General features: G+C 41.6%; 187 protein-coding genes, 8 tRNA genes and 1 riboswitch (1 of these 196 cut by a window edge). Of the genes, 101 read left to right on the top strand and 94 right to left on the bottom strand.

Annotated elements, in window-relative coordinates; translation table 11 throughout:
• The 9 genes from HNW13_RS06435 to HNW13_RS06395 all read left to right on the top strand — a co-directional run.
• On the top strand, positions 1-387 hold the 3' portion of the coding sequence (locus tag HNW13_RS06435; protein WP_101087100.1) for a HyaD/HybD family hydrogenase maturation endopeptidase. 168 nt of this gene lie to the left of the window's left edge; the window shows 387 of its 555 coding nt (coding positions 169-555); its start codon lies beyond the left edge, outside the window; its stop codon occupies positions 385-387.
• Positions 374-2,413: a NiFe hydrogenase gene (locus HNW13_RS06430; protein ID WP_192114987.1), complete on the top strand. Its 2,040-nt coding sequence runs from the start codon at positions 374-376 to the stop codon at positions 2,411-2,413. Before HNW13_RS06435 ends, HNW13_RS06430 begins: the two co-directional genes overlap by 14 nt.
• A 55-nt stretch (positions 2,414-2,468) precedes the next feature.
• Positions 2,469-4,880 (top strand): carbamoyltransferase HypF, encoded by a 2,412-nt coding sequence (gene hypF / locus HNW13_RS06425; protein WP_192114988.1) that lies wholly within the window; start codon positions 2,469-2,471, stop codon positions 4,878-4,880.
• 274 nt (positions 4,881-5,154) lie between these two features.
• Positions 5,155-5,874: a hydrogenase nickel incorporation protein HypB gene (gene hypB / locus HNW13_RS06420; protein ID WP_192114989.1), complete on the top strand. Its 720-nt coding sequence runs from the start codon at positions 5,155-5,157 to the stop codon at positions 5,872-5,874.
• A gap of 2 nt (positions 5,875-5,876) precedes the next feature.
• The gene (hypC, locus tag HNW13_RS06415; protein WP_011637566.1) at positions 5,877-6,119 is read left to right on the top strand and encodes a HypC/HybG/HupF family hydrogenase formation chaperone; all 243 of its coding nucleotides are present in this window, start codon (positions 5,877-5,879) and stop codon (positions 6,117-6,119) included.
• Positions 6,116-7,243: a hydrogenase formation protein HypD gene (gene hypD / locus HNW13_RS06410; RefSeq protein ID WP_101087097.1), complete on the top strand. Its 1,128-nt coding sequence runs from the start codon at positions 6,116-6,118 to the stop codon at positions 7,241-7,243. The genes hypC and hypD overlap by 4 nt, the downstream gene beginning before the upstream one ends.
• Complete coding sequence (hypE, locus tag HNW13_RS06405; protein ID WP_192114990.1) at positions 7,233-8,240, top strand: hydrogenase expression/formation protein HypE; 1,008 nt, start codon at positions 7,233-7,235, stop codon at positions 8,238-8,240. The genes hypD and hypE overlap by 11 nt, the downstream gene beginning before the upstream one ends.
• Positions 8,240-8,584: a hydrogenase maturation nickel metallochaperone HypA gene (gene hypA / locus HNW13_RS06400; protein ID WP_192114991.1), complete on the top strand. Its 345-nt coding sequence runs from the start codon at positions 8,240-8,242 to the stop codon at positions 8,582-8,584. Before hypE ends, hypA begins: the two co-directional genes overlap by 1 nt.
• 79 nt (positions 8,585-8,663) lie before the next feature.
• Complete coding sequence (locus tag HNW13_RS06395) at positions 8,664-8,828, top strand: hypothetical protein (RefSeq protein ID WP_192114992.1); 165 nt, start codon at positions 8,664-8,666, stop codon at positions 8,826-8,828.
• 211 nt (positions 8,829-9,039) lie between these two features.
• Here the strand turns inward: HNW13_RS06395 and HNW13_RS06390 are convergent, their stop codons facing one another.
• Positions 9,040-10,797 carry an acyl-CoA dehydrogenase C-terminal domain-containing protein gene (locus HNW13_RS06390; protein WP_192114993.1) on the bottom strand — a complete coding sequence of 586 codons (1,758 nt, stop codon included), beginning with the start codon at positions 10,795-10,797 and terminating at the stop codon, positions 9,040-9,042.
• A 371-nt stretch (positions 10,798-11,168) separates the two neighbouring features.
• Between HNW13_RS06390 and HNW13_RS06385 the strand changes: the two genes are divergently transcribed.
• Positions 11,169-12,104 carry a hypothetical protein gene (locus HNW13_RS06385; RefSeq protein ID WP_192114994.1) on the top strand — a complete coding sequence of 312 codons (936 nt, stop codon included), beginning with the start codon at positions 11,169-11,171 and terminating at the stop codon, positions 12,102-12,104.
• Between the two features lie 93 nt (positions 12,105-12,197).
• Here HNW13_RS06385 and HNW13_RS06380 read toward each other — a convergent pair whose 3' ends face one another.
• The 9 genes from HNW13_RS06380 to aroA all read right to left on the bottom strand — a co-directional run bounded on the left by HNW13_RS06380 (position 12,198) and on the right by aroA (position 20,359).
• Positions 12,198-12,749, bottom strand: a complete 552-nt coding sequence (locus HNW13_RS06380; RefSeq protein ID WP_101087092.1) for a DUF2058 domain-containing protein — start codon at positions 12,747-12,749, stop codon at positions 12,198-12,200.
• 27 nt (positions 12,750-12,776) lie between these two features.
• Complete coding sequence (locus HNW13_RS06375) at positions 12,777-13,604, bottom strand: SDR family oxidoreductase (protein ID WP_192114995.1); 828 nt, start codon at positions 13,602-13,604, stop codon at positions 12,777-12,779.
• Positions 13,605-13,713: 109 nt separating this feature from the next.
• Positions 13,714-14,412, bottom strand: a complete 699-nt coding sequence (gene pyrF / locus HNW13_RS06370) for an orotidine-5'-phosphate decarboxylase (protein WP_192114996.1) — start codon at positions 14,410-14,412, stop codon at positions 13,714-13,716.
• A gap of 68 nt (positions 14,413-14,480) precedes the next feature.
• Positions 14,481-15,641, bottom strand: a complete 1,161-nt coding sequence (lapB, locus tag HNW13_RS06365; protein ID WP_101087089.1) for a lipopolysaccharide assembly protein LapB — start codon at positions 15,639-15,641, stop codon at positions 14,481-14,483.
• Position 15,642: 1 nt separating this feature from the next.
• The gene (locus HNW13_RS06360; RefSeq protein ID WP_162023219.1) at positions 15,643-15,939 is read right to left on the bottom strand and encodes a lipopolysaccharide assembly protein LapA domain-containing protein; all 297 of its coding nucleotides are present in this window, start codon (positions 15,937-15,939) and stop codon (positions 15,643-15,645) included.
• A 122-nt stretch (positions 15,940-16,061) separates the two neighbouring features.
• Positions 16,062-16,349 (bottom strand): integration host factor subunit beta, encoded by a 288-nt coding sequence (gene ihfB / locus HNW13_RS06355; RefSeq protein ID WP_011637578.1) that lies wholly within the window; start codon positions 16,347-16,349, stop codon positions 16,062-16,064.
• A 77-nt stretch (positions 16,350-16,426) separates the two neighbouring features.
• Positions 16,427-18,094, bottom strand: a complete 1,668-nt coding sequence (gene rpsA, locus HNW13_RS06350; RefSeq protein ID WP_059743635.1) for a 30S ribosomal protein S1 — start codon at positions 18,092-18,094, stop codon at positions 16,427-16,429.
• A gap of 114 nt (positions 18,095-18,208) precedes the next feature.
• Complete coding sequence (cmk, locus tag HNW13_RS06345; protein ID WP_101087087.1) at positions 18,209-18,898, bottom strand: (d)CMP kinase; 690 nt, start codon at positions 18,896-18,898, stop codon at positions 18,209-18,211.
• Positions 18,899-19,078: 180 nt separating this feature from the next.
• Positions 19,079-20,359: a 3-phosphoshikimate 1-carboxyvinyltransferase gene (aroA, locus tag HNW13_RS06340; RefSeq protein ID WP_101087086.1), complete on the bottom strand. Its 1,281-nt coding sequence runs from the start codon at positions 20,357-20,359 to the stop codon at positions 19,079-19,081.
• 375 nt (positions 20,360-20,734) lie between these two features.
• Between aroA and HNW13_RS06335 the strand changes: the two genes are divergently transcribed.
• The 4 genes from HNW13_RS06335 to HNW13_RS06320 all read left to right on the top strand — a co-directional run bounded on the left by HNW13_RS06335 (position 20,735) and on the right by HNW13_RS06320 (position 26,051).
• Complete coding sequence (locus HNW13_RS06335) at positions 20,735-21,484, top strand: IS5 family transposase (protein ID WP_124011573.1); 750 nt, start codon at positions 20,735-20,737, stop codon at positions 21,482-21,484.
• Between the two features lie 218 nt (positions 21,485-21,702).
• The gene (locus HNW13_RS06330; protein ID WP_101087085.1) at positions 21,703-22,893 is read left to right on the top strand and encodes an amino acid aminotransferase; all 1,191 of its coding nucleotides are present in this window, start codon (positions 21,703-21,705) and stop codon (positions 22,891-22,893) included.
• Positions 22,894-23,396: 503 nt separating this feature from the next.
• Positions 23,397-24,758, top strand: coding sequence for an aromatic amino acid transport family protein (locus HNW13_RS06325; RefSeq protein WP_182743504.1), 1,362 nt, complete (start codon positions 23,397-23,399; stop codon positions 24,756-24,758).
• A 213-nt stretch (positions 24,759-24,971) separates the two neighbouring features.
• The gene (locus tag HNW13_RS06320) at positions 24,972-26,051 is read left to right on the top strand and encodes a methyltransferase (protein WP_162023221.1); all 1,080 of its coding nucleotides are present in this window, start codon (positions 24,972-24,974) and stop codon (positions 26,049-26,051) included.
• 160 nt (positions 26,052-26,211) lie between these two features.
• Here HNW13_RS06320 and serC read toward each other — a convergent pair whose 3' ends face one another.
• Together serC and gyrA are read right to left on the bottom strand one after the other, a co-directional pair.
• On the bottom strand, positions 26,212-27,303 hold the full coding sequence (serC, locus tag HNW13_RS06315; RefSeq protein ID WP_162023222.1) for a 3-phosphoserine/phosphohydroxythreonine transaminase: 1,092 nt from the start codon (positions 27,301-27,303) through the stop codon (positions 26,212-26,214).
• Positions 27,304-27,480: 177 nt separating this feature from the next.
• A complete protein-coding gene (gene gyrA / locus HNW13_RS06310) occupies positions 27,481-30,210 on the bottom strand; it encodes a DNA gyrase subunit A (RefSeq protein WP_192114997.1) in 2,730 nt (909 codons plus the stop codon).
• A gap of 387 nt (positions 30,211-30,597) precedes the next feature.
• Here gyrA and ubiG point away from each other — a divergent pair, with 387 nt between their 5' ends.
• From ubiG to yfaE, 5 genes are all read left to right on the top strand, one after another.
• Positions 30,598-31,320 (top strand): bifunctional 2-polyprenyl-6-hydroxyphenol methylase/3-demethylubiquinol 3-O-methyltransferase UbiG, encoded by a 723-nt coding sequence (gene ubiG / locus HNW13_RS06305; RefSeq protein ID WP_101087080.1) that lies wholly within the window; start codon positions 30,598-30,600, stop codon positions 31,318-31,320.
• A 123-nt stretch (positions 31,321-31,443) separates the two neighbouring features.
• Positions 31,444-32,106: an HAD-IA family hydrolase gene (locus tag HNW13_RS06300; protein ID WP_192114998.1), complete on the top strand. Its 663-nt coding sequence runs from the start codon at positions 31,444-31,446 to the stop codon at positions 32,104-32,106.
• Between the two features lie 548 nt (positions 32,107-32,654).
• Positions 32,655-34,943, top strand: a complete 2,289-nt coding sequence (gene nrdA, locus HNW13_RS06295; RefSeq protein WP_101087078.1) for a class 1a ribonucleoside-diphosphate reductase subunit alpha — start codon at positions 32,655-32,657, stop codon at positions 34,941-34,943.
• Between the two features lie 72 nt (positions 34,944-35,015).
• The gene (gene nrdB, locus HNW13_RS06290; protein WP_101087077.1) at positions 35,016-36,146 is read left to right on the top strand and encodes a class Ia ribonucleoside-diphosphate reductase subunit beta; all 1,131 of its coding nucleotides are present in this window, start codon (positions 35,016-35,018) and stop codon (positions 36,144-36,146) included.
• Positions 36,136-36,534: a class I ribonucleotide reductase maintenance protein YfaE gene (yfaE, locus tag HNW13_RS06285; RefSeq protein ID WP_101087076.1), complete on the top strand. Its 399-nt coding sequence runs from the start codon at positions 36,136-36,138 to the stop codon at positions 36,532-36,534. The genes nrdB and yfaE overlap by 11 nt, the downstream gene beginning before the upstream one ends.
• Before the next feature lie 23 nt (positions 36,535-36,557).
• On the opposite strand, the gene HNW13_RS06280 is transcribed toward yfaE, so the two are convergent.
• The 3 genes from HNW13_RS06280 to HNW13_RS06270 all read right to left on the bottom strand — a co-directional run bounded on the left by HNW13_RS06280 (position 36,558) and on the right by HNW13_RS06270 (position 39,286).
• Positions 36,558-36,854, bottom strand: coding sequence for a 2OG-Fe(II) oxygenase (locus HNW13_RS06280; RefSeq protein WP_192114999.1), 297 nt, complete (start codon positions 36,852-36,854; stop codon positions 36,558-36,560).
• Positions 36,855-37,308: 454 nt separating this feature from the next.
• Positions 37,309-38,124, bottom strand: a complete 816-nt coding sequence (locus HNW13_RS06275) for a hypothetical protein (protein ID WP_243756176.1) — start codon at positions 38,122-38,124, stop codon at positions 37,309-37,311.
• A gap of 13 nt (positions 38,125-38,137) precedes the next feature.
• Entirely contained in the window at positions 38,138-39,286 is a 1,149-nt protein-coding gene (locus tag HNW13_RS06270; RefSeq protein WP_192115000.1) for a BamA/TamA family outer membrane protein, read from the bottom strand.
• Between the two features lie 585 nt (positions 39,287-39,871).
• Between HNW13_RS06270 and HNW13_RS06265 the strand changes: the two genes are divergently transcribed.
• Positions 39,872-40,735 (top strand): PA4780 family RIO1-like protein kinase, encoded by an 864-nt coding sequence (locus HNW13_RS06265; RefSeq protein ID WP_101087073.1) that lies wholly within the window; start codon positions 39,872-39,874, stop codon positions 40,733-40,735.
• A 466-nt stretch (positions 40,736-41,201) separates the two neighbouring features.
• Positions 41,202-41,528 carry an EF-hand domain-containing protein gene (locus HNW13_RS06260; RefSeq protein ID WP_101087072.1) on the top strand — a complete coding sequence of 109 codons (327 nt, stop codon included), beginning with the start codon at positions 41,202-41,204 and terminating at the stop codon, positions 41,526-41,528.
• Positions 41,529-41,716: 188 nt separating this feature from the next.
• Here the strand turns inward: HNW13_RS06260 and HNW13_RS06255 are convergent, their stop codons facing one another.
• On the bottom strand, positions 41,717-42,010 hold the full coding sequence (locus HNW13_RS06255; protein WP_101087071.1) for a hypothetical protein: 294 nt from the start codon (positions 42,008-42,010) through the stop codon (positions 41,717-41,719).
• 288 nt (positions 42,011-42,298) lie between these two features.
• On the opposite strand from HNW13_RS06255, the gene HNW13_RS06250 reads away from it, so the two are divergent.
• Both HNW13_RS06250 and yghU read left to right on the top strand, forming a co-directional pair.
• Positions 42,299-42,973 carry a haloacid dehalogenase type II gene (locus HNW13_RS06250; protein WP_243756175.1) on the top strand — a complete coding sequence of 225 codons (675 nt, stop codon included), beginning with the start codon at positions 42,299-42,301 and terminating at the stop codon, positions 42,971-42,973.
• 152 nt (positions 42,974-43,125) lie between these two features.
• Complete coding sequence (yghU, locus tag HNW13_RS06245) at positions 43,126-43,995, top strand: glutathione-dependent disulfide-bond oxidoreductase (protein ID WP_101087069.1); 870 nt, start codon at positions 43,126-43,128, stop codon at positions 43,993-43,995.
• A 154-nt stretch (positions 43,996-44,149) separates the two neighbouring features.
• On the opposite strand, the gene HNW13_RS06240 is transcribed toward yghU, so the two are convergent.
• Positions 44,150-46,165 carry an NADPH-dependent 2,4-dienoyl-CoA reductase gene (locus tag HNW13_RS06240; protein WP_101087068.1) on the bottom strand — a complete coding sequence of 672 codons (2,016 nt, stop codon included), beginning with the start codon at positions 46,163-46,165 and terminating at the stop codon, positions 44,150-44,152.
• 163 nt (positions 46,166-46,328) lie between these two features.
• Between HNW13_RS06240 and sppA the strand changes: the two genes are divergently transcribed.
• Positions 46,329-48,173, top strand: a complete 1,845-nt coding sequence (gene sppA, locus HNW13_RS06235; RefSeq protein WP_101087067.1) for a signal peptide peptidase SppA — start codon at positions 46,329-46,331, stop codon at positions 48,171-48,173.
• Between the two features lie 131 nt (positions 48,174-48,304).
• Positions 48,305-49,318 carry an asparaginase gene (gene ansA, locus HNW13_RS06230; RefSeq protein ID WP_101087066.1) on the top strand — a complete coding sequence of 338 codons (1,014 nt, stop codon included), beginning with the start codon at positions 48,305-48,307 and terminating at the stop codon, positions 49,316-49,318.
• A 136-nt stretch (positions 49,319-49,454) separates the two neighbouring features.
• On the opposite strand, the gene HNW13_RS06225 is transcribed toward ansA, so the two are convergent.
• The 5 genes from HNW13_RS06225 to HNW13_RS06205 form a co-directional block, all read right to left on the bottom strand.
• Positions 49,455-49,736 (bottom strand): DUF1315 family protein, encoded by a 282-nt coding sequence (locus HNW13_RS06225; RefSeq protein ID WP_101087065.1) that lies wholly within the window; start codon positions 49,734-49,736, stop codon positions 49,455-49,457.
• Positions 49,733-50,050: a zinc ribbon domain-containing protein gene (locus tag HNW13_RS06220; protein ID WP_101087064.1), complete on the bottom strand. Its 318-nt coding sequence runs from the start codon at positions 50,048-50,050 to the stop codon at positions 49,733-49,735. Before HNW13_RS06220 ends, HNW13_RS06225 begins: the two co-directional genes overlap by 4 nt.
• Before the next feature lie 56 nt (positions 50,051-50,106).
• Positions 50,107-51,231 carry a carboxypeptidase family protein gene (locus tag HNW13_RS06215; protein WP_162023231.1) on the bottom strand — a complete coding sequence of 375 codons (1,125 nt, stop codon included), beginning with the start codon at positions 51,229-51,231 and terminating at the stop codon, positions 50,107-50,109.
• 106 nt (positions 51,232-51,337) lie between these two features.
• A complete protein-coding gene (locus HNW13_RS06210; protein ID WP_162023232.1) occupies positions 51,338-52,000 on the bottom strand; it encodes a response regulator transcription factor in 663 nt (220 codons plus the stop codon).
• Between the two features lie 157 nt (positions 52,001-52,157).
• Positions 52,158-53,948 (bottom strand): DUF885 domain-containing protein, encoded by a 1,791-nt coding sequence (locus HNW13_RS06205; RefSeq protein ID WP_192115001.1) that lies wholly within the window; start codon positions 53,946-53,948, stop codon positions 52,158-52,160.
• A 351-nt stretch (positions 53,949-54,299) separates the two neighbouring features.
• Between HNW13_RS06205 and yegS the strand changes: the two genes are divergently transcribed.
• The gene (yegS, locus tag HNW13_RS06200; protein WP_192115002.1) at positions 54,300-55,229 is read left to right on the top strand and encodes a lipid kinase YegS; all 930 of its coding nucleotides are present in this window, start codon (positions 54,300-54,302) and stop codon (positions 55,227-55,229) included.
• Positions 55,230-55,282: 53 nt separating this feature from the next.
• Here the strand turns inward: yegS and HNW13_RS06195 are convergent, their stop codons facing one another.
• From HNW13_RS06195 to HNW13_RS06175, 5 genes are all read right to left on the bottom strand, one after another.
• A complete protein-coding gene (locus HNW13_RS06195; protein ID WP_192115003.1) occupies positions 55,283-56,602 on the bottom strand; it encodes a DEAD/DEAH box helicase in 1,320 nt (439 codons plus the stop codon).
• A 183-nt stretch (positions 56,603-56,785) separates the two neighbouring features.
• Positions 56,786-56,875: transfer RNA gene (locus HNW13_RS06190), tRNA-Ser, on the bottom strand.
• A gap of 230 nt (positions 56,876-57,105) precedes the next feature.
• Positions 57,106-57,738: a YchE family NAAT transporter gene (locus HNW13_RS06185; RefSeq protein WP_101087058.1), complete on the bottom strand. Its 633-nt coding sequence runs from the start codon at positions 57,736-57,738 to the stop codon at positions 57,106-57,108.
• 851 nt (positions 57,739-58,589) lie between these two features.
• Complete coding sequence (locus HNW13_RS06180; protein WP_162023236.1) at positions 58,590-60,641, bottom strand: S9 family peptidase; 2,052 nt, start codon at positions 60,639-60,641, stop codon at positions 58,590-58,592.
• Positions 60,642-60,847: 206 nt separating this feature from the next.
• Positions 60,848-62,425: a fumarate hydratase gene (locus HNW13_RS06175; protein ID WP_101087056.1), complete on the bottom strand. Its 1,578-nt coding sequence runs from the start codon at positions 62,423-62,425 to the stop codon at positions 60,848-60,850.
• Between the two features lie 138 nt (positions 62,426-62,563).
• Between HNW13_RS06175 and pabB the strand changes: the two genes are divergently transcribed.
• The 4 genes from pabB (at position 62,564) to HNW13_RS06155 (ending at position 69,894) form a co-directional block, all read left to right on the top strand.
• Positions 62,564-64,009, top strand: a complete 1,446-nt coding sequence (gene pabB / locus HNW13_RS06170; RefSeq protein ID WP_192115004.1) for an aminodeoxychorismate synthase component I — start codon at positions 62,564-62,566, stop codon at positions 64,007-64,009.
• Positions 64,010-64,479: 470 nt separating this feature from the next.
• Positions 64,480-65,154: a glutathione binding-like protein gene (locus HNW13_RS06165; protein ID WP_192115005.1), complete on the top strand. Its 675-nt coding sequence runs from the start codon at positions 64,480-64,482 to the stop codon at positions 65,152-65,154.
• A 357-nt stretch (positions 65,155-65,511) separates the two neighbouring features.
• Positions 65,512-67,233 carry a phospho-sugar mutase gene (locus HNW13_RS06160; protein ID WP_192115006.1) on the top strand — a complete coding sequence of 574 codons (1,722 nt, stop codon included), beginning with the start codon at positions 65,512-65,514 and terminating at the stop codon, positions 67,231-67,233.
• Between the two features lie 267 nt (positions 67,234-67,500).
• A complete protein-coding gene (locus HNW13_RS06155) occupies positions 67,501-69,894 on the top strand; it encodes a TonB-dependent receptor (protein ID WP_192115007.1) in 2,394 nt (797 codons plus the stop codon).
• A 193-nt stretch (positions 69,895-70,087) separates the two neighbouring features.
• Here HNW13_RS06155 and HNW13_RS06150 read toward each other — a convergent pair whose 3' ends face one another.
• The 6 genes from HNW13_RS06150 to malQ form a co-directional block, all read right to left on the bottom strand.
• Complete coding sequence (locus HNW13_RS06150) at positions 70,088-71,815, bottom strand: glycogen/starch synthase (RefSeq protein ID WP_192115008.1); 1,728 nt, start codon at positions 71,813-71,815, stop codon at positions 70,088-70,090.
• A gap of 9 nt (positions 71,816-71,824) precedes the next feature.
• Positions 71,825-73,087 (bottom strand): glucose-1-phosphate adenylyltransferase, encoded by a 1,263-nt coding sequence (gene glgC / locus HNW13_RS06145; RefSeq protein WP_101087050.1) that lies wholly within the window; start codon positions 73,085-73,087, stop codon positions 71,825-71,827.
• Between the two features lie 99 nt (positions 73,088-73,186).
• The gene (locus tag HNW13_RS06140; RefSeq protein WP_192115009.1) at positions 73,187-75,745 is read right to left on the bottom strand and encodes a glycogen/starch/alpha-glucan phosphorylase; all 2,559 of its coding nucleotides are present in this window, start codon (positions 75,743-75,745) and stop codon (positions 73,187-73,189) included.
• Positions 75,745-77,844, bottom strand: coding sequence for a glycogen debranching protein GlgX (glgX, locus tag HNW13_RS06135; RefSeq protein ID WP_243756174.1), 2,100 nt, complete (start codon positions 77,842-77,844; stop codon positions 75,745-75,747). Before glgX ends, HNW13_RS06140 begins: the two co-directional genes overlap by 1 nt.
• Positions 77,845-77,903: 59 nt before the next feature.
• Positions 77,904-80,141 (bottom strand): 1,4-alpha-glucan branching protein GlgB, encoded by a 2,238-nt coding sequence (gene glgB, locus HNW13_RS06130; protein WP_192115011.1) that lies wholly within the window; start codon positions 80,139-80,141, stop codon positions 77,904-77,906.
• Between the two features lie 37 nt (positions 80,142-80,178).
• Positions 80,179-82,401 carry a 4-alpha-glucanotransferase gene (malQ, locus tag HNW13_RS06125; RefSeq protein WP_192115012.1) on the bottom strand — a complete coding sequence of 741 codons (2,223 nt, stop codon included), beginning with the start codon at positions 82,399-82,401 and terminating at the stop codon, positions 80,179-80,181.
• A 540-nt stretch (positions 82,402-82,941) separates the two neighbouring features.
• Between malQ and HNW13_RS06120 the strand changes: the two genes are divergently transcribed.
• Positions 82,942-83,517: a CoA pyrophosphatase gene (locus HNW13_RS06120; RefSeq protein WP_192115013.1), complete on the top strand. Its 576-nt coding sequence runs from the start codon at positions 82,942-82,944 to the stop codon at positions 83,515-83,517.
• Positions 83,518-83,598: 81 nt separating this feature from the next.
• Here the strand turns inward: HNW13_RS06120 and HNW13_RS06115 are convergent, their stop codons facing one another.
• Positions 83,599-83,934: a hypothetical protein gene (locus tag HNW13_RS06115; protein WP_011637624.1), complete on the bottom strand. Its 336-nt coding sequence runs from the start codon at positions 83,932-83,934 to the stop codon at positions 83,599-83,601.
• A 181-nt stretch (positions 83,935-84,115) separates the two neighbouring features.
• Between HNW13_RS06115 and asnS the strand changes: the two genes are divergently transcribed.
• Both asnS and HNW13_RS06105 read left to right on the top strand, forming a co-directional pair.
• On the top strand, positions 84,116-85,516 hold the full coding sequence (gene asnS / locus HNW13_RS06110) for an asparagine--tRNA ligase (protein WP_101087044.1): 1,401 nt from the start codon (positions 84,116-84,118) through the stop codon (positions 85,514-85,516).
• 241 nt (positions 85,517-85,757) lie between these two features.
• A complete protein-coding gene (locus tag HNW13_RS06105) occupies positions 85,758-87,374 on the top strand; it encodes a methyl-accepting chemotaxis protein (RefSeq protein WP_192115014.1) in 1,617 nt (538 codons plus the stop codon).
• 103 nt (positions 87,375-87,477) lie between these two features.
• On the opposite strand, the gene uvrB is transcribed toward HNW13_RS06105, so the two are convergent.
• On the bottom strand, positions 87,478-89,499 hold the full coding sequence (gene uvrB, locus HNW13_RS06100; RefSeq protein ID WP_192115015.1) for an excinuclease ABC subunit UvrB: 2,022 nt from the start codon (positions 89,497-89,499) through the stop codon (positions 87,478-87,480).
• Between the two features lie 1,597 nt (positions 89,500-91,096).
• On the opposite strand from uvrB, the gene HNW13_RS06095 reads away from it, so the two are divergent.
• The 20 genes from HNW13_RS06095 (at position 91,097) to gloA (ending at position 108,595) form a co-directional block, all read left to right on the top strand.
• Positions 91,097-91,172 (top strand) — tRNA-Asn (locus HNW13_RS06095).
• Between the two features lie 33 nt (positions 91,173-91,205).
• Positions 91,206-91,281, top strand: a tRNA-Asn gene (locus HNW13_RS06090).
• Between the two features lie 23 nt (positions 91,282-91,304).
• A tRNA-Asn gene (locus tag HNW13_RS06085) sits at positions 91,305-91,380 on the top strand.
• A gap of 29 nt (positions 91,381-91,409) precedes the next feature.
• Positions 91,410-91,485: transfer RNA gene (locus tag HNW13_RS06080), tRNA-Asn, on the top strand.
• A 32-nt stretch (positions 91,486-91,517) separates the two neighbouring features.
• Positions 91,518-91,593, top strand: a tRNA-Asn gene (locus HNW13_RS06075).
• A gap of 378 nt (positions 91,594-91,971) precedes the next feature.
• Positions 91,972-93,870 carry a GGDEF domain-containing protein gene (locus HNW13_RS06070; protein WP_101087039.1) on the top strand — a complete coding sequence of 633 codons (1,899 nt, stop codon included), beginning with the start codon at positions 91,972-91,974 and terminating at the stop codon, positions 93,868-93,870.
• A 139-nt stretch (positions 93,871-94,009) separates the two neighbouring features.
• Positions 94,010-94,588 carry an electron transport complex subunit RsxA gene (gene rsxA, locus HNW13_RS06065; RefSeq protein WP_101087227.1) on the top strand — a complete coding sequence of 193 codons (579 nt, stop codon included), beginning with the start codon at positions 94,010-94,012 and terminating at the stop codon, positions 94,586-94,588.
• Positions 94,588-95,169: an electron transport complex subunit RsxB gene (rsxB, locus tag HNW13_RS06060; RefSeq protein WP_192115016.1), complete on the top strand. Its 582-nt coding sequence runs from the start codon at positions 94,588-94,590 to the stop codon at positions 95,167-95,169. Before rsxA ends, rsxB begins: the two co-directional genes overlap by 1 nt.
• On the top strand, positions 95,163-97,679 hold the full coding sequence (gene rsxC / locus HNW13_RS06055) for an electron transport complex subunit RsxC (protein ID WP_192115017.1): 2,517 nt from the start codon (positions 95,163-95,165) through the stop codon (positions 97,677-97,679). The genes rsxB and rsxC overlap by 7 nt, the downstream gene beginning before the upstream one ends.
• Before the next feature lie 2 nt (positions 97,680-97,681).
• Positions 97,682-98,734 (top strand): electron transport complex subunit RsxD, encoded by a 1,053-nt coding sequence (gene rsxD, locus HNW13_RS06050; RefSeq protein WP_162023254.1) that lies wholly within the window; start codon positions 97,682-97,684, stop codon positions 98,732-98,734.
• Between the two features lie 2 nt (positions 98,735-98,736).
• Complete coding sequence (rsxG, locus tag HNW13_RS06045) at positions 98,737-99,384, top strand: electron transport complex subunit RsxG (RefSeq protein ID WP_243756173.1); 648 nt, start codon at positions 98,737-98,739, stop codon at positions 99,382-99,384.
• On the top strand, positions 99,377-100,072 hold the full coding sequence (locus HNW13_RS06040) for an electron transport complex subunit E (RefSeq protein WP_101087034.1): 696 nt from the start codon (positions 99,377-99,379) through the stop codon (positions 100,070-100,072). The genes rsxG and HNW13_RS06040 overlap by 8 nt, the downstream gene beginning before the upstream one ends.
• A gap of 59 nt (positions 100,073-100,131) precedes the next feature.
• The gene (gene nth, locus HNW13_RS06035; protein WP_101087033.1) at positions 100,132-100,764 is read left to right on the top strand and encodes an endonuclease III; all 633 of its coding nucleotides are present in this window, start codon (positions 100,132-100,134) and stop codon (positions 100,762-100,764) included.
• 100 nt (positions 100,765-100,864) lie between these two features.
• Entirely contained in the window at positions 100,865-101,173 is a 309-nt protein-coding gene (locus HNW13_RS06030; protein WP_208062801.1) for a hypothetical protein, read from the top strand.
• A 527-nt stretch (positions 101,174-101,700) separates the two neighbouring features.
• Complete coding sequence (locus tag HNW13_RS06025; protein ID WP_192115018.1) at positions 101,701-102,651, top strand: mechanosensitive ion channel family protein; 951 nt, start codon at positions 101,701-101,703, stop codon at positions 102,649-102,651.
• Between the two features lie 951 nt (positions 102,652-103,602).
• Positions 103,603-104,979, top strand: a complete 1,377-nt coding sequence (locus HNW13_RS06020) for an NAD-dependent succinate-semialdehyde dehydrogenase (RefSeq protein ID WP_192115019.1) — start codon at positions 103,603-103,605, stop codon at positions 104,977-104,979.
• A 54-nt stretch (positions 104,980-105,033) separates the two neighbouring features.
• Complete coding sequence (locus HNW13_RS06015) at positions 105,034-105,636, top strand: SDR family oxidoreductase (protein WP_208062799.1); 603 nt, start codon at positions 105,034-105,036, stop codon at positions 105,634-105,636.
• Positions 105,637-105,716: 80 nt separating this feature from the next.
• Positions 105,717-106,454: an SDR family oxidoreductase gene (locus HNW13_RS06010; RefSeq protein ID WP_101087030.1), complete on the top strand. Its 738-nt coding sequence runs from the start codon at positions 105,717-105,719 to the stop codon at positions 106,452-106,454.
• Between the two features lie 369 nt (positions 106,455-106,823).
• Complete coding sequence (locus HNW13_RS06005; protein WP_192115020.1) at positions 106,824-107,600, top strand: hypothetical protein; 777 nt, start codon at positions 106,824-106,826, stop codon at positions 107,598-107,600.
• Positions 107,601-108,184: 584 nt separating this feature from the next.
• The gene (gene gloA / locus HNW13_RS06000) at positions 108,185-108,595 is read left to right on the top strand and encodes a lactoylglutathione lyase (protein WP_059743767.1); all 411 of its coding nucleotides are present in this window, start codon (positions 108,185-108,187) and stop codon (positions 108,593-108,595) included.
• A 180-nt stretch (positions 108,596-108,775) separates the two neighbouring features.
• Here gloA and ruvB read toward each other — a convergent pair whose 3' ends face one another.
• The 6 genes from ruvB to HNW13_RS05970 form a co-directional block, all read right to left on the bottom strand.
• Complete coding sequence (ruvB, locus tag HNW13_RS05995; protein WP_101087028.1) at positions 108,776-109,786, bottom strand: Holliday junction branch migration DNA helicase RuvB; 1,011 nt, start codon at positions 109,784-109,786, stop codon at positions 108,776-108,778.
• 30 nt (positions 109,787-109,816) lie between these two features.
• Complete coding sequence (gene ruvA, locus HNW13_RS05990) at positions 109,817-110,434, bottom strand: Holliday junction branch migration protein RuvA (RefSeq protein ID WP_101087027.1); 618 nt, start codon at positions 110,432-110,434, stop codon at positions 109,817-109,819.
• The gene (gene ruvC, locus HNW13_RS05985; protein ID WP_101087026.1) at positions 110,431-110,952 is read right to left on the bottom strand and encodes a crossover junction endodeoxyribonuclease RuvC; all 522 of its coding nucleotides are present in this window, start codon (positions 110,950-110,952) and stop codon (positions 110,431-110,433) included. The genes ruvA and ruvC overlap by 4 nt, the downstream gene beginning before the upstream one ends.
• A gap of 7 nt (positions 110,953-110,959) precedes the next feature.
• The gene (locus tag HNW13_RS05980) at positions 110,960-111,712 is read right to left on the bottom strand and encodes a YebC/PmpR family DNA-binding transcriptional regulator (RefSeq protein WP_101087025.1); all 753 of its coding nucleotides are present in this window, start codon (positions 111,710-111,712) and stop codon (positions 110,960-110,962) included.
• A gap of 123 nt (positions 111,713-111,835) precedes the next feature.
• Positions 111,836-113,611, bottom strand: coding sequence for an aspartate--tRNA ligase (gene aspS, locus HNW13_RS05975; protein WP_101087024.1), 1,776 nt, complete (start codon positions 113,609-113,611; stop codon positions 111,836-111,838).
• 172 nt (positions 113,612-113,783) lie between these two features.
• Positions 113,784-116,609 carry a transporter substrate-binding domain-containing protein gene (locus HNW13_RS05970; protein ID WP_101087023.1) on the bottom strand — a complete coding sequence of 942 codons (2,826 nt, stop codon included), beginning with the start codon at positions 116,607-116,609 and terminating at the stop codon, positions 113,784-113,786.
• Positions 116,610-117,004: 395 nt separating this feature from the next.
• Here HNW13_RS05970 and cmoA point away from each other — a divergent pair, with 395 nt between their 5' ends.
• From cmoA to HNW13_RS05930, 8 genes are all read left to right on the top strand, one after another.
• The gene (gene cmoA / locus HNW13_RS05965; protein WP_101087022.1) at positions 117,005-117,736 is read left to right on the top strand and encodes a carboxy-S-adenosyl-L-methionine synthase CmoA; all 732 of its coding nucleotides are present in this window, start codon (positions 117,005-117,007) and stop codon (positions 117,734-117,736) included.
• Positions 117,733-118,725 (top strand): tRNA 5-methoxyuridine(34)/uridine 5-oxyacetic acid(34) synthase CmoB, encoded by a 993-nt coding sequence (gene cmoB, locus HNW13_RS05960; RefSeq protein WP_192115021.1) that lies wholly within the window; start codon positions 117,733-117,735, stop codon positions 118,723-118,725. Before cmoA ends, cmoB begins: the two co-directional genes overlap by 4 nt.
• A 25-nt stretch (positions 118,726-118,750) precedes the next feature.
• Positions 118,751-119,521 carry an ATP-dependent zinc protease gene (locus tag HNW13_RS05955; RefSeq protein ID WP_101087020.1) on the top strand — a complete coding sequence of 257 codons (771 nt, stop codon included), beginning with the start codon at positions 118,751-118,753 and terminating at the stop codon, positions 119,519-119,521.
• Between the two features lie 8 nt (positions 119,522-119,529).
• A complete protein-coding gene (locus HNW13_RS05950; protein WP_101087019.1) occupies positions 119,530-121,038 on the top strand; it encodes an inactive transglutaminase family protein in 1,509 nt (502 codons plus the stop codon).
• The gene (locus tag HNW13_RS05945; RefSeq protein ID WP_101087018.1) at positions 121,038-121,994 is read left to right on the top strand and encodes an alpha-L-glutamate ligase-like protein; all 957 of its coding nucleotides are present in this window, start codon (positions 121,038-121,040) and stop codon (positions 121,992-121,994) included. The genes HNW13_RS05950 and HNW13_RS05945 overlap by 1 nt, the downstream gene beginning before the upstream one ends.
• The gene (locus HNW13_RS05940) at positions 121,957-123,759 is read left to right on the top strand and encodes a hypothetical protein (protein ID WP_192115022.1); all 1,803 of its coding nucleotides are present in this window, start codon (positions 121,957-121,959) and stop codon (positions 123,757-123,759) included. The genes HNW13_RS05945 and HNW13_RS05940 overlap by 38 nt, the downstream gene beginning before the upstream one ends.
• Positions 123,737-124,867, top strand: coding sequence for a DUF3541 domain-containing protein (locus HNW13_RS05935; protein WP_101087016.1), 1,131 nt, complete (start codon positions 123,737-123,739; stop codon positions 124,865-124,867). The genes HNW13_RS05940 and HNW13_RS05935 overlap by 23 nt, the downstream gene beginning before the upstream one ends.
• Before the next feature lie 107 nt (positions 124,868-124,974).
• Positions 124,975-125,874 (top strand): LysR family transcriptional regulator, encoded by a 900-nt coding sequence (locus HNW13_RS05930; RefSeq protein ID WP_182743757.1) that lies wholly within the window; start codon positions 124,975-124,977, stop codon positions 125,872-125,874.
• 357 nt (positions 125,875-126,231) lie between these two features.
• Here HNW13_RS05930 and HNW13_RS05925 read toward each other — a convergent pair whose 3' ends face one another.
• From HNW13_RS05925 to thiC, 8 genes are all read right to left on the bottom strand, one after another.
• Positions 126,232-127,563, bottom strand: coding sequence for a putative metalloprotease CJM1_0395 family protein (locus HNW13_RS05925; RefSeq protein ID WP_192115023.1), 1,332 nt, complete (start codon positions 127,561-127,563; stop codon positions 126,232-126,234).
• 2 nt (positions 127,564-127,565) lie between these two features.
• Entirely contained in the window at positions 127,566-127,853 is a 288-nt protein-coding gene (locus tag HNW13_RS05920) for a chemotaxis protein (RefSeq protein WP_182743759.1), read from the bottom strand.
• A gap of 75 nt (positions 127,854-127,928) precedes the next feature.
• The gene (gene thiH / locus HNW13_RS05915) at positions 127,929-129,044 is read right to left on the bottom strand and encodes a 2-iminoacetate synthase ThiH (protein WP_192115024.1); all 1,116 of its coding nucleotides are present in this window, start codon (positions 129,042-129,044) and stop codon (positions 127,929-127,931) included.
• A gap of 1 nt (position 129,045) precedes the next feature.
• Positions 129,046-129,855, bottom strand: a complete 810-nt coding sequence (locus HNW13_RS05910; RefSeq protein ID WP_192115170.1) for a thiazole synthase — start codon at positions 129,853-129,855, stop codon at positions 129,046-129,048.
• A gap of 2 nt (positions 129,856-129,857) precedes the next feature.
• Complete coding sequence (gene thiS / locus HNW13_RS05905) at positions 129,858-130,085, bottom strand: sulfur carrier protein ThiS (RefSeq protein ID WP_192115025.1); 228 nt, start codon at positions 130,083-130,085, stop codon at positions 129,858-129,860.
• Positions 130,072-130,884: a HesA/MoeB/ThiF family protein gene (locus tag HNW13_RS05900; RefSeq protein ID WP_192115026.1), complete on the bottom strand. Its 813-nt coding sequence runs from the start codon at positions 130,882-130,884 to the stop codon at positions 130,072-130,074. The genes thiS and HNW13_RS05900 overlap by 14 nt, the downstream gene beginning before the upstream one ends.
• A complete protein-coding gene (locus HNW13_RS05895) occupies positions 130,881-132,560 on the bottom strand; it encodes a bifunctional hydroxymethylpyrimidine kinase/phosphomethylpyrimidine kinase (RefSeq protein ID WP_192115027.1) in 1,680 nt (559 codons plus the stop codon). Before HNW13_RS05895 ends, HNW13_RS05900 begins: the two co-directional genes overlap by 4 nt.
• Positions 132,561-132,565: 5 nt before the next feature.
• On the bottom strand, positions 132,566-134,566 hold the full coding sequence (thiC, locus tag HNW13_RS05890; protein WP_192115028.1) for a phosphomethylpyrimidine synthase ThiC: 2,001 nt from the start codon (positions 134,564-134,566) through the stop codon (positions 132,566-132,568).
• 207 nt (positions 134,567-134,773) lie between these two features.
• Positions 134,774-134,873: riboswitch (TPP riboswitch) on the bottom strand.
• A gap of 259 nt (positions 134,874-135,132) precedes the next feature.
• Here thiC and HNW13_RS05885 point away from each other — a divergent pair.
• Positions 135,133-137,280: a TonB-dependent receptor gene (locus tag HNW13_RS05885; RefSeq protein ID WP_192115029.1), complete on the top strand. Its 2,148-nt coding sequence runs from the start codon at positions 135,133-135,135 to the stop codon at positions 137,278-137,280.
• A gap of 947 nt (positions 137,281-138,227) precedes the next feature.
• On the opposite strand, the gene HNW13_RS05880 is transcribed toward HNW13_RS05885, so the two are convergent.
• The 4 genes from HNW13_RS05880 to dnaQ form a co-directional block, all read right to left on the bottom strand.
• Positions 138,228-138,304: transfer RNA gene (locus HNW13_RS05880), tRNA-Asp, on the bottom strand.
• An 80-nt stretch (positions 138,305-138,384) separates the two neighbouring features.
• Positions 138,385-138,461, bottom strand: a tRNA-Asp gene (locus HNW13_RS05875).
• 127 nt (positions 138,462-138,588) lie between these two features.
• Positions 138,589-139,926: a TIGR03503 family protein gene (locus HNW13_RS05870; RefSeq protein ID WP_192115030.1), complete on the bottom strand. Its 1,338-nt coding sequence runs from the start codon at positions 139,924-139,926 to the stop codon at positions 138,589-138,591.
• 10 nt (positions 139,927-139,936) lie between these two features.
• On the bottom strand, positions 139,937-140,665 hold the full coding sequence (gene dnaQ, locus HNW13_RS05865) for a DNA polymerase III subunit epsilon (RefSeq protein WP_101087004.1): 729 nt from the start codon (positions 140,663-140,665) through the stop codon (positions 139,937-139,939).
• Between the two features lie 77 nt (positions 140,666-140,742).
• On the opposite strand from dnaQ, the gene rnhA reads away from it, so the two are divergent.
• Positions 140,743-141,216 (top strand): ribonuclease HI, encoded by a 474-nt coding sequence (rnhA, locus tag HNW13_RS05860; RefSeq protein ID WP_101087003.1) that lies wholly within the window; start codon positions 140,743-140,745, stop codon positions 141,214-141,216.
• Positions 141,217-141,428: 212 nt separating this feature from the next.
• Here rnhA and HNW13_RS05855 read toward each other — a convergent pair whose 3' ends face one another.
• Positions 141,429-142,208: a methyltransferase domain-containing protein gene (locus HNW13_RS05855; RefSeq protein WP_162023269.1), complete on the bottom strand. Its 780-nt coding sequence runs from the start codon at positions 142,206-142,208 to the stop codon at positions 141,429-141,431.
• A gap of 176 nt (positions 142,209-142,384) precedes the next feature.
• Between HNW13_RS05855 and gloB the strand changes: the two genes are divergently transcribed.
• Positions 142,385-143,164 carry a hydroxyacylglutathione hydrolase gene (gloB, locus tag HNW13_RS05850; RefSeq protein WP_192115031.1) on the top strand — a complete coding sequence of 260 codons (780 nt, stop codon included), beginning with the start codon at positions 142,385-142,387 and terminating at the stop codon, positions 143,162-143,164.
• A 150-nt stretch (positions 143,165-143,314) separates the two neighbouring features.
• Positions 143,315-144,868 carry a LysM peptidoglycan-binding domain-containing protein gene (locus HNW13_RS05845; RefSeq protein ID WP_192115032.1) on the top strand — a complete coding sequence of 518 codons (1,554 nt, stop codon included), beginning with the start codon at positions 143,315-143,317 and terminating at the stop codon, positions 144,866-144,868.
• Between the two features lie 515 nt (positions 144,869-145,383).
• On the opposite strand, the gene HNW13_RS05840 is transcribed toward HNW13_RS05845, so the two are convergent.
• Positions 145,384-147,204, bottom strand: a complete 1,821-nt coding sequence (locus HNW13_RS05840) for an AsmA family protein (RefSeq protein ID WP_192115033.1) — start codon at positions 147,202-147,204, stop codon at positions 145,384-145,386.
• Between the two features lie 25 nt (positions 147,205-147,229).
• Positions 147,230-147,724: a putative 4-hydroxy-4-methyl-2-oxoglutarate aldolase gene (locus tag HNW13_RS05835; protein ID WP_101086998.1), complete on the bottom strand. Its 495-nt coding sequence runs from the start codon at positions 147,722-147,724 to the stop codon at positions 147,230-147,232.
• 193 nt (positions 147,725-147,917) lie between these two features.
• On the opposite strand from HNW13_RS05835, the gene HNW13_RS05830 reads away from it, so the two are divergent.
• Positions 147,918-148,232: a hypothetical protein gene (locus HNW13_RS05830; RefSeq protein ID WP_101086997.1), complete on the top strand. Its 315-nt coding sequence runs from the start codon at positions 147,918-147,920 to the stop codon at positions 148,230-148,232.
• Positions 148,233-148,531: 299 nt separating this feature from the next.
• Here HNW13_RS05830 and HNW13_RS05825 read toward each other — a convergent pair whose 3' ends face one another.
• Positions 148,532-150,181, bottom strand: a complete 1,650-nt coding sequence (locus tag HNW13_RS05825; protein ID WP_192115034.1) for a methyl-accepting chemotaxis protein — start codon at positions 150,179-150,181, stop codon at positions 148,532-148,534.
• Between the two features lie 309 nt (positions 150,182-150,490).
• Positions 150,491-151,417, bottom strand: coding sequence for a LysR family transcriptional regulator (locus tag HNW13_RS05820; RefSeq protein ID WP_174839640.1), 927 nt, complete (start codon positions 151,415-151,417; stop codon positions 150,491-150,493).
• A gap of 173 nt (positions 151,418-151,590) precedes the next feature.
• On the opposite strand from HNW13_RS05820, the gene HNW13_RS05815 reads away from it, so the two are divergent.
• The 5 genes from HNW13_RS05815 (at position 151,591) to HNW13_RS05795 (ending at position 156,285) form a co-directional block, all read left to right on the top strand.
• Complete coding sequence (locus tag HNW13_RS05815) at positions 151,591-152,811, top strand: acyl-CoA dehydrogenase family protein (protein WP_192115035.1); 1,221 nt, start codon at positions 151,591-151,593, stop codon at positions 152,809-152,811.
• A gap of 11 nt (positions 152,812-152,822) precedes the next feature.
• Positions 152,823-153,656 (top strand): SDR family oxidoreductase, encoded by an 834-nt coding sequence (locus HNW13_RS05810; RefSeq protein ID WP_192115036.1) that lies wholly within the window; start codon positions 152,823-152,825, stop codon positions 153,654-153,656.
• Positions 153,656-154,723, top strand: coding sequence for a phosphotransferase family protein (locus HNW13_RS05805; RefSeq protein ID WP_192115037.1), 1,068 nt, complete (start codon positions 153,656-153,658; stop codon positions 154,721-154,723). The genes HNW13_RS05810 and HNW13_RS05805 overlap by 1 nt, the downstream gene beginning before the upstream one ends.
• 2 nt (positions 154,724-154,725) lie before the next feature.
• Positions 154,726-155,451 carry a histidine phosphatase family protein gene (locus HNW13_RS05800; RefSeq protein ID WP_192115038.1) on the top strand — a complete coding sequence of 242 codons (726 nt, stop codon included), beginning with the start codon at positions 154,726-154,728 and terminating at the stop codon, positions 155,449-155,451.
• 84 nt (positions 155,452-155,535) lie between these two features.
• On the top strand, positions 155,536-156,285 hold the full coding sequence (locus HNW13_RS05795; RefSeq protein WP_192115039.1) for an SDR family oxidoreductase: 750 nt from the start codon (positions 155,536-155,538) through the stop codon (positions 156,283-156,285).
• Positions 156,286-156,373: 88 nt separating this feature from the next.
• Here HNW13_RS05795 and HNW13_RS05790 read toward each other — a convergent pair whose 3' ends face one another.
• The 13 genes from HNW13_RS05790 to HNW13_RS05730 form a co-directional block, all read right to left on the bottom strand.
• Entirely contained in the window at positions 156,374-156,907 is a 534-nt protein-coding gene (locus HNW13_RS05790) for a cell division protein ZapC (protein WP_192115040.1), read from the bottom strand.
• Positions 156,908-157,075: 168 nt separating this feature from the next.
• Positions 157,076-158,095: a quinone-dependent dihydroorotate dehydrogenase gene (pyrD, locus tag HNW13_RS05785; protein ID WP_101086989.1), complete on the bottom strand. Its 1,020-nt coding sequence runs from the start codon at positions 158,093-158,095 to the stop codon at positions 157,076-157,078.
• Positions 158,096-158,156: 61 nt separating this feature from the next.
• Complete coding sequence (locus HNW13_RS05780; protein WP_192115041.1) at positions 158,157-163,004, bottom strand: NAD-glutamate dehydrogenase; 4,848 nt, start codon at positions 163,002-163,004, stop codon at positions 158,157-158,159.
• A gap of 328 nt (positions 163,005-163,332) precedes the next feature.
• Positions 163,333-165,639: an MMPL family transporter gene (locus HNW13_RS05775; RefSeq protein WP_192115042.1), complete on the bottom strand. Its 2,307-nt coding sequence runs from the start codon at positions 165,637-165,639 to the stop codon at positions 163,333-163,335.
• 49 nt (positions 165,640-165,688) lie between these two features.
• Positions 165,689-166,699: a YCF48-related protein gene (locus HNW13_RS05770; protein WP_192115043.1), complete on the bottom strand. Its 1,011-nt coding sequence runs from the start codon at positions 166,697-166,699 to the stop codon at positions 165,689-165,691.
• Between the two features lie 58 nt (positions 166,700-166,757).
• A complete protein-coding gene (locus HNW13_RS05765; RefSeq protein WP_101086985.1) occupies positions 166,758-168,122 on the bottom strand; it encodes a DUF1329 domain-containing protein in 1,365 nt (454 codons plus the stop codon).
• A 13-nt stretch (positions 168,123-168,135) separates the two neighbouring features.
• The gene (locus HNW13_RS05760; protein ID WP_162023283.1) at positions 168,136-170,184 is read right to left on the bottom strand and encodes a DUF1302 domain-containing protein; all 2,049 of its coding nucleotides are present in this window, start codon (positions 170,182-170,184) and stop codon (positions 168,136-168,138) included.
• Positions 170,185-170,499: 315 nt separating this feature from the next.
• Positions 170,500-170,715 carry a DUF2835 domain-containing protein gene (locus HNW13_RS05755; RefSeq protein ID WP_162023284.1) on the bottom strand — a complete coding sequence of 72 codons (216 nt, stop codon included), beginning with the start codon at positions 170,713-170,715 and terminating at the stop codon, positions 170,500-170,502.
• Between the two features lie 90 nt (positions 170,716-170,805).
• Positions 170,806-173,367 carry an aminopeptidase N gene (gene pepN, locus HNW13_RS05750; RefSeq protein WP_192115044.1) on the bottom strand — a complete coding sequence of 854 codons (2,562 nt, stop codon included), beginning with the start codon at positions 173,365-173,367 and terminating at the stop codon, positions 170,806-170,808.
• Between the two features lie 132 nt (positions 173,368-173,499).
• Positions 173,500-175,551, bottom strand: a complete 2,052-nt coding sequence (gene prc, locus HNW13_RS05745) for a carboxy terminal-processing peptidase (protein WP_162023286.1) — start codon at positions 175,549-175,551, stop codon at positions 173,500-173,502.
• Positions 175,552-175,572: 21 nt separating this feature from the next.
• On the bottom strand, positions 175,573-176,184 hold the full coding sequence (gene proQ / locus HNW13_RS05740; RefSeq protein ID WP_011637685.1) for an RNA chaperone ProQ: 612 nt from the start codon (positions 176,182-176,184) through the stop codon (positions 175,573-175,575).
• 277 nt (positions 176,185-176,461) lie between these two features.
• Complete coding sequence (locus HNW13_RS05735; protein WP_101086980.1) at positions 176,462-176,920, bottom strand: GAF domain-containing protein; 459 nt, start codon at positions 176,918-176,920, stop codon at positions 176,462-176,464.
• A gap of 49 nt (positions 176,921-176,969) precedes the next feature.
• Positions 176,970-177,263: a YebG family protein gene (locus HNW13_RS05730; RefSeq protein ID WP_101086979.1), complete on the bottom strand. Its 294-nt coding sequence runs from the start codon at positions 177,261-177,263 to the stop codon at positions 176,970-176,972.
• Between the two features lie 213 nt (positions 177,264-177,476).
• On the opposite strand from HNW13_RS05730, the gene HNW13_RS05725 reads away from it, so the two are divergent.
• The 3 genes from HNW13_RS05725 to HNW13_RS05715 all read left to right on the top strand — a co-directional run bounded on the left by HNW13_RS05725 (position 177,477) and on the right by HNW13_RS05715 (position 181,441).
• Positions 177,477-178,103: a paraquat-inducible protein A gene (locus HNW13_RS05725; RefSeq protein ID WP_011637688.1), complete on the top strand. Its 627-nt coding sequence runs from the start codon at positions 177,477-177,479 to the stop codon at positions 178,101-178,103.
• Positions 178,104-178,212: 109 nt separating this feature from the next.
• Positions 178,213-178,809, top strand: a complete 597-nt coding sequence (locus HNW13_RS05720) for a paraquat-inducible protein A (protein ID WP_101087225.1) — start codon at positions 178,213-178,215, stop codon at positions 178,807-178,809.
• Positions 178,796-181,441, top strand: coding sequence for an MlaD family protein (locus HNW13_RS05715; protein ID WP_192115045.1), 2,646 nt, complete (start codon positions 178,796-178,798; stop codon positions 181,439-181,441). The genes HNW13_RS05720 and HNW13_RS05715 overlap by 14 nt, the downstream gene beginning before the upstream one ends.
• A gap of 90 nt (positions 181,442-181,531) precedes the next feature.
• Here HNW13_RS05715 and HNW13_RS05710 read toward each other — a convergent pair whose 3' ends face one another.
• Positions 181,532-182,758 (bottom strand): spore maturation protein, encoded by a 1,227-nt coding sequence (locus HNW13_RS05710; protein WP_162023288.1) that lies wholly within the window; start codon positions 182,756-182,758, stop codon positions 181,532-181,534.
• Between the two features lie 124 nt (positions 182,759-182,882).
• On the opposite strand from HNW13_RS05710, the gene rsmF reads away from it, so the two are divergent.
• Positions 182,883-184,337 (top strand): 16S rRNA (cytosine(1407)-C(5))-methyltransferase RsmF, encoded by a 1,455-nt coding sequence (gene rsmF / locus HNW13_RS05705; protein WP_192115046.1) that lies wholly within the window; start codon positions 182,883-182,885, stop codon positions 184,335-184,337.
• Between the two features lie 482 nt (positions 184,338-184,819).
• Here rsmF and HNW13_RS05700 read toward each other — a convergent pair whose 3' ends face one another.
• From HNW13_RS05700 to apbC, 9 genes are read right to left on the bottom strand one after another with little or no spacing between them, the layout of a single operon-like run.
• On the bottom strand, positions 184,820-185,608 hold the full coding sequence (locus tag HNW13_RS05700) for a YchF/TatD family DNA exonuclease (protein ID WP_192115047.1): 789 nt from the start codon (positions 185,606-185,608) through the stop codon (positions 184,820-184,822).
• A gap of 55 nt (positions 185,609-185,663) precedes the next feature.
• On the bottom strand, positions 185,664-185,990 hold the full coding sequence (locus tag HNW13_RS05695) for a PilZ domain-containing protein (protein ID WP_182743898.1): 327 nt from the start codon (positions 185,988-185,990) through the stop codon (positions 185,664-185,666).
• Positions 185,991-186,041: 51 nt separating this feature from the next.
• On the bottom strand, positions 186,042-187,025 hold the full coding sequence (gene holB / locus HNW13_RS05690; protein WP_192115048.1) for a DNA polymerase III subunit delta': 984 nt from the start codon (positions 187,023-187,025) through the stop codon (positions 186,042-186,044).
• Between the two features lie 28 nt (positions 187,026-187,053).
• A complete protein-coding gene (gene tmk / locus HNW13_RS05685) occupies positions 187,054-187,701 on the bottom strand; it encodes a dTMP kinase (RefSeq protein WP_192115049.1) in 648 nt (215 codons plus the stop codon).
• Positions 187,698-188,711: an endolytic transglycosylase MltG gene (gene mltG, locus HNW13_RS05680; RefSeq protein ID WP_011637697.1), complete on the bottom strand. Its 1,014-nt coding sequence runs from the start codon at positions 188,709-188,711 to the stop codon at positions 187,698-187,700. Before mltG ends, tmk begins: the two co-directional genes overlap by 4 nt.
• Complete coding sequence (gene pabC, locus HNW13_RS05675) at positions 188,708-189,541, bottom strand: aminodeoxychorismate lyase (RefSeq protein WP_192115050.1); 834 nt, start codon at positions 189,539-189,541, stop codon at positions 188,708-188,710. The genes mltG and pabC overlap by 4 nt, the downstream gene beginning before the upstream one ends.
• The gene (gene dcd / locus HNW13_RS05670; RefSeq protein WP_101086970.1) at positions 189,541-190,125 is read right to left on the bottom strand and encodes a dCTP deaminase; all 585 of its coding nucleotides are present in this window, start codon (positions 190,123-190,125) and stop codon (positions 189,541-189,543) included. Before dcd ends, pabC begins: the two co-directional genes overlap by 1 nt.
• A 23-nt stretch (positions 190,126-190,148) precedes the next feature.
• Positions 190,149-190,787, bottom strand: coding sequence for a uridine kinase (gene udk / locus HNW13_RS05665; RefSeq protein ID WP_101086969.1), 639 nt, complete (start codon positions 190,785-190,787; stop codon positions 190,149-190,151).
• A gap of 9 nt (positions 190,788-190,796) precedes the next feature.
• Positions 190,797-191,912, bottom strand: coding sequence for an iron-sulfur cluster carrier protein ApbC (gene apbC, locus HNW13_RS05660; RefSeq protein ID WP_101086968.1), 1,116 nt, complete (start codon positions 191,910-191,912; stop codon positions 190,797-190,799).
• Between the two features lie 156 nt (positions 191,913-192,068).
• On the opposite strand from apbC, the gene metG reads away from it, so the two are divergent.
• Positions 192,069-194,120, top strand: coding sequence for a methionine--tRNA ligase (metG, locus tag HNW13_RS05655; RefSeq protein WP_101086967.1), 2,052 nt, complete (start codon positions 192,069-192,071; stop codon positions 194,118-194,120).
• Between the two features lie 135 nt (positions 194,121-194,255).
• On the opposite strand, the gene HNW13_RS05650 is transcribed toward metG, so the two are convergent.
• On the bottom strand, positions 194,256-196,181 hold the full coding sequence (locus HNW13_RS05650) for a monovalent cation:proton antiporter-2 (CPA2) family protein (protein WP_162023294.1): 1,926 nt from the start codon (positions 196,179-196,181) through the stop codon (positions 194,256-194,258).
• A 101-nt stretch (positions 196,182-196,282) separates the two neighbouring features.
• Positions 196,283-197,035, bottom strand: a complete 753-nt coding sequence (locus HNW13_RS05645) for a Nif3-like dinuclear metal center hexameric protein (protein ID WP_347813079.1) — start codon at positions 197,033-197,035, stop codon at positions 196,283-196,285.
• A gap of 253 nt (positions 197,036-197,288) precedes the next feature.
• On the opposite strand from HNW13_RS05645, the gene HNW13_RS05640 reads away from it, so the two are divergent.
• Together HNW13_RS05640 and HNW13_RS05635 are read left to right on the top strand one after the other, a co-directional pair.
• Positions 197,289-198,038, top strand: a complete 750-nt coding sequence (locus HNW13_RS05640; RefSeq protein WP_124011573.1) for an IS5 family transposase — start codon at positions 197,289-197,291, stop codon at positions 198,036-198,038.
• Between the two features lie 275 nt (positions 198,039-198,313).
• Positions 198,314-198,676 (top strand): hypothetical protein, encoded by a 363-nt coding sequence (locus HNW13_RS05635; RefSeq protein WP_192115052.1) that lies wholly within the window; start codon positions 198,314-198,316, stop codon positions 198,674-198,676.
• 174 nt (positions 198,677-198,850) lie between these two features.
• Here the strand turns inward: HNW13_RS05635 and HNW13_RS05630 are convergent, their stop codons facing one another.
• Complete coding sequence (locus HNW13_RS05630; RefSeq protein ID WP_101086963.1) at positions 198,851-199,345, bottom strand: glycine zipper 2TM domain-containing protein; 495 nt, start codon at positions 199,343-199,345, stop codon at positions 198,851-198,853.
• Positions 199,346-199,391: 46 nt separating this feature from the next.
• Here HNW13_RS05630 and aat point away from each other — a divergent pair, with 46 nt between their 5' ends.
• The 3 genes from aat to infA all read left to right on the top strand — a co-directional run bounded on the left by aat (position 199,392) and on the right by infA (position 201,106).
• Positions 199,392-200,099, top strand: a complete 708-nt coding sequence (gene aat / locus HNW13_RS05625) for a leucyl/phenylalanyl-tRNA--protein transferase (RefSeq protein WP_101086962.1) — start codon at positions 199,392-199,394, stop codon at positions 200,097-200,099.
• Positions 200,089-200,808, top strand: coding sequence for an arginyltransferase (locus HNW13_RS05620; protein WP_162023297.1), 720 nt, complete (start codon positions 200,089-200,091; stop codon positions 200,806-200,808). The genes aat and HNW13_RS05620 overlap by 11 nt, the downstream gene beginning before the upstream one ends.
• Before the next feature lie 79 nt (positions 200,809-200,887).
• Entirely contained in the window at positions 200,888-201,106 is a 219-nt protein-coding gene (gene infA, locus HNW13_RS05615; RefSeq protein WP_011496276.1) for a translation initiation factor IF-1, read from the top strand.
• A 398-nt stretch (positions 201,107-201,504) separates the two neighbouring features.
• Here infA and clpA read toward each other — a convergent pair whose 3' ends face one another.
• Positions 201,505-203,763 carry an ATP-dependent Clp protease ATP-binding subunit ClpA gene (gene clpA / locus HNW13_RS05610; RefSeq protein ID WP_101086960.1) on the bottom strand — a complete coding sequence of 753 codons (2,259 nt, stop codon included), beginning with the start codon at positions 203,761-203,763 and terminating at the stop codon, positions 201,505-201,507.
• Between the two features lie 42 nt (positions 203,764-203,805).
• Positions 203,806-204,114: an ATP-dependent Clp protease adapter ClpS gene (gene clpS, locus HNW13_RS05605; RefSeq protein WP_101086959.1), complete on the bottom strand. Its 309-nt coding sequence runs from the start codon at positions 204,112-204,114 to the stop codon at positions 203,806-203,808.
• 196 nt (positions 204,115-204,310) lie between these two features.
• Between clpS and cspD the strand changes: the two genes are divergently transcribed.
• Positions 204,311-204,517, top strand: coding sequence for a cold shock domain-containing protein CspD (cspD, locus tag HNW13_RS05600; RefSeq protein ID WP_011637711.1), 207 nt, complete (start codon positions 204,311-204,313; stop codon positions 204,515-204,517).
• A 155-nt stretch (positions 204,518-204,672) separates the two neighbouring features.
• On the opposite strand, the gene HNW13_RS05595 is transcribed toward cspD, so the two are convergent.
• Positions 204,673-206,898 carry an NADP-dependent isocitrate dehydrogenase gene (locus HNW13_RS05595; protein ID WP_192115053.1) on the bottom strand — a complete coding sequence of 742 codons (2,226 nt, stop codon included), beginning with the start codon at positions 206,896-206,898 and terminating at the stop codon, positions 204,673-204,675.
• Positions 206,899-207,278: 380 nt separating this feature from the next.
• Here HNW13_RS05595 and HNW13_RS05590 point away from each other — a divergent pair, with 380 nt between their 5' ends.
• The 6 genes from HNW13_RS05590 (at position 207,279) to HNW13_RS05565 (ending at position 213,139) form a co-directional block, all read left to right on the top strand.
• On the top strand, positions 207,279-207,974 hold the full coding sequence (locus tag HNW13_RS05590; RefSeq protein ID WP_101086957.1) for a pseudouridine synthase: 696 nt from the start codon (positions 207,279-207,281) through the stop codon (positions 207,972-207,974).
• 32 nt (positions 207,975-208,006) lie between these two features.
• Positions 208,007-208,480, top strand: a complete 474-nt coding sequence (locus tag HNW13_RS05585) for an NUDIX hydrolase (RefSeq protein ID WP_192115054.1) — start codon at positions 208,007-208,009, stop codon at positions 208,478-208,480.
• A gap of 258 nt (positions 208,481-208,738) precedes the next feature.
• Positions 208,739-209,857, top strand: a complete 1,119-nt coding sequence (gene mnmA / locus HNW13_RS05580; RefSeq protein WP_192115055.1) for a tRNA 2-thiouridine(34) synthase MnmA — start codon at positions 208,739-208,741, stop codon at positions 209,855-209,857.
• 3 nt (positions 209,858-209,860) lie between these two features.
• Positions 209,861-210,493: a high frequency lysogenization protein HflD gene (hflD, locus tag HNW13_RS05575; protein WP_281047853.1), complete on the top strand. Its 633-nt coding sequence runs from the start codon at positions 209,861-209,863 to the stop codon at positions 210,491-210,493.
• Positions 210,494-210,532: 39 nt separating this feature from the next.
• Positions 210,533-211,903, top strand: coding sequence for an adenylosuccinate lyase (gene purB / locus HNW13_RS05570; RefSeq protein WP_059743882.1), 1,371 nt, complete (start codon positions 210,533-210,535; stop codon positions 211,901-211,903).
• A 93-nt stretch (positions 211,904-211,996) separates the two neighbouring features.
• The gene (locus HNW13_RS05565; protein WP_192115172.1) at positions 211,997-213,139 is read left to right on the top strand and encodes a cupin domain-containing protein; all 1,143 of its coding nucleotides are present in this window, start codon (positions 211,997-211,999) and stop codon (positions 213,137-213,139) included.
• 143 nt (positions 213,140-213,282) lie between these two features.
• Here the strand turns inward: HNW13_RS05565 and HNW13_RS05560 are convergent, their stop codons facing one another.
• Positions 213,283-213,723, bottom strand: a complete 441-nt coding sequence (locus HNW13_RS05560; protein WP_101086952.1) for a DUF4826 family protein — start codon at positions 213,721-213,723, stop codon at positions 213,283-213,285.
• A gap of 284 nt (positions 213,724-214,007) precedes the next feature.
• Between HNW13_RS05560 and HNW13_RS05555 the strand changes: the two genes are divergently transcribed.
• The 5 genes from HNW13_RS05555 to HNW13_RS05535 all read left to right on the top strand — a co-directional run bounded on the left by HNW13_RS05555 (position 214,008) and on the right by HNW13_RS05535 (position 219,219).
• A complete protein-coding gene (locus HNW13_RS05555; protein ID WP_101086951.1) occupies positions 214,008-215,039 on the top strand; it encodes a Glu/Leu/Phe/Val dehydrogenase dimerization domain-containing protein in 1,032 nt (343 codons plus the stop codon).
• A 260-nt stretch (positions 215,040-215,299) separates the two neighbouring features.
• On the top strand, positions 215,300-216,202 hold the full coding sequence (locus HNW13_RS05550; RefSeq protein ID WP_192115056.1) for a UDP-2,3-diacylglucosamine diphosphatase: 903 nt from the start codon (positions 215,300-215,302) through the stop codon (positions 216,200-216,202).
• A 13-nt stretch (positions 216,203-216,215) separates the two neighbouring features.
• The gene (locus HNW13_RS05545) at positions 216,216-217,955 is read left to right on the top strand and encodes a lysophospholipid acyltransferase family protein (RefSeq protein ID WP_182743907.1); all 1,740 of its coding nucleotides are present in this window, start codon (positions 216,216-216,218) and stop codon (positions 217,953-217,955) included.
• 106 nt (positions 217,956-218,061) lie between these two features.
• The gene (locus tag HNW13_RS05540; RefSeq protein WP_101086948.1) at positions 218,062-218,520 is read left to right on the top strand and encodes a CBS domain-containing protein; all 459 of its coding nucleotides are present in this window, start codon (positions 218,062-218,064) and stop codon (positions 218,518-218,520) included.
• 354 nt (positions 218,521-218,874) lie between these two features.
• Entirely contained in the window at positions 218,875-219,219 is a 345-nt protein-coding gene (locus HNW13_RS05535; protein WP_101086947.1) for a hypothetical protein, read from the top strand.
• Between the two features lie 47 nt (positions 219,220-219,266).
• On the opposite strand, the gene HNW13_RS05530 is transcribed toward HNW13_RS05535, so the two are convergent.
• Positions 219,267-220,217 (bottom strand): energy transducer TonB, encoded by a 951-nt coding sequence (locus tag HNW13_RS05530; protein WP_243756172.1) that lies wholly within the window; start codon positions 220,215-220,217, stop codon positions 219,267-219,269.
• A 43-nt stretch (positions 220,218-220,260) separates the two neighbouring features.
• Here HNW13_RS05530 and HNW13_RS05525 point away from each other — a divergent pair, with 43 nt between their 5' ends.
• Positions 220,261-221,292 carry an IS630 family transposase gene (locus HNW13_RS05525; protein WP_124013279.1) on the top strand — a complete coding sequence of 344 codons (1,032 nt, stop codon included), beginning with the start codon at positions 220,261-220,263 and terminating at the stop codon, positions 221,290-221,292.
• Here HNW13_RS05525 and HNW13_RS05520 read toward each other — a convergent pair.
• Positions 221,255-221,476 (bottom strand): hypothetical protein, encoded by a 222-nt coding sequence (locus tag HNW13_RS05520; RefSeq protein ID WP_192115057.1) that lies wholly within the window; start codon positions 221,474-221,476, stop codon positions 221,255-221,257. The genes HNW13_RS05525 and HNW13_RS05520 overlap by 38 nt on opposite strands.
• A gap of 225 nt (positions 221,477-221,701) precedes the next feature.
• Between HNW13_RS05520 and HNW13_RS05515 the strand changes: the two genes are divergently transcribed.
• The 4 genes from HNW13_RS05515 to HNW13_RS05500 are packed head-to-tail and all read left to right on the top strand — an operon-like array spanning position 221,702 to position 223,989.
• The gene (locus HNW13_RS05515) at positions 221,702-222,439 is read left to right on the top strand and encodes a DUF1538 domain-containing protein (protein WP_192115058.1); all 738 of its coding nucleotides are present in this window, start codon (positions 221,702-221,704) and stop codon (positions 222,437-222,439) included.
• A 24-nt stretch (positions 222,440-222,463) separates the two neighbouring features.
• Positions 222,464-223,237 (top strand): DUF1538 domain-containing protein, encoded by a 774-nt coding sequence (locus HNW13_RS05510; protein ID WP_101086944.1) that lies wholly within the window; start codon positions 222,464-222,466, stop codon positions 223,235-223,237.
• 3 nt (positions 223,238-223,240) lie between these two features.
• On the top strand, positions 223,241-223,591 hold the full coding sequence (locus tag HNW13_RS05505; RefSeq protein WP_011637728.1) for a P-II family nitrogen regulator: 351 nt from the start codon (positions 223,241-223,243) through the stop codon (positions 223,589-223,591).
• Positions 223,588-223,989 carry a CBS domain-containing protein gene (locus tag HNW13_RS05500; protein WP_101086943.1) on the top strand — a complete coding sequence of 134 codons (402 nt, stop codon included), beginning with the start codon at positions 223,588-223,590 and terminating at the stop codon, positions 223,987-223,989. The genes HNW13_RS05505 and HNW13_RS05500 overlap by 4 nt, the downstream gene beginning before the upstream one ends.
• Before the next feature lie 76 nt (positions 223,990-224,065).
• Here the strand turns inward: HNW13_RS05500 and HNW13_RS05495 are convergent, their stop codons facing one another.
• Positions 224,066-225,787, bottom strand: a complete 1,722-nt coding sequence (locus HNW13_RS05495; protein WP_192115059.1) for a diguanylate cyclase — start codon at positions 225,785-225,787, stop codon at positions 224,066-224,068.
• A gap of 166 nt (positions 225,788-225,953) precedes the next feature.
• Positions 225,954-226,823 (bottom strand): LysR family transcriptional regulator, encoded by an 870-nt coding sequence (locus HNW13_RS05490; RefSeq protein ID WP_101086941.1) that lies wholly within the window; start codon positions 226,821-226,823, stop codon positions 225,954-225,956.
• A gap of 129 nt (positions 226,824-226,952) precedes the next feature.
• Between HNW13_RS05490 and HNW13_RS05485 the strand changes: the two genes are divergently transcribed.
• Positions 226,953-227,267 (top strand): antibiotic biosynthesis monooxygenase, encoded by a 315-nt coding sequence (locus HNW13_RS05485; RefSeq protein WP_243756171.1) that lies wholly within the window; start codon positions 226,953-226,955, stop codon positions 227,265-227,267.
• 3 nt (positions 227,268-227,270) lie between these two features.
• Positions 227,271-228,293, top strand: coding sequence for a Gfo/Idh/MocA family oxidoreductase (locus tag HNW13_RS05480; RefSeq protein ID WP_194956088.1), 1,023 nt, complete (start codon positions 227,271-227,273; stop codon positions 228,291-228,293).
• Here the strand turns inward: HNW13_RS05480 and HNW13_RS05475 are convergent.
• Positions 228,255-228,659 (bottom strand): NUDIX domain-containing protein, encoded by a 405-nt coding sequence (locus tag HNW13_RS05475; protein WP_162023303.1) that lies wholly within the window; start codon positions 228,657-228,659, stop codon positions 228,255-228,257. The two genes, HNW13_RS05480 and HNW13_RS05475, sit on opposite strands and share 39 nt — an antisense overlap.
• A gap of 174 nt (positions 228,660-228,833) precedes the next feature.
• The gene (locus HNW13_RS05470; RefSeq protein WP_124011573.1) at positions 228,834-229,583 is read right to left on the bottom strand and encodes an IS5 family transposase; all 750 of its coding nucleotides are present in this window, start codon (positions 229,581-229,583) and stop codon (positions 228,834-228,836) included.
• 342 nt (positions 229,584-229,925) lie between these two features.
• Here HNW13_RS05470 and HNW13_RS05465 point away from each other — a divergent pair, with 342 nt between their 5' ends.
• Positions 229,926-230,363, top strand: a complete 438-nt coding sequence (locus HNW13_RS05465) for a SirB2 family protein (protein WP_243756170.1) — start codon at positions 229,926-229,928, stop codon at positions 230,361-230,363.
• Positions 230,364-230,686 lie beyond the last annotated feature (323 nt).

Raw genomic sequence — 230,686 nt, 5'->3', positions numbered from 1 at the left:
AGCCAGTACGACCATTTGATTGTGGTCGATACGGTTAATAGTGTTGGTGTGGAGCCCGGTGAAGTGTACTTTTTTGATTTTGATCACGCCCCTGCTGAAATTGATTGGCAAGGCAGTGCTCATGAAGTGGAAATGCTGCAAACACTCAACATGATGGACATTGTGGGTGATAGACCTCACACGTTTGTATTAGGCGTTACCCCGACCGTGATTGAGCCAATGACTTTGGGGCTTACACCACATTTACATGCCGCCATTCCGCTAATGGAACATGCTCTGTTAACCCATTTGACCGACTTAGGGTTTAGCCAGCAGATTGTGGCTGATATTACTATTGATGAGGTGATTCCTGACGCCTATAAGCGAGGTTGCTATGTCGATGCATAACATTCGATTTGATTTTGTATGCCAACGCCATGTGCCCTTATATGAGCACTTGTGTAATCAATACCTGGAGCGCAACGAATTTAATATCAGTATTGGTGCTGAATCCGAGCCTCAAACCAGTAAAATACGTTACTTTATTGAGGCCTTTGCTACGCAAGCGCAACTTGAAGCGTTAGCCGATGAGATTGCCAGTGATTTTTTGTTATCCGTTTGGTTACTTGACACTCACATTCAGCGGATTGAGCAACACAGCGGACAGCGAAAACCATTTAAGATTAAACCGCTTTATTCTGGTTTACCGCTGTATTTTTGTCAGCATTGCCAACCACAATTTGGCGATAATCAACATCCCTCTTTTGGTGATATTAATCTGCAATGTCATCATTGTATGGGACATGAAAAACTCAGTCGCGATGAAAAATCGTTAACTCAGGCCGACATCGCCGCGATGGCAAACCGCCTACTAAGCCATAAGGCTCTACCCTTACCTATTCTTGGGATCACGTTATGGTTGACCCCACCCGCGGCCATATTCTCCTCAACCATACAACCCTCAACCATACTCCCCTCAACAATATCGCAAAATGCAGATGATCAACGCATAAACTCATCACAGACCAATGCGCCTATAACCGCAATAACCACAACAATAAAATATCAACGGCCGCGAATATTAGTCTGTAATCCCAATTCTTTAAATAGCCATTTTATTGTTAATGACAGCCAAGTGTTGGCATTATCTAGCATCGAAAAACCGTTACTAAGAGTACGACCAAGTAGCGATCACCCCAGTTTATTAGCGCCACTGTATGAAATTCAATTTGCTGAAAATCGTTTGTTAGTGATACTCACGGAAGTGTTACGCCAAAAAGGCATTAATTGGTTGCATGTCACTCATGATATTGACCTGCATACTAGCCAAGAAGCCTTGCTCAATAAGCCGCTGCGTTTGGCCAGTGTTAATCAACAATGGTTACCCATTACCACCCTAGGTAATGGCACCATACCGTTACCCACTAACGTAACCTGTTTGCATGATGAGCATCATTACCAAGATGATCTGCATACGTTTACGGTTCAAAGTTCTACAACTGACATTAATTGGCGAGTGAGTGACAACGATGCTAAACCTTCTAATTCACGGTCAGCTTTACCGTTAGCTGTGCCAGCTGTTTTAGCGAGCTCTTGCGCAGATGATTCGAGCACGATCACTAACGATATTACTACCAGCTTATGTGCGTTAAATGCCGCGGTACTGCGCTGTGACCCCAATAAAAATCATCATAAAGCACAATTTGTTAAGCATGCTGCGGTATTGTATTTCAGCCAACATAATACTTGCCAAATTGTCACCCTCGACAGCCAAAGTAAGCCTGAGTTATTTTTCCAATTACCGACGTTGCCGACAACAGGTTATGAGATTTGTCATAGTTTGTCTGAGTCTCCTCAAAAAAGCCTGTTAGATAAGTTTAAACAATTATTTCCTGCCGAATATAATCAATTATTGGACCTGCACATTCAAGCCAACGATGGTGCATTGTCTCAGCTAATGGCTGTTGCTACCCTGATTATTGGTGCCTATCCAGTAGAAACCGCTCAACGTGTGACGGTAACCGAACTTGCCGATAAATTTATTGCTTTAGCGATGGCGCATCATGGCAACAATGCACCACGCATTGACTTTCCACTCACCAAAGGTGCCGCACATCGTAGCCTTAATTGGTGTAAAACATTCGGCTCGTTAATGAGTTTCAAGTTGGCAGGCGAGACTAACTTAGCAAAACTTGCGTTTGCATTTCATGACTCGTTTGCCGACTACTTAAGCCATTGGGTTGAACATTTAGATCAAAATATTGGCGTAAAACAATTAGTGATTGCAGGAAGCGAATTTGCTAATCCGGTGTTAACTGATCGGGTGCAATTACGCATTGGTAAAAACTTTCCGCTGCTGGTTAATCCATTACTGGATTTAGATGGCGTTAATATCGCAATTGGAGGGCTATATCTCAAACAACGACGTGGATAAAAGGTATCTTAAGGTATATCAGTTATTGCTTATCCTTGTATGAGATTGAGTCCTTATGAAACCATTACAGCAAGTTACCATTATTGTTAAAGGTATTGTACAAGGGGTTGGTTTTCGCCCCTTTGTGTTTCGTTTGGCACATCAGTTAACTTTACTCGGTAGTGTGCTGAATAATCACCTTGGGGTGACGATTGTTTTACAGGGTAATAGCGAACAGATTGAACAGTTTATCGATACATTAGCTAAATCCCCGCCGCCATTAGCGCGAATTGATGCTATTGAGGTTACTCATCAAACTCAATTAAGTTTGTTTGACAAATTTAGTATTATTGAAAGCCATGCCTCTACTGACGAACATGCAAATGTGGCTATTTCGGCCGACATGAGTATTTGCCGAGATTGTCTTAACGACATTAATGATCCTCAAAACCGTCACTATCAATATCCGTTTACTAATTGCACCAATTGCGGTCCGCGCTATACCATTATCAACGCCCTGCCTTATGACCGATGCAACACCGCCATGGCTGATTTTGAGATGTGCGAAGATTGCCACGCCGCTTATACCAACCCAATGAATCGACGCTACCATGCCCAACCTGTCAGTTGCCCACATTGTGGCCCACAGTTAACCTTTAGCGTCATCAATGCTCGTGCTGAATGTCTTTATGATTCATCGATGTTAATAGCATTAGAGCAAGCCGTTGAAATGATAAACCGTGGTGGCATCATCGCCATTAAAGGTTTAGGCGGTTTTCATTTGGTGTGTGATGCCACCAATAACGATGCGGTTGCAGCCCTGCGCGAACGTAAACAACGCCTCGCTAAGCCATTAGCGATAATGGTGACCAACTTAGCCCAAGCAAAATTATGTGTCAGCGGTACTGAAACGGAATGGCAAGTGTTAACCAGCCCTGAGAAGCCGATTACTTTGATGACCAAACGTGTTGTTAGTAATGATAACAGTGGTAATGGTAAAGATGATGGATCAAATAATGGGCCGATCAGACTGAGTCCATTGCTAGCGCCGGGTATTGATCGCCTTGGAGTATTTTTACCCTACACACCATTACATCATTTATTGATGCAGCGATTACAGAAACCCATTGTAGCGACTAGCGCCAATCGCAGCGGTGAACCCATTATTGGTAATCAGGCTGACATTGAACAGTATTTAAGCCATGTAGTTGATGGGATACTCGACCATAATCGGCCGATTATTAATGCTTGTGATGACAGTGTGGTACAAGTGATTGACGAGCAACTGCAAGTGATTCGATTGGCTCGCGGTTATGCGCCGCTAACCATTAATTTGCATACACCAATGCTATCAAACAGCCAAAACAGCGTGTTGGCTGTTGGCGCACAACAGAAAAATACGGTCGCATTCGGTTTTGCCGATAATTTGATTGTATCACCGCACATTGGTGATTTATTCAGCCTTGAAGCAGAGCAATATTTTAGCCGAAGCTTAGCGACGTTTAAGCGTTTGTATGACTTCAGCCCGAGTCATATTGTGCATGATAATCACCCGCAATATGCGCCGACACAATGGGCGGAAAATTACCAATCGGAACATCACCTTTTGCCATCTCATTGTATTGGCATACAACACCATTTCGCCCATGTGTTATCGGTTATGGCGATGCACCAACGCACTGAGAAAGTATTAGGATTCAGTTTTGATGGCACAGGCTTAGGTGATGACGCTACATTATGGGGCAGCGAAGTGATGCTTGCTGATGTTGACGGTTTTACCACTGTGGCCCACTTTAGTTGCTTTAAGCTCATTGGCGGTGAACAAGCCATTAAACACCCGGTTAGAATTCTGCTGGCATTATTGTTTGAACGGATGTCGCTTGAACAAGTGCTTATACTCCCGATTGCCGCTATAGCCGATTTGGGCAGCAAAACTGTCACTAATTTGTATCAATTATGGCGTAACAATAGCCATTGTATTGAATGTCGATCTGTTGGACGTTTATTTGATGCTCTTGCGGTGGCGTTAGGCTTTATTGGTAGCTCGCAATACGAAGGCCAAGCGGGAATGATGATTGAAGCGGCAGCCAATGCCTATAATTTCAAGTCAAATATTGAACCTTTATCTGTAACACTCAACACCATAAGCGACACTGACTCACAACCAATTCAATGGCACAGTAGCGACTTTATCACTCAATTAGTTAACTGTGCTGTGGAAAGCTCACATAACCCTTTAATTAACCAACAAATATGTTGGCATTTTATCAATGTTATTAGCCAGCAATTGGATAGCATTGGGCAGCAATATCCCCAGTTACCGCAGGTATTTTGTGGTGGTGTATTTCAAAACAAAACCTTACTAAGCCAGTGCATTTATGATTGTAAACGTGGCCAACGGCAAGTTTTGCCCAGTGGCCATATTCCCATTAATGACGGTGGTATTGCATTAGGTCAATTGTGGTATGCCATACATCACATGGCGTAGGCTTAGGTGTATCAAATACTAATGACAATTTAACCACTGTAAGTAACTTGAATAGATTAATTTTTATCATAATCCGGCTGGCAGCCGGTATCGATAACGCTGCAATGCTACATCAATGTTGACCTTCAGATAATTGTGGCTTTGGTCACATAATTAACGTAATAACACTGTTGTTCACAGTGTTTATTGCAAAAACTGATGTGTATCAAAGAATCCTTAATCCACTTAACCGACACTAGTTAATAAGAATAACAACAAGGTTAAGGAACATAACATGTGTAAAGATTGCGGCTGTTCAATTACCCATGATCATGACCATACTCTTCATAGTAATCCTCAGCTTAACGATAAAAAGACCTTAGCGGTTATCCATAAAATATTGGATAAAAATGATGTCGAAGCACAACATAATCGTGATCATTTTGCGGCTCATCAGGTCAGCGCCTTTAATCTAATGAGTAGTCCTGGCAGCGGTAAAACCAGTCTTTTAGAATGTTTACATGAATACCTTGATGCTCGCTATGCCGTGATCGAAGGCGACCTTGAAACCTCACGCGATGCCGACCGTTTAATTGCCAAGGGTATCAACGCCTATCAAATTCAAACTGGCTCTGCCTGTCACCTCGATGCATTTATGGTTCACGGTGCACTGCATCACATTAATTTAGATGATATTGATATTTGCTTCGTTGAGAACGTCGGTAATCTTGTGTGTCCTGCCAGTTATGATGTTGGCACCCATAAAAATATTGTGTTGTTATCAGTGCCTGAAGGTGACGATAAAATTGAGAAGTATCCGGTGATGTTCCGCCGAGCAGATTTAGTGGTTATCACCAAATCTGACCTACTTCCTTACTTTGACTTTAGTATTGACGAAGCCAAAGCACAGTTAAGTAAATTAAATCCAGATGTGGAATTACTCGTTGTATCAGTGAAAAACCCTGATTCGATGAAAGTATTAGCAACGTGGTTTGATGAACATAAGGAATATTAGCTATGTGCTTATCAGTACCGTCAAAAGTAGTTGAAATTCATGACGATGCAACAGTCACTGTTGATACGCTTGGTGTTAAACGTCGTGTGAGTTGTCATTTGATATGCGATCCGTTGGCGTTAGGCGACTTCGTATTGATTCACATCGGTTTTGTGATGAATAAAATTGACCACAATGATGCACAAGAAAGCCTCGATTTATATCAACAAATTGTCGCTGAGATGGAATTGGAGTCTGAGCAATGATTAGCCTAAATGACTTTTATCAAGGGTTTCGAGATCCTCAGACTATTCGTCATTTAGCGCAATTGATAGCTCAACAAGCGGCTAAAACGACTGAGCAAATAAACATTATGGAAGTGTGTGGTGGCCACACCCATACCATTATGAAGTACGGTTTATTACAGCTTTTACCCGACAATATTCACTTTATTCACGGTCCGGGTTGCCCAGTGTGCGTTATGCCTAAAGAGCGAATTGACCATGCCGCTACCCTTGCCTCTCAAGCCGATACCATTTTAGTCACCTTGGGCGACATGATCAGAGTGCCGGGTTCAATGGGCAGCTTGGCGCAGTTTCGCGCTAAAGGCTGCGATATTAGACCTATATACGATCCATTGGATACCTTAAAAATTGCCCAAGATAATCCTGACAAAACCGTGATTTTTTTCGCTATTGGTTTTGAAACCTCAACGCCAATGACGGCCGCCTTACTGGCACAGGCTGAAGCACTGAAAATAGACAATATCTTGTTTCATATAAACCATGTGCTGGTTCCACCCGCCATTGATGCTGTGATGTCTGATAGTCGCAGTAAAGTAAACGCTTTTATCGGTCCTGCTCACGTCAGCGTGATTAGTGGGGCTCAAATCTACCAATCAACTGTCGACCAATACAAAACCCCTGTTGTGGTGTCTGGGTTTGAACCGGTAGATGTGATGGAATCCATTTTACGTATTGTGCGCCAAAAAGTGGCTGGCAAAGCGGAGCTTGATAACCAATACAGCCGCTCAGTGAGTTACGAGGGCAATATTGCTGCACAACAACTTGTCGACAAATATTTTATGGTCCGTGACAGCTTTCGCTGGCGTGGATTAGGGCCTATTGCCAATTCGGCACTGACACTGCGTCCTGAATATCATCATCGCGATGCCGAACGCATTTATGCAAAAGTATTGCCGACAACCGAAATTGATGACCATAAAGCCTGTATGTGTGGCGATATTTTGCGAGGCTTAGCCAACCCTAAAGACTGCAAAGTGTTTGGCCGAGGCTGCTCACCACAAACACCGCTGGGCAGCTGCATGGTTAGCTCAGAGGGCGCGTGTAATGCTTATTACCGCTATGGAGAAGTTAATCATGCCATCTAAAAAGACGATTCAACTTAGCCACGGTGGTGGCGGTAAAGAAATGGATCAATTGATCCACGATTTGTTTTTTAAAGCCTTTGATAATCCGATTTTAACTTCGCAAGAAGACGCGGCCAAACTGAATATGTGTGGTCATATTGCTTTTACCACTGACTCTTTTACCGTTTCACCGTTGTTTTTTGCTGGTGGCGATATCGGTAAACTCGCGATTGCCGGCACGGTAAACGATTTAGCCATGATGGCTGCACAACCCGAATATTTAAGCTGTAGTTTTATTATTGAAGAAGGTTTTCCACTGGATGACTTAACCACTATTGTGAATAGCATGGCTGCTGAATTACACAAATCAGGCGCGCGGATAGTTTGCGGCGACACTAAAGTGGTGCCTAAAGGCTGTGCTGACGGGCTATTTATTAATACCTCTGGTGTAGGGCGTATTTTACATCCGAATATTTCAGTGCGTAATTTACAAGTGGGCGACGCCATTATTGTCTCTCGTGACATTGGTTGTCATGGTGCGGCAATTTTAATGGCCCGTGATGGCTTAACACTTGAATCTGATTTGTGCAGTGACTGCGATACGCTATGGCCGATTGTTGAACAACTGCTGGTGGCAAATATCGATATTCATGCCATGCGAGATGCGACTCGCGGTGGTTTATCTGCGGTGCTAAATGAGTGGGCCAAAGCCTCGAACATTGGCATTGATGTTGAAGAAGCCAGCATTCCTATTTGTGATGAAGTAAAAGGCTTATGTGAGTTATTTGGCTTTGAACCTTTCGATTTAGCCAATGAGGGCACCTTTATTATGGCATTGCCAATGGATGTCGCCGAAGGGGCTATTGAGGTGATGCAGCGCTATGGACATTGTGAACACGCAGCAATTATTGGCCATGTTACTGAACGCCATCCTGGCAAAGTGGTGCTACAAACACCTTGGGGCAGCAGTCGCTATTTAGATTTACCACAAGGTGAATTACTGCCAAGGATTTGTTAATGCATGAATACTCGATTGTGATGTCATTAATGGAACAATGCGAAGCGCTTGCACAGCTGCATAAAGCCACACGAATTGAGCAAGTTGAACTGAAAATTGGGGTGTTAAGTGGCGTTGAGCCAACCTTACTATCGACAGCTTTTGAAACGTTTAAATTAGGCAGTGTTTGTCATGAGGCAAGATTAATTATTAATGTTCAGCCATTAGTGTTGCAGTGCAATCAATGCGAACAACAATCGCAAGTAGATGAACGAACCATTGTTTGCCCCATTTGCCAGTCAAATAAAACCACCGTGATTGACGGTGAAGACATGATGTTAATGCAGCTTGTCATGGACACATAACACGATTTTTATCAAAGCGTTATATTGAAATACCCTAACCTAATAACCAGAGTAACCTTACAAATACAAGGACAACACCATGAAATATTTATCAATTGCCTTTATCCTTGCCACTATTCCATCTATTGCTATGGCGCATGAGGGACATGGTGGTGTTGGACTGTTTCACCATTTAATTCAATTAACACCCGCCATTGCTCTTGTGGCCATTGTGGCGTTTATCTATTGGAAGCGCACTAAGTAATTGCCTAACCTGTAGTCAACACGTTATGCGATGCTAAAGCTAAAATAGTTTGCTAGATCAACGCGATTAAACGTTGGTTATTTACCTTGGTTAGCACAACGCTTGAAACGCTGCTTGAAACGCTGCTTAAAACCTTGATGATATAAAGACTGCCAAACAAATAAGCCTTCCATCGGAAGGCTTATTATCTTGTTGCATTGCAAATGTAGACTTAGAACATTTCTGCAGGCATTGCCATTATCGATTTATCACCCTGATTAACTTGTGATAAATGATACTGAGATTTTGATAATAGCTTATCCATATAGAAGTCAGCCACAAACTGCTTTTGGGCAGCAAAGCTAGCATCTTCATGACTTGACGCTTTGTCGGCCATCAATAGCCAGAAGTAACCGTATAAGGCATAACCAAAGGCATCTAAGAAGTCGACAGCACAAGCGTTAACTAATGCTGGTTGAGTTTTCTTGTTGTCATTGACGTAGTTAGCTGTTGTGAGTAACTCCGCAAACACTTGGCTTACCATCGCTTTATGCTCAGTATTAGCCTGAGTTAATTGCGCAATACTTGCATTCACTTCAGCAACAAATTCAGTCAAAGTGGCGACATTATCGTAAGTAATTTTACGACCTAAAAAGTCGATAGCTTGAATACCGTTAGTGCCTTCGTATATTTGTGCAATACGGGTATCACGAACAAATTGCTCGATACCGGTTTCACGAATATAACCATGACCACCAAACACTTGCTGACCCATAACCGTGGCATCTAAACCGCGGTCGGTTAAAAATGCTTTTGAAACAGGTGTAAGCAAACCAACGTACCTAGCCGCTTTAGCTTGCACATCGCCACTGGCATACTTTGCTAAATCCAACTGCTTACCGGTATAAACCGATAATGCTCGGCCCGCTTCCGTCATCGCACGGATAGTGAGTAACATGCGGCGTAAATCGCCATGCACAATAATAGGATCGGACGTTGCGCCAGTCGCTGAACCTGCAGCAGCAACACCCTGTAGGCGATCTTTAGCATAGTCTGTGGCCATTTGATAAGCCGCTTGTGCGTTACCTAGACCTTGTAAACCAATGGCTAAACGCTCGTAGTTCATCATAGTGAACATACACACTAAACCGCGGTCGGGCTCGCCAACTAAGAAGCCTTTGGCGTTATCATAGTTCATCACACAGGTAGCTGACGCTTTAAGACCCATTTTGTGTTCAATAGAACCCACCGTAACACCATTGGCTTCGCCTAAGCTACCATCGGCATTAACGCTGATTTTAGGCACGACAAACAATGATATGCCATTCGAGCCTGAAAGTTTTGCGAGTACTAAATGAATGACGTTTTCAGTTAAGTCATGATCGCCGCCGGTAATAAAAATCTTGTTACCGGTAATAGAATAACTGCCATCATCAAGCGGTTCTGCTTTGGTACGAATACCTTTTAAATCAGAACCAGCATGTGGCTCAGTCATGTCCATTGCACCAGCCCATTGGCCAGAATATAAATTAGGTAAATAAGTTTGTTTTAATTCTTCATTGGCATGTGCGTTAATACATAACGCCGCACCAGCGGTCAGTGAGTTATATAACGTAAACGAATTACACGAGCTGTAATTCATTTCATCCACTAACACGCCAAGCATTTTTGGCATGCCCATGCCACCAAAATCTGACTCACCACAAAGCCCTACCCAGCCGCCTTCTGAAAACTGCTGATACACTTCTTTAAAGCCATCAGGAGTAATAATGTCATTACCTTTATGAACCACACCTTGCTCATCACCACTGCGATTTAAAGGGTGAAGCAGATCACGGCTGATCTTATTCGCTTCATCTAGAATGGCTAATGCAGTATCCATGTCGACAACATCTGCCATAGCTGGAAGTTGTTCCCATGTAGCTTGGGCATCAAATACCTGTTCCAACAAGAATTGCATGTCCTTTAACGGGGCTTGGTATGGGTTCATAAGAGTCTCTTAAACAAATAATTAAAACAGTTGTTTTAATTTATACTAAAGCGCTACAAAAAGAAAAGCTTTTTAGCAATTATCTAACCATAATTTGACGAATGTCTGCTAGAGCGAGCCTTTATCTCGATAGTTTACGTTTCTCAGCCCAATAGGGTTCCAATGAGTTACAATTACCCGTACGATCCTTGAGTTAGCAGCTTATTTGATTGAGATCTAAGGCCATTTTGAACTTTATTTGATGACTCAATAGGTCCAAACCCAAGTATTAAGCCCGAGTATTAAACCCGAGTATTAAACCCGAGTATTAAGCCACAGAATTAAACACGAATATTAAACTCTAGTAATAAACCATAGCGAACAGCACTTTTATGCATACACGTACTGACGAGATCCCCCCATCATCTTCCCAATCTGAGCACTATCAACAGATCACCGTCATTGGTAATGCACATGGCGATTGGCAACCAGCCGACATTGGACATACTTTTATTTTCAATGGGACTGAACATGATGCCGATAACGTTATTAACATTTGTAATGGTCCTTATGCTGGTTCGCATCAGGCCTTCGTTGTCAGTAATAGTTTAGATGACAATCAGTTAGTTTCATTGCTAACCGAAGTGGGTGAAAAACTCGAAGGACAACTTAACTGCTGGCCATCTTCGGGATTGGTGACCATTTTATTGATGTCGTTGATGGCAAAACAGGTCAATGTACAACGTATGTCTTTATTACCGTCTTTAGCGAGACCCAATGATATGCCTGCTTCAGAGCATTTGCCTTGCATGGTGCATAATTGGTTAGGTGAGCGTCGTATTGCATTAGGTTTGCAACTCACCAGTAATAATATTCAGTGGCCCGAATTGTTTGTAGATGATGCCTCTATCCTATTGCTTCACGAAGCTGAACCCGTTGATATTAATCCGTTTGAGGTTCTATTGAGTGATGCGGTTCGTCGACGCCAAAATGAAGTGTTGACCCCAGATAACGCTGACCCGAAATTTAAAATAGCCCAGCGCTTAGCCTTGCAAGTGACGACTGAACAACCTGACAATCTTGATGTGCAATATGCGTTGTTAGCCGCCTTGAGTAACTTACCGAGCGTGCAATGGTTAACCTATGCTAACCAAAGCGATCTCATCATGGCAGAGTCTTTGTTTTATAATCAGTATCCACAAACAGCCAGTTATTGGTACCTTATCGATAATCAAGCATCACAATACTTAGATACTATCCGCCATCACCTTGCTTATTGTCAGCAAGTTATCGCGTTAACGGCAAAACAGGCTAATGCAGACTCGTAAAGTATTGGTTAACACCAAACAAAAACGCCTCTATTTAGAGGCGTTTTGTTGTTAATGATTAATGATTAATGGTTAATGGCTAATGGTAACCACTTACCACATTAAATCATCTGGAATTGCATAATCTGCATATGGGTCATCGGCTCCACTCACCTGCTCAACAGAGTCTTTAGCGGCTTTATCCCATAAGTAACCACACCATTGTGGAACAAGTAACTTCACTCGTTCTGCGAGCTTATGCGGCACGATGTAGGTTTTATCTTCATAACGGACTATGCCTAAACTGCCATTGAGTAAATCAGCTTGGATTTTATCGGTAATATAAACCGAATAAATTTTGTTTTCTAAGGTGAAGTTAAACTTAAGCTCAGCATCACGGGCTACGGTAATAGCAAACTTAGAAAACTCGCTGATTAAACCACGTACTTGACCTTTTTCAGATGCTTCAGCAAAGCGCTTTTCATTCAATGCTTTATCTTTTTTAGCTTGTTGCAACTTTTGCTCAGCAATTTGTTGCTTGAGCTCTGAACTGCCGTCATCAACTTTGGCTTTTTTGTCACGACGTTTTTGTGTTTTTGCATCGCGTACTTTTTGTTTACTGGCAAGACCTGCTTTAAGCAGTTGATCTTGTAATGCATTTGCCATGGTATTTACCTTTAAATTTATCGATTTTTATAAACCGTGCTTGGCGGCTATGTCGCCTAATTCTGTCATTGCAATACTGGCTCCACCCAATGACCAACCACCATCAACAGGCAAAACAACACCGGTAATGTATGACGCCATGTCAGATGCAAGGAACAAAGCTGCATTAGCAATATCTTGACCTTTACCATTGCGTTTTAGCGGCACACTATTGGCCACTCGTTGTTGCAGTTCCTCACTGGGGGCTAAGCGATTAAAGCCTTCGGTATCTTCTATTGGACCAGGTACGATAGAGTTAATTCGTATCCCTTCAACACCCCACTCTAACGCTAATGTACGAGTCAACATATCGACTCCGGCTTTAGCGGCGCAAACATGCACTTGTAACGGCATCGCGATATACGCTTGTGGTGCGGAAATTTGAATAATGTTGCCATTCGGGCGTGATAACAATGGATAAGCTTGTTTCAATACTTGAAAACTGCCAATTAAATCAATATCGATAACCGATTTAAAGCCATTGTTCGACAGCTTTGCCGCACTGGCCGGAAAGTTACCCGCTGCGCCACTCACTAACACATCAATATGACCGTAAAGGTCAGCAATTTTTGCAAAACCAACCGTTAATGCATCGTTGTCACGTACATCGAAACTGACACCTAAATGTTTGGCGTTCGGGTTAGCTTGGCTCAGTAATTCTACCGCAGCATTAACCTTATCAATACTGCGACTTGCGACCGCAACATTGGCGCCAGCAGTAGCAAATTGAATCGCAACTTGAAGGTTAATGCCAGATGTACCGCCAACCACAACAACATTTTTGCCTGTGTAATCAAACCCTTTGTCATCAAACATAGTCATCCCTTATTTCTGTGTGATTTGGTTAATGTAGATAAGTTTCCTTTACCCACTAGATTGACCAAGTCCATGACTCAGTCAATTTAGCCGTTAGCGCGATAACAAATCAAACATGCAGTGATTGATAAATAGCTTTAAGTGCTGCTAATGGATCGGCTGCTTGAGTGATAGGTCGACCAATCACCAAATAATCTGACCCTGCCGCAATGGCCTGGGGTGGTGTCATGACGCGATGTTGATCACCAGCATCACTGCCTGCGGGTCTAATCCCCGGCGTGACTAAGGTAAAATCTTGTCCAAATGATGATTTAAGCAATTTAGCTTCTTGAGCGGAACACACAACCCCGTCTAACTCTGCTTGATGAGTCAATTTGGCTAAACGTAGTACATGTTCAAATGCAGGGACATTAATACCAAGTAATACTAAATCTTCATCTGACATCGATGTTAATACGGTAACGGCTATCAATATTGGTGCATCTTCGCCAAATGGTACCAATGCTTTTTTGGCTGCCTGCATCATGGCTAAGCCGCCACTTGCATGCACATTGGTCATCCACACGCCTAAATCAGCGGCGGCGGCAACGGCTTTTGCAACCGTATTGGGAATATCATGAAATTTTAAATCAAGAAATAAATCAAAATTACGACTGTGGATGTCTTTAACCAGATCGGGTCCGAATAACGTAAACATCTCTTTGCCGATTTTTAAACGACACATATCTGGGTCAAGTTTATCAATAAAGGTTAATGCGTCATTTTTATTGTCATAGTCGAGGGCGACTACAATGGATTTATCAGTCATTAGGACTCCAGCGGCAATAGCTTGTGTTAATGCATTTATTATAGGGATTCTATCTTGTGATGGCGACGTTATTCGCCATCGAGGCCTTTTATTCGCTTGATACTGCCCCACTGTTTACACGATGGACAATGCCAATACAAACCGTGAGAGGGGAAACCACAGGCAGTACAGCGATAACTAGGGCGGAATTTAATTTGTTGTTCAACAAGTTGTTCAAGCATGGACAGACTTTGTTTGGCTTGACCATCTTCAGCTTGTTTAATGTGTAATTTCATTAAATGCTGAAAGCCTTTCATGGTCGGATGACGATATAAATTATCGAGCATCATGGTTTCAGCACTTTGATGCTGGCCGAGGCTAATTTTATGTTCGGCGAGTGCAACTACCACACTGGCTCCCGCGCCATCGGCAATCGCTTTGGCGAGCAGCTCATGAAAACCATTTGGATCTTGGGTATCTCGATACACTTGCTTTGCAATTGAAACACCATCGGCAAATAAATTAATATCTGCCACTTTTAACTCTTGTAGCGCCTGCTTACATAGCTCAAATTGGCCAGCATCAAGATACATTTTAGCTAAGGTTAACCAAGCACGGCCGCATTGGGCGTCTTGTTTAATGGCTTGTTGTAGTTTTTTGATTTTATCAGCATCATTATTGGCTTCATCAGCTAACTGACAATAAAAATGGGCCGTGGTGCATTTAAGCACTTGCTGACGTTTACGAGGTAGGCGTTTAGTGATATTGATGGCGTCTTGCCACTCTTTAGTCACTTGGTAGATTAACAGCAGTTGTGTTTCAGCTTCTTCACTGTGGTCATCTTGGCTGACTAAGTTAATAAAGATTTCTTCAGCACGGTCATAAAAACCTGCAGCCATATAATCTTTACCTAACTCCATCATCGCAATGTCACGCTGCTCATTGGTTAAGCTGGGCCTAGCAATCAAATTTTGATGGATGCGAATGGAACGATCCACTTCACCACGTTTACGAAATAACGAACCTAACGATAAATGGGTGTCGATAGTTTCATCGTCAACATCGAGCATGCTGATGAATAAATCAACCGCTTTGTCAGACTCGTTCGACAATAAAAAGTTAAGCCCAGTAAAATAATCTCGGCTTAATTTTTTAGTCTGCTGGCTATCGCTATGACGAATACTGCGTCGTCCCATGTACCATCCATAACCGGCAGCGATAGGCAATAACAAGAACAAGATTTCTAGCATACTAGGCGGCTTGATCCTTAGGCGTTACAACTACACTGGTTGCATCCGCAGCGGTGAGCTTTTTAAGCGCTTTGTTACTTTTACGCAATGCGAGTTTTAACTTTACGATGTGATAACTTGCAAATATCCAGCTGATAATAAACCCGCTGAAAAATACCACAGCAAGCACCATAGGCAATCGATACTGCCCTTCAGCAATAAAGTAACTTAAGGTTACGACTTGTTCATTTTTAGCGCCAAATAATAATGCTAGAACAAACATCAATCCAACCAGTACAACGACAATAAATGATCTCACGCTATTCTCCATGAAGGTGCATCAATATAATGATTATCCAAGAAATTTACTGGGCTGACCAGCATTGACTGCCATTAGATACAAAAAAGCCTCCAATAGGAGGCTTTTTATTCAAGCGTTAATCAAGGATTAACAGCATCGACACGTTCGCGCAGCTCTTTTCCCGGCTTAAAGTGCGGTACATACTTGCCTTCCAAGTCAACAGAGGTTCCTGTTTTTGGATTACGACCCGTACGAGGCGCACGATAGTGAAGTGAAAAACTACCAAATCCACGGATTTCTATACGATCACCGGTTTCTAATGTTGTCGCCATTTGCTCCAACATTTCTTTGATTGCACTTTCCACTTCTTTCGCCGACAGTTGCGACTGCCTAGTGGCGAGTTTTTCGATAAGTTCAGATTTTGTCATCTTAGCTATCCCATATTATCAAGCCAAACACAGTCGCCTAATGGGGACAAAGTCCCCATACAACAGACGATTTTCGATTACTTACGAGCTGCTTTAAAGGCTTCAGCCATTGCGCTGCTCATTACAACATCGTCTTGCTTGTTCAAAGTAGCAATCGCTTCTTTCTGTTCAGCTTCATCTTTCGCTTTGATAGATAAGCTGATAGAACGGTTCTTACGATCTACACCCATGAACTTAGCTTCGATTGCATCACCAACTGAGTATACAGTAGATGCGTCTTCGATGCGGTCTGCAGAGATGTCAGCTACACGAATGTAACCTTCAACTGTTTCTGCTAATTCAACTGTAACACCTTTTGCGTCAACAGCAGAAACAGTACCGTGAACTACGGTGCCTTTCTTCTTGTCAGCTAGGTATGCGTTGAATGGATCATCTTCAGTTTGCTTAACACCTAGGCTGATGCGCTCACGCTCTGGGTCTACTGAAAGAACTACAGCATGGATCTCATCGCCTTTCTTGTATTCAGAAACTGCGTCTTCGCCAGTACCGTTCCAAGAAATGTCAGATAAGTGAACAAGACCATCGATTCCACCGTCAAGACCGATAAAGATACCGAAGTCAGTGATTGACTTGATCTTACCAGATACTTTGTCGCCTTTGTTGTAACGAGTTGCGAAGTCATCCCATGGGTTAACTTTACACTGTTTAAGGCCTAGAGAAATACGACGACGCTCTTCATCGATGTCTAGTACTAACACTTCAACTTCATCACCTAAGTTAACAACTTTAGATGGGTGAATGTTCTTGTTAGTCCAATCCATTTCAGAAACGTGTACTAAACCTTCAACACCTTCTTCGATTTCAACGAAACAACCGTAGTCAGTTAGGTTAGTTACGCGACCAGTAAGACGTGTGCTTTCTGGGTAGCGCTTGCTGATTTCTAACCATGGATCTTCGCCAAGTTGCTTAAGACCTAGTGATACGCGAGTACGTTCACGGTCATACTTAAGAACTTTAACGTTGATTTCGTCACCAACATTAACGATTTCAGATGGGTGCTTAACACGTTTCCAAGCCATATCAGTGATATGTAAAAGACCGTCAACACCACCTAAGTCTACGAATGCACCGTAGTCAGTAAGGTTTTTAACGATACCTTTAACAGCTTGACCTTCTTGTAGATTCTCAAGAAGAGTATCACGTTCAGCACTGCTTTCAGATTCGATAACTGCACGACGAGAAACAACAACGTTGTTGCGCTTCTGGTCAAGCTTGATAACTTTGAATTCTAATTCTTTGTACTCTAAGTGAGCGGTGTCGCGAACTGGGCGCACGTCAACTAGAGAACCTGGTAAGAAGGCACGGATACCGTTTAATTCAACAGTGAAACCACCTTTAACTTTACCATTGATGATACCGATTACAGTTTCAGCATCTTCGTACGCTTTTTCTAGAACGATCCAAGCTTCATGACGCTTAGCTTTTTCGCGAGACAATTGAGTCTCACCGAAACCATCTTCAACAGAGTCAAGGGCTACGTCAACTTCATCACCTACTTGGATTTCTAAAACGCCTTGTGCGTTTTTGAATTCGTCAGCATTGATTGGGCTTTCAGACTTAAGACCAGCGTCAACAAGTACCATACCGTTTTCGATGGCAACAACTGTACCACGGACGATAGAACCTGGACGGAACTCTAGGGTTTGAAGGGATTGTTCAAATAGATCAGCAAAAGATTCAGTCATGTTTTAGGTTACTTTCATTAAATAAACCACCATCCATCCTAGATGTGGAGTCTAGTAATATTATTCGTGTCATCCTTAACACGAATACCTACTGCACAATAATCGACCATTCGATTACGCAACAGTAATTTTTTGTCCAACGTATTCAAGTACTTGCTTCAATACATCTTCAATACCTATGCCGCTTGTATCAATAACAAGTGCATCATCAGCTGGGACTAGAGGCGAAGCGGCGCGATTGATATCACGGTCGTCTCGTTCAATAATTTCAGCTAAAAGGCGGTCGATTTTAACATCGAAGCCCTTGTCCTGCAACTGATTATAGCGTCTTTGCGCACGTTCTTCAGCAGACGCAGTTAAAAATATTTTTACTGGTGCTTTAGAAAAAACCACTGTGCCCATGTCGCGTCCGTCGGCAACAAGTCCTGGAGCGGCACAAAATGCACGTTGACGGCGTAATAATGCCTCACGTACGCGTGGTAATGCAGCCACTTTTGAGGCAGCATTTGAGCATTCTTGTGTTCGAATGGTGGTGGTAACATCTTCACCTTCGAGAATCACTTTAATGGCATCTGCCTCGGTGCCCGTTAAAAATTGAACATCAAGGTGTGCAGCCAATAAGGTCAGTGCTTCTTCGTTTTCTAGCTCAACATCATGATGAATAGCGGCTAAGGCTAAAACACGATAAATCGCACCACTGTCTAACAAATGCCACCCTAAATGTTGTGCCAACAATTGGCATATCGTCCCTTTCCCTGCACCGCTTGGGCCATCGACTGTGATCACTGGAGATCGTTCAGACATAATTTCCTCCGAAAATAATCTATCTTCCTTGAAAAGATAAAGGGTTCATCAAAATAAGCGCGCGCATTGTATAACAAAAAAATCTTAATTACTGATGAATTTTCGGTTATTAAAACCAAGATCGCCCTTTAGCACATACCTGATGCGCTAAAGGGTCCGTTTTAATTCCGCGCTGTAATATTATTTTGCTAGCTGTACAAATTGAGCAAAGTAATCTGGAAATGTCTTAGATGTGCAGTCTGGATCGTTAATGGTGATACCACAATCAGCAAAAGCCATCATTGAAAAACACATTGCCATACGATGATCATTATAGGTATCAATTGCTGCAGTATTTAATTCTGCAGGTGGTGTAATGGTAATATAGTCATGGCCTTCTTCAACTGTCGCGCCAACCTTACGTAATTCAGTGGCCATGGCCGCTAAGCGATCAGTTTCTTTAATACGCCAGTTATATATATTGGTCAGTTTTGTGGTGCCCTTGGCAAATAAAGCCGCTGTTGCAATGGTCATTGCAGCATCAGGGATATGATTCATGTCCATTTCTATCGCGCGAAGGCTCGATTTTCTGGCAATAATGAAATCATCGCCCCACTCGATATCTGCTCCCATTTGGGCTAACGCATCGGCAAACTTAACATCGCCTTGGATACTTAAGCGTCCAACACCAGTGACTTTAACTTCACCGCCTTGGATAGCGCCTGCAGCGAGGAAGTAAGATGCCGATGAAGCGTCGCCTTCTACCAGTACTTTACCGGGTGAGACATATTGTTGACCGGCCTTAATTTCGAAACGTTGATATTGATGATTGATCACTTCAACACCAAACTGCTTCATTAGCGCAATGGTGATATCAATATAAGGCTTAGAGACAAGCTCGCCTTTAATATTAATGTTGACGCTGTCTTTGGTCAGTGGCGCGACCATGAGTAATGCGGTTAAAAACTGGCTTGATAAATCACCGGCAATGTCAACATTGCCGCCATTTAAGCCGGTTGCCTTAATGGTTAATGGTGGAAAACCGTCATTTTTAAGATACGTGACATCGGCACCTAATTGACGCAGCGCATCGACCAAATCACCAATTGGGCGCTCCTCCATGCGAGGCTCACCGGTTAAGGTAAATTCGCCATGGCCTAATGTGAGTGCGGCGCATAATGGTCGCATTGCAGTGCCTGCATTGCCAAGAAATAAACTCTGTGCGTCCACAGATGAAACAGCGCCACCTAAACCGGTTAATTCACAAACAGTATTATTGTCAGACAGCTGGTAATGCACACCTAACTGCTTTAATGATGCCAACATATAGCGAATGTCATCAGAGTCGAGCAAGTTAGTCAGAGTGGTTTTACCCTGCGCTAAAGTGGCTAGTAACAGTGCACGGTTTGAAATGCTCTTAGAGCCTGGAATGTTAATTTCGCCATTCATGCGAGTAATTTGGTCTAGACGCAGTTGTTTCATTAATACTCTTCTTTAGTGTTGCACTCATTAAACGTCTATCGACCGAGATATGAGTAAAAGGCTTCGCTGGAGAAATAAGTGTGACATTGTTAACGTGATGCGGATCGGTGCACATCTTAAAATACATGTCACTGGCAATTTTTCGGTACAGTTTGCTAATAATTTACTAAATAATTCTTCGTAACCCTACGTTACTGATTGTCAGCAAGGATTCAACCGTTATTTTGTGTTTTAGGTGACTTTTATACTCAAGTTGAATTTATTTTATCTTTATCGCTTTTTTTATTAGGGGCTGTTGATCTTTGTTTGAATTTTGTGCGAAGAAGGTAATCTCGTATAATTCACTTCGCCAAAAACAAATACAACGAGATTACCATGCCCCGATTAATGCTCACTGATGAGATGTGGTCGAAGCTAAAAGCTATTCTGCTTGATGATAGAGTTTATAACAAGCAAGAGCATCGATTTACGATGGAAGGTATCCTTTACCGATTGCGTGTTGGCTGCCCTTGGCGAGATTTACCTGAATATTTTGGCTTATGGAATACCATTTACCGTCGATTTTTACTGTGGTCAAGAAAAGGTATTTTACTTAGGCTGTTCAAAACATTATCGACTAATAGTGATACTGAATGGGAATTTATTGATGGAAGTTATGTAAAAGCCCATCAACACAGTTCAGGTGCATCATCTGATGAAAATCAAGCAATTGGGTTAAGTCGTGGTGGTAATACAAGCAAAATCCATCTCGCGGTAGATAGCTATGGTTTACCGATAGAATTCATTGTTACAGGTGGAGAAGTTCATGATAGCAAAGCAGCTAATGCCCTTATTGAATTATTGCCACAAAGTCATTTTATTATTGCAGACAAAGGCTACGACAGTGAAGCGATTAGAGATAAAGTGCGTGAATGTGGTTCAAAGCCAGTGATCCCTAGAAGACAAAATTCGAAGCAAGGAAATGGCGATATCGATTGGTGTTTATACAAATATCGGCATTTAGTTGAAAATGCTTTTGCTCGGCTCAAGCATTTTAGAGCGATAGCTACCCGCTATGATAAATTGAAAATTAATTTTGAAAGCCTGCTGGCTCTAGCTTGCTCTATAATTTGGCTGCCAATGTGAAAGATCAACAGCCCCTAGCAAATCGGACCACAACATTGGCTATTTCACCTGTCAGGCTTAGTTGCCAGAAATCGTAACAACCCTCTTGCTAATATCCCATCACAGCTGATTTAGCAGTTCTTTATTGATGTAAATCACGTTATGCTTAAGACCATAATGCATATATTGTTAGCTTATTTCGCCCTCATGCCTGTAATTTTAAATAAGAAGGTCAATTCATGTTCAATTCATTAACCGCGATGCCTGCCGATCCGATTTTAGGCCTATTGACTCAATACCGCGAAGACAGCCACCCAAATAAAGTCGATTTAGGTGTGGGCGTATATAAAGATCCTGTTGGTCATACACCTATTTTAGATTGTGTAAAAGCCGCCGAAAAAATTCGTTTAGATACCGAAACAACCAAAGTGTACATCGGCCCGACTGGCTCTGCGTCATTTAACCAACTTATGGGTGAATTAGCTTTTGGTGCTAGCCACAGTGCATTACTGGCTAACCGAGTGCGAACAGTGTCAACCCCTGGCGGAACCGGTGCTCTGCGCGTTGCTGCTGACTTTATTAAGCGTTGTAATCCTAATGCAGTGTTATGGGTTAGCGACCCAACGTGGGCAAACCACACGGGTTTATTTGAAGCAGCTGGTGTTACGGTGAAAACCTATCCGTATTATGACTACGACAGCAAAACCCTTAAATTTGATCAAATGCTGGCAACCTTAAATACCATTGGTAAAGATGACGTAGTGCTTTTACATGCTTGTTGCCATAATCCAAGTGGCATGGATTTAACGACTGAGCAATGGGATGAAGTGGTTAAGGTTACGGTTAAGCAAGGCTTTACGCCATTAATTGATATGGCTTATCAAGGTTTTGGTGACGGCGTAGATGAAGATGCTTATGGCGTACGTCAAATGGCTGCAGCAGTTGAAAGCATGATTTTATGCAGCTCTTGCTCGAAAAACTTCGGTTTATACCGCGAACGTATTGGCGCTTGCTCAATTGTGGCGAAAGATAGTGCAACTGTAGATGTTGCCCAATCGGTATTGTTATACGTAGTGCGCTGTATTTATTCTATGCCGCCAGCACATGGTGCTGCGATTGTTGAAACCATTTTAGGCACCCCAGCCCTCAAGCAACAATGGTTAGACGAGCTAAAAGTCATGCGCGACCGTATTAACGGTAACCGGGCAATGTTGGTCAATCAATTAACGGCCAATGGTGTTGACCGTGACTTTAGTTTTATCGCCCGCCAAAAAGGGATGTTCTCATTTTTAGGTGTTAAGCCAGAACAAGTGGCAACCCTTAAACAGCAATACAGTGTGTACATGGTCGGCTCAAGCCGCATCAGTATTGCTGGTATTAGTGAAACTAATGTTGATTATTTAGCGAAATCAATCGCGGCAGTGCTATAACCGATACTATTTAGATAATGGTTAGCAAGTAACATTACTGTATAAACAAGGTCGCTAAATGCGGCCTTGTTTATGCTCAGTCTAAAAAGTTGTCTGCTTACCCCCTCAAAATGACATAAAAATCAGTTATCAAAAATAGCCATTTTGTTATTCCATCATAATTCCCCAAGACCGCAATCCGAGTTAGGTTAACTTACCTGCCCTTGTAAATAGCAGGCTCAAGTGATGCCAAATATCAGCAATGCAATTTATCGAATTGAGTCAATATGCCTAATACATAATACCGTTAATTCTTGGGTCTCGATTTAAGTAATCGCACTGTTAAATCTATAGGTGATGGTTGTATATAAATTGAAGCTGCTTGTAGTTTTTAATTTACGCTCATCGGGATACAGCTCCCATTGCATGAACATTATTAACATAATGACTCTGTAACTGTTTAATTTTTCTTAAAAAGAGATAGCCTGACGCTGAATTTAATATATCAACAAAGCGAGTCAGCCATGCAAAATGAAACCATAAGTGTACAAGAGATCCCCGTATCCTCCGTTGTCTCAGCCACTGGCTGGTCACGCCAGGATACCACTTGGATGTTGAGCTTGTTTGGCACCGCGGTTGGCGCCGGAATTTTATTTTTACCGATCAATGCGGGAATGGGAGGGTTTTGGCCATTAGTGTTAATGGCACTCATGATAGGCCCAATGACCTATCTCGCTCACCGTGGATTATCTCGTTTCCTATGTTCATCAGCGATTCCTGGCAGTGACATCACTCAGGTCGTTGAAGAACATTTTGGTACTGGAGCAGGTAAAGCGATTACTTGGCTGTATTTTCTCGCCATATATCCTATTGTATTAATCTATGGCGTTGGGATAACTAATACCGTCGACAGTTTCATTATTAATCAATTAGGCATGTTTACCGACGTCCCAAGAATGTTACTCGACGGTACGCCTGCACTGACGGAAGCTGGCGGGCAAATAATCGATAAAGTCAGTGGTATTCCACGTTGGCTGCTTTCGGGAATGCTCATCTTAGGCATGATGTCGGTGATGGTTGCTGGTGAAAAATTTATGCTCTCCGTGACGCGATTATTAGTCTATCCGTTAGTCGCAATCCTTGCTTTTATGTCCTTGTACCTCATACCAGACTGGAAGTTTGATGCATTAATGGTTGTGCCTTCGACAACTAATTTTCTTGGGACTGTCTGGTTAACCATTCCAGTGTTGGTATTTGCCTTTAACCATTCACCCGCTATCTCACAATTCTCGGTTTCACTCAAAAAAGAACACGGCGCGAATGCCTCCCATAAAGCCGATGTCATCCTCCGCAATACAGCCATTATGTTAGTCGGATTTGTGATGTTGTTTGTGTTCTCTTGTGTACTGTCGTTAACACCGGCGCAGTTATTAGAAGCTAAAGCCGATAACTTGCCGATATTGTCTTATCTTGCCAACGTGCATGAAAGTGGCTTTATCAGTTATTTTGCCCCTGTCATTGCTTTCATCGCCATTATTTCATCTTTCTTCGGTCACTATATGGGTGCCACAGAAGGGTTAAAAGGCATTATTGTTAAGCAATTACCGGATAGCAGCAAGCCAGAAAACAGCACAAAAGTGGATAAATTTATTTTAGGGTTTATGTTTATCACCACCTGGGGCGTGGCGATTATGAATCCAAGTATTCTGGGTATGATTGAAGCGCTTGGTGGCCCGGTGATTGCGGCTATTTTGTATCTCATGCCAATGTATGCGATATACAAAGTCCCGGCACTGAAAGCCTACCGCGGTCGAGTAAGCAACATATTCGTCGTCATTACCGGTTTATTATCTATGACTGCCATTCTATTCGGCTTGCTGAGTTAAATAAGATAATTTGGGCGGGCTCACACCCGCTCGAATTATTGATTGAGGCAGAGTTTTGTATAAAAAACTCAGTCAAAATGTCATGTTATGCTTCAACTTCTATTGTTATACATTTATCAAAAAACAAAAACTAGAAGTAGCTCAAAACCTTACTAGCATTATCTTGCTACTATAAAACCCATATCACCTCCTTCCTTTGAGTTAATACGGTTAATGTCTTTTTACCAATCTCCCAAAAAAATGTCTGCATTTGATGCTAAGTTTGAAGCACAAAAAATAGCCTTCGCACCCGTAAGCTTTCAAGTCGCCCGTTGCTTAAGTCAATTTGGCTTACTGGCAAAAGTTGATGACGCCGGAGACGAAGGTATTAGCTTAATTCAACTGATTCAACATTTTGAACTGTCTGAGTATGCCATTCATGTATTGCTCGATATGGGATTAAGCATGGGCATTTTTTGGTGTAAGGATGATCATTATCGACTCGATAAAACGGGTTATTTCTTACTCCATGATGATATGGCCGCCAAGAACCTAAACTTCGTCCATGATGTTTGCTATCAAGGCTTGTTTGATCTTGATGATTCACTTAAGCAAGGCAAAGCAATAGGACTTAAACACTTTGGCGATTGGGATACTATTTACCCAGGGTTAAGCCAGCTACCTGAACAAACTAAAAAAAGCTGGTTTGAATTTGATCATTACTATTCAGATCATGCCTTTGACAGCTTATTACCTTTGATTTTCAAGTCAGATCCAGCTCATATTATTGATGTAGGCGGTAATACCGGTAAATGGGCATTTGCCTGCACCCGCTATAATAAAAACGTCAACGTCACCATAATGGATTTACCCGGTCAACTTGCTGTGGCAATGAAAAATGCCCAAGCATGTTTGGTTGCCGACCGCGTTCATCCATTTGAAACCGATTTGCTTGATAGCAACAAACCGTTTTACCAAGGAGGTGATTTGTATTGGATGAGTCAATTTTTAGATTGTTTTTCTAAACAACAAATCATCACTATTCTTCGGCGCACAGTGGCTGCGATGAAACCTGGCAGTGAACTGTGTATTTTAGAGACCTATTGGGACAGACAGCCACACGAAGCGGGCGCCTATTGCGTTAACGCAACCTCGTTGTATTTTACCGCGATAGCCAATGGAAATAGCCGGATGTATCACAGTAAAGACATGCTTAAAATGATCAATGAGGCTGGGCTGTATGTTGATGAAGATATCGACAACATTGGCCTAGGTCATACTTTACTGCGCTGTAAATTAAAGCCGATGAATTAACAGAACTCACAGGCCAGAAAGACCAGTGGCAAGAAGTTAGAACAGTAATATAGCGATAACATACACATTTATTGATGGCATAAAAAAAGCGAATGCTGTTAGGCATTCGCTTTTTGTCTTTACTAAGCCGATCTTACGGTAAATAAATAAGCGGTTCGAATTAACTGTGCTTTACGGCGAAGTTATTCATAAAGTCCACTAAGGCTTGCACACCCGCTAGCGGCATGGCGTTATAAATACTTGCACGCATACCACCGACAATACGATGACCTTTTAACGCCACTAACCCAGCCTGCTCCGCTTGGGCTAAAAACTCACTGTCTAAGGCATCATTCACTAGTTGAAAGGTGACGTTCATGCGTGAGCGGTTTTGTGGTGCTACACCGTTTTTATAAAACGGGTTGCTATCGATACAAGCATACAGTAACGCAGCTTTTTGTTGGTTCACTTCAGCCATCGCACTTATGCCGCCATTTGCGGCTAACCACGCAAACACTTCCGAGGCTAAATACCAAGCAAACGTTGGCGGCGTATTAAACATAGAACCATACTCAACGGCAACGCGATAATCCATTACTGATGATTGCGGCAGACTAGGCAGTTTAAGCATATCGTCACGCACAATGACAATCGACAAGCCTGATGGACCAATGTTCTTTTGCGCGCCGGCATAAATAAGACCGTACTTGCTGACATCAATTTCATGCGACATGATGGTCGATGATAAATCAGCAACAATTGGCCATGGACTGTCTAACTCTTCAAAAATCTCGATACCATCTACGGTTTCATTTGAGCAATAGTGCACATAACGATAATCTTTATCGATTGCCGTTAAGTGCGGCAGTTTAACCTGATGAAGCCCATTGATTTGCTCAACAATATTGATACTGTCAATATTGTGCTCGCTTACCAATTTCTTCGCTTCAGTGACCGCTGCCGATGACCACTGACCACTGACCAAATACAGTGCCTGACCATTATCGCCAAGAAAGTTATTCACTACGTTAGAAAATTGAGCCCGGCCACCACCGTGCATAAATAACACGTGGTAATTTGCAGGAATGTTCATCAACTTGCGTAATGTCACCTCTGCTTGATCGGTCAGCGCAATAAACTCTTTACTGCGATGACTGATTTCCATCACGGAGACGCCTAGGCCATTCCAATCAATTAATTCCTGTTGTGCTTTTTGCATTACAGCTTGAGGTAACATGGCAGGTCCAGCACAGAAATTATAAATCGCGCTCACAGACAACTCCTTTGACAAATAATCAATATAGACAATAACAATTTAACCGTAATAGTAAGTATTTTACGGGTTGATGAATAGGCCTTTATTTACCTATTTTGATGAAATTTATTCCGTAAAATAAAACGAGCGCCATAAGGGCGCCCGTTCGAGGATATCTACAACAAAAGTAATCTATTACTCTTGTTCGTCATCTCCGGTTTTGGCTTCGTCTGCATCTGTTGATTCAACATCGTCAGTTGACTCAGCATCTGTCGCTTCAGCATCGATAACATCGCTTACTGGAATAACATTGCCTTCTTCGTCTAACAACTCTTCAGTTTGAATTTCTTCAATACGCTGCAAACCAACGACTTTCTCGTCTTCTGCGGTACGGATGATAGTCACACCTTGAGTGTTACGACCAATAATGGATACGCCTTCAGCAGGAGTACGCACTAAGGTGCCTTTATTACTGATCAACATGATTTCGTCAAATGTGCCTACTTGAACAGCACCAACAACTTCACCATTACGTTCACTGACTTTAATTGATACCACGCCTTTAGTACCGCGGCTCTTCGCTGGGTATTCACTCAGCTCAGTACGCTTACCGTAACCATTTTCAGTTACGGTTAAAATAGCACCGTCACCTTTAGGTACAATTAACGACACCACTTTTTGGCCAGCATCAAGTTTAATACCGCGAACACCGGTAGCAGTACGACCCATAGGGCGCAGTGCAATAATTTCTTCGCCAGTTTCAGCATCAATCTTCACTTCACCGGTTTCAGAATCACGCGCTTTTTCATTAAAGCGAACCACTTTACCTTCATTAGAGAACAACATAATGTCGTCACTACCTTCAGTAATATCAACGCCAATTAATTGGTCGCCGTCTTTTAGGTTCACCGCAATAATGCCGTTTGCACGAGGGTTACTGTAAGCTGTTAATGCTGTTTTCTTAACGGTTCCGTGCGCGGTAGCCATGATGATAAATTTATCATCTGCGTATTCACGTACTGGTAGGATTGCAGTAATGTGCTCACCGTCAGACAGTGGTAATAAGTTAACAATTGGACGACCACGGGCTGTACGACTTGCCAATGGTAATTGATACACTTTTAGCCAGTACATCTTACCAAAGTCAGAGAAACACAAGATGGTGTCATGGGTGTTTGCCACCAATAACTTTTCAACAAAGTCTTCATCTTTTACTTTAGTTGCCGCTTTGCCTTTACCACCACGACGCTGCGCTTGGTAATCTGACAACACTTGGTATTTCGCATAACCTAAGTGAGACAATGTCACTACAACGTCTTCTTCATTGATTAAGTCTTCAAGACTCATATCAATTTCGTTAGCGTTGATAATCGTGCGACGCTCATCACCGTATTGCTCAAGTATTTCTTCAAGTTCTTCTTTAATCACTTCCATCAAACGAGATGGAGTACGAAGAATGAATAACAAACCTGCAATCAGAACTAAAAGCTCTTCATATTCAGCTAAAATCTTGTCATGTTCTAGACCGGTTAAACGGTGCAGACGTAATTCCAAAATTGCTTGTGCTTGTTGCTCAGTTAAATAGTACTGACCGTCACGGATACCGAACTCAGGCTCTAACCATTCAGGGCGTGCAGCGTCATCACCAGCTTTTTCAAGCATGCCTTGTACATGACCTAATTCCCAACCTTGTGCAACCAATTTTGCTTTGGCTTCAGCAGGTGTAGGTGAGGCTTTAATAAGCGCAATAATAGGGTCGATGTTAGCCAATGCAATGGCTAGTGCTTCAAGAACATGAGCACGTTCACGGGCTTTACGCAGTTCAAATACAGTACGGCGCGTGACCACTTCACGACGGTGAAGAATAAAACACTCAAGCATTTCTTTAAGGTTAAACAATTTAGGCTGACCGTTAGTCAATGCCACCATGTTGATACCAAAAGAACACTGCATTTGTGTTTGAGAATATAAGTTGTTTAGTACAACCTCACCCACTTCACCACGTTTGATTTCAATAACAATACGCATACCGTCTTTATCAGACTCATCGCGTAGGCCACTGATACCCTCTAATTTTTTATCTTTAACAAGCTCGGCAATTTTTTCAATCAAACGGGCTTTGTTAACTTGATATGGAATTTCATGAACAATAATACGTTCACGACCATTATCTTCAGTTTCAATTTCCGCTTTCGAGCGCATGATAGCGCGACCACGGCCAGTGTGATAAGCATCGATAATGCCTTTGCGACCGTTTATTGAAGCTGCCGTTGGAAAATCTGGACCTGGAATGTATTCCATTAACTGTTCAATCGATAAACTTGGATCTTCGATTAACGCCAAACAGCCTTTCACTACTTCTGTTAAGTTGTGAGGTGGAATGTTAGTGGCCATACCGACCGCAATACCTGATGAACCATTGATTAATAAGTTCGGTACGCGTGTTGGTAACACCGCAGGGATCATCTCTGTGCCATCGTAGTTAGGCACAAAATCCACAGTTTCTTTTTCAAGGTCGGCTAATAATGAATGCGCCAACTTTTGCATGCGGATTTCGGTATAACGCATCGCCGCTGCAGAGTCACCGTCGACCGAACCAAAGTTTCCTTGTCCGTCAATCAATGTATAGCGTAGCGAGAACGGTTGCGCCATACGTACAATTGTATCGTATACAGCAGTATCACCGTGTGGGTGATATTTACCAATTACGTCACCAACGACACGAGCGGATTTTTTATATGGTTTGTTCCAATCGTTTTTTAATTCGCTCATTGCGAACAATACTCGACGGTGAACTGGTTTTAAACCGTCACGGACGTCAGGTAATGCACGACCTACAATTACGCTCATGGCGTAATCAAGGTAAGAATTTTTAAGTTCGTCTTCGATGTTAATTGGCGAAATAGATGATGCCAGATCAGTCATAAACTGCGCGTTCCCCTAAAGTGAGCTGACAATAAAACTTCCATATTATTATCTAGCTTAAAAACGTGATTTGGCATTCTAACACAGATATTTAATGTCGCCAGAGCAAAGACCAGCCAAATGCTCTATCACTCTTAAAAATTACAAAAAAGCTAATATTTTCAGCTAATTTAGTTTATTCATTGGCTAATATACGACTAAATTTGAGCAACAATTATCGTTAACTTGTTGATGATTTAAGCAGTTGATAGCATAAAACATCCATTTACCTCGCTTAAATGGATGTTTTATGAGCAAGCGTAAACGGCAAAAGCCATTGTTGACTACTATTCGCAAAGGTTATCGCTATAATAGCGACCATACTTTATTACACACTTAGGTTACGTTATGTCACACGCTGAACAATCGACACCCAATGTTGATCCACTCGAGATCGCAAAATTTGAAGCCATGGCGCAAACGTGGTGGGATCTCAATGGCGAGTTCAAGCCATTACATTTACTTAATCCACTGCGTTTAAACTACATTGACCAAACCGCTGAAGGTATTTTTGACAAAAAAGTACTTGATGTTGGCTGTGGTGGCGGTATTTTGTCAGAAAGTATGGCGCGCCTAGGTGCTAACGTTGACGGTATTGATATGGGCAACGCACCACTTGAAGTGGCAAAACTACATGCCTTAGAGTCTGGTGTTACGGTTAATTACCTCAAAACAACAGCCGAAGCACATCGCGATAACCACCGCGAATATTATGATGTGGTCACTTGCATGGAAATGCTCGAACATGTACCCGATCCCCAATCGGTTATTCAAGCCTGTTGTGACATGGTTAAACCTAATGGTTTTGTGTTTTTCTCAACCATAAACCGTAATATGATGTCGTATTTAAAGACGATTATCGGCGCAGAGTATTTATTAAAAATGCTGCCAGTTGGTACTCACGATCACAGCAAGTTTATTCGCCCATCGGAACTGATGGCATTAGTCGATAACACCGACTTATTGTGTAAAGATGCGCTGGGAATTACCTACAATCCATTGTCGGGTGTGTTTAAGTACACTAAAAGTGTCGATGTAAATTATATGATAGCCACTCAAAAAATTGATTAATCATCCAGGTGATTCTTTTCAACATTTCAATGTGAATGCACCACAATAGCGTTATGTTGTGCCAATAACGCTATAAAGGGCTTGCACTGTCTATTGTTATTTTCTCTCGTTAGGAGCTAGCCCTTGCATAAACAAGATATAAAAGGAGTGCTGTTCGATTTAGACGGTACCTTAGCCGATACCGCACCAGATTTAGTACAGGCATTGAATCTCAGCTTGGATGAAGCCGGTTTTAACGTCCAACCGCTTGACTTGATGCGCCATGCGGCATCACATGGAAGCTTATATTTAGTTAAAACGGCCATTCCAGATGCCGATGAACAAGTACAAATTACCATCCAGCAAGCACTACTTCAGCATTATGCCCGTATCAATGGTGACAACAGCCGTTTATTCGCTGACTTACCCGAACTATTATCCTTATTTGATGCCCAATCGATTCCTTATGGCGTAGTGACCAATAAGCCGGCTCGATTTGCCAGGCCATTAGTGGAAAAGCTTGGTTTAACTCATAAATTGAAAACCATGATCAGTGGTGATAGCACTCGTCACTCTAAACCTCATACAGCACCAATGCTGTTAGCAGCACAACAAATTGCCATTGCTCCTCAAAGTATCTTATATCTAGGTGACGCTGAACGTGACTTAGTCGCCGCCCACAATGCCAGTATGTTAGGCGGCGTTGCGTTATGGGGTTATTTATCTGCGACAGATAAACCTGACACATGGCCAGCAAGCAAACAATTTCAACACGGAGCCTCACTTAAACAGTTTTTCACTGATTAATGACAGTGTTCGACATCGGTTTAGCGGGTCTTATTAAGCTTAAATGTACAGTTAACAGTCATCAATTTCTACCCGATCAAAACCAACAAAAGATCAATCAATAAACGGTCCATTTTTTTTGATCGCTGTTTATTTTAGCGATCAAATTTTTATCATTTGATGGATTAAAAAATATCATTTATCAAAAACTCTTTATGAATTTGGGCTCTAGGGTTAGTTGTCACTAACCCTGCCGTTTATCCTCAAGTTATCCACAAGAAGTTAATGAAATTGTGGCTTGCAATAAACCTCAAACCTCACTATCTTGTATCTTAGATTTTAAATAACACCATATCTTGTGTGTGGCTGACAATCAAAACACTACTCCACGACGTTCCAAAGGATGTAGTGGCTAACTGAACGTACTGGTGTTTAACTACCACGTTGTGAGTACATCAGGTTGATTGTTTTAACATGGAATTGTTTTGTAACTGGTTCGGATCGAATCAAGCAGCACTGCATCCAACAACAGATCACATGATTAGATATAGAACCAAGGCCTCTCTTCAATGAATAGCAATATGACAGTCACTAAACGCAGTGGCGAACGTGAATCTATCGATTTAGATAAAATTCATCGCGTGATCACTTGGGCAGCCAAGGGATTAAAAAACGTCTCAGTATCTGAAGTAGAACTTCGATCTCATCTGCAGTTTTTTGATGGCATTCCAACAGAAGCCATTCATGAAACGATCATTAAAGCTGCGGCTGACTTGATCTCTCCAGAGTCACCCGACTACCAATTTGTGGCTGCCCGCTTAGCGGTGTTCCACTTACGTAAAAAAGCGTTTGGTCAATTTGAACCACCAACGTTATATGACCATGTCACCAAATTAGTTGAACTGGGTAAATATGACATGCATATCATGGCTGACTACAGCCGTGAAGAATTAGACACACTCGACACCTATATCGATCATTGGCGCGATTTGAACTTCTCTTATGCCGCGGTAAAGCAACTTGAAGGTAAATACCTGGTTCAAAACCGTGTCACCCATGAAGTGTACGAAAGCGCCCAGTTTTTATACATCTTAGTCGCAGCATGTTTGTTTGCCCGTTACCCAAAAGAAATTCGTTTGAAGTACATTAAAGACTTCTATGACGCGACGTCTCTGTTTAAGATTTCTTTACCAACACCAATCATGGCCGGTGTGCGTACCCCTACACGTCAGTTCAGCTCATGTGTATTGATTGAGTGTGATGACAGCTTAGATTCAATCAATGCGACTGCATCGTCTATCGTTAAATACGTTAGCCAACGTGCTGGTATTGGTATTAATGCGGGTCGTATTCGTGCCCTTGGTAGCCCTATTCGTGGCGGCGAAGCATTCCACACCGGTTGTTTACCATTTTATAAGTATTTCCAAACTGCAGTGAAGTCGTGTTCTCAAGGCGGCGTACGTGGCGGTGCAGCAACGCTGTTCTATCCTTTATGGCATCTAGAAGTTGAATCGCTATTAGTACTAAAAAACAACCGTGGTGTTGACGACAACCGTGTACGTCATCTTGACTACGGTGTGCAGTTAAACAAATTAATGTACCAACGTTTGATTAAAGGCGAATATATCAGTCTATTCAGCCCATCAGACGTGCCTGGTCTTTACGATGCATTCTTTGAAGACCAAGTTGAGTTTGAACGTTTATACCTTCAGTATGAACAAGACAGCAATGTCCGCAAAAAACAAATTAAAGCGGTTGAACTGTTTTCATTGATGATGCAAGAACGTGCTTCTACTGGCCGTATCTACATTCAAAACGTCGATCACTGTAATACTCACAGCCCGTTTGACTCTAAAGTTGCGCCAATTAAGCAATCTAACTTATGTTTAGAAATTGCTTTACCGACTAAGCCACTTAAAAACATCGATGATCCAGACGGTGAAATCGCGTTGTGTACCTTGTCAGCACTTAACTTAGGCGCAATTAAAGATTTATCAGAGCTTGAACCATTAGCTGATTTAGCTGTTCGTGCGCTAGATAACTTACTTGATTACCAAGATTACCCAATTAAAGCCGCGCAAACGAGTTCAATGAACCGTCGTACCTTAGGTATTGGGGTGATTAACTTTGCTAACTATTTAGCTAAAAACGGTAAAAAGTATTCAGACGGTTCAGCTAATAACTTAACTCACAAAACCTTTGAAGCGATTCAGTTTTATTTACTGAAAGCGTCGATGAACTTAGCAAAAGAGCAAGGTGCATGTCCGTTATTCCACGAGACAACTTATTCGAAAGGTATTTTACCTATCGACACCTACAAGCGTGATTTAGACAAGATTTGTGACGAGCCATTGCACATGGACTGGGAAAGCTTACGTAGCGACATTAAGCAGTACGGTTTACGTAACTCAACCTTGTCTGCGCTAATGCCGTCTGAAACCTCATCGCAAATTTCAAATGCGACTAATGGTATCGAGCCTCCACGCGGTTTAATTAGCGTTAAAGCCAGTAAAGATGGTCAGTTAAAGCAAGTCGTTCCTGATTTTGAATTACTGAAAGATAAGTATGAACTGCTGTGGAATATGCCAAACAACGATGGTTACATCCAACTTGTTGGTTTAATGCAGAAGTTTATCGACCAAGCTATTTCGGCTAACACCAATTATGACCCAAGCCGTTTTGAAGGCGGTCGTGTACCGATGCAAACATTGTTAAAAGACTTGTTAAGCGTCTACAAACTGGGCATTAAAACATTGTATTATCATAATACTCGTGACGGTGCTTCTGATCAGTTTGACGACATTATTGCTGTCGAAGAAGAAGACGATGGTTGTGGTGGCGGTGCGTGTAAGATCTAATCATCACTTTATGTATATTTAGCGGGGGCCTTCCCCGCTTTTTGAAAAATGCGTTTTCAGGACACCTAAATAATGGCTTACTCAACATTTTGTCAAACACCTAACGATTCTACCAAAGAACCTATGTTTTTCGGTCAATCGGTTAATGTGGCACGCTACGATCAACAGAAATATGAAGTCTTTGAAAAGCTAATTGAAAAGCAATTATCGTTTTTCTGGCGTCCAGAAGAAGTTGATGTCAGCCGTGACAAAATTGATTTCGGTAATTTACCTGAACATGAACAGCATATTTTCCTATCAAATCTAAAATACCAAACATTACTCGACTCAATTCAAGGCCGTTCACCGAATGTGGCATTTTTGCCTTTGGTATCGCTACCAGAATTAGAAACGTGGATTGAAACATGGTCGTTTTCTGAAACCATTCACTCGCGTTCGTACACCCACATTATTCGTAATATTGTTAATAACCCATCTGTGGTATTTGACGATATTGTACAAAATGACGAAATCTTAAAGCGTGCCGGTGATATTGCCGCTTATTACGATGACTTAATTAACCTCACCCAGATTAATAACTTGTTAGGTGAAGGAACGCACATTATTAACGGTAAAGAAATCACCGTTAATTCACGTATTCTTAAAAAGTCATTATATTTGTGCATGATGTCAGTTAATGCCTTAGAAGCGATTCGCTTCTATGTCAGTTTTGCCTGTTCGTTTGCCTTTGCAGAGCGCCGTGTAATGGAAGGTAATGCTAAAATTATTCGCTTAATTGCCCGTGATGAAGCATTACACCTCAATAGCACACAACACATTTTAGCCCTGATGCAGGGTGGTAAAGACGACCCAGAAATGGGAGAAATTGCTGCTGAGTGTAAGCAAGAAGCGTATGACTTATTTGTTAAAGCGGCGGAACAAGAAAAAGAATGGGCCAAGTACTTATTCAAAGACGGTTCGATGATTGGCTTAAATGAACAGATTTTATGCCAGTACGTTGAGTTTATTACTAACCAACGGATGAAGTCAGTTCACTTACCTCAACCTTATGATGAACAGTCAAACCCACTACCGTGGATGAAAAACTGGTTAGAAAGTGATGCAGTACAGGTTGCCCCACAAGAAGTAGAAGTGTCATCTTATCTTGTTGGTCAAATTGATTCTTCTGTTGATGGCGATGAGTTTTTAGATTTTGACCTATAAAAATTTTTTCAAAAAAGCCCCTATCGTGAGCTTGAAAGGACAGCCGGTTATTTTATTTGACGGCCAACATTCAAGCTTATTAGAAGCGCTTGAGTCGAAAAAAGTAAAAGTGTTTTCAGAGTGTCGTAATGGATTTTGCGGCGCGTGTAAAACCACAGTGATATCAGGAGAAGTCAAATACTTCTCCGAGCCACTAGCAGAACTGAAATCAGATGAATGTCTGCCCTGTTGTTGTGTACCTGAGGGTGATTTAAACCTCAAACTATCAACTGAAGGTGTACAAGTGGTGGCTAAACGTCAATATGTTTCAACCAATGACACTCATAAGCCAACAACTGCGTTAACCCAACAATTACAGGCTAACCCTAAACTTGTCCACGAACGTTAACTTATCGTCCCGTTAACACCCTTCTAGATGTTCAAAGCAACACTTAGCAACACACGTTTACCAGTCTCAATATTAGTCACGCTGTGTTCATATTTATCTGGACGAAATAAATATACTCGTCCCCATAAGTTCATGATGCATTTGGCACAACGAAACACCCCGCCCACTTTAGGTTGTACAAGAACAAAGTTGAGTTTGTAATAGCGGCCTTGTTGTACCGGATCGATATGTGTCATCACACGATGATGAGTATGGTAGGTCACCAGATTTATCGATAATATTCGACTGCTAAAAATGGCTTTATTGATCACCTTGGCCATGGTATCTCCAATGGGAACATCAGCAGTAGATTATACCTATTCGATAAAAATTTTGGGTCATATTCACCAGCCAAAATCATATAACATAGACGACACGATTTCATCATGTTAGTCAGCAACTAACGCCATCGAGCTTATCGCAGGGATATTGTTACTTGATAGCTTGTACGAAAAAGTCTATTGATGATCTTGCGGGGCTAATATTAAGGTATCGAGATTAATCCTTTAATCATTATTGACTCGTGCTAATAATGACTAATGCTAGTGTAGATAATGGCTAATGCTAAAATAACTAGCATAAATAGTGATGAGTCAGCCACCGCCCATAACGAGTAAATCAATTCTCTATAGTGTCCATTTATGGCAATAATACCGTAAAAATTAGGCTCATTGACGCGTCAATAAGCCTAATGAAGTAAACGGTACTGAACTTGCTGCTTATCACGAGGTAAGGTTAGCTCTCCGTTATGGTATCGCAAGATGAAACATAATGTTCTAGCTCAATAACACCTTGCAAAATCATCCCATGATAATGGGCTTTCACCAGTTGATAATTCATACTTGGTGCAAAGTAGTACGTCACCTCTTCGGCCCCGGTTTGCTCCACCGGAATAAGTTGTATCTCCCCCAAAGACGCGATGGTAGCGGTTAATTCGTCCTTTACATAAAATTGATAAGGTTCAATTGCATCTGAAGCTTGCCTAATTAACGCAAATTGACGTCGGCCACCGAGCAAGTTTTCGCGTATTTGAATGGCTAAGGTGTCTACATCCCTTAATGGTATTTGGCTTGAGGTATAATTCTCAATATCGCCATCAACATCCACTCGTGACTCAAGGCCATTATTGTAAAAAGTGGCTTGCATGTCTCGTGAGCGAAAACCGGTTACCTGCTGATGAAAACTATCGGTTAGCCATTCATTGCGGTTATTTGACCACGATAACTCAGTACGTTGTTGATATTGAGTGCCAATTCCTAAAATACTGGCTTCACTCTTTGAGGTTATAACAGCAGATTTACCCTGCCAGTTCTCAGTACGGTTCATCTTACCAGTGTGTAGACCACTGAGATAAATAGCGTAATTAAAGCTTCGCTGGCAACTGTGTGGAATGTCACTGGCCAAGGCACTATTACTCTGCAATAAGCCACTAACCAAACACACAATGATCATCATTCTCGAGTCGACAGCATAAGCTGTCGCAGATATCCGGATGTTACGACACCCGGTCATCATAAGCATAAGCTTCACTCGCGACATTACTGTCATCATCAATAGTATCGCCTTAAAAGACTTCATTCACATTTAGGTAGAAGTTAGTTTCATTTTCACCGACCCCTACATCAAATCGTAAATTAATATTGTCTTTAATTTTGAATCGAAATCCTGTGCCATAGGCCGTTAATAGCGTATCGGTTAGCTCACTCACTTTAGGTGCCACACTACCAACAGCGCCCCAAAATACCATGCCATATCGTTGGAACACTGGTAAGCGATATTCAACTTGCCCCATCATCATTTGCTCGTCACGATATCGGCCTCTAATGTAACCTCGCATCGCGTCGGAGCCACCAAGATCAGGTAATAGATTCCAAGGTACATCGCCACTGGTTAGGTGACCTTGCACTTGCCATGCGATTAACCCCGGTGTCGAGCCTAAATCAATATAGTTCGCTAATTCAATATTATAAGTAGAAAACGAATCGAACTGGTCATTTTGGTATAATCCAGCATCAACCTGAAATAACCAGCCTTTTGTTGCGTTTAAACGGTAATCTCTTGAATCATAAATACTGGTTACTACAACACCTGAGCTAAAGTTGTCTGGCAGAAGCGTACTTGAATCCACAGGAGCTTCTGTTGCGACTAATTCTAAGCTGTCGGCCGTGGTATAAATAAAGTCAGCACCCACACCAATAAAATAGTTACTGGCGACTTCGGTCATCCAACGCGGCTTAAAACTATACAGTTGTTCTTTGAACTCATGATGATTAAGGTCTTGGTCGCCTTGTTCAATCCCTATTCCATAATAAACAGCAGCTTCATTATGCAGTTCTAAGTCAAGCAACAAACGTTGTTTACCTTGATTTAAAAACGTCATATTTTCTACCGTGACGCCATAAGAATTGTTCACAGAAGCAAATGAATTCAACACCAATGATGAAGGCTGTTGCTCACTTGATGCGTTATCGGTTTTGTATAACCCCACCATAAGTAAACCCACACCAAACTTTTTCTCTGGGGTGTAATAAGCCGTAGGTAAATAACTCATATCAATAGCTTTAGTGTCATCGAATTCACCATCCGCGCCAAAAACCGACAAAATGTCATCAATCCATGTTGGTTGCATATCTTTGGGGGTTTCAAATAAAGGTTCAACTGCGGTTGCGGCGTGAGAAAAAACAAATAGTGTTAAAAGTAAGGTCCGTTTCATAAAAACTCTATTAAAATGTTAAAAAAAATAGGCGTGCATGATGACTTCCATGCCAAATTTTGGAATCACTATTCAATGAGTTATCGACAATAATCGCTTCAAATAATAGCCGATTCAGATAAGAATCAAATAATAACTAAATCAAAAAAGATTATCCTACTCATCACTCAATACTGACTGAAGAAGAACTTAAGTCTTGCTGAAGTTCTCCATCATTAAATACAAGATATTATACTGCGTTAAATGATGGCCTTTATACCTAACGTTAGTTTAGGCGTACCATCAGCAATATTTTAATCTATAGGCGCAACTGATATCATTACGCTAAATGACGGCCGCTAATATAACACGTTTGGCAGCTCTTTTTAGTGATAACTCAACATTCACCCCATCGATATCTTTCGGTAAAAGGATCAGAATCGACTATATTTAGCTGAATGGCTACAGCATTTTCATCTAATAAACAAGAGTCTACAAAGCACAAATTCAGTACTATTGAGCCTCATTTAATCAGTAGCCCATCAGCAAGTAAAAATTATTTCCTTAGATATATCATCCAGCGCGCAAGTAAGGTATAACGACGCTATGAAAACGCCTATACGATTACAACCACTGGTTGACGATGGTCTCGTCGATGAAGTGATAAGCCAACTCATGAGTGGCAAAGAAGCTACGGTCTATATGATCAGATGTGGCGATGCGATTCGCTGCGCCAAAGTGTATAAGGAAGCCACTAAGCGCAGTTTTAAAAAAGCAGCACAATATCAAGAAGGTCGAAAAACCAAAAACAGTCGTCGTGGTAGAGCCATGGAAAAAGGTTCTAAATACGGTCGTGAAGAACAAGAAAAAGCTTGGCAGAATGCCGAGGTCGACGCGTTATATAAATGCGCCGCCGCTAAAATTAGAGTACCAGTGCCTTATGGCTGCTTTGATGGAGTGCTATTGATGGAGTTGATCACCAATATTCATGGTGATGTTGCACCTCGATTAAATGATGTTACTCAGATGAGTGCTGAACAAGCGCAAACGCAGCATTACGTTATGATGGGTTATGTCGTACGAATGTTATGTGCAGGTATTGTTCATGGCGATTTATCAGAGTTTAACGTGCTCGTAGATCAGAATGGGCCGGTTATCATTGACCTGCCCCAAGCTGTTGATGCATCAGCAAACAATAATGCCAAAGCGATGTTATTTCGTGATGTGAATAATATGACAGACTATTATTCTCAATTTGCCCCAGAATTAGCCGCAACAAAATATGCTAAAGAAATGTGGGCCTTGTATGAACAAGGTGAATTAACGCCGGAAACACAATTGACCGGTTTATTTGAAGAAGACACAACAGCGGCTGACGTCGATTCTGTATTAGAAGAAATTAACGCTGCATTTGAAGAAGCCCAAGAAAGACGCGAGCGCATGAGTGATGCAAACAGCGACGAGTATTAAATCGATCGTTTATTCACTCATGTGAACACCTAGGGAGACATTCCGACAAATTATCGAATAAGTGATCGAATACGCTATCGAATAAATTGTCAGGTTAATGTCTCCCTATTTAATTAGCCCTTCTCCTTTAATTAACGCCAAGCTAACTCAAGTTGACAGCGAATTCCCCCCGAGTTAATACCGAATTAAACCGCTTTTTTTAATTAAGCAGCAAGTGGGTTAACCATAACCGCTGGTTGCCTAAACGCTGCACATTTCTGAGGCGATAGTTAACCCTCTTGTCAGCAAACACAATGGTCTCATTACTGGCTAAACCTCAATCAATTGCTTTTTCCCACATAGTCATGAGTGAATCGTTATGTTTGCTAAAAAGTAATATGATCAATTTGCACACTTTATATAACCTTGTTTTTTACATGGGTAAATAGGCGTATAATAATATTGGAAAGTTAACAAGGAGAATATTATGAGTAGCTATGTTCTATCAGTATTACTCGTTTGTCTGACTATTTTTATGTCAGCTAATGTTATTGGAAATGAAAATGGAATGATGAGAATGTCTCAGATGCCTGCATTTTCCGATTTTGATACTAATCAAGACAAATTGATATCTGAAGAGGAATTTGAACGCTTTCAAAAAGCCAGGCAAGCATTGCATCAATCTGAAGGGCGACTATTAAAAAACGCATCGGATTGTGATGAAATGTTTGAGCGTATCGATTTGGACCACAATAAGTTTATTGATACTGAAGAGTTTCAATCTCATCACGAAATGATGAGAAATTCTAAATAATCACAGTTTGGGATATCTACATAATCTCAGCTCGGGATAATAATCAACATCGCTTTAGAGAGGTAATCAGCATCACCTCTCTTTTAAATACGCTATAGCATAGCAAACGACTTAGTTGTATCTACACCTGCAAGATATAGCGCTATTTTTCCACACCATCGCTAAAATTACTCATTACTCATTACCCATTACTCCTGCGCTGCAATAAGCTTACTTTTAAATACGCCATAAAAAGCAATACAAGCACCAGCAAAACCTAAAAACGAGCATATTAAGCGATAATCAGTGTTGTCGATGAAGAAGTTAGCCACACTGAATACCAACAAAATGAATAAGCCAATATTTTTGGTCATCATCATTTTAGGCTCGAACATCAACCATTGATCACATTTAGGGCACTGTGTTTCAACCCCATGTTTACCTTTACGGACTTGTTTAAGCGCTTTACGGGCAAAGATACCCTTACAACGAGGACACTCCATTTAACATTACCTTCAATAAATTTTATCAATATAATACAATGAATTAACTCTACATCAAAGTTTTCCTTGAGAGCCAATATTGCAGAGCAAGCTAATATCATTTAATAACTCACACCATTTGGAACGTTCGTTCAAAATAGTAATTGAACGAATGATATAGTTAGTTTATAGTAACTCATGGCTCACATTATGAGCACGCTAACTCGCTACAAATAGAACTTATTGGCAAGTATATCAAATGATAAAGAGCTTAAGCACTTGGCTCATAACCCAAATGGAACAATGAACATGCATAAAATGATTGGATTTGATGTTTACGGCACATTAGTGGATCCAGTGGATATGGGCCAGCATCTGCAGCAATTGATTGGCGACAAGGCACAAGCATTTGGTCAATTATGGCACGATAAAAAAGTCGAATATGCGTTTCGTCGTGGCTTAATGCAGCAATATGAAGATTTTGGTGTGTGTACCCAGCAAGCTTTACAATATTGTTTGTCTGTTTTCAACGTCACACTGTCAAACAGCGAACAACAAGATTTACTGGCGAAATTTAGTCAACTCACGGCTTTTGATGATGTCATTCCTGGGCTAGCGTTACTGCGCAATCAAGGTCATACCCTCGCCGCTTTTTCAAATGGACCTGAAGTTGCGGTTCGTACGCTTATGCAAAATTCAGGCGTTTTACCGCAGCTCCATGACGTTATCAGTGTTGATGACCTAAAGACGTTTAAACCTAACCCCGCCGTTTTCCATTATTTAATGACTCGCACCCAATCTGACCTCAATCATTGTTGGATGGTGTCGAGTAATCCATGGGATGTTATTGGTGCAAAAGCCGCCGGACTGAATACGGCTTGGATCAAAAGAGACAGTAAAAAAATATTTGACCCGTGGGGCATTGAACCAGACATAACCGCCAGTAGTTTAATCGAATTAAGTGAACAACTGGATGCCCTGTAATAAATAACTCACATGCTGTATTTAAACAATATAAGCATAACTCATACGCGTTGATGCTAATACATTAAAGCTTTACACGCTACACTAACAACATTGTGCTAAGCGCATTATCAATTTACTTAACCTGCTAACAGGTTGTACAAGGATATTTTATGACTAACCAATATACCCCGCCTAAAGTGTGGCAAAATAATAACAATGGCGCTAATAAGTGGGCGAACATTAATAGCCCTGAGTCAGGTGCAAGATTTGATAAAGTGCTGCCTGTCGGAGAGCATGCTTTGCAACTCTACTCTCTTGGCACACCAAACGGGCAAAAAGTAACTATCATGTTAGAAGAGCTACTGGCCTTAGGCATTAAAGAAGCTGAATATGATGCTTATCTGATTAACATCGGGGAAAAGGATCAATTCTCGTCAGGGTTCGTTGCCGTTAATCCAAACTCAAAAATTCCTGCTTTATTGGATAAATCAGCTAATGAAGACGAAAACGTGTTTGAATCTGCTTCAATTTTGGTTCATCTAGCAGAGAAGTTTAACCAATTCCTCCCTAAAGATGGCAAAGCCAGAACGCAAACATTTAACTGGTTGTTCTGGGCCCAAGGTTCAGCGCCATTCCTTGGTGGCGGCTTCGGTCACTTCTATGCTTATGCCGATGAAAAGCAGGAATATCCAATTAATCGCTTTGCTATGGAAGTTAAACGCCAGTTAGATGTGCTAGATAAACAACTGGCAAAAAACACCTTTATTGCTGGTGAAGAATATAGCATTGCAGATATTGCTATTTGGCCTTGGTATGGCAACTTAGTATTAGGCAATTTATATGAGGCTGCCGAATTCCTAGAAGTAGAGACTTATACCAATGTTGTTCGTTGGGCTAAATTGCTTGAAACTCGTGAAGGGGTCCAACGTGGTCGTATCATCAATCGCTCTTGGGGCGAAGAATGGGAACAAGTTCCTGAGCGTCATTGCGCTGAAGATATTGATAAGGTTCTAAAACTGCGTCCTAGCACAGTAAAATAAGTCAGCCGCTAAAGTTTGGCGCGATTGTATCCTGACTTATTTTATTGGGATACTAAAAAGCCTTCTGCATTACAGAAGGCTTTTTATATTGACGCATCAGAGGCCGAAACAACGCAAATTGTGAACGTTATTTCAAGCCAGACGTCTGTGACAATTAAATACTCATCGCAAGTTCTGCACCTTGGCGAATAGCGCGTTTGGCATCTAATTCAGCCGCCACATCGACTCCACCAATTAAATGTACAGGTAATCCAGTGGCTTTCATTTCATCAACCAAACTGCGATTCGACATTTGTCCGGCACACAACACCACATTATCTACAGCAAGAATTTCAGATTGTTCACCTATTTTAATGTGAAGGCCTTGTTCATCAAACTTTTCGTAGATTACGCCGGTTTTCATATGCACTTGATGTTGCTTCAACACGCTGCGATGGATCCAGCCAGTAGTTTTACCTAAACCTTTGCCCATTTTGGTAGTTTTACGTTGCAATAAATACACTTCACGACCAGGAATATGTTCGGCTTCTTCAGTTAACCCGCCAGCATTCTGATAGGTTTTATCAATGCCCCACTGTTTTAACCATTTATCCGGTTGCAAAGTGCTCGATTCTAATTCGCATAAGAAATGCGCCATATCAAAACCAATACCGCCAGCACCAATTAATGCTACCGTTTTACCCATTTCAACTTGGCCCGTTAATACTTGTTGGTAATCGACCACTTTAGGATTATCAAAACCCGGTAAATCCAACGCTCGTGGTACCACACCAGCGGCGATGACCACTTCATCAAATTTCTCATTGGCCAGCACTGCCGCATCCAATTTAGTGTTTAGACGCAGTTCAACGTTATGCAGTTTAATTTGGTTAATGAAATATCGAATAGTTTCACTAAACTCTTCTTTACCCGGGATTTTACGCGCTAAATTAAACTGACCACCGACTTCAGACTTGGCTTCAAACAATACCACTTCATGTCCACGCGACGCTGCGTATACCGAGAACGCCATTCCCGCAGGACCGGCGCCCATAACAGCGATACGTTTTTTACTGGTTGTTGGGGTAAAATTAATTTCGGTTTCATAACAAGCACGGGGATTAACCAAACAGGTTGCCCGCTTCATCGCAAAAGTATGGTCCAAACAAGCTTGGTTACAACCAATGCAGGTATTAATCAACTCTGGGGTATTAGCTGCCGCTTTATTCACAAACTCTGCATCTGCTAAAAATGGCCGGGCCATCGATACCATATCAGCTTGACCTGATGCAATAATCGCCTCGCCAATTTCTGGGGTATTAATTCGGTTGGTGGCAATTAACGGAATCTTGACTTCTTTTTTGAGCTTTTCTGTTACCCAAGAAAAAGCACCACGCGGTACACTGGTCGAAATCGTCGGTACACGTGCTTCATGCCAACCAATACCGGTATTAATAATACTCACACCGGCTTGTTCAAGCGATTTTGCCAGCTGAACCACTTCATCCCACGTTGAGCCATTGTCGACTAAGTCGAGCATCGACAAACGGAACACAATAATAAAGTCACTGCCTACTTTCTGACGAATAGCGTTAACGATTTCAATCGGAAACTTAACCCGATTGTCATAACTGCCGCCCCATTCATCGGTACGTTTATTGGTGCGCGAACTGATAAATTGATTGATCAAATAGCCTTCAGAGCCCATGACTTCAACGCCATCATAACCAGCTCTTTTCGCCAATGCCGCGCTGGTAGCGTAGTCTTTAATCGTCGAGCGTACTTGACGAGCAGACATCGCAGAGGGAGTGAACGGGGTAATGGGCGATTTTACTTTGCTCGGCGCTAAGCTAAAAGGATGATAGCTATAACGACCCGCATGCAAGATTTGCATACAGATTTTACCGCCCGCTTCATGCACAGCATCGGTAACTATTTTATGTTTACCCACTTGCCAAGAAAAGCTTAATTGGCAGGCATGTGGCGCTAAACGGCCACGTAAATTAGGTGCGATACCGCCAGTAACGATTAACCCGACGCCACCTTGAGCACGCTCTTTATAAAAAGCTGCCAGTTTCTCAAATCCGCCTTTTTCTTCTTCTAACCCCGTGTGCATTGAGCCCATCAACACGCGGTTTTTCAGCTGTGTAAAGCCGAGATCTAAAGGTTCTAATAAGTGTGGAAACGACATTCAAACATCCTTTTTAAACAAGTGATTTAAACCAGCATACCCCGACAGTAAAGTTTGCTCAATCATTTAAACGCTCGTTTGTTAAAAACCTTTACAATTGAATTTCACATTTTTATTGATTTTCAGTTAGGATGACTACATTAGACTGATAAAGGAGTGGCAAATGTCCGCTAAACCCTCGTTTTTAAAAAGGATGTTTTTACTGTTATGGAATACAGTAAACGGTATCCGTAAGTTCATCATCAACGTTATATTTTTTGGTTTGTTGGCTGTCATCGCTGTAGTACTTCTCAACAGCGAAGATGAAATTGTCGTCGAAGATCAATCAGCATTAGTGCTGAACTTGTCTGGGAGCATAGTGGACCAAAAACATTATGTAGACCCAATAGAAATGGCATTTAGCCAAGGGCAAGCGAATGATCCAGAAGGTGAAATTCTATTAGCCGATGTACTTTATACTATTAATAATGCGACTCAAGACGCCCGCATTAACAGTATAGTACTGGACTTAGCGGATCTTCGTGATGCCGGTATTAGTAAAATGACCGCTATAGGTGAAGCATTAACCCAGTTTAAAGCCGCCAATAAGTCAGTTATCGCTATGGCCAATGGTTATGATCAAAACCAATATTTTTTAGCCAGCTTTGCAGACAAAATATACCTTAACAACCAAGGTATGGTAGCGCTTGATGGCTTAAGCCGTTATCGCTTATATTACAAGGCTGCACTCGAAAAACTCAAAATTACCACTCACGTATTTCGAGTGGGAACCTTTAAATCAGCTGTAGAGCCCTTTATTCGTGACGATATGTCTGATGCCGATAAAGTCGCCAGTAAAGTATTGTTAAACGATATTTGGCAAAGTTATTCAACTATTGTGGCCAGTAACCGTCAAATAGCCCCAGATCAATTAGTGTTAACTCCAGATGAATTCCTTGCTCAGCTTGATAAAGCTGAAGGTGACAGTGCTCAAATGGCTGTCAACATGAAATGGGTTGACGAACTGGTTTCGGCTGATGCGTTCCGTGTCGCGATGATTGAACGTGTTGGCAGTGATAAAGAAGGTAAAAACTTTAAGCAAATTAGCTTTAATGATTACCGAGCGTTAACCGCACCTATGCCTAGCTTTGTTGAAAAAGACGCAGTTGCCGTTATCGTTGCTAAAGGCACGATTCTTAACGGTAAACAACCTGCTGGACAAATTGGCGGTGAAAGTACCTCTGCATTGCTAATGAAAGCACGCTTTGACGATAAGGTGAAAGCCGTCGTGCTTCGCGTTGATAGCCCTGGTGGTAGTGCATTTGCGTCAGAACAAATTCGTCAAGAAGTGTTAGCCCTAAAAGCAGCAGGTAAGCCTGTGGTTGTTAGCATGGGTAGTCTTGCTGCATCTGGCGGATATTGGATATCAGCCAGTGCCGACTATATTGTTGCAACACCAACAACCCTAACGGGTTCTATCGGTATTTTCGGTATGTTTGCTACGTTTGAGCAAGCACTGAATCATTTTGGTGTGACCTCTGATGGTGTCGCAACATCTGATTGGGCCGGATTATCGCCTGCACGCGAATTAAATCCGCAAGTGGCTGCTGTTGTACAACGCCATATTGAACGTGGTTATCATGAGTTTATTTCTCTGGTAGCAAAAGAACGTCATATGACACTAGAGCAAGTTGACAACATTGCTCAAGGCCGAGTATGGACTGGTAAACGCGCACTCACCTTAGGCCTAGTTGATGAACTAGGTGATATGGATGTGGCATTAGCCAAAGCTGCTGATTTAGCGAAAATGGACAAGTTCGACGTTAAATTGATTGAACAAGAGCTTAGCGCTGAACAACAACTGATGCAGCAAATCATGGGTGCGACTGCCGCTTATGTTCCAGACAGTGTTCGTCAAACCAGTTTCATTGAGCGCTTTGCCAAGCAGTGGGCTGGCGCATTTGAAACATTGTCGATGTTTGATGACCCTAATCATGTCTATATGTATTGCGAAAACTGTAATTACTAATCACTCAAATGACCGCAATATGAAGATTATTCAAAAAAAGCCTGCTTAGCAGGCTTTTTTATTGGGGATCGACAAATAAACTCGTATAATTTCCACAATCTGCAATCGCTGTTAAAGAAGAGCCTACATACATGACAAAACGTTCCATTTACGTTGCCTATACTGGCGGTACCATCGGGATGCAAAAGACCGATAATGGTTTTGTGCCAGTATCTGGGTTCTTAACCGATTGTGTGCAGTCAATGCCTGAGTTTTATCATGAAGAAATGCCTGAATTCGTTATTCATGAATACAGCCCATTAATTGACTCATCCAATATGGCACCGCCGGATTGGCAATTGATTGCTAATGATATTCAAGCCAACTATGAAAAGTATGACGGTTTCGTTATTTTGCATGGTACAGACACCATGGCTTATACCGCATCTGCATTGTCATTTATGCTGCAAGGTCTATCAAAACCTGTCATTGTTACTGGTTCACAAATTCCGTTAGCTCAATTACGTTCAGACGGTCAAACCAACTTGCTCAATTCGCTTTATATTGCAGCCAACTACCCCGTTGCAGAAGTCTGTTTATTTTTTAATAACAAACTGTTTCGTGGTAACCGCTCAACCAAAGCCCATGCTGACGGATTCGATGCGTTTGCATCGCCTAATTTTCCTATGTTGCTCGAGGCAGGCATTAAAATAAACCTTAAAGCAGGGAAAATAACCAAACCAACAGGTGAGCCTTTAGAAGTGGTGACAATTAGTCCACAACCTGTTGGTGTGGTGACACTTTATCCAGGGATCTCCACTGACATTTTTAATAATATTTTACAACAACCGGTAAAAGCACTGATTTTATTGACCTTTGGCGTGGGGAATGCACCACAAGATAAGAAGCTACTTGATACACTTAAACAAGCCGATGAACGCGGTATTATATTGGTTAATTTGACCCAGTGTTTCCAGGGTAAGGTCAATATGCGCGGTTATGCTACAGGTAATGCTTTAGCACAAGCTGGGGTAATAAGTGGTGCTGATATGACCATTGAAGCGGCGTTAGCTAAATTGCATTATTTGTTGTCTATTGGATTAACGTCGGCGCAAATTAAGCAACGTATGCAGCAAAACCTTGTTGGTGAACTGACAACGGACTAGTTTAGGTTATTGATACTGTTACGGGGTTATTGTACTAATCAGATAACAGCTAAATAAAAATGCGAGCTAATGAGCTCGCATTTTTTGATGTTATAATATCCATTATTGATAACAAATATTATTTATTATCAGATAATTACAAATCAGCTTCTTTAAACTCGGCGATGGGCTCACCTTTAAACTGTTTTTTCAGCTCTGATTTAGACAGCTCATTAATGTTACCACCGGCTGCGATGGTAAAATGTTCAGTTTGCTGCAGCTTACGTGCTTGATACAACATCACTACTTGCAAAGTCGATTCACGCTGTGGCTGAGTTAATACTGTACCATCATCCCACTTACCTAACTCAGACGCAGACAATAAACGCAGGTATACTTCTTCAGGCATTTCATCAATGACTTTATTGATATCGTTCATACTGATTTCCGTTTATGTAACACTATTCTGACTCGGGTAACAAGATAACCCGTAAAACCAATAACAAAACTTGCGATCGCGATATAAGAAGTTAACCCCTGTGCAGGCTCTCCTCCCCAAAACCACACCACAACTCCTGCGATAAATAATGTCAAAAAAATAAAGCTTTGAGTCATTAAGCTATTTGAACGCTCAATGTGACTGATAATCATTAATGACTCAGTATTACCACTCAAATCGGTTTTACAATGCTCACATTGCTTAGCCAAACTTGAAATTCGCTTTTGACATTTAGGACATGCAACTAAGGCCATAATTCATTCTACCTGCTTGATTATCTGAAGATAAAAATTACCGCGTACTGTCGCGATTATAAATTATCAACCACAGCTAACATCGCAACTAAAGACGCTTCACCTAAATATACGCAACGCTCTGGAGACCAGCCCACAAATGGATCGGCTAAATTGGCATTGTCTTTAAATGGCATTTCTAAGGTGTTCGATAAACAACTGAACGTATTAGCAACCCAATTAGAACCTACCGTTAAATTAGCTTTGCCTGGCTCATCTTTATCGTAACCAAACTCTGTTTGGAAATCCGCACTGGCAATGGTCAATGCACTGAGAAATTGCTGCTGTAATTGAGCCATCTTATCGTTGTAGCTTGGCACCCCTTCACAACCGGCAAGGAACACATAAGGCAGGCCTTCATCGCCGTGCACATCGTAAAATAAATCAACACCAGTTTGATGCATTTTATTAACGACATAATACACTTCAGGGCTTTTCTCTAAGCTCGGTGTTTGCCATTCGCGATTTAAGTTAGTACCAACAGCATTAGTCCGTAAATGGCCGCGTGCGCTGCCATCAGGATTCATGTTTGGCACAATATAAAAATTGGCTTTGTCTAATAAGGCTTTAGATGTTGGACAATCACTATCAAGCAATTGATTTAACAAACCTTCAACTAGCCATTCAGCCATCGTTTCACCCGGATGTTGACGCGCAGTAATCCAAATATTCTTTTTATCTGGGTTAGCATCACCAATTTTTAGCAAGGTCATGTCGCGACCATCAAGGGTTAACCCAAGGTGCTCAAGACTCACAGCAGGATGTAATTGCACTTCACTGATCAAATCTAAATGACGTTCGTAGCTGTACGGTGCAAAATAAGCTATTTGAATGGCTTCACAATCTAGCTCAGCCTGGATGGTTAATTTTCCGTCGACATACTGAGTTGGTAATCTGAACCACGATTGGCGGTCATAACTGGCCACTGCTTGATAATCGTCCCAGCCAGCTGGATAAGAGGCACTACCTGCATTGAGGATGTTAAGGGTATATGTCTGGCCGACTTCCCCTTCTAAACGGAAGTTAAACCATTGATAAAACTCACCACCAAAATCGGGACGAATGGCGAGCTGTATATCGTCATGTTTGTCTAGGTTAATGACGTCAATATTGCCGCCGTCAAAGTTTGCTGTAATCCGCATTAGATTATCCTTTATGTGCTTGCGCTTATTTTGGGCTTAATAACGATTGGTATCAGCCTTATTTTATGCGCCATAGCTTATCAAATGCGGCAATAGGTGTGAACCATTAAAAGCTAAAGCTGTAACCTTGACCGCGAACGGTATTAATCAATTCGCGTGGTAAATTGCGTTTAACTAATTTACGGCGTGTATTACTGATATGCATGTCTAAATTACGGTCAAAACGTCCAAGTTCTTTGTGTAATACCCGTAGTTGCAGCTCTTCTTTGGTGACCACTTCACCTTGTCTATCAAACAAATATTTAAATAACCGATATTCCGTTTGGGTCAACACTAGCGACTTTTCTGCAAAACTAATGGTATAGCAGGTATCATCAAAGCCAATATAGTCATTAACCGCGTCATTAATTGGTGCTTGGGTGCGTCGATGGAGTACATTAAGACGTAACTGCAATTCGCGGATATTAATCGGTCGAGTGAGATAATCGTCGGCGCCTAACTCTAGCGCATTAATGCGCTCCAGTTCGCTGTTACTCTCTGCTAATACAATAATAGGCGTTCGGGTTTGTCGTGCAACGAGCAGCCAAAATGACTCCATTTTGGGAACCGAAAAATCTAATAATATGGCTTCAAGCTGCTCAGTTTCCATTTGGATCAACGCATCAAAGGCATTATTAACCCGATGAACACTGTAGCCCTGCTCATTTAGCTGTCGAGTTACGTCACTTTTATCGGAAAGGGTATGTTCAATGAATAGGATATTCTTCATGCTCAGCTACTTAATGATAACGATTACCATTAAGATTATCATACTGATTTAGCCAAAACCAGATTTAATCGACCCTGTAGCCCTTTTCATTAACAAAAAGGCCTGAAACTTCAGGCCTTGAGACATTTGTCACAATAATGAATGAGACATCATTGGTCTATTTATCTGTCATCAACTGTTTAATAAATTTAACCGGCGCACTACCGTAACTTAAAAACTGTTCATGAAACTGCTTTAAATCAAAGTTTTCACCTTGCTTAGCTTTAAGTTGTTCGCGGAAATCATAGATCTCACGATAGCCAGCGTAATAACTAGTCAGTTGCACTTGACTTAAGGTCGCTCGACGCCACTTTCCTTCAGCTTCAGCGCGTTGTTGGAATGCTTCATTCTCGAGCAAGTCAATCACCTCTTGCTCACCCATTCCGTTAACCTGAATGCTGTAGTCTAAAATAGTGTTACAAATGACCCGTAAATTCCATTTGTAATACATCAACCACATTTCAGGTTCAAAATTACCATAACCTTCTTCCAGCATCATACGCTCGGTATACACTGCCCAACCTTCAATCATGGCACCGTTACCAAATAAGCTTTTCACTAAACTAGGAGATTGGTTAGAAAAGACTAATTGTGTGTAATGCCCTGGGATAGCCTCATGAATATTCAGTACCTGTAAAATCCAGTGATTGTATTCACGTAAATAGCTTTCGGCTGACTCATCACTCATGTCATCGAGGGGCGAAACGTTGTAGTAAGTATTACCGCCTTTGTCATAAGGCCCTGGTGCACTGATAGAAGCACCCGCAAAACCGCGCATGTATTCAGGGGTTTCACGCACAATTAACGGTTTGTTAGGATCAAGCGTCACCAGTTGTTTGTCATTGACAAATTTAATCAGTTCTGGAATTTGCTTACGCACTTCAGCAACAAAGTTTTCTCGTTTAACATGTTTGGTTGATAACACATCAATTAACTGCCGAATTGCTTGTCTCTCATCGTCTGGTTTTGGGGTATCGATATACTTTGACCAAATGGTATCGGTGATCTTAGCCATTTCTTGCTGAACATGATTTTTATCTGCCACAGCTTTGTCATATAACTGTTTAGCGGTCATACCAGACTGAATATCGAAGGCGAATTTTTCTTCGTATAAGGTTTCACCAATACGGAAATCACGGCCTCCATTTTCGGTTAGCTTCGTTTCAAGCGCGGTTAACCACTCAATGTGCTGTTTAATCGCTGCAGTTGCTGCATCAAAACGTTGAGTAAATAACGCTTTCTGCTCTGCGCTTAAGCCTGAATCAGTGACTTGCTGGGCTAACTCGGCAGACAATACCGAAAATGCGCCTTGATTTTGCATAATCGCTAATTGGGTATGCTCAAGTGTCGGCTCACTAATATTTTGTCGCGCGGCTTCATAATAAGCGGGCACATTTTCAAGACGTGCAATAACAGAGCCTAAGCGCTCATCTAACGGGGCAAAGTCTTCATTGATGATTTGCGCAAAACCACCGGCAACATTGTAATTAGATGGATCCCATTGCCAACCTTTAAAGCGTGTAATTTCCCATTGCATTGACTCAACTAAATTACTCAGTAATTTATAATCAATTAACTCGTTAGCAGATAATGACTGCGGATCGAATTGGGCTAGTGCCGCTTGCTGTTGCTTAACAAATTGCAGCGTTTTGTCGCGGCTAGCTTGATTAGGGATATCTAAATAGCCATCATTAACATGTTTGCCACTGTACAGAGCCCAGGTTGGTGATAATGCCCACAGCTCATCAATAAACTGTTGTGAATATTTGTTAAAGGTTAATTCTGCCACGGTTGTAGTTGTGCTAGCCTCTGCAGTAACGGTCTTGGTTTGTGGACTTGGCTTAACCGAGTCATCGCCACAGCCGACTATGGCAAAAGTAACCGCCAAAGCAAGTAAAGATTTTTTCATGAGTTATCCCTTACATTGTTATTATTTTTTAGTGTGTTTACACTTATTTTTTCTCGGTATCGCTTTCGCGAGTATAGATTTTGGCTGCCTATATATTTTGTGCTTAAATAATTTTTGGAACTTAACTATTTTGGGAACTTAACGGTTTTTGGAACGTATACTTTTTCTACATAGTGATGAGTAAAAATCATCCTTAGACAATTATAATTAGTTAATCATGTTCGTCACGGTTTTGCAGCATGCAGACACCTTTTGTGACATAAAAATAGTGAATCGATCAACTGCTTGTAGCCTAGAAACCGATTTTTAGTTACATAGCCGTGTCCATAATAATCAACAGAGGTCTTAACGATGCCTTCAACACATATCCGACTACTGCTTAATGGTAAAAAAGCCGCCAATGTCGACATCAGACAATCGGTTATCGCTTTACGTGAAAAAGGCCATACTGTTGATGTGCGGGTCTCTTGGGAAAGTGCCGATATGTTGCGTTTTATGACGGAAGCAATAGCCGATAATGTCGGCAGAGTGGTTATTGGTGGCGGTGATGGCTCACTTAATGAGGCTGTTAATGCCCTGATGCAACTGTCACAACAGGATCATATGCTCGAAATAGCCGTGCTGCCATTAGGCACGGCAAATGATTTCGCCACTGCGTGTGGCATTAGCAATAATATTCATTCCACTTTGGAACTGGCGATTCATGGTGACAGCTACCCTATTGATATCATCCGAGCCAACAATAATTATTTTATTAATGCGGCAGTCGCCGGTTTTGGCGCGCAAGTGACTGCAGAAACCCCAACAGAGTTAAAAGATTTTCTGGGTGGCGGGGCTTATACCTTAATAGGATTGGCAAAAGCATTAGGCTTTAAGCCTTATCAAGGCAGCATTACCACCGATAAAGGCACGTTCGATGGCGATATTCTGGTAGGCGCCATTTGCAATAACAAGCAAGCTGGCGGCGGACAAATGCTGGCGCCCAATGCGTTAATTGATGATGGCTTGATGGATATCACCCTGCTGAAGTCATTTTCAACCTTTGATATCCCGGTGGTGATAGATGAAATACAAGCCATGAGTCATGAAGCCAGGTTTTGTTATCATTTTCAAACCCGTTGGCTAGAAATTGATTTCCCTATCAAGTTACCGCTTAATTTAGATGGCGAACCCTATCCAACAGAGCAAATGCGTTTTGAAGTACTCCCAAAAGCCATTCAGTTTGTGTTACCGCCAGACTGTCCATGCCTTGAGAAATCCCCACAAAAAAGCGGAAAGTAAATTCCGCTTTAATCGCCGATACAACAACTGAGTTAATCGTTTATCTAATCAGTTTAGATATTCCAGGGATTAGGTTTATTACCTTTCGACGAGGCTGGCGCTTTAGCTGTTTTGGTTTTTCTAAAGTCAGCTGAAGCCGTTTTCGATTTGCCTAAACTCAGCGTAGGTCGGTCTGTCGCTGAGGTTGATTTATGCTGACGATTTTTTGGGATAAAATTCAACACCGAAATAGGAATAGGCTTAGATGGTTCAAAACCGACTATTTCTTTGCGTTCAATTAAATGCCCCAAACGACTTTCAATCATACACAGGTTTTTAAAGTCATCATTGGACACAAAAGAAATAGCGACACCAGCAGCACCCGCACGACCGGTTCGACCAATACGATGAATGTAGTCATCGGCCGGATAAGGCAAGTCATAATTGATTACACGAGATAAATCGTCAATATCAATACCACGCGCCGCAATACCGGTAGCTACTAGGTATTTAATGTTACCCGATTTAAAATCAGCTAAAATTTGTTCACGCACCGGCTGGCTGCGGCCACTGTGAATACACTCAGCAGCAATATCACGCTTTTCAAGCTGACTGACCAATTTAGCGGCACCTTGCTTAGTTTCGATAAAGATTAGCGCTTGGTTCCACTCTTCGGTTTTAATTAAATGACTTAATAAAGCTGATTTTTTATCTTTATCAACCGTCGTTAACCACTGCTCGATTTTCGGTGCTGAATCGCGATCAGCAATCACCGAAATTTCCACAGGACGCTTAATGGCCGTTTTCGCTAACGCACGCACTTGGTTTGATAATGTCGCGGAAAACAATAAACTCTGACGTTCAGAAGGTAATTTATCGATGATTTTATTAATATCTTCGATAAAGCCCATGTCGAGCATTCTATCGGCTTCATCAAGCACCAACACTTCAATTTCATCAAAGTGCACAGCACGTTGGGTATATAAGTCGAGTAAACGTCCTGGTGTCGCCACCAAAATATCCACACCATCAATTAAGGCTTGTTTTTGCGGCTTCTCATCAACCCCACCATAAATGGCGATAGAGGTTAACGATAAATGCTTGGCGTACTGAACTACGTTGGCGTGAACTTGCACTGCGAGTTCGCGAGTTGGGGTTAAAATCAACGCTCGAATACGTTTTGCACGCTGGGTTTCAGTGTCGGCTAAGCGTTCTAATATTGGTAATACAAAGCTTGCGGTTTTACCGGTGCCCGTTTGCGCCGCGGCAAGCAGGTTCTTACCCTTTAAAATAACCGGAATAGTCTGTTGTTGAATCGGTGTCGGCTGACTGTATCCCACTTCATGTAGGGCATTGACAATCGTGTCGCGTAATCCAAGTGTCGAAAAAGGCATGAAAGTGGGTCTCAGTAGTAAAACAAGAATAAAGCATTATAGAGGCTACGCATAACAAGCGCTAACACCTCGTTAATATAAAGTCATACTAGACCACGGCGAGACGAAGCATCAGCCAAATTGTCAGTATTGTATTAAAACACAAATGAAAAAAGACGTCCGAAGACGTCTTTTTTCATAATATGGCGGTGAGCGAGAGATTCGAACTCTCGTTAGGGATAAACCTAAACACACTTTCCAGGCGTGCGCCTTCAGCCACTCAGCCAGCTCACCAATTTGTGACTGACTTTTTATCCATACCATTAAAAGACATCAGATAAAAAGCAGTACTTAATACTTGATTCTATTGAGTGGGATAATTACCTCTCAACAATACAAAACCACTTAATACTAACCGCGGCAGTGCTAATCGAGGCGTACTTTACGCAAATGATGATAGCGGGTCAAGCTAAAAATCCCCACTATCAAGCGTTTGCACAAATGCACAGCAACTAGCAAGCTAACTAACCTATTAAGGTAGGGAAAAGTCCTTTAACACCCGCGGCGATCACTTCAATGCCTAAAGACAACATCAGTAGACCCATTAGACGAGTAATAACGTTAATGCCAGTTTTACCTAATAGTTTAAACAGCATTGGCGCCATACGAAATAAACCCCAACTAACAAGACCTAAGATAATAATGGTTAAAAACATACCAATGTAGTTGGTTATTTGGTGATGCTCCGCCGCAAACACAATCACCGCACTAATGGCACCAGGACCAGCCATTAATGGCAAAGCTAAAGGGACAACTGCAACAGACTCCATACCTGAAGACTCACGGTCTTCTTCTTGGTTGCGTTTCACTTCACTGATTTTACCTTGTAGCATCGACATGGCAATAATACAAATCAAGCTACCACCGGCAATACGAAAAGCCGATAATGAAATACTGAACATACTAAGAATGTAATGCCCTGCTATTGCCGTCACCAATAAAATGACCACTACGGCAAAGTTTGCCACCCGGTTGGTATGTCTACGCTCAACTTCAGTTTGATGGCTGGTTAAGCTAACAAAAACAGGTAATAACCCTACTGGGTTAATAATGGCTAATAGTCCTAGAAAGAACTTGATATAAAGCATGAAATCCACTTGGTATAACCCTCTTGATATTACCTGTATTGAAGCTCGATTCTGAGGGCGCTAATGTAGCTGAAACATTGCCATTCCCCAAATGAAATTTTTTATATTTGATAGACCATTTTACAATACAAAAACTAATGCAACGTCTATTATTTGTATTTTTACATCATAATGACAGTTAACGTAAACACGCACTTTTAGTTATTTTATTTCACTATACAGTTCTAATTAGCATCAATATGATGATTTAACCTACAACATAACTTAAAATCTTGTTTGTCTGTGGTTAACCTACATATTATTCAACAAAATAAGAATAGCCTTATGATGAAAAATACTAACGATAGCGGAGTTTTTATTTCTCCTAAAAGTATACATTTAGCCGGTCAGTTTATTTTGACAGTATGTAAGTATATTTTTTAGGTAAACAGTATATATCGATTCCAGCATCACCTTGACTAATGAATAACTCATTGCCTCTGGTAAAACTGCGATTGGCTTGACCCACAATATCCGAAGCTACAATAGCTTAGGCACAAAAAAGAGATGTTGCCAGTGGCAACATCTCTTTTAATTAACTCTGAAAGTAACTCTGCTGTGAAGATTAGGCCATTATTTCAATACTGACCTGCGTAAACCCTCTACAGAGAAACTACACACTATTTAACCTGAACTCGGGATAAGAGACAAATATATGATTATAAAGATCATAGTCTTATACGTTAACAACTCTCAAACTTGTCATTTGTTTTACTAACAAGGCGAATTGACGCGTCAATAGCGGATCTATTGCAAGTTAATTCAACAACGTTAGCAAGGCAAAGAGCTGTTTGAGAGACGTTTGTTATCCCAATTTCAGGTTATTTAGCTGTCCAACGATCCATCCAGCCTAGTACATTCTTGTACCATAGCTGTAGGTTATCTTGATTTAAGATCCAGTGATTCTCATCTGGAAATACCAATAGCTCTGAAGGAATACCTTTACGCTGCATAAAGGTAAATGCAGCAAGACCTTGGCCATAAGGTACACGGTAGTCTTTTTCACCATGGATGACGAGCATCGGCGTTTTCCAGTTTTCAACATAGTTTACTGGGTTAAACTTTTCATATAGCTCTTTGTTTTGATCGTATGGGCCACCGAATTCATATTCAGGGAACCATAATTCTTCTGTAACGTAATACATAGAACGCATATCAAACAAACCAGCATGGTCGACTAAACACTTGAAGCCATCGTTCCATTTACCTTGGAACCAGTTCATCATATAGCCACCGTAAGAACCGCCCAGTGCACATGCATTGTTAGCATCTAACCAAGGTTGCTGCGCGGTAACTGCTGCCATGCCTTTTTTAAGATCTTCAAGCGGTTTTCCGCCCCAATCCTTGCCAATAGAGTCGGTAAACGCTTGACCATATCCAGTAGAACCATGGAAGTCGACCATCACTACGCCATAGCCTGCACCCGCCCATAACTGAGCATTCCAGCGGCTGCTGAAACTGTTACCAAATGAGCCTTGTGGGCCGCCGTGTACCAGGTAAGCTATTGGGTATTTTTTACCTTCTTCATAGTTAACAGGTTTGATCCAATAACCATGAACGGTTTCGTCATTCCAACCTTTAAAGTTGAACTGTTCAAAATCACCAAACTTAATATCTGCTAATTTTTCACTGTTGACGTTGGTTAGCTGTTTAAGTTGTTCACCTTCTAGTGACACACTGAATAAATCGCCAGGTTCAACTAATGATGACTTCTGGAAAATAAGACGATTACTGGTCACAGCCACTAGGCTGTTGCTGCCTTGGTTGTAAATAGGACGCACATCACCAAACTGAGTGTTCACTTCAAAAATGGTCACTTGCCCAAGATCTTGTGCTGTCACATACAAAGTACGACCATCGGCACTAAAATTTAATGAACTCGCGCTGCGATCCCACAATGGTGCGACTTCTTTTTCTTGGCCTGTAACATTGTCACGTAACATAATGCGGGAGCGATCAGCTTCGTAACCCGCCTTGGTCATGGCTAAATAAGCAAGATAACGGCCATCGGCAGAGAACGTTGGCTGGGCATCCCATGCTTGGTTATCTGGGGTTAAGTTAACCGTTTCACCGCCAGCTACAGGCACTTGCCATAAATCGTAGTTAGTAGTCCAAGCTTGATCACGGCTAGGCGCTTTCGCGCTATAAACAACGTACTTGCCGTCTGCAGTAAAGGTGACTTCTTCCATACCAGAAAATGGCTTAGGCGGTGTTTCAGTGTCACGGCCCGCTGTAACGTTTGTCGCTGTGGTAATTTTGTTGCCATTAAGCGAGGCGACAAACAAATGATTACGTGCATGATCTTCCCAAGTGTCCCAATGACGTACCATCAACTGCTTGTATTGACGCCCGGTGCTTTTACGTTCAGCTTCGGCAGTAAACTTGTCTTTTGAACACGCTAAGTCTTTACACTCTGGAAATACCCGCAGCGTCATAACAACTTGCTTACCGTCGTTAGACAATTTGTAGCCATTGATATCTAACGGTAAATCAGTAACCGCGATAGCTTCTCCGCCATCAAGGGCCAATTGATACAATTGACTGGTGCCGGAGCGCGTGGCGAGGAAATAAATCGATTTTCCATCGGGCGAGAAGCTGACATCGTGTTCAGTACCGGCTGCCGAGGTAAGTTGCTTTGGCTTAGCATTTTTATCGTTCAAATCGAGAAGATAAAGATCTGAGTTGCCCTCGCCTTTATCATCAACCACTTTTACGCCGTACACCATGGTTTTACCATCATTTGATACGGCCGCTGAATGCAACTTATTTAAGTTAACCAGTTGCTGAACATTAAAAGCTGCGGGCTCTGCCGCAGACACTGATGTTGCCATGCCAGCAGCAACCAGTGCGAATAATACAGAAGACTTTTTCATTGTTATCATGTCTCAGTTGTTTAAATAAAACGTATTACGTTTAGGCCACAAATACAGCCAATATCAAACGTAATCATAAAATGTATATTGCAGACTAACCAAAGCAAAACGCTCAGGCAACAAGCCTTTTGTAAAAAGCTGTAAACCCGAGCGTTTAATCACATTGACACTTATCGCTTATGTCTAAGCACAATGTTATCGATGGCTTACTTATTAGCTTTACTGTTAGCGATGTTAATTTTCCAAATCGCTGGGCCAGTTTCGTGCGCATTAACACCATTGGTATCAACCGCCACGGTCACTGGCATGTCTTGCACATCAAATTCGTAAATCGCTTCCATGCCTAAATCTTCAAATGCGACAACACGTGATTTCTTAATCGCTTTCGACACTAGGTATGCCGCGCCGCCAACAGCCATTAAATACACTGCTTTGTGCTTTTTAATTGAAGCAACCGTTTCAGGACCACGCTCAGACTTACCAATCATGCCCATTAGGCCTGTTTGGTCTAACATCATGTCAGTGAACTTATCCATACGGGTTGCCGTTGTTGGGCCTGCAGGGCCAACCACTTCATCACCGACTGGGTCTACTGGGCCAACGTAATAAATAAACTTACCGGTAAAATCGACACCTGCTGGTAAACCTTCACCAGATTCAAGCAACATTTGAATCCGTTTATGAGCTGCATCGCGGCCAGTCAGCATTTTACCGTTGAGTAATAAGGTATCACCACTCTTCCAAGTTTCGATTTCAGCTTGAGTGACCGTATCTAAATTGACACGGTGAGTGTTTTCTCCCGCTTCACGAGTAATTTCAGGCCAATCAGACAAAGATGGTGGTACTAAATCGACTGGACCAGTGCCATCTAAATGAAAATGCACATGGCGCGTTGCTGCGCAGTTAGGGATCATCACTACTGGTTTAGACGCTGCATGAGTCGGTACAGATTTAATTTTAACATCTAATACTGTAGTGAGTCCGCCCAACCCTTGAGCGCCTATGCCTAAATTATTTGCGCGTTCAAAAATGTCTAAACGAAGCTTTTCTTCTGTGGTCTCTGCACCACGAGCCATCAACTCATGAATATCAACAGGGTCCATTAATGATTCTTTGGCCAGAACGGCCGCTTTCTCAGCAGTACCACCGATACCTATGCCTAACATACCCGGTGGACACCAGCCCGCGCCCATTGTTGGTAATGTTTTTTCTACCCAAGCGGCGATATCGTCTGACGGATTAAGCATGGCCATTTTTGATTTGTTTTCCGACCCACCACCTTTAGCGGCAATCATCACTTCTATTTGATTGCCAGCAACCATGTCAATATGAACCACTGATGGTGTGTTGTCTTTGGTATTTTTACGCGCACCGGCAGGGTCTGACACTATTGATGCACGTAATGGATTATCTGGATTGGTATAAGCACGACGTACACCTTCATCGACCATTTCTTGAACTGTCATGTCAGTTTTATCCCACTGAACAGACATACCAATTTTAACAAAGGTGGTGACAATTCCAGTGTCTTGGCATAAAGGCCGTTTGCCTTCGGCTGACATACGGGAGTTAATCAGAATTTGGGCAATGGCGTCTTTCGCGGCAGCGCTTTCTTCACGCTCGTAAGCTTTGGTCATTGCATCAACAAAGTCTTTGGGATGGTAATACGAGATGTATTGCAGAGAATCAGCAATACTTTCAATAAAGTCAGCTTGTTTAATCACGACAGCTTGACTAGATATAGGTGAATGAGTTGTAGAGTGAGATGTGGTATTCGTCGACATATGGGGTGCTCCAGCAGCCATTGCGGCCTAACATGGTTATCGTTTTTATTAGAATCGATTTAATATTAACTATTAAGACCAATATGATACTCTTTCCATCCTTTTTGGGCTACATCACATTTTAGATAAGGGTTATCGATGTCTGCGCGGGCAAAAAACGCACTCTTCATGCAAAAACTGGACTGGAAAATAGACACAAAGCAACTATTTTCACTGGTAAGCCACCAGCCATGGGCGATATTACTCGACTCAGCCAATGCTCCGCACCAAGATGCCAAATTCGACATCATCGGCTTTAATCCTATTGCAACGTTAACCAGCAGCGATGGCATCAGTCGATTTAGTGCCAAAGACTCGGCCATCAAAGCACTCAATATTAAAATAGATCGCCACGCCAACCCCTTTAACACATTAGCTGAACTGCAAGCGCGGTTATATCCTTCAGCGCAAGACAGCCAACATCCATTTAGTGTCGGAGCCCTGGGCGCATTTGGCTATGACCTGGGCCGAAATATTGAAAAGCTGCCACAAATTGCCATTAAAGATATTCATCTTGATGATATGAACATTGGTTTTTATGATTTTTCACTCGTCTACAGTTACGTTGATAAATCTTGGTATGCTTACCATTATGATGGATCTAACGCGTTAAAAGTTGAGTTGAATTTAATTGAATCTAAAATACAAAAATCAGCCAGTAACGCGATAACATCAAGGCCTTTCAGATTAACTACGGCTTGGAGTAATCAGATAGACAGTCAGCAGTATCAACATAAATTTGCTCAAGTGCAGCAGTATTTATTGAGTGGTGATTGTTATCAAATCAATTTAACCCAACGATTTGAAGCTCAATATCAAGGAGATGAATGGCAAGCTTATTGTGCTTTATCCCTTGCAAACCAAGCGCCTTTTTCGGCATTTATGCGAGTTGATAACCACTGCATGTTATCTATCTCACCAGAACGTTTTATTAAACTTAACGATCAATATATCGAAACTAAACCCATTAAAGGTACCATGCCGCGCCATCATGATCCCATTTTGGATCAACAAACCGCTAGCGCATTAATCACTTCCGAGAAAGATCGTGCCGAAAATGTGATGATTGTAGACCTACTCAGAAACGATATCGGTAAAGTCGCCGCCCCAGGCTCGGTTAAAGTGCCGACGTTATTCGCCATTGAAAGCTTTCCTGCGGTGCATCATTTAGTCAGTACGGTGACTGCCACACTTGCACCACACAAAACAGCATTCGATTTACTTAACGCCGCCTTTCCAGGTGGGTCAATTACCGGTGCGCCAAAAATCCGCGCAATGGAAATCATTGAAGAATTAGAACCGTCCAGACGTAACCTTTATTGCGGCAGCATCGGCTATATAAGCCAAAATGGAAACATGGACACCAGTATTACTATTCGTACTTTGGTCACTGAAAATAATCACATTTACTGCTGGGCAGGTGGTGGTATTGTTGCCGACTCCAATGGCGCTGCGGAGTATCAAGAAAGCTTTGATAAAGTCAGTAAAATATTACCTTTGTTGGCGAATCTACATCAGCAACAAACAACGGTCGATAATCATTAAATATACTGACGCTTCCCACTGGAGTGGATGATTGCGAGTAAAGAATGGTCGTTAGTAAGATTGTCACCAGCAAAATGGCGGCAATAACAATAATTCAATGGTGCATGCGCAAGCGCTTAGACGAGTTAAAAGTGAATAGTTGCTTATCTAAGTGAATAAGCCATGAAAGTACTCAAGCTAGGTTTACCTTACACAGCGCCAGTATTGGGTATGCTCGGTAACTTCAGTTAATGAATTCTAGGCTCAGATTATCTTTTGTTATCAAAGGTCAGCAACCTTAATATTTTCTAGAAATCATCGATTTTAATAGTATTACCTTATGCTTGAATCTGTTTTTTAATCCGTGTTTTTAAACCATTATTTATAATATTCACTCAAACTACCTTCAACCATGAACGATCGCTCAAAAACATATTGAGCATTCGTTCAAAACCTGCTTAAATACACTTCTTACTTATTAAGGAGTTCACATGATTAAATTTTATTTCCATCCAGGCCCTAACCCAATGAAAATTGCCCTGTTCCTCGAAGAAACAGGCCTTGAGTTTGAACTCGTGCCTGTGGATACCTTAAAAGGTGAGCAACATAGCGCTGAATTTAAAGCGATTAACCCAAACAGTAAAACACCCGCCATTGAAGATAACGGCGTGCGTGTATTCGATTCTAATGCCATTCTTTTATACCTTGCTGACAAAACAGGTCAATTAGCTGCAACCCCGGAAAATCGTGGTGAGCTTCTGTCGTGGTTAATGTTCGTCGCCACTGGTTTAGGCCCTTATTCTGGTCAATGTGTCCATTTCACTCACCATGCACCAGAGAAAATAGATTACGCAACAAACCGTTATCAACGTGAAACTCAGCGCCATTACCAAGTACTTGACGCACATCTTGATAACCGTGAGTTTATCGTCGGTGATGAATTGAGCATTGTCGATATTGCTGCATGGGGTTGGGTTGATAAAATCGGCTATGTATTAGGCCAAGATGCACTTGCCACTTACCCGAATGTTCAACGCTGGTTTAACCGCATCAACAACCGTCCTGCAGTTGAACGCGCCAGAAACATGGGTAAAGACATTCAATTTAAAGCAGAATTTGATGAAGACGCAAAACGTGCGTTTTTCCCACAAAATTATGTTATCTAAGCAAAATAGATTTTAATCGCGTTATAAAAGGCTTGTGGATGATATCCATAAGCCTTTTTTGTATTGCCTACTTGGCCCCACTCTTGCTGTAACGCCACTGTGCACGCTATGGGTTTCTATCTATACAATGTTTTTAAGTTTATATATACAGCTTTAAAGTTGATTTACACGGTTTTTAGGTTTGATATTTAGCTGCAGCTGGTTGTTTATAAGCTAATGTTCGCGTTTATGCATGTAGATTAAGCGTATAAATCATGAATACAATTTGTTATTTTTATCCACTTTGACACGAATTTACTTGTTCTTGCGGCGGTATTTTCCTACTGTTATTGAAAATGATTATCAATGAGGTTACTCATGAATACCCATCTTCAACATCAAATCAACCAATGGCTCAATAACGATCCCGACCCACACACCCGCTCACAACTGCAAACGTTAATTGATAACGGCAATGAAACAGAACTAGCGGCACGCTTTGCGGGTCGTTTAGCATTTGGCACTGCAGGGCTAAGAGGCGAAGTGGGTGTTGGGCCTATGGCAATGAACCGTTTGGTTATCCGCCAAACTACTGCCGGTCTGGGGGCTTACTTACTCGCGCAAATCGACAATGCTGCCGAGCGTGGTGTCGTGATAGGTTACGATGGTCGTCATGATTCCTTTACCTTTGCCCATGATGCCGCAAGTGTATTAACCGCTATGGGCATTAACGTGCATTTAACCTACAAGGTTGCCGCCACGCCGTTAGTCGCTTTTGGGGTAAAACATCTTAACGCTGCAGCTGGCATTGTGGTTACCGCAAGCCATAACCCACCACAATACAATGGCTATAAAGTCTATTGGGAAAATGGCGCACAAATTATTCCTCCTCACGACACAGGCATAGCCGCCCAAATTACTCGGGCTGCCACTCAGGCGATTCCCTTTTTAGCCTTAGATGACGCAATATCACAAGATAAGCTTACTTGGTTACAAGACGATTTCTATCAAGCCTATCGCCAAGGAATACGTGAAGCTAAAGAGCTGCAATACCACAGCGGACAAGACAAGGTCAGTTTAGCTTACACCGCAATGCACGGTGTTGGTGCCGACATGGCTGAAACGGTATTAAATGATGCTGGTTTTACCCAAGTGTATTCAGTGGCGGCTCAACGTGAACCTGATGGCGACTTTCCTACGGTAAACTTTCCAAATCCTGAAGAAAAAGGCGCAATGGATTTGGTGATTGCAGAAGCCAAAAAGCACCATGCTACACTCGCTTGTGCCAACGACCCTGATGCTGACCGCTTTGCTGTTGCCGCTCGCACTGAAAATGGCGACTACCAAATGCTGACAGGCGACCAAGTTGGAGTGTTATTTGGTCACTACTTACTCAGCCATGCACCTAAAAATCAGCAACTTACTGGCACTACTATCGTGTCCTCAAGCCTGTTGTCTAAAATTGCCACTGAGTTTGGTAGCCAAAGCTATACCACTCTTACCGGCTTTAAGTGGTTAATGAATGTCGGTATTGCCAAGCACCAAGCTGACAATCAGTTCTTATTCGCTTATGAAGAGGCACTCGGTTACACCATTGGTAACTTAGTGTGGGATAAAGATGGATTATCGGCATTAGTGGCCTTTGCCCAACTGACTGCAGAACTTGCAGATAATGGACAAACCATTTGGGATAAACTCGAGCAGATTTATCGCCAACATGGATTTCATCTTAATAAACAAGTGAGTATTGCCCTTAATGCTAACACGCCAAATATTGGTGCCTATTTACGCGAACATCCACCCGTGAAAATTGGTGAGTATGCGGTGATCTCGACCGACGATTTAAAAAGTCTACAGCGCACTGCCGCTGATGGCAGCAAACAAGCCATTGATTTACCTAGCAGCGATGTGTTGATTTATGCCTTAGAAGGTGGCGCTCGAGTCATTGTTCGCCCATCGGGTACTGAGCCAAAAATTAAATGTTATTACGAAGTGGTTGAAACCATGACAAGCTCGGACACTTGGGCATCGGCACAAACTCGTGCAGAGGATGCCATGGCGACCTTCATTACATCGCACCAAACGAGCTTACCCAGCTAGCAGCTCATAAAGCGATTAAGTCTCATTAACAATACTTAAGCCTCATTAACAAAATAAATGTTAAACGCCTGTTACTATTAGCAGGCGTTTGTTTATGGCTGTGGGTAATTGTAACCACAATGGAGTAATTATCGCCTTTAACTAGATCAGAGTGTCATGAGATATGCCTGATTGAACTAACTAAGCCTATATTAAAGCGACCTATGTACCAGCGAAAATGACCTATAATGTTACAAAATTACTCATAACGTTATCGCAGGATTGCTAATGTATAAAAGTCTCGTTTCTTTGGCCGCTATTGCCAGTATTTCAGCCCCAGTAGCAATCGCTGCAGAAGAAGGTGAAAACCTAGAGCGCATTCAGGTTATTGGATCGCGTATTGCCCTTCGTACCGCCACAGACAGTGCAACTCCTGTCGATATTATTACCTCAGAACAACTTGAAGCAACAGGTATAACCGAAACCGCTAAGGCATTGCAGTTTGCTGCGCCCAGCTACAGCTTTCCATTCTCGTCAATTACCGATGGCAGCGACGCGGTTCGCCCTGCAAGCTTACGAGGCATGTCACCTGATCACACTTTAGTGTTGGTAAATGGTAAGCGTCGCCACGGTTCAGCATTGGTTCACTTAGCCGGTACTTTAGGCAAAGGTTCATCAAACGTTGACCTTAACGCCATTCCAATGACTTCAATTAAGCGGATTGAAATTTTACGCGACGGTGCATCAGCGCTATACGGCTCTGATGCGATTGCGGGCGTCATCAACGTCGTGCTGAAAGACAGCGACGAAGGTGGCAGCATTGCCGCCCAGGTTGGCCAAACCTATAAAGGCGACGGCGAACAAGTACGCCTTGGCATTAATCAAGGCTTTAGTTTTAGCCAAGACGGCTTTGTGAATGTGTCTTTAGAAGCACATCAGAAAAATTCAACCAATCGTGCCGGTTTTGATCCACGTCAGCAATACCCGACCTTAGCAGATGGTAGCCTTGATCCACGTGAAGCCACATTCAATCGTAAAAATCATCATGTTGGCGACAGTGATTATGACAACTACGGTTTGTTTGTAAATGCTGAGCAAGGGTTAGATACCAAGGGCAAGCTTTATGCCTTTGGTGGTATTAGCAAACGCAGCTCAACTTCAGGCGCTTTTTATCGTCGTGCGTTGGATTCTCGTAACGTTATTGAAGTGTATCCAGACGGCTTTTTACCACAAATTAGCCCAGAGATTATCGATTACTCTTTAGTCACCGGTTATGAGTTTGAGTTGGGCCAATGGGAAATTGATTCATCAGTTGGTTTTGGTAGCAACAGCTTTGAATACAATGTTGAAAACAGCATTAACGCTTCGCTTGGCCCTAACAGCCCAACAAGCTTTGATGCCGGTACATTGTCAACCAGTGAGCTGAATCTAAACTTAGATGCTTCAACCTACTACGATTTTGCCAATGACTCTGACTTACTCGTGGCAATGGGTATCACATGGCGCGAAAGTGGCTATCAAATTGAAGCTGGCCAAGAAGAATCGTATATCCAAGGCGATTACCAAGATAAATCGGGTGGTAGCCAGGGATTTGGTGGTTTTACTAAAGAATCTGAAGTAGATGAAGACCGTACAAACCTTGGTTTGTACATCGAACTTGAAAACCAACTTACCGATGACTTTTATTGGGCGGCAGCCGTTCGATATGAAGACTATTCAGATTTCGGTGGCAATACCAGTTGGAAATTGTCTGGTCGATATGAGCTAACGAACCGAGTGGCACTTCGTTTAACCACCGACACGGGTTTTCGCGCGCCAAGTGTACAACAGCTTTATTTTACCAACGTATCCACTTTCTTTGACCCTGATCCGGTCACTGGTGAATTTATTCCTAGAGAGTCAGGTACCTTTAACCAGTTATCACCGATTAGAGCTGAGCTAGGTATTCCCGATCTTAAAGCGGAAGTATCACACTCTTATAGTGCAGGTATTGTTTACACTGGCGACAATGGCTTTGCAGTGACATTAGATGCTTATGAAATCAATGTTGATGACAGAATCATTTTGTCAGGCTCTATCGACAAAGAAAGCTCACCCGCCATTGCTGCGATTCTTGAAGGCACCAATGCCGACTCGGCGCGTTTCTTTATGAATGCGGTTGATACTAAAACTCAAGGTGTAGACTTAGTTATCACTCAAGGTTTTGACCTTGGTGAATACGGCGACCTAAAAGCAAACCTTGCTTACTCATACAAAGAAACTGAAATTGAGTCAATTTCTTTGCCTTCGATCCTCAATGGATTAGAAGACGAGCTATTTGATAATATTGAAGTCGTTCGCATGACGGAAGCCAATCCGAAAAATACCGCTAACATCGGTTTTACTCATCAATATGATGACTTCACCACTAACTTACGTTTCAGCTATTTCGGTGAATATACCGTGGGTTATTCATCTAGTGAAGTAGAATATGGTGCGAGATGGGCCACTGATTTAAGTACTCGTTACCGTGCAACCGATAACCTTTCAGTGACGTTAGGGGTACAAAACCTATTTGATACTTATCCAGAGAAACGCCCAGAGGATAATAATTTTAACGGCATATTTGTATACCCACTGACCAATACTCCGTTTGGATTTAACGGTGGTTACTATTACTTAGATCTACGTTATACCTACTAAAAGATTAGTTATTAGTGAGTATTTTCAGCCGATAATCACGCTGAAACGCAAAAATGCCAATCATATTTGATTGGCATTTTTCATTACATCAAGCTGAACATAAAACGATTGGTTAAGAACATTAGTTTAAGTTGTCTTGCTAACGGACTAATGCTTACTGACTGTATTTACTGACGTTTTTTACTGACGTGGTTTACTGATCATTATCATTCGCTACATAGAGCTTTGCTAGATATTGCTTCGCGACATCGTCCCAGCTAAATCGCTGTTTGGCGGCATTATGCTTCACCTGTTGCCAAGTATCGCTGCCATATAACGCAAGAACTTGATTAACACGTTCAACCAGGGCTTGTCCTTGTGCAGCTAGCGTTTCACCATTAAACACCCAGCCGCTGACATTATCTGTAATCGTGTCGTTCAGTCCACCCACGCCATGAACCAAACAAGGTTGCCCTGCCCGCATTGCCAGCATTTGACTTATTCCGCATGGCTCAAATGAACTTGGCATTAAAAATAAACTGCCCGATTGATAAAGTTGCTCAGACAATGCTTCATCATAACCGTGTAAAAATAAAAAGTTATCATAACGCGCAGCTGTAGCTTGCAGAACCTTAGCAATATGCAGATCACCACTACCAAGCAACATAAACACCCCGTTGGGTTGTTGTCGCTTTAATGATTCAAGTACCGCTTCTAGTACTGTTTTTGCTGAGGAAAGGCTTTTATCTATTTGCGTTGCACTATACGGTTGCAACAAAATCAACACTTTTTGCTCAGTTAACCGACCTACTGATGTCAGTAAAAACCGTTGCTTGTCATCATCAAACGTTCGGCTATTTACCTCTAACGATCGCAGATGCTCCGCCAATACAGCATGCTTATACTGACTCATTCGCGTGAGCGCAATGGTGTCTAATACACTGACATTATTGGCCTTTGCTTGCCATTTGATAATCGCGTTTTCTGCTTGGTGCAATAACCCTGCATATCCTGTTTGATGATCAACATCATTTAGGGGCTTATCATCATAAACACAACCATTAATGATCCCAACGACATTACCTTGCTGCGCTTTAGTGGCTAAATCTAGCTCTAATCCTTCACCGCCAAAAAAGCCTTTATGATAATCCGATGGCATTAACACTTCGCGGGCATAACTGGGCGACACCAAGTGCACTTTATCACTCAGTACTATGCCCATTCGCATTGGATTAATGCAATTGTTGTAACGTGGATCAAATAAACTTACATCGGCAGCTGCATTCAATTTATCCATGTACTGTGGAAACCAATGGGCAAACGATGAATCATCACCGCTGAAGGGGCGGATCCCCTGTAAAGCCAAATTATGGATAGTGAACACACAAGGCATCGCCTGCAATGCCGAGAACTCCGCCACGCAGCCGCGAAGCATCGCCACCATTGCGGTGTGCCAGTCATGCAGATGCAACACATCGAAATAAGGTAATAGCCTGTTAACAAGGCATGTGGCAACACTCAATGAAAACAAAGCAAACTTGGTCGCATCTTCGGCAAACGGTCTGTCGGCTGAACCATTACAGTAAACCTGACCTTGATGGTTAAACAGCGGATGATCGAATAGATAAATTTGGGCGCCAGTATTATCTTGCTCACCGATATCGACCATTTCGTCTTTGTTTTGCGGCCTAGGCATCCGATACACAGATACCACATGACGCTCACCCGCAAAATCAACTTCAACATCAGCCATATGTGCGACACGATATTGTTGAGCTAAAAAACCATAATTAGGCATAGCGACATCGGCTATCACGCTGCATTGGCCTAATGCGGGTGGCAAGTCGCGGATAACATCCGCCATGCCACCAACTTTAGCGCCGTGCAGTGCATCGTTTTCTGCTGCCACCAGCAGTACTCGCTTTACACTCACAAGAGTCATTTACGGTCCTTATTCGTAACCAACAGGTAAACCCAACATTTTACGAGTTACTAAGGTAATACCTTTTTCGGATACCCTAAAACCTCTTGCCCTGTCGTGATCTTGATTATAACCAATCACCATGCCTTCTGGGATGATACAACCCCGATCTAAAATGGCATTTTGGATTTTACAGTTCTTTAATACCACCACATCGGGTAATAATACCGAGTCTTTTACCGACGAATAAGAACATACCCGCACTTCATCAAACAACACGCTACGTTTAACTTTTGCGCCGGAGATAATACAACCACCGGACACAATAGAATCAACCGCCATACCGCGTCTATCTTCATCATCGAACACAAATTTAGCCGGAGGTAATTGTTCTTGATAGGTCCAAATAGGCCATTTGGCATCATACAAATTCAATGCCGGCGTAGGTGATAATAGCTCCATATTGGCTTGGAAAAATGAATCTAAAGTACCCACATCGCGCCAATAAGCAGGTTCGTCTGGAACGGCACTAGTAAAAGGAAACGCGAACACATTATGCTTTTCTATGATTGCCGGAATGATGTCTTTACCAAAGTCACGGTCTGAGTTTTCGTTGTTCGAATCCTTTTTCAATTGATCGAACAAAAACTTGGTATTAAACACATAATTGCCCATCGAGGCTAAACACATTTCCGGATCGTTTGGTGTCGGTTTAGGCTCAGCTGGTTTTTCTTCAAAGCCAATCACCCGATTAGTGCTATCGACTTCCATTACCCCAAATGCCCCCGCAGCTTCGGCTATCGGCGTTTCTAAACAACACACGGTCATGTCGGCACCAGATTCTGCATGGGCGGCTAACAAGCCGGCATAATCCATGCGGTATACATGATCGCCAGATAGAATCATCACGTATTTAGGTATTTCATGGCGAATAATATCGATATTTTGAAACACGGCGTCTGCGGTACCTTGATACCAATTACCTGATGTTTGTTGCGACGCCGGTAATATCTCAACCGATTCACCCAATTCCTTCTTAAAGTGGCCCCAACCACGAGTAACATGCCGAATAAGCGAGTGTGATTTATATTGTGTCACCACTCCCACGCGACGAATTCCAGAGTTAATACAATTCGATAATGGGAAATCAATAATCCTGAATTTACCACCAAAATATAACGCCGGTTTAGCGCGCCAGTCGGTTAATTCGTACAACCGAGAACCACGACCACCCGCCAAAATAAGCGCATAGGTATCACGAGTTAAATTACTAATATAACGAACATTACTCATAAGCAGACTCCATTTGACTATCAAAGATAGCCATCAATAAATAAGCATTGATCTACGACTTACTTGTTAACTAAGCGGCATAACACCGCCATCCCTGTATTACTTTTTCATCCAGATTTCGTCGCGGTAACCCGCTATAGTGTTGTCGCTTGAAAAACGCCCGCTTGCGGCGGTGTTTCTAATACTCATTTTTTGCCAACTATCTTGATCAAGATAGGTTTTTGCCACCTGTTCTTGTGCCAAGCAATAACTGTCAAAATCGGCAGCGGTCATCCATTGGTCGTTAGGGTCGACAATCGAGGCAATAATGTTGTCGAAAATACCCGGTTCGACCAAATTGAAATGAGCGCTTTTGAGCATGTCCATCACCCCATGAAGGGCTTTAGAATGTTCAACGATGTGCTGAGGCTGATAATTCATTCGGGCTTGGCTTACTTGATTAGCATCTAAGCCAAATAAGAAAAAGTTCTCATCACCCACTTCTTCAAGCATTTCAATATTGGCACCATCTAATGTGCCGATAGTCAAAGCACCATTCATCATGAATTTCATGTTGCCTGTACCTGAAGCTTCTTTACCTGCTGTTGATATTTGCTCAGATAAGTCGGTACCCGGACAAATTTTTTCCATCGCACTAACGTTATAGTTAGGCAGAAAAGCCATACGTAAATACGGCGTCACCAGTGGATCAGAATTGACCATATGGGCGACATTGCTTGCTAACTTAATGATTTGTTTTGCCATGGCATACCCTGGCGCAGCTTTGCCACCAATTAATACGCAACGGGGGACCATATCTTGAGTATCGCCATTTAAAATTCGACGATATAAATGAATAACATGCAAAATATTCAATAATTGGCGCTTGTATTCATGGATACGTTTTACTTGCACATCGAACATCATCAGAGGGTCAAATTCAACCCCACATTGCTGATGTACAAAAGTGGTTAACACTTGTTTATTCTCGAGTTTTATTTGCGCCCATTCCTTAACAAATGCTTTGTCACTGGTAAAAGCATTTAACGCGGTAAGACGTGATAAATCGTTAATCCACTCATCGCCTAAGCGTCGGCAAATCAACTCAGATAACTTAGGATTACAATACGCGAGCCAACGCCTAGGGGTGACACCGTTGGTTTTGTTATTAAATTTGTGGGGCCACAGTTGATAGAAGTCATTGAATAACCCTTCTTTAAGCAACTGAGTATGTAATCCCGCCACACCATTAACCGAAAAACTGGCAACAATCGCTAAATATGCCATCCGTATTTGCTGCTCGGGGCCTTCTTCAATAATCGACATGTTGGCCAATTTTTGAATATCTGCGGGCCAATGATGAGCCACTTGTTCAAGATAACGTGCATTGATTTCGAAAATAATTTCGACAATTCGCGGCAACATATTTTTCATCATCGGCACAGACCAACGCTCTAGTGCTTCTGGCAATAAAGTATGATTGGTATACGCCATAGATTCACTAGTGATCGCCCAAGCGGTATCCCAACTCAAGCCATATTGATCAAGTAACAACCGCATTAACTCAGGTACTGCAATGCTCGGGTGAGTATCATTAAGTTGCAACACGTTATGAGTACTAAACTGGCTAAAGTCTTCACCAAATTGACCGACGTAACGGGCCAGCAAGTCTTGTAAGCTGGCAGACGACAAAAAGTACTGTTGTCTTAACCGCAATTCTTTGCCGTTAACACTCGAATCATTGGGGTACAACACCATGGTGATTTGTTCGGCTAGGTTTTTCGTCGCGACGGCTTCAGCATAATCACCTTCGTTAAACTCTGCTAAATCAAACTCGTCATTGGCTTCTGCCTTCCACAAGCGCAGCGTATTAATTCGGCCATTTTTAAATCCTGGGATCGGCACGTCATAAGGCACGGCCAGTACATTTTGAGTTTCCGCCCACACATGGTGTCGATGCCCTTGTTTATCGACATAGGTTTCGGTATGGCCAAAAAAGGGAACCGTCACAATACGATTGGCAATACGGACTTCCCATGGATTACCGTGTCGTAACCAACGGTCCGGACGCTCAACTTGGTAACCATCGACAATTTTTTGCACAAACATGCCATATTGATAACGAATACCGTAACCAGTAACCGACAAATCTAAACTGGCACAACTGTCGAGGAAGCACGCCGCAAGTCGTCCAAGCCCGCCATTGCCTAAGCCCGCATCTTGCTCAACTTGCTCAAGCTCTTCTAAACTAGTCGCGTATTCTGTCATGACTTGTTGCGCATCGGCGGTAATGTCTAAACTCAGTAATGCATTACCTAATGCTCGGCCCATCAAAAACTCTAACGACAAGTAAGCCACTTGTTTTTGTTGGTATTGATTATCTTTTATCCGTGTTTGACGCCAGTTATCCAGCATTTGCTCTTTAACACTTTGCGCCACGGCATTAAACAATTCATGTTGCTCATGTTCATCGCGACATAAACCATAACGAATATGTCTGGCTAACGAGGCTGCTAAACTGTCGCAAGGTTCACAAGGCTCTGCATGAGAACTGAGCTGATTATCTGCTGCGGTTTGTGTTGCGACTTGGGTTTTACTACTGGTCTTACTGTTAGCTTTAGCTCGACTGGCACGGGCAGTCGGTTTAGTCGCACTGGCGTTAGTTTTCGCTGTGGTCATCAATTGCTCCTTGTAAACTCGGTATGAAATAACATTAAACTACGGCTGATTAAATTGACTTGCTGACTGGCATCCACCACCGGCTCACTTTCTTGGGTATGCAATAAACAATGCCAATAACGAAAGTGAGGCAATTGCGGTAATGTAAAGGTATGTGGGGACTCATCGACATTGATCATCAACAATAAGGCTTCAGTGCTTTCAGCAACGGCGCCAACATCGGCATCACCTAAATTACCGGTTAAAATAACGCTTAAGGTGCGGGTATGATGTTCACACCAATGTGATTTCGTCATCGCTTCACCTTGGCGGTTAAACCACGCTAAACCGTTATCGAATAATGCTTCTGGTTTATGAATAAATGCTTGATGACACAACATCGGAAAGCGTTTACGTAAGGTGATCAACTGAGCGGTAAAATTCACCAACGACCAATCTATTTGCTGCCAGTCGAACCAACCAATCGGATTGTCTTGGCAGTAGGCATTGTTATTACCTTGTTGAGTTTGGCTAGATTCATCGCCAGCCAATAGCATCGGCACCCCCTGAGATAGCAACAAGCACGTTAATAAATTGCGCTTTTGTCGGTTGCGAATGGCATTGATGGCGACATCGTCGCACTCGCCTTCTATGCCATAATTACTGCTACAGTTTTCTTGATGTCCATCGCGGTTGTCTTCACCGTTGGCCAAGTTATGACGATCGTCATAACTGACTACATCATGCAAACTGAAACCATCATGACTGGTGATAAAATTGATACTGGCTGCTGGCCCGCGACCGTTATGTTCAAAAAAGTCACTCGAGCCATGAAATCGTTTAGCAAATTCAGGTAACAAACCACTGTCACCGCGCCAGAATTTGCGCATAGCATCACGGTAACGGTCATTCCATTCACTGAATGCCACAGGGTAATTGCCTAACTGATAACCACCAGGTCCAATGTCCCATGGCTCAGCAATCAATTTCACTTTACACAGCACAGGATCTTGAGTGATGGCGTCAAAAAATCCACTTCCTGGGTCAAAGCCATAGGCTTCTCGTCCAAGGCAACTGGCTAAATCAAATCTAAATCCATCCACGCCCATTACTTCAACCCAATAGCGCAGCGAATCCATTACCAGCATCAGTACTTGGGGATGATTAAGATTAAAGGTGTTACCACAACCGGTATCGTTAATGTTAAAACGCTTATCATTGGGTAATAAACGGTAGTAACTGGCATTGTCGATCCCGCGGAAACCATACGTTGGCCCTAAATGGTTACCTTCTGCAGTATGGTTAAATACCACATCCAAAATGACTTCAATGCCTGCTCGATGAAGTGTAGAAACCATCTGCCTAAATTCAGCAATGTCATCCGATGCAGACAAATAAGCGCTGTGCGGCGCCATAAAAGCAATACTGTTATATCCCCAATAGTTATTGAGGCCCTTTTCAATTAAAAATGGCTCATCAAAAAAACCATGCACGGGTAATAGCTCTATACAGGTTATGCCTAAGTTTTGTAAATAATCGATGATAGGTTGGCTCGCTAAACCTGCAAAGGTGCCTTGTTGCTCGCTGCTGACCTTGGGATGCTGTTGGGTAAACCCTTTTATATGGGTTTCAAATATAATGCTGCGCGCAAGGCTAATATTAAGCGGCTCAATTGGAATATCATTGACAAAGCCGCAATCAATAACCTGTGCTTTAGGCACATATGGCGCACTATCTTGGGTATCAAATGACAAATCTTCGTCCCTGGCTTCAATGTCATAACCATAAAGCGCAGGATGATATATCACCTCGCCCACCAGCTTTTTTGCATAGGGATCGAGTAACAATTTATGATGATTAAAGCGATGACCTAATTGAGGTTGATATGGGCCAAAGACACGATAACCATACAATAGCCCTGCTTGTGCATCAGCAAGATGACAGTGCCAAATTTGTCGAGTTTGATCGCTCATGATGTATTGCGCGACCTCAACTTCTCCAGTGGCATCAAAGATACACAATACGACTTGAGTTGCATGCGCCGAAAACAACGAAAAATTCACCCCGTTATCATCGAGTGTCGCCCCTAGTGGATAAGGATAACCGCTGGTCATATCCATAACATGCCCCTGTAAAGTTGAAACCATAGTGTCTGTACCCACTTATTCCGTCGACTCATCTAGCTTTCTGGTTCGTCAGTTCGTTCGTCCAGTTCTGGAGCCCAAATGCTGCAACCTAACGGAGGGACAGTAATGACAATACTGTGTGACATGCCCTGCCATGGCGTCGCTTGAACTTCACAGGGATTATCATTGACGACGTGACTGCCGCCATAGTGACGATGGTCGCTGTTGAGCATTTCGCTGTAGCATTGCTCCGCAGGTACACCCACTCTGAAATCGTGATAAACCTGTGGAGACATGTTGACCACAATCACGACATGTTGTTGCTTATCCATGCCAAAACGACAAAATACTAAAATGTTATTTTCAGCATTGTTGCAGTCGAGCCATTGGAAACCGTCGCTATGATGATCACGTTGATATAAGGCAGGATATTGTTGATAGCATTGATTGAGATCGCGCACCCAATCTTGCACACCTTGATGTGGTGCATAGGTTAATAAATGCCAGTCGAGGCTCTGGTTATGGTTCCATTCGTTGCGCTGGGCAAACTCGTTACCCATAAACAACAGTTTTTTGCCCGGATGGGTCCACATAAAGCCATAATAAGCGCGTAATGTGGCGAACTTCTGCCAGTCATCACCAGGAATTTTATGCAGTAACGAGCCCTTACCGTGAACCACTTCATCATGACTGAGTGACAAAATAAATTGTTCGGTAAAAGCATAAACTAAGCTAAAAGTGAGCTCTCCATGGTGATAACGCCTAAAAAGGGGATCGCAACTGATATAACGCAGTGTGTCGTTCATCCAGCCCATATTCCACTTAAAGCCGAATCCTAAGCCATTATTACTGGTGGCTTGTGTCACACCAGGCCATGCGGTGGACTCTTCAGCAATCATGTTAATACCAGGAAAACACTGATACATACGTGCGTTTAATTCTTGCAGAAAGCTGATTGCCTCAAGGTTTTCACGACCGCCAAACTCATTGGGGATCCATTGATCCGCTGTACGGCTATAATCGAGATAGAGCATTGACGACACAGCATCAAGGCGTAAGCCATCAAAATGAAATTCATCTAGCCAGTAATGCGCATTACTGTATAAAAAACTGCGCACTTCCGCGCGGCCATAGTTATAAATTAATGTATCCCAATCCGGATGTTCGCCTTTACGGGGATCGTCATGTTCATATAAGCAACTGCCGTCAAACCGTACCAAACCGTGAGGATCGCGAGGAAAATGAGCTGGCACCCAATCGAGTAACACCGCAATGCCTTGCTGGTGGCATGCATCGATAAAAGCTTTAAGGCCATTGGCATCACCAAAGCGATACGTCGGCGCAAATAACCCCACGGGTTGATAACCCCAAGAGCCATCGAACGGATATTCACTGATTGGCATTAGCTGTAAATGGGTAAAGCCCATTTCTTTGATATAAGGCACCAACTCGGCTATTAACTGCGAGTAATCGGTATAATCTTGGCCGTCATCCCCGTTGCGGCGCCATGAGGCTAATTGCACTTCATAAATAGACATAGGTTGTACATGTGGTTGATGACTTGCCCGTTCTGTTAACCATTGACTATCTTGCCAGTCATAGCCTTCTACTCGAGGTACTTTCGACGCATTATGAGGTGACGGTTGCATGGCGACCGCATAAGGATCGGACTTAATGACTTGATTGCCATGCATATCGCTAATGGCATATTTATAGTGCTGATCGGGTTCAACCTCGGCAATGAAAATATCCCACAGCCCACTGGCTGGATGATGGCGCAACACATGGCGCTTATTGTCCCATAAATTAAAATCACCAATCACCGCAACTTGCTTAGCATTTGGCGCCCAAACACAAAAATGAACCCCTTTTACATCGTGATGTTCACGCCAATTAGCGCCTTGAAAATGGTATGTTTGCAGCTGGCTTCCTTCGCCAAATAAATACACATCGTCAGGATTAAGTAGACTGTCAAATTGATATGGGTCGGTGATAAGCTGCTCACACAACGGATATTGCACCCGTAATAGATAAGCAAAATGGTTAACTCTGCGGCCCATTTTACCGGCAAATAAACCTTGTTCATTCACTTGCTCAAGCGTCGCCACTTTACGTCGATCTTTAGCATTCAACACATCAACACTGAGCGCACCAGGTATTAAGCAACGAACAACCAGCGCTTTATCATCATTAACACTGTGCATACCAAGCAGTGAAAACACATCGGTGTACTCACCATTTAATAAGGCCATTTCACTACCTTGTTGAAAATACGGGGTCGCTACTGTCATATTTAATGATCCATTAATGAGCAAGTTTATCGGATGACTATGTGTTTACTGCACTTGTGTTAACTGCACTGGCGTGAGTTCGGGACTTTCGCGCCGATGCTATCGCTTCAAGACGTTGCTGCACTTTAGGGCTTTGGGACATTTGTTTGATAGACAGGGGTAATCGGCGTTGCCAATTAGGGAACTCTTTCCAAGTACCGGGAATATTTACCCCGTGTTTATCAGCGACTAAATCACTTAATTGCACACTAAATAGTTGTGCATTGCCCTTAGCAGCAACGCGGATCCAAGCCAACAACACACTATCAAAATCTAATTGTTCGGCTGATGTCATGGGGGTTGGTAGCTCAAATGCTTGTTCGCGGATAAGCAAGTCAATCAATTGCTGTTTTTCTTGCTGACGCTGGTCCATGACCTGATGTAACTTGTCATCGGTTTCAATCAATTCAAGTTGACGTCGTAGGCGTAAATCCGCAGCAAACCACCACGCAGAAAGTGTCGGTACATCGTGATTAGCCAACATCATCAGGCTTTGACGTTTATAGTCTTGTGGTGGTTTGAACCCATTATGGTCTTTACAGAAATAAAATAATTCATTTGATAAAATGCCCGCTTGGTGTAAACACGACACAATCTCTGGTGGTACTATGCCTAAATCTTCGCCAATTACGATGCAACGAGCACGCTGGCTTTCTAAACAAACAATGGCGAGCAAGGTGTCCAGCGGATAATATACATAGCAACCTTTACCAAGTTCTTCATGCAGAGGCCACCACCACAAACGTAGTAATCCCATAACATGATCAATTCTCAGCGCGCCGCAGCTTTGCATATTACTGCGAACCAATTGGATAAAATGGCTAAAATTATGCTGCTTTAATTTCACGGGGTCGAATGGGGTTAAGCCCCAATTTTGGCCTTGCTCAGCAAAAGGATCTGGTGGTGCGCCGATACTGGCGTTATCACAAAACAAATCTGCATTGGCACTAATTTCAGCGCCATGACTCACCGCACCTACGGCCAAATCACGAATAAGCCCAATACTCATACCGCATTGTTTTGCATTCAACTGACAAGCTTGTAATTGTTCATCGGCGACAAATTGCAGATACAAATAAAAGCCAACATCTTGAGTGAAATATTTAGATGCTAATTCCACTTCGACGGTAACAAACTGCATCAACGCAGCTTCATCTTGTACAACAAACTCTTTATAGGCCTTGTATCTTGGGGTTTCTAGCTTGATGTGGTGAGAACAAAATATTTGATACATTTTCTCGAATGCTGCGTATTTAAGACTGTGCACTTCATCGTAATTAATAAGATGTGCTTGATTCAGTACTAACCTTTTTTGCTGCCATTTTTGTGATGATAACTGCCCATTAAGGGCTTTATATTCATGAACGGCTTCTATTTGTATGTACAAGGGATTTAACCGACGGCGGTCTGTTGGACTGTATGGACTGGGGTTATCTGGCTGGCTTATGTCTACTGCATGTAATGGATTGAGAAGAATAAAATCAGCACCAGCATGGGCAGCGTACTCAATAAGCTCAGCTAAATTGCCAAAATCACCAATGCCCCATTGCGCATCATTACGCAATGCATACAGTTGCGCATTAAGCCCCCAAGATTGCTTACTGCTGTTAAGTGGTTGCACTAGGCGACCTTGATAAGCTGTAGACGGTGCAACCATCAACTGTCCATGTAAGGTATCTTTATGCTGAGGATCGTTAATAAACGCTAAATCGAGTTGGTGATAACCTAAATGTAATTTAGCTTTATCAAGTATTAAACGATATTGGCAATAACGTTGATCATTAATATGATATTCGCCAGCAATAACACAATCACTCACATCGGCATTCACCGAAATTGTGTCAATATTTTCACCGCTGATGGTCACCACAAACTCAAATGAATAATGCTCTGGCAGATAGATATCAACATGAGGCTTATCAATAGTACACCACTGAAAACCATGTAGCGGTACCAACCAAGGCTGTACATCGAGTTGCGCTATTCTGGCGTCTATCTTTGGTGGTGATAAATGCTGCTGAGTAAAAGGCTGTACATCGAATAGTTGCTGGTCAGGCTTATTCATACCATGAAGGTGTTCATGTTGATCAAACGACGATTGCAACAACATTGTCGTTAAAATGCCCTGCCTGTCCTTAGCAGGTATGTGAACAAGATTACCGAAACAATCGATAAACTCTGCCCCAACGCCTTGCAAATATAGCAACTTCTCTAGTCCCATATTTGTCTTCCTCGCGATAATTAACTGCATTAATTCCAGCAGTTACCATGCCAGTTCATCATAACAAATTGACGACAGATTAATTGCAGTAAGATGACAATGGCTATTCATTAAAAATCATATAGTTACTAAAGAAAGGTTAAGATTGTATTGCTCGTTTAATACGCTTGTTTTAAGTTTGTTTTTTGCACAAAAATAGTGCGCAACAATCAAATCAGTGCATATTATCTATGGATTTCAAGTGGAAGCGCCTTAAAAAGAGGCAGTTGATATCATTGCTATTATGATTTTGTATTGCCAATGGCTTAAGTCTTAAAACTGCTCTGGCTCAATTACCCTATGTAGATGTTTAAGCCTTATAACGCCACGGTTAACAGTGATGCTTGTTACTGAAATAGAATAGCCAATTAATACTTCTGTTATGCTAGCTGTATCGCTATTGTCAGCGGTGGGGTGATAATCTCTTCGTTCCAAAGTACCACGCAGGGTTGATTCCAGATCACAACATCCCTTGTCATTAACAGGATACACACGTAATAAATGAATAAACACGAATTCACTTTGCGCTACAACTTACATTGTTTGCGTTCGACAATTGCTTCTGCGCCCCCGTCGTACCTTGGCCGCGAAGCCGCGGTATTAATCCCTGTGATCGAAATAGAGCAACAATTACATATTATTTTAACCCGACGTCCGATGCATTTACGTCACCATCCTGGGCAAATTAGCTTTCCTGGCGGCAAAGTTGAGCCAAATGATATTAATGCCATCCACACCGCGCTGCGCGAAGCTCACGAAGAAATTGGCTTATTGGCAGATAATGTGGATATTTTAGGTGTGTTTCCAGCTCATAAAACCTTTACTGGTTTCGAGATCACCCCTGTCGTGGCAATGATAAAGCAGCCATTTGAACTGATTCTCGATCCCGGTGAAGTGGATGATTGTTTCTCAGTACCATTGAATTTTTTTATTGAGCGCAGTAACCGTCATAAAATGTTTCATTATCGCCACGGCGCACATTATCAAGTGCACTTTATGCCATTTGAAGACAAATTTATTTGGGGGGTAACGGCAGCCATCATAGATTTACTGTGCCACCATATAGCAGATAACTAATCACTGTAGGCACATGACGTAAACAGCCAATTGATGGTTGATTAGCTTAGAACTATTGTTCCAAGCATCATCAGCGTTATTCTACACCACGTAACGAATATACAAACCGGCTGCGAGTGATACCAAAAACAACAATGGAATATTGACCCAAAAACCAATTCGAGTGGTGGCTTTTGCATAAAAGTTTACCAGCAGATTCAAAAAGCTGACCCCAGCACACCACCATATTAAGTATTCTAATTTAATGGTTAACTCAGGGTCCCAGTTTAATCGTACCGATGCGCCTTTACTCAAAAAATAACCTACCGCACGATCAGGTCTGGCTTCGCCAAAAATAATCAATGCATAAATGGCTAAGCTCCAGCCTAATAACGACAAAACGGTCAATACAACCTGTATAATTCCTAAACGAGACATGGCCTTTCCTTGGTTTACGAGAGAATATAAAGGCTAATTAGCCATATATTTAACCGACATACTCAAAAGTATCACATTAATCACCCTAGAATAGCGTTTTCAGCTTGAGAAAAGCCACCAGCAAGGTAAGATAAACCCCAATTTTATATTTATATTCTATACGTTGGAGAATAAAGCAACAATGAGCATTGCATCTGTCGCTTCTGTATTTAAAGGTGAACACGCCGTTGGTTCGCAAGTCACTGTCCGTGGCTGGGTAAGAACTCGTCGTGATTCAAAAGCGGGTATCTCTTTCTTGGCCGTGTATGACGGTTCATGTTTCGACCCTATTCAAGGTGTCTTGCCTAATAGCCTAGCCAATTACAATGACGATGTATTGAAATTGACTGCTGGCTGCTCTGTCGTAATGACGGGTGAAGTAGTTGCCTCTCCTGGCGCTGGTCAAGCATTTGAATTACAAGTCACTGAAATAGTGGTTACGGGTTTTGTAGACGATCCAGATACTTACCCAATGTCGGCCAAACGCCACTCTATTGAGCATTTACGTGAACTTGCCCATCTACGCCCGCGTACTAACATTATTGGTGCAGTAGCCCGTGTACGTAACTGCTTATCACAAGCGATTCACCGCTTCTATCATCAAGAAGGATTTATCTGGGTATCTACCCCGTTAATTACCGCTTCTGACTGTGAAGGTGCGGGCGAAATGTTCCGCGTGTCGACCTTAGACATGGAAAATCTACCTCGCACTGCTGACGGTAAAGTCGATTACGATAAAGATTTTTTCGGTAAAGAATCATTTTTAACCGTGTCGGGTCAGTTAAACGCTGAAACTTATGCTTGTGCGTTATCGAAAGTATATACTTTTGGCCCAACGTTCCGTGCTGAAAACTCAAACACCACTCGCCACCTTGCAGAATTCTGGATGGTTGAGCCTGAAGTGGCATTCGCAACGTTAGATGATGCGGCTGAGTTAGCGGAAAGAATGCTTAAATTCGCGTTTAGCGCAGTGCTTGAAGAACGCATGGATGATTTAAACTTCTTTAACGAACGTGTTGATAAAACCGTTATCGAACGTTTACAAGCATTCGTTAGCAGTGACTTTGCTCAAGTGGATTACACTGATGCGGTTGAAATCCTTAAAAACTGTGGTAAGAAGTTTGAATTCGCAGTTGAATGGGGTATTGATTTACAATCTGAGCACGAACGCTACTTAGCTGAAGAGCATTTTAAAGCGCCTGTTGTCGTTAAGAACTACCCGAAAGACATTAAAGCTTTCTATATGCGCTTAAACGATGATGGCAAGACTGTTGCAGCAATGGACGTATTGGCACCAGGTATTGGTGAGATTATCGGTGGTGCACAGCGTGAAGAGCGTTTAGACGTGCTTGATATGCGTTTAGCTGAAATGGATTTAAGCCAAGAAGATTACTGGTGGTATCGTGACCTACGTCGTTATGGCACCGTACCTCATTCAGGTTTTGGTTTAGGTTTCGAGCGTTTAGTGTCGTATGTTACTGGCGTTAACAACATTCGTGATGTTATCCCATTCCCACGCGCCCCACGTTCAGCCAGTTTCTAATTATCTCGATAATATGAAATGACAAAAACGCGCCATTTGGCGCGTTTTTTATTAGCTTTACCATATGGTTTTTAGGATATTTCAGTATCAGTATTTTAATTTATAGTGTTCAAACTGACTAAATCCATAGATTTATTAGAGAGAGATCTGATAACAATGCAATGAAAATGACACATATTATATGACACGTTATTCTATACATATTGCAAGCTGTAGCACTTATTAAGTCAAAGGTATTTCTATGAATATAAAGTTCTCAATTAAGAGAATGCTCCAAATTACCATTATGCTAACGTTAACTGCGTTGACACTATTAGCTTGGGTTATGAGTGTTCAGCAATCACGTATACATGTAAATGTTAAACATGAAGAACAACAAGTTAATGCCATATTTGCCTTAAAAGATACTCGTTATTTTGTCGTGCAAATACAGCAATTTCTAACAGATGTCGGTGCAACAAAAAGTGATGAAGCAAAGTCAGAAGCACTCGAAAGTAAGCAAAGCGCCCTAGAACATATTGAAAAATTGATTCAATATGCTCCTGAATTTACCGTTCAGGCACAAAACATTAAACGCCAAGTTAATTCATTACATGATTCAGGCATAAAAATGGCTGATGCCTATTTGACTCAAGGAACTGATGCCGGCAATTTATTAATGAAAAGCGCTGGTGGTTTTGATGATGCGGCTGGCGATTTAGCTGATAACTTAGATCTATTGGCTCAAAAACTCGATCAGCAATTTATACTCACCGTTAATGAAACTCTCAGGGCAACCACTACCGCTGCTAGAGTGCAATTATGGGGAAGCATTGGCATAGGATTGTTTATTGTGATCATTATGATAGTGCTATACCAACGTATTTTAACACCACTTAAAAAACTTGATGATTCAATGCGCAATGTGGCCTCTGGCGCCAAAGATTTAACCGCAAGGTTAGATGATAGCAGTGATGATGAAATTGCCAAAGTTGCCGCCAGTTTTAATGCGTTTGTTGGTAATATTGGCGAATTAATTACTGACTTTAATCATAATACCCAACAATTAGGTACAGCAAGCGACCAATTAACTTTGGCTAGTAACGAAACGTTGAGTGGGATGCAGCGACTACAAAGTGAAACTGAACAAGTCGCTATCGCTATGAATCAAATGCAAGCCACCGTCATTGAAGTTGCTAATAATGCAGAGTTAGCCGCTCAAGCAGCTCAAGAATCTGATGCACAAGCACTGCATGGTGACAACATTGTCAAGAAAACGATTACTTCGATTGATCATCTTGCTAAAGGGGTTGAACAAGCCGCTAATGCACTCTATCAATTGCAAAAAGATGCCGATAATATTGGCACTATCTTAGAAGTCATTCGAGGAATTGCAGATCAAACCAACTTACTGGCTCTGAATGCTGCTATTGAGGCTGCGCGTGCAGGAGAGCAAGGACGAGGTTTTGCTGTTGTCGCTGATGAAGTGCGCACCCTAGCAAAACGAACTCAAGATTCGACTAACCAAATTCAGCAAATGATTGGCCAATTACAATCAGGCGTAAAAGGAGCCGTGACAGTAATGGCATCGAGTCGAGAGCAAGCCATTAACAGTACGGAGCAAGCGGCGCAAGCTGGTGATGCGCTAAGCAAAATTACTCAGTCTGTGGCGACAATAGCCAATATGGCGACTCAAATAGCGACCGCAGCAGAAGAACAAACTGCAGTAAGCGATGAAATTAATCGTAATATTGTCAATATTAGCGATGAAGCTCGTTTGACAGTGACCAATGCCCAGCAATCAAATACTGCCAGTATCCAAGTTGGTCAGTTATCACAACAGTTAAGAGCTCAAATTGGTCAATTTAAAATCAATTAACTGACGCTACAATGTCATCTAGAGAACATTCTCAGCCAGTTTTTCATATTTTCATTGATAAACTGGCTATCTATTTTCACCTAAAATTATATTTTTCAGTAAATTAACTGTTTACAATGATCAGGTCACGTAAATGTTTGACGTCATCACGCACGGCAGCAGCTTGTTCAAACTCTAGGTTCTTAGCGTGTTCATGCATTTGTTTTTCCAATTTATCAATTTGATGACTCAAATCGGCAATACTGGTGTATTTCGCTCGCTCTTCTGCCACTTCAGCAAATTTAGAGTGATTTTTACGAGTACCTTTACTGAAGTTAGTGTCACCTACATCCATTACATCGGTAATACTCTTCACTACTCCACGAGGCACAATACCGAGTTTAAGGTTATGTAGGTGTTGCTTTTCACGGCGACGCTCTGTTTCCCCCATGGCTTTAGCCATTGAGTTTGTTATTCGGTCCGCATATAGAATGACTTTACCGTTAACGTTACGAGCAGCACGGCCGATGGTCTGAATAAGTGATCTCTCTGAACGTAAAAAGCCTTCTTTGTCTGCATCTAAAATGCACACTAATGACACTTCAGGCAGATCTAGCCCTTCACGTAATAAGTTAATGCCAATCAGTACGTCAAAACGTCCCAAGCGTAAATCACGAATAATTTCAACTCGTTCAACGGTATCAATGTCCGAATGTAAATAACGAACTTTAACCCCATGCTCGTCAAGGTATTCACTCAGGTCTTCAGACATCCGTTTAGTTAATGTGGTCACCAGCACACGCTCATTAACCGCCACGCGTTTGTGGATCTCAGACAAAAGATCATCAACTTGAATGCCCACAGGCCGAACTTCCAACACAGGATCAAGTAATCCAGTTGGCCTTACTACCTGCTCAGCAATCTCGCCGGTACTTTTTTCAAGCTCGTATAAACTAGGCGTAGCTGAAACAAAAATGGTTTGCGGCATTAATCGTTCAAACTCTTCAAACATTAACGGCCGATTATCTAGTGCTGATGGTAATCGAAACCCATACTCTACTAAGTTCATTTTCCTGCTTCTATCACCTTTGTACATAGCGCCAATTTGCGGTACCGTCACATGCGATTCATCAATAATCAGCAAACCGTCCGCAGGTAAATAATCTAATAATGTTGGTGGACCTTCTCCAGGCGATCTGCCTGATAAATATCGAGAGTAGTTTTCAATCCCGGAGCAATATCCTAGCTCGACCATCATTTCTATGTCGTATTGAACTCGCTCAGTGATCCGCTGAGCTTCAATCAATTTATTGTTATCGAGTAGATATTGACGACGTTCTCTGAGTTCTTCTTTAATATCTTCAGTTGCCGCTAAAATTTTCTCTCTTGGTGTCACATAATGCGTTTTGGGATAAATGGTGGCACGCGCTATTCGTTTGTTAATCTGTCCGGTCAAGGGATCAAACTCACTTAAGCGTTCTATTTCGTCGTCAAATAATTCTATTCGAATGGCTTCGCGTTCAGATTCTGCTGGAAAAATATCTATCACTTCACCGCGAACTCGATATGTCCCGCGTTGTAACTCAATGTCATTGCGTTTGTATTGTAATTCACTGAGCCGAATGAGGATGTCACGTTGGCCCATAAAATCGCCTTGACGCAAATGCAATAACATCTTCATATAAGAATCAGGATCGCCTAAACCATATATGGCTGACACTGAAGCAATAAGCACCACATCTTTACGCTCTAATAACGCTTTAGTGGCCGATAAACGCATTTGCTCGATGTGGGCATTCACCGATGCATCTTTTTCAATAAAGGTATTAGAAGCGGGTACATAAGCTTCTGGTTGATAGTAATCATAATAAGAAACAAAATATTCAACCGCATTATGCGGAAAAAACTCTTTCATTTCGCCATAGAGTTGCGCGGCAAGTGTTTTGTTAGGCGCCATAATAATGGTTGGCCTGCCCATTTGCTTAATCACATTCGCGATAGTATAGGTTTTACCTGACCCTGTTACGCCTAATAACGTTTGGCTAGCAACGCCAGACTCTAAGCCATCTACTAATTTTTTTATTGCTGTAGGTTGATCGCCGGCGGGTTCGAATTTGGACTCTAGGGAAAATACTGACTCTGACACAACATGGTTTCCTATTCTATTGAACCAATTATCATATACCTAAACACAGGTTAATGGCGATACATAATAGTACTAAACCTCTGGTGTTTTTACTTGAGGCAGTAACTATATTGAAGGAAAAATTGCAGAATATTATTTAATATTGGTGTGTTTCATGCAGATCATTATCTGTCACTTGGTTCTTCAATATGACAGCATAATGATCGTAATATGAAAGTTATAAACAAATCGATTCGATCAGTATTTAAGGCCAAAAATGCGCTAAAAATCGAGCTTAAAGCACAATTTAATACACAATCTACTATTCAAAGAGATTACAATTTTGCAATTGACAGAACAGTGAAAAAATAAAGTTGTTGATTTTTGTATCTGCTTGATTAAAAACAACTTAACTTATCGCTAAATATTTGTACCAATTTAAGTCCGACTCAAGCGCAACAAGGGCTAGCCGCTTATTTACAGTAGAAGTCCACAAGTTTATCCACAGATTTAGTGGATAAGTCACAAAAGCCCAATACTACTGCGGGGTAGCGAGCAAGTGAGTTTCATAAAAACGTAAGAAAATTGTGATGAAATTTAATTACATTTGCACATTAATACGAAAGATAGCGACAATAGTTCAGTTGCTGTTTTAAATTTGTAGTCGCCTCATATATTAGCAACGCCTTGAACACCGATCAACATTGCGATCAGTGAACGCTGACGCTAGTACACATTCAACAAATATCACCTCCCTCGTATCGCTAAACATGGTTGACTCAGCCGAAGCTATGGCTGGTGAATATTAGCCATACTCAAATTGATTATTTTCAGCCACGTCTGAGTATTTAGTGATAACTGCACTATAGAACTCATCAAGGTGTCGACAATATAGTTATAATGCCACTGGTGATAGCTGGGTAATCTCAACGGCTAAAAACAACAATGTACAACAATGTACAACAATGTATTATCGGTTTAAAAGCTCGTTTGCGCTATGTATCGATGCTTTGCTGAGTTAAATATCATCAACATACTTTGACTCAAGAAGCTGTCGATAAAAACATAACTCAATCTCATAACTCAATCTCATAAGATCAACCTTAATTTAGGATAATAAAGAATTATCACATCACAAAGTTTGCACTATCAGTTTGCTTAAAGTGACATTGACTTGCAATAAGCCCCCTTTTCACATGTAAAATCAGCTTAATGAGTGCAACAAATAGTAAGTTTGATATTGCTGACTTGCCATAAATCCGTTTTTACCGATCTATACAATCTCTGTATCCCGAATTGAACTTATATCAACACGGTTTTCAGTTCCGCCATAAAACCACACCGACGAGATAGCCGAAAAAACACAACGATAGACATCAAAAACATGATGTATACAAAAATATTGTCTTTATAATCGTGGAAATGAATGTTGTGAGTAAGTGATTCATTTTGTTTTCATTGTTTAAAAATCGACACAAATGCCCAAAAGTCGTTCACGATGTGTGTTTGGTAACCAATTAGTCACATAAATGCGTTTTTTTTTATAACTCGAGTTGACTCAGTTACCAGAGCGTTTTACTATGCGCTCCGTTCTCAGCAATACATTGCTAAAAACGCTTCCCCAGTAGTTCAGTTGGTAGAACGGCGGACTGTTAATCCGTATGTCACTGGTTCGAGTCCAGTCTGGGGAGCCAATTTAGTATGCAGAGTTGAGATGTAAGCGTAATTCCCCAATAGTTCAGTTGGTAGAACGGCGGACTGTTAATCCGTATGTCACTGGTTCGAGTCCAGTTTGGGGAGCCATCGTTTACTGTTATCGAAATAATTCCCCAATAGTTCAGTTGGTAGAACGGCGGACTGTTAATCCGTATGTCACTGGTTCAAGTCCAGTTTGGGGAGCCATCGAGATAACACATTTGAAATAATACGCTTCCCCAATAGTTCAGTTGGTAGAACGGCGGACTGTTAATCCGTATGTCACTGGTTCGAGTCCAGTTTGGGGAGCCATTTCAAATTAAGTATTTATAGTAATAATTAATTCCCCAGTAGTTCAGTTGGTAGAACGGCGGACTGTTAATCCGTATGTCACTGGTTCGAGTCCAGTCTGGGGAGCCATTATTAAACGCAACATTAAACGCAACAATATCCACAGAAATCCCGCAACGTTATCATCTGCAAAACACACTCTTGCTCAACCTACCCTATAATTTCAATATTTTAATCAATAGTTTAATTTACCTTAACTATAATCGCTTATTCATCGGTATTAGTTAGTACTAAATCGCTAGTTTTTCTATTATAAATAATACCTTAGATTAGTAATCATTTAATCTCATTTCTGCTATGATGATATTGGTTATTATATAAACTATTTAAAGCATTATTACTTAAAGCATTATATTATTGATTAAATACCACGGTCGAACATCTACAGCACGACATTTGTGCAAGACCGAGCAAATTTAGCCATACACTCATAGGAATTGTTGTTTTATGGGCTTATCGAAATCCTTTCAGCTTGTCCTTTTTATCGTGTTCGGTTTATTAATTTTTCGAATTTACACGGTCGAAAACAACGAAGTACAAGAACAAGGTGAAATAGCACGAGCTAATTACCAGCAATACGTGCAAACCATTGATCAATGGCAGGGTAGCGGAGAAGCGCTATACCAACGTATGTCTACAGCGTTTTCTTTTCAATTTTTCCAATATATCCATAATACTGACAGCAATGAAAATTATACTCATGGCAGTTTACTTCGCCCTTCTGATGATTTTGCCAGCGAGATTTTTAATATTGAATTAGGCCATGTGCATGATTTTCCTGACGGGCGTTTACAAGTTAGATTAGACACCGCGAGTGTGTTGTCCCCTAGTTTTAATGACTTAGAGCAAACTGCGACGTTATTGATTACCGCTTATATTGCTTTGATGTTGTTATTTGCGGTGTTAATGCAATTACATCGTAAAAGAATTAACTATGCCGCCGAATACATTACTCATATTCCAGACTTATCGTTCCTAGCCATTGAGAAATCTCGCTTCCCAGGTGTGCTCCATCCCATCGGCAAAGCATTAGAAACATGTCGTAGCCAATTAAAACTCAGTTTAGATCGCGTACGCAAAGAAAATGAACAATTAACTAAAGCGGCATATCAAGATCCCGTGAGTGGCTTTTCTACTCGACAACGCTTTACACAACATATTGACACTATAAGCAAAACAGATAAACAACAGCATGGTGTCCTCGTTGTTATTAAGGCCGCAGAACTGGCAACGATTAACCAACTACATGGGCGTGCTGCTGGTGATGATTATTTAGCTAAACTGGCTACTTGTATTCGAAAGTCAGTTACAAACCTCGGATTGAGTGAGTGTTTTCGGGTATCTAGCGGTGATTTTGCTGTTTTCATTGAAAGTATTACTCTTAAAGAGGGTGAACGATTTTTAGAGCAACTTAAGCGTCATCTTGATGAATATGCCCAGAGTATCAAGAGTGACTCTATTGCTCATGCGGGTATGGTGCCTTATCAACAAGGAAATGAACCATTAGCATTGATGGCATTAGCCGATACCGCTGTCAGCGTGGCACAAACGCTCGGACCCAATCGCTACTATCAATTAGAAAAATTATCAGCGAATGAACAATTTGGTAATAACCATTGGAAAGTGACCATTGACGACTTAATTAACCGTCGAAGTATTAAATTTTATCAACAACCTATTCAGCCCTGTAATAATGACACCGAAGTTTACCGTGAACTTTTGGCTCGATTTTATAACTCCGAAGGTAAACCTTTACCCACAACCACTGTGATTGCGATGGCTGAGCGTTATGGTATGAGTGTAGAGCTCGATAAAATGATAGTCACTCAAACCATTAAAGTGTTAAGTGAAAACCCCAGTATTTCAGGCCAAATGGGGGTAAACATTAGTGCTTCTTCTGCTCTGCAAGAGAGTTTTACCGTGTGGTTGAAGGATATATTATCTAAACACCGTGGTACTGCGGCTAGATTAGTGTTTGAACTCAATGAGTCTGGAATGCAGGCTAACTTAGAGTCTAGTCATAAATTTGTCACAGAGATCCATAAAGTTGGCGCAAAAGTCGCTGTCGAACGCTTTGGTTTAGGTTTTACCTCATTTAAATTTTTCCGCGAGGTCCGTCCTGACTTTATCAAATTGGACAGCAGTTATAGTGATAATATTGAACAGGATAACAACAATAAATTCTTTATCCGGATGATTGTTGATATCGCCAAACGCATTAGTATTCGAGTCATTGCCACGGGTGTTGAAAAACAAGATGAAAAACTCACCCTTGAAAAACTTTTAGTGGATGGACTACAAGGATATTATATTGCTAAACCTGAAGTATTGTTAACTAAACAGTAAAAACAACGTTAACAAACGGTAAAAATAACGATTTTATGTCAAGGTTAAACATTTTATGTTTAACCTTATTTTTTATCCGTTGTTTATCGGCGCCAAACCTAAGATAATACTAGGATCTATTGGTCAAAAAATTGTAGCAATGACAGAGTATCTTCTCTTGTTGATCGGCACAGTGCTGGTGAATAACTTCGTTCTGGTAAAATTCTTAGGTCTATGCCCTTTTATGGGGGTGTCGAGCAAATTGGCGTCAGCAATTGGCATGTCGATGGCAACCACGTTTGTGTTGACCCTAGCCTCTATTCTGAGTTATCTCACCAATGAATTTTTACTGCAGCCATTTGACCTCAACTACTTACGTACAATGAGCTTTATTTTGGTTATTGCCGTCGTAGTGCAATTTACCGAGATGGTTGTGCAAAAAACCAGTGCATCTTTACATCGTGCTCTGGGCATTTACTTGCCACTTATCACGACTAACTGCGCTGTATTAGGCGTCGCTTTACTTAACGTCAATGAAGACCATAACTTTATTCAATCGGCTATTTATGGTTTTGGTGCTGCAGTTGGCTTCTCATTAGTGTTAATTTTGTTTTCGGCCATGCGCGAGCGATTAGCCGCTGCAGACGTGCCCTTGCCTTTTAAAGGTGGCGCAATTGCCATGATCACCGCCGGTTTAATGTCATTAGCCTTTATGGGGTTTGCGGGGCTAGTTAGCTAATGGTATCGAATATATTAATTGCTGTTGCTGTATTAAGCGTTTTAGCATTAGTGTTTGGCGTCATTTTAGGTTTTGCTTCAAAAAAATTCAAAGTTGAAGGTAATCCTATTATTGATCAAGTTGAAACCCTGCTTCCGCAAACTCAATGCGGTCAGTGTGGTTATCCTGGTTGTCGCCCCTATGCTGAGGCTATCGCTAACGGCGATAAAATCAATAAATGCCCTCCTGGTGGTACTGCTACCATGGAAAAGATTGCCGAGCTTATGGGGGTTGAACCTGAAGCATTAGGCGAAGAGGCACAAGCCAGTATTAAAAAAGTAGCTTATATCCGTGAAGATGAATGTATTGGTTGTACCAAATGTATTCAAGCCTGCCCAGTTGATGCCATTTTAGGTGCTGGTAAATTAATGCATACCGTTATTGCCAAAGATTGTACCGGCTGTGACTTATGTGTTGAGCCTTGCCCTGTCGATTGTATTGATATGATCCCAGTTGAAACCACAATACAAAATTGGGATTGGAAATTACGCACGATCCCTATCAACGTGATCAATACAGAGCAAGAGGACAAACGGTGCTAACGTTATTAGAGCAATTAGATAAAGGTACTTTGTGGCGCTCTCCTGGCGGGATCCATCCACCTGAACTTAAATCACTTTCCAACCAAAGCACCATATCACCTTTGCCACTGCAATCGCGATTTGTGATACCGGTTCCTCTTGTTGGTCAACAAGCGACCTTGAGTGTCAAGGTCGGCGACCAGGTATTAAAAGGACAACCACTCACTGAAGGTGCTGGTTTTATTTATTTACCCGTCCATGCCCCTACTTCCGGGACCGTTGTCGCGATAGAGCAACACGGTAGCAATCATCCCTCTTCATTGCCTGTGCTGAGTTGCATTATCGAAGCCGATGGACATGATACTTGGTGTGAACTTACCTCAAATCAGATTGAACAACTGTCCAAAGCCGATATTTTAGCCAAAATAAGGCAAGCAGGTATTGCAGGAATGGGCGGCGCAGCGTTTCCCAGTCATGTAAAACTCAACCCCGCGAGTGAAATCGATTTAATCATTATTAATGGGGTGGAGTGCGAACCTTACATTAGTGCTGATGATCGATTAATGCGTGAATACAGTGATGAAATATTAACTGGTATTAGTATCATTCAGCATTTGCTTAACGCACAACGTATTATTATCGCTATTGAAGATAATAAACCTGAAGCGGCTCAAGCAATGGAGTCTGCTATTCGTCGCAGCTCATTACCTAACGATATGATCCGTGTCACCGTTATTCCGACAAAGTACCCGTCAGGCGGCGAAAAACAACTTATTCAAATTATTACCGGCAAAGAAGTGCCCAGTGGAGCCATTCCTGCTCAACTTGGTATTGTTATGCATAACGTCGGTACCGCCTATGCCATTCAAGAAGCGGTATTACAGGGTAAACCACTCATTGAACGCGTAGTGACGTTAACCGGTGAATCCATCGGTAAACCTGGAAACTATTGGCTGAGAATTGGCACTACAGTAGCTGATGCCCTCAGCCAAGTCGGTTTTGAACCGCAGAGTTCACAAAAAGTCATTGTCGGCGGTCCGATGATGGGATACGCGTTGAGTGATCTTGATGTGCCAATATCAAAAGGAACCAACTGTTTATTGGCACCAAGCCAAGCAGAAATAGCTCCTGATCCAGATGAGAAAGCCTGTATTCGTTGTGGTGAGTGTGCAGTCGCCTGCCCCGCGTTATTGTTACCGCAACAGCTATTCTGGCACGCCAAAGCGGAGGAATACGACAAAGCGGCAAGTTTTAACTTAAAAGATTGTATTGAATGCGGTTGTTGCAGCTACGTATGCCCAAGTGACATTCCTTTAGTTGAATATTATCGGGTCGCGAAATCAGCGTTGAAGAATACCGCAGAAGAAAAACTACAAGCTGAAAAAGCAAAAATTCGTTTCGAAACACGCTTACAACGACTTGAAGATGAAAAAAATGCTCGAGAAGAAAAGTCAAAACAAGCAGCTGCCAAACGCCAAGCAAATATGAAGTCGGGTGATAAAGATGCGGTAGCCGCTGCTATGGCACGTATCGCCGCTAAAAAAGCCCAGGCTGCAGAAGGCATAACTGCTGATACTGCTGTAACAACATCTGATAATGATGCACCAAAAGCAGCAATAGACAGTACCAGCGCGAAGAAAACAGCAGTTAATGCCGCTATTGAACGTGCGAAAGCTAAAAAAGCCGCCTTTGCAGCTCAGTCTAAAGTAGATAATCAAAGTGATGTAGCTGCGGTCACAACGGATATAACTAACGAGAACATTGACCCCGTTAATGATAAAAAAGCACAAATTGCTGCTGCAGTTGCTAGAGCTAAAGCCAAGAAAGCAGCATTAGCCAATGTGTCTGCCGTGGCAGATGATGTGAGCGGCGATAAAGCTCGCGATACCGCAAACGAAGTTAATCCAGCAAGCCAAACAGATACAACCATTGCAACGAGCCCTGTCGATGACAAAAAAGCTAAAATTGCTGCGGCCGTAGCCAAAGCGAAAGCCAAGAAAGCAGCATTAACCAATGAATCTGCCGTGGCAGATGATGTGAGCGACGATAAGGCTAATAATTGGGCAAACGAAGTTAATCCAGATACAACCATTGCAGCAAGCCCTGTCGATGACAAAAAAGCTAAAATTGCTGCGGCCGTAGCCAAAGCAAAAGCCAAGAAAGCAGCATTAGCCAATGAATCTGCTGTGGCAGATGATGTGAGCGCCGATCAGTCTCGCGATACCGCAAACGAAGTTAATTCAGATACAACCATTGCAGCAAGCCCTGTCGATGACAAAAAAGCTAAAATTGCTGCCGCGGTTGCCAAAGCGAAAGCCAAGAAAGCGGCATTAGCTGGTGATTCTAGCCCGACAAATGACGTAGACGGCGATCAGACTCGCGATACCGCAAACGAAGTGAACCCAGCAATCGAAATTGATACAACCATTGCAGCAAGCCCTGTCGATGACAAAAAAGCTAAAATTGCTGCCGCGGTTGCCAAAGCGAAAGCCAAGAAACTCGCTAACAGTGCTAAGCAAGAGGAACTATAACTATGGCATTTAAAATTGCCTCATCTCCACATGTCAGCACAACATTGCACACCAATACGGTAATGAAGCGTGTGGCACTATGCCTTATTCCAGGTATTGCAGTACAAAGCTATTATTTTGGTTACGGCACGTTAGTTCAATTATTACTCGCAATTACGGTGGCTTATTTAGCAGAAGCTGCAGTAATGAAACTGCGCAATAAAAATATTGTCGCCACCTTAACTGATAATAGCGCATTGGTTACCGCAAGCTTACTTGCGGTCGCGATCCCGCCATTAGCACCTTGGTGGTTAATCGTCATCGGAACATTATTTGCTATCGTTATTGTTAAACAACTCTATGGTGGGTTAGGTAATAACGTCTTTAATCCTGCAATGGCCGCTTATGTACTGCTGCTGATATCATTTCCGGTACAAATGACTTCATGGGTTGCCCCTCAAACCTTAACCGTCAATTACGCAGATATGTTGCATACCTTCAACAGTATCTTTGAATTAAACACGGGATATGCTGCAGATTTTTTCCATTTGGCGATTGATGGCACCACCATGGCAACGCCGCTCGACACATTAAAAACAGACCTTTCTATGGGGCTTACCACAACAGAAAGTATGACTAAAACCATCTTCTCTGGCAGTGTCGGCGAAGGTTGGTTTTGGGTCAATATGGCCTATTTTGTTGGTGGCCTAGTGATGCTAAAGCTTAAGGTGATACGCTGGCATATTAGCGGCGCTATTGTGCTGACTTTGTTTGTCTGTGCCAGTATTGGTTTTTTGATCAGCCCAGATACCTTCGTTAGCCCTGTGATGCATTTATTTTCAGGAGGAACCATGCTGGCGGCATTTTTCATTGCCACAGATCCCGTTACCGCAGCAGCAAGTCCTAGAGGTCGACTTATTTTTGGCGCCATGATCGGCTTACTCATATACTTAATACGAACATTTGGTGGTTATCCTGACGCCGTCGCTTTCGCCGTTTTATTAGCCAATATGTGCGCGCCATTTATCGATTATTATGTTCGTCCACGCAGTTATGGTCATCGAGTAGGAAATTAATAATGTCTATTTTAACAACTAACCCGATGATTAAAAATGGCCTATTACTTGGCCTATTTGCCTTATGTTGCACTGGCCTAGTTGCGTTAGTGAACGCGTTAACCAGTGACACCATATTATTGCAACAACAAAAACAATTAACCTTAACGCTTAACCAAATTGTGCCGACTGAGTTATACGATAATGTACTCAGTGAACAATGCATTTTGGTTAACTCCCCGGAACTGTTAGGCACTAAAGCTGACTTACCAGCATACCTTGCTTATAAAAATGAACTCCCCGTAGCCATCGCGATTGAAGCTATTGCACCAGATGGTTATAACGGAGAAATAAAACTCATTATTGGTGTAGATAACCAAGGTAAAATATTAGGTGTTCGTACCCTTTCCCATCAAGAAACCCCGGGGCTTGGTGATAAAATTGAACTGCGAAAATCGGATTGGGTCACTCATTTCAGTGGTAAGTTATTTAAAGACAACAGCAATATGTGGAAAGTAAAGAAAGATGGTGGTCAATTTGACCAATTTACTGGTGCCACTATTACTCCACGCGCTTACGTTAAAGCGATTGCCAATGCACTGACATTTGTTGAACAACATCGCCAAGCACTTTATCAAAGTCATTATGTCTGTGAGGCCAACCATGAGTAAATATAGTGAAATTGCAGCTCAAGGACTATGGAAAAATAACCCGGGATTAGTACAATTATTAGGGTTATGTCCGCTACTAGCCGTTACCGCAACAATCACCAATGCATTGGGTTTGGGCGTCGCGACGTTGTTGGTATTAGTTGGATCCAATATTTTAGTCTCCTTGGTACGTGATTTTGTGCCTAAAGAAATTCGTATCCCCGTGTTTGTCATGATCATTGCCGCGCTTGTTACTTGCGTGCAATTACTGATCAATGCTTATGCCTATAATTTATATTTGTCATTAGGTATTTTCTTACCGCTGATTGTAACCAACTGCGTCATTATCGGCCGCGCAGAAGCATTTGCCTCGCGTAACTCATTAGCGCATTCGGCATTCGATGGATTAATGATGGGCTTAGGCTTTACCGCTGTACTGGTTGTTTTAGGTGCTAGCCGCGAATTGCTCGGCCAAGGAACGTTATTTGGCGGTGCAGATTTACTATTAGGTGATTGGGCAAGTGTGTTAACCATTCATGTATGGCATGTGGACACGCCATTTTTATTGGCTATGTTGCCGCCGGGTGCTTTTATTGGCATGGGATTATTAATAGCCCTTAAAAATGTCATCGATAGCCGAGTTAACGCCCTGCAACCTAAGGTAGAAAGTGTTAGCGTAACGCGTGCGCGGATCACTAAAGTCAACTAACAAGACTTTGCAGTTAAACTACTGAGACCGTTAACTTAACGATAAAATGACCGATTATTATGAATAAAGATAAGCGACAACAAATACTCAACAGATTAAGAGACAATAATCCTAAGCCTGAAACTGAATTGAACTTTTCGAGTCCATTTGAGCTATTAGTTGCTGTCACGCTATCAGCACAAGCAACCGATGTCAGTGTCAACAAGGCAACTGATAAGTTGTTTCCTGTTGCCAATACGCCTCAAGCAATCTATGACTTAGGCGTTGACGGGCTTAAGCAATACATCAAAACCATTGGCTTATACAATAACAAAGCCGTTAATGTGATTAACGCCTGTAAAATGCTGGTTGATTTACATGGTGGCGAAGTACCCGAGAATCGAGAAGCATTAGAAGCTTTACCTGGAGTGGGACGAAAAACGGCCAATGTAGTACTCAATACCGCCTTTGGCTGGCCCACTATTGCCGTTGATACGCATATTTTTCGGCTAGCAAATCGAACGAAGTTTGCTCCTGGCAAAAATGTCGACCAAGTTGAACTGAATATGCTTAAAGTGGTGCCGAGCGAGTTTAAAGTGGATGTACATCATTGGTTTATTCTTCACGGACGTTACACTTGCTTAGCCAGAAAACCCCGTTGCGGTTCTTGTATTATCGAAGACCTGTGTGAATTTAAAGATAAAACTGAATAGTCTATCACCTTGTTGACGTCGATATGTGTCATGTCTGTTCTCTCTTTTGTCCTGTTGCGGGATAAATAGGGAAAAGTTCCAAACCTATTGGTATGGTGTATTGTTCACCATTTCACTGACAATTCGCCGCCCTGAGCGTAAGAGTCCAACACCAAATCGGCATGTATCTATACTTATCTTACAGTCATTTTCGTTCAGTGACGCCTCTGCAATTTCGAAAATTTTACGTTTGAATGAAACTCGTCGTTTAATGTTAACCGACAACTTAGATGTGACGACGACATTCAAAGTTGGCTACGAGAGCCCCTCTCAATTCAGTTGGGAATACCGCAGTTTTTTTGGTGCATATCCATTAAAAGATACAAAAGCATTGCGCGAAACTGGACTGCCTCAAGAAGCAAAGGCATAAAGAAAAAGAACCAAAAATGCTAGGTTTAACTTAACTTAACTATTTGTGCTTATGGCACTCACCGACTTTTTCGCAATGATAGAATTGGTTTTATCAACAGCGATACTCCGATATTTGGCTAGCCCACTATTGCCATTGATACACCTATTTTTAGCTAAAAAAATCGTCCCAAATTCTCCCGAGGCAATTGAGGAAGATCAACGTTCCCACCGTTACGCCAGTCACCACGCAAAGTCAACTTGTGACATCTTTAACGTTGAGCGAATAACATCGGGTGATGACGGTGCAGAAAGCTCTGTTGTCCGCAGTATATGCTGAGCTTTTTTAAGTAGTAGACAACAGTGCGCTGACTTTCACTCCCTCAAGGATAGTAAAGAGATGTTAGTATGGAGAATATGAGGCTACATGGATTTTCATTTTGTGAAAAATGACGTTTTATTTTACCTATCCTCGACACTAGAGAAGCTCAATACACGGGCTGAATCTGCATTGAAGAACGATGATAAATAATAGTGGGAATAATATTAATGGACCTCTCTGTGTTAGACAAATTCTGGCAGCTAATTGACGAAAAATTACAAGGCTGGCTAGAAGCTGGCATTAAACACTTGCCGAATTTTATAGTCGCCTTTCTATTAGCCATGTTTTTTGGCTTACTGGCTAAATATGTTGGTAGAGTCGTTCGAAAAGTGCTTCATAAAACCTTAGAGTCTGAACAAATTGCCGATCTACTTTCATCAATTATCAAGATGCTGGTGCTGTTGACAGGGCTATTTATCGCCCTAGAGTTTTTAGGATTAACCGGTACTGTAACGTCACTCTTAGCTGGCGCAGGTATTATTGGCCTAGCACTTGGTTTTGCTTTTCAAGACATGGCAGAGAATCTTATTGCTGGTATTGCGATGGGTATTCGTAAGCCATTTCAAATTGGCGATGTGGTTGAGGCAGGAGATGTGTTTGGCACCGTAAAAACTATTAATTTGCGTAACACATTAGTCGAAACGTTTTTTGGCCAAATAGAAGTTATTCCAAATAAAATCTTGTTTCGAAACGTACTCACAAATTATACGGTTACAGGGGTCAGGCGCATCGTAGTACCCGTGGGTATTTCTTACGCAGACGACCCAGAGAAGGCAGCTGGAGTTATTGAAGAAGCGATAAACGCTTGTGATTTTGTTATCAAAAAAGAACAAACTGCCGTGTTTGCTGAGGGGTTTGCAGACAGCTGTATAAACTTAGTAGTCTGGTTCTGGATCGATTACCCAGGTGACACTGGCTTTATGAAAGCTCGACATACGGCGGTTGTAGAAATTAAAAAAGCGCTAGAAAAAGCTGATATCTTAATTCCATTTCCTATCAGAACATTGGATTTTGGCGCCAAAGGCGGTGAGAAGCTCAATACCATGTTGCCGGAAAAAAAGTCAGAAGAAGAATCAGCAGACTCACAGAAGCCATCATCGTCTGAAAATGAAAAGTAACCTCTGGGATCAGAGAAACTTTCATGAACTAAACGTCAGCTTTGTCGCATTGGTCTAATTTAATTAGACTATCAAAACATTTTTGAAGGTTGGCTGATCGGACATGGAATTCTGGAAAAAAGAGCCAACCATCGGCATTCTGCTACTAGTACGCGTATTGTTCCAGGCAGCTTGTAGGTCGGTAACACTTAGTTAGCCGACGTTCAAATTTTCTCTGATATATATAAGCGCATAACCACCGCTTGAATACGCTTATTCTGACTCATCGAATGCGCACAGATGGCATCACTGATCTCACATACAGCATCACTGATCCGACATGTAGCATTACTGATCCGACATATAGCATAATTATTGGACTAAATACTTTCGTGAGTCCAGTGGTTCACTTTATCATGTCCTGCCATACAGGAATAACATATCAAGCGTTCAAAGATAAACTATTTTGCTGCCATTACAGCAAGTGGGTCAATACCACCGCCCATTTCAGCGCCAGACAATTTACTGTCGTCAATCCGAGCCCCCTAACAACAAGATATCGCCTAGGGGATTAGCACCAACAAATTTGTTCACTGGTCCCGCATTCTTACAAGCATTCTTACAAAAAGGGGGGGACGTCGACATGCCTACCTAGCACTTTTTTGTCGATTTATCGAATAAAATTGATACCTAGCACTAAAAATCCCTAACTTCCTCATCCATTGACTTGTTCCAACAGTGGGTTCAATGACCCTCAACCCAACAACATCAGACCATGATGAATAGATCAAGCATGTGGTTTATTCTTTTTATACTTTTTCTTTGGGCCATTTATCCACTACCAGCAGGAGCTCGGCGATGTTTGCAACGCGGTAGTGTTGGCAAGCGAACAGACAGATCCCGCCAATACACTGATAATCCACCTTAGCTAGCGTCAACGGCGTTAGCCTATCAGACTAGGAAGGAGCAACCATGTCGACAATCACCACCATTAATCCCGCGACCGAAAAAGAAATCCATACCTACGACATCATGACCGAAAAGCAGGCGACGGATCGGCTTGAGTCCTGCTATGGGGCATTTCTGCAATGGCGCGAACTGACCCATCAGGAACGGGCCCCCTACCTCAAGATGATCGCTCAAAAGTTGCTCGACAATGCCGATGAATTGGCCGCTTTGATGACCAACGAAACCGGCAAGCTCCTTAAGGATGGACACGTTGAGGTCGAACTCTGTGCAGCTATCTTTAATTACACCGCTGAAAATGGACCCGACGTGCTGGCCGATGAAGATCGCGAGCAAGCACTCAACGGTAAACGCGGCGTCATCAGTTATCAGCCCATCGGCGTTATCTATTCAATTCAGCCTTGGAACTTTCCCCTTTACCAGCCGGTTCGTGTACTGGCATCCAATCTGATGGCTGGTAATGGCTGTATTCTGAAGCACGCTAGCATCTGCACCGGATCCGGTCTACGTTTGCGTGAATTGTGCATTGAGGCCGGCTTGCCCGAGGACCTGTTCCAGGTTTTGGTGATTGACCACGACACCAGCGACAAGCTGATAGCCCACCCTAAGGTCCGTGGTGTCACAATGACCGGCAGCGATGGCGCTGGGCGACACATCGGTGCTGTGGCCGCCAAAGAATTGAAGAAGACGGTACTCGAACTGGGCTCGAATGACGCTTACCTGGTGCTTGAGGATGCCGATATCGAAACCGCCGTAAAATTTTCGGTAATGGGTCGACTTTACAACAACGGAGAGACCTGCGTTTCTGCCAAGCGGTTCATCGTGACCGATAAGGTCTATGACGACTTTGTCGAGGCTTTCGTCGCCCAAATGCAAAAGATCAACATGGGTGACCCCACCGATAAGAATACCCAGCTTGGCCCGCTTTCCAGCCAGGAGCAGTTTGACACAGTCAAGGAGCAGGTGGATGCCAGCGTCGCCAAGGGTGCAAAAATCCTCTGCGGTGGCGAAGTACCAAACCGCACGGGTGCCTATTATCCAGCCACTGTGCTAGCAGACCTCACGCCAGGAATGCCGGCCTACGACGATGAAATCTTCGGACCTGTCGCGTCGATTATCCGCGCCAGTGATGATGAGGACGCCATGCGGCTGGCTAATGACAGCCGCTATGGACTCGGCGGTGGGATCTTTTCAAAGGACGAGGAGCGTGCCCTCAAACTGGCGCGCGATGACTTCGACACAGGCATGATCCGTATTAATTCGTTTGGGGCTGCTGATCCGAATATGCCATTTGGCGGGGTCAAGAATTCTGGGTACGGACGTGAACACGGTGGCTTTGGTATGAAGGAATTCGTCAACGTAAAGTCGATTTTTCTACCCTGACCTCGCTTTACACCCACAATTTCGCCCATTTCATCCAACATTAAGGATTTCTCTATGAGCATGAACATTCTTGTCGCCGGTGCCACCGGCAAAACGGGCCAGCTTCTGGCCCAGTACCTGATAGAACAGGGCCATAAGCCGATAGCGCTGGTTCGCGAAAGTTCGGATACCAGTTCACTGCCCCAAGGCGTAGACCTGCGCCATGGTGACCTGACCGACCTGGAAACCGGCCTGTGCGACTGCATGGACGCGGTGATCTTTGCCGCTGGCTCGGGAGGAAGCACGGGCCCTGAAATGACCAAAAAAGTGGATCGGGACGGCGCTAAGCGACTGATTGATCTGGCGAAGGAATCTGGCGTGAAGCGTTTCGTGATGCTCAGCTCGATCGGCGCAGATCAATCCAATCCCACCGGCGACATGGCCCCTTACCTGAATGCCAAACACGAAGCAGACGAATACCTCAAGGCTTCCGGAGTAACCTACTCGATCCTGCGCCCTGTGGCATTGACCAACAAGAGCCGCGGCACGGATGTGATCCTAGGTGAGGACGTCGACAAATCGGCCAAAGCATCTCGAGCGGATGTGGCCCATGTACTGGTGGAGGCCGCTACTACAGGCCGTTACGACGGTATGGTGCTGAATATGCAATCAGCCTGACCGTCGCGTCACTGGCGTAACACCAGGCTTGGACCGTTAACTTGTAAAATTCAATCATTCATTTCAACAGGAGAAAATCCATGTCAGAGATCAATAGCAAAGTCGTTATCATTACCGGTGCCAGCAGTGGTCTGGGTAGAGCCACAGCACTACGCCTGGCAAAGGGTGGCGCCAAACTGGTGCTTGCTGCCCGCCGCGAGGAACGCCTTGTGGAGCTGCGTGACACGATTAAGGATCAGGGTGGTGAAGCTATTTATCAGGTTACCGACGTCACTGACCGCGCTCAGGTCGAGTCGCTGGCCAAGGCCGCGAAGGAAGCTTACGGCCGCATCGACGTGCTGGTCAACAACGCTGGTCTGATGCCGCTATCGCCCCTCGATGAACTCAAGGTCGACGAGTGGGAGAAGATGATTGACGTCAATATCAAAGGCGTGCTCTACGGCATTGCCGCGGTGCTGCCGACCATGCGCGAGCAGCATGTCGGCCACATTATTAATCTCTCGTCGATAGCCGGACATAAGGTCTTTCCCGCGTCCGCCGTTTATTCCGCTACCAAGTTTGCCGTGAAGGCGATATCAGAAGGCATGCGTCAGGAAGGCAATGGGGAAATCCGCTCCACCAATATTTCGCCTGGGGCCGTGGCGACCGAGCTGACCAGTAAAATCAGCGACCCCGATACTGCCAAGGGTGTTGATGAAATGTACGAGATGGCCATTGACCCTGATGCGATTGCGCGAGCAATTGCTTATGCCATTGAGCAGCCGACAGATGTTGATGTCAACGAGATTATCATCCGCCCCACTAGGCAGCCGCTCTAACCGGACAGCCACTCTATTGGACAGGAGCAATATGCAAACTGGCATGGTAAACGTTCAGCATCACAGCAGCTTAGTGTCTACTGTTGAACCACTTAAATTGTAAGCCAACACTGGAGAGCCATTTTTAGAATGCGGGTTCGAACGGAAGAGAACAAATGGTACAGCGGAAGGATCCGTTGCCTGAGTGCTTATGTTGTCATTTCTCAGTAAATCCATTTGCTCTACGGTCTCTGTGTCGGAATTTTAGATACGAGATAAGAGCCTAGCATCTAGGGCATAAGCCGTCAGAGTGAAGTAAATAAAAATTTACTTCACTCTCTTTATACTTGGCGAATTATCCTGAGGTGAAACAAACGATGAGTATCAACTATGACTGACAAAATATTAAAAATTTCAGATAAGTTTTGGAATATTCGTGGTGAGTTTAACGTTTTCGGTTTATTAAATATTGGCACCCACGCTTCTTTAGTAAAGCGCGGTAATGGCATGTTTGTATTGCTTGACGCTTATGAGATGCAAGACGACGTTAAACAGCAAATCGATTCGCTGACTAACAATGGAGTCAACATTGAAGCGATTATTAATTTGCATCCATTCCACACCGTACATATTGAAAAAATACATGGGGATTATCCAAACGCAAAACTCTATGGCACACAGCGCCATATCGATAAATTGCCCAATCTAACATGGCAAACAGAGTTAACTAATTCAAACGAGTTTGCCGCTTTGTTTTCAGACGATTTTGAATTTTCAGTGCCCCGAGGGGTCGATTTTATTTCCAAAAACGAGCGCCTACATTTTTCATCGGTGCTTGCTTACCACAAAGAATCAAAAACCATTCACGTTGACGACACATTAATGTACCTTCAATTACCCGGTATACTTCGTTTTTTAAAAAGTCCAGAATTGTCTTTTCATATGACACTGTCGAAAACATTGGAACGACGCAAAGGAGCTGCTGATGATTTTCGGCTTTGGGCCACGGATATAGCGAAGCAATGGAGCGGTGCTGAAGTGTTGTGTGCGGCTCATTCGTCAACATTATTTATTCAAAACCAATCTCCATCAATTGCGGCGATGATCATGACAGCATTGGAACGGGTAGAATTAACCTTAAAACATCATGAAAACAAGTTTGGTTAACACCATTCTCTTCGTTAAATTCCAGTTCAAACTGAATTAGGCATACAGAAATTGGCGAGATCACAACCGATGAAATGTCACTTTTGGATCTGAAACAGTCGAATACACCAAGCCCAGCGAACGGTGCTTATCGAGAAAACCACGATGCGACTGCTGTATAATTGAAGACTTGTGATTTTAAAGACAAGATATACCCAGAAAATTAACCCCCAAAGCACCGAAGGCACTTTAGGGGTTTTATATTAATGTATTGTATATTAACTCATCAATTAATATGCAATACATCTTTAGTGATGGCTCAAATGGGACTATCTATTTTTTGCTGACGCTTAAAACAACGACACAAAAAATGCACTAAAACAAATCGCAATAATAACTGTAGTGCCTAATGCCATTTTCAATTCTGTATTCATTGTCTTGCCTCCAAATGTGTATATGGCAACAATAACGCTTTTTAGCGTTTAACCCAAAAAATATCCTCACAAATGTGAGCTAAAGCAAAATTTTGTTGGTATCAACCGCTAATATTTTCATTGTCATCTGAACTTGTTAAACTTAGATAAATTTTTATAAGAGAGCATATCATGTCGCAATTACTTCATACGATGATCCGTGTAGGCAACCTAGAACGCAGCATTCAATTTTATACCCAAGTGATGGGAATGAAACTACTGCGTCAATCTGAAAACTCAGAATATAAATACACCCTCGCCTTTGTTGGTTTTGGTGAAGAAACCACAGGCCAGGCCGTTATCGAATTAACCTATAACTGGGGTACCGATACATACGATTTAGGCAATGGTTTTGGACATTTGGCCATAGGCGAAGACGATATTTATGCGCGCTGCGAAGCAATTGCTGCTGCTGGCGGTAAAATCACTCGAGCACCCGGCCCTGTTGCTGGCGGCAAAACTGAAATTGCGTTTGTCGAAGATCCAGACGGATACAAAATCGAATTAATTCAAAAAAAATCAGCAACTGAAGCACTTGGCTAATATTGCCTAAGCAGCAAAAATAGGTGCGCTTGAAAGTACACTTTAGATTCGTTAGATATGATAAAACCAGCGAAAGCTGGTTTTATCATTTTGATGACAGATATTTCGTACAAAATTTTACTGCGCTAGGCTATATATCTACAAGTCATTACTGTGGGACTAAAATAGCTAATAAACAGATTACGCTTTTTCAGGTCTAACCAAACTAAAATGATCGTAGGCTCTTTGAGAAGCGATACGTCCTCTAGGTGTGCGCTGAATAAAGCCTTGTTGAATTAAAAAAGGCTCCAATACATCTTCAATCGTTTCTCTATCTTCACCTATCGCGGCGGCAAGGTTATCTAATCCTACTGGACCACCCATAAATTTATCAATAATTGCCAGCAAGAGTTTACGGTCTAAATAATCGAAACCTTGCTCATCAACATCAAGTAAATCAAGCGCATATTCGGCAACTTTTTGGGTGACTTTACCATCATGTTTGACTTCCGCATAGTCGCGAACGCGGCGTAATAGACGATTAGCAATTCGCGGGGTGCCTCGTGAACGTTTGGCTATTTCAATCGCACCTTGCTGATCAATCTCAAGCTCCATCACATTCGCTGAGCGTGTTACGATAGTGGTAAGATCTTTGACATTGTAAAACTCTAAACGCAGTGGAATACCAAAACGCGCCCGCAGTGGTGATGTTAGTGCTCCAGCACGAGTGGTCGCCCCTATAAGCGTGAATGGCGGTAAATCTAACTTAATTGAACGTGCTGCAGGGCCGTCACCAATCATAATATCCAGTTGGTAATCTTCCATCGCCGGATAAAGGATCTCTTCCACTACAGGGCTTAAACGATGAATTTCATCGATAAACAGCACATCACCTTCTTCAAGATTGGTTAACAATGCCGCTAAATCACCGGCTTTTTCAAGCACAGGGCCAGAAGTGGATTTGATGTTCACGCCCATTTCATTAGCCACAATCATCGCTAACGTTGTTTTACCTAATCCGGGAGGACCGAAAATCAGCATGTGATCGAGGGCTTCACGGCGATTTATCGCTGCTTGAATAAAAACCTTAAGCTGCGCTCGAGTATCATCTTGACCGGTATACTCATCCAACATTTTAGGGCGCATAGCACGATCAATCAGTTCATCTTGACCTTGTACCTGCGGTTGGATTAGGCGATCAGCTTCAATCATTTTTACGTACCCTGTTTATGCATATCATATTTATAGCATTGATTTTAATGCAGCTTTAATTAGCGTTTCTGAGCTCATGCCTTCTTTAAAAGCCGCAGAAACCGATTTGCTGGCCTGAGCAGGCTTATAACCTAACGACAATAAAGCTGAAATTGCATCTTCTTCTGCACTATCAACTGGGGCAGCTGGAGTATAATTACTTTGCAGCATAAACTCGCGCTCCGAGCCTGCAGAAGCTTCAAGTAAACTTTTAAGCTTGTCACGCATTTCAATCACTAAACGCTCTGCGGTTTTCTTACCGACACCTGGCAGTTTAACTAAGGTGGCAATGTCATCTCGTTCAACACATGACACGAACTCAGATGCAGTCATACCCGACAAAATCGTTAATGCCAGTTTAGGGCCAACGCCATTGGTTTTAATCAATAATCGGAATAATGCACGCTCTTGTTTTGTGATAAAACCATAAAGTAACTGCGCATCTTCACGCACCACAAAATGAGTAAATAACATCGCAGCTTGATTTAACCCTGGTAATTCATAAAAGCTGGTCATCGGCACTTGTAATTCGTAACCAACGCCATTGACATCAAGCACCACTTCAGGCGCTTGTTTTTCAACTAAAATACCGCTTAAACGACCTATCATTTGTATCTTCCATATGTTCTGCTGCTAGCTTTACCACCCATAGCGATAAGGCTTTGATAAGTATGAAAATGGCATATTGCTACTCCTAATGCATCAGCCGCGTCAGCTTGTGGTGAAGCAGGTAGTTTGAGTAGTTGCTTAATCATATGTTGAACTTGCGTTTTTTGAGCTCGGCCTGTCCCCACTACAGCACTTTTTATTTGGGTTGCGCTATATTCCGCAACGGGCAGTCCAGCACACGTAGCGGCAACAATTGCCGCGCCTCTGGCTTGGCCAAGCTTTAAGGCTGAATCAGCATTTTTGGCCATAAATACCCGTTCAATAGCAAATTCATCCGGCTGATATTGGGTAATGATTTCGCATAAGCCTGCATAAATTTGTTGTAATCGTTGTGGTAATTCATCGGCAGAGGTTCGAATACAGCCGCTACCAAGGTAAATCTGTTGACGGCCTTGGCATTGGATCACCCCGTAGCCTGTAATGCGGGAGCCGGGATCGACTCCTAAAATAATGGCCATTGATGCCTCATGCGTTGTCTAACGCTTGCATAACGTCATCTGATATCTCAGCATTATGATATACCTCTTGTACATCATCATGGTCTTCTAAGGTATCGATTAAACGTAAAAATTTTTCGGCGGTATCTGCATCAAGTTCAGCTTTTAAGGATGCAACCATAGTCACTTCAGCATGAACAGAACCAAAACTAGCACTATCAAGTGCATCTTTGACTTTGCCAAAGGTCTCTGGAGTGGTGAATACATCGATTGAACCATCATCATGAGTGATAACATCTTCGGCGCCTGCGTCTAATGCACTGTCGATTAGGCTATCTTCATCAATATCGGTGTCGTAGGAAATAATGCCAGATTTAGTAAATAAATAGGCCACTGAACCATCGGTACCCAAGTTACCACCCGACTTATTAAACGCATTACGCACCCCAGAAACGGTGCGATTACGATTGTCTGTCATCGTTTCAACCATGACCGCAGTACCACCTGGACCATAGCCTTCATAAATAATGGTTTCTAGTTGCTGACCATCTATCTCACCGGCACCGCGTTTTATGGCGCGTTCAACGGTATCACGGGTCATATTATTGGATAAGGCTTTATCAACTGCAGCGCGTAATCTGGGGTTAGCATCAACATCTGAACCGCCTTCGCGAGCTGCTACAGTAAGCTCTCGAATAAATTTGGTAAATAACTTACCGCGTTTAGCATCTTGTGCGGCTTTACGATGTTTTATATTGGCCCATTTACTGTGTCCTGCCATCTTAAGCTCCTTTATCCAATTGGATAATTCAAGTAAAAAACCATACTTGTCAAAAACATACCGAGGCAGCAGCCTCGGTATGTGGTGCCCTATTTAAGAGCGTATTACGCTGAACAATAATGTTTACTCTTCAGTTTTAACCTTTTCAATCACCGCAATACCCAATTCCGTTAACTGCACTGGGTTAGCAAAACCAGGAGCGTTAGTTAATGGACATGCCGCGGTAGTCGTTTTAGGGAATGCCATTACGTCACGAATCGAGCTTGCGCCGGTCATCAACATGACAATACGATCCAAACCAAACGCTAAACCCGCGTGTGGAGGTGTACCGTAACGTAACGCCTCAAGTAAGAAGCCAAACTTTTCTTGTGCTTCTTCAGCTTCAATACCTAAAATACTGAATACTGTACTTTGCATTTCGGCGTTATGAATACGCACTGAGCCGCCACCTAATTCACAACCATTCAATACCATATCGTAGGCATCTGAAATAGCTGCTGCTGGATCTGCTGCTAATTCTGCAGGGCTAATACCGCGAGGCGCAGTAAATGGATGATGAACCGCGTGGAATCCACCGTTAATTTTCTCAAACATTGGGAAGTCGACAACCCACATTGGGCGCCACTGTCCTTCAAGTAACTTGAAATCTTCGCCAGCTTTTAAGCGCAAGGCGCCCAATGCTTCAGCAACCACATTGGCTTTGTCTGCACCAAATAGGATGATATCGCCGGTTTGTGCACCTGTACGGCTGATGATGTCGTTAACAATAGATTCAGTTAAAAACTTAAGTACAGGCGACTGAATACCATCCATGCCTGCAGCTAAGTCATTAATTTTCATCCACGCTAAACCTTTAGCACCATAAATGCCGGCAAATTTAGTGTAATCGTCAATTTGTTTACGAGATAATGACGCACCTGTTGGAATACGTAGTGCCGCAACGCGACCTTCGACATCATTTGCAGGGCCATTAAATACCGCAAACTCAACATCTTTAACCAAATCAGCAATATCAACTAATTCAAGTGGATTACGTAAATCAGGCTTATCAGAACCGTAACGCTTCATTGCTTCGGCGTAGGTCATACGAGGAAAATCACCTAAATCAACATTCAATAAATCTTGAAACAAACCGCGCATCATTTGCTCAGTTTTTTCCATGACTTGTTCGGCAGACATGAATGAGGTTTCAATATCGATTTGAGTAAATTCAGGTTGGCGATCTGCACGTAAATCTTCATCGCGAAAACACTTAACAATTTGATAGTAGCGGTCAAAACCAGACATCATTAGCAACTGTTTGAACAGCTGTGGTGATTGAGGCAAAGCAAAAAATTGACCTTTATAAGTGCGACTTGGGACTAAATAGTCACGCGCACCTTCTGGAGTAGCTTTGGTCAAAATAGGCGTTTCGATATCTAAAAAGCCATTGGTGTCTAAGAAGCGACGAACAGAACTGGTGACCTTAGCGCGGAAGATAAGACGCTCGGCCATTTCTGGGCGACGTAAATCTAAATAACGGTATTTTAAGCGTTGTTCTTCACTGTTATTTTGATAATTATCCATGCTTAAAGGTAAAGGCGCTGAAGCATTAATCACTGTCAGTTGCGTACCTAAAATTTCAATCGCACCGGTTTTCATTTGTGAATTGACTTGGCTATCAGGACGAGCGCGCACAACACCTTTAATTTGAACACAAAACTCACTGCGCAATGTGCTGGCTATATCAAAAACGTCTTTTAGATCTGGGTCAAAAACAACTTGAACTAGCCCTTCTCTATCGCGTAAGTCTAAAAACACAACTCCGCCTAAATCGCGACTACGGTTAACCCAACCAACTAAAGTAACTTCTTGACCTAGATGAGACGTATTAATGTCTCCACAATAATGACTGCGCATTGAACTCTATCCTTTATCCACAAAGCGGTATTTTGGAAATCGAAAACGATAAAAACGGCATTATATACCGTGACTCAAACTTATGCATTGAAGTATCAATCAGATTGCAGCAATTAACCAGACCTACAGCGAATAAACTCAATCGACTGACGGAAAAACCATCAACCAAAAACTAGCTCATTTTATGTTGATGGCCACCGACTTTTTTAGCTTGATACATTAACTGATCTGATTTTTTCAATAATGAAGCAGCGGTATCGGCATCATCAGGAAAAATAGCGATACCGATGCTGGCCGAAATAGTGACATTGATATCATCGATTAGTAACGGTTTCTTTAATCCCAATAAAATATTTTCAGCCACTTGACGGGCATTTTCTTTGGCTTCGATATGATTTAATAACACCACAAACTCATCACCACCAAAACGGGCAACCGTGTCAGAATCTCGCACATGTTGGCTTAATAATAAGGCGATACGTTGTAGCAACTTATCCCCCACATGATGACCATGCCGATCGTTTATTGCTTTAAAACCATCTAAATCAATAAATAACAGTGCAAACTTCGATTTATCCCGATGATGAGTCAAAGTGGCTTGCGCTAATCTATCGTCAAGTAAACTACGATTTGGCAATGCCGTAACATTGTCATGATTAGCCATAAATCGAAGGTTCTCTTCAGCTTTAAGACGTTTTTGAATTTCGACATTTAAACGTCGATTCGACATTAAAACCACGATGGCAATTAAGGTGATAATCAGCAAACCAATCACTAATATTTTCAACCAACGTTGGTAACGTAATGTGTCACTATTAAGATCTAGCGAAACCCATTTTTGATACATGTTCTGTTGTTCGGTTTCATCAATGGTCGCAATGACTCTATCAATCAAAGGCACTAAACCTTTGACGCCCGGAAATAAGCCTATATGGCTATGCTGCTCAGTTAACTCAGCTAATAAAGACATTTTTAAACTCGGATATTGGCCACCTTTTAACGTAGTCGCCAATGTTGCTACTTGTTCAACAAACATATCCGCACGACCCGTGATAACCGCTGCCATACCTTGCTTAGTGTCTGCAACAGGCACTAATTTTATACCTGGGTATTGTTGGCGAAGCTGATCGACAATGTGATAGCCATCAACAACAGCCAATCGTTTACCGGTAACTTGGGAGATATTAAAAATGGGAGGCTGAGTTAACGACGTGACTATCGCCCAAGGTGACGGCCAATATGCTAATGAGAATGCCAGTGTATTTTCGCGCTCAATCGTTTTAGCCATACTGGCTACTAAATGAATTTCACCTTTAACCAGGTCGCTCATCATGTTGCCAAAATCATCGTAAGCCACCGGGATAATGGTTAAATTGAGTTGGGTAACCAATAAATTTTTGATGTCTGCATTCACCCCTAAAAACTCACCGTTTTTACCCTGAAACTCCATAGGAGCCCAATTTTTCAGGTAACCCATTTTTATGGCCCCTAGACTACTAACGTATTGCTTTTGTTGAGTTGTTAGTTTGATTTTATTGGCAGAATTAGCAAAAAAACGATCGTCTGGGTTAATTAACCATTTACGCTCAACTTGAATTTGTTCTTCGACAGAAATCAAATTAAATCCAGCTTGAATCCGATCCGCTAAGCCACTGTCATCAATGCGCGTTAAAACATACATATCTGTTGAAAATTCGATATCGGTATATTGACGAAACTCTGCCCACAACTTATTGGCTAATAAGTAATGAGACGTCATTGCTGCAGATGAAACAAAACCGCTAATTTCATTTTTACGTGCCGCTTTAACCATGCCGTCTAATGAATCATAAAAACGTAACTGCGCTTTGGGAAATGCTTTTTTAATATCACTAATATAAGGCGCGGTAGGGAAAACCCCAATCCGCATAGCCGTATTTTCAATGCTATTTAACGCTAAGTTCGAACTAAAAAAGCGACTTTTAACCGAAATAATATGCCACGCTTGCTTTAAGCCAGTGCGCATATCTTGGCTTTCAGGATAACCAATATGAACATCTGCAACACCACGTTTAACATCATCAATGGAACTGCTCATGTCACCCGCCACAAAATCAATATTGATACCGGTTTTTTCAGACCATAAAGTCCACAAATCAACTAACATTCCATGTGGCAAGCCATCAGCGCCGATATCGGCATAAGGCTCGACACCATTTTGCATGGCAATAATGACTCCCGCAGTTTGTCGATGATAGCCTAACCACCGCCGCTCTATTTGCTGAATAACCTTCGCCGGCATTAATTCAAAACCATGGTTAATTTTGTTGAGAAGCTCTAAATCCCCTTTGACCACCGCAGGGGCTAAGTTGATTTTTTTGATGAGTATGCGCGATGAGCTGTAAAAATTGGCGGCAATGTCTTGTTCAAGTGCTAAATTGCGTTGATATCCTTCAATACCGGCAAAAACAAATAACTCACCTTTAACGGCTGCTTGTAATAATTGTTCACGATTTTGATAACGCTTAAAACTAAGCTTAGGTTCTAGTGCTGATAATGTTGCTTCATGGGATGAGCCACTCACGATACCAATTTGATAGGGCACTAAATCACTAATTTGTTTTTTACTACTGAGCGACTTATGAATATATAAATAGGTATTGAGTGAAGTAAAGGGTTTGGCAAAATCAAACTTTTTTAACCTAGCTTGGTTTTGAGACATGCCAATGTGGACATCTGCTTTTTTCTGTTCAAGCTGATCGAGTGACTGTTGCCAATGCCGAGACACAAATTGCACTTTGGTATCAGTAATAATGGACCATTCGCGCCACAAATCGACCAAAATACCTGCAGGAGTTCCCGTTTCATCCAAATATTCAAATGGATAAGTATCTTCTCCCATCACGATAACTAAGGGAAGTTGGCGTACTGACGTATTGGCTTTATCTGAATGTATTGCCTGCGCAGGTAATGATATCCACGCAAATAATATTGCTAATATCCAAGGTATAAATTTCAAGTTTTTTCCCTAATACTTTCACTTTTTATACTTATTTATTAAATAAGCTTGTTCATTGCCATTTTGGGCTAAATTAACTACCGTTTTCCAAGCCATAAATATTTTAGCGGTTAGAAAAAAATGATTGCAATGGCTTAAAAAACAGCTTTGTTGCTACTTTGTTACAAGAAGAAATAATATCATTATTCAGTCTTGAGTCATGCTAATTTTATGAATAGAAATTAATATTCTGAAGCTTATGCACATAATACCAGCATTCATAAGCATTCAAAACCTGTCCCATTAACAACATTGTCAACTATTTGAAAAAAAACTCACAAATTATTAGCTAGATACTTGCTGCAGTTCACCATCATTAGCTAAAATACATTTCTAACTTTTCCACATTACAGCTGATGAACTCTCAACAAGATAAGATATACGCTCATGTGACCGACCAAATTACTGATTTTCAATTTGATCAACGTGTTGCTGGTGTATTTAATGACATGATCCGCCGCTCTGTTCCTGGGTACGCACAAATTATCAATACCATTGGTGATTTTGCTAATCGCTTTGTCACGCCCCAAAGCAATATATACGATCTCGGTAGTTCGTTAGGCTCAGCTACATTAAGTATTCGTCGTCAAATTGAAGGGCGCGGATGTCAAATTTATGCGGTAGACAATAGTCAGTCTATGATTGAGCGTTGTACTGAAAATCTTGCTGCGTATGTCAGCGACATTCAAGTCAATTTATTGTGTGCTGATATCAGAGATATCGACATCCAGAATGCGTCGATGGTGGTGCTCAACTTTACCCTACAATTTCTACCGACCCATGATCGCGACGCCCTAATAAAACGTATTTACGACGGTATGTTACCCGGTGGAATTTTAGTCATTTCAGAAAAATTATTCTTTGAAGATAATCAAATTCAACAGTTATTAGATGAACAGCATTTAGATTTTAAGCGTGCAAATGGGTATAGTGAGCTCGAAATAAGTCAAAAACGCAGTGCATTAGAAAACGTTATGCGTCCAGACAGCTTAAATGTCCACCAAAAACGCTTAACTGAAAACGGCTTTAGTCACTTCTCAGTCTGGTTTCAATGTTTTAACTTTGCATCTATGGTAGCCATTAAATGATCAATTTTAGCTCTTTTTATAAAGACATTGCTGATTCAAACCTACAACACTGGTTGGAAACATTACCGGCAATTTTAGGTAAATGGCAACGAGATCATAAACACGGCAATTTACCTAAATGGGAAAAAGTGCTCAATAAATTACATTATCCTCAACCGGATAAAATAGATTTTAGCAGCAGTGTAACAATTGGAACCGGGGAACAACTCAGCCTAGGACAAGTCGAAAAACTGACTAATTTACTGGCGGTGTTTCAACCGTGGCGTAAAGGTCCATTTTCCGTTCATGGTATTCAAATTGATACAGAATGGCGCAGTGATTGGAAATGGGACCGAGTTAAAAATTTTATTTCACCGTTAAAAAATCGCACAGTGTTAGATGTTGGTTGCGGTAGTGGCTATCACATGTGGCGGATGTTAGGTGATGGCGCAACTCGTGTTGTAGGGATTGACCCTTCGCCATTATTTTTATGTCAATTTGAAGCTATCAAGCGAGTTGCAGGTAATCAGCACCCGGTATATTTGCTGCCATTAGGGATAGAGGAATTACCCGCATTAGATGCCTTTGATACCGTATTCTCGATGGGCGTACTCTATCATCGTCGCTCTCCGATAGATCATTTACTACAAATACGTGACCAATTAAGAGTGGGTGGTGAATTGGTACTTGAAACACTGGTGATTGATGGCGATGAAAATGCGGTACTTGTTCCACAAGATAGATATGGCAAAATGAACAACGTTTGGTTTATACCATCAGTTGCAGCCTTAATGTTATGGTTAAAGAAATGTGAGTTTATTGATATTCGTTGTGTAGATATCGATATCACCTCACTAGCAGAACAACGCAGCACCCACTGGATGAAAAATGAATCTCTAGTCGATTATCTCGATCCAAATGATGTGAGTTTAACCGTAGAAGGTTATCCCGCGCCTAAGAGGGCTATCATCATTGCAACAAAGAACCAACCGAATCACGATTTAGTATAAATATTACTATTCAACAGGAATTGACATGTTAAAGCAGGTAATTGCTCTATCCGTTGCAGCGGCACTATTATCGGGTTGTACCGCCACCCAAAAAACAATAACACCACCGTTGACCAATGCTGATTTGAATAGCAGTTTGCAAGTTTCGCAAACCGTCATTATTGATGCCATCAATGTACAAAATAGTCAGCAGACAAATGACATTAGTGCGCTTTCTGACGAAATTAGAAAATTGAAGACTCAGGTAAGCACCGCAATGAGTCAAAAACCAAAAACAATTATTGTTCAACCACCTACACCAAAGCCTGTGGCGGTCCCACAGCAATGTCCTGAAGCCATTATTGGTGAGAAGTTTCTACTTGGTGAAGTCGAAAGTGTCTATATAGATGAAGTAAAATTAAAGTTTGCCACACGCATTGATACTGGTGCAGAGTCATCATCTCTAGACGCACGCAATATCGTATTATTTGAACGAGAAGGCGTACAGTGGGTTCGCTATGATGTGATAACTAATAACACTGAACAACCTGCAAACACCTTTGAATCTAAAGTTGAACGCTTTGTTCGTATTAAACAAGATGCAGATACGGCTGATGATCGTCGTCCAGTAATCCATGCCCATTTAAAAATAGGTAAATATGCCGCCGAAACAGATTTAAACCTAACGGATCGAAGCCACCTAGATTATCCTTTATTACTAGGTCGCAAGTTTATGAAAGATATTGCCATTGTTGATGTAGGCCAAATCTACATTCATGGTAAAGCCAAAAACCAAATTACCACGTTAATTAAGTAGGATCCGTAATGCATTCTCGTAAACCGTTTTACATATTCGTTGCGTTGCTATTTATCATCGGGATCAGCACCAGCATATATCGTGGTATCGAACACAATGTGCCTTTTTTACCTGGGGACCAGGTACAAAGTTGGGCCGTTGATGCCAAAATCAGTTTTAATGGAAAGAATCAACCTGCTGAGGTCAATTTCTCATTACCTAACGATCCTGCATTTGACATCTTAGTTGAAAATGCATCATCACCAGGTTATGGCTTAAATATTTCAGAAGATACTAATAACCGTCGCGCCGTGTGGTCTATTCGTGAGGCTTCTGGCTCACAAGCATTATATTACCGAGTCACTTTGGTACCCACAGGCAAGCTTAATATTGAAGCCGTCGAAGAACCTGCCACGCCAGAATTATATTCATGGCCTGCAACAGAGAAATCAGCAGCAGAGCAAGTCATTGAAGAAGTCTGGGCTCGCAGTGCTACTAACCTGTCGTTTGCTCAGCAGTTAATGAATTTGATTAACGATAACGATCAGAGCCAAAATATGGCGTTGTTATTATCGGCTAACACCTCAACCAATTTGTTTGTGCACATGTTGCACTCAAAAGGGGTACCTGCACGTATTGTTAACGGTTTGCAACTTGAAGATCAACGACGTCGTCAGCAGCTCACATCATACGTTCAAGTTTACAATAACGGTCAATGGGAACTTTTTGACGTTCCAAACAACAAAAAAGGCCGTGACAATACTTTAGTATTATGGGAATACACTGGCCACTCAGTACTTGATGTTATGGGAGGAACTAGCTCATTAGTTAACTTCTCAATGCTGCAAGATACTCGTTCAGCATTAGCCACCTCTATCGACATGATGATGAATGACGATGCAATGGATTTCTCTTTGTATCAGTTACCGCTTGAAGAACAAAGCACATTTAAGGGCATTCTGTTAATCCCAATTGGGGTATTAGTCGTGGTGTTCTTACGCGTCATTGTCGGCATCAAAACATCTGGTACTTTTATGCCGGTATTGATCGCTCTGGCGTTTATTCAAACGACCCTACTAACCGGCTTAATTGGCTTTTTGCTTATTGTTGCCTTTGGTTTAATGATCCGTTCCTATCTGTCGACGCTTAACTTACTGCTCATATCCCGAATATCGGCGGTAATTATTGTGGTTATTTTTATTATCGGCTTATTTACCTTAATTTCATTCAAATTAGGCTTAAGTGAAGGCTTAACGATTACCTTCTTCCCGATGATCATTCTTGCGTGGACCATTGAGCGCATGTCTATTCTGTGGGAAGAAGAAGGCCCTAAGAAAGTCTTTGTATCAGGTGGCGGTAGCTTATTTGTGGCCACATTGGCGTACTTAGCCATGGACAACCAATTAGTTCAGCATTGGGTATTCAACTTCTTAGGCATTCACTTAGTGATTTTAGCGTTGGTATTAGTGATGGGACAGTACACAGGTTACCGTTTAACTGAATTGAAACGCTTTAAACCATTAGTTGGAGAGCAATAATGAAGTACGCCTGGCCCTGGGAATTGAGCCGTAGCGGTGTACTCAACATGAACAGGCGCAATATTAGCTATATTGGTCGTTATAATCAGCGTAAGTTTTATAAACGCGTTGATGACAAACTAATTACTAAGCAACTTGCGCTTGCTAATGGCATAGCCGTTCCCGATTTAATTGGGGTTGTTCATGAACAACATAAAATCCAAGAAATCCCAGCTATGGTCCTCGACCGTAGCGGTTTTGTGATAAAGCCAGCAAAAGGTTCTGGCGGTAAAGGCATTATGGTGATCACCAGAGTGAGTAATGGCTGTTATTACAAGCCCAATGGCCACGAAGTGACTCATAGCGAAATTTATCGCCATGTATCTAACATTTTAAGTGGTTTATTCTCTCTCGGCGGTAAGCCTGATGTCGCAATTGTTGAAGGGTTAATTGAATTTGACCCAGTCTTTGAAGGCTTAAGTTATGAGGGTGTCCCAGACATCCGCTTAATTGTGTTTAAAGGCTTTCCTGTGATGGGAATGTTACGTTTATCAACTGCTGCATCAGATGGTAAAGCTAACTTACACCAAGGCGCTGTAGGTGTTGGCTTAGATATCGCTACCGGACACAGTTTGCATGCTGTGCAATTTGACTTACCCGTTGATAAGCATCCTGATACTCACTTTCCACTGTCGAACATCAAAGTTCCTCATTGGGAAACCTTACTCCACACAGCATCAAGTGCCTATGAAATGTGTGAGCTCGGGTATTTAGGTACTGACATGGTGTTAGATAAAAACAAAGGCCCACTGTTACTTGAATTGAATGCCCGTCCTGGTCTAACCATTCAAATTGCCAATGGTAGAGGGATTTTACCTCGACTTAAGCATGTAGAAGCGATGAAAAGCTCAACAATGTCAGTTGAGGAACGCGTGGCTTATGCTAAAAAGCATTTTTGTAGCAACCCTATTTTTTAATCTTTTAGCCACAGCAAGCGCTGTGGCTAATCCCTTAGCACTGTTCGTCGAACAGTGCTTACAATATCAACCTGATTTAGGACAAGACAAGCTTGTTTCTTTTCAGTCTGTTGAACAACAAGCTGTTGAATTTGAAAAGCGCACAATTGCGTTAAATAATATCAACGACAGAATTCAATATTACCGCCCTTTCGCCAACGACAGCCTAAATAGGCAAGGCTTATTATGGTGCCAATTACACCTTGCCGATGAACTTTATGCGTTAGCTACAGCAGCCAATACCCAACGCTTAATTGATCAGTTGTTACAGCTTCGACCGCCTTATGATCAATTAGGACAACGCTTAGTCGCCATAAGACAATCACAGTGGGAGCTAATCGAAAAGTCAAAACTGCACAGCGCCCAGGCAAGCAATAATCAAGCATTGTCTCAACGACTCTTTAGCATGCAATTTAATCAGCAAGACTGTGTAATATCCAATGAACTTAGTTCAGAGAGCAGCAATACTAATATTGATATTCGTATTGCTAAATATTTAATTACACAACCCAATGAACACTGTAGAAAACAGGTTTGGCTTGCCTATCAAATTCGCGCAAAAGACAAACAAGCTCCAGCGCTTGCATTGATCCATCAATTGCAACTGCAGCACGCAATTCTTCAAGCCTATGATAATACCGCACAGGCACAACTCTCATCTCATGGGCTAACCCCGCCGTTGTTAGAGCAATTCTTAGCCAGCCAAACAAGTAATCTTGGTATCGCGCCATGGAATATTGCCCATGCCCTTAGTCGGGTAAGTAATTCATCGGCTATAAAATCGATTACTACGGATGCATTTTTACAGCAAATATTCGAAAGCCTTAAAGCTTTAGATCTCAAGTTTGAACTGATCACAATAGACGATGATAAAATAGACGATCCTAAAATAAATAAAACGACATCGCTTACTGACAGTCAACATAGCAGCTTAAGTGAGCCACACCTCATCCGCGTTTGGCACCAACAGCGATTACTGGGTGAAATTTTCACCTACCCACAAGATAAGCAGCACAATCCATTAAATATAGATGGTCAATTGATAAAACAAACTGTTGTCGGTCATCAATTTGGCCAATATTCGCTAAGTTTTCCATCGCAATTAATCCATGTGAAACAACAACAAAAATTAATTAACAGATTAAGCCAAGCAATAGTATCCTTGGCGCAAGGTGGGCAGTTTTATTTTATTACCAATAGAGCACAAAACACTGATGCCCATGCGATTGCAACACAGTGGTTAGCACACTACATTACACAACAGCTGAACTTATCCCAATTGCCTAAAAGACACCAATTAGCAGCACAATATCAACAGCAATTATGGGTATTTAGGACAAAGGTTTCACTGGCTTTTTATCAATATAAAGGTAATTTCAAAGGTATACAGCAGGATATTTGGTTAAGTCATAATCAACCACTATCAGTGGCTTTTGAGCAAAGCTTTGGCCTACCATGGCCAAATGCAACGGACGCAATATATAGTTATCAAGCTATTGCTAATGAAGGAATTAATCATTATCTTCCTTTATGGCAAACCGCATTGACTCAATTAATCATTGCTGACACACCGACCAATATATCGACTCGCGCGATATTTAATTTATTGGTTGTAAACGAAACACATTTAACGTTAGACGATCAACTTGAGCAGCTTATTGGCCCACCAATAGACCCACATTCACTTATCAGGAGATTTAAACATGCTGGAACTACGCAAGAGTAAAACACTCTCGTACTTACTATTATCAGCTACGTTGTTTAGTAGTGTGGCGTTCGCAAAAGAGTCCGTTGAAAAAACACCACATAAGTTAACGGCTGACCAAGTTTATCAAGGCATTAAAACCAATTTAGAAACCAATCTTTATTCATTACCGCCTCGTGTACAAGGCCATTATGCTATACGTCAATTCCGTATGACTGGGGAAGCAAAATACGCTAACGGTTCATTAATCGATTTGCTCACCATTGCAGAGCGCCAAGCATACTATTCTTGTAATCTGGATAAACCCGGTTTTATTAAAAGTGAATCAAAAATTGAAGCGGATAAATTAGGCTCTGGCCCACGGGCTACCGCCCGTAAGGAAGCCATCGCTCCCTACCCTAACTTTATGTTATATACCGATGTGCTATTGCGCTATGCCAGTCGAGTCGATGAGTTTGGCTTTACCGGACCTTGTCATGATTTAATGATAAAAACCCTGAAAAGTGCTAATTTAGAACCCGCTTTCACTGATCCAAAAATGATCAAAGCTTGGGCCGCGCAGTTAATCAACTATGTATATTGGGCCAAGCAAATCGGTGTTGGCGACTATTACCAAGCTTACAAACAAGCCTTCATTAAAACCTATCCAGATAGTAATGATGATAAGCTCAAAAAAGGCCAATATAAAAACAAAGTTTATGGTATGACTCACTTTATTTTTTCAGCTAGCGAGTATTATCAACATCCAGTCGATCCAAAAGAGTATCAGTGGATTTTAGATTACTTTGAAAACAATATTGATCGCATTTTAACCGATACTACTGAAGATATTATTACTGAAGTGGGTATTAGTTTTTTAATTACTGGTAACGGCGATAACCCAGTTGTAGAGAAAGTGAAAAAGCATGTGATTGCGGCTTACGATCCTAAAACGATGATGATCCCGTCACCACATGGCAAAGTTGAATTATCTTCTGGTGAACACAGAAACGTATTAGCAATGATGTTATTAGATTGGCCTGAAACGTTACATAAAGGACCATATTTAAATAATATTTCTAGTACCAAGAAATACTTACCAAAACTTGTTAAGCCTAAAGCGTCTATGAACGATGCTAAATCACACTAAATATTAGCAGTGATACGTTTGAGGCAAATGCAGTGCATTTGCCTTTTTTATTTCAAACAATGCTATGATTTTCCGTCATTTTTACTCAACAATAAAGAGAACACTTAATGAGCCGAGCTAAATCAACCTTAGAACAATGGCGAATTGTCCAAGCTGTCGTTGATTTTGGAGGCTATGCTCAGGCTGCAGAAAAGCTCAACAAGAGCCAATCATCACTAAACCATGCGGTGGCCAAGTTGCAGCATCAACTGGGGATTAACTTACTCGAAGTAAAAGGCCGCAAAGCCTATTTAACCGAGCAAGGAGAAGTGTTATTACGTCGTTCTCGTCATTTAACTCAATCTGTTGAAGAGCTAGAACAATTAGCCTCAAATTTAGGACAAGGTTGGGAACCTAACCTTACCATTGCCAGAGAAATCATTTATCCGATGGGCACTCTAGTGGCAGCTCTAAGCGAATTTTTACCTCAAAGTCGTGGTACAAGGGTAACGATTATCGACTCGGTGATCACTGGCACTCATGAACTTGTGCTTAATAATGAAGTCGACATTGCTATTTGCGCTACACCACCCAAAGGCCATATTGCAGAGCCATTATGTGAATTAAATTTTGAACTTGTGTGTCATCCAGACCATCCGCTTGCGCAATTAGAACGCATTGATGATGACAAGCAGTTAGCCCAGCATTTACAAATTGTGATTAAAGATACGGGAATAAATGCAACCAATGATATTGGTTGGCTTAAAGCGGAACAACGTTGGACTGTATCAAACTTTCATGAGGCAAAATCGATTTTAGCGCGTAACATTGGCTTTTGTTGGATCCCGAACTTTGTTGTGCAGCAAGAATTGCAAAATAAACAACTCATCCGTCTTCATTTGCGTGGAGGTAATAATCGAAAAGCAATATTGAATCTGGTTGTCCCTAATCGCGATCAGCAAGGCCCTGCTTGTAAGTTATTAGAAAGCTTAATTTTAAAACAGCATAACTTACCTTTTAATGGCTGATTATCAGTATACAAAAGTTTACTTAGATTTGGTGTTGTAGATATTTAATCAATATGGCGACTTATTCAAGTCAGCTTCTACATAACACATGATTTTTGTCATGCTCGTGAATCCTTATCTTGCACAAATCGCTGAAAAATCATTGTTCCCTGCACTTTCAATTAAACATCTTAGCATCCATATAAATTAGCTCATTTGGCAAAATATACATAGGGCATTATGATTTGGCTTGCGATACTAGGATGCGTTCAGCCAAGTTCTGATTAAGTCGTTAATATCGAGTTCAGATAATTTACCATCGCTAAATTATCGAATTTAGTTGGTGTTGAATGCATACTGCAGAGACATCGAAAAAAACTACACGTAGATTTCGATGGATTGATGCTGTTGTGAATAACGTTCTGGGAAAGGTAGAGACTGACTAGTTGAATCGTCAACTGCTGCAGTGTCGTTTGCCATAGTAGAATGACGCTGTTCTGCTGATAATGAACGATTTGGAGACAATAAACTCATGTTTGAATCATCAGCATTAAGAGGATCATTGGTTAAAGTTTGACTGTTTTGCGATATGGAAGTATTCGTTGTTGTTGATGACAAAGCATCTGAATTACTTGTTATTAACTCTTTCTTTGCTTCATTCATGTTTTGTAATGCTTGCGCCGCCACACGAATATCAGCCATTGACGGCTGTACTGGCGCCATCGCAGCGGCATACACTTTCTGCATTTTACTTAACGTTGCTTGCGCATCACCATCAACAGTAGACACATCGATATTGACCTCACCATCCACCGCATAGCGACGTCCATCGGGGCCTTTTTCATATTGATAACTCGGGCTTTGTGCCAAACTGCCTCCCACTGCTGCGTGGGCTTGTTCGTGGGTTTTAACTTCGGTATCTCGTTGTGCCAGTTGATCAATTTGTTTAATTTCAGCTTGTTCAATTTGTTGTTGTTTGTCTTTTTCCTGTTGCTCAACTTGTTGAGTTGCTGTTTCAGCTTGACGGTTTGATGTTTGAGATTCTGCATTGACTGACGGATCATCCACTGATGAATTTTGGTCCGTACTATTTGTCGCTACAGCTGAAGTATTTGTTTCTGTCGCTGAAGCATCCGAGGGTTGATTAAAGATATTAACTGCTGGCTGTTGAGCATTAACGGCTTCACCATGACTCGTTGCGGCTGGTGTATCGGTACTCACAAATGTCCCAGCAACGGTATCAGTTGCCTGGATTGGAGTAGGTGAACGATTTAATACTCCAGTAAGATTAAGTGGACCACTTTTTAAGCTGTAACTATTGAATGTATCAGCAGCAATGATTTTTTGAGACTTGGTTTCATTGCTCGCAGTTAAGCTAGATGTAGAGTTATGCTGAGTATCTGTGCTTATAGTGGGTTTAAGGTCTATCGGTACCTTAAACGCCGCTGTTGATGTGACAGTAGTTTGAAATGAACTGGATTTGAGCGAGCTGTTTTTAACTGAACCTGACTGAATATTTCCAGATTGAATGTCTATAGAAATAGTAGGGGCAGATCGAGGGTTACTGACTTGAATGCTATTTGTTGTTTGAGCACTATTGATTGCTTGTGTATGTGGTTGAGCTTGCGGCGTGGACAATGAATTGCGGTGGTTAAGTTGGGCAGTATTATTAACTGCCCCAGTGTTTGCAGAAACCATCGCCGCATTCATGATTACACTTCAATATCAATCAAACTACCAACAGTCTCAGAAGCTACTTCAATCACTTTAGCAGATGCTTGAGCTTGGTTGGATGATTCAGTCGCAGACACTAAAGCTGATGTGGTGTCAGTTTGCCCAACAGCACGAGAACTTAAGGTCACAGTATCTTGGCTTGGTGAATTAGACACAGCCGGTTTTTGTTGATCTGGCATCGCAACAGATGTTGTTGCTTGCGCTAAACCTTGTTGAGCACTTTGCAATCCCTGCATACCTGACGCATAGGCTGATTGAACTTGCATAATACTGCTCCTGATTTAAAAAAGTCGATTTATTATGGCCTAAACCGACTAATATGTACAGTTTTCAAACAAAAGTTAGCCGTTAACCCAACCCATCTCCCAATCTTTCCATACTGGATTCATCCCTCGTAATTTAATTTGTGAAATAACCTGTTCAACAGAGCGGTTATCACTGATTTCAAATTGATCAAGTTGACTGTCAGGTGCCATGTAACCACCAGGTTGAGTTGAGCTTCCTGCACTCATGTGGGTAATCCCTAATGGCAGTAAATTATCCCTCAGCGACGGCAGCTCACGCGTTGATAAACTGATTTCAAGCTGGGGGTTAAACAACCTAAACGCACAGATCATTTGTACTAATCCTGCATCGGTTAATTCAACTTTTGGTGTAATACCGCCAGTACACGGACGTAAACGAGGTAATGAAATACTGTAGCGACTGCGCCAATAGGCTTTTTCCAAATAATCAAGATGATGCCCCATTAACAATGCATCGAGTCGCCAATCATCTAACCCAAGTAATACACCTAGGCCAATTTTATCAATTCCCGCTTGAGCAACTCTGTCTGGGGTATCTAAACGATAGATAAAATCTTGTTTTTTACCGCGTGTATGATGTTGAGCGTAAGTATGTGGACGATAGGTTTCTTGATATACCATAACGGCATCAACACCTAATTTGCCAAGACGCTGATACTGTTCAGTTTCTAATGGTTGAACTTCCATTGCTACATAATTAAAAGCCGTGTTAACGAGTGGTAACACCGACTCAAAATAGCCCATTCCAACTTTAGTTTCATGCTCACCAGACACTAATAATATCGAATCAAAGCCTCGTTGTTTAATAATCGCCATTTCGGCTGCTAGTTCATCACTATTAAGGGTTTTACGCTTGACCTTGTTACTCATACTAAAGCCACAATAATCGCACTCGTTGGCGCATAAGTTTGATAAATATAAGGGTAAGAAAAGGCCGATATTGGCACCAAATCGCTGCCGAGTCAGCTGAGCGGCTTGCTGCGCCATCGGTTCAATATATGCCATTGCGGCTGGAGATAATAATGCCAACAAGCTATCAAGATTACCGCTTGGATTTTTCAAAGCCCGCTCAACGTCTTTGGCGGTAGTCGAATACAGCTTCATCGATAACGCATCGGGGGCTAATTGCGAAAATACGCTTGAATACGTCATGTTAGCCCCCCTTACCATTCACTGACTTTGCAAGCGAATTGATTGATGGTTCTGACAAGAATCCGGTCAAAGGACTGGTCGCGTTAGCATGGTTGTTCACTGCCCCTAATCCAGCAAGATATGCTTGTCTTCCTGTTGCAACTGCATCAGCAAAACATTTAGCCATTTGTTGGGGATTGGCACTACTTGCAATCGCGGTATTTACCAATACTGCTGCTGCGCCCATTTCCATAGCTCTACAAGCTTGTGAAGGTGCGCCAATGCCGGCATCTACTATTACCGGAATATTGGCCTGTTCAATAATAATGCTTAAGAATGTTTCCGTCGCTAAGCCTTGATTGCTGCCTATTGGGCTGCCGAGTGGCATAACCGCAGCGCAACCGATTTCTTCTAAGCGCCGACACAATACTGGATCGGCATGCACATAAGGCATAACAATATAGCCTTGTTCGCATAAGTATTGAGCCGCAATCAATGTTTCAATTGGATCGGGCATGAGGTATTTGGGATCGGGATGAATTTCAAGTTTAATCCATTTAGTGCCCAACATTTCATAAGCGAGTTCAGCAGCAAAAATGGCTTCTTTGGCATTACGCGCACCAGCGGTATTGGGTAATAATTTAACCCCCATACTTTGCAAAGGACCGAGTAAATTGTCATGGCCGCGAGTCAAATCAATCCGCTTCATCGCTAAGGTGACTAACTGCGACCCAGAACTTGCTATCGCTTGTAACATTGTATTGTGATCTGAAAATTTTCCTGTTCCGGTGAGTAACCGAGACGAAAATTGATGATCGGCTATCGTTAACATCATTAACCTCCAGCAACGGCAGAAAAGACAGTGATATTGTCATCGGCTTGACACACTATATGCATCCAACGACTTCGAGGCACAACAGTATCGTTGACCACGATAGCCACTCCTTGAGTGGGTAAATCGCTGAGTAGAAGTAGTTCAGCCAAATTCAAATTGGCCCGAACATGTTGCTCGACACCATTAAGGTGCAGGGTTATTAGCTCGAGGGGATCAGTTTGTGACATTAGACCGCTCCTGATGATCAGTTAATGGATATTGATGACATACTTCACATTGTGGGTCTTGACTCATTTGGGCATGCTGCCAGCGTAAATCCTTACCATTAAATCGATGTAGAACACCGTATTGGGTAAAGGTATTGCAGATGTGCTGAAGGCCCACCAGCGCTTGCATACTGGCGATAATACCCACAGCAGGCCCTAGCACTCCAGTTTGAGTACAATTTTGCATAATGGGGGTATCAAGTGGATATAAACAACAATAGCAACCGCTGTATGAATGCGAATGTGTGTGGGAAAAATCGATACAAAATAATTGCCCCTGATATGCACTGATAGCACCACTAACCAAGGTTAACTGATGCTGTACACACATTTGGTTTATCAGTTGCCTCGCACTCACATTATCAGTGCAATCAAACACCACAGGTTTTACGGTAAATCGTTTAACAAGCTGATTAAAATGTGCTGATGTAACTCGTTGTGCTAGCACATCGATGGTGATTTCAGGGTAAGCGCTACTAAGCACATTTTTTGCAATGCTGACTTTGGCTTGGCCAATATCAGCGGCCCTGAACAAGAGTTGTCTTGGTAGATTGGATAATTCAACTACATCATGATCAATTAACAGTATTTTTTGAACACCCGCGGCAGCTAGATAATGCGCCACTAAATGCCCTAAGCCTCCAACACCGATGATCACTACAGCGCTATTCATAATGGCAAGCTGCCCTGCTTCTCCTATATCGCTCAGTAACATGGTGCGCGAATACTGAATATAATCTCGATCAGATAAAGTACTCATACGCCCTCCTGAGATAAATTAGCTTTAGGTAAAGGTCGGGTAAGCTGCAACCATTTATGATGCAACGTTCGATAAGCCTTCGCCGGATCGTCAGCCGTTGCCACTGCTCTAACAACAGCAGCATCACCAACGCCTGTATCCGCAATCAACGCCAAATTACTGAGATCGATCCCGCCAATAGCAACGGTAGGATAATGGCGCGCAAATAAACTGGCATAACGTTTAAGTTTACTGAGCCCTTGAGGCGCGGAAGGCATTTGCTTGGTCGTGGTAGCAAAAATATGCCCAAGAGCAATATATGAAGGCGAACATTGGTGGGCTAATAAGGCTTCAAAATAACTGTGACTCGATAACCCTAACGCCATTCCTGTTGCCGCTATCGCGGTTAAATCTGCAGTTGCCATATCTTCTTGGCCTAAATGAACCCCAAACGCACCGAGTTTAATCGCCAGTGGCCAATGATCATTAATAAACAACTGAGCATGATATTCGCGACCGAGTTTGATGGCCTCTATGATATTGGCTTCGAGTGTTAATCCTTGTAATACATGGCTGTCATCAGTATCGATATTAATAGCTAACTTGGCACGATATTGAACCGTCTTACAGCCCGCTTTTAACAATTTTTTAAGCATATCGATATCAGCTACAACAGGATAAATCCCCAAGGGTTGATGCAGTGATTTAAAACCATTCGGTGCAGCTTGCTTGCACGAATCATCAGCGAGATGCTCAGAAGATACCAACTTGATTGATGGCATCATCCCTAAATCATCAGGCCAACCAGTACGGGCTAAAACACCAGGCCCTTGACCAAGGCTTACGCCTAAAGTAAGTCCCTTATTGACGTAGGCTTTTGCCAGCACAATAGCATCATGAATAACGAACTCATGGGCAATAAAACACGCTATGGCAGATGATAATGTGCAACCACTGCCATGATTATTGGTGGTTGCTATCCGCTGGCTACTTAGCATAAACACCGAATTACTGTGTGTAATACTGGCACCTTTAACGTTTTTACTCACATATACATCTATTGCATATTGTTGCTGCCACTGAGCATCACCGCCTTTAGCGAGCACATTGCATTTAAATGTATCGGATAACAATTTGGCATCGCGGATCATTTGCTGTTGCTGAGTACAATGATTAGCTACACCATCACAATCTTGCGCGAATGCAGAACGTGAACTCAAACGCTGCAATTCGTGCTGATTCGGTGTAAGTAGATCAATTAAGCCAATGAGGGGGCTAAAATCGAGATCGATAGGATTAAAATTCGCCCCACTACTGGCGACCATAACAGGGTCAAATACCACAAAAGGTACCATCATCTGAGTAGCGCGCATTTGAGCTAAACAGTCAGCCAAAATGTCTACCTGTGCTTGGGATGCCAACAGGCCAATTTTAATGGTAACTGGCGGCAAATCGGCAAGTAAACTGGTGAACTGAGCCAACAACATGGATTCAGAAACGGTTTCAACAAGGCTTACACTGACTGAGTTTTGCGCAGTTAATGTGGTGATTACGCTACACCCGTGACACGACAAGTCTTGCATGGTAAGTAAATCAGCTTGAATCCCCGCACCACCACCACTGTCAGAACCGGCTATGGTCCAGACTATAGGTGGGGTTTGAGTTATGGATTCACTGACTAATGTCGATGAATTCATGGCGATTATTCAACCTCAATCGTTAGGTCGGTATCAACCGGAGCCACTGGTTTAACGTCGTGATACAACGCCGATCCCGATGCTTTGAACTCTGCCGCCTTTTGTGCCATCGCCTCAAATGGATTAAGAGCTTGAGTCGAATGTTGGTTTTGATATGCACTAGCGGAAGATACTTCAATCTTAAGTGCTTCAGCTTGTTCAAGATTCGCGGCATATTCACGTACTTCGTGGGTTATTTTCATCGAACAAAATTTAGGCCCACACATTGAACAAAAATGAGCCACTTTGGCTGATTCTTGTGGTAACGATTCGTCGTGATAAGCACGAGCGGTATCAGGATCAAGACCTAGGTTATATTGATCTTCCCAACGGAATTCAAAGCGGGCTTTTGATAAGGCATTATCACGTACTTGTGCACCTGGATGGCCTTTAGCGACATCAGCAGCATGGGCAGCAATCTTGTAGGCAATTAAGCCTTGTTTTACATCTTCTTTGTTAGGCAAACCTAAATGTTCTTTAGGGGTGACGTAACACAACATCGCCACGCCGTACCAAGCCATCATGGCAGCGCCAATACCGGAGGTGAAGTGATCATAACCCGGAGCAATATCAGTCGTTTGTGGGCCTAAGGTATAAAATGGTGCTTCATCACAAAGGGCCAATTGCTTTTCCATATTGACTTTAATCAATTGCATTGGCACATGGCCAGGGCCTTCGATGATGGTCTGCACATCGTATTCCCATGCAATTTTGACCAATTCACCTAAGGTTTCTAATTCCGCAAATTGCGCTTCATCATTGGCATCGGCAATTGAACCGGGGCGCATACCATCCCCTAACGACAATGACACATCGTATTGGGCACAAATTTGGCAAATATCGCGAAAGTGTTCATATAAGAAACTTTCTTGATGGTGACTTAAACACCACTTAGCCATAATTGAACCGCCACGCGACACAATACCGGTAAGGCGTTTGGCGGTCATGGGTACATAACGCAATAACACCCCTGCATGAATCGTAAAATAGTCTACGCCCTGCTCGGCTTGTTCAATCAATGTATCTCTAAATACAGCCCAACTGAGGTCTTCGGCAACGCCATTTACTTTTTCTAATGCTTGATAAATCGGCACAGTACCAATCGGCACAGGCGAATTGCGGATAAGCCACTCACGCGTTTCATGAATATAACGTCCAGTCGACAAATCCATAACCGTATCGGCGCCCCAACGGGTTGACCACACGAGTTTTTCAACTTCTTCTTCAATCGAAGATGTCACCGCAGAATTACCAATATTGGCATTCACCTTCACTAAAAAATTACGCCCAATAATCATAGGTTCAGTTTCAGGATGGTTAATATTAAGCGGAATAATCGCTCGACCTCGAGCGACTTCATCACGGACAAACTCAGGAGTGATAAGTTGCCCAATATGCGCACCAAAAGCCTCACCTGGCGCTTTTTGAGTCAATACGCTATCGGTTACTTCAGCGCGAGCCATGTTTTCACGAATGGCAATGTATTCCATTTCGGGGGTAATAATACCTTGACGAGCATAATACATTTGGGTCACGCATTTGCCAGACTTGGCACGTTTAGGCGCGACAAGGGCGTCAAAGCGTAAATGATCGAGTCCATCATCGGCCAGCCGCTGTTGGGTAAAGCCCGAACTTGCACCCGTTAATTGCTCAGTATCTTGTCGCTCATCAATCCATGCTTGACGGATTTTAGGTAAACCTTCACGCACGTTGATATCAGCAAGGGGATCAGAATAAGCACCCGCACAGTCATAAACCATTATCGGCGGATTGGCTTGTTTAATGGGTTCAGCGTCAGTACCACCAATGACGGTATCAGTTTGATTCACTTGGCGCATAGCGACGTTGATATCAGCACGACTACCGGTTAAATAGACTTTTTCTGAATTAGGATGTTGTAACGGTTTAAGAGTATCAATAAATTGTTGAGCGTTAGCTCGAGTTTGACGACGGTTTGGATTTGACATTAGCAACCTCAATATTAAGAGTAGAGTTGCTTGTCTGGAGAGGTGTTGATAGCAGCAGTAAACGATAAAAATACTATTGCTTACGTCAATAATCACATAGAAAAATACTAAAGTAATAACGTAACTGGATATATAAACCGATAAAAAACTCGGAGGTAAACGTCCATTTACGGTCTTGTTAATACGTTATTTATCTTCCCAACTATCATGATTATTACGCTTGTTTCCTTCGCAGGTTCTAGCCTGATCAGGTTCAACGGATCCCGAATAAACGGTCTCAGCCATAATGGCACTCCGACAAGATGTCCCGCAGTATAAGCAAGCTTGTCGCTAAATAACAAGCACTAAAATAATCATTTCATACAAAAGTTATCAATCCACATACCAGAAACTAATATGAGGTTATTGATATCCCCATGGTTCATCCATCACCACAGACAGGTATTTATCAAGGTGCGACACTATGTCGCATTCATCATATTTATTAGTAGATTATAATTTCAAAAAACTGACAAACACCTTTGAAATATATTCATCAAAGGTTGATAAAAATAACAATAAAGGTGATGACGTTGGCAAATAAAGCAATCCAAACCATTAAATTAAATACAAATTACCCATGGGTTTACTCATCAATTTCATTGGCTGTAATGTTTGCTATTACACCTCAAGTAATGGCTGAGCAGTACGATAAGCAAAATAGTGAAGGCATTGAGCGGGTTGAAGTACATGGACAAAACACGACTAACAAAGACTTACTCGGCTCAGCCCAAAGCTTACTTGAAAAGCAAGGAGTAGACTTTTCTGAAGCGGGTGGCGTATCTGCATTACCGATTTTAAATGGCATGATGGGCGATCGGATCAAAGTGCTCATTGATGGCAGCGACATTACCTCATCATGTGCAAACCAGATGAACCCGCCACTTTCTTATGTGTCAGCCAATCACATTAGTTCGACCCAAGTGGTTGCTGGAGTCTCTCCGGTGAGCGCCGGTGGCGATAATATTGCCGGCGTAATTAACGTCACTAGCTTAACCTCTGTATTTACCGATAGTGACAATGTGACATGGCAAAGTGGTAACATATCTAGTGGTTACCGAAGCACCAATGACGCCATTCTCGCAGGTGTAAATGCCACAGTTGCGAGTAAAACATTAAGCTTTAGTTACCAAGGATCATTTGAAGATGCAAACAGCTATACCGACGGCCACGGCGATAAAGTACTAGACACTTTATACCAATCACAAAATCATGCATTAACCGCTGCTTGGCAAGATGACATTCAACAAATTGCTGTCAAATTGACCCATCAACATATCCCCTTTCAAGGTTTCGCTAACCAGTATATGGACATGACGAATAATGACAGTTATGGCGCATTAGTGCGCTATCAACGAACGCTGGAAAATGAAGGCGAGTTCACTGCCCAAGCGAACTGGCACAATGTCGAGCATGAAATGGGTTTCTTTAGCGATGAAAAAACCGGCATGATGCCAATGGAAACTAAGGGTAAAGATTACAGTTACCAACTGCATTGGCTGCTGCCAATCAGTTCAGACAGTACATTATTAATTGGCCAAGAATATTATGTTTATCAGCTTGATGATACATGGCCAGCGATTGAAGGTTCTACCATGATGGGCCCCAATGACTACGTCAATATCAATGATGGCGAACGCCAACGTGCTGCACTTTATGGCGAGTGGCAACAAACACTTAATACTCGTTGGTGGCTGTCTGCAGGTGTTCGTTATGAATACGTATCAACCAGCACAGGTGAGGTTCAACCTTATAACACTATGGGTATGATGGGCATGACCAATGTTAATGCCATGGCCGCAGATGAATTTAATAGCCTATATCGAAAGCGCAATGACAATAACATCGACGCCACCCTTCTAGCTCGCTATCAACTCAGTGATACTGAAGTGATAGAACTTGGTTTAGCCCAAAAGAACCGCGCACCCAATTTATATGAGCGATACAGTTGGGGCCAAAGCACCATGTCGACGACTATGATTGGCTGGTACGGCGATGCAAACGGCTACATAGGCAACCCTGACCTTAGAGCAGAAACGGCACATACATTGAGTATGGCTTACAAGCTAGTACAAGATGATTTAGCATTTAGTGCAACAGCTTGGTACAGCAGCATTAACGATTTTATTGATGCCAATGTGGTCAGCAGCTTTAATCGCACAAGTATCGATACTAATAGTCGTCATATTTTACAGTTTACAAATGTCGACGCCACCCTGTTTGGTGCACGCATAGATGCTGAATATCAAATAACAGAAAACCGCAGTGGTATATGGCTCCTTAACGCTAATATCAGTGCCACGCGCGGCGAAAGAGATGACAATGACCAAGCGCTGTATCAAATAAAACCTTTGCAAACTAAGCTAGCTTTACAACAACAGCTAGGCGATTGGCAAAATAGTCTCAGTTGGCTATGGGTTGCGAGTAAAGACCGCGTGGATGAACAGCGTTTAGAAAACACAACTGACAGTTACACACTGCTTAGCTTAAGCAGCAGTATCCGATGGCAAGATGCCACAATGACTATAGCAGTGAAAAATTTACTGGATGAGTATTATCAATTGCCACTTGGCGGTATCAGTATTGCTGAATATAAGGCTGATAACAGTAACGGTTTTCAACAAATCGCTGGTGCGGGTCGCTCATTAGAATTAAATGTCAGTTACGCGTTCTAGTTAATCAGCTATAAGTCATAAAGCATATGGCCAGTAATGTGTACCACATTATTGGCTAGGCTAAAACAGCAATTTTGCTGATGTTAAGACAGAAAAAAGCCCCTACATTTCTGTAGAGGCTTTCATCTTATTTGGCGGAGCGGACGCTGATCTTGAAACAGTGAACCCGCGACCTCCGGCGTGACAGGCCGGTTTTTATTGATCTGGGATGGAATAACATTAATGCGCTGACATTTGATAATCTAGCAGGTATTGCATTCTAAGCTGAATAACACATTCTGCTGATTTTTGAACAGAAAAAAGCCCCTACATTGCTGTAGAGGCTTTTTCTTATTTGGCTGAGCGGACGCTGATGTTGAAACAGTGAACCCGCGACCCCCGGCGTGACAGGCCGGTTTCTATTAATCTGCGATGGAATAACATTAATGCACTGACATTTGATAATCTAGCAGGTATTGCAACCTAGGCTGAATCACCAATTCTGGTAATTTTTCATAAGAAAAAAGCCCCTACATTTCTGTAGAGGCTTTCATCTTATTTGGCGGAGCGGACGCTGATGTTGAAACAGTGAACCCGCGACCCCCGGCGTGACAGGCCGGTTTTTATTGATATGTGATGGAATAACATTAATGCACTGACATTTGATAATCTAGCAGGTATTGCATTCTAGGCTGAATGCACCAATTTTGGTAATTTTTCATAAAAAAAAAGCCCCTACATTTCTGTAGAGGCTTTTTCTTATTTGGCTGAGCGGACGCTGATGTTGAAACAGTGAACCCGCGACCCCCGGCGTGACAGGCCGGTTTCTATTAATCTGCGATGGAATAACATTAATGCACTGACATTTGATAATCTAGCAGGTATTGCATCCTAGGCTGAATCACCAATTCTGGTAATTTTTCATAAGAAAAAAGCCCCTACATTTCTGTAGAGGCTTTTTTCTTATTTGGCGGAGCGGACGGGACTCGAACCCGCGACCCCCGGCGTGACAGGCCGGTATTCTAACCAACTGAACTACCGCTCCAAAACGGTTTGTATACTCTTAATAAAACTAACAATAGTATAAAAATTATCTGTTTTATTAAGTGTAAACAGTCACTTGAATGGCGGAGCGGACGGGACTCGAACCCGCGACCCCCGGCGTGACAGGCCGGTATTCTAACCAACTGAACTACCGCTCCACACAAGTGCGATGAATAATAAAGTTGTGATAATTAATCGTCAACAGTTTTTTAATTGTTTTCGCTCATTTAGTTAAAAAATGTACAATTATCAAGTTTTAGTACAAAAACCACTCACTTCAGTGGCTTAGTTTTTATCATCTGGCATACTCAAATCAATATCATCTAAGTCGACGCTTTCTAGAATACTGTCTTTAGGTTTATCTTCATTCACTGGATTTTGCTTTAACCTTTCTTCCGCCGCAGCCATCGCCTTTGCCAGCGTTTGTTTTTTACGCCATATCACCAAACCAATAATACCAACGAAAAAAAGTATGCCATTAATGGTAATAATCCAGAACATCGCATCGTCTTTAGCGACTTTCTCTTCAATTTCTGCTTGAATGGCCGCTTTTTCAGCAAGTTCTTCAACTGTTGGGACTGGAGCTGGGGGCTCTACTAAATTAAAAAACATTTCAGGTAAATTGAGCACAATTTCTCGGCCATCAACCGTAGTAGAAACCACACTGCCTTTAACACGATAACTGCCAAACTCAGTCACTTTAGGTAAGTATAGAATTTGATCTGCACTGGTCATGGTTTGCAAGGTAATAGGCAGCAACAACCCAGCAGGGCCGACTAAGTCAAACTCAAAATGAGTTTCTGCTAATTTCACCACAGATTCATCAACCGTTAACTGTATCTGCCATATGCCTTTTAATGGATCGCTATTGGGTACCATTTTGACGTTGATTGGTTGTGGCAAGAGCTCAAACGGCATCACATATTCACGCTCAAAGACATTATTTCGTGCAGTGACATTGAGTACATAATGACCGGTAGGTTGTTGTAAATTATGGCTTCCGGTAAAGATGCCATCGTCAGGTGTTTCGTCCAACAATTCACCATTGTCTTTATAAGCACCAACAATAATGGTACCCGTTGCGAAATTGTCGTCAGTTGGAAGATGCGCACTGGTAAAACGTGCAGTCCATTCGACCATATACTCCAAACCCGGCATTCTCATGGTTAAATTATCACCCAAGAGTCTTGCTGTAACTTTTAACCTTTCACCCTGATAAAGTGGTTGCGGTAATGGTTGCACTGCAATGTCTAATGCAGAGATTTTTTGTATTGTCGACCCTTCAACCACACTGCCTAATAACTGCCAAGGCCCTGGCATCGGTTTTTCGATATAAATCATATCGGCAGCAATACCATCTACCCATTTTACCGTTTGAGGATGACGATTTGAGTACCATTTGCTGCCATCAGGTAAAATCACCACGACAGGCGCAGAACCATAGCTTCGTTGGATAACTAACGTTAAATGATCAACCATATAATCGATTCGAAAACGATTTTTAAGTTCTGCTGCTTGCGATGCATTGACCACTGCAGCCCGGGCATTAGGTTGCCATGCGAAGATAAGACTCAGCAACAATAAGCATGGAATAACAAGATAACCGGCGCGAGTAGCACTCATAAAGGTTGGTTTACCCTCTCCAGAGACATTTACCTGACTTCGCAATGAGATCAAGTCGTTGTTCGTGTAATAGTATTTCATCGGCTGATGCACCAACGACTTTAAGATTAAACGCCGCCGGATCGATATTTTTAATTCCGCCACCTTCTTGACCCGCTTTTTCATTAGACAAATTAAACTTAATTTGTCCACCTGTCATGATTAAGTAAACATCAGCAAGAATTTCCGCATCGAGTAATGCGCCGTGATAAGTACGGCGGCCATTATCGATACCGTAACGTCGACACAACGCATCTAAGTTATTTTTTTGTCCTGGATGCAGACGTTTTGCAATGGCCAAACTGTCGAGAATACTGCAAATCTCTTTGGTTTTAGGCCCAATTGGATTGAGTTTTGAAAACTCATGGTCCATAAAGCTCACGTCGAAGTTGGCGTTATGAGCGACAATTTCAGCGCCATCGATAAAATCGATAAAATCTTTGGCTATTTGATGAAAACGCGGTTCGTTGGCAACACGGTCATTGGTAATACCGTGAACTTGAATTGCCTCTTCATCAATCGCTTGACCAGGATTAATATATTGGTGATACGTTCGACCTGTTAAGCGACGATTAATCACTTCAACACAACCAATTTCAATAATGCGATGGCCCACATAAATCGGTCCACCCGCTTGGTTCATACCGGTAGTTTCGGTATCGAGGATCACTTGACGACTTGCACTAGAAATAATGTTCATATTTTTTACTCATTCAGCCCTCGCCTTTGTATAAATTGAGTATACTGGCGCGAATATTTCGCTATGGTAACAACTTGATGGCCGAACTCAAACAGCTGTATATTTTTACTGATGGCTCTTGCTTAGGAAATCCAGGACCTGGCGGTTATGGCGTGGTAATGAAATATAAACATCAGCAACATGAAATCGCCGATGGATTCTCATTAACAACCAATAATCGTATGGAACTTTTAGCCCCAATTATCGCGTTAGAAACCTTATACGAACCCTGTAATATTATTTTAACCAGCGATAGCCAGTATATGCGCCAAGGTATTATGACTTGGATCCATGGTTGGAAGAAAAAGGGCTGGATAACCTCAACTAAACAACCAGTTAAAAATGTCGATTTATGGAAGCGTCTAGATGCGGTAAGTCAATTACACAAGATCGACTGGCACTGGGTAAAAGGCCATGCCGGCCACATTGAAAATGAACGTTGTGATGTATTAGCACGCAAAGCGGCTGAAGCTAAGCCTCGACAAGCTGATACCGGTTATAACCCAGAATAGTGAGGTCATCGCTATTTAACTCTAGCTCGGGATAATCACTGGTTATCAAAAAGTCCTTTGCTACGCTAACGGGGTGCATTGACTTGCAATAAGCTAGATATTACCGCTTCAATCAGCCCTGGTAGCAAAAGTAATATTTTGCTATGAAATAGCTCAACTCTTCTGATTTTGGCTTACGGACCTCATCTCTTAAACCGAGTTGAGGTTACTTTTTATGATTTTGAATTGTTTAATGTCTGGGTCTCAATACTCGGAGTGTGAGTTAACCCGGTACGACCTGCCGATGGCGCCGTTGACCAGTTAGGCGCTTTGACCTTCGACTTATCTTTAATCGGTGTAAGTGGAGTCGTCATTTTTCGAGCCACGATTAAGTAAACACTGCCAGTACTAGGTAGCCAGTTGGCGATACTTTTTTGCCACAATGGTGCTTGTTGAGGTTTGCTCGGTTGATTAGGCGTGTTGACTCCGCGGTGCCCTAATAACGAATGGTACATTAACCGTTCATCTGCTAGTACTTTATATCCCAGTAACCCAAGCCAATCTTTAACTCTTGATGGCATAAAAAACTGCCCGTTCCAAGGTAACTGAGTTTGATATTTAGGCAATATTTTGCCTATAAAAGCCGGACTGATGGGATTAAAACCAACAATAAAAATATAACCACTGCTAATGAGCACTCTGTCGAACTCTCGTAAAATTTGATAAGGGTCTGATTCAAATTCTAAAAGAAAACAACTTAACACCGCATCAATGGCACTTTGTTGTACAGGTAAATGATGCGGATCGGCTTGAATACTCGCATCTGCACCATCATAAACAGAAAAATGCCGTGCTATGCTGCAATGTAAACTGTTTAACTGGCTACTTAACGCCCCTGCTTTAAGTAAATGATAGCCAAATATTCGCGGCCACCATGGGGCTAATTTTGCTTCAATCTCAGCTTGCAATAATTCACCAAAAGGTAAATCTTGCCAAATAAGGGGTTTTAACATGGAGCCCGCCAACGATTACTTTGCAAAAATGTCATATTCTCTCAACCCATCAACCTTACCATAGCTCATTTAATATTCAGCTAACCATCATTGATACTTTCAGGATAACTTCACTTGAAGTTATTTAACGATATCCGTTACCCTAACAGATAGTCAATCATCACTCGAGTCAGATTATGCTTAACGTTCATACCATTCCAGCTTTTAATGACAACTACCTCTGGTTAATTCATCAAACAAGTAGCCTTGATGCTTATGTAGTTGACCCTGGCTGCGGCCAAAGTGTTATCGATTACCTAACTACAACAGAACTTAATTTAGTCGGCATACTCATTACTCATCATCACAGCGACCATACTGGCGGTATAAAACAACTGCAGCAGCACTTCAACAACCGTCTTATTGTTTATGGTCCGAGTAACGAACCTATCGATGGTTTAACCCATCCTTTAACCGTTTCATCGGATATAAATATTGAGATACCTCATTTAGGGCTTACCCAAGTGATGGCAGTTCCTGGGCATACTTTAGGTCATATTGCCTATTATATTGATGATAAATTATTTTGTGGCGATACCTTATTCAGTGGCGGATGTGGACGTTTATTCGAAGGCACACCGACACAAATGCTGCAATCGTTAACTATGCTGGCAAACTTACCCGACCAAACCCAAGTCTTTTGTGCTCATGAATACACACAATCCAATGTCGATTTCGCCTTACATGTCACACCAAATAATTCACAGTTGATTGATTATGCCCACAAAGTTGGCCAATTACGCTCACAAAACATACCAACGATACCTAGCACAATCGCGACAGAAAAAGCCATAAACCCGTTCCTACGTTGTCATCTAAATGAGACTCAAGTCGCAATATCAACAGAATACAAAATAACAAATATAGATGATATTCAGACATTTACATTGTTAAGGGAATGGAAAAATCAATTTTAGATTAACATGAAAACACTTTAATAAGACATGCCAAATAATTTAATCTACAATGCCAAACTGAACTAAAGCATGACCAAAAGAGTCTCATAGGCATTTGGTATGTTCGCCCTTTTTTTAACGCCCTGAGAACTTGAGGAAGTGTATCTTCAAATGAAAGCAAACTTGATTATTATAGCTGGCAGTATGCTGGCTATAACGGGGTGCCAGACACTCCATACTGCAGAGCCAAGTTCTGATAGTACAACCCACGCTGTTACAGCTAACGCTAAAAACAAAAAATCAGCGACCGTAACCCTTGATCAAATTGAAGAACAAGTTGCTCAAGTTAACGATTTATGGCTCATGATCGGCAATCAAATGCGCTTTCCTGTTGTCGATAATGCTTTAGTGGCTCAATACCGCCAATGGTACATCGAGAATCCTACGCATTTAGAAATCGTGACTCAACGTGCTCAGCCATATCTGTATTACATTGTAGAACAGTTAAAAAAGCGTAATTTACCTTTAGAGCTAGCATTGTTACCTATTGTTGAAAGTGGCTTTGACCCACTCGCCTATTCACCAAGTCATGCCTCGGGGTTATGGCAATTAACCGCGCCAACGGCCATGTCGTTCGGTGTAAAGACAAATTGGTGGTATGACGGACGCCGTGATGTTGCCTCATCGACAAAAGCTGCTTTAGATTTAATGGAATACCTCTACGCCAAAATGGATCACAATTGGTTATATACCATTGCCGCTTATAACTCAGGTGAAGGTCGAATATTCAATGCAATAAAACATAACCAGGCCCGTGGAAAATCGACAGATTTCTGGTCACTATCGCTGCCTCGGGAAACAGCTCATTATGTGCCTCAGTTATTAGCATTGGCCGATGTCATTAAACATGCAGACAAGTACGGTATCAATTTAATCCCTATTGATAATTCACCTCAGATAGAGGTAGTCAATATTGAAAGCCAACTCGACATTAACTTAGCTGCTGATTTGGCTCAAATTGACATAAATGATTTAAAAGCGATTAATCCAGGTTTAAAGCGCTGGGCAACCGCCCCACAAGGTCCACATCAATTGATTGTACCTAGTGAAAAAGCGGCTTCCTTTAAACGAGCATTAGCCACTATTGAACCAAACTCTCATATTAACTGGGTTCGGTATAAAATTAAATCTGGTGACAGCATCAGTGAAATTGCCGACCAATTTGAAACCACTGCAACATTAATAAGAAGCAGTAACGGTATTAAAGGCAATAATATTGTTGCTGGTCGTTTTTTAATTATTCCTGTTGCGGCAAAAGATCCCGATCTCGTCACCATGACAGCAGACCAAGTACTCGCGCGTAGAACCGTGGTTAAATCAAGCTCGAACAAGCAAGCTTATACCATTAAATCTGGTGATTCATTATGGAAGATAGCGCAGTCACAGCAAGTGACCGTCGCACAACTAATGAAGTGGAATAATCTTAAAAAACAATCCACGTTAGCCATTGGCAAATCATTAGTTATTTTTCCTAATGAAGTCGCCTCTCTCACTGCAAGCAATGATAAAACGGTTAGCTATCGCGTACAATCAGGTGACTCTTTAGCGCGTATAGCACTTAAATATAAGGTTACCGTTGCAGAGTTAATCGAATGGAACAGTTTACAAAACAGTAAATTGATCCAACCAGGACAGATACTGAAATTGATTATGACCAATAGCTAGTTAGCTTTGCCAATAAGGCACAATTAATGAACAAAGGCTAAAACAGCTATTGGTATGAGTTAAACACTCAGTTAATTTCAATTATAAAAAAACGGACAAGTGAACACTTGTCCGTTTTTTTATGGCATAACATTAGCATTAATAAATCCACTGGTTCACAGTGTTCAATAATTTGATTAGGCTAACCATGCTGTTATTACTGTACATTTTTAGCCTAGATAACCTCGACACGGGATAATAAACGGTTATCAAACAGTCCTTTGTCTCGCTAACTGTGTTGCATTGACTTGCAATAGGTTAGCTATTGACGTACCAATGCGCCTTGTTAGCAAAACAAATGACAAGTTTGATATAAAATAGGCTAAATATTGTCATTTCGACTCACATATCCCACTTCTTACACCGAGTTGAGGTTAGTTAACGGCAAACCGTATAGCAGTAACAAAGCCGCTTTGAATAAGGCTGTAGTATTATTCATATCGAAGCACCTACAGCCCTTGTCATTAATGGATGATTTAAATTCCAAGCTTCTTAAACAATCCTTCTTTTAGCTTTTCTTTAGCTTTATCAGCCTCATCTTTAAATTGGCCTTCCAATAACGCTTTGGTATCAATGCCAAACTTAGGCTCTTGGAATGTACCTTTGATAGTTAACGGAATGTCGATACCTTTCAGTGACTCATCAGCAGCTTCGCCTTGTCCTGATAACGACCCGACGACACTGGTTGTTAAGGTGTAATCCAACGCTTCGGTGGCAATGTTTGCTGTGCCTTTACCATTTAAGCGAATTAACGGTGAAGCCATCGCTAAATCAGGGTTAGTCACAACAGCATCTTTCATCGTGAAACTACCGGTCAAACTGGTAAAATCGGTTTTCAGCTCTTCTTTCTTATCTGCCGATAAATCACCTTTCAATTTTTGCTGCGCGCTACGGATCATCTGTGGAATGTTAACCCCATACAACGAGCCATCTGCTACTTCAAACTGACCCACTGCATTAAGATTGTTTTTTAGATTATCAGCAATCAAACTGGCACCGCTGCCTTTAACTTCAAAACTCGCTGTTCCAGAAAGTAAATCCACTTCAGCAGCATCGATTAATAACGGACGAATTTGCACACCAGTTAACTTTTTATCAAACACATAAGTTGGTACCGCTTTACGACCATCAAGCTTAGCGCTAAGTGCTAGCTTACCTTCATATAAATCGGCAGTCAGCGACGATAACGTTAATACACCTTTATTTATGGCCATTTTCATTTGCCAATTTTGCGTTAACATATTACTGACTTTAATTGATTTAGCGGTTAAGTTTAGAGTTAAATCTATACTCTTTAATGCCGATAAATCAGGTTCTTGAGTTGACGCAGTTTCAGATGTTGCCTCAGTCTCTTTCGCATCGCCTTCTTGCTTTGGCAGTAATGCATCGACATCAATATCGCCAACATCAAGATTCATCGCAATTTTAGGAATGCTATTACCATAATTAATCTTAATATCGCCAGTGGCAGCTAAGTCCATAGCTGACATTTTAGTCAATTGCAGCTCAATGGTTTTGGCATCTAATGCCATCGTCATTTGTGTACTCAGCTCTGCGGTAATCGCTTTGCCTGGCAAGCTATCGCCTTGGGCTTTATGCACCATGTCAAAATCATTAATCGTGACATTCTGCAATGCTTGGTCGACTTTAACGTTGCCTTGCCCAGATGACGCTAACTGCATATCAGGCAGTGTCGCTGAAAACTCGTAAGCAAAATCAGCGAATTGTCCTAGGCTGAACGGTCCTAAAGTAAAACTTTTTAGACTGAAGGTTTGAGTCGTATTGCTGGCCATATCAATAATATTGATATTCGTATTGGTAAGTTCAATGCCGCCAATATCTAAGGTCTGTAAAGACATCGCTTCTGAATTGCTTGAAGTTGATTGTGGTTTTTCTGCCGATGTTTCAGCAGTCAAACCATCAAAACTGGTCTTGCCGTCTTTTTGAGTGACTAAGTTGAGTGTTAAGCCATCAAGCTTTAATAAATCAACTTCAATTTGTTGGCTAAATAATGGCATCAACGCCACATTAGCCACTGCCTCATTAACATCAAGCATCGAAGCTGGGGTAAACCCATTTGGGTTCGATAACGAAATGCCCCCAAGCTTGATGCCTAAAGATGGAAACACGCTCCAACTTAAATCTTGGCTGATTTGTAAATCACGGCCAGTTTGATTTTTTACCGCATCGACAATTTGCGGTTTAAAATTATTTAAATCGAAAAACATTGTGAGGTAGACAGTTACACCTATCACTAACGTTAGCACTATTGCTAACAACCACTTTATTAGTTTCATTTTTGCTTCCTTGTCTGTCGCTATTTTAAGTTAAAATAGCTAAATCCAGTGCCTGCCTACTGACAGCAACACCATTTAAATCTGCGTAGATCATCATTCCAGGAGAAATACTGATGCCAGCAATCTCAATTGTGACATTGACCTCTCCTACGCCTTTTTTGTCAGTTTTAATGGGATTAGCGCCTAAAGCTTGCACACCAATTAACATGGTGTTAATGGTTCCAGCGTCACGAATACAACCATTAATGATAATACCTTCCCAACCATTGTCACATGCACTTAAGGCTATCATGTCGCCAAGCAATGCACGTCTTGTTGAGCCACCTCCGTCAACAACCAATACTTTACCGTGACCCTTTTTAGCTAATTCAGATTTTACTTTTGAATTGTCTTCAAAACATTTAACGGTCACGACTTCACCATAGAATATCGATTTTGCGCCGAATGCTTTCCATGGATTTGACAACAACGTCAATTGTTCAGGGTAGTGATCAAATAAGTCTGGCAATAGATCTAACATGACTCCTCCTTGTAGATCAAAATCTTAGGTTACCGAGAATGAGTATATTCAACAAGTATTGTTAACGATATATTATTACACTCAAAAAGTACCGTTAACTTAGTATATCAACATACCCACAAATCAAGTTAAAGAGTGACTTATTCAATAAAAATGAATATAATTTATAAAAATAACGTAAAAAATCATACTTATGAGTGAAGATTTAAATTTACAGAAAATGATGGATGCGTTTGATGAGTTAGACTTCGAACAACGCACTACCACAAACCTTGAAAATGCCCGTAATAAGCAGCAAATGACAGCGTATATTGACTCGTTGGATTTTAGTTTGCGCCGTTTATTAATCTTGCAAGACACGGTCAATACTATTGTTGAGCAGAAACAAGTAAACCTGCTTAAACAAGAGCATATTCAAACTTATAAAACTAAGATAATTAACCTCTCACGCCAGTACAATATCTCATATCAAGATGTCATCAACATTATGGTGCAAATATCACACTAGTACTGCTGAAATAATTGAATCTATTTCTGAGAGAATAAGTAACCTCAACTTGAGTGAACAGGTGAAATAAATCGCTAAAATGGATTTATTTCAAGTCCGCTATCGCAAACTTGCGATGTATTTAACTCATAATGATTTTTTCATCAGTCAGTTACTATATCAATGACATGGCTATTTCAAGTGAAAACACCATCGATAGTAAGTTACAGAGTCTGTGAGATAAAGAGCTGTTTGGGCATCATTCATTATCTCGAACGGAAGCTAGTCAGGCTTATAGAACCAACCTGACTAACGGCGGGTTATTTTACTTTAAATTGGTCTACAAGCTGATGTAACTGAATAGCACCTTGTTCTATATCCATACTGCCTTTGTTAATGAGCTCATTCTGAGTTCGATTTTCTAACGACATGTCATTGATGCGAGTAATATTCATATTCAGTTCGCCAATAACAGTGCTTTGCTCTTCTGTGGCTGCTGCTATTTGAACATTCATTTGCGATATTTGCTCAATTGAAGACTTAATATTTTCAAGCGCAACTACAACTTGTTGAGTTTCATTGACCGTTTCAGATGATTTGACTTTAGCCCTAGCAACAGAAGCATTAACACTGTCAATGGCACTTCTGATTGCGTCGATGATAAGATTAATTTCACTTGTTGAAGCTTGAGTTCGGCTAGCAAGCGTTCGAACTTCATCAGCAACAACAGCAAAACCTCGACCAGCTTCTCCCGCTCTAGCGGCTTCGATGGCAGCATTCAACGCTAACAAATTAGTTTGATCTGCTATTCCCACAATCACATCCAGAATTTGACCAATCTTACTTGAACTTACTTGTAAGCCTTTAGCAACCTCTTCTGTCGCGGCTAATTCACTGGATAATTCAGATATTTTTTTCATCGCATTATCAACAACGTTAGCAGATTTGTCTGCCTCTTTATCAGCATGGTGGGTACTGTCTGCTGCCAGTTGCGCATTAGAAGCCACTTCTGATGCGGTCATCGACATTTCATTTATCGCGGTTGCCACATTCTCAGTTTCGGCTTGTACGTTAGATGAGATTTGATTGGCCTGCTGTGCAATCGTCGACATATTTTGTGCTAAGCGACTCGACTCATCAACCGAGTGGCTGACAGATATAATGACTTTCTGGATTTTATCAATAAAAGCATTGAAATGATGTGCGATTTGTTTGAGTTCATCATTACCCTCTTCAGACAAACGTAAGGTCAAGTCCCCCTCGCCCTTGGCAATATTTTTAAACGCGCTAATGGTTTCAATCATCGGCCCTGAAATACTGCGAATGATAAAAAACAGCAATAAGATGACAGGCAGCCAAACCAGAGCCAATAACAATAAGTATTGCGTAATAAATTGATTTTTATCATTTTGAATATCATCGACATAGATACCCGTCCCGATAATCCATCCCCAGGGCCTAAAACGCTTGACCACTGACATTTTTGGACTAGGTTGTTCCTGTTGTGGTTTGTTCCACATGTAATCTACTCGTGCTGAATCCTGCTGTTCGGTACGTTGGATCATTTGTTCAAACAGCTTAACGCCATTTGGATCTTGCATTGCTAATACCTTGGTATTGACTAATTGCTTAGCAAAAGCATGTTGGATCATCGTCCCTTGAGTATCAATACTGAAATAATACTCATTGCCTGAATAGCGTAATTTATCAATTGCCGCCAAAGCCATGACTTTGGCCTCATCTTCGCTCAGGCTTCCAGACTGAGCATCTTGATAATATTTATCCGCGATGGTGGTAGCGATGTCTACCAGAGCATTCAGTTTGGCTTCTTTTTCATTAATTAACACGTTTTCAACTCGTGTTAATGAAAACCAAAAAACGATAACAGTAGCAATGATCGCTAAGGCCAACATTCCTAATAAACGGTTTGCAATCGTCGTTTTACGAAAAAGCATATTAATTGGGTTCATACAGGCACCATGACATTATGATTATTATTAAAATGGTTATGAGATGAAAACTGACACGAACTCAGCAATGTTAGTTATAGTATAAAATAGACTCAGTAACAGGACTGTTTTATCACTGCTGTGTTTTGTTGATGAGTTGTTCACGATAGTGCTTCGCAACCGACAAATATAGTAGACTTTATTATAATGGCTAAAAAGGGCCCCTTAATTATTCCATGCTGCATCTATCGTAATAATGCAGCTTGATCTGGTTCGATATGCCAATCGATATTTCTGCTCAATAGCGTTTCTATTCCGCAATAAAGATGATTACTTCGCAACAATAACCATCTCAATTTGTGCTCTTAACCACACAAAAGCGGGATCGGTCTCAGTATTCATGTGCCAATATAAATGGGTATCAATGTCCGGTAGTTCAAATGGCATTGTGCACACATGTAAATCTGGATGTGTAAATTGCTCCGCTAAAGAGCGCGGTAAGGTCAACATAAAAGGCGACCCTATGACAATTTTCGCGGCTGTTTGGTAACTCTGGCATCGGTATTTAATGTGCCGATTAATACCTTGTTGTTGTAACAAAATATCTTCCATTACTCGGCCAGTGGGCCTACTCGATACTGCTACATGCTCAGCATTGGCATAGTCGGTTGGAGTCAGCTTCGTACTAGGCTCTAAATACATTGCATGTTGTCGACGGTCTATCAACACACAAAATGGATCTGACAATAGGGTTTTGTGAGCTAAAGGGGCATTCACCGCTCGCGCAACATCAATGGCTAAATCCACCTCCCCATTGGCTAATTGACGCGCTATATTTTCCCGAGATAATGACATACTGGCTATTTTCGCATGCGGAATTAACTGCGAAACTTGCTTAATCAGCGTCGGCATTATTTGGCTTTCTAGGGCCTCATGAATGGCTATTTTAAAAGTTTGCTCCGTAGTAAGCGGGTCAAACTCCCCACATTGCTGCAGTATTTGCCTTATTCGATTTAGCGCACTTATAAGTTGCGGAGCCATACGTTGACAAGCAGCTGTCGGTTGCATTTGCAGGCCTTGGCGTACAAATAGCGGGTCGTTTAACACTAAACGTAATCGTTTTATCGCATGGCTTACTGCTGATGGCGTTATAAACAACGACTTTGACGCTAAAGTCATGTTTTGTTCAGAATAAAGCGCTTCAAATATTTTCAACAAATTAAGGTCAAGCTGCTGAATTGCTTTAGTATCTGCCATCTTGACCTCTATTGTTAAATGAATTTGCCACACACATCTATGAATAGCATTCATTACAAACTAGCATGTTATTTCATTTCATTCACTCAAAATACTGCGATATGCTGAACTCTTAACAATAGCTTGGTCACATACTGACAATAACTGAGGCTTACGTCACACAGGATGCTTAAATGAATATCTACGCTACAGAAAAATCACAACAATATTTAGCGAAAGTAACGTTGTTTATTAATCAATATATCCTCCCAATTGAAGCTGAATTACTCGCAGAAAATAGACGAATCAATCACAGTTGCGATTGGACACGTTGGCAACTGTTACCGCAAATAGAAGCACTTAAAGCTCAAGCAAAAGCACTAGGATTATGGAATATATTTCTACCTGATGCCACATTAGGTAAAGGGCTGACTTGTGTTGAATACGCCCCCTTAGCTGAAGCAATGGGGCGATCGCTTCTGGCCCCAGAAATCTTCAATTGTAATGCACCAGATACCGGTAACATGGAAGTGCTTTATCACTTTGGTGATAAGCAACAACAGCAACAATGGTTAACACCTCTACTAGCTGGCGAAATCCGATCAGTATTTGCGATGACAGAACCTGACGTGGCTTCGTCGGATGCCACCAATATGCAAGCCACTATTATTGAAGACGGTGATGATGTTGTCATCAATGGCCGCAAATGGTGGTCAACGGGTTTGGGCCATCCAAATAGTAAGATCATGATCTTTATGGGACTGTCTCATAGCGACGCACCAAAACACCAACGTCATAGCATGGTATTGGTGCCGATGGACACGCCTGGGGTCAGCATCACACGTATGTTAACCGCCTATGGTGATTATGATGCCCCTTATGGCCATGGAGAAATGGAACTCGTTAATGTACGAGTACCCAAAAGTAATGTCATTATGGGTTTAGGTAAAGGCTTTGAAATAGCTCAAGGTCGATTAGGCCCCGGTCGTATTCATCACTGTATGCGCGCGATTGGCGCAGCAGAACGAGCCTTATCATTAGCGATTGAGCGCGGTAAATCTCGAATCGCCTTTGGTCAGCCTATTATCAAATTAGGCGGTAATCTTGAACGTATAGCCCAAGCGCGCATGGCAATAGAGCAAGCTCGATTATTGACACTTAATGCCGCGTGGAAAATTGATAACTTAGGCGTCAAGCACGCCATGACCGATATTTCTGCAATTAAAGTGGTTGTCCCGAATATGCTGACCCAAGTCGTCGATATGGCGATTCAAATATATGGTGGTGCAGGCATGAACCATGACACACCATTAGCAGGTTTTGCAGCAATGGCCCGCAGTTTACGTTTAGCCGATGGACCGGATGAAGTGCATATGGCCATGGTGTCGCGTCTTGAGTTAGCAAAATACCAATAATGGTGATGACAATGAAACCAATAGAACTACAACATGTGGTGATCACCGGCGCGGCATCGGGCTTAGGTAAAGCTCTTGCGCTTAAATGGGCGAGTCAGCATGCCGAAGTGTGCGTTGCAGATATTAATCAACCAGCTGGCGAACAGGTGTGCCAAGAAATCGAAGCGTTAGGAGGCAAGGCTTTTTTCGTGCCTTGCGATATCACCAACACAGACAGCATTACAGCCCTCGTAAAAGTACTGAATGAGCGTTGGCAACATATCGATGTATTAATCAATAATGCCGGCGTCGCTTCTGCAGATAAAATAGAAGCTGAACCTATGTTGCAATGGCGTTGGATTATGGAAATCAACTTATTTGGTATCGTTAACATGTGTCAGCAATTTGTACCGCTTTTTAAACAACAAGGTGTTGGCAGTATTGTGAATGTGGCATCACAAGCGGGTTTAACCCCAATCCCATTTATGTCCAGTTATAATGCATCAAAAGCGGCTGTGGTATCGTTGTCAGAAACGTTGCGCTTAGAACTTGCCGATGACAATATTAATGTTAGCGTGTTATGCCCTGGCTTTTTTAAAACAAATCTTGGTACTAGCTTACGCACCCAATTACCAACCATGGAAAAACTCATGGGTAAGCTATTTGATAAGTCACCTATCAATGCAACACAAGTGGCAGACATCGCCTATCAAGGCGAAAAGAACAAACAATTTCTATTACTGACACATCAACAAGGCAAACGGCTTTATCAGTTAAAACGTTTATTGCCTTTACATTGGTATTTTAAACTAGTGTTAAAACAAACACAGCGTCTTAGGCAATTGTTAAGGGAGGAACAAGCTTAATGAACCAACAATATCTTGATAAAGCTAAAACGGTTCGTACCGGCGAGGAGCTTGACGCAGCGGTTATCGACCCGTGGTTAAAACAGCACATTAATGGGCTTGAAGGTGAGTTAACCATAACCCAGTACACTGGCGGTGCATCCAATTGGACTTACTGTTTAAGCTACGCTAATCGCGATCTTATTTTACGCCGTGCACCTAAAGGCACCAAAGCCAAAGGTGCTCACGACATGGGGCGCGAGTATCGATTACAGCAAGCACTTAAACCCGTGTACCCTTATGTGCCTGCAATGCTGGTACATTGCGATGATGACAATGTCTTAGGGACTGAGTTTTATGTCATGGAAAAGCTCAATGGCATTATCCCAAGACAAAATCTTCCTAAAGGCTTAAACGTCGATAAACAACAAGCCAGAACCCTTTGCACCAATGTGATTGATTGTTTAATCGAGTTACACAAAGTGGATATTGATGCCGCTAACCTTAACCACATCGGCAAAGGCGAAGGTTATACTCAGCGTCAGATTGATGGCTGGAGCCAGCGCTACACTCAAGCTAAAACTTGGAATGTGCCCTCTGGTAAAAGTGTGATGACTTGGCTACAACAACATAAACCAGCACAAGAAACCATTTGCCTAACCCACAATGACTTTCGGTTTGATAACGTGGTGTTAGATCCAGATGACATCAGTAAGGTCAATGGAATACTTGACTGGGAACTGGCAACACTCGGTAATCCATTGATGGATTTGGGCAATACCCTCGCCTATTGGGTTGAAGCCGATGATGACTTTTTAGCTCAAATGACTCGCCGCCAACCCACACACCTTGATGGCATGCTCACTCGCAAGCAAGTGGTGAAATATTACTGTGACAAAATGGACATCACTATTGAAGATTTTCGCTTTTATGAAGTATTTGGTTTATTCCGTTTAGCAGGCATAGTACAGCAAATTTATTATCGCTATCACCATAAACAAACACGCAACCCTGCATTCAAACAATTTTGGATTTTTTCACATTATTTGTTGTGGCGCTGTAAACGTGCAATGAAGCAAAAAGGATAACCGTGGCGAATATTTATTTAATCCGCCATGGGCAAGCAAGCTTTGGCGCTAATAACTATGACAACTTATCAAGTTTAGGCCATAGCCAAGCAAGGCATTTGGGTGAGTATTTTAACCAACGCTTAATTCAACCTAACCATGTTATTTGCGGCAACATGACTCGTCATCAACAAACTCGTGATGCTTGTTTATCGACGTTGTCACCACTTTTATTGAATGAGTCATTACAGATAAGTACTCTTTGGAATGAGTTTGACCATGAAAATGTGATTGCGGTTTATCGACCAGACTTAGCCAATCCAGAAGCGATGAAGCATTACCTTCAACAACAAGCTTCACCCACCAGGGCCTTTATCGAATTATTTAGTCAAGCCATTGAGCAATGGCAACAACAATCAAATTACGCTAACGATAACGATAACTATAACTATAACTATAACGAATCTTGGCAACACTTTACTCAACGTGTAAGCCAAGGATTACAACAACTGATCGAGCAGACAAATGACAATGACACTGTGTTTGTATTCACCTCTGGTGGCGTAATTAGTGCCGCGATAATGCAAATATTATCAGTACCAGAAGGTCAATTTTTTAATATCAATAAACAGCTAGTTAATTGCGGTGTGAGCCAATTACAGTTAAAACGACAACGACTGAGTTTAATTACCTTAAATGAGCATAGCTTTTTTGATGGGGAGCAACGCCATTTATGCAGCTTGATTTAAGTTATATTCACTTTGTGAGTATCGTTAAGTGACGATGCTCAACACATTTAGCAAAACAATTAAAACAAAAATAAAGAGCACATTATGAAACGGACAAACATATTAATCACTGGGGCGAGTTCAGGTTTAGGCCGCGGTATGGCAATTGAATTTGCTAAGCAAAACCATAATCTAGCCTTGTGTGCTAGACGAATAGACCGCCTCGAAGAATTAAAGCAAGAATTATTGGTGATTAATCCCAATATACAGGTGATAATTAAATCACTTGATGTGAACGACCACCCACAAGTATTTGAAGTATTTAGTCAATTTAAACAAGAATTAGGCCAACTAGATCGCGTCATTGTTAATGCTGGAATGGGCAAAGGTGCTGCAATTGGTCGCGGTTTTTTTGAAGCTAACTTACAAACTGCGCAAACTAACTTTATTGCTGCCATTGCCCAGTGTGAAGCTGCGATGGCCATTTTTCGTGAGCAAAACAATGGCCATCTTGTCACTATTTCATCGATTAGTGCAGTGCGTGGATTTAGACGTGCCATGACCGTTTATGCGGCTACAAAAGCAGCCTTAACGTCGTTATCTGAAGGTATCCGTATCGATGTGATGAACACACCAATAAAAGTGACGTGTATACACCCTGGCTTTATTCGCAGTGAGATTAATGAAAAAGTTAAAACGGTTCCGTTTATTGTCGACACCGAGACAGGTTGTAAAGCTATGGTGAAAGCGATTCAAAAAGAGAAAGCTAATGCTTATGTACCGAGTTATCCATGGGCTATTTTGCATTGGGTATTACGTATTGCGCCGCTTAGTGTGCTGCGTAAAATGAGTTAAATTTTTTTAAGAAAATGAGCTAAAACAAAAATGCCAAACTCTATGTTTGGCATTATTTTATTACGCACATTAACTTCAATGATATTCATTAAGCTGCCACGACTTGTCTGGCTTTACGCAATGGGTGCAAACGATTATGCATCACTTTAATGGTGTCGAATTGTACTAGCGATTTGCTGTCTGATAACTGACAGTATTGCGATAGAATCATCACTGTTGCGGCTTGTAAGCCATTATCAACCACTAATGCTAATACTTTTGAATAACCACAATTAAGTTGAAATAACTTACCGACTTCGCAATAAACACACTCATCACTCACGTCGAAAAACCAAGACTTGGGCATTTGTGATTGCAATAAAAAATGGGCAGCGGTGGCATTTAAAGCGGTTTGTACAATACCTGCATCAGAGATGTGTAGCACTTTAGGAAGTGTTTCGAGCATTTTAATGTAGAATTTTGCATGTTCAAGATTAAATTCAGTTGCGGTTAACGCATCTGGAATTAATTGTTTTGTCTTGTATGGGGTTAAGAACTCCATCTCGGAACCCAATGAAATACTTAGCTGCTTGCAAGTTTCATTGTATTCCCAATGCCAGTCCTTGTTTGGCATTAATAACATGGCAATCTGCACCTAAATGTTGAACACTTGTGCATAATAGTTTATTTTTCACCCAATATCAAAATTTAATTATAAATTATAACATAAATTTCATAGTGTTAGCGCGATCGAATGATCTAAAATTCGATCGCGGCATGATTTTTGATCAATAACGTTATATTTTAGTCACTATTTTTTACAATAAGCTCTAGCGATCTGATCAACCAATTTAGGACCTTGATAGATAAAACCAGAGTATATCTGCACCATAGTTGAGCCAGCGTCAAATTTAGCTAAAGCATCTGCTGCACTATTGATCCCACCAACACCAATGATCGGGATCTTACCTTGTAAACAGATCGCTAATTGTTTGATCACTTGTGTTGATAAATCCGTCAACGGTTTGCCACTTAAGCCACCCATTTCTTCAGCATTTTTTAATCCAACCACATTATCGCGGCTTAAGGTGGTGTTGGTAGCAATAACACCATCAAACTGATTACTCATCAATGAATCAGCTATCGCACTAATTTCTTCTGAGCTTAAATCAGGCGCAATTTTTAGCGCCACTGGCACATATTTACCGTGTTTAGCGGCTAATTCAGTTTGTTTGGCTTTAATTGAGCTAAGTAAGTCATCTAATAACTCACCGTATTGCATTGAACGTAAACCAGGAGTGTTAGGAGAGGAAATATTAACTGCAATATAGCTCGCATATTGATAAACCTTTTCCATACAAATTAGGTAGTCATCTTTACCCTGCTCTACTGGAGTGTCTTTATTTTTACCTATGTTCACGCCAACCATAATGTCAGACTTTTTGGCCATTAAATTACGTACCAGATTATCGACACCTTTATTATTAAAACCCATGCGATTAATAATGCCTTTGGCAGGTTTTAATCGAAATAAACGCGGTTGATCGTTACCGGCTTGTGGCCGTGGTGTTACTGTCCCGACTTCAACATGGCCAAAACCCATTGCATGAAAAGCATCAATTGACTCGCCGTCTTTATCTAATCCTGCAGCTAAGCCGACAGGATTTGGGAACGTCAGTCCCATACAGGTTACAGGAGCAGATTTAACCTGTTGACGATAGAAACAATTTAACAGATTGTTTCCGGTCATTTTCAAACTGCCAATCGCGATATTGTGGGCTAACTCAGGGTCCATCTGAAACATTACTTTTTGCGCGAGTTTGTAAAACATGTTTTCTCCTAGACCTAAAAAAAACCCCGGCAATCGCCAGGGCTTATTCACATTATAAAAACTACTTCTGACCTTCGCAATGCAAAATCAGCAAGTTCAGTTCTCTTAAGGCGACTGAGAACTTAGCAAATTCATGGGTTTGAGAAACCTTGAAGTCGGCTAGCATGTGATACCATCTTTCAAGCAATGGTTTGTTTAATGTAATCCATTGATTAATAACACTATCTGCATCACAAGTATCTGTACAAGTACGTAATACTGCAGAACTTAATGCTCGTTGTTGCCAATCAAGTTCTTCTCTGAATGCCGCACGAGCAAGTGCTTGCCAATGGTTTGCTACAGGTTGAGCATTGATTTGTTCTAAGAACCAATGTAATTCAACTTTTGCACCGAGTTTGAAGTAAGTTTCTGATACCAGATCAACTGACTTATTCTCGATTTGAGCAATTTGTGCAATGTCTAACGCAGAGAATAATGTACTCATTTTAGCGACAATTAGTGCAACTGCTTTAGGGACATTTTCTTTTACTAGAGTAGTAATTTCAGCAGAAATCACTTTAACTTCAGCTTCAATCATATACTGGTCAACGTTAGCTTTAAGCTGTTCAAATACAGGCTTAAAGAATGCCACTGTTTGATCAATATCATGAGCACGATTGCGATGACGAATAAACCAACGACATGCTCGACGCATATTACGACGTAACAGATGTAGCATTTCACCCTGCACATGTGCCGGAATAACACCATTTAACTCAGTAATAGAAGCGGTTAACTCATCAAGACCAAAGATCTCTCGGGCCATAGTATAACTAATAGCCGCTTCAGCAACTGTTGCACCGGTCTCATCTTGCATACGTTGTACAAAATTAAAGCCCATATCATTAACTAATTCATTAGCTAATGATGTAGCAATAATTTCACCACGTAGAGGATGTGCGGTCATTTTATCAGCGTATTTTGCTTGTAACTTTTTAGGGAAATAAGCCACTAATAACTTGCTTAAAAATGCATCTTCAGTGATTTCAGGTGTCACGAGCTGTTCTTTAAGTACCATTTTAGCGTAAGCAACTAATACCGATAACTCAGGACGAGTTAAAGCACGGCCATTGGCTAAACGTTCGGCAAGATCGTCATCAGTTGGTAAGAACTCAAGTGCGCGGTCAAGTTTACCGTCTTTTTCAAGATACTGAATAAAACGAATTTGCTCTTTAAGCTGTGACACACCATGTACTTGGGTAACCGAAATCGTACGGGTTTGATCTTTACAATCTTTAATCACAATTTCACTGACTTCGTCAGTCATGTCTTCAAGTAAACGGTTACGCTGTTTAACGGTTAACTCACCTTCTGCCACTAACGTGTTTAAGAAGATTTTGATGTTAACTTCGTTATCTGAACAATCTACACCGCCAACGTTATCGACGAAGTCGGTATTCATACGGCCGCCATTAGCGCAGTATTCAATACGGCCTAATTGAGTGCAACCTAAGTTACCGCCTTCACCGATGATTTTTGCACGTACTTCTTTACCATTAACACGTAAGGTGTCGTTGGCACGGTCGCCTACTTCAGCATGCGATTCTTTGCTCGACTTAACGTAGGTACCAATACCACCATTCCAAATCAAGTCTACTGGCATTTTCAGTAGTTCTTTCATCAGTTCAGTTGGGTTCATGGTGTCTTTGTCAGTGTCCAACATTTTCTTGATTTCTGGTGTCAATTTAATTGACTTAGCAGAGCGTAAGAATATCCCGCCGCCTTTAGAAATCAGTTTAGCGTTATAGTCTTCCCAGCTTGAGCGTGGCAGTACAAATAAACGCTGACGCTCAGCATAGCTTTCTGCAATTTTGGGCGTAGGGTCAATAAAGATGTGCATATGGTTAAATGCAGCGACCAATTGAGTTTGCTCAGATAACAGCATACCGTTACCAAATACGTCACCAGCCATGTCGCCAATCGCAACACAACTAAATGGAGTCGTTTGGCAATCTACACCAATTTCACGGAAATGGCGTTTAACCGACTCCCATGCACCGCGTGCAGTAATACCCATTTTCTTGTGGTCATAACCGTTACTACCACCAGAAGCAAACGCATCGCCTAACCAGAAGTTATATTCAATCGCAATCGCATTAGCAATATCTGAGAATGTTGCCGTGCCTTTGTCAGCAGCAACAACCAAATATGGATCGTCTTCATCGTGACGTACAACATCTGCGGGTGGAACCACTTCACCATTAACAATGTTGTCTGAAATATCTAATAACGCACGGATAAAGATACGGTAACATTCTTGCCCTTCAGTGAATAATGCTTCGCGGCCACCTTCTGTCGGCAGTTGCTTACACACAAAACCACCTTTTGCGCCTACAGGCACAATCACGGTGTTTTTAACTTGTTGTGCTTTTACTAAACCGAGTACTTCGGTACGGAAGTCTTCACGACGATCAGACCAACGTAAACCACCACGGGCCACTTTACCACCGCGTAAATGCACACCTTCAACACGAGGCGAATACACGAAAATCTCAAACTTAGGCATCGGCTTAGGCATTTCTGGGATTAAGCTCGGTGCAAATTTAAACGAGATATAGTCTTTCGCTTTTCCGCCAATAGCAGTTTGATAGAAGTTAGTTCGTAATGTGGCGTTAATTAAATCTAAGTAACGACGAATAATACGGTCATCATCTAAGCTTGAAACGTCATCAAGTTGTATGTTCACCTGTTCAAGGAACTTACTTAAGGTGCGCGTTTTTAGTTTAGGGTTAAACTTACGGATGAACATTTTCACCAATAAGTCCGCTAATTTAGGATAACGGCTAAACGTTTCTTCGATGTACGACTGACTGAATGTTGCATCAATTTGACGCATATACTTAGCATAAGCACGCAAAATAGACACTTCACGACCACTGAGGCCTGTTGACAGTACCATGCGGTTAAAGCCGTCATCTTCTAACTTCTTCTGCCACACTTGCAATAAGGCCGTTTGGAAACGGTCTTGACTGTCGGCTAGATTCTCTGTGGCAGCGCCTTGCACTGTCATTAAGAAATCTAAAATCCAGAATGTCGCGCCATCATTGGTTTTCACTTCGTACGGACGTTCATTGATCACGCGTAAGCCAAAGTTTTCTAGCATTGGCAAAACATCAGACAAATGAATTGGCTCGTCTTTATGAAACAGTTTTAAGCGAACTTTATTGTCATTTAACGCCGACTCTTGTGGCTGATAGAACAACATGCCTAACTTGTGATCATCATCCAAAGCTTCTAAATGCTGCATATCAACCACAGCAGAACTTGGTAACACATCATCTTTATAGCTAGGTGGGAACGCATTTAAATAACGCTTTGTCAGTCCTGTTCCAGCTTGTTCACCAACGGCATTGTTTAATGCTGTGTGCAGTTTGTCATCCCACGAGCGAGCGGCTTCAATAAGATTTTTTTCAATGGCGGCCACATCAACATCCATATTGTTATTATCAACTTTGATAATATAGTGAGTGCGAGCCAGAGTAGACTCAGAAAAATACGTGGTGAACTCAACATCTTCATTACTTTGGAAATGTTGTGCCAAAATGCGTTGAGTGTCTTGGCGTAACTTAGTGTTGTAGCGGTCTTTAGACACATACACTAAACACGACAAGAAACGACCATAACCGTCTTTACGCACAAACAGCTTTAACTTATCGCGATCTTGCATTTCCAAAACACCATGAGCTATGTTTGATAGCTCAGGATCTTTAGCTTGAATTAGCTCATCACGAGGTAAGTTTTCAAGAATGTTCATCAACGCTTTATAATCATGCGAGCGCGGAGTTAGCCCAGAATTATCAAGAATCCGCTGAACCTTTTCGCCCAATAATGGAATTTCGCGTGGGCTACGGTTATAAAGATTTGAAGCATATAAACCAATGAAGCGATCTTCACCGATTACGTTGCCTTTTTTATCGAAACGTTTAACACCAATATAATCTACATAAGCCGGACGATGTACACGACTTTTAGCAGAGCTCTTGGTGAGAACAAGTAAGCTTTCATCTAATGCCTCTTTACGGGCTGAATCAGATAAACTTGAAAGTAATAAACCACGCTCACTGTGTGAGGTTTTTGAACGGTTCATTAGCCCTAAGCTAGATTCAATATTAGGAACAAGCTCAACATCACCTTCAACACGTTTTAAATCGTAATAACGATAGCCAAGCAAAGTGAAATGATGGTTGTTCAAGTAGTTTAAAAAATCAACTGACTCTTTCAATTCCGTTTTATCACCAGGGAATGGACGTGAAGGTAATTGCTTAATAGTCTCGGTTAATGTATCTGACATTAATTGCCAATCATTGACCGACGCTGAAACATCAGCAAGTACAGATTGAATTTCTTTTTCAATCGCTTTAATGTCAGCATCACTATTTTGTTTATCAATTTCGACCAAGAATACAGCAACATTATTGCTGTTATCAGATGTGTCATTAACAAATGACACATCTGACACATTGTTGTTATTACCACGTACAACGGCTAATGGCGTATGTAACATCACATGGGCAGTGATGCCCATTCGATTTAACGCCATTGAGAGCGAGTCAACCAAGAAAGGCATATCAAGTTGGATAACCTCAATAATGCTGTGAGTTGACTGCCAGCCATGTTTTGCTTGGCTAGGATTAAATACACGGATGTGGGTTTGATCCTGGGCCGTTTTATTCAGCGCATTCCAAAGGCTCACTACAGCACCATATAAATCACTGTCATTACGAGCATTGAGATCGTCTTTTGACATATGGGCGTAGAGGCAATTGGCAAATTGCTCAACTTGTTTGGCTTGAGAATGAGGGATTTTTGTGTGAATTAAATTGACTACATTTTCCAGTAGTACTGAAGGCATTGCATCTTTCAAGGCCATGTTGCAGATTCCTTAAGCGTCTATGGCAGCGCTCTTATCATTATATGGATGCTTCGGCTTGTTGATTGTGTCGGTCCGAGTCATTTTGTGTGTAGCACGTAAATAACTGTTTTTCGTTTAACAAAAGAAACTCATATTTGAGATCTTGTGCAAAGTTTATTACTAAATTGCTGCTATATCGAGGAAAATTTTAGTGGTACATCCTCTATAAATCCAGTCGGCAGCATAGATTAGCGTTTAAAATGACATTTAAGTCGTTTGCATAGAGTAACTATGCAAAATAAAAAAGGGAGCTAAGCTCCCTTTTTTATTTAATTACATGTTTTAGTTACTTTTTTCGCCAAAACATCGCTGAAAGTGCGGGTAGAATAATAATTGCTCCCAACATATTCACTAAAAACATAAATGTCAGCAAAATTCCCATATCCATTTGGAATTTAAGGTCTGAGAAGAACCAAGTGCTCACTCCAATGGCTAACGTTAGGCCGGTAAAGATAACCGCACTACCACGTTCAACGAGAGCTTCGAAATACGCTTGTTGCACCGGCATGCCATTACTGAGTTTATTGGACATCGTCGACAAGATATAAATCCCGTAATCAACGCCGATACCCACACCTAATGCAATCACCGGTAAGGTACTCACCGCTAAACCAATATCAAGCAAGGTCATTAATGCTTGCGCTAATGTTGATACCACATAAAGTGGAATAATTACCGCAATCGTCGCTTTGAGTGACTTAAAGCTAATTAAACACAGTACAAACACAGCGCCATATACATATAGCATCATTGGTAGCTGAGCTTCGCTCACGGCTTCATTTGTGGCGGCCATGACACCAACAGGACCTGATGCTAGCTTAAATTGCAAAGTGTCAGAGTTAAGTTGTGCGGCAACCGCTTTAACTTTGTCTACAACCACCTCGATGGTTTCAGCTTTGTGATCTTTTAAGAACAAGTACACAGGCATAACCGAGCAATTACTATTGAGCAAACCAGATGTTGTCGGTACTTGGCCAACGGCTTGGACTAAACTCGCGGTGGTACGCGGTAAAATCTCCCACTTAGGGTTACCTTCGTTAAATCCTGCATTCACTTTCTTAGCAATAGATGCCAAGCTTGCCGTTGACTCTACCCCAGGTGTATTTGCCATCATCCATTCGAACTGATCTATCTGAGATAACAATGAATGATAAGTACAGGCTTCTGGTGTAGCTTCTACAATCACAGACATTACATCAGTTGTAATTGAAAAATGTTTAGTGATAAAGAAAGTGTCTTGGTTATAACGAGAGTCTTGATGCAGTGCAGGCGCCCCGCCCTGTAAATCACCAATTTGCATTTTGGACGCTTGTTGAAAACCAACCGCGTAAAGTATCGCAGTCGAAATCAATACGACAATGGCATATTTAGGGGTCGCAAATTTAGACAAACCACGCCAAATATTTTCAATTTTTTGACGTTTTTCAAGACTGTCTTGCTTACTCGGTAATTCAAAATATGAAATCACCAATGGTAGTAAAATCAGATTGGTTAAAATAATAACCGCGACACCTAACGATGCAGAAATAGCCAACTCACGAATAATACCAATATCAATTGACAGTAAGGTTAAAAAACCAACCGTATCAGATAATAATGCAACACCACCGGGCACTAATAAGCTACGAAATGCGGACGCTGCAGCGGCTTTAGTTGTTTGGCCATCAAGCACACGACGACGTACAGCATTGATCATCTGTACCCCGTGACTAACACCAATAGCAAACACTAAAAACGGCACTAAAATCGACATTGGGTCCAAACCAAAGCCAACCACGGTTAATAATCCTAATTGCCAAAATACTGCAACCAAACTACACACTAGTGGCAAGACGGTTAGCACTATCGATTTTGAAAATAGGTATACCATTACAGCAGTAATCGCAATAGCGATTAAAAAGAACAGCAGTACGCCTTTAGCGCCCTCAGCAACATCACCAGCCATTTTTGCAAAACCGATAATATGAATTTTAATCTTATCGTTTTCAAACTTGCCACGAAGCTCTTGCTCTAATTGATTTGCAAACGCAATAGTATCAATAGCCTCACCCGTTTGAGGGTCAAACTCCATTAACTGCGCAGACACCATGGCAGAGGTGTAATCATTACCGATAAGTCGGCCTACAATGCCAGCTTTTTCAATGTTATCGCGAACGATTTTAAGACCGTAATCATCATTACTAAAATCAGCGGGGATCACCGGACCACCGGCAAAGCCGTCTTCTACGACTTCGGTAAAACGAGTTGAAGGTGAGAATAACGACTTAACCTGAGAACGTTCTACACCCGGAATAAAAAATAATTGATCGTGCACATTTTTGAGCGCATCAAAAAATACCGGGTTAAATATATTGCCACTGGTATCTTCTACCGCCACCATAATACTGTTAGCACCACCAAAATCTTTTTGATGTTTGGTATACGTTTGCATGTACGAATGATTGAGTGGGATATTTTTACTAAAAGCAGCATCCATTTTTAATTGGCTGGCTTGATACCCTAAGAAAAAAGTAATAAAAATAAACGAAATGATGACCCATTTTCGATTGCGGAATAAATGAGATTCAAATCCATTGACCAGTTTTTCTAACATCTTTTCGGCCCTATTATTGTTGTTTTAATTGTCCAGTTTAACCAAAAGGTTAATCAAGCTGGAACAGTCCCTTAGAACCGGCAAACCATAACTGGCCTTTACTGTCTTTAGCAATTGCCACTATATTTTCACCTTGGCGTCTGGCAACAATTGTTGCTTTATCATCATCTACTGACAACACAATCCCAGCATTTCCCACCAGGTATAGGTCATTACTAGCGGTAATAAGTGCGCTATTAATTGATGATTGGACAGGTAAATTAACTTCTTGCCATGCGGATAGCGTTAAGTCTGACTTAAACACATGACCACGTAAGCCCATGACATAAACATCTTCGCCAACTTCAATGGCATTAAACATTGAACCATCATAATCAAAGTTAGTTTTCGAAAATATTTGGCCGTTATCACTCGATACCGCGACCAAGCCAAGCTCACCCACAAGCAACAATCGTTTATCTTTCAGGCGAATTAAACGGTTGAAATGGGGTAATAATGAAGCTCGCTCAGATAAATACAATGCTTCATCTTCTGCTTTAAGTTCATTTAAATAGGCAATATCTTCTTCAAATAATAATTCTTGATGAAATTCTTGTTGCCATGTTTTACCGCCATCAGCGGTGCGATAAAATAATCCATAAGCGCCCACCGCAATACCATCAACGGGACTATAAAAACGAATATCTAGAAAAGGTTTCTCTATTTCAGCAGATTGCATCTGCACCGACCACGTTAATCCACCATCTTGAGTGTGGATGATGGTGGCATCATGGCCGACAGCCCAACCTTGTTTGTCGTCGAAAAAAAACACTTTGGTTAATTGAGACAATACAGGGGTCGCGACTTGGTGCCATTGATTATTGTCCAAAAGCAACACATTACCGCGTTGGCCTACCGCGACAAGTTTGTCACCAGCATTAGCAATATCAAGCAATAAAGAGGATTGAGCTAGGGGTTGAATCTGAACAGAGAGTGGATCGAGTTGAGCATCTACTGAAGTAGTATATAAACATGCACTAATCCCAATCGCCACTGCACTGCGAAGCATGCTAAACGTCATACAAACTTCCTTTACAATTTATAGGGGCGCAACCGCGCCCCATTTTATTTATGGCTTGTTAACGAATACCGGCACGTCTTAGGGCGTCTGGGGTAAAGTTAGCTTCAGAAAGCGATGCATCAAAATTATACATGCGACCTTCGTTGTCTAGACCCATTGCTAAATAACGGCGAGATTGAAGATCATGGAACACTTCTAAGGTACTCCAAAGCGCAGGCACTTCATAATAGTTGATAAGATGAGCGACACCAACACGATAAAGCTCATCGCGATTATCATATATATCAGTTACTGCAACTTGCCATGAATCTTCATCAATATAAAACACACGAGTTTTATATGTATGACGCATGCCTTCTTTTAACGTCGCTTTGACTTCCCATACGCGATGTTTTTCATAACGTGGATATTCAGGGTTAATATGGCCAGGTTTTAAAATTTGGTCATATTTCAACGCATCTGAATGTAAACGATAATCATTGTATGGAATGTAAATCTCTTTCTTACCGACTAATTCCCAGTTATAACGCATTGGAGAGCCGTTAAACATATCGAAATCATCTGTTGTTCTTAACCCATCAGACACAGTACCAGGTGTATCAAAAGCTACGTTAGGCGCTTTACGAACTCGGCGTTGTCCAGTGTTATAAGTCCAAGCTTGGCGTGGAAGAGCCTCTTGATCCATGGTTTCTTTTACAAGTAATGCTGTACCAGCAAGTCGTGCTGGTTGAGTCACAACTTGTTTAAAGTAAAACAATGTATTTGTTTCTTTAAGTTTCTCTAATGTCACCTCTGGACGAGAATATTCAAAACGAATTTCCTCAGCGTTTTCAACCAAAGTGTAAGAACCATTAGACATCGGCGCAGCTTGGCTACGATAGGTTTCTACATCAACACCACGATAACGTAAAATATGATTCCAAATCACTTCTAAACCGTTAGCAGGGATTGGAAATGGCACACCAATGGTCGCCCCAGTAATACCGTTACCTTGTGAAACTAACTCAGCTCTAACGGCATTGGCTTTAGTCGCATCATAAACATATTGAGGTACGGCTGCAGTACGGCGACTTTCATAGACATTCATTTTGTAAGTATCTGGATATACTTCAAATAATTGTTTCTGACCCGGGGTTAAAAACTCAGCATACTGGGCTTTATTTTCATTAGTGATCGTAAATAGCACTTTGTCAGTTGGGAAAGGATCTGGATGATGCATACCCTTAGTGTAACCGGCTATAGGTTTGCTAATACCACCACTCCAAACAGGAATTGAACCATCGGCATTAGCCGCTTTTTCTGCACCCATAGGGGTTAATGTTGTACCCAATTTGTCTGCATCAGCTTGTGATACTTTCGCCAGCGCAGCAGGTGCACTTAGTGCTAGCATCACTGCTGCCGATAATATCGTCAGTTTCTTCATTATAATTATCCTTCTAAATCGAATACTTGACGTTGAAAGAGATGTAATCTCTGTCTGTCATCGCATTTGTTGTTCCTACGCCACCAAAGAAGCTGTTGTAAGAAATATCTGCGCCCCAACGACTTTGATAATCAAAGTTCACACCCAAAGCGACAGATTTTCTGCCTTCGGTGAATAAGAACATTGGATCCGGTGTAATGCCATCAACGTCATGAGAGAAAATCACTCTTGGGTACATGTTCACACCAGCAAACACATTGTTAAAGTCAGCTTTCGCTACTAAACGATAACCCCACGCAAAATCTGTTGGGAATGGATTGGTTTCAGGACCATTATGCAATGCGGCAATAATACCAGTCATTTCTGGGTTACCACCAGAACGAGCTGTTCCTGGACCGTTTAGACGTAATTCGTCAAAACCAGGCATATCATGAATCCACACACCACCGACTTCAGCAAGCATGGTTAGATTATCTAAACCTAATGTCGGGCCGAATAAGTGGGTAAAGGTTACCTGTGCTTGAGTCGTATCGGTAAGTATATATCCCTCAGCGTTTGAGCCAGGCTCCACATTATCCATTTGTGAAATACCATCTAAATCAGGACGAAGACCCGCATTAGCGAGCTGCTGAGGCATCGCTAAGAAAAGTAATTCAACGTCGTCAATTTGCAATGGCTCATCAACACGATGAGAAATTTCACCAGCAACAGAAGTATCGCCTACCAAAGTGTTAAAACTAAAACCATACAACTGGATATCTTCAGGATATACAATTTGCGATTTGGTAAAGGTTTCCATACTTAACAAAAGTTCGCGGTCAATGTTCCCACCACTTTGTGCTAAACGGCCATAATCACGACCAATAGCTTCTGCAGTAAAGTTAGAGGCAGTACCACTAATAATTGGACGACGACTGTGGTAATTCATGTAATAAAAACCAAACTCAGTTTCGCCCAGTTCTGGAGAGTAATAGCCTAATTTAACGCCAAATTGACCATCATCACTAGGATCTGCAGCATCTTGAACCAAAGCAACCTTAGTTGAATAAGCAGTCATGTAAGCGGCATATGCTGAGTTAAACCCAGTAGCGGCTGCAGCTTCATATAAACGTGAATATTCTGAAATAAGGAAATCTTGGTTGATATCTGGATTGGAGTTGAAACCCAATTGTGCATTTTGGTTGTAGCCACCATATCCAGCAAAATCATTGGTTGCAAAGTTTGACCCCGGTGTAGGGATCCAAATTGGCTGCCAATCGTACTGATAGAATGCTTCTAGGTTTAAGTTTTCAGATAAACCTAACGATGCCCAAACCATGCCTTGTGGACGGAATGCTTCTTTGAGCTCCGCACCTGGTGCATTAAGAATATTTAAGTCTACAGCATTGATTTCAGCAATACCGTGAGAAATCAAGGTGCTTTCGCCCCATGAAACGACTTGGTTACCCACGCGAACACTTAATGGGTTAGCACCGTCATTTAAGTCCCAGTTACCGTAAACAAATGCATCTAATAAGCGAATGTCTTTACATTGCACTTCTGATGCTTTGTTATCTTCACAAGGATCAAATTCTTTTCCGGTTAATGGATCGTTAAAGCCATAATCACCATCATTTAATTTGCGATCGTAAAAATACATACCGCGTAAAAAGATACCGTAATTTTCGTACTTCAGTGATAACTCGTGAAGACCTTTAACAATCTCAGAAGTAGTATCACCTTGCGCATACAACAAATTACTTAAGTCATTGTTGCTTGAATAAGAACCAGGCTGAGTCCAAATTTCTGTTGAGGTATATTTGGTTGATCCAAACGCACCACCAAATGCCGAATAACCAGACCAATCGAATTGTGGTTGGTTTACCTTTCCGATTTGATTATTCCAATCGCGGTCTGACACACGCCAACTCGCACCGGCAGTCCAAGTTGAGTCAAATGTACCTCGTACATCACCCCAATCAAAAGAAACGGCTGAGGCTGAAGTGCTCATCCCCAAACATAATGCCGACACCACCCCCAAAGCGAGAGCCGACTTGTTAAATCTTTTTTTAACAATATTCATTTTAGTTCATCTCCGTAACCTGTTGGATTAGTTGTTATAGGAATTTAACCAACATCTTGTTAGCCCACAGGCAACACCATTGTTACAGCATTTAACTATATTGAGCAAGGTCAAAAAAAAGAAAATGTTTAAGAAAATTAACGATGTCGGGGTAAAAACGACAAAATAAAACCAGCCTATATTTGAATTAACACAGACGATATAATTACAGTCATTTAACCATTAACGAAAAAAGTTTATTTTCATAGACTTATATATATTAACGGGGTGCTACTTCACACACCACTAATCAATCAAACGTTTGAAGTAAATACTCTATAATTTATTAAGTGATTTGAAATTCCCATCTTGGTTAAGGACTAATTTGAACTGTCCTTGAATACCTTGAGGGGTTAAATAAGGTCTAAAATACTTACCATTGATGTGCAACACACGACCGTGGTGATCTCTTACTTGCACTTTCTCTGCAAGTCCTTGGTAATATGGTAGAAATGCTTCATAACTTACGTTAAGAGAAAATAATAACTCCATAATTTACTCCATAAAAAGGAGAGCAAGCTCTCCTTTTTAACATACTAAACAGTCTAACTATTCATACTAGATGAATAGTCGTTGACGCTATTATTCGGCCAATGATTTAGTGACTTTTTCATATAAATCTTTTGATAAATCCGGTAAAGCTTTTAACTCTGCTAAACACTGTTTCATTAATTGCTGACGATGTTGATCGAATTTGGCAAACTGAATTAATGGTGTGATCATTCGCGATGCGACTTGTGGATTCGACTTATTCAATTTGACTAAAATTTTAGTCAAATAACGGTAGCCTTCGCCATCAGCACGATGAAATTGATAAGTGTTTGCGGCGGCAAAAGCCCCAATCAATGAACGTACTCGGTTCGGGTTAGAAAAACTAAAACTGCTGTGTTTTGTCAGCGTTTTAATTTGATCTATCACTTCATCGCTATTCACTAACGCTTGTAATGTCAGCCATTTATCCATCACTAATGGCGTTGATTCCCACGTAGACTCAAAGTCACTTAATAACATAGGTAAACAGGCTAGTTTGGCTGTAGCTGCCGCTTTCAAAGCCCCTAAGCTATCAGTCATATTTTTAGCTGCATAATATTGCTTTTCAACTAATGATTCATGAGTATCGGTCACTTGACATAACAATGACAAGGCAATGTTTTTAAATGCACGAGCACCAGCGTTATCTATAAGTATCAGCTCTCTATAACGTACCAATAATTCATCTTCACAAGCTGATGCAAGTTCTTCAACAACAAACTCTCTGGCTTTGGCCAAAGCATCTAAATCAACACTATCTACCTGCTCAATTAATGCAGAAGCAGTAGGAATAGACAAAATTTCAGCCACTAAAGCTTGGTCTATATTCGCATCTAAAATGACGCCTCTAAATGCTTCAACAACACGAGTATCAACCATCATGACTTGCTGCTTTTGCAACTGAGCAACGTTATTCCAAATGGCTTGGCTCACTAACTGCACAGATGCTTCCCAACGCGCCACTTCGCTAGAAGCATGGCGCATAAGATGCACAAGTTGATCAATGCTAAAATCGTAAACCAATTTAACAGGTGCTGAAAAATCTTGTAGTAAAGATGCTATAGGTGCGCTTTCTAGTCCATCAAACACAAAGGTTTGGTTGGCCTTAGTCACATCTAGCACTTTATTGACTATTGATTGCCCTACACTATCCAACAGCTCAACACTGAACGGAATATGCAAGGTTTGGCCCTTCACACCTTGCGACATCACTTGTTGAGTAACGGTTAAATGGTACTCACCTTTATCCGCATCAAAACGGTCTTTTACCGTCACAACGGGTGTACCAGCTTGGCTATACCAACGACGGAATAAGGTTAAATCTTTACCGCTAGCATCTTGCATAGCATTAACAAAGTCATCGCAGGTTACCGCTTGGCCATCATGACGCTCAAAATAGCACTTCATTCCAGCTTGAAAGCCTTCTTCGCCTAGAATGGTGTGCATCATGCGGATAACTTCAGCGCCTTTATTATATACCGTCACAGTGTAGAAATTATTCATTTCAATTACACTTTCAGGCCGAATAGGATGTGACATTGGACCGGTATCTTCAGCAAACTGTTGATTTTTCATCACTCGAATAGCATGAATTCGGTTAACTGCGCGCGACCCAACATCGGAACTAAATTCTTGATCACGAAATACCGTTAAGCCTTCTTTTAAACTTAACTGAAACCAATCACGACACGTGACTCGGTTACCTGTCCAGTTATGGAAGTACTCATGGCCTACAACCGACTCAATACCATGATAATCTTCATCTGTTGCACTGGCTTTATCAGCGAGCACGTATTTGGTATTAAAGACATTCAAGCCTTTATTTTCCATCGCACCCATATTGAAAAAATCAACTGCAACAATCATATAAATATCAAGATCATATTCAAGACCGAAACGAGTTTCATCCCATTTCATTGATTTCTTCAATGATGCCATAGCGTGATCAGCTTTATGTAAGTTGCCTTTATCAACAAAAACTTGCAGTTTGACTTCACGACCAGTTTGAGTCGTAAAACTGTCATTAAGTAAATCAAAGTCTCCAGCGACCAAGGCAAATAAGTAACTTGGTTTAGGGAATGGATCATGCCATTTGACAAAATGACGACCAGAACGAGGCATCTCCCCTTTATCAATTAAATTGCCGTTACTTAACAAAAATGGAAATGCCTGTTTATCGGCTTCAACGCGCACGGTATAAATAGCCAGAACATCGGGTCTATCTAAGAAATAGGTGATCCGGCGAAATCCTTCTGCTTCACATTGGGTACAATAAGCACCGTCTGACATGTAAAGCCCTTCAAGACTCGAATTTGCCTCAGGGTCAAGCAAAGTGACCACTTCTAATTCAAACTCATTTTGGTCCGTACTAATTATTAATTGGTTGTCGTGTTGACGATAGTTAGCTGCTACACCATTAAGTTTCACTGTACTTAGCGAAAGTTGTTCGCCATCAAGCACTAAATCATGCTGATGCTCACCATTACGGATCACCTTACTGATGGCTGTCACTTTAGTGTTTTTGCCATCCAGAATAACGTTCAAATCAACATGGGTAATGGTGAATGAAGGCTTGGTATAATCTTTTAGGTGTTTTTCTTGCGCTTGGTTCATACATGTTCCTCTTGAACGGTACTAATGCCAATATGATTAAATGGGCGTGGTCTTTATCGAATTGGTACTGTTTTTAGTGATTGTGATTAAGAAAAAACGCGCCTAAGCGCGTTTTTTAACAGTAATAAAAAATTACTTTGAGTTAGTTTTAGCTATTTTTTCTACGTCAGCCATATCGAGGGTGATATAAGCCGTTTCATCTAAAAAGGGATCAGGTAACTTGCTATCATCTGTTTTTTCAATATCGTCTAAAGACTTCACGGCAGCCAAACCTTGATGGATTCGACGTGCGTTTGCTCGGTCTAAAGCACGCTTATCATCGTCTTCACGAGAAGCAATTCGTTCACTCTCAACAAGTGATATTGTTTTGTCTTTATGATGTTTTTTAAACTCAGTAATGTCTTGGTATATATAACTGAACTCTACATCTTTGCTGATACGCTCTTTATGTTTAACATCAAGATTGTTGATCAGCATAGGGTTGATATTCCCTAAAGTAGAGTACTGAGCAACGGGAACCTTATCCCATGGCAGAGCATTCTCTTCCTCTGACTCGCCGTATTCGCCAGCCTCTAAAGCACTTGGAAAACGGACATCAGGCGTAACGCCTTTTAATTGAGTGCTGCCACCATTAATACGGTAAAATTTAGCGATAGTATATTGTACGTGACCAATTGGCTTTTCATACATGTCATAAATACGACCCAAGCTTTTATGTTGCTGAACAGTCCCTTTACCAAAGGTAGACTCACCGACGATAAGTGCACGGTCATAATCTTGTAAAGCCGCAGCAAAAATCTCTGAAGCCGATGCACTATAACGATCAACCATCACCGCCAATGGGCCATTATATGCACTGGCGCCATCATTATCACGATTTTGATTAATGCCACCATTAGCATCACGGATTTGAACAACTGGGCCCATGTCAATAAACAGGCCTGTGAGTAATGTCGCTTCGGTTAATGCTCCACCGCCATTACCACGGAGGTCAATAATAATCCCTTCAACATTGTCTTTTTCAAGTTTAGTGATTTCTTTAGCCACATCTTGTGACAAATTCATATAAAATCCAGGGATTTGAATCACCCCGACTTTACGATTGGCATACTGGCCTTCTTTAGGCTCAACCACTTTTGAGGTCGCGGCACGGTCTTCTAAACGAATTTTATCTCGGGTAATGACCACTTCAAAAGGTTTAGCATTAGCCCCGCCTTTATTCGGTAAAATCTGTAATACGACTTCACTTCCTTTTGGCCCTTTGATCAAATCAACAACATCATCTAAACGCCAACCTATGACATCAACAATGTCACCGGTTTTTTGACCAACACCAACAATTTTATCTTCTGGTGATAATTTCTCGCTATTGGCAGCAGGCCCTCCGGCCACTAAACTTTTGATGACGGTGTAGTCATCATCCATTTGCAACACGGCCCCAATACCCTCAAGACTTAAATTCATTTCCATTTGGAAACGTTCTGCATTACGAGGTGATAAATAACTTGTATGAGGTTCAACACTACGAGCAAACGCATTCATGACTGTTTGAAACACGTCTTCGCTTTGTGTTTGGCTTAAACGCTTAATGGCATTGTTGTAACGCTTCTCGAGCACTTCAACAATTTCAGGCCACTTTTTACCGGTTAATTTAAGATTTAACGCGTCATATTTAACGCGCTGACGCCAAAGTTCATTCACTTCGGCTTCATCTTTTGGCCATTGCGCATCTTTGCGATCAAATTCATACGCATCGCCAGCTTGAGTAAAATCGAACTCTTTATCAAGCAAAGACAACGCATAAGCAAAACGCTCATAACGACGTTTCTGTACTAGGTCGTACATGGTAAATGCAGGGCTAATATCGCCTGATTCAACCATGTTATCAAACTGGTTTTGATATTGACTAAAGCTCGCAATGTCTGCCGCAGTCAGCACATTACGACGATAATCAAGTTGCTCAAGAAAACGGGTATATATTTGCTCAGAGAATGCATCGTCAAGTACAAAACGATGATAATGCGAGCGAGTAAACAAAGTTGTTACTCGCTTGCTAGCCACTTTATGTTGTGGCTCTTGTGCTAGTTTAGGTAACTCGCTGATTTGAATCGTTGGTGAAATTGCCCATGCCGAAAAGCCGACAAATAAACTGGCAATTGACGCGGCCAAGGTAAGTTTTCGCATCAACAAGTACTCCTTAAATTTCTATAATAGTATGTGCTCAGCACGTACTTTGATGGATAAGCCAGAATCTAATTGAACAAGCACATCCTCTTTATTAATATCAGTCACAACACCAGGAACAGGTGTGGCACCTAATTTAACATTAACGCGTTGTTTTTGTTTTAAATCTTCTAGCTTAGCCGGCACAAGTTTAATCACTGGAGCCGCTACCGGTGCAGGACGTTCCTTTTTAACGGCAGGAGCACGTTTAGGTGCCACTTTCTTTGCCGGCTTTTTAGGCGCTAACGCTTGACGTTTTGCTTTAGCTTTATCTTGGCTTTCTTTAAGCGTCAAAATAGCATGGTCAATGTGCTCTTGTTCTAATTCAGCACATTCATTACCGTCAAGATCTATACGTTTAGCACCTGCTTTAACGCCTTTCAAATAGCGCCAGCTGCTTGTGTAACGACGAAGCGCTACACGTAATTGTGTTTTACTGACTTTAGAATCATCAGCTAACCGTTCAGCCAAATCTTGAAACAAACCAATTTTTAATGGCTTCGTTTCACCTTCTGCAATAAAGCATAAAGGAAAGGTTTCATATAAATACGCTAAAATTGCGTTGGTGTCGGTCAACTTGTCTGTTGATTCCATTTTTACTTCCACGTTAATAAAGGGACTGATTATGCGGCATACAATTTGCCTTGCAGTCGTTCATCTTTCGTTAAACCTTACTGTTAAGGCTTAACGTACAAAATATCACTATCCGCCAGTTTGCTAAAGTCATTGAAACAAACCTTAACAATTTAACCAAACTTACTCTCAGCTTAATCATCGCTCATCAGTAAATCCAGCACAAATGCGTATAGCGGCATATTATAAAGCCCGCGACAGCGAATGCGACCATGATTTAATCTAATTTGTTCGCTATTTAACCAAATAGGCAAGTTTCGAAACTTTTTACCATGTTTTCTAAACCAATTTGATCATCTTGATCGAATCGATTCAGTAATGGGCTGTCAATATCTAACACTGCTACAACCTCATTACCCTGCCTAACAGGGATCACGATTTCTGAATTACTGGCAGAATCGCATGCAATGTGGCCATCAAATTGATGAACGTCGGCAACTCGTTGGGTTTTATTTTCTGCTGCGGCAGTGCCACAAACACCTTTGCCGATATTGATACGGGTACAAGCCACTTTACCTTGGAATGGTCCAAGGACTAATTGTTCACCACGCTTAATATAAAAACCTGCCCAATTTAGGTCTTCTAGGTTGTCATTTAGCAACGCTGAAAAATTTGCCATAGCAGCAATCAAATCATCTTCGCCTTCAAGTAAAGCTTGTGCTTGACGATTTAATGTTTGGTAAAATTCGGTTTTCATGTCCATTCCTTAAGCTGACACTCAATCGAAGAATGAGTGATGAATACGACTATTCTGCAGATGTAGTTTTAGCCGTAGTCTTTTTAGTTTTCGCTGTAGGAGCGTTTTTAACCTGTACGATGCCTTTTAGCAAGTTAGAAAGCTCATCTTTATTGTTTGCTAGATAAAATGCCAGCTGTTCGCATTTATTTTCATCAAGTCCGAGGTCTGCCTTAATAAGAAATGGCACTAGGTTATCGGAAATATCGAGCATCTTATCGTAGGCATCAGCCTCTTTCTTCGATATAAATGTCATCTTTTCCACCCCTTCTCTGACCACGACAAATTGGGTTATCACTGCCATGATGTAATCCTCACTGTTTTTATATACAGTGCATAGAATCTCACATAGTTAACTTATGATGCAAGTGTTCTGATTATTCTGATATTATCAAGCACAAGAAAATCGAGATTATTTAACAATTAACTCATTTTTCTGCCAATATAAGGCCAAGCAGAGAGGTTTGACTCTTCGCTACCCAATAATGTGTTTTACTATGGATTAGATTAATTCTTCATGCATGAATTTGATGATCATGATTCTATAATTTTATGCCAATCATGTGATTTGGCAGTGAGAAAACGAGCTTTGCCTTCAAGTGCCCGTGCGCTTTGTCCGCGTTGCCACACGGCGCTCTATGATTCACCTTATTGCTCCATTAATGGCATGCTAGCGTTATGCGTTGCGGCGTTAATTATTTTTATTCCTGCTAATTTATTGCCAGTACTCGAAATCCACTTCCTTGGCAGTGTACGAACCACTACGGTGCTGCAAGCTGCTGTGACGGTTTGGGCCGAAGGATATTGGGTTGTAGGCCTAGCGGTAATGGTTGCTGCAGTTATCGCGCCTGGGCTATTGATTTTGTCAATTATGGCTCAAGTTGTAATTGTAAAATTAAAACTGCACAACTCATTTTGGCAAAGAACCTACACTACATTGTTAAAAAATCATGGTTTGATATCACAAATGACCATGTTAGAAATTTATGTCATCAGTTTTCTCGTGTCGGCCTTTCAGTTATCAGACTTTTCCGATGTGTATTTTGGTATGGGAACATTCAGTTTTACAATGTTGTTTATCATCATCTTATTTTTACAACGTGAATATAATCTAGAACACATGTGGAGTTATGTAGATGCCTAGTACTCCAATTACACCATCCAATGAACATATAGTGGACAGCCCTAAGCAAACTGCGAATACCGATAACGAGCCGAAAACTGAGGTTTTACCTCATATTCAGGGCAAGAAAATGGGCTTATGTTTATGCCCTGTTTGTCGCAAACTTAACGTCACAAGTAACAGTCATTGTCGACGTTGTTTTAGTCAATTAAGTAGCCGTAGTTATGCCAGCATCCAACAAAGTTGGGCTTTATTAGTTACCGCGACAATTTTACTTGTTGTCGCCAATATTTACCCTATTACCTTGTTAACTAATCGCGGAGTGGTCACCAATGACACCATTTTTAGTGGCATTAGTCATTTAGTCAAAACCGGTATGTTTCCGATTGCTATCATTGTTTTCACTGCCAGTATTTTAGTACCTTGGCTTAAAATTATTGGCTTAGCGACTTACTTGACGGCTATTAGTTTTAACTTACCAATATCAAAAAGAAAATTAATGGTTGGGTTTCACATTATTGAATGGATCGGCCGCTGGTCAATGCTCGATTTATTCGTTATTTCATTAACAGTTGCCTTAGTTAATATGGGGCAATTATTAGACGCAAAACCTGCACCTGCCGCGACAGCATTTGCGTTAGTTATCTTACTAACGCAAGTCGCAGCAAAAGTGTTAGATACTCGATTACTTTGGGACCGCTTGGAAAACACTGATGACACAAATTGAATCGCCTAAAATTGTGAAGAAAAAGTTATTCTCGCCAATATGGTTATTACCGGTTGTTGCTTTGATATTAGGTGCCTGGTTAGGGGTCAAAAGCATTAAAGAATCCGGCATTGAAATATTAATACATTTCCCTAGTGCTACGGGTATTGATATCGGCAAAACGTTGGTCAAATACCAAGGGTTGACGGTAGGTAAAGTCACTGACATTGGTATTGACGATGATCTAAAAGGGGTAAACGTTAAAGTTATTATGGATTACCGTGCCGACCCTTTCCTCAATAAAAACACCCTTTTTTGGTTAGTAAAACCTAAAGCAAGTATTACCGGAGTTGAAGGGCTCGATACGTTATTTTCTGGTAATTATATTGCCCTTCAACCTGGTGATGGTCGCTCTGCAACCGTATTTGAAGCACAACGTGAAGCGCCTGCAATACTCCCCGGCAGTGAAGGACTCATGATCGAACTAAAATCCCCTAAACTGGGTTCGATTGATGTTGGCTCGCCTGTATTTTACCGTCAAGCACCTGTCGGAAGCATTGTCAGTTATCGCCTCGACGGAAATAAACAAATAATTATCAGCGCATTTGTTCAAGAACAATATGCCCATTTAGTCAATAAAGACTCCCATTTTTGGAATGTATCGGGCTTGAAAATCGATGCTTCTTTAGCGGGGATAAAAGTCAGCACTGAAAGTATCGCGTCTATTTTGGCCGGCGGCATCAGCTTTGATACCGGCAGCTACACTGAAAAGGCCCAAAATGGTGATGTTTACAACCTATATGAGGATGAGCTTACCGCTATTGGAGGTGTTCATTTTGATTTAACTGCATCTAGCAGTGAAGATGTTAATGAAGGCACCGCCATCACCTACCGCGGTATCGTTATTGGTGAAATAGAAAAAGTAACCTTAACCGACACTGGAGTGAAGCTTATTGCTCGGGTTGAACATCATTACAAAGCATTAATTACCAACGATAGCCAATTTTGGATAAGTGGTGCCGAGTTATCATTAAAAGGTGTCAAAAATATCAGTAGACTGGTTACTGGCAGTGTTATTAATGTCTTACCAGGCACTCAAATAACCGAAGAGGCGATGCAATTTGAATTGGCATCACATGCTCCCGATTTGCTCAGTCAAGACAAACTTAAATTGACGGTAGTTGCCACGACTCACACAGGTGTCAGTAATGGCGCGCAAGTGCGATATAAACAATTGCCTATTGGGCAGATAACCAGTATTGGTTTAAGTAAAGACTTTTCAACTGTTGAATATAACATTGAAATTCAACCAGAGTTTAAGAGTTTGCTGACTAAGGGAAGCTTCTTTGTTCCTGAAAGTGCAATAGCCATTAATGCTTCACTAGAGGGCGTTAATGTTAAAACTCGCGACCTCACTACGATGTTGGAAGGCGCTATTAGCTTAATTCCGGGTAACAGCGAAATGCTGCTTTCGGCTAATAGTACTTTAACACTGCACGAATCAATTGAATCGGCCCAAACGCTTTACGCTCAACAACAGCTGACACCCTTTACTTTAACTAGTATTGATGGTGCCGACTTAGCTGAAGGCTCGCCAATTTATTACAAAAAAATGCAAATAGGCTCAGTGAATAAAGTCAATTGGTTAGCTAAAACGGATAAATTTAATATCGATATCAATATCGACAATAAATTTGTTCCGTTAATTAAGCCCACTACGGTTTTTTGGCGTAATGACGCTGTAGCCATCAATGCCAGTTTAGCCGGTGTCGATATCAATGTTGCACCATTGAAAGGTGCAATAAATGGCAGTATTACCCTTGGACATATAGACGACAGAGTTGATACTGAAAATAATCAACCTAATCTACGATTATATGACAACAAGTCACTCGCACTCATGCAGGCTAAAGTCATCAACCTCACTCTGCCTGTGAGTACTAAAGTGTCAGAAAAAGCGGCTATTCGCTATCAAGGGCATAAAATTGGTGAAGTGTCACAGGTTAAACTAAATCAAGATTTAAACACTCAGAATGCACAAGCTTATATTTATGGCCATTACGTAAACCATTTTAGTGCCAGTGACACTGAATTTTTTATCGTCGATGCACAAATTTCTTTAGCGGGTATTAATGCCCCAGAAACACTGTTAACGGGTCCTTATATTGGTGTTATCCCAGGTAACAGCACAGAAACTATTGATAATTTTGTTGCCCAACCTCACTCGAGCTTTGAGGCTACCGTACCTAAAGATGCATTAGCATTCCAATTAGTTGACGATCAACTAGGTTCTATTAAGGTCGGTACACCGCTATTTTTCCGCGGAATTAAAGTCGGACAAATTGATGGATACAGGTTGGATGACTCAGGGATTGAAATTACGTTGTTTGCCCATGTAAATGCTGAATATGGTCACTTAATTAACCAGACTAGCCAGTTTTGGGATGCCTCTGGTATTAAATTAGACGTCGGTTTATTTTCGGGTGCACAGTTAGAAACAGGCTCATTAGAAACGATACTCGCCGGTGGTATAGCATTTGCGACCCAAGATACAACATCAGATAGTAATCGTATCAATGCAACCGAACGTTTCCCATTGCATGAGAATATGCAAGATGAATGGGCACAATGGCGACCTACACAAACTAAGTAACCTCAGCTAGAGATAATACAATTAGTACAAATAAAAGGCCGATATATTTATCGGCCTTTTATTTATATTATTGATTTCGATAATTGATTTTTAACCATAAAACCAATAACACACACCGATGGCGGCACTAATACCTGCAAAATCTGCTGCTAAACCACACCCTAGTGCATGACGACCATTACGGATCCCCACTGAACCAAAGTACACAGCCAACACATAAAATGTTGTTTCGGTACTGCCTTGTAAAATAGCTGCTAGTCGGCCCGCAAAAGAATCAACTCCGTGATGACTCATGGTTTCTAACATCATCGCACGCGCACCAGAACCGCTAAAAGGTTTCATGAACGCGGTTGGCATCGCATCAATAAAGCGCGTATCGGCGCCTAATGCACTCACGCCACTTGCTAACAGCTGTAAGGCATAATCTAACGCCCCTGAAGCCCTAAGAAACCCAATGGCTAATAACATCGCCAGCAAATAAGGGATTAGCTGAATTGCTTGGCTAAAGCCCTGTTTAGCGCCATCAACAAACTCGTCATACACGGCAATTTTGCGATAACCTGCGACTAAAATAAAACTTAAAATCAGCAACAACAGTATACCGTTACCTAACACCATAGACACCTGGCCTATCGCATCGGCGGATAATGTCACCAAATAAGCAATCCCGGCCATGAATACACTCATAATGGTTGCAGCATAAGCCAAAATAACACTATTGATTAACGAGATACGCTGCACTAACGCGACAACCAATAGTCCCACAACGGTGGAAACACTTGTGGCCAATAAAATGGGTAAAAAGATATCAGCAGGATTAGCCGCACCTTGTTGGGCACGATAAAGAAAGACGGTTACAGGGACTAATGTTACTGAGGAAGTATTTAATACTAAAAATAAAATTTGGGCGTTGGTTGCTACTGATTTTACAGGGTTAAGAGATTGCAGATCATGCATCGCTTTTAAGCCTAAAGGCGTTGCTGCATTGTCCAGTCCCAACATATTAGCAGTAAGATTCATGCTAATGCTGCCATAGGCGACATGTCCACGAGGAACCTCAGGCATCAACTTAGACAGTAAAGGTTCAAATATGCGGGCAAACAAACCCACCACACCGGCCTTTTCACCGACTTGCATCAAGCCCATCCATAACGCTAACACACCGATTAAGCCAAGCGAGATGTCAGCGGCTAACTTAGCACTGGCAAACAATGCCGTCACCGACTCGCTTAATACATCGACATTGCCATTCACTAATTGAATCGAGATAGACAACGCAGCAATGATAAAAAATAATAACCACACTCTATTTAGCACACACCACTCCATTAGCCAGTCGGTTTTATTAACGTCAATATACAGTAATCATTGCCAAACAGGGTGTACAATTCCGTGATATGATCGCTTCAATTACTGCAACAATAATGTATCGTTTTTTATTATGGCCCAATTAAATATAAACTTTATCAATCACATTGAGAAAGAGTTACCCGCTCACTTGGCTTTAGAAGAGTTTATCGCCTATTGTGATAAACCACTTCGTAAATCCATTCGGGTGAATACGCTTAAAATCAGTACTGCACAATTTTTCAGCATCATGACTAAAGCCGGCTGGCAACTGTCTCCAGTACCTTGGTGTGCTGACGGATTTTGGATTGAGGGTAAAGATGATATCCAACTGGGTAATGCCATTGAACATATTCAAGGGCTATTTTATATCCAAGAAGCCAGCTCAATGCTGCCGCCGACCGCATTATTTTCCAATGAAACCGCCGCCGAAATAATCTTGGATGTCGCCTCAGCTCCAGGTTCTAAGACCACTCAAATCGCAGCCTTAATGAATAACAGTGGCTTATTAGTCGCTAATGAATATTCTGCCAGTCGCGTTAAAGTATTACACGCTAATGTGTTACGTATGGGGGCCAGCCACACCGCCCTAACCCATTTTGATGGCCGAGTCTTTGGTGAATATTTATATGAATCGTTTGATGCTATTTTATTGGATGCTCCTTGTGGCGGCGAAGGTACCGTCCGTAAAGATCCCTTGGCATTAAAACACTGGGATATTGAAGATGTTACTGCGATTGCTGAAACCCAAAAAGATCTTATCGAATCAGCATTTTTAGCGTTAAAGCCAGGCGGAGTGTTAGTCTATTCGACTTGTACTCTAAGCCAGTTAGAAAACCAACATATCTGTTATCACTTACAGCAAACTTACCCTGATGCGGTTGAGTTTGTGTCACTGGCTGAGTTATTTGATGGTGCAAATAAAGCATGCACTAAAGAAGGTTTTTTACATGTTTGGCCACAAATTTACGACAGCGAAGGTTTTTTTGTCGCCAAAATTCGTAAAACCGCCTCAGTCGAGCGAGTAAAAAAACAGCCTAAATTACAAAAAAACTTTCCTTTTACTCCCGTAAACGAAAAGCAAAAAGTGGAATTAACACAATACTTTCAAAACAACTTCTGTCTCGAGTTACCCAGCGATGATGTGATCATGTTGCGTGACGATGAATATTGGTTGTTTCCAGTCCAATTTATTCCTTTTATAGGCAAAATGCGCTTTCAGCGTATTGGCATTAAGCTCGCTGATGCGATGAAAAAAGGCTACAAAGCAAAACATGAAGCCGTCATTGCTCTATCAGCAGCAGCACATAATCCAGCAAAAACAATGGAATTAAGTGCGGCGCAAGCACAAGGTTTTTTAATGGGCCGTGATATTGCTACAAGCACTTTTGATCAACCGACACAGCAGCAGTTAGCCATCATGCCACAAGGCGAAATGTTAGTGAGTTATCATAAAGTCGTGCTTGGGGTTGTAAAACATTTAGGCCATAGACTGAAAAACAATTTACCGCGTGATTTGGTCCGCGATAACGTTAACTTGAGCCTATAGCACGCTACACTATTTCGATGAGCAAGAATAAAGAATATAAAACATAATTATCAATGAATTACTATAAAACACAGTGATAAAACAGAGTGCTAAACCAACATTATTAATTAAATTTTATGCACAACACAATTTGAGTGCCTATAATTAATTCATGTTCGACTCAGTATTTGGCATTTTAAGCTATCTTAAGATGCCACAACAGTAGCGCAAGGCTCTTAATCGAGCCCTTTCCCTAGGCCCAAAACAATTGGATAGTTTGGGCCTTTTTTTATTATTTCACCCACCAGCACGCTCTAAAATGTGCTTAAGTCATAGGTTCATGGTGGTATTTGAGTAACGTTAGCGCAATTATTTAAGCAACTGCGCTAACATTATTTTGTTTGCCTGCACAGCAGGCATATCAGAACTTTATTGCCGCGAAGTAAGCCACAAATTAGATAATTTGCTGTTAGTCTCAGGATTGAGCTAGCTGCAGATTTGATTTAGCGGCCAACTAACTTAGCGGCATCTTTAAATAAATTAAAAAAGTTATCCGTGGTGTATTGAGCTAACTCTTCGAATTTTTCACCGCGCAATTCTGCGACAAATTCGGCAACATCTCGAACATAAGCAGGCTGATTTTCTTGACCACGATGCGGCACCGGAGCTAAATAAGGTGAATCGGTTTCGACCAGTAATCGGTCTTTTGGTACTTGGCGAATAACACTGCGCAATTCACCTGCATTTTTAAACGTTACAATTCCTGAAACAGAAATATAAAAGCCTAAATCAATGGCGGCTTTGGCCATTTCCCAGTTTTCAGTAAAGCAATGCAGCACGCCACCCACTTTGTCGGCATGACCTGCTTTTAGCATATTAATGGTATCTTCACGGGCATCGCGAGTATGTACAATTAATGGTTTATTCACCTCTACAGCTAACGAAATTTGTTGTTCAAAGCACTGCTGTTGCAAGGTTTTTGTGTCATTTGAATAGAAATAATCTAAGCCTGTTTCGCCAATGGCAACCACTCTGGGATCTTCTGCAAAACGTTTAATGTCTTCAATATTCAACCCTTCTTGTACATCGAGAGGATGTACGCCAGAAGACAAAAACACATTATTAAAGGCAGACATTTTATCTCGCATGGCTTCAAAGCCTTGCTGACGAACGTTGACGCACAATAGATAGTCAACACCTTGAGCTTTGGCATTGTCCATAATGAATTGTAAACTGGCTGAGTCTGGGGCCGCTTTTAAGCGGTCAAGGTGGCAATGTGAATCAATTAGCATGGGAATTCTTTCGCAACTACATTAACAAATAAAACAGATGCGCAAGAATACCTAGCTACATAGTGCAGGTCAAATCGCTAGAGGCAAGTTCGCTTGATAATAATTTTTCAATATGATGTTTATGACTTTCAACATCAGTTTTAATTTTAACCCCAATACCCGCTGGGCGCCCACCAGATGCACCTAATGGATTAATCCATACCACTGTGCCTTTAAATTCATTTGTTTGGGTGGCATTAGGTAATCGATAAGAAATAGTAAGCTCTTGGCCTAAAAAATGACTTTCTGTAGTAGCAACGAATAAACCTGCAGGCTTAATAAAAGGCATATAAGCACGATAAAGTTTATGTAATGTATCGTAATTAACAACAAGATCGACCATAAATAATTATTTTCTTTCCATAAGCAGGTTAAAAATCAATATAAAAACGTTTTAATGGGTCAACTGTCTAAATGTGAGCACATATTGTTGACACAAGGCTGGCGCGTTCACACTCGGCATTGTTTCAAGTCTATGACACATGGTCATCACACGCCCAGCAAGTTCAATGACTTTTGATTGAACCAGTGGATTTAATGACTGACGACTCGTGTTTTCAGTTTTTAGCTTATTACTTTTTAACACATATTGGCGCAAGTACAAATACAAAACATTAAGTGCATCAACAATTTGTTGTTCAGACACCTTCAATAAACTGTTGCTTAAATGACCCGTTTGTAAACTTTGGGCCCAATCTTGGCGAAATGTCAGCAGTTGTTGATAATGCTGACTGGTTAAACTATTTGCTAACGCAAGAGGACCACCAACAACACTAAGACACCATGTAACATCATGGATTTTGCCATCGGCATTGGCTGGCGGTAACAACTGCTGCGCCGCTAACCACTGATGGATCTCGTTTTTAGTTGGCTCAACAAAATTAAGCGTTTGACAACGACTGGTAATGGTCGCTAGTAACTGGGCTGATGTATTGGTTTGCAAAATGAGTACAACATCATCGCCAGGTTCTTCAAGGGTTTTCAATAATGCATTAGCCGCTGCCAAATTTAAGCGTTCGGCATTAACGATTATAGCTACACGTGCGCCACCTTGCTGAGCCGTTTGGGTTAACGCTTGGCAGAGCTGACGAATTTGATCGACTTTAATTTGGTTGCCATCTGGTTCGATTATATATAAATCAGGATGATTACCTGCTGCCAATAACAAACAACTTTTACACTGGCCACAAGCACCAACCGGAGTGAGTTGCTGGCAAAGCACAGTTTGCGCTGCAGCCTTAGCAAGCTTATCGCCTCCTAATGCTTTATCGATGTTGAACAAATGCGCATGACTGCTTTTGCCTCGATAATGCTGGTCAACAAAACGCTGATGTGGATCGGCTAACCAAGGCAGCTGGTCAATCTGATAATCTCTCATGTCGGCACATTATCCCTTTTAATATCAATCACTGCTCACTCATAAGAGTGGATAAATGGCGTTGTAATTGTATACCAATATCATTATGCACTTGTTCCATGGATTGACTGGCATCAATCACCACAATGCTGTCATCTTCATGGGCTAATTGTAAGTAGGTTCGTCTGGCTCGCTCAAAAAAATCAATCGCTTGTTGCTCTATTCTATCAAGCTCGCCACGACTGGCTGCACGGCTTAAGCCTAACGTAGGATCAATATCCAAATATAAAGTGAGATCGGGTTTAAAACCACGTAAGCAAGCATCACTGACCGCTTTCACTAATGGCATTAACCCTCGGCCACCACCTTGATAAGCTAATGATGACAGATTGTGTCTATCGCCAAGTACCCATTGACCCGCAGACAAAGCAGGCTTAATAACATTGGCGATTAATTGTGTTCGCGCTGCATAAATAAGTAAGCATTCTGCTTCATCGCATAATGGATCTGTCTCATCGGCAATTTTAACTAAATCGCGCATTTTTTCTGCTAAAGGAGTCCCGCCCGGCTCACGAGTACACACAGGAGCCTGACCAATATGCTGCTGAATAATATCGTTAACGAGGGCTATCGCGCTTGATTTACCCGCGCCTTCTAATCCTTCGATTACAATAAACTTGCCTTGTTGTTGAGTCATTTTCTTTTTCTCTGAAATTCGTTTACGGCATTATTATGGGCTTTCAACGTAGATGAAAACACATGACTGCCATCATTACGTGAAACAAAGTACAAGTAATTTACTTTGGCTGGATTAGCGGCGGCAAATAATGATGCGCGACTTGGTGCAGCGATAGGCGTTGGCGGTAAACCATCAATTTTGTAGGTATTGAATGCCGTTGCTTCGCGTAAATCTTTACGAGTAATATTACCTTTATAACGTTCACCCATGCCATAAATTACCGTGGGGTCGGTCTGAAGACGCATGCCTTTTTTAAGTCTATTATTAAACACTGCAGACACCCAATCACGCTCTTCAGGTTTGCCCGTTTCTTTTTCAATAATAGATGCAATAATCAATAATTCGTAAGGTGATGATAAGGCTAAATCAGGATCGCGCCCTTCCCATGCTTGCGCTAAGCTTAGCTGCATCATGGTGTAGCTGCGGTTTAAAATCGTCTGTAAGTTATCATCTGCATGATAATGGAATGTTTCTGGATAGAACTTACCTTCAGGCAAACCAGAAGTATCACCATTTTGTAATAACACTTGATTAAAGTCGTCGGTATTCTTTGCCAAATGCTCAGTAGTGGACAATGTTTGCTGCCACTCGGTAATAGTTTTACCTTCAATTAAGGTGATGCTAAAAACCACTTGTTGGCCTAAATATAATCGCTTTAATAACGCTTCTAATGTATCGCCAGGGATCATTTGATACAGACCGGTTTTTATATGAGCAAGCTTAGGTTCAAGTTTGACCAGATATTTAACTTTCCAGCTATCGGTAATCAATGATTGTTGTTCTAGTTGTTGCGCAAGCTTAATCACACTGGTGCCAGGTTCAACCGTTAACGTTTGAATTTCAGTTAACTGTAGTGGCTGTTTTTGGTAAGCGATTAAGCCAGAGACAAGCCAATATCCTCCAAGACAAACGACTGTAAATAGAGGAATAAGACTGGCTAAAAAAAAGGTTTTTATGGTTTTAATCATGATGATAAATTCACACTCAAAATGTGCCTGAATCGCGATGTTTGCGTCCAACGGCTAAATTGAAAATCGTCAATGGCAGTTACATCAACAATGCCAAATAAACTGTTTGTTATAAATATATTGTCCGCTGCCTGAATATCACCAAGTGTTAATTGTGTAGCCATAACAGATAAGCCCTGACAGAGTAGAGTATCAATTAATGTCTCACGCATAACACCACTTACGCCCGCATGGGTTATTGCTGGGGTAAACACATGACCATTTTTGACCACAAAAATATTGGCCATGGATGACTCTATCACATTACCGTCACAGTCAAACACTAACCAATCTTGATGAGTACTAGGCAGCGGCTGTGACTTTATGAGCACCTGTTCCAATCGATTAAGGTGTTTTATTCCAGCCAGAAGTGGTTGCCTGCCAAGACATATGGGTGATGATGCTAGCGAGATACCACTTTGCTGCCAATCAAGATAATGCTCAGGAATTGGATGCACTGACACGACTTCTGTAACGTTTACGCTCAAAGGAGCCTGATAACCACGGCCACCTACTCCACGCGTCAGCAATAGCTTTATACAATGTTGTGGGTATTGTTGGGCGAGTAGGATCAATTGTTGTATTAATAAGTCGCTTGGATGCCACTGAATACTTAGGCGCTCGCAACTTTGCTGCAAACGAGAAATATGCCCGTCAAGGAATAGGATCCCTGCGGGCATATCAGCTGATGCTGTGCGCATGGTTGCGAACACACCATCACCATAAGCAACACCACGATCAAATGGATTTATGAGTCCGTTTTCAACGTGATTAACCCAAACTGGTGCCATTATTTATCCTGGCTGATCCGGCTTGCCACAGCCTCTTGTTGATCTTTGTACTTCGAGCTTTTACGCGTGTTATATGGACGAGCAACCGCAGAGCTTAAGCGCTCGAAATTAAGCGCACCAATCGTCATACCAGGGCGAAGAGCCAACGGCAATTTGCCACTGTTAAAAAACTCAAGTACGATTTTACCTTGCCAACCGGGATCAATACGATGTGCGGTCACATGTACCATCAACCCTAAACGGGCAAGTGATGAGCGACCATCTAACCAACCTACAACATCTGCAGGTAAGGTCACACTTTCATAGGTTACCGCTAATGCTAATTCGCCAGGATGAAGGAAAAAAGCTTGATCATCAGCAATTTCAATTTTATCGCTCATGATCCGATCAAGTGCTATTTGCATTTCTGCACTAGGGCCACTTAAATCGATGTAAGGTGCAGTATGGTCTTTAAATACACGAAATTGGCTGCCTAAACGTACATCCACGCTCACTCCCGAAATGGCTTCAATACCAGGACGAGGATCGATAATAATGGTGCCATTATCTAAACATTGCTCAATTTCTATATCGGTTAAACGCATGCTGCACTCTCTTCTAGATAAGGCTACTTCGCCAATAAATGCTGAATTCTAGCTTTTAAAATATCAGTTGCGATACGGTTTTTACCGCCCCGTGGAACGATAATATCGGCATATTGTTTTGACGGCTCAATAAACTGTAAAAACATCGGGCGTACGGTTCGTTTATATTGTGAAATAACCGATTCCATTGTTCTGCCACGTTCAGCAACATCACGAGTTAACCGACGTAAAAAGCAAATATCTAATGGCGTATCCATAAACACACTGGCATCCATTAAGTCACGTAATTTAGGATTGGTTAATAATAGAATGCCTTCTAAGATAATCACTTTTTTAGGCTGCATGGTCAACGTGTCGCTAATACGAGTATGCTCAGTATAGCTGTAACATGGAATGCTAACTGGCTCACCTTGTTTAAGCTGAGATAAATGAGACGCTAATAACTGATGGTCTAACGCTTTTGGATGGTCGTAATTAGTTTTGACACGATCTTCCATCGTCAAATGGCTTTGATCATGATAATAAGCATCCTCATTGATCACACCAATTTGATTTGTTCCTAAATCACGACACAATTCTTCAAAAATTGTTTTAGCAATTAAACTTTTACCTGAAGCCGACGCACCGGCAATCCCAATAATGACACACTGCTGAGAATTCATCTCTTAACCTTACTCGTCTTCTGATATGCTAATTTTTACGGTTGATTGTACTTGTTGAAGTGCTAATTCTGCCCCTAGTTTGCGGGCAATTTCGCGATATATCCCTGACACTTCACTTTCTGGTTCGCTCATCACGCTCGGCGTACCATTGTCCATTGATTCACGAATATTGATGTGTAATGGCAGTGAGCCTAATAATGGTACGTTATAACGTTCCGCTATTTGACTACCACCATGAGTACCAAATGGGTGTTCTTTATGGCCACATTCAGGACAAAGATGAAAACTCATGTTCTCGATAATCCCAAGTACTGGAATGTTGACCTTGTTGAACATGGTGATGCCTTTCTTGGCATCCGCTAAAGCAATATCTTGCGGCGTTGTCACTATCACCGCACCGCTAACCGGTACTTTTTGCGATAATGTCAGTTGAATATCACCAGTTCCTGGTGGCATATCGACGATTAAATAGTCTAATTCAGGCCACTGCGTTTCGTTAAGTAACTGTGCTAAAGCACCTGCGGCCATAGGACCACGCCAAACTGCAGCTTCATCACCACTTAGCATAAAGCCAATTGATTGCGCAGAAATGCCATGCACCAATGCAGGTGTCATGTGCTTTCCATCTGGCGATTGTGGACGAAAATTAGGAATGCCCAACATCAATGGAATAGACGGGCCATAAATGTCGGCATCTAAAATACCCACTTCGGCGCCTTCAGCTTTTAACGCTAATGCGAGGTTTACTGCGGTGGTTGATTTACCCACACCGCCTTTACCAGAAGCCACAGCAATAACTTGTTTTACATTAGGAATAGGTGCAATGGCTGGCAGCGCTGAATAAACCCGTGGTTGGAAATCAATTTCACATTCCACTTCATCAATGGCGTCAAGAACAGCCAATTTATTGGTTATTGCCATCACGGTGTCACGGTATTGTGTCATACACGGATAAGGATAAACTAAGCCTAATTGTAGGCGTTTTCCTTCTATCGACAATGCTGTAACACATCCTGCACTGACCAAACCTTTATGCAAATAAGGATCTTCAAATGCTTCTAAAATATCTAACACTGGTGACAATAATTCATCACTTAATTGATAATTTGTATGCGTATTGACCAAAACGGCAGCTCCGAACCAGAAATTTGCACAAGTGTATCAGAACTTGGTAAAAAAATAGCGACTAATAAGCCTTTTTAAGTCATGTTTTGGTGAAAAAAGTCTGCTAATCAGTTAGTATCAGGCAATATTTTTGGTGTAATTTGATATCGAGACAAAATGACAAAATCACAGCGTAAAATACTGGTCACAAGTGCCCTTCCTTATGCCAATGGCCCAATCCATCTAGGCCACATGCTTGAATATATCCAAACGGATATTTGGTCACGTTTTCAAAAGTTACGTGGACATGAATGCCACTACATTTGTGCCGACGATGCTCACGGCACGCCGATTATGCTTAAAGCACAGCAAATGGGCATTACGCCAGAAGAAATGATTGCCCAAGTGCAAAAAGAGCACCAGCAAGATTTCGCGGATTTCAATATCCAGTTTGATAACTTTCACAGTACTCACAGCGACGAAAACCGCATTTTGGCCAGTGATATTTATCTAAAGCTCCGTGATCGCGGTTACATCAAAACCAAAACCATTTCACAATTATATGACCCTGAAAAGTTAATGTTCTTGCCTGACCGTTTTGTTAAAGGCACCTGCCCAAAATGTAAGTCTGAAGATCAATACGGTGATAACTGTGACAACTGTGGTGCAACTTATAGTACAACCGATCTGATAAATCCTAAATCGGCAGTCTCTGGTGCTACACCAATAATGAAAGATACCGAACACTTCTTTTTCGACCTGCCAGCATTTGAAGGCATGTTAAAAGAGTGGATTCAATCAGGTTCATTGCAACAAGAAATGGCCAACAAGCTTAACGAATGGTTTGAACAAGGCCTAAAGCAATGGGACATCTCTCGTGATGCACCCTACTTTGGTTTTGAAATCCCTGATGCTCCCGGTAAATTTTTCTATGTTTGGTTAGATGCACCTATCGGTTATATGGGCTCATTTAAAAACCTATGTGACAAGCGTGATGATTTAAACTTTGACGATTTTTGGAGTTTAGACTCTACCGCTGAGGTGTATCACTTCATCGGTAAAGACATTGTTTATTTCCACAGTTTATTCTGGCCAGCAATGCTTGAAGGCGCTGGCATTCGTAAACCGACCAGTGTTTATGCTCACGGCTATGTCACGGTAAACGGTTCAAAAATGTCTAAGTCTAAAGGCACGTTTATTAAAGCGCGTACTTATTTAGATAATTTAGATCCGGAATACCTACGTTATTATTACGCGGCTAAATTAAATAGTCGTATTGATGATTTGGATTTAAATTTAGAAGATTTCGCTCAACGAGTTAACTCAGATTTAGTCGGTAAATTAGTTAACCTTGCTTCACGAACGGCAGGTTTTATCGGCAAACGTTTTGACGGAAAGTTAGCCAAGGTAACCGACAGTAGCTTAACCGACATATTCTTAGCCAAAAGCGAAGTGATTGCCGAATTATATGAAACTCGCGAATTTGGCAAAGCGATGCGTGAAATCATGGCATTAGCTGATATTGCTAACGCCTATGTTGCCGACGCAGCACCTTGGCAATTAGTTAAGCAAGACGATAAACAAGATGAAGCACATCAAGTTTGCAGTAATGCATTAAACTTATTCAGAATCTTGGTCACTTACCTCAAGCCTGTATTACCAAAACTGGCCGGTGATGTTGAAGGTTTTTTACAGTTAACCTTAACGTGGGACAATTTGGGCCAAGATTTATCAGGTCATGAAATAGCGCCATTTAAAGCATTAATGCAGCGTATCGAACCCAAAAGCATTGAAGCTATCATCGATGCCTCTAAAGAGAACTTGCAAGCCAGTAATACGGACGCACCTAAAACCGATGCGCCGACACAAGCCGTTAATCAATTAGAGCAAGATCCTATCAGCCCAGAAATAAGCTTTGAAGATTTCGCAAAAATTGACTTACGGATTGCGCGTATCAGCAAAGCGGAACATATCGAGAAAGCCAATAAATTACTGCGTCTTGAATTAGATTTAGGCGGCGAAACCAAACAAGTATTTGCGGGTATTAAATCTGCTTATGCTCCTGAAGATTTGGTTGGCAAACTCACCGTGATGGTGGCAAACCTTGCCCCACGTACAATGAAGTTTGGTGATTCAGAAGGTATGGTATTAGCTGCAGGTCCTGGCGGTAAAGATCTGTTTATACTAGAACCCCATGAAGGTGCTCAACCTGGCATGCGCGTTAAGTAACTGTTAAATACATAGAAAAAAAGACCGCCTTGGCGGTCTTTTCAACAGAAACACATCCAGAAAAACACTACCAGTGATTAAGTGATTAAGTGATTAAGTGATTAAGTGATTAATCTACAAGTATAAAGTAGTGCATTAATGATTAGAATTAACATCAACATCTGATTTTGGCTTTGCATTAACTTCGTTCTGGATATCTACATCTTGTTGGTGAGTGGCATTATCTTCATCCATTGCCTGCTTTAATCGCTCTTCATATAACATAAACAGTTTAATAAAATCGTTACCAAAACGCTCACCCACTGATTCTTTCAACCACATATCGTATAAACGTTTAGAGGCTTCTTTTTCAACCCGCTTATAGGTTGCCTTTCGTCTCAACACATATTCTTCCGAATGACCTAATAACTGTAACGATGACAAGCTGAGCTCAAGAGCTGAATGATGCGTTTCCGACTCGACCGCGTCAGCGCCAGCCTCTTTTAATAAATGCCCATGACCACGGTCAAATGCTCTAGCAACAATCTTAAGTTTAGGGTAGGTATGATGTAAGTATTTAACTAACTCCACACTACTTTCTCTATTATCGATGGCCACCACAAAAAGCGAAGCTTGTTCAATACCAGCAGTTTTTAATAAATCTGGACGAGTCGCATCACCGAAATAGGCCTTAGTATTAATGCGCCTGATAGCGTCGACCTGTGAAACCTGATAATCGAGCACTACGGTTTTAATATTATTCGAAATTAAAAAGCGATTTACCACCTGGCCAAAACGGCCAATACCCGCAATAATCACCGTGCCCTCATCATCAATATTATCCTGTTCACGCTGATTTTTTTTCACTTGAAAGCGTGGATAAATCACTTTATCGAATAATATAAATAACCCTGGGGTTAAAAACATCGATAACGCGACTACGATAGATAAAGTCTGCGCCAGATCAGTTGGAATAACATGCTGTTGAACACTGAAACTCAGTAATACAAAACCAAACTCCCCCGCTTGAGCCAGACATAACGCAAACAACCAACGATCACTGCCCTTAATCCTAAAAATCAACGCTAATAAATACAGCACAAGTGCTTTAATCAGCATAACACTTAAGGTGATTGCAATTATTTCACCAAAATCAGCAAATAGAACCGTAAAGTCGATTCCAGCGCCAACAGTGATAAAAAACAATCCCAATAATAAGCCTTTAAACGGACCAATATTGGCTTCAAGCTCATGCTTAAATTCACTGTTTGCCAGTACAACGCCTGCTAAAAAGGTGCCTAATGCGGGTGATATACCCACTAAACTCATTAATGCCGCAATGCCGATGACCAACATCAGTGCTGCTGCGGTGGAGATTTCACGAGCACCTGATTCGGCGACCATTTTAAATAATGGCCTACTGAGATAGTGACCACCTAACACCACAGCCCCAATAGCTAATACCAGTACAATGGCATATGCCCAACCAGGTAATGAGGCCACTAGGCTTAACTGCTCGTGTTGTTCACTCATACTACTAACTGCAGCTTGGGCTTTCTCAACTAACTCAGGTAAGGCTAATAACGGAATAAAGGCCAACATGGGGATGACCGCGATGTCTTGAAACAACAATACCGAAAATGCGTTCTTTCCGGCGTGGGTTTTATTGAGGCGTTTTTCAGATAAGGTCTGCAACACAATTGCGGTAGAGGATAGTGAAAAAATTAATCCTATCGTTAATGCAATACTCAGTTGGTAGCCCGCATAAATTGCACAAGCCATTACCACCACAACCGAACCCACAACTTGTAAGCCACCAAGCCCCAGTAAACGATTACGCATCGCCCACAACATTTTGGGTTCCAGTTCTAAGCCAACCAAAAATAGCATCATCACCACACCAAATTCGGCGAAGTGTTGAATGGTATTGGTTTCACTGCCCACTAAACCAACAATAGGACCAATGACCACACCCGCAATCAAATATCCCAACACGGAACCCAAGCCTAATTTATTCGCTAACGGAACAGCAATGACTGCAGCGGTGAGATAAATAAAAGCCTGTAAAAAGTACTCTGTCATTGGGGGTCCTTATCGGGTAAATAATTAATATCGACTTTTACACTGCAATTACAAGTGCAAGTACAAGTGCGGGCCAATATTTAGCGATGTATTTTAATCCACTACACTGGGTTAACGATATCAATAAAATGATGGGTTAAATCAAACTTACTGGCTAAATGCTGCCCTAATGCCTGAATACCAAATTGTTCAGTAGCATGATGTCCTGCAGCAAAATAATGCAGCCCTTGCTCCATTGCTGCATGATAAGTACGTTCTGACACTTCACCGCTTATAAACGCATCTACCCCCATTTGGGCTGCATAATCAATATAGTCTTGAGCACCACCAGTACACCAAGCCAAGGTTGAAATAGGCTTGCTGTTATCACCAATATGTAATGGTGCACGTTTAAGTACCTTAGTCAGTAATTGACTCAATTCGCTGGCGCTTAAAGGATGCTCTAAATGACCATGCCAGAGTAAGTCTTGTGCTACTGGTTCATATACTCGAGGACTAATAATCCCTAACTGGTAAGCTAGTTGGGCATTATTTCCAATACCGTGATGGGCATCAAGCGGTAAATGGTAGCCGAATAAACTCATATCATGGTCCATTAATGCCTTAATTCGGCGATACTTCATCCCAGTGATAATTTCTGGCTCGTTTTTCCAAAAAAAACCGTGATGAACAAGAATAGCATCAGCATTAACGGCCGCCGCTTGCTCAATTAATGCTTGGCATGCTGTTACGCCTGTCACAATCGTGCGGATATCAGACTTACCTTCAACTTGTAAGCCATTAGGAGCATAGTCTTTAAAGGCTGACACGTTTAAAAAACTGTCTAAATATGTCCCTAACGTTTGACGAGTAATGGTAGAGGAGCCTTGATGATGTGTTGACATAATATTTTCCTAACAAAATGGATAGAAGCCTCTGAAGCCAACTCAGAAGATAATGGGCCGTTTATCACTTACAATCCGTTGTTAAATTGCAAGCGAATCAGCCACTGAGTTGTACGATTTTTTAGGGATTTAACTAGGGGCTGTTGATCTTTGTTTGAATTTTGTGCGAAGAAGGTAATCTCGTATAATTCACTTCGCCAAAAACAAATACAACGAGATTACCATGCCCCGATTAATGCTCACTGATGAGATGTGGTCGAAGCTAAAAGCTATTCTGCTTGATGATAGAGTTTATAACAAGCAAGAGCATCGATTTACGATGGAAGGGATCCTTTACCGATTGCGTGTCGGCTGCCCTTGGCGAGATTTACCTGAATATTTTGGCTTATGGAATACCATTTACCGTCGTTTTTTACTGTGGTCAAGAAAAGGTATTTTACTCAGGCTGTTCAAAACATTATCGACTAATAGTGATACTGAATGGGAATTTATTGATGGAAGTTATGTAAAAGCACATCAACACAGTTCAGGTGCATCATCTGATGAAAATCAAGCAATTGGGCTAAGTCGTGGTGGTAATACAAGCAAAATCCATCTCGCGGTAGATAGCTATGGTTTACCGATAGAATTCATTGTTACAGGTGGAGAAGTTCATGATAGTAAAGCAGCTAATGCCCTTATTGAACTGTTGCCACAAAGTCATTTTATTATTGCAGACAAAGGCTACGACAGTGAAGCGATTAGAGATAAAGTGCGTGAATGTGGTTCAAAGCCAGTGATCCCTAGAAGACAAAATTCGAAGCAAGGAAATGGCGATATCGATTGGTGTTTATACAAATATCGGCATTTAGTTGAAAATGCTTTTGCTCGGCTTAAGCATTTTAGAGCGATAGCGACCCGCTATGATAAATTGAAAATTAATTTTGAAAGCCTGCTGGCTCTAGCTTGCTCTATAATTTGGCTGCCAATGTGAAAGATCAACAGCCCCTAATTAACCTCTGCTCAGAATAATAAACGGTATCGTGCTAATTTTAGCTTATTTATTCAATACCTTCACTAGAGATGAGTTTAATAATTCAATGTAACTCACTGTCGAATATTTCAACAACAGCAGTCATAAACGCTGATAAATCGGACTTTATGAGGGATAAACCGACAATTACAGCCACTAATTGGACTTTTGTAGCCTTCACACATTAAAATTAGTAACAACCTTCATTTAACATGATAACAAATAGGTTATTAACTATGACAACATTGACTAAAGAAGAGGTCATCGGCCAACTACAAATGGCTCTTGAAAAGCAGTCTGGACAAGCAGTTTCTATTGAACAAGCTGGCAGCTGGTACAAAATTGACGGCGGTAAATCAGTGCGCTTTAGCGAACTTGAATCCATGCATGCACAACTAACTGCATCGTCAGTAAAAAAAGCACCGACTGCGCGCCAAGCAGCTATTAAGCCTGCTGCAAGGTTAACGGCAAAAACTGCAGCGAAAAAACAACCGAGTAAAAAAGTGCAATCAAACTCAGGCGGATTAACGCCTAAGCAGTTGTGGCGTAAAAAACTCGAAAACACAACCGGTAATCAAACCTTGCCGCGTGGATTTTAATCTCTATTAGCAACAACAGATCAAACAGTATTGTTAGCAAATATTGACCACAGTGTGTAAACAAAAGGAGCCTAGGCTCCTTTTGTTTTAGTTGCATTTTCACATCGAGAATAATTACATCGAGAATAAATACATCGAGAATAATTACATCGCGAATAAATACATCGAGAATATTTACATCGCTAAGTCGACCCTGACATAACCGGTTAAGTAAACCACCCTAACCTCATCTCCGGCAGTAAAACTCATACCCGGATCCGCATCTTGGATCACCATAACTTGGCTACCATCTTCTTGCTTTATCATTAGTTCAACTAACTTAGTTTCAAGATAATATTGTTGGTTACCGTGCTGACTGCCAATGCCACCGCCAATCAACGCCCCCAAAACAGTGGCAACATCTTTACCTGAACCGCCACCAAATTGATGACCGATGACACCACCGATTAATGCACCGCCAAAGGTTTTCCAACCGCTTCGACTGTCTTCTACTAGCTGTTTCTCTGTCACATGCTTCACAGATTCAATGTGGCCGTATAACACTTTTTCAACTGGAACGGCTTGATTACGTTCGTAAGCAGCTTGGCTTTGACCACAAAACAAACAAATAGTCAGCAATACTGCAAAAAAACTCTTCACACTTACAGTTATGATTTTAAACATGGCCATTTTCCGCTAAGTTAACGATAAGGTATTACAAATAATATACTCAATTGTGAACTCACTGTCTTATTTAAATCAATCCATCGGCTTCCCGCCGCCAGAGCAAGCTCTTACTGATCCGAATGGTCTATTAGCCATCGGAGGAGACTTACGGCCAGACCGCCTAGCACAAGCCTATTACCAAGGTATTTTCCCTTGGTTTAACGCTAATGACCCCATTTTGTGGTGGTCTCCCGATCCTCGAGCGGTGTTCACACCAAGCCATCCTTTTGGCAGTAAAAGCTTAATTAAATTTCTTAAAAAGTCTTCATGGCGCTTTACCATTAATCATGCATTTTTAGATGTTGTTGCCGGTTGTGCTGGGCCCCGTAACACCCAAGATGGCACTTGGATTTCGGCCGAAATACAAATGGCCTACTATGAACTGCATCTCCAAGGGCGTGCTCATTCTATTGAAGTATGGGATGGCGAACAGCTAGTGGGCGGATTGTATGGTATTCCGGTGGGCGGTATTTTTTGCGGTGAATCGATGTTTCATCGTCAAACAAATGCATCAAAAGCAGCCTTTGCTATACTGAATCAACACTTGGTGAAACACGATTTCCAATTGATTGATGCGCAAGTAATGAATCCTCACTTAGTTAGCCTTGGGGCTAAAGCCTTACCTAGAAGCGAGTTTTTAACGGTGCTTCATCAGTACAGAGATCGTACAACTTCAGCGTCAATGTGGAACAAACAAGAGGTGTTTATTGAATTCTAAATCTGTCAGCGTTGGAATAAGCCAGCCTTTTGATTGCAATTATATTGAAGGTAATAAAGAGCAATTGCTGGTGATCCAAGAGCCGCAAATAGACGCCGCGCTGTTTGAACAACTGCTGACGATGGGCTTTCGTCGTAACGGCAATGCTATTTACAAACCTCGTTGTCCCTCCTGCCAAGCTTGTCAGTCTATTAGATTGAATGTTAATGATTTTATATTATCTAAACGCCAAAAAAGAACCTTAAAAAACAACCAAGATTTGCATTGGAAAGTCACTCATACCTCACGGCCAGAGCACTATGATTTGTATCAACGTTATATCAATGAACGTCACAACGATGGGCCAATGTTTCCTGCATCGCCAACCCAATATGATGATTTTTTATTATCAGATTGGTTACCGCCGATGTTTATTGAGGTGTTTGATCAAGAGCGATTAATTGGGGTAGCCGTAACCGATGAAATGATGAGCAGCTTCTCAGCAATTTACAGTTATTTTGATCCTGATTATGCCGACCGTTCATTAGGCTCGCTGATGATTTTAATCCAATGCCAATTAGCAAAATCATTGGGTAAACGTTTTTTATATTTAGGCTATCAAATTGATCAAAATCGGAAAATGAGCTACAAACGTCAATACCGTCCGTATCAAATTTTAACAGCACTCGGTTGGCAAGTTGGTGAAAATCTTACGGCTCTTTCTCGTTAACGCCCTTTACAGTTCAGTGTTTTTGGGGCATGATACGCCCGATTTTTTCATATTTGAAGGCTAATGGGATAACTAATTAATGGCGAAAGAAGACAACATTGAAATGCAGGGCACTATCCTTGAGACCTTGCCAAATACAATGTTCCGCGTAGAGCTTGAAAATGGACATGTGGTGATAGCCCACATCTCTGGCAAAATGCGCAAAAACTACATCCGTATTTTAACGGGTGACAAAGTCACTGTACAGTTGACTCCTTATGACCTATCAAAAGGTCGTATCGTCTTCCGCGCACGTTAATCGCTAGCCTCAACAATGTAAAAACCGACTGCCTGTCGGTTTTTTTGTTGTTATACCAAACTGCATAAATAAAGTGTATTCAACGTAAAGCAACACGCATCAAACAAGACGAATGTTCAACGTAATGGGTATCCCTTTATCAGAGCATTCAACCAGGCATCGCGATGGTTGTAATCCGTTTTGCAGAAGCACCTCATACGATCCACTACTATGTTTATTGATTTAAAAAGGGAATACCCATTTTGCTATCAATACCCATTGAATTGAACAGTAAGAAATGCTTTGAGTTGAAGGCTTATTTATAAGTTACGGTATTGGGCGCAATTAACATACATAAAAAAAGATGACCCATGGGTCATCTTTTTTAATGGCATATTTTCAAGTATATGGATTGATTCCTACGAGACTTTTTCTAACGACTCGCAATCGATATTGATCTCACCTTCTTTAACGTCAATATGCGCAATACCACCCCTTTCAAGCACACCAAACAGAATCTCATCCGCTAACGGACGTTTAATCAATTCAGTGACGACACGTGACATTGGGCGTGCGCCCATCGACTTGTCATAACCTTTCTCTGCAAGCAAGGTTCGCGCTTCATCACTAACATCTAGCGTGACACGCTTATCATCTAGCTGTGCCTGAAGCTCAACTAAGAACTTATCAACCACTTTGGCGATAACGGTCATATCCAAATGATTAAACCATACAATTGAATCTAAGCGATTACGGAACTCAGGTGAAAAGACTTTATTGATTTCAGCTAAGGCATCTTGAGTGTGATCTTGCTGTCTAAAACCAATCGATTTACGAATAGTTTCTTGTACGCCAGCGTTGGTGGTCATCACTAAGGTGACATTTCTGAAATCTGCTTTGCGACCATTGTTGTCGGTCAAAGTACCGTGATCCATCACTTGCAGTAACAAGTTGAATACATCAGGATGCGCCTTTTCAATTTCATCAAGTAGCACCACACAATGCGGATTTTTAATCACAGCATCGGTTAACATACCACCTTGGTCATAACCCACATAACCTGGAGGCGCCCCGATTAAACGTGACACGGTATGACGTTCCATGTACTCAGACATATCAAAGCGAATCAGTTTAAGGTTAAGACAATTAGCTAATTGATTAGTGACTTCTGTTTTACCTACCCCAGTCGGGCCTGCAAACATGAAGCTGCCTACTGGCTTTTTCTCAGAACCTAAACCGCTGCGCGATAAGCGTATAGCAGCACTAAGGCTCTCAATCGCTTTGTCTTGACCAAATACCACCATCTTAAGGTTACGTTCAAGGTTACGTAACATATCCTTGTCAGTCGACGATACCGACTTCTCAGGAATACGCGCCAACTTAGCAATAATGGCCTCTATTTCCGCTTGACCAATGGTCTTCTTACGTTTGCTTTGCGGCATCATCACCATGCGCGCACCGGCTTCGTCAATCACATCAATCGCTTTATCAGGTAAATGACGATCGTTTATGTGTTTGGCCGATAAAATAGCCGCACTGCTGATGGCAGCTTGGGTATAACGCACCCCATGGTATTCTTCGTACTTAGATTTAAGTCCCATCAAAATTTTGGTGGTTTCGGCAACTGAAGGCTCATTAATATCAATCTTTTGGAAGCGACGCGCTAAAGCACGGTCTTTCTCGAAAATGCTTTGATATTCTTGGAATGTGGTTGAGCCCATGCAACGTAACTTACCACTCGATAATAATGGTTTAAGTAAGTTAGATGCATCCATCACACCGCCAGAAGCGGCACCAGCACCAATAATGGTATGAATTTCATCAATAAACAAAATGGCATGCTCATCAGCAGCGAGTTCTTTTAATAAGCTTTTAAAACGCTTTTCAAAATCACCACGGTATTTAGTGCCCGCTAATAATGAGCCTAAATCTAACGAATACACCGTTGCATTGGCCATAACATCAGGCACTTGCTTATTGACAATACGATAAGCTAAACCTTCAGCAATAGCCGTTTTCCCCACCCCAGCTTCACCCACTAGTAATGGGTTATTCTTACGGCGACGGCACAATGTTTGAATAGCACGTTCAATTTCAGCATCACGGCCAATTAATGGATCGATACTGCCGTCTTGGGCTAATTGATTTAAATTAGCAGCAAACTGCGCCAACATGCTGCGGTCTTCTGGATTTTCAGATTGTTCGTCAATGCGTTCTTGATCTTGTGGTTCGCCAGAATCATCTTCTTTTGACATGCCATGAGAAATAAAATTAACCACATCTAAACGGGTAATATCACAACGACGCAGTAAATACACTGCTTGCGATTCTTGTTCACTAAAAATAGCGACGAGTACATTGGCACCAGAAACTTCGTTACGACCAGACGATTGCACATGGAATACAGCTCGTTGCAAAACACGTTGAAATCCCAAAGTGGGTTGGGTTTCACGTTCTTCAGTTGATTCTGCAATAATGGGCGTGGTTTGTTGAATAAAATTAGCCACTTCTTCTCGTAAACGATTAACATCCGCCCCACAAGCAATTAATGCTTCGTAGGCAGAAGGATTATCAATCAGCGCTAATAATAAATGTTCTACCGTCATGTATTCATGACGTGAATCTCTAGCTTGCTGAAACGCTAGGTTCAAGGTGACTTCCAGGTCTTTGTTCAGCATAAGCACCCCCTAAATTTAACCACAGACTGTGAGATATCGATTTTATACTTTCTCTAACGTACACAGTAACGGATGTTGGTTTTCTCTTGCAAACTGATTTACTTGAAAAACTTTTGTTTCTGCAATCCCAAATGGAAATACACCACACAATCCTTTGCCTTGGTTATGGATCGCTAACATAATATCTACAGCTTGCTGTTCATTTTTCTCAAAAAAACGTTGTAATACTTCTACCACAAAGTCCATCGGGGTGTAATCATCATTGTTTAGCACCACTTTATACATATGGGGTGGTTGTAGTTCAGATTCAACCTTTCCTTCAATATGTTCTACATTGCCTAATTTAGCCATTGTTTAATTCTAGCCTCTCGTTTGGTTCCCGACCACTTGATATCGTTAAATTAATTAAATGTTGTTTTTTTGTTAATTACTACTTGACATATTTTCGTACAAATTTCATTCTGTTTGTTAGGCGGCGAATACTAGACCGCTGGATAATAAGTTTTACTATCTTACTGGTAAGTAGACAACAGAAGGAAGTGGAAGTATGGCAAACGGAACTGTTAAATGGTTCAACAACGCCAAAGGATTCGGGTTTATTTGCCCTGATCAGGGTGGCGAAGATGTATTTGCGCACTATTCAACTATCGAAATGGAAGGTTATCGTACCTTAAAAGCAGGTCAACCTGTGTGCTTCGAAGTTGAAGAAGGCCCCAAAGGAATGCATGCTTCAGCCATCTCGCCAACAATCTAATTGGTGAGACTATAAAACAAAAAGACAGGGATTTTAATCCCTGTCTTTTTTATTGCCTAAAAAAACATCAACTCAATCAATTTAATACACCTTCAATTGAAGATGTATTCATTAACAGAATAACTCACACCTAGTTAGGAGAGTTTTTGTGCAGATTAACCAATTACAAACTGGTTTAATGTTGCACTAGGGCGCATTGCTTGTTCGGCTTTAGCTGCATCTAAACGGTAATAACCACCCAAATCAACTGCTGGGCCTTGTGCACCGTTCAATTCAGCAAGAATAACCGTTTCATTTGCAGCCAATGACTTAGCTAGAGGTGCAAAGTGTGCAGCAAGCTCTGCATCAGCCGTTTGCTCAGTTAATGCTTGTGCCCAATACATCGCTAGGTAGAAGTGACTACCGCGGTTATCAAGTTCACCTACACGACGTGATGGTGATTTATTGGTATCAAGGAATACACCAATTGCCACATCTAAGGTGTCTGCTAATACTTGTGCCTTAGGATTATTGGTCGTTTGGCTTAAATGCTCTAAAGACGCAGCAAGTGCTAAAAACTCACCTAATGAATCCCAACGTAAGTGACCTTCTTTTTCGACTTGTTGCACGTGCTTAGGCGCTGAACCACCGGCACCTGTTTCAAATAAGCCACCGCCATTCATTAACGGCACGATAGACAACATTTTAGCACTGGTACCCAGTTCAAGAATTGGGAATAAATCGGTTAAGTAGTCACGTAACACGTTACCCGTTACCGAAATAGTGTCTTCACCTTTGATGATGCGCTCTAGCGTAAAGCGAGTTGCATCCTCTGGCGTCATTATTTGAATGTCTAAACCAGCAGTATCTTGCTCAGCTAGATATTGAGTCACTTTCTTAATTAACTCAGCATCATGAGCACGGTTGCTGTCTAACCAGAATACCGCAGGCGTATTGCTTAAACGTGCACGCTTAACGGCTAGTTTTACCCAGTCGCGAATTGGCGCATCTTTCACTTGGCACATGCGATAAATGTCGCCAGCTTCAACGTCATGGCTCATTAACACATCACCGGCTTGGTTAATCACATTAACCGTACCAGCAGCTTTAATTTCAAAGGTTTTATCGTGGCTGCCGTATTCTTCTGCTTTTTGAGCCATTAAGCCCACGTTAGGTACGCTGCCCATAGTTGTTGGATCAAATGCACCGTGCTTTTTACAGAACGAAATTGTTTCTTGATAAACACCAGCGTAACAACGATCTGGGATCATTGCTTTGGTGTCTTGTAACTGGCCATCAGGACCCCACATTTTCCCCGAAGAACGGATAGCTGCAGGCATTGATGCATCAATAATGATGTCACTAGGTACGTGTAAGTTAGTGATACCTTTATCAGAATCAACCATCGCAAGTGCTGGACGAGCGGCATAAACAGCAGCAATATCTGCTTCAATTTCGTTACGTTTAGCTTCTGGTAACGTGCTAATTTTGGCATAAACATCACCAAAACCATTGTTTACATCAACGCCTAGTTCAGCAAATAATTTACCGTGCTTATCGAACACATCTTTAAAGAACACTTTAACGGCAAGACCAAATAATATTGGGTCAGACACTTTCATCATGGTCGCTTTAAGGTGTAAAGATAGCAAAACATCTTCAGATTTTGCCGCTTCGATTTCACGAGCATAAAAATCCACTAACGCTTTTTTGCTCATCACTGATGAGTCAATAATTTCGTCCGCTAATAACGCTAAGCCGCTTTTCAATACAACGTCTTTGCCGTCTTGTTGAGTCAACACGATATTGACTTTATCAGCTACCGCTAGAGTGACAGACTGCTCACTGCCATAGAAGTCACCTTCGTTCATATGAGCAACGTGAGACTTAGAGTCGCTGGCCCATTTACCCATTGAATGTGGGTTTTTCTTGGCGTAGTTTTTCACTGACGTTGGTGCACGACGATCTGAGTTACCTTCACGTAATACTGGGTTTACCGCGCTACCTTTAATTTTATCATAACGCGATTGAGCTTCAACTTCTGCGTCATTTTTAGGCTCATCAGGATAGTTAGGAATGTCATAACCTTTTGCTTGAAGTTCAGCAATACAGGCTTTTAACTGCGGAATTGATGCACTAACGTTAGGTAATTTAATGATGTTAGCTTCTGGCTTATTAGCCAATTCGCCTAATTCGGTTAGCGCATCAGCAATTTTTTGCTCTGCGGTTAACTTTTCAGGGAAGTTAGCAATAACACGACCTGACAAAGAGATATCGCGCGTTTCAACTTTTACGCCAGCAGCGTTAGTGAAAGTGCGGATAATCGGTAATAAAGACAGCGTGGCAAGTGCCGGTGCTTCGTCGGTTTCTGTGTATATGATCGTTGGAGTGTTATCTTTCATTTTGTTTCCTACATTATTGTAAATTTATAATTTATTAGAATAAATTGCGTAAGCATTTGACGGGCTTTGGTGGATAACACTCGCACAAGTTAACCGTGGTCAGCGACCATGGCACACTTTTTTATAAGCCAAGTATGTGAAATCCCCTATCCCTTTATTATTATATTTTGTTCTCAAACCTCTGAGATTTAGCGGTTAAAGCCGATATCTCAGAATGATAAATTAGGTACAGATCACAATTTTTAGGCGGACATCATAGATCATTCTTAGTAATTTTCAAATTCCACTAAGGGCGAATACGCAGTAAACTACCATAAATAGATTTATATTCGTTCACTTTTCACTCACTTGTATTAGCAAAGGATGTTAACCATACCTTTATGTCAAAAATCGGTAAATTCAGTCAATTTAAAAAAACATCTACTTACAGAACTGGCGCGTCTACAAAACCAGTTAATTCAGAGGCAACAAGTGCGACAGCCAATCGTGGCAGGGCAAAATCGCGACCGCCACAAAAACCACGGCCTGAAAATCCCGTCATCGTATTATTTAACAAGCCATTTGACGTGTTGTGCCAATTTACCGATGAAGCAGGCCGACAAACATTAAAAGACTTTATTCCAGTAGCCGATGTTTACGCAGCAGGACGTTTAGACCGTGATAGTGAAGGTTTGCTATTGCTTACCAACGACGGACAATTGCAGGCAAAGCTTACCCAGCCATCGCAAAAAACCTTTAAAACCTATTGGGTTCAAGTGGAAGGAGAACCATCAGATGAGGCAATCAATGCCTTATGTAATGGGGTTGAATTAAAAGACGGCATGACATTACCGGCTAAAGTTTGCGTAATGACATCTCCTGATATTTGGCCAAGAACCCCGCCGGTGCGAGAGCGTAAAGCCATTCCAACAACCTGGCTGGAAGTGCAAATTTGTGAAGGTCGAAATCGCCAAGTCAGAAGAATGACCGCACATGTAGGTCACCCAACCTTAAGATTAATCCGTTATAAAATAGGTCAATGGTGTCTAGATGATTTACCAAATGGTGAATACAAAGTGATCAGCACGGCAATGTAATCGCTGGCAGACGCTTTATACAAGAGGGAAATATGACTGAGCGCTATAAACCTAATACTACTGTAGCTTGCGTGATCCACTGCCAAGGTAAATTTTTATTGGTTGAAGAATGCATCAACGGTGAGGTTAAATTTAACCAGCCAGCGGGGCATTTAGAAGCCAATGAATCGATTATTGCAGCATGCGCTCGTGAAATTATTGAAGAAACGGGACTTGAGCTGACACCACAAGCCTTAGTAGGGATCTATCAATTTCGGGCAGCTACAGATTTAGCCTTTGTTCGTTATACATTTTGTATTGAGCTGGCCGAGCAACAACACGCCACACCCGGTGATAATGCCATTACCGCTACCCATTGGCTTAATCTTGCAGACATTATCGCCCTTGGCAACCAGCTTCGTAGCCCATTAGTGCTAAAAAGTATTGAAGATTTTTTACAACAAACGGATAAAAACCATTCCGCACAGCACACGCCGTTATCGTTGCTCAATGTCGATTATTTTTAATGGCTTGTATTAGGCTATTTGTATGTGCCTCAAGATAGCCCATTAAGCGAATGCGTGATAGAATACGCGCCGCACAAATGTCGTATTAATTGGCCGTTTACCAATTAATCTCTTCGATATGTGCAACTATAATCTCTGCGATATTCGCAACTAATAGTATTCAAGTTAACGACTAGCAAAAATCTAGCACAATCGCCTTGAAACATCGGCATTGCGGCACAATATATACATTATCTTTCTTCAAGGTTTTTAGGATTTATGACATCACTCAGCCCTACTTCAAACGGAAAAAAAGTCATTGTCGGCATGTCCGGCGGTGTGGACTCTTCAGTATCAGCTTACTTGTTAATGCAGCAAGGCTACGAAGTTGAAGGTCTGTTTATGAAGAACTGGGAAGAAGACGATACTGATGAATATTGCGCAGCAGCAGATGATTTAAAAGATGCTCAAGCGGTTTGCGACAAGCTAGGTATAAAAATGCACACCGTCAATTTTGCTGCCGAATACTGGGATAATGTATTCGAATACTTCTTAGCAGAATACAAAGCAGGCCGCACGCCTAATCCCGATATCATGTGTAATAAAGAAATCAAATTTAAAGCATTTCTTGAATTTGCCGACGACATTTTAGATGCTGATTATATCGCCATGGGCCATTATGTTCGTCGTCGTGATAATAGCGATGGCAGCGTTGAAATGCTCCGTGGGGTTGATGGCAATAAAGATCAAAGTTACTTCTTATACACCTTAAGCCACGAACAAGTTGCCCGTAGCTTGTTCCCTGTCGGTGAACTTGAAAAACATCAAGTACGCGAAATAGCCCAAAAATTGGGACTCATTACTCACGACAAAAAAGACAGCACTGGCATATGCTTTATTGGTGAACGTAAATTTACTGACTTCTTAGCAACGTATTTACCAGCACAACCTGGTGATATCGAAACATCGGAAGGTGAAGTGATTGGTACACATCAAGGGTTGATGTACCACACACTTGGACAACGCAAAGGCCTTGGCATTGGTGGACTGAAAAACAGCAATGAAGACCCATGGTATGTGGTCGAAAAAGATTTAGTCCGTAATGTGCTTATTGTGGCGCAAGGCGGCAATCACCCTCGTTTAATGTCAACAGGTATGACTGTCAATCAGCTCCATTGGGTTGATCGTAAAGGTCCAGCCAATAACAGCACGATTACGGTAAAGACCCGTTATCGTCAACGTGATGTTGGATGTACCCTCACCTATGATGACGTAGACAATATTACGGTGATGTTTGATGAGGCGGTTGCCGCAGTGACCCCTGGGCAATCAGCCGTGTTTTATGATGGTGACATCTGTTTAGGTGGCGGCATAATCGATACTTTAATTCGAGGATAATCCGTGAGCCAAACTCCAGACAACATCTTGTTTGAACGCACTATGGCCTTCGCGGGTATTTTACAAGCGATTGGCCAAGTGCAGTATTTAGCACGCCACGGCGAAAGTGACAAAGACGCCTTAGCTGCTACGCTTAATACTATTTTAGTCACAGAGCCTGAATCGACAGTTGAAGTCTATCAAGATAAAGCCATTTTAGATAATGGCTACCAACTGATTCAAAATCAGCTCGGCGATGGCAGTAACAAAGATGTCGAAACCACTCGTTACTTAGTTGGCGTATTAGCGCTTGAACGTAAGCTTGCCCGCTCGCCCAATGGTTTGGGTATGCTGGCAGAGCGCATCAATCAAGTGCATCGCCAACTGGCACATTTTGCGATTACCGATGAACAAGTACTTGCCAATTTTGCCAGTATTTACAGTGATATCATCAGTGAATTAGGCCCTAAATTACAAATATCAGGTAATCCCGATTGCTTAAAACAGCCTCAGGTGCAAAACAAAATTCGTGCGTTACTGCTTGCTGCAATGCGCAGTGCGGTATTATGGCGCCAATTAGGTGGCAAACGCCGCCATTTAGTGTTTGCCCGTAAGGCCATATTTGATACAGCAAAACAAAGCCAAAATAACAATTAATCGAATCACCCTACAACAAAGTTCATCAAGGAGCTTCAAATGGATCTTTCCGCACTAACTGCTATCTCTCCGGTAGACGGTCGTTATGGTAGTAAAACCGCCTCATTACGAGGGATTTTCAGCGAGTTCGGTCTTACTAAGTACCGTGTTCAAGTTGAAATCAACTGGTTAAAGCTATTATCTAGCTGCCCAGAGATTGAAGAAGTTCCCCCTTTTAGCGAAACCGCCCTTGCCGTGCTAGACAGCATCAAGGACAACTTTAGCGAACAAGACGCCCTGCGCGTTAAAGCGATTGAAAGCACCACCAATCACGACGTTAAAGCGGTTGAGTACTTTATTAAAGAACAAATTGCCAATAATGCCGAGTTAGTCGCCATTGATGAATTTGTCCATTTTGCCTGTACCTCTGAAGACATTAACAACTTATCTCATGGCTTAATGTTAAAAGAAGCGCGTGAACAAGTGCTAGTGCCGCATTGTCAGCAGATTATTGATGCGATCAAAAAATTAGCGCATGACAATAAAAGCGTGCCGTTAATGTCACGCACCCACGGCCAACCAGCATCGCCATCAACGTTAGGCAAAGAAATGGCTAACGTTGCGGTACGTTTAGATCGTCAATTAAACCAAATCAACGCTGTTGAAATTATGGGCAAAATTAACGGTGCAGTCGGTAACTACAACGCACACATCTCTGCATACCCTGAAGTAAACTGGCATGAGTTGTCACAGCGTTTTGTCACCAGCCTTGGCATTAATTGGAACGCGTATACCACTCAGATTGAGCCACATGATTACATTGCTGAATTGTTCGATGCCATTGCTCGTTTCAACACCATCCTAATCGATTTTGATCGTGATATTTGGGGTTATGTTGCACTAGGCCACTTTAAGCAGCGCACTATCGCAGGCGAAATTGGTTCATCAACGATGCCGCACAAAGTCAATCCAATTGATTTTGAAAACTCTGAAGGTAACTTAGGTATCGCTAACGCGCTAATGCAACATTTAGCCGCTAAATTACCCGTTTCAAGATGGCAACGTGACCTAACTGACTCAACCGTATTGCGTAACTTAGGCGTGGGTATGGCTCACTCGTTAATTGCATATCAAGCAACCTTGAAAGGCATTAGCAAGTTAGAAGTGAATGAAGCACAACTTTTAGCAGAACTAGACAAAAACTGGGAAGTATTGGCCGAGCCAGTGCAAACCGTAATGCGTCGTTACGGTATTGAAAAACCGTATGAGAAGTTAAAAGAACTGACGCGTGGCAAACGTATTGATGCCGCACAACTTGCAGTATTCATCGATGGTCTTGAATTACCAGAGCACGTAAAAGTTGAATTGAAAAAAATGACCCCAGCAAACTACATTGGCCGCGCAGAAGCCTTTGTTGATGAGCTAAAATAGTCTTATAAGCTTATACATACCATTAGCGGTCGCATATGTGGCCGCTTTTTTATTGTATTACCACTCGTTAATTATCTCGACCTGAGGTCAATGATGTACACATTAAATATTGATACCCAAGCCTTTATTAAACAGCATTGGCAGCAAAAACCACTTGTAATCAAACAGGCTTTTGTCGACTTTGAAGATCCTATCGCAGCAGATGAACTTGCCGGCCTAGCCTGTGAAGAAGAAATATCATCACGCGTTGTGGTCACAAAAGGTGATGACTGGGACGTGGTTCAAGGTCCATTTGAAGACTATGACCAATTTGGTGAAGACAACTGGCAGCTATTAGTTCAAGCCGTCAACCATTGGTATCCAGATTCTCAGCCTCTGGTCGAAGCATTTCGATTTTTACCAGACTGGCGCTTTGATGACTTAATGGCATCATTTGCCACGCCAGGTGGTGGTGTTGGGCCGCATATCGATAACTACGATGTGTTTATCATTCAAGGCGATGGCGAACGTCGTTGGAAAGTGGGCGACAAAGGTCAACATAAGCGTCGTGGTGATAACCCTAACTCACCGCTAGTTGATGACTTTGAACCGATTATCGATGTGGTATTGCAAAAAGGCGACGTGCTCTACATTCCACCAGGATACCCACATTGCGGCGAAACGCTATCGCTAGCCTTGTCATATTCGATTGGTTTTAGAGCGCCTAGCCAACAAGAACTATTAACTGAACTCGCTGATAGTTTAATCGACAGCAACCAAGGCCAAAAACGTTTTAATTCTGTGGATGAGCCAGCAACACCAGGGATGATTAGCCAATCACACCAGCAGGGTATTATGGATTTATTGACCCAATTGGCTCAAGATCCAGCCAGCTATCAAACCATGCTAGGGAAGTTACTGAGTCAAAATCGTTTCGAACTTGATATCTGTGAAGGCGAAGAGCCATTAACGGCCGATGAGTTATTGGAAGCGATTGAGCAAGGCGCGATAATTCAACGCATTGGTGGTTTGAAAGTATTGCAGTTAGAAAATGATAATGAGCAGCGTTTGTTTATTAATGGTGAAGTGTACACCTTTACTAATGTTACAAATGACATGTTACAACTATTGGCTAACCAGGTAAGGATAACGCCTGAAGAGGCCGGTTTATTCACAGCCAACCCAGCGGCAATGGATGTTCTAACAGAATTACTCAATCAAGGGTTATTCTATTTAGCCGAAGACGATTGCGAGTAATCATTAGCATATAAGTCACTGAGCTTGATGGCGGCTATCAATAAGAGCTCATCGATATGATCCATCAAGCTCAAGATAATAAAAAAGGCACTGTGAGTGCCTTTTTTATGTTTATTACGTCAAGTTACTAGTGGCTTAGAGCATTACCCCCACAGTTTCTCATCTTGATTCATTTTATATAAGCTTTCTGCTCGCGACACCAATAATTGTGCAAACTTAAGTTGAGTAGGATCTTTGGTTACACCCGACTTGTGCAAGTTCTCTGCTTTAAGTTGCCACATCATTGAAAAATGTCTAATCGCATCACGAGCTGTTGCCGCGACTTTCACATCAACATAATCCGAAGGTAAATCACCAGACATTACCCAAAATGTTTGTTTTTTAGGTTGCTTCGATTCCATCTTCCAAATGGCTAAATAAGGAGCAAGATAACGGCTTTCGTCAGCAAGTACTTTACTTGGGATCACCCCTTTCTCAGCCAAAAAACGGTTCGCCTTTTGAAATTGAGTACGAACCCACTCTTGTCTTAATGCCTCAGGCTCTGGTGTTGGCTGTGCAACCGGCTCTGCTACTTCTTCAGTCATAATACTTCCTATCTTATTGTTATATTACAGGTTAGAACAAAAATGCAACCTGATATTCAATCTCAAAAACACTGATGCAACATAAGTTACTTTACGTTTACGTAAGGTGGCAAGCTAAATTTCCACATCAATGACAAAAATAACTAAATCATGCTTTGTTGAGAGTATCGCTAAATGCTATCGTGCTGCAATAAATATAACAAGCAGTCGTTTGCGCCTTTTGTACTCAATTAACAGAAGGTGTGAGAACTTTACTTTAACAAGCTAGCAAGCGGAGATGTCACGTGGCAGTTTTTAATCATGTTTCGTTCGATGAACACGAACAAGTGGTCTTTTGTCATGATAAACAAAGTGGTTTAAAAGCCATAATTGCAGTCCATAACACTAACCTAGGCCCTGCCGTAGGTGGTTGTCGTATGTGGAACTATCAATCGGATGATGAAGCCTTAACAGACGTATTACGTCTTTCTCGTGGAATGACTTATAAAAATGCGTTAGCCGGTCTCACCATGGGTGGCGGTAAAGCAGTGATCATCGCCGATCCTAAAACAACCGACCGCGAAGCGTTATTCCTTGCATTTGGGCGCTTTGTGAACAGTTTAGGTGGCAAATATTATTCTGCAGAAGACGTTGGCGTATCGACATCAGACATCATGATAGCCAGTCGTGAAACTGAATTTGTTGCTGGACTTGAAGGTAAATCAGGCGATCCATCGCCACTTACCGCGTTAGGCACGTACCTTGGCATTAAAGCCGCCGTAAAACATCAACGCGGCATTGATAGCCTAAAGGGGATTAAAGTCTCTGTGCAAGGCGTGGGACACGTTGGTTATTACTTGTGTAAGCATTTACATGATGCAGGCGCTGAACTGATTGTTACCGACATTCATCAAGCCTCGCTTGACCGTGTTGCAACCGAATTTGGTGCAACAGTTGTTGCTCCACAAGATATCTATACCCAGGATGTTGATGTCTATGCGCCTTGTGCATTAGGTGCAACACTTAACGACACAACCTTGCCATTACTAAAAGCGACCATTGTTGCCGGTTGTGCCAATAACCAGTTAGCTGAAGTTCGCCACGGTGAAAAACTCAAGCAAATGGGTATTCTGTACGCGCCAGATTACGTGATTAATGCTGGCGGCATTATCAATGTGTCATTTGAGAAAAACTATGACGCTGCAGCCTCTACCGCCAAGGTTGAGCAGATTTACAATACCCTGCTGACTATTTTTGAACGTGCTGATAGCGAGAACCGCACTACCGGTTCTGTAGCCGATGAAATGGCTAAAGCAATTATTGATGCCGCAAGATAGTTAATCAGCTTGATATTAAGGCTTTTGAATCCCTTAATATAACTTTATAAACATGCATTTATAAAAATCAATTTATAAACATAACTTTATAAAAAAAGCTAAAAGGAAATGCCTGTGCATTTCCTTTTTTATTACTCCTCCCTCCAAATATTGCTGGTGACGGGTTCATCAAGTTGCAACAAATCGTTCACCTTAGCGTCAAATAACTGCCCTACTCTACATCAACACTGACGCAATCTGTGTATTAGGGTGAATGACGGATGATCTCACACAGCAAAAAAAGCAATCAACAACGCCAACCTTTATCTCACTTAACGCATAGTGACAAAATTCAGCATTTTCATGCGTTGTGGATATCGGATGTTCATCTAGGCAGCATTGATTGTAAAGCAGACTTTTTATTACATTTCCTCAATCATAGCCAATGCCAATACTTGTATTTAGTCGGTGACATTGTCGATATCTGGGCACTGAAAAAACGTGTTTATTGGCCCGACAGCCACAATGAAGTGATACAAAAAATCCTCGAACTGGCCAGTAGTGGCACCCAAGTTATTTACATACCAGGTAATCATGATGAGGCTTTCAAAGATTATGCCGACAGTCATTTCAGAGGTATTACCCTCGTTAAACAGCATATTCATCAGTCTCTGAGTGGTAAACGTTTTTTAATGCTTCATGGCGATCAATTTGACTCACAAGTATGTGTTAGTCGTACCTACGCAAAATTAGGCGACCATTTATATGATGTGTTGTTGTGGCTAAATCGTCAGTTACACAGAGTAAGAAGCCGCCTAGGATATCCATATTGGTCACTAGCCAGCTACATAAAACTCCGCGTCAACAAAGCTCAGCAAGCCATTAACCAATACCGAGATGCCGTACAGCGCTATGCCATTAAAAAACAAGTCGACATGGTGATATGTGGCCATATCCATCAGCCAGAATTATCACAGCATACGATTAATAACCACATCATCACTTACGCAAATGATGGTGATTGGGTTGAAAATTGTACTCTCATAGCAGAGACAGAATCTGGAGATGTGCAGTTGCTTAAGTGGGATGAACAAACGTTGCAAGCTACAGCAGTAAAAACGATTGATTTTGGCAGTTCAGAGGCTACATCAATCATCACGCCCCAAAAACAGCACGTTGCATAAATAAGGCTAAAATATGATATTTACTGTCGATAATATGGTCGAAAAAAACCTGCCAAATGTGCATAACAAGCCTTGGTTAGCCGTGCCGACTAAAGCCATGTTGCGCTACTTGCTTCATGAAAAGCAGTGTAATGACATTGCCAACGAACATGCGCATTTATCCGGGGTCGATTTTGTTGAACAAATTCTTGCCTGTTTGAATTTTAGTTACAGCGTCCCAAATAACGAAATTGAAAATATTCCCATTGAAGGTCGAGTGGTGATCTACGCCAATCACCCTATCGGTTCACTTGATGCGTTGGCATTAATCAAACTGATTAGCCAAGTGAGACCAGACATCAAGGTCGTTGCCAATGAATTACTTATGGCCATTAAACCGCTTCATTCCATTTTATTGCCAGTACGTAACATGACTGGTGGAACACCGAAACAACACTTAAATGAAATTCATCATCACCTCAAAAATGAAGGTGCGGTATTGATTTTCCCCTCAGGTGAAGTGTCGCGTTTACGCCCTACGGGTGTCACTGACTTACATTGGCACAGCGGATTTTTAAAAATGGCTCGCGCCTGTAATGCGCCGCTTTTACCTATGTATGTTGATGCAAAGAACTCCGCTACATTTTATGGTGCTTCAATGATTTACAAACCATTAGCGACGTTATTGCTGGTCAAAGAAATGTTTAAACAAATGGATCATGTTATGCCAGTGCGGATTGGCCAATTAATAGCAAAAGAAGTTGTCAGCACTCAAGACTTTCCGCTTAAAACTAAAGTGAATCTGCTTAAAAATCATTTATATCGCATTGGTAAAAATCGCAGTCCGTTATTCATTACCCAAAATGCCATTGCTCATCCGGAAAAACGCAGTGAGCTACAACAAGCATTACAACAATGCGAATTGCTCGGTAAAACCCAAGACAATAAACAAATCTATTTATACAAACATACTCACAGCAGTCCGATTATGCGTGAGATTGGCCGGCTTCGTGAAATCGCCTTCAGAGCCGTGGGCGAAGGTACCGGTAAACGTCGCGATACCGATAAATATGATAATCACTATTTTCATTTAGTGTTATGGGATAAAGACGAATTAGAGATTGTGGGTGCCTATCGTTTTGCCAGTGCCAAAATGCTCCACGAATCCATTGGTGAAAATGCGCTGTATAGCCAATCACTATTTGAATACCACGATGCGTTTGCTCCCTATTTTGACCAAGGACTCGAACTTGGCCGCAGCTTTGTGCAACCTAAATATTGGGGCCGCCGTAGTTTAGAATATTTGTGGCAAGGTATTGGTGCGTTTTTGATTAAAAACCCACAGTATCGTTACCTCTTTGGGCCTGTGTCGCTAAGCGATAGTCTACCTGTCCCCGCCAAAGAGATGCTGGTGTTTTTTTACCAACACCACTTCGCCACCAAACACGTTTTAGCGACTTCATTTAATTCATATCAATTCACCGACGAACGTCAGCATCAATTGCATCAGTTATTTAATGGCGATGATTATGCTGAGAATTTTAAAATACTCAAACGGACGCTATCGAATATGGGTGTATCAGTACCGACGTTATTTAAGCAATATGGCGAATTGTGTGACAACAATGGCGTACAGTTTCTCGACTTTGGTATTGATGCAGAGTTTGGTGACTGTATCGATGGTTTAGTGTTAGTCGATATTCATCAGTTAAAGCCGATAAAATATCAAAAATACTTGGCTGGCCATTTACCTGAAAACAAAATTGCATCTTGACCAGATACAAGCTTATAACGTGAGTAAGTCGTTGTCATTGGCCGTTAAATGATTGTTACACTGATATTTATCTGATATAAAAGAATAAATACGTGGAGAATCGCTTATGACAACTGCTACTGAATTGTTGACAGAGACATTACCTGATAACCCGACTAAACATCTCTGTGTCGCGGACATCATGACTACGCGAGTGGTTACCATAGAGATGGATGACCGGCTGACACTGGCCAAAGAAATTTTTGACAATGTCAGCTTTCATCATCTACTCGTGGTTGATAACGAGCAATTGAGTGGCATATTGTCTCATCGGGACTTTCTACGGGCGCTCAGTCCTAATATCGGTACCGCTGCTGAATTAATTCGAGACACTGAAACCCTGCATAAAAGGGTTCATCAAGTCATGACTCACAATCCATTCACTATCGCTCCTCATTGCGATATCAACCAAGCAACCAGACTTATTTTAGACCACGATATAGGGTGTTTACCGGTATTAGACAACAACACCATCGTGGGCATTATTACTTGGAAAGATCTATTGAAGGCCTATTACGTGAAGTAAATGGTCTGCTTTTCATCTATTTAATCGTTAACAAAAAATAGTCTGCCTGTTACTACTGTATTTTTGAACTGTCCTTTTGATCTGTTCTTTTGATCGAATACTCATGTATAAGTTCCGTATATTATCCGTATATTCCGACATACAACCCTGCTTCATTTATCATCAACCGCTAATATTTAAATGCCGAAAAATCATATTTTGGCAATAGCTCTTCCAAAAAATAAATATTACTAAGCTTGCCAACTAGATAGCTTCATTTCGTAAATTGTTCATATTTATATGCTGGAAAATGTCACATTACTCTGCTTTTATTAGACACAGGGCTCGTGGCTATCATGTGATAAGGACAGCATTATGATTAAGTTTACATACCACCTCAATCAAGACAACATTGAGTTGCAAGCGAGTAATTGGTGCGGACTAGAACGAGTATTTATTAATGGCAAAGTGGTGTCACGCAAGTTCAACTTTGGTTTACAAAGCATGCATGATGTACTGCTTAATAATGGCAAAAAGTGTCGTTTTCAATTAATAGTCGATCCACAAACAGAATTAGTCTCTTGCCGTATTTACAAACAAAACCAATTGGTGACTATTTTAAATCAAGGTAAAAAACAGCTACAAAAAAGCCAGTTCCTAATCGAAACTAGCTTCGTTGTCGTGTGTGTTGGCATGCTCAGCTTGTATTGGTTAACTTAAGTTAAACATAACCAATGAGATTGGTATAACACAAGCTGGCTTAGGTATTAACCTATGGTGAAATCAAGCTGAACGGTAGATTTTGCTTCTGTTGGCTTACCATCAACAAATTTAGGCGCATAACGCCATTGACTAAGCGCTTCTATTGATTCTTTTTCAAACTGGGTGCCACCTTTAGAGTCAATGATCTCAGGTGATTTAACAAAACCATTTTCATCAACCGTAAACTCAACTTGCACCCAACCAGATTTTCTTCTTTGGGCATATGATTGCGGATATTTTGGTGGTTTTCTAAATAACGGGGTTTGTTCTTGTTGGTCATTCCATGGCGTCATTTTACCAATCGCAATACAATGCTCAGTGGCTTTATCGCCTAGGCCTTTTTGCTCATACAGTTTCACTAACAAGGCATGCGCACGAAGTTCATAAGGATGGCTATAAGGTAATGCCTGATATTGTTTGATAACTTCAACTAAATTCGTAATAGCTTGACTTGGCTTACCCATGGAATCATATAACGCAGCAACGAGGTAAGTAGCATCAACTCGTTTAATGGCATCCTCTGGTAACTTACTGGTATAAATATCGTAAGCGTCAAACGCCAAAGTTCTCACTGTGCGGGTATAATACTCGGTATGCGATAAGCGATGAAACGTAATGAGTTTTACTTCGGCAACCGTTAACTCATTGTCAGCTTTTTCTGCAATCTCTATTGCTTCAAATAATAACGTTTTCGCGTATTTATCATCTGTTGTCGATTCAGCTAACCCAATCAAAGGATCGATTAACTCGATACCATTATCGGTCACGTTTTCACGGTATACAGCTAATGCAGAAGTAAATAATTGATGCGCCTTAAGCGTCGCTTCATCTTCAATAACACGGCCTTGATTCTTTTTCTTAGGTTCAACCATTACCGCATTTGCATAATTAATGGCTAACTTAGCGCTATCAAAGCTGTCTTGACCGAATTTAATTTGACCTATACCCGTGATCATTGAAAATGCTTGATTTTGTCCCAAATGGGATCATCATAGCCCCATGAAACAAATTACACTCTCGCCAGAACAAAAAGTAGCATTGGAAACTCGACATAAAAGCTCGAGTGATAGGCGTGAGTGTGATCGCATTAAAGCCATTTTACTACGCGATGAAAATTGGCCAACGCCAATGATTGCCCAAGCGTTACGTATTCACGAAACGACCGTAGTTCGATACATTGATGCCTATGCTCACGACCAAAAACTCACGTGTAATAGTGGCGGCTCCTTAAGTTATCTGAGTCAAGAGCAAACTGAACTATTGATTGCACACCTGTGTGAGGTGACCTACTTGCATAGCCATCAAATAGTCGCTTATATCTCAGAACAATTTCAGATTAAGTACACAGTGTCAGGCCTCAATAAATGGCTGCATAAACATCAGTTCAGCTATAAAAACCCTAAAGGGGTTCCTCACAAATTTGATGAAGACAAACAAACGGCTTTCATTGAATATTATGAGCAACTAAAATCCTCGTTAACCCCTGATGAACCGTTATTATTTATGGATGCGGTTCATCCGACCCAAGCCACAAAAATCACCGCAGGCTGGATAAAAAAAGGCGTTGATAAACCGATAGAAACGACGGGAAGCCGAACCCGTATTAACGTGGTTGGTGCAATCCGACTTGGTCACTTAACAGAAGCGGTCATTGAGCAATATAGCAAAACGGTTAACGGTGCATCCATCATCGATTTTTTAAACCAAATTAGAGCGCGTTACTCAACAAGTGGTGTTATCCATTTGGTGCTTGATGGCGCTGGATACCATCGAAATGCCTTAGTAGTTAAAGAGGCTAAAAATCTGAATATAACATTGCATTACCTGCCGCCTTATAGTCCAAATTTAAACCCAATAGAACGATTGTGGAAGGTAATGAATAAACATGCGAGGAATGGGCAATACTTCGCAACGACAAAAGAATTCCGACGAAAAATCACTGACTTTTTTAGCATCACCCTCCCCGATATTGCCGATACACTCGGTGATACAATTAATGATAACTTTCAGAAATTAAAACCTGCAGTTTGAATTCACTTGAGTATAACTCATAGGCTTGCTGCGCATATTTCAGCGTATCTTGGTTGTTGTGGTTTTCAACAGAAACATTGTATTGCTGGTAAGCGTGTGAAAAAGCTTCTGTATTTGCTGGTTCAGCATAAGCAAATTGGCTCATAAAAGCCGCTGCTATCGATAAGCGTAAAAGTGTCTTCATAACGTTCTAAATCCTTTTTGATTTTATCCTTAACCTTTTCTCGCACTTCGCAAAATACTGGTCGAGTAATATTTTAATAAACAGCCCTCCACTTTTACCCATTTTTATGACCTACGTCAACTTACTGCAAATAATTGTAAACAATATGTTGTGAAATATTGTTCCATAGGCACACTAATTTAGTTGCTGGCTATTTATGTCAGCGAAACCATTACAGGAGCCAAGATGTCAGCCATCATCAAATTGCTCCAAGCGATGTTAAGCAGCTTCAAAGACCTTATTCCTATTATTTTAGTGGTCAGTTTTTTTGAAATATTTGTGCTTCATCAAGCGCCTGCACAACTTGGATCTATTCTTGTGGGTGTGGTGTTTATTGTATTGGGACTGACCTTTTTTGTATTTGGTTTGGAAATGGGTTTATTTCCGATTGGCGAATCACTGGCTGAAGCATTAGCACGAAAAGGCAGTGTATTTTGGTTAGTTATTTTCTCATTCTCGTTAGGTTTTGGCACCACATTAGCGGAACCTGCTCTTACGGCTGTTGCAAACGAAGCAGCGCAGGTTGCCGCGAATGCTGGTGCGATAGAGTCAAACCAACAAGCCATGAGCTCCTATGCGATGGGCTTACGATTAACCGTCGCTGTCTCGGTTGGTCTGGCCATTTTACTTGGGGTCATTCGTATTCTTAAGGGATGGCCAATCCATTACCTCATTATTGGCGGTTACGTGTTGGTGATGATCCTCACCAGCTTTGCACCAGCCAACATTATTGGTATCGCTTATGATTCTGGTGGCGTCACCACATCGACCATTACGGTGCCTTTAGTCACTGCACTAGGGGTCGGCCTGGCAAGCGTCATTAAAGGTCGTAATCCAATGGTAGATGGCTTTGGATTAATTGCTTTTGCCAGTCTTAGTCCAATGATTTTTGTATTGCTATACGGCATGGTGTTTTTGCAGTGATCGCTATCGCCAATAAAATGAGGAGTGGTTTTGCTAAATGAACTGATTAGCACTTTATTACTGACTGCTCGTGATGTCATACCTATTGCGATAATTCTATTTGGCTTTCAGCTGGGTGTGCTTAAACGCCCAATAAACCAATGGCGTAAAGTATTGCTTGGATTTGTTTATGTCATTATTGGCCTCACCTTCTTTCTCGTGGGTTTACAATTGGCTCTATTCCCTATCGGTGAGAGCATGGCCAATCAATTGACCACCAGCGAGTTTTTACACCCTGATGGTGGCAATGAGCCGTATATTTGGCAAGACTACTTTTGGGTTTATGTGTTTGCCGCCGCAATCGGTTTTAGCACCACCATCGCAGAACCGTCATTAATTGCAGTGGCCATCAAAGCCAACCAAGTCTCTGGTGGCACCATTGGCATTCAAGGTCTGCGAATGTCAGTGGCATTTGGCGTGGCGATTGGGATTACGTTAGGCTGTTTTCGTATTGTGGTTGGTGATCCCATTCACTATTACATTATGGCCGGCTATGTTGTGGTGGTCATTCAAACCTTTTATGCCCCCAAAATGATTGTCCCTTTAGCTTATGACTCTGGTGGCGTAACCACCTCAACGGTAACGGTTCCATTAGTCGCGGCATTAGGACTTGGGCTTGCCACCAATGTTGAAGGCCGTAATCCATTAATTGATGGCTTTGGCTTGATTGCCTTTGCCAGTTTATTTCCGATGATCACTGTAATGGGTTACGCCCAAGCGGTTGACTATTTATCCAAACGAAAAGCCACTAAGGAGTAACCTATGCGCTTTAAATTAATTGTCGCCTTTGTCGACGATGACTGTACCGATAAGGTACTTGATGCAGCGCGTGTTGCAGGTGCAACGGGTGCCACGGTAATTAATCATGCTCGCGGTGAAGGCTTAGAAAAAAAGAAAACCTTTATGGGGCTTACCTTAGATGTTCAGCGTGATGTGATTTTATGGTTGGTAGAAGAACACATGAGCCGCAACATTCTCGAAACCATTTCAAATGTAGGTGAATTTGACACTAATTCAGGCAAAGGTATTGCGATACAAATTGATGTTGAGGATGCCGTTGGTGTGGCCCATCAGGTTCAAAAGTTGAGTAAAGACATTGAGGATCAAATATGAGTAGCACAACCCCTATACGTAACCGCGACGTCATGAATAACCAGTACGTCATGGTTGATGGTATGCACACAGTGGCCGAAGCGATCCAAGAAGCCATTAGCAATAACGTGAATATATTAGTGGTAAATAAACGCAATGAGCATGACGAATTCGGCATGGTACTCATGAGCGATATCGCCCGCAAAGTGTTAGCCAAAGACAAGTCACCAGAGCGTACCAACATTTACGAAATCATGATAAAGCCAGTGCTTTCATTGTCTGCTGATATGGACGTACGCTACACGGCTCGACTTTTTGAACGTTTTAATATCAATAAAGCGCCGGTGATTGAAGCGGGTGAGATTTTAGGTTTTGTCACTTATGACAATATTGTACTTAAGGGGATGATTAAAAAATAATATCAATATACTACAGCGGGGCATTTTAGCATGATGAAGCGGAACAGACTTCATGATCAGTGAGCCTAACCGCAACCTAACTGATTGGCTGACTTTGCCCTACAACTCGATCTATGCTTGTTAAATTTCCCGGTATTTCACAGACAATACTACGTCCACTATTTTTAGCTCTGTATAATGCTATATCGGCAATTTTGGTGAGGTCTTCTAATTTTGTCATTTGATTATTACACTCTGCAACACCAAAGCTTGCGGTTATTGATAACGAACATCCATCATGTAACACAACCATTTTTTCAATTTTTTTACGAATAAAATTAGCCAGTTGAATAGCCGCTAATTTGTCGGTATTAGGTAAAAAAATAATAAATTCTTCTCCACCCCAACGCGCTAACACGTCACTATTTCTAATATGTTGCTTTAGTGTATCGGCAATACTTTTAAGGGTGGCATCACCTACAGCATGACCATAATCATCGTTTATTGTTTTAAACCAATCGATATCTAACAGGATCATCGAAAATGTTTTTTGTTCTCTCATGCCAAGATCCCACAGAGGACTGGCATTGACAATAAAAGCACGACGATTATATAACCCGGTTAAATGATCTACTTGCGCGATGACTTCGGCTGTAATCCGCGCTTTATCAACTTGTTTTAAATTAAACGCTAACGCCAAGGCTAAAATAAACATTTCAATCAGCATGCCTACTTCAATACTGTGAAATAACATCGTGTTATACGGAATAGCACCCCAAGTTGTTGCGGCAGAAAGGGCTGCACCACCCGCACCTAAAAATACCGCAGGGATAAAAAATTTGACCATTGCATGGCCATTTCTTAAGGCTAAAAAACCTAAGCTAATAAAAATAACGACTAATAATGAAGTCAATGCCACACCAACATTAACGGCGAGTAATTGATCTGCGTATATAAACAGCGACACAACTAACAACACCAGACAGGCGTATATCGTTTTATTAAAACGATATACGTTAGGTAAATAGACTTTTAATTTAAGGAACTCAAAGCAAAACGCGATACCGAAAATGATGTAACAATATAAAAAAAGTATCATTGCCCAGCGCTGCACAAACAAATTTTCTGGCCAGATAACTTTAAAACCATGGCCCGTGTAAGCGATATTTAAACTTAAAAATGACAATAAATACAAAGAATAATATATATAGCTACTGTCTTTTAAGCTTACAGAAAGCACAATGTTATAAACGAATAAGATAAAAAAAGCGCCGTATAAAAAACCATAAAAATAATTCGTCACTTCTAAATTACTTTGAATGATTTCTTCGGTCGTTAAATACAATGGGATTAACAAAGGGTCTTTTGACTCAAACCGCATTAACACTTGAGTTATACCGGGTTTAAATACATGCGGTTGAGCTACCATTCGAGTTTGATTTGTCCGCAGGCTAAAGGGAATGGCGTCACCCGTAAATGCTTTTTCTATTACCTGACTCTGTCGAATAAAATAGAAATCTGCGTGATCTAACCAAGCAGAGTCGAGATAAAAAAACTTTTTTAGTGGTTTTTTTGTTGAATTATTAATCAACGCAGACACCCAAAGTACATCATGAGTAAAACCAAAACTGACTTTTCCGTCAATATTTGGAGCAAACTGTCCTTGCTGGTATTGGATAAACGCATTCTCAAACGAAACATCATCACTCGCAACCTGCAGAATACTGACGTGTTCGTTAATGAATAACTCTTCAACAACATCTGATAATTCAATAGGTTTACTTGTAACGTGAAAACTATAAAAGAATAAAAAGATCATTAAGAAGCGAATAGTAAATACTCAATCGAATTGTTTGATATTAGATTAGCCTCTGATGTACTTTTTGTCTAACAAACAGGCAACATCAAACATATTTTTGTTGGATCTTATAAACAATATTAATACGATTAATAATGCCATTAAAGGAGCCATTAGATACCAACCGTTAGGCTAATTGCTCCACAATAAAATCAATTAATGCTCTGGTTTTAAGCGGCAGGTTTTTGTCTTTATACAGTAAGTGAATTGGCATGGCTTCTGGCGGGATTAAACAATCAATATTCACCAGTAAGCCCGCAGCTATCGCCTCACTCACGACAATAGTCGGTTGTAAAATAACCCCTAAGCCATCAATGGCTGCCCGGGTGAGTACCACACCGCTGTTTGATAATAATCTGAAATGACGTTTACCAAAAATTTGTTGATGTGCAATAGACAATGACCCATTGGTAGAATAGCTGAAGCCCAGACACTGATGGTGGCGTAAATCGTCACGCGATTGTATTACTGGATGTTGTGCTAAGTACTGCGATGACGCACAAAATTGCATTTCATAATTCATAATATGGCGTCCAATTAACGCCGAATCATCCAACGCACCTATTCTCACCACTAAATCCACATTATTGTGAATAGGATCGATGAGATGATTATCAAGGCGTAATTCCACATCAATTTGAGGATATTGCAGTAAAAATTGATTCACTATCGGTGCTAACACGGTATTACCAAAGCTGACAGGCGCATTAATTCTAATACTACCTCGCGGCGTGCCTGTCATCGTCTGTAAGGTATTTTCAGCTTCTGTAATAGACGCTAAAATCGTTTTACATTCTTGATAATACACTAACCCAGACTCAGTGAGTTCTTGCTGGCGGGTGGTACGGTTAATCAGCTTAATTCCAAGGTAGGCCTCTAACTGATTAATGTGTTTACTGACCATAGTCCGGCTGATATTAAATTTATGCGCAGCTGTGCCATAGTTGCCCTGCTCAGCCACATGACTAAACACCTGCATCGCGGTTAATTTATCCACTGAATATCCCTAATCCTGCATCAAACCAGTGTTAATTATAAACCTATGGTGTTTTCTGTAAACACCATCAAACCATTTTGCCTTGCGCCGAACTGGTTTACGATGACCCATTATGATTAAGGGGTCGATATGGATAACAAACTGGATCAACAAGGCGTGTTTATCACCGCCGAAATTCACATTAAAGACCAAGTGTCATTAGCACAGGGAATCGCAGCTGTCCGTCAATTTTGTGTGGATATGAATAGCGAACCAGGCTGTTCGCTTGCAATGGCGCTGCAAAATAAAACCAACCCTAAACAGTTTGTTTTTTGGGAACGTTATGATGACCAAGCTGCGTTTGATGCCCACTTTGCAGCCGATCATACCCAAGCATTTATCAAATCGGCATTAACCGATCTACAGCAAGCGTTTGACTATCAACTATTAACCACTGAGGGATAATGAATGTCTGGATCAATTAAGTGGGCAATATTAGGCACCAGTTTTATCTCTGGTGTAATGGCCGATGCGATTAAAGCACAAGGTCAAAGTACAATTTATGGCGTTGCAGGACGCAACACCACAACATTGGCAGAGTTTGCGAATCAGTATCAAATTCCACATCAATTTACTGATTTTGATGCGTTAATCAACAACCCTGAAGTCGATGTTATATACATTGCCCTGCCAAATCACTTACATCATGAATACGTGGTAAAAGCTGCTGATGCTGGCAAAGCGATTTTATGTGAAAAATCACTGTCCGTAGATATGCCAAAAACCATCGAAAGTCTTGCGGCAGTAGCTCAAAACAAGGTGTTTTTCCTTGAAGGCTTAATGTATTTAGCTCACCCATTTATGCAACAGCTAAGCAAAACGCTAGCAAGTGGTGTAATAGGTGAAGTTAAAAGTATCCGCGGCCAATATTGCGCTGCCATTAGCCAGTTTGTTAACCCTGCCAGCCTTGGGGCATTATTTAACCTAGGTTGTTACCCTGCATCATTAATGCAGCTAGTGATGCAGCAACAATTTGGCACCGAGCTGAGCCAGCAATACCACATAGAAGCGACCGGAAGACGTGGTCAAGACGGTAATATTTGCGAATCGACTGCCATCGTCAGTTACAGCAATGGCGTGCAATGTCATCTTCACACCGCTGAAGACTATGGTCTGCACGCAGGCTTTACTATCTTGGGCAGCTTAGGATGTATTGAGTTCACCTCAAACCCTTGGTTACCAGAATCTCAGGGTAATCATTTTACCGTTAGGTTATATGAACAAGATGTTGAAGTAGTAGACGTTGAAGCCAAAGGCAATGGTTTTTACTATCAAGTAGAAGCAGTGCTTAACGCATTAGACAATAAGCAATACACAGTACCAAGACCCTTAGTACAGCTCAGTGACTCTGTGGATGTCATGCAAATGCTAACAACATGGCATAACGCCGCGTTAGAAAGCGGCGCTGCGAACCACACCACTGAACGATAAACACTCGTTCACCCGCTGTTGCTGAATCGTCGATAATTCAGCAACAGCAACGTAAGCATATTCGCTGTGTTCATCACTAAGCTGTATTTGCACGCCTTGCGGTAACTGACAGCGAAAGATAAACGCTTGCGACTGATATGCACTGTGAAAATACACTCCAGACAGATATTGCACATCAACCTCACAACCCAACTCCTCTAAACATTCTCGCTGTAATGCCTGATGAATCGTTTCATTAGGGTCAAGTCCACCACCCGGCAAGCCCCAATGTTTGTCAGCATAATTGGCTTTTAACAACAGCACTTGCCCATCGTCATTGGTGATAACAGCGTGGGAACTGAGTCTAAATAAATCATTAAATGCCATGATGATTTTCCATTTTAAATTAGTTGTGATTGCTATGATGATTACTACACTCAAACAATCGCATTAGACTTTTATCTATCGTTCAGAATACGACATCAAATCAACTCTACTCTACTCAATAAGTAATTGAGAACATAGTAATATAGATAAAAACAACTAGGGGCTGTTGATCTTTCACATTGGCAGCCAAATTATAGAGCAAGCTAGAGCCAGCAGGCTTTCAAAATTAATTTTCAATTTATCATAGCGGGTCGCTATCGCTCTAAAATGCTTAAGCCGAGCAAAAGCATTTTCAACTAAATGCCGATATTTGTATAAACACCAATCGATATCGCCATTTCCTTGCTTCGAATTTTGTCTTCTAGGGATCACTGGCTTTGAACCACATTCACGCACTTTATCTCTAATCGCTTCACTGTCGTAGCCTTTGTCTGCAATAATAAAATGACTTTGTGGCAACAGTTCAATAAGGGCATTAGCTGCTTTACTATCATGAACTTCTCCACCTGTAACAATGAATTCTATCGGTAAACCATAGCTATCTACCGCGAGATGGATTTTGCTTGTATTACCACCACGACTTAGCCCAATTGCTTGATTTTCATCAGATGATGCACCTGAACTGTGTTGATGTGCTTTTACATAACTTCCATCAATAAATTCCCATTCAGTATCACTATTAGTCGATAATGTTTTGAACAGCCTGAGTAAAATACCTTTTCTTGACCACAGTAAAAAACGACGGTAAATGGTATTCCATAAGCCAAAATATTCAGGTAAATCTCGCCAAGGGCAGCCGACACGCAATCGGTAAAGGATCCCTTCCATCGTAAATCGATGCTCTTGCTTGTTATAAACTCTATCATCAAGCAGAATAGCTTTTAGCTTCGACCACATCTCATCAGTGAGCATTAATCGGGGCATGGTAATCTCGTTGTATTTGTTTTTGGCGAAGTGAATTATACGAGATTACCTTCTTCGCACAAAATTCAAACAAAGATCAACAGCCCCTAACATTTATGAAAGAATCTCTATTCTAAACATACACATATTCGATACTCATGGTATGTTGATTAGGACAAGTCAACCTGATTAATCTTAAGTTCAGTATTTTGCGTAATCATATGGCATTAATTTTAATTAAAAAGGTAAAGATGCTTAAAAAGTCGCTACCTTACTAACGCTTGTTTGTTACAAGGTTTGCTTTAAATTAGAGGCGGTATAAGTCTTAAATGAAAATTACTTTTAGGAAACAACAATATGTACATGATAGTTAAGCACACTCATCTAACAATAATTGCGATTACGTTTATATTTTTTATGATTAACTTTGTGTTAACGATGAAAGGGTCTGACAAGGTCAATCATAAATTACTAAAAATCGGGCCGCATGTTTTATATACTCTCTTTATCTGCACCTTTATTTATCTGGTTGTAGCAAATCCACTTAACCTGTACCCCTTTGTGAATGGTTGGGCTTCATCTAAATTAGGTGGTTTCGTACTGTATGTGCTCTCTATTACTTTTGCACTTAAGTGGGCCAAGTCAACACCGTGGCGTATTGTCGGCTTACTGAGCACAATCTTTTGGTTAGCAATGACTGCACGACTTGGTTTTGCCGACCATCTTAAATCAAAAGGAATTGAAGAAGGTGCTAATGTTTTTTATGACTTAGGCCAGTCTATGCTAACTGCTATTTGCTAAGCTGTTTTGATTAAAGTGGTTAATTAATTTTAGCCACTATTAATAAGACAAATGCTTATGCGCTCGGTGTTTATTCATTAGGCCGATTTAAGATGTTTATAATAATTAGTCACTTGTTTTAGGCATGAGTGTGTCACGTCTACGCAAGTATTTAGGACAACTGTGGGCTTCCTCTTAGTCTGGTGTGGGTGAAGCGCCACGGCGATAGTGATAGCAGGCCATAGTCCAAACACGTTTAGGGACATAAATGTGTCAGCCATCAAACTCAGAATTGCACATAAACGAGTTAGTTTGCTTGACTTAGAAATGGACAAATTCAACTG

Origin of the sequence: Shewanella sp. BF02_Schw (genome assembly GCF_014596695.2) — a bacterium.
GTDB lineage: Bacteria > Pseudomonadota > Gammaproteobacteria > Enterobacterales > Shewanellaceae > Shewanella.
The sequence above is the reverse complement of the archived record's forward strand: the minus strand, read 5'-3'. Positions and strand labels throughout refer to the sequence as shown.

Coding starts and splice junctions, on each gene's coding strand:
- HNW13_RS06375 (WP_192114995.1), bottom strand. CDS start 13,604: ATGTTTGATGACAAAGGGTTTGATTACACAGGCAAAAATGTTGTTGTG.
- clpA (WP_101086960.1), bottom strand. CDS start 203,763: ATGCTGAACAAAGACCTGGAAGTCACCTTGAACCTAGCGTTTCAGCAA.
- yghU (WP_101087069.1), top strand. CDS start 43,126: ATGACTAACCAATATACCCCGCCTAAAGTGTGGCAAAATAATAACAAT.
- rsmF (WP_192115046.1), top strand. CDS start 182,883: ATGGCCCAATTAAATATAAACTTTATCAATCACATTGAGAAAGAGTTA.
- HNW13_RS06040 (WP_101087034.1), top strand. CDS start 99,377: ATGAGTAAATATAGTGAAATTGCAGCTCAAGGACTATGGAAAAATAAC.
- HNW13_RS05475 (WP_162023303.1), bottom strand. CDS start 228,659: ATGGCATTTAATGATTTATTTAGACTCAGTTCCCACGCTGTTATCACC.
- HNW13_RS05790 (WP_192115040.1), bottom strand. CDS start 156,907: ATGTTATTAATGCCAAACAAGGACTGGCATTGGGAATACAATGAAACT.
- HNW13_RS05795 (WP_192115039.1), top strand. CDS start 155,536: ATGAAACGGACAAACATATTAATCACTGGGGCGAGTTCAGGTTTAGGC.
- HNW13_RS05835 (WP_101086998.1), bottom strand. CDS start 147,724: ATGTTAGATCTATTGCCAGACTTATTTGATCACTACCCTGAACAATTG.
- HNW13_RS05700 (WP_192115047.1), bottom strand. CDS start 185,608: ATGCTAATTGATTCACATTGCCACCTTGACCGCTTAAAAGCGGCCCCA.
- HNW13_RS05810 (WP_192115036.1), top strand. CDS start 152,823: ATGAAACCAATAGAACTACAACATGTGGTGATCACCGGCGCGGCATCG.
- HNW13_RS05715 (WP_192115045.1), top strand. CDS start 178,796: ATGACACAAATTGAATCGCCTAAAATTGTGAAGAAAAAGTTATTCTCG.
- HNW13_RS06115 (WP_011637624.1), bottom strand. CDS start 83,934: ATGTCTCGTTTAGGAATTATACAGGTTGTATTGACCGTTTTGTCGTTA.
- HNW13_RS06325 (WP_182743504.1), top strand. CDS start 23,397: ATGCAAAATGAAACCATAAGTGTACAAGAGATCCCCGTATCCTCCGTT.
- HNW13_RS05595 (WP_192115053.1), bottom strand. CDS start 206,898: ATGAAAGATAACACTCCAACGATCATATACACAGAAACCGACGAAGCA.
- HNW13_RS05870 (WP_192115030.1), bottom strand. CDS start 139,926: ATGAGTGCTACTCGCGCCGGTTATCTTGTTATTCCATGCTTATTGTTG.
- HNW13_RS06225 (WP_101087065.1), bottom strand. CDS start 49,736: ATGAACGATATCAATAAAGTCATTGATGAAATGCCTGAAGAAGTATAC.
- rsxB (WP_192115016.1), top strand. CDS start 94,588: ATGGTATCGAATATATTAATTGCTGTTGCTGTATTAAGCGTTTTAGCA.
- ruvA (WP_101087027.1), bottom strand. CDS start 110,434: ATGATAGGTCGTTTAAGCGGTATTTTAGTTGAAAAACAAGCGCCTGAA.
- aroA (WP_101087086.1), bottom strand. CDS start 20,359: ATGAAACAACTGCGTCTAGACCAAATTACTCGCATGAATGGCGAAATT.
- HNW13_RS05585 (WP_192115054.1), top strand. CDS start 208,007: ATGACTGAGCGCTATAAACCTAATACTACTGTAGCTTGCGTGATCCAC.
- HNW13_RS06320 (WP_162023221.1), top strand. CDS start 24,972: ATGTCTTTTTACCAATCTCCCAAAAAAATGTCTGCATTTGATGCTAAG.
- holB (WP_192115048.1), bottom strand. CDS start 187,025: ATGAGAGATTATCAGATTGACCAGCTGCCTTGGTTAGCCGATCCACAT.
- HNW13_RS05900 (WP_192115026.1), bottom strand. CDS start 130,884: ATGAGTACTTTATCTGATCGAGATTATATTCAGTATTCGCGCACCATG.
- HNW13_RS05550 (WP_192115056.1), top strand. CDS start 215,300: ATGATCTCACACAGCAAAAAAAGCAATCAACAACGCCAACCTTTATCT.
- HNW13_RS05945 (WP_101087018.1), top strand. CDS start 121,038: ATGAAGTACGCCTGGCCCTGGGAATTGAGCCGTAGCGGTGTACTCAAC.
- HNW13_RS06395 (WP_192114992.1), top strand. CDS start 8,664: ATGAAATATTTATCAATTGCCTTTATCCTTGCCACTATTCCATCTATT.
- HNW13_RS05925 (WP_192115023.1), bottom strand. CDS start 127,563: ATGAATGCGGCGATGGTTTCTGCAAACACTGGGGCAGTTAATAATACT.
- HNW13_RS05935 (WP_101087016.1), top strand. CDS start 123,737: ATGCTGGAACTACGCAAGAGTAAAACACTCTCGTACTTACTATTATCA.
- HNW13_RS05590 (WP_101086957.1), top strand. CDS start 207,279: ATGTCAAAAATCGGTAAATTCAGTCAATTTAAAAAAACATCTACTTAC.
- HNW13_RS05765 (WP_101086985.1), bottom strand. CDS start 168,122: ATGAAGAAACTGACGATATTATCGGCAGCAGTGATGCTAGCACTAAGT.
- HNW13_RS05545 (WP_182743907.1), top strand. CDS start 216,216: ATGATATTTACTGTCGATAATATGGTCGAAAAAAACCTGCCAAATGTG.
- HNW13_RS05485 (WP_243756171.1), top strand. CDS start 226,953: ATGGATAACAAACTGGATCAACAAGGCGTGTTTATCACCGCCGAAATT.
- gloB (WP_192115031.1), top strand. CDS start 142,385: ATGCTTAACGTTCATACCATTCCAGCTTTTAATGACAACTACCTCTGG.
- hypC (WP_011637566.1), top strand. CDS start 5,877: ATGTGCTTATCAGTACCGTCAAAAGTAGTTGAAATTCATGACGATGCA.
- HNW13_RS05465 (WP_243756170.1), top strand. CDS start 229,926: ATGATAGTTAAGCACACTCATCTAACAATAATTGCGATTACGTTTATA.
- mltG (WP_011637697.1), bottom strand. CDS start 188,711: ATGATTAAAACCATAAAAACCTTTTTTTTAGCCAGTCTTATTCCTCTA.
- HNW13_RS06390 (WP_192114993.1), bottom strand. CDS start 10,797: ATGAACCCATACCAAGCCCCGTTAAAGGACATGCAATTCTTGTTGGAA.
- thiH (WP_192115024.1), bottom strand. CDS start 129,044: ATGACGTATTCAAGCGTATTTTCGCAATTAGCCCCCGATGCGTTATCG.
- HNW13_RS06175 (WP_101087056.1), bottom strand. CDS start 62,425: ATGTCGACGAATACCACATCTCACTCTACAACTCATTCACCTATATCT.
- ruvC (WP_101087026.1), bottom strand. CDS start 110,952: ATGGCCATTATTTTAGGAGTCGATCCCGGCTCCCGCATTACAGGCTAC.
- HNW13_RS05505 (WP_011637728.1), top strand. CDS start 223,241: ATGCGCTTTAAATTAATTGTCGCCTTTGTCGACGATGACTGTACCGAT.
- HNW13_RS05820 (WP_174839640.1), bottom strand. CDS start 151,417: ATGGCAGATACTAAAGCAATTCAGCAGCTTGACCTTAATTTGTTGAAA.
- gloA (WP_059743767.1), top strand. CDS start 108,185: ATGTCGCAATTACTTCATACGATGATCCGTGTAGGCAACCTAGAACGC.
- HNW13_RS05470 (WP_124011573.1), bottom strand. CDS start 229,583: ATGCCCCGATTAATGCTCACTGATGAGATGTGGTCGAAGCTAAAAGCT.
- HNW13_RS05635 (WP_192115052.1), top strand. CDS start 198,314: ATGACAACATTGACTAAAGAAGAGGTCATCGGCCAACTACAAATGGCT.
- HNW13_RS06280 (WP_192114999.1), bottom strand. CDS start 36,854: ATGGCCAAGGTGATCAATAAAGCCATTTTTAGCAGTCGAATATTATCG.
- HNW13_RS05650 (WP_162023294.1), bottom strand. CDS start 196,181: ATGACAGAGTACTTTTTACAGGCTTTTATTTATCTCACCGCTGCAGTC.
- tmk (WP_192115049.1), bottom strand. CDS start 187,701: ATGACTCAACAACAAGGCAAGTTTATTGTAATCGAAGGATTAGAAGGC.
- pabB (WP_192115004.1), top strand. CDS start 62,564: ATGTCTGCGCGGGCAAAAAACGCACTCTTCATGCAAAAACTGGACTGG.
- HNW13_RS05955 (WP_101087020.1), top strand. CDS start 118,751: ATGTTAAAGCAGGTAATTGCTCTATCCGTTGCAGCGGCACTATTATCG.
- HNW13_RS06255 (WP_101087071.1), bottom strand. CDS start 42,010: ATGGAGTGTCCTCGTTGTAAGGGTATCTTTGCCCGTAAAGCGCTTAAA.
- HNW13_RS05775 (WP_192115042.1), bottom strand. CDS start 165,639: ATGTTAGAAAAACTGGTCAATGGATTTGAATCTCATTTATTCCGCAAT.
- prc (WP_162023286.1), bottom strand. CDS start 175,551: ATGCGAAAACTTACCTTGGCCGCGTCAATTGCCAGTTTATTTGTCGGC.
- HNW13_RS06070 (WP_101087039.1), top strand. CDS start 91,972: ATGGGCTTATCGAAATCCTTTCAGCTTGTCCTTTTTATCGTGTTCGGT.
- hypB (WP_192114989.1), top strand. CDS start 5,155: ATGTGTAAAGATTGCGGCTGTTCAATTACCCATGATCATGACCATACT.
- HNW13_RS06155 (WP_192115007.1), top strand. CDS start 67,501: ATGTATAAAAGTCTCGTTTCTTTGGCCGCTATTGCCAGTATTTCAGCC.
- hypF (WP_192114988.1), top strand. CDS start 2,469: ATGAAACCATTACAGCAAGTTACCATTATTGTTAAAGGTATTGTACAA.
- HNW13_RS06105 (WP_192115014.1), top strand. CDS start 85,758: ATGAATATAAAGTTCTCAATTAAGAGAATGCTCCAAATTACCATTATG.
- HNW13_RS06195 (WP_192115003.1), bottom strand. CDS start 56,602: ATGCCTTTTTCGACACTTGGATTACGCGACACGATTGTCAATGCCCTA.
- ubiG (WP_101087080.1), top strand. CDS start 30,598: ATGTCACACGCTGAACAATCGACACCCAATGTTGATCCACTCGAGATC.
- HNW13_RS05720 (WP_101087225.1), top strand. CDS start 178,213: ATGGGCTTATGTTTATGCCCTGTTTGTCGCAAACTTAACGTCACAAGT.
- HNW13_RS06330 (WP_101087085.1), top strand. CDS start 21,703: ATGTTCAATTCATTAACCGCGATGCCTGCCGATCCGATTTTAGGCCTA.
- HNW13_RS06180 (WP_162023236.1), bottom strand. CDS start 60,641: ATGAAAAAGTCTTCTGTATTATTCGCACTGGTTGCTGCTGGCATGGCA.
- HNW13_RS05520 (WP_192115057.1), bottom strand. CDS start 221,476: ATGAAGACACTTTTACGCTTATCGATAGCAGCGGCTTTTATGAGCCAA.
- rsxA (WP_101087227.1), top strand. CDS start 94,010: ATGACAGAGTATCTTCTCTTGTTGATCGGCACAGTGCTGGTGAATAAC.
- rsxG (WP_243756173.1), top strand. CDS start 98,737: ATGTCTATTTTAACAACTAACCCGATGATTAAAAATGGCCTATTACTT.
- HNW13_RS06250 (WP_243756175.1), top strand. CDS start 42,299: ATGCATAAAATGATTGGATTTGATGTTTACGGCACATTAGTGGATCCA.
- ansA (WP_101087066.1), top strand. CDS start 48,305: ATGACAAAACGTTCCATTTACGTTGCCTATACTGGCGGTACCATCGGG.
- metG (WP_101086967.1), top strand. CDS start 192,069: ATGACAAAATCACAGCGTAAAATACTGGTCACAAGTGCCCTTCCTTAT.
- HNW13_RS05560 (WP_101086952.1), bottom strand. CDS start 213,723: ATGACTGAAGAAGTAGCAGAGCCGGTTGCACAGCCAACACCAGAGCCT.
- HNW13_RS06140 (WP_192115009.1), bottom strand. CDS start 75,745: ATGACCACAGCGAAAACTAACGCCAGTGCGACTAAACCGACTGCCCGT.
- nrdB (WP_101087077.1), top strand. CDS start 35,016: ATGGCTTACTCAACATTTTGTCAAACACCTAACGATTCTACCAAAGAA.
- HNW13_RS05535 (WP_101086947.1), top strand. CDS start 218,875: ATGATTAAGTTTACATACCACCTCAATCAAGACAACATTGAGTTGCAA.
- HNW13_RS05930 (WP_182743757.1), top strand. CDS start 124,975: ATGAGCCGAGCTAAATCAACCTTAGAACAATGGCGAATTGTCCAAGCT.
- HNW13_RS06385 (WP_192114994.1), top strand. CDS start 11,169: ATGCATACACGTACTGACGAGATCCCCCCATCATCTTCCCAATCTGAG.
- HNW13_RS05780 (WP_192115041.1), bottom strand. CDS start 163,004: ATGGCCTTGAAAGATGCAATGCCTTCAGTACTACTGGAAAATGTAGTC.
- cmoA (WP_101087022.1), top strand. CDS start 117,005: ATGAACTCTCAACAAGATAAGATATACGCTCATGTGACCGACCAAATT.
- HNW13_RS06335 (WP_124011573.1), top strand. CDS start 20,735: ATGCCCCGATTAATGCTCACTGATGAGATGTGGTCGAAGCTAAAAGCT.
- sppA (WP_101087067.1), top strand. CDS start 46,329: ATGTCCGCTAAACCCTCGTTTTTAAAAAGGATGTTTTTACTGTTATGG.
- thiC (WP_192115028.1), bottom strand. CDS start 134,566: ATGTCAAATCCAAACCGTCGTCAAACTCGAGCTAACGCTCAACAATTT.
- asnS (WP_101087044.1), top strand. CDS start 84,116: ATGAGCATTGCATCTGTCGCTTCTGTATTTAAAGGTGAACACGCCGTT.
- HNW13_RS06120 (WP_192115013.1), top strand. CDS start 82,942: ATGAATAAACACGAATTCACTTTGCGCTACAACTTACATTGTTTGCGT.
- HNW13_RS05855 (WP_162023269.1), bottom strand. CDS start 142,208: ATGTTAAAACCCCTTATTTGGCAAGATTTACCTTTTGGTGAATTATTG.
- HNW13_RS05730 (WP_101086979.1), bottom strand. CDS start 177,263: ATGGCAGTGATAACCCAATTTGTCGTGGTCAGAGAAGGGGTGGAAAAG.
- HNW13_RS05940 (WP_192115022.1), top strand. CDS start 121,957: ATGCTAAAAAGCATTTTTGTAGCAACCCTATTTTTTAATCTTTTAGCC.
- HNW13_RS05725 (WP_011637688.1), top strand. CDS start 177,477: ATGCATGAATTTGATGATCATGATTCTATAATTTTATGCCAATCATGT.
- HNW13_RS06160 (WP_192115006.1), top strand. CDS start 65,512: ATGAATACCCATCTTCAACATCAAATCAACCAATGGCTCAATAACGAT.
- glgB (WP_192115011.1), bottom strand. CDS start 80,141: ATGACAGTAGCGACCCCGTATTTTCAACAAGGTAGTGAAATGGCCTTA.
- HNW13_RS06025 (WP_192115018.1), top strand. CDS start 101,701: ATGGACCTCTCTGTGTTAGACAAATTCTGGCAGCTAATTGACGAAAAA.
- yegS (WP_192115002.1), top strand. CDS start 54,300: ATGCCTTCAACACATATCCGACTACTGCTTAATGGTAAAAAAGCCGCC.
- HNW13_RS06210 (WP_162023232.1), bottom strand. CDS start 52,000: ATGAAGAATATCCTATTCATTGAACATACCCTTTCCGATAAAAGTGAC.
- nrdA (WP_101087078.1), top strand. CDS start 32,655: ATGAATAGCAATATGACAGTCACTAAACGCAGTGGCGAACGTGAATCT.
- nth (WP_101087033.1), top strand. CDS start 100,132: ATGAATAAAGATAAGCGACAACAAATACTCAACAGATTAAGAGACAAT.
- gyrA (WP_192114997.1), bottom strand. CDS start 30,210: ATGACTGATCTGGCATCATCTATTTCGCCAATTAACATCGAAGACGAA.
- HNW13_RS05640 (WP_124011573.1), top strand. CDS start 197,289: ATGCCCCGATTAATGCTCACTGATGAGATGTGGTCGAAGCTAAAAGCT.
- HNW13_RS05565 (WP_192115172.1), top strand. CDS start 211,997: ATGTACACATTAAATATTGATACCCAAGCCTTTATTAAACAGCATTGG.
- lapB (WP_101087089.1), bottom strand. CDS start 15,641: ATGCTAGAAATCTTGTTCTTGTTATTGCCTATCGCTGCCGGTTATGGA.
- dcd (WP_101086970.1), bottom strand. CDS start 190,125: ATGCGTTTAACCGATATAGAAATTGAGCAATGTTTAGATAATGGCACC.
- rsxD (WP_162023254.1), top strand. CDS start 97,682: ATGGCATTTAAAATTGCCTCATCTCCACATGTCAGCACAACATTGCAC.
- glgC (WP_101087050.1), bottom strand. CDS start 73,087: ATGAGTAATGTTCGTTATATTAGTAATTTAACTCGTGATACCTATGCG.
- hypE (WP_192114990.1), top strand. CDS start 7,233: ATGCCATCTAAAAAGACGATTCAACTTAGCCACGGTGGTGGCGGTAAA.
- HNW13_RS05695 (WP_182743898.1), bottom strand. CDS start 185,990: ATGGTCGATCTTGTTGTTAATTACGATACATTACATAAACTTTATCGT.
- HNW13_RS05840 (WP_192115033.1), bottom strand. CDS start 147,204: ATGAAACTAATAAAGTGGTTGTTAGCAATAGTGCTAACGTTAGTGATA.
- HNW13_RS05825 (WP_192115034.1), bottom strand. CDS start 150,181: ATGAACCCAATTAATATGCTTTTTCGTAAAACGACGATTGCAAACCGT.
- malQ (WP_192115012.1), bottom strand. CDS start 82,401: ATGGGACTAGAGAAGTTGCTATATTTGCAAGGCGTTGGGGCAGAGTTT.
- infA (WP_011496276.1), top strand. CDS start 200,888: ATGGCGAAAGAAGACAACATTGAAATGCAGGGCACTATCCTTGAGACC.
- hypA (WP_192114991.1), top strand. CDS start 8,240: ATGCATGAATACTCGATTGTGATGTCATTAATGGAACAATGCGAAGCG.
- HNW13_RS06165 (WP_192115005.1), top strand. CDS start 64,480: ATGATTAAATTTTATTTCCATCCAGGCCCTAACCCAATGAAAATTGCC.
- HNW13_RS05815 (WP_192115035.1), top strand. CDS start 151,591: ATGAATATCTACGCTACAGAAAAATCACAACAATATTTAGCGAAAGTA.
- HNW13_RS05980 (WP_101087025.1), bottom strand. CDS start 111,712: ATGGCAGGACACAGTAAATGGGCCAATATAAAACATCGTAAAGCCGCA.
- HNW13_RS05530 (WP_243756172.1), bottom strand. CDS start 220,217: ATGATCACGGGTATAGGTCAAATTAAATTCGGTCAAGACAGCTTTGAT.
- HNW13_RS05845 (WP_192115032.1), top strand. CDS start 143,315: ATGAAAGCAAACTTGATTATTATAGCTGGCAGTATGCTGGCTATAACG.
- HNW13_RS06380 (WP_101087092.1), bottom strand. CDS start 12,749: ATGGCAAATGCATTACAAGATCAACTGCTTAAAGCAGGTCTTGCCAGT.
- HNW13_RS05920 (WP_182743759.1), bottom strand. CDS start 127,853: ATGCAAGTTCAATCAGCCTATGCGTCAGGTATGCAGGGATTGCAAAGT.
- HNW13_RS05950 (WP_101087019.1), top strand. CDS start 119,530: ATGCATTCTCGTAAACCGTTTTACATATTCGTTGCGTTGCTATTTATC.
- pabC (WP_192115050.1), bottom strand. CDS start 189,541: ATGGCACCAGTTTGGGTTAATCACGTTGAAAACGGACTCATAAATCCA.
- HNW13_RS06275 (WP_243756176.1), bottom strand. CDS start 38,124: ATGATGACAGTAATGTCGCGAGTGAAGCTTATGCTTATGATGACCGGG.
- dnaQ (WP_101087004.1), bottom strand. CDS start 140,665: ATGAACATTATTTCTAGTGCAAGTCGTCAAGTGATCCTCGATACCGAA.
- HNW13_RS06015 (WP_208062799.1), top strand. CDS start 105,034: ATGAGCATGAACATTCTTGTCGCCGGTGCCACCGGCAAAACGGGCCAG.
- HNW13_RS05735 (WP_101086980.1), bottom strand. CDS start 176,920: ATGAAAACCGAATTTTACCAAACATTAAATCGTCAAGCACAAGCTTTA.
- clpS (WP_101086959.1), bottom strand. CDS start 204,114: ATGGCTAAATTAGGCAATGTAGAACATATTGAAGGAAAGGTTGAATCT.
- HNW13_RS05515 (WP_192115058.1), top strand. CDS start 221,702: ATGTCAGCCATCATCAAATTGCTCCAAGCGATGTTAAGCAGCTTCAAA.
- HNW13_RS05910 (WP_192115170.1), bottom strand. CDS start 129,855: ATGTTAACGATAGCCGATCATCAATTTTCGTCTCGGTTACTCACCGGA.
- HNW13_RS06430 (WP_192114987.1), top strand. CDS start 374: ATGTCGATGCATAACATTCGATTTGATTTTGTATGCCAACGCCATGTG.
- purB (WP_059743882.1), top strand. CDS start 210,533: ATGGATCTTTCCGCACTAACTGCTATCTCTCCGGTAGACGGTCGTTAT.
- HNW13_RS05630 (WP_101086963.1), bottom strand. CDS start 199,345: ATGGCCATGTTTAAAATCATAACTGTAAGTGTGAAGAGTTTTTTTGCA.
- cmk (WP_101087087.1), bottom strand. CDS start 18,898: ATGTCTGAACGATCTCCAGTGATCACAGTCGATGGCCCAAGCGGTGCA.
- mnmA (WP_192115055.1), top strand. CDS start 208,739: ATGACATCACTCAGCCCTACTTCAAACGGAAAAAAAGTCATTGTCGGC.
- glgX (WP_243756174.1), bottom strand. CDS start 77,844: ATGGATATGACCAGCGGTTATCCTTATCCACTAGGGGCGACACTCGAT.
- HNW13_RS05885 (WP_192115029.1), top strand. CDS start 135,133: ATGACGTTGGCAAATAAAGCAATCCAAACCATTAAATTAAATACAAAT.
- HNW13_RS05805 (WP_192115037.1), top strand. CDS start 153,656: ATGAACCAACAATATCTTGATAAAGCTAAAACGGTTCGTACCGGCGAG.
- HNW13_RS05525 (WP_124013279.1), top strand. CDS start 220,261: ATGAAACAAATTACACTCTCGCCAGAACAAAAAGTAGCATTGGAAACT.
- rpsA (WP_059743635.1), bottom strand. CDS start 18,094: ATGACTGAATCTTTTGCTGATCTATTTGAACAATCCCTTCAAACCCTA.
- HNW13_RS06270 (WP_192115000.1), bottom strand. CDS start 39,286: ATGAAACGGACCTTACTTTTAACACTATTTGTTTTTTCTCACGCCGCA.
- HNW13_RS06020 (WP_192115019.1), top strand. CDS start 103,603: ATGTCGACAATCACCACCATTAATCCCGCGACCGAAAAAGAAATCCAT.
- HNW13_RS05830 (WP_101086997.1), top strand. CDS start 147,918: ATGAGTGAAGATTTAAATTTACAGAAAATGATGGATGCGTTTGATGAG.
- HNW13_RS05755 (WP_162023284.1), bottom strand. CDS start 170,715: ATGGAGTTATTATTTTCTCTTAACGTAAGTTATGAAGCATTTCTACCA.
- cspD (WP_011637711.1), top strand. CDS start 204,311: ATGGCAAACGGAACTGTTAAATGGTTCAACAACGCCAAAGGATTCGGG.
- hypD (WP_101087097.1), top strand. CDS start 6,116: ATGATTAGCCTAAATGACTTTTATCAAGGGTTTCGAGATCCTCAGACT.
- HNW13_RS05540 (WP_101086948.1), top strand. CDS start 218,062: ATGACAACTGCTACTGAATTGTTGACAGAGACATTACCTGATAACCCG.
- HNW13_RS05500 (WP_101086943.1), top strand. CDS start 223,588: ATGAGTAGCACAACCCCTATACGTAACCGCGACGTCATGAATAACCAG.
- HNW13_RS06010 (WP_101087030.1), top strand. CDS start 105,717: ATGTCAGAGATCAATAGCAAAGTCGTTATCATTACCGGTGCCAGCAGT.
- udk (WP_101086969.1), bottom strand. CDS start 190,787: ATGAATTCTCAGCAGTGTGTCATTATTGGGATTGCCGGTGCGTCGGCT.
- HNW13_RS05480 (WP_194956088.1), top strand. CDS start 227,271: ATGTCTGGATCAATTAAGTGGGCAATATTAGGCACCAGTTTTATCTCT.
- HNW13_RS06205 (WP_192115001.1), bottom strand. CDS start 53,948: ATGAAAAAATCTTTACTTGCTTTGGCGGTTACTTTTGCCATAGTCGGC.
- HNW13_RS06260 (WP_101087072.1), top strand. CDS start 41,202: ATGAGTAGCTATGTTCTATCAGTATTACTCGTTTGTCTGACTATTTTT.
- HNW13_RS05770 (WP_192115043.1), bottom strand. CDS start 166,699: ATGACGTTTAGCATGCTTCGCAGTGCAGTGGCGATTGGGATTAGTGCA.
- HNW13_RS06150 (WP_192115008.1), bottom strand. CDS start 71,815: ATGACTCTTGTGAGTGTAAAGCGAGTACTGCTGGTGGCAGCAGAAAAC.
- HNW13_RS05495 (WP_192115059.1), bottom strand. CDS start 225,787: ATGATCTTTTTATTCTTTTATAGTTTTCACGTTACAAGTAAACCTATT.
- pyrD (WP_101086989.1), bottom strand. CDS start 158,095: ATGTTTTACAAACTCGCGCAAAAAGTAATGTTTCAGATGGACCCTGAG.
- HNW13_RS05895 (WP_192115027.1), bottom strand. CDS start 132,560: ATGAATTCATCGACATTAGTCAGTGAATCCATAACTCAAACCCCACCT.
- HNW13_RS06220 (WP_101087064.1), bottom strand. CDS start 50,050: ATGGCCTTAGTTGCATGTCCTAAATGTCAAAAGCGAATTTCAAGTTTG.
- pepN (WP_192115044.1), bottom strand. CDS start 173,367: ATGAACCAAGCGCAAGAAAAACACCTAAAAGATTATACCAAGCCTTCA.
- HNW13_RS06005 (WP_192115020.1), top strand. CDS start 106,824: ATGACTGACAAAATATTAAAAATTTCAGATAAGTTTTGGAATATTCGT.
- pyrF (WP_192114996.1), bottom strand. CDS start 14,412: ATGACTGATAAATCCATTGTAGTCGCCCTCGACTATGACAATAAAAAT.
- HNW13_RS05760 (WP_162023283.1), bottom strand. CDS start 170,184: ATGAATATTGTTAAAAAAAGATTTAACAAGTCGGCTCTCGCTTTGGGG.
- HNW13_RS06265 (WP_101087073.1), top strand. CDS start 39,872: ATGAAAACGCCTATACGATTACAACCACTGGTTGACGATGGTCTCGTC.
- proQ (WP_011637685.1), bottom strand. CDS start 176,184: ATGGAATCAACAGACAAGTTGACCGACACCAACGCAATTTTAGCGTAT.
- HNW13_RS06240 (WP_101087068.1), bottom strand. CDS start 46,165: ATGTCGTTTCCACACTTATTAGAACCTTTAGATCTCGGCTTTACACAG.
- cmoB (WP_192115021.1), top strand. CDS start 117,733: ATGATCAATTTTAGCTCTTTTTATAAAGACATTGCTGATTCAAACCTA.
- thiS (WP_192115025.1), bottom strand. CDS start 130,085: ATGTCACAAACTGATCCCCTCGAGCTAATAACCCTGCACCTTAATGGT.
- ihfB (WP_011637578.1), bottom strand. CDS start 16,349: ATGACAAAATCTGAACTTATCGAAAAACTCGCCACTAGGCAGTCGCAA.
- HNW13_RS06215 (WP_162023231.1), bottom strand. CDS start 51,231: ATGCGGATTACAGCAAACTTTGACGGCGGCAATATTGACGTCATTAAC.
- rnhA (WP_101087003.1), top strand. CDS start 140,743: ATGGCCGAACTCAAACAGCTGTATATTTTTACTGATGGCTCTTGCTTA.
- ruvB (WP_101087028.1), bottom strand. CDS start 109,786: ATGATTGAAGCTGATCGCCTAATCCAACCGCAGGTACAAGGTCAAGAT.
- aspS (WP_101087024.1), bottom strand. CDS start 113,611: ATGCGCAGTCATTATTGTGGAGACATTAATACGTCTCATCTAGGTCAA.